Here is a 225,977-nt window from a genome sequence, read left to right as displayed (position 1 = left end):
GGATCGGGGGCGGCGAGCTGACGCTCTCGTGGACCCCACCGGGCGCCGAGGCCGGCGTGCTGCTGGTCGCGGCGGGGGCGCTGGGGGCCTTGCTGATGTCGCGGCGGCGGCCGTGCTGAGGGCGGTTGCCGCGCTGTTGGTGGTCGCGTTGTCGCTGGCGGCGCCCGGGGTCGCGGCGGGGGGTTCGCCGAGGCCGTCGCACCTGCAGGTGGTGGCGCACCCGGATGACGACATGCTGTTCATGAGCCCGGACGTGCCTTTGGCGATCCGCGCGGGTGCGCGGGTGACGACGGTGTTCCTCACCGCGGGCGAGAGCGACGTCCAGCCGCAGGCCGAGTACGCGGCCGGCCGCCAGGCCGGAGCGCGCGCCGCGTTCGCAGCGATGGCCGGTGTCGCCGACGAGTGGACGCGCTCGGTTCTGGAACTGCCCGGGCACCGACTGGTGGAGTGGCAGCGGCTCCGGCACCGGCCTTCTGTGTCCCTGGTCTTCTTCGGGTTGCCCGACGACAACAACCCGAGCTCGCGTCACGCGTTGAGCAGGTTGTGGCACGACCCCGGCCACCGGGAGCGGACCATCACCGCGGCCGGCTCCATAGTGCCGTCGGTCGGCCACGACCGGGATTCGGTGATCGAGTGCCTGGTCCGGTTGCGGGAGACGTTCGCGCCGACGCTGGTCCGCGCGCAGGACCCGCGACCGGACCCGCGCTACCAGCTGCACTGGGGCGGCGCGCACGACCACCCCGACCACGTCGCCGCGGCCCGGTTCGCCGAAACCGCGCTGCGCGGAACAGGTCTGCCGCTGCTGCACTACCGCGACTACAACATCGCCGACGCGCCACCGAACCTCCCGGAACGCGTCGTCGCCGACAAGCGCGCGGTCTTCGCCCGCTACGCCGAGCACGACCCGCAGGTGAGCCTCAGCGCGCCTTACGACGCCTGGATCGCCGCGATGCGCTTGCGCCGACCACCGGGTACCCGCTGGACGACGGTCGGCGGTCACGTGCACGTGCGCGGGAAGGAGCTGATCCTCACCCGATCCGGCGTCGAGTCCGTTGTGGACACACCGGGATTCGTGCCGCGCGACGGTTCCGCGTCGTTCGCCGGCCCCGGAACGATCGTCGCGCAGGAACGGGACTCCGGAGCGGTGTGGCTCAAGGAAGGGGCCCTGCCCTGGCGACCGCTGGGAGTGCCGCCGCCCCGAAAACCGGGCGTGGACCTCGGACCGCCCTCGGCCGTGCCGGTGCGGGACGGCGTGGTCGTCGCCCTCCGGGACTCGGGAGGCGGGGTGAGCGTTCGCGACGCAGGCGGGTGGTGCCGTCTCGGTGGGAGCGACGTCGGTGACGAGGTGTCGGCCGTGGTCGGATCCCGCGGAGCGGTCCACGTTCTGGCCGCGTCCGGCCACGCGATGGTCCACTGGCGGCTCACCGAGGCCGGGTGCGGCGAAGCGGTGGCCTCCGATGAGCGGCCGGTGGGTGCCATCGCCGCCACCAGCGGGTACGCCGCGTACCGGGACGTGCGGGGCAACCTCGTGGTGCTCGCCGAAGACGCCGGGTGGCAGCGGGTGCGGACCATCGACGCGCGAGCCATCTCCGATCCGGCGATCGCCCCCGGGCCCGTGCTCGCCGTCCGCAACGCCGACGGTCTCCTGGTGGTCTACGGGCCGGAGGGCGAGACCACCCTCGGGCCCGTCGAGGCCCAGCCTGCGCTGTCCCCGGACGGCAGCCAGGCCGCCGCCCTCACGGGCGACGGCCTGGTCCGCACGTTCGCAGTGCCCTAGGCGGACGCTCCCGCGGCCTCCGGCGCACCGGTGCGCGGCACGCGGTGCTCGCCGGGGTCGCTGTCGTCCTTCATGCGCAGCGACAGCAGGCCCACCGCCAGGTACATCAGGCAGAAGACGATCGTCGCGCCCCCGCCGCCGACCAGCGGGTACAGCACCGTGACCACGACCGGGCCGACGAAAGCCGCGCCACCGGCACCGAAGTTCAGCACGGCCAGAGCCGAGCCCTTGTCCTTGGTGGCCACCATCGAGGGCATCAGCGCCGACAGCGGCACGAAACCGGCCAGCACCAGCCCGTAGACCACGCCCAGCACGGCGGCCACGGCGAAGCTCTGCGTGGCGATCGAGCTGAAGTACCAGAGCGGGGTGGCGATCGCGCAGCCCACGCACCCGAACCAGGTCACCGTGCGACGCCAGCCGAAGCGGTCGCCGAACACGCCGAAGAACAGGTTCGCCAGGATGTTCGCGCCGTAGGCGATCGAGGCCAGCGACGCGACCTGGGCGGCGGTGAGGAACCCGCCGTCCGGGGCCGCCGGTCCGAAGGTGAACGGGAACATGGCGAAGAACCCGTACTGCGGCGCGGTGTTGACGATCCGGATGAGACCGCCGGCCAGCACCCTGCGGTCGCGCCACAGGATGTCGACGCCCTCCGCCAGCCGCTTCAGGCTGCGCGGGTTCTCGACCGTCTCGTCCGCGATCGGCTTCAACCCGTGCTCCTCGCGCACCGCGAACGAACCGAGCAGCACACCGCAGGTCACCACGACCAGCGACAGCACCAGGGTCTGGTAATCGCTCAGGCCGAACACGCCGATCGACAGCGCGGCCAGCGCGGCGCCGAGCGTCGGCAGGCCGCCGGTGAAGGCGAACCAGAACCAGCCGGCGACCGAACCGCGCATCTTCGTCGGGCTCGCGACCTGCGCCCACGCCAGGAACGAGAACGCGAACAGCGGGTAGGCCAGCCCGCGGATGCCGTAGGTGGCCACGATGAACACCGCGTTGTGCGAGGGCAGCGCGGCGAACAGGAACAGGCACTCGAACCCGACCCACCACGCGCCGCCCAGCCACATCACGCGGCGCGGGCCCCAGATCGCCGAGAGCGTCCCGGAGAACCAGGCCGCGATCATGGCCGCGACCCCGTAGAGCGTCACCGTGGCGAACGAGGCCGTCGCGCCCGGCAGCGAACCGCCCTCGGGGCGCTGCAGGTAATCGGACAGGAAGGTGGTCTCCACGCCGTCGCCGATCATGAAGATCAGCACGGCGACGAAGCCCCAGAAGAGCTGGCGCGGGATGCCTATGCGGTCGAGGAGACCAGGCGAGCCGGCTGCGGAAGTTTGGGACATCACTGTCTCCAACAGGGTCGGATGTTCGGCGCTCGATGCGCCAGCCAACGAATGCCGGACATCATGCACCCTGTTGAAGTTAACGCACAAGATGTTAATTCTTTTGTGACTGGTTCGGGGTCGGCTGTCCTCCCCAGAGGACGTCCGGGAACCCGCGGCGGTGCAGGTCGCCTGACGTGGGGAAGTTTTCATGAGAACTTCGGTCTTGTCCCCCAGCAGGTGGCTGAACACCGGCGGCGGTGCCGGTCGCTGGGGTGGGGCAGTGAGAAGGCGACTTCGTCGCTTGCCTGACGGTGGTCGCTCGGTCTTGTTCGCGGCCTCGGCTTCCCGCCTGCCTCAGCTGGTCTTGGACAGGTGGACTTCCGCTTCTTCTCGCATTTCCTCGACCAGGTCTTCCTTGAGGTCTCCCGCTAGCAGGACGTGGTCGAAGGCGCTGACCGGGGCGAGTTGGTGGAGGGCCGAGCGGGCCACCTTGCTGGCGTCCATCATCAGGACCTTCGTCGTGGCGCTGCCCATCATCGCGCGCTTGACCAGCACGATCTCCTGCTCCTGGTGGTAGGTCAGACGGGAGTTCATGGCCGAGGTGGACAGGAACACGATGTCCACGGAGAACGTCGAGATCATCTCCTGGCACGGCAGGCCCAGGTAGGAGTCGTGGGTGCGGGAGTACTCGCCGCCCAGGCCGATCAGCCGGATGTCCGGCACGTCGCGCAGCGCCTCCTGCACCTGCCGGTAGTTGCTGACCACCGTCAGCGGCCCGACGTCCGGGAGAAGCCTGGCGAGCGCGAGCGCGGTCGTGGAGTCGTCGAGCATCACCGACATGCCGGGGTTGATGAACCGCAGAGCGTCGGCGGCCAGCGCCTCCTTCTCGGCCATGTGGGTGTGCAGCCGGAAGTCCGAACTGGACTCGAACACCGTGGACGGCTGGGCTGAAACGCCGCCGTGGTACTTGCGGAGCAGGCCTCGGGTGGCCAGGTCGTCGAGGTCCCGGTGCACGGTCATCAGGCTGACCCCGGTCAACGAGGACAGCTCCGCGGCGCTGGCGAACCCCTGCGCGAGCACGTGATCGACGATCTGCTGCTGCCGCTGGAGGCGAGGGGACTGCTTCTTCGGTGCTGACGCCATGCGCTCATCTTGCCTCGCCGGGTCCGCGGCGCGGCGCAGACCTGCCGATCTATCACTCAAGTAGTGACAGTTAACGGTCGCAGTGTTAATTTGGTTCCATCAGTGATTGGCGGGAGGTACGTATGACCCAGCCGGATCGACCGAACGGGGCGCACCGAGCGGTCGTGTTCGACATGGACGGCGTCCTGGTCGAGAGCGAGCACCTGTGGGAGCGGATGTGGACCCGCTTCGCCTCGGCTCGCGGCCGCACCTGGACCGGGCAGGAGACCCGGCAGGTCCAGGGCATGAGCGCGCCGGAGTGGGCCGCGTTCCTCGCGCAGTTCAGCGAGGCCGCCGAATCCGCCGCCGAGACCGAGCGCGTCGTGGTCGACGACATGATCACCGCGCTCGACGACGGCGAGATCGAGCTGCTGATCGGCGCGGAGAAGATGGTCACCGACGTCGCCGCCCGAGCGCCCATCGCGCTGGCCTCCTCGGCGCCGCGACGGCTCATCGACGCGGTGCTCGACCGGCACGGCCTGACCCCGCACTTCAGCGCGACCGTCTCCAGCGCCGAAGTGCCGCGCGGAAAGCCGAGCCCCGACGTCTACCTGGCGGCGGCTGAGAAGCTGGGGCACGATCCCGCGCACTGCCTGGCGGTCGAGGACTCCAGCAACGGGTTGCGCGCGGCCGCCCGGGCGGGCATGACGGTGATCGCGATCCCCAACGGCGACTACCCGCCGGCGGAGGACGCGCTCGCCGGGGCCACCCACATCGCCACCGACCTCGACGACGTGCGGCTGAAGCTGGTCGGATCGCTGCCGCAGGCACGCTGAACCCGCACCACCTCGCGACAAAGGAGTCCAGGAGATGACAAGCGTTCTGGCTGCCGGAGACCACTTCGTGCATCCCGAGGTGTTCGTCGACGCCCTGCGCCGCGCCACCCAGCGCGAGCTGCGCTTCGACACGCTGAAGCTGCCGTGGCCGGTCGAGCCGTTCGGGCCGGTCGGCACCGTGCAGGAGGCCAGCGGGACCGAGCAGCAGCTGCTCGACGCGCTCGGCGACAACGAGATCGTGGCCACCCAGATGGCGCCGTTCACCGGCGACGTCCTGAGTGCCGCGGACAAGCTCAAGTTCGTCGGCGTCTGCCGGGGCGGCCCGGTCAACGTCGACCTGCAGGCGGCTACCGACAACGGGGTCATCGTCAGCTACGCCCCCGGCCGCAACGCGGCTGCGGCAGCGGAGTTCGCGGTGGGCCTCATGCTGGCCGCGCTGCGCCGGATCCCGGGTTCGGACGCGGAGCTCAAGGACGGCAACTGGCGGGGTGACTACTACGCCTACGAGAACGCCGGGATCGAGCTCGAGGGCTCGACCGCGGGGCTCGTCGGCTACGGCGCGATCGGCCGCATCGTCGCCAGGGTGCTGCGCGCCTTCGGGGCGAACGTGCTGGTCGCCGATCCGTTCGTGGACGCCGCTCAGATCGCGGGCGAGGGTGTGGAGCTCGTTGAGCTCGAAGAGCTGCTGCGGCGCAGTTCCGTGGTGAGCCTGCACGCGCGGCTGACCCCGGAGACCCGCAACCTGCTCAACGCCGACAACCTCAAGCTGCTGCCCGAGGGCGCGGTGCTGGTCAACTCGGCGCGCGGTGGTCTGCTGGACTACGCGCCGCTGCCCGGGCTGCTGCGCTCCGGCAAGCTGGGCGCGCTGGCGGTCGACGTCTACGACATCGAGCCGCCGCCGCGCGACTGGCCGCTGTTCGACGCGCCGAACGTGATCACCACCCCGCACCTGGCGGGTGCCACGCGCCAGACCGCGCACCGCGCCGCCGAGATCGTCGCCGGTGAGGCCGCCAGGTTCCTCGACGGGCGGCGGCCGCGCTTCGTGGCGAACCCGGACGTGCTGGCCCGGTTCGGAGACCTGCGCCCATGATCATCGGAGTCGACGTCGGCACTTCGGTGACCAAGGCATCGCTGCTCGGCCGCGACGGGTCGGCGAGGCTGACCCGCAGCGTGCGCTCCACCCTGCGCCGACCCGCCCCCGGTCTGGTGGAGCAGGACCTCGACGAGGTCGTCGATTCGGTCGTCCAGGTCGTCCGCCAGGTTGCGGCCTCGGCCACCGAACCCGTGCAGGCGCTGGCCATCACCGGCCAAGGGGATGGCCTGTGGCTGCGCGACGAGCAGGGGCGCGGCGTCGGCGCCGCGATCTCCTGGCTGGACGCTCGTGCCGCCGGGGTGCTGCGCGACTGGGAGACCAGCGGTGCGCAGCGGGAGGTGCACGCGCTGACCGGTTCCGGGATGTTCCCCGGCTCGGCCGGTCCGCTGCTGGCCCACCTCGCCGAGCACGAGCCGGAACGCCTCGAACGCGCGGCCGTCGCCGGGTACTGCGTGGACGCGATCGTGCAGCGCTTCACCGGTGCGATCACCGTGGACGCCTCCGACGCCTCGCTGCCGTTCCTGGACGTTCCGACGCGCGAGTACTCGACGGCGGCGCTCGAAGCCTGCGGCATCGGTGAGCACCGGCGTCTGCTCGCCGACACCACGCCGGTGGGAGGCCTGTTCGAGCTCTCCGGCAAAGCCGCCGCCGAACTCGGCCTCCGCGCGGGACTCCCGGTCTCCGCGGGCCCGTTCGACCTGCCCGCCTGCGCTTTCGGTTCCGGGGTCGGTGAGATCGGCGACGGCAGCCTGGTGATCGGCACGACGCTCGGGTGCCAGGTGCTCCGCGACGAGGTCGTGATCGACCCGAAGGGCGAGCCCGCCGGGATGTGGCTGGCCACGCCGATGCCGCAGCGCTACCTGCGGGTCATGCCCGCGATGGTCGGCACCGCGAACCTGGACTGGGTGCTGGCGATGACAGGTTCCAGCGTCGAGGAGCTGGAATCCCTCCTGGAGCGCAGCGCCCCCGGCGCTGGCGGTGTCTCCGCGCTGTCGTTCCTGTCCTCGTCCGGTGAGCGCGCGCCGTTCGTCGACTCGCGTGCGCGCGGGCAGTTCACCGGGCTGTCGCTGGAGACCACGCCCGCGGACCTGGTGCGCGGGATGTGCGAGGCGGTCGCCTACGCCGCCCGGCACAACCTGGAGAGCGCCGGGCTCAGCGGTGAGGTCGCCGCCTGCGGTGGGGGTGCCCGCTCGCAGGCGTGGAGCCAGATCTTCGCCGACGTCCTCGGCCGCCCGCTGCACGTTCCGCACGAGGAGGGCGTCGGTGCGCGGGGCGCGGCGATGACCGCGTGGGACTCGCTGGGCGACCCGGTCGACCGCGAGAAGTGGGCCGCTGACCGGCGTGTCGTGCGGCCCGATCCGGAGGCCGTGGAGTTCTACGACCGCGGCTACCGCGACTACCTGACCGCCATCGAACGCGCCCGGCCGCACTGGGCGCCCGTCGAGGAGGCCTGACGTGACGCGTCTGTACGACGACCCGGCCACATTCACCGAGGACATGGTCACCGGTTTCGTTGCCGCGCACCCGCAGCACGTGCGTCGCGTGCCCGGCGGCGTGGTGCGCTCCCGACCGGCCCGCGCGGGCAAGGTCGCGGTGGTCACCGGCGGCGGATCCGGGCACTACCCGGCCTTCTGCGGCGTCGTCGGGCCCGGCTTCGCCGACGGCGCCGTGATCGGCAACATCTTCACCTCCCCGTCGGCCGCCGACGCCCACTCGGTGGCGCGCGCGGCGGATCGCGGAGCGGGAGTGGTGTTCTCCTTCGGCAACTACGCCGGGGACAACATGAACTTCGGCCTGGCCGTGGAACGCCTTGCGCGAGAAGGAGTGCGCGCGCACAACGTGGTCGTCACCGACGACGTCGCCAGCGCTCCCGCCGAGGAGCAGGCCAAGCGGCGCGGTGTGGTGGGCGACTTCGTGGTGTTCAAGGTCGCCTCGGCGGCGGCCGAGGAGGGCTACGACTTCGACGAGGTGGTGCGGGTCGCCGAGCACGCCAACGCGCGCACCCGCAGTCTCGGGGTCGCCTTCGACGGCTGCACGTTGCCCGGCCAGGACCACGCGCTGTTCGAGGTGCCGGAGGGCCGGATGGGACTCGGCCTGGGCATCCACGGCGAGCCCGGCGTGTCCGAGACTCCCATGCCCTCGGCGTCCGAACTGGCGAAGACCCTGGTGGACGGCGTGCTGGCCGAGGCCCCGGCCGAGGGCGGGCGCGTGACGGCGATCCTCAACGGACTCGGTGCCACCAAGTACGAGGAGCTGTTCGTGGTGTGGGGCACCGCGGCCCGGCTGCTGGCCGAGGCCGGGGTCGAGGTCGTCGCGCCGGAGGTCGGGGAGCTGGTGACCAGCCTGGACATGGCCGGGTGCTCGCTGACGCTGACGTGGCTGGACGACGAGCTGGAGCGGCTCTGGCTCGCCCCCGCCGACACCCCCGCCTACCGCAGGGGCGTCGTCGAATCGTCCACATCGGACGTCGAGGTCGAGGACGTGGCCCCGGTCGAGCAGGAGGTCGTGGTCGCGCCGGAGGTAGGTCGAGCCACCTCCGGCGTGGTGGCCGGTGCGTTGCGCGCGGTCGCAGACCTGTTGCGGGACAACGAGGACGAGTTCGGCCGGCTCGACGCCATCGCGGGCGACGGCGACCACGGTCGCGGCATGACGCGCGGCAGCGCAGCCGGTGCCGAGGCCGCCGAGACGGCCGCGGGCCAGGGCGTCGGTCCCTCCGCGGTGCTGCTCGAAGCGGGCGACGCGTGGGCGGCGAAAGCCGGTGGGACCTCCGGGGTGCTGTGGGGAGCGGCGCTGCGCTCCTTCGGCGATCTGCTGCCCGGCGACCGGGAAGCACGCGCCGCCGACCTCGTCGCCGGTGCTGAGGCCGCGCTCGCCTCCGTGCAGCGGCTCGGGCGCGCGGAACTCGGTGACAAGACCCTGGTCGACGCCCTGGTTCCGTTCGTCGACGAGCTGCGGGCCGCCGTCGAAGAGGGCATCGGGGGCGGCGCGGCCTGGCGCCGCGCGGCTGCGGCGTCGACCGAAGCGGCTGCCGCCACGGCGCAACTGCGGCCCCGCACGGGCCGGGCAAGGCCGCTGGCCGAGCGCAGCGTGGGAACACCGGACCCGGGCGCGACCTCGCTCGCACTCGTGCTCACCCGGGTCGGAGAACTGATCGAACGAGGGGGAGAGGACCAGTGAGCCAGGAGCAGCTGCGCATCGTCGTCGGATCCGACGACGCGGGTCTCGAGTACAAGAACGCGTTCAAACAGGACCTGGAGCAGGACCCGCGGGTCGCCTCCGTCGTGGATGTCGGGGTCGGCAGCGACGAGCACACCGCCTACCCGCACGTGGCGGTCCAGGCCGCGCGGTTGGTCGCCGAGGGGTCGGCCGACCGGGCGCTGCTGGTGTGCGGGACCGGGCTCGGCGTGGCCATCAGCGCCAACAAGGTGCCCGGCATCCGGGCGGTCACGGCGCACGACAGCTACTCGGTCGAGCGGTCGGTGCTGAGCAACAACGCGCAGGTGCTGTGCTTCGGTCAGCGCGTGATCGGGCTCGAACTGGCCCGCAAGCTCGCGGGGGAGTGGCTCGACTACCGTTTCGACGAGAACTCCTCCTCGGCGGGCAAGGTCGCGGCGATCGACGGCTACGAGGGCCCAGGGGTGGCTTGTTGAGCGGGAAGGGATGAGCGCAGTGCGTCTGGCTGAGGAGCGCGGCGAGGTCATCGACATCGCCCGGCGGATGACGTCCGACCGGTTGGTGGTCGGCACCTCGGGGAACGTGTCGGTGCGCAGCGGCGACCTGGTCGCTGTCACGCCCTCGGGCGTGGAGTACGACGAGCTGCGGCCGGTCGACGTCCCGCTGGTGGACCTGCGCGGTGCCCTCGTCGAGGGCGAGCTCAAGCCGACCTCCGAGCTGCCGATGCACCTGGCCGCCTACACCGCGCACGACGCGGGAGCGGTCGTGCACACGCACTCGCTGCACGCGACCGCGTTGTCGCTACTGCGCGACGAGGTCCCGGCCGTGCACTACCAGCTGGCCGACTACGGCGGTCCGGTGCGGGTCGCCGACTACGCGACCTTCGGGACCGATGCCCTCGCGGACTCGGTGTCCGAAGCGCTGCGCGACCGCACCGGGTGCATCCTCCGCAACCACGGCACGGTCACCATCGGCACGACCCTCACCAAGGCCTACAACCGGGCCAGGCAACTGGAATGGCTCTGCGAGCTCTGGCTCACCGCGGCCCGGCTCGGCGATCCGGCGCTGCTCCCGGACGACGAGATCGCCCGCTGCGCAACTCTCTTCGGCGGATACGGCCAGAGCGTGCGCTGAGAAGGTGCGTTCGCGGGGCGGATCACCCCCACGGGTGTGATGTCGGGCCGTTAACACCGGTGTGACGCGGATTCGTCCGGAGGAAACCTGCGGCCTGAAGCATGGGGACATGACTCCCAGCGAGCACCGTCGGGCCCACCCGGACCGGAACCGCGCGCTCATCGAACTCGCCGTGCTGGTGCTGGTCATCGGCGCTGCGAACGTTCTCCTGGCCCGCGTGGCAGGCCCCTCCGCAGCGACGTCCGCGCTGATGGTCACCGGCATCGCCCTGCTGGTGGTGGCCCTCGTGCGCTGGTGGACGCACCACGACGCGGCGATCGCGAAGGCACCGGCACCGGAGGCCGCTGGTGTCCCGCGGAACCTGTGGCGGCTGCGGGCGCGCGTCACCGACGCCCCGGGACGCCTCGCTGACCTGGCAGGAGCGCTGGCGGCGCTCGGCGGTGACATCCGGACGATGCAGGTGCACCCGGTGGCCGGCGGTGCGGTCGACGAGGTGCTGCTGCACGTTCCGACCCGCGTCCGGCATGCCGACCTGGTCGCCGCCGTCGAGACCGCGGGCGGCTACGACGTGACCGCCTCGCGCGCCGACGTGCGCGAACTCGACGACGTGCCCACCCGCACCGCAGTGCTCGCCAACGACCTCGTCAACGGCAGGACCGACCTGGTGCGGGGGCTGCGCTCGTTGCTGGGCCACGTCGACGCGCGGTGGCAGGAGGAACCGGACGCGCAGCTGGCGACCGGGACCTTCACCGAGACGGCGATGTGCCTGGCCGAACCCGGCGGTGGAGTGCTCGTGCTGACCCGTTCCGGAGGCGCGTTCACCCCCGCCGAGTTCGCGCGTGCTCGCGCGCTGGTCGACCTGGCCACCAGTTGCCGCGCTCGCGTGCGCTCGGCGGAGCGGGCCGTGACCACCTCCCACGGGATCGAGCTGACGCTGCGCTCGGCGGACCGCACCGACGTCGACCTGGTCGTCGAGTTCCACGAGCGCTGTTCGAGCGCCGCGCGCTTCCGCCGCTACTTCAGCCCCGGGCCCGCGTCGGGTGAGCGGGGTTTGCGGCGGTTGCTGACCCCGGCGCTGGGTCGTTCGCTGCTGGCGCTCGGGCCGGACGGCCAGGTGGTGGGCATGGGAAACCTGATGTACGACGGCGATTCCGGTGAGCTCGCGCTGCTGGTGCGGGACGACTGGCAGCGCCGGGGTGTCGGTGCGGCGCTCGCCGAGGGCATCGCCGAGCAGGCGGCGGACATGGGGATCGCGACCCTCACGGCGCAGACCCACGTCGACAACACCGCGATCGCCCGCACTCTGCGACGTGCCGGGATGAAGCTCGTCGGGGCACCCGAACCCGGGGAGTGGAGCTGGACGCGGGACCTCGCTGCGCTCGCCCGAACCGAGTGACGTGGAACAGCCCCTGGGAACCGCGCTTCCAGGGGCTGTGCCACGTCGTGGGATCAGGCCACGCGCGCTGCGGGCGGCAGGCTCGTCGGGGTGCCGATGGGCCACTGCGCCGGCTCCGGGCCCAGCTCGGTGAGCTCGCGGACCTGCAACGCGCACCAGGGCGACACGGTCGCCTCGCCGGAGAGCACTCCGGTGCTGAACTCCTTCCACCGCACCCAGCGCGTCCCGGCCACCTCGTCCTGGTTGGGTTGCGGGGTCGCGTCGGTGAAAGCCACGAAGACCGGGCACATCTCGTTCTCCGCGACACCGTTGTCCATCGTGGCGCGGTACCGGAACGCCGGGAGCGCGAGCTCCATCCCGCGCACGGTCAGGCCGAGCTCTTCGCGAAGACGCCTGGTGATGGCGGCCTTCATGTCCTCCTCGGGTGCGGGGTGGCCGCAGCACGTGTTGGTCCACACGCCCGGGAAGGTCCGCTTGTGGTGGGCTCGTTGGGTGAGCAGGAATTCGCCGTGGTCGTTGAACACGTAGCAGGAGAACGCCAGGTGCAGCGGCGTCTCCTGGTGGTGCACGGTCGCCTTGTCTTCGGCGCCTATCGCCTGACCCGTCTCGTCGAGCAGGACCACCTGTTCCACGTGCGGTACCTCCCTGAGGTAAGAACTTGATCTTCGTCGCGCAGCCGGAATCCTAATCCGGTCCTGGCCGTGCCTGCCGTGCGGTCGTGATCACCAGGACACCGGCTGCGGAGCCGTGACCAGGTGTCTCCAGCTTGCCTCAGGGCCGCTGCGAGAACAACGCGAGCCGATCGTGCGGGGCCACCCCCGGCCGGATCTCCGAGCTCGGCAGCGCCGAATCGGTGTGAGATCTCTTCGTGAATACGGGAAAAACGCGTTGTTGAGGCGAGTTTTGGTCAAAGCGGTCTTCGCCCTGATCCCCGCGGATACGTTCCCCTCGCGAATCGAGATCGACGCCGACATCTACGAAGGGGATCGCGGGATGCCGAACCGACCGATGCTCGCCACCGCCGCCGGACTGGCCGCGGCCGCAGCGCTGGTGCTGCCCACCGCGGCGGTCGCCGACAACGGCGCGCGCGCCGACGTCATGGCCGTGCAGGACCACCTGCAGGAGTTGCAGAACATCGCCGGGGCCAATGGCGGGAACCGCGCTGCGGGCACCCCCGGGTACCAGGCGTCCCTGGACTACATCAAGGGCAAGCTCGACGAGGCCGGGTTCGCCACCACGGTCCAGGAGTTCCCGTCCATGGGGGGCACGACGTACAACCTGATCGCCGACACTCCTGGTGGTGACGCGAACAACGTCGTGATGTTCGGCGCCCACCTGGACAGCGTGGGCGACGGGCCGGGGATCAACGACAACGGCACCGGCTCCGCCGCGATCCTGCAGGCCGCCCTGGACTACGCGGGCGGCGGCGAAACCCCCACCAACAAGCTCCGCTTCGCCTTCTGGGGCGCGGAGGAAGAAGGCCTGGTCGGTTCTACCCACTACGTGGAGACCCTGCCGGAGGCCGATCGCGGAAAGATCGCCGCCTACCTGAACTTCGACATGGTCGGTTCGCCCAACGCCGGGTACTTCACCTACGACGGCGACGACTCGGACGGCGTCGGCGCAGGTCCGGGACCTGAGGGTTCGGCGCAGATCGAGAAGCTGCTCAACGACTCCTTGGGCGCGGCGGGCGCGCCGGCCGAGGGCACCGACTTCGACGGTCGGTCCGATTACGGCCCGTTCATCGAGGTCGGCATCCCGGCTGGTGGGACGTTCACCGGTGCCGAGGAGTCCAAGACCCCCGAGCAGGCCGAGAAGTGGGGCGGTCAGGCCGGTGAGGCGTTCGACGCCTGCTACCACCAGTCCTGCGACACGATCGAGAACGTCGACGCGCAAGCCCTCGAGCGCAACTTCGCGGCCATCGCCAACGCCGTGAAGACCTACGCGGCGCAATTCCCGCAGCCGTAGACCTCAAGCCATCGGGAGAGGGAAAGAGCCGTCCCCGGCAGCACCGCAGCGCAGGCGGAGCTGCCGGGGCGGCTGCTTCGGGCGCCTCAGTCCCCTGTCTGACGGGCCTACGCCGATGGATTGATGCGCGATCTGTTCTGGGGCAGTTCAATTTCTCCTGTCGGTTCGAACGGGAACCGGACGCGCCGGGCACGCCTGACCAGGCCCGACGGGTGCAGCTACAGGAGGTGGCGGCAGTTGACCGGACCGTATCTGCTGCCGGCGCACCTGGATTCCGCACAGCCCCACTACCGGACGAGCTTCTCCGTCGAGGTCGACGGCCGCCGGGTCACCGCGCGCGCAGGGCAGACGGTCGCCGCGGTGCTGATGTCGTTGGGCCTGACCTCGTGGCGCGAGTCCGGTGGCCGCGGGCGCAGGCGCGGCTTGTTCTGCGGCATCGGCGTGTGCGCCGAGTGCGTGCTGGTGATCAACGGAACGCCGAACGTGCGCGCATGCCTGCGGACCGTCGAACCCGGTGATGTGATCAGCACTCGCGGTCCCGGGGAGTCGCCATGAGCGTGGTGGTCGTGGGTGCCGGTCCCGCAGGCATGGCAGCCGCGCAGCACGCCGCCCGCGCGGGTGCCGACGTGCTGCTCGTCGACTCCTCGAACGACCTCGGCGGCCGGTACCACCCGGCGCCGCCGGTGCAGTTCGGCGTCACCAAGCCGCAGCGGAGCGGACCGGGGCAGCAGGATGTCGAGGCCCTGGCCGACGAGATCCGAGCCGATCCGCGGATCCGGCGCTGCGCGGGCAGCGTGCGGTCGATCGACGGGCACACCGTCCACGTGCGCAGCAGGGGCGGCGACGCGGAGGAGTCGTTCCGCGCCGAGGCGCTGGTGCTGGCCACCGGTGCGCACGACCGGGTGCTGCCGTTCCCCGGCTGGGAACTGCCGGGCGTGTTCACCGCGGGTGGTGCCCACGCGCTGGCCCGAGGTCAGCGGGTCGCGGTCGGCAGCCGGGTGCTGGTCGCGGGCACCGGCCCGTTCCTGCTGCCGGTCGCAGAATCATTGCTGGACGTCGGTGCCGAGGTGGTCGCCGTGCTCGACGCGGGGAGCACGACCTCCTGGCTGCGACGCGCGCCGACCCTGGCCGGGCAGTGGGACAAGCTGGCGGGGTTCGCGGGCTACCTGCGCAGGCTCGTCGGGAGCACCCGCTTCCGCACCCGGGCCGGCGTGGTGGAAGCGATCGGCGAGGGGCGGGTTCGGGAGGCCGTGGTCGCCAAGCTCGACGCTCGGTGGCGGCCGATTCCGGGCACGCACCGGCGGATTCCGGTGGACGCGATCTGCGTGGCCCACGGCTTCGAGCCGCGCTTGGAGCTGGCCAGAGCCGCGGGCTGCGAGATCGTCGACGGGTTCGTGCGGGTGGACGACGAGCAGCGCAGTTCGACGCCGTGGGTGTTCGCGGCGGGGGAGACCACCGGCATCGCGGGGGCCAGGGCCGCGGCCGCCGAAGGTGCCGTCGCCGGGCTCGCGGCCGCGGTGCAGGTGCGGGCCACGACGTGGCGAGCGGTCGAGAAACCCGCGCGGCGCGCGAAACTCATGGTCCGCTGTGGACAGAGGTTCGGGCGGGCGATGGCGTCGGCGACCCGCATCGGCGAGGGCTGGAACGAGTGGCTCACCCCGCAGACGGTCGTCTGCCGCTGCGAGGACGTTCCCTACCAGGCCCTGCGGGACAACGCTCCCGTCCAGCGCGATGCGAGTGCGCTGAACCGGTCCTGTCGCGTCGGGCTCGGGTCCTGCCAGGGGCGCATGTGCGGCCGCAGCGCCAACGAGCTCGCCGAGAACCTCCTCCGACCTCCTGCGAACGAGCCTCCTTTCGCCTGATTGATGCCATCATGTGCCGCATGACCGAAATCCGGACGGTGCACACGGCAGATCTCGACGAGGTGAGCCTGGCCGCGGCGCGCAGGCTGCTGTGGGACGTCTTCCCCGAGGACGACGCCATGACCGAGGCGGACTGGGAGCACTGCCTCGGCGGGATGCACGTGCTCGCCTGGGACGGCGAGGAGCTGGTCGGGCACGCTGCGCTGGTGCTGCGGCGTCTGATGGTCGGCGAGCGCGCCCTGCGCACCGGGTACGTGGAAGGGGTCGCGGTGCACCGCGAGCGCCAGCGCCGGGGCATCGGTGCAGCGCTCATGGCCGAGGTGGAGCGGATGATCCGTGCCGCCTACGACTTGGGGGCTCTCGGCGCCAGCGAGGACGGGGTGCCCTTCTACGAGTCGCGGGGCTGGAAGCCCTGGCCCGCCCCGACCAGGCAGTTGACCCCTGAGGGGATCCAGCCGACCCCCGAGGAGGACGGCTGGATCTACTACTACCCGGCCGCGGTGTCCCTGGACACGACCGCACCGATCACCTGCGATCTGCGCCCCGGCGAGTCCTGGTAGCCGCCGATCGCTCGCGCCGCGATCAGGTCCGCGGATAGCGGTGGTAACCCGGGAAGTTCCCGTAGAGCTGCTCTCCCGGAGGGCCCTGGGTGACCGCGTGCACCAGGTGCTGACCGCCGACGAACGCGCCCTTCCACGAGTCGCCCCGGCCGCCGAACGCCTCGTCCCGGTCACCGCGCGAACGCGGCTTGTTGATGCCGACCTTGAACGCCTGAACGCTCTCCGAGAGCTCGGCGGCGAACTCCTCGTCGTCGCAGGCGATGGTGGCCACCAGGGCGCCGTTGGACGCGTTCATCTGCGCGAGCAGTTCGGCCTCGGTGTCGACCACGACGATGGTGTCCACCGGTCCGAAGGGTTCCTCGTGCATCAGCCGACTGGCGCCCGGCGGCGCCAGCAGCGTCACCGGTGCCGCGTAGGCCGAAACGTCCTGGCCTTCCAGGAAGTGGCCGTGCGATCGGTCGCCGTGGTGCAGCGGAACCGCGCCGTGGCGCAGGGCCTCGGCGACCCGCCCTTCCAGCTCGGTGGCCTTGGCCGCGGAGATCAGCGGTCCGAAGTCCAGCGCGGGCGGCTCGTCGTCCTCGCTGGCCAGCGGGTGGCCGAAGCGGACCGATTGGACGACCGGGAGGTAGGTGGCGAGGAACTTGTCCACGAGCTTGCGCTGCACCACGAAACGCGGATAGGCCGTGCAGCGCTGCTTGGCGTACTCGAATCCCTTGCGCAGGTGCGCGCTCAGCCCGTCCCAGTCCGAAAACTCCCACAGGCCCCAGGTGTTGAGCCCCTCCTGCTCCAGCATGTGCCGCTTGCCGGTGTCCACCAGCTGCGCGGCGATCTTGCCTCCGTTGGAACGACCACCGACGAATGCGAGCGCGCCGACCTCCGGTGAGCGCACCAGCGGGTCCGACAGCGCCGAACCGTCCCCGGACAGCAGGGTGGCAGGCAGCCCGGCGCGGTTCATCAGGGCGTGCGCGACGGTCAGCGTCACCGCTCCGCCCTGGGTGGGCGTCTTGGCGATCACGGCGTTGCCCGCGAGCAGCTGCACCAGCTCGGCGTGCACCAGGACGCTCATGGGGTAGTTCCAGCTGGCGATGTTGCTGACCGGGCCGGGCAGCGGCTGCCGCTTGTGCGGAGCGCCCTCCACGTCCTGGTTGAGCATCTGCTTGGTGTGGTCGGCGTACCAGCGAGCGCCGTCGAGGCAACGGTCGACGTCCGCGCAGGCGAGCTTCCAGGGCTTGCCGATCTCCCAGGCGAGCAGCAGCGCGAGGTCGTCGCGAACCTTGGCCATGGCGTCCACCGCGCTGATCACCGCTTCGCGGCGCTGCTCGTAGCCGGTCTGCGCCCAGGACCGGTGGGCTCTGGCGGCGGCGTGCACGGCTTCTTGCGCGGTGGCGGCGTCGACCTTGGGCAGCTGGGAGAACACGGTGCCGTCCACCGGTGTGGCCTGCGGGACCTGCTCGCCGATGGAGGCCCAGCGGCGGTCGATGAGATTGCGGGGGACCCCGTCGTCGAAGGCTTCCGGTGCCGCGGCGGTGGCCCGGGACAGCACGGCCGAAGCGGTGCGGTGTTGCGGAACCCGGAGTGTCATACGCCCTCCTCGAAACAGTGGGACGGGGTGCCGGGAGGCATAGAACTATGCCATTTCGAGGGGTTCCACGCCTGCTGCAATCGTGCGAATTCGAACAAAACGTACGTGCGTCTTGCGAACCCGTTCCGGCGAACTCGGGGTCGGCCGCAGTGGGAAAACCGGCGAATTCCAGTCGCGCGAGTGTCCCGATGGCGGATTCCGCAGCGGTGTTCGGGGTGCAGGAAAGCGCGGTTACTGGCGGGTACTCGCCAATTTCTCCGAAATGGGGCGCCGACTTCTTTGAATGAAAGTGCTTTTCGCGCTCCGAACGGAGGAAAACATGCTTCACGCAAGGTACCTCATCGGTGCGGTGGCCGTGTGCGCGGTCACCACTGGCACGGCCGTCACCCCGGCCTTCGCAGCGGATTCCGGGTCCGCCGCTGAGAACTACGTCGCCTTAGGCGATTCCTACGCCTCGGGAACCGGAACCCGCGACTACTTCGAGGACAGCGGCAGCTGTCTGCGCAGCCCCAAGGCCTATCCACAGCTGTGGGCGGACTCCCACGGAGCGGCCAACTTCGACTTCGCCGCCTGCTCCGGCGCGGTCACCGACGACGTCAACTCCGGCCAGCTCGACGGTCTGAGCGCCGACACCACGCTGGTCACGATTTCCATCGGTGGCAATGACATCGGATTCGTCGACGTCATCACCCGGTGCCTCACGGGAACCGACGAGGGCTGCGACAGCGCCGTCGACGAGGCCGCCGAAAAGGCCCGGAACGAACTCCCGGACAAGCTCGACACGACCTACGCCAACATCCGCTCCGCGGCGCCCAACGCGAAGGTCGTGGTGGTCGGTTACCCGCGGATCAACGAGATGGGCGACTGCGGGATCCCGTTCTACTCCGAGCACAAGCGTCAGCGGATCAACGAGGGCGCCGACGAGCTCGCCTCGGTGACCTCCGAACGGGCTTCGGCCGCCGGGTTCTCCTTCGCCGACCCCAGGAGCGCCTTCGAGGGGCACGGGGTGTGCTCCTCCGACGAGTGGATCAACGGCCCCAGCGACCCCATCCAGGAGTCTTTCCACCCCGACGTCGACGGGCACGCCAACGCGTACCTGCCGACCTTGAACTCCGTCACGGGCTGACGAGTCCGGGACGGATGAGGCGTGTCGCGCGGAGAACCTCCCGTCGTTCCGCGCGGCACGCCTTCCTCGCCGGCGCGGTGCGCCCGTCGGCGGGAGAATTCCGCGTCAGAGCGTCGGGACGAGACCACCGTCGCAGCGAACCGCGGTCCCGGTGATGTACGAAGCGTGCGCGCTGCACAGGAACGCCGCCGTGGCACCGAATTCCGCGGGCTCGCCGTAGCGCTTGGCGGGGATCGCCGCCTCGCCGCGGGCGCGGGCCTCCTCGATCGGCAGCCCCTCCCGCTCGGCCGTGGCGCGGTCCAGCGACGCCAGCCGATCGGTGGCGATGCGGCCCGGCAGCAGCAGGTTGGCGGTGACGCCCTCGTCGGCCACGTCGATCGACAGGCTCTTCAGGTAGGCCGCCAGCGCGCTGCGCCCGATGTTGGACAGCGCCAGGTTCGGGATCGGTGCTTCCACACCGCTGGAGGCGATCGCCAGCAGTCGGCCCCACCGGCGCTCGCGCATTCCCGGCAGCACTCCGCCCACCAGCTTCTGGTGCACCAGGAGCAGGTTCTGCACGGCCTCGGCGGTGTCCTCCGGGCTGACCTCGGACGCGCTGGCCGGACGCGGTCCGGGGCCGTTGAGCACCAGGATGTCGATCTGCCCCAGAGCGTCGTGCGCGGCGGCCAGCAACCTCTCGGCACCGCCCTGCGCGGTCAGGTCGACCTCCACGCCGGTGGCGCCGGGCAGCTCGGCGGCGATCGCCTCGGCGCGATCACCTCGGCGGCCGGAGATCACCACGGTGACGCCTTCGGCGGCGAGCGCCCGCGCGGTCGCTTCGCCCAGACCACCGGTCGAGGCGCACACCAGCGCGGTGCGGCCGGCGATTCCTAGATCCATCAGCTCTCCATGTTCTCCACGGCCGCCACGTGCCGGTCCAGTTGCTTGTCGAGAGTTTCGGGCATGCTCGCCGCCGGTGCCCGCACGCCGGAGTCGGTGATGAGTCCCCGGCGGCGCAGCGCCTCCTTGCGGATCGCCAGTCCGATGCGGGCCTGCGCCTCGAAGTTCACCAGCGGCAGGTAGCGCAGGTACGCCTCCAGCGCGGCCTGGTAGCCGCCTTCCCACCACGCGTCGACGCACGCCTTGAGGCCTTCGGGGAACGAGAAACCCGTCATCGCACCGGCGGCGCCCGCTGCCAATTCGTCCAGCAGCCCGACGCCGCCGAGGCCCCCGAAGACCGGGGTTCCGGAGCGCGAGGTCAGCGTCGCGATCGCCGGTGGGGTGGGTGGTGCTTCGGCCTTGACCGCGACCACCGATTCGACCTGCTCGACCGCTGTGGCGAGGTCGGTCGCGCTGATCGACACGCCGCTGACCAGCGGGTAGTCCTGCACCACGAGCCCGGCGCCGGTTGCCGCGTGGATCGCGTCGAGCTGGTGCGCCAGGGCATCCGGGTTCGAGGTGTTGACCTGCACCATCGCGCCCGCGAGCCGGTCGCCGACCACCTCGGCGGCGAGTTCGACCTCCTCGATCACCGGCGCCTGCGCGGTGCTGGAGGCGCCCACGACCACGGGCAGGTCTACCGAGTCCACCACGACTTCGAGCGCCGCCCGCTTCTCGGCGGTGGACAGCCGCGCCGCTTCGCCGAACACGCCCAGGACGGTCAGCCCGGTGACGCCGATCCGCCGGTAGTGCCCGACGAGGTTCGACAGCGAGCCGAGATCGAGATCTCCCGTGGACTCCGTGAACGGGGTGGCGAGCACGCCCCAGACGCCGGGAGCGAGCGGAACCGCGGCCATCTGCACCCTTTCACCCAGCGGCTGGATCGGCGATCTTATGCACGCCGAATCCGATCACGTCAAGGTCCTCGCGAGCCCGCCGGCAGCGGTGGTCCGGGACGTGCGGCCCGAATCCTCACGTTCGTTCAGACCCGCCGCCGCGCGGCGCCAGAATGTGCCCCACAAGGTCGCGGCGATCGGCTATTGTGAACAGCGATGCTGGTGGGGTTCACCTGCCGAGCATTCACCAGGACTTGTGCGGTGCGCACCGCACGCAGCAGGCCGAGCCGGTCCCAGGCGCCATCCAGGACCGAGCCCGGCTCCCGGGTGGCCAAAAGGGAGGGGCGGCGGAGCGCCGCCCCGGTCATCCGCGTGGAAGAGCCCGCTGGCCAAGCAGCCAGCGGGTTTTTTCGTGCCCACGTCGTGCCTGGTCAGCGATGTGGAGACGTCGGCTGATGACGAGGAAGCGCGCTTCAGCAGCCTTCGGTGATGTAGCCCTGCTCGCAGCCGTACTGCTGCTGCATCTCGCCGGAGGTCGGCTCCTTGCCGCACGCGGTTCCGCACTGGAGGTAACCGGGCAGTTGCTCGTACTCGTCCTCGCTGTAGGGGTAGCCGGTGCGGTCCTGGAACTGCTCGTAGGTCGAGTCGCTGTCCGATCCGGTGGATCCGCCACCGCCGCCTGGTGTCCCGTCGGACTCCTCGGACCGTCCGCCCGACCCGCCGGACGAGCCGCCGCCGGTTGCCGGAGCCTCGTCGAGCAGACCGCACTGCGCCTTGGTCTTGTCGTCCATGTCCGCAGGGTTCAGCCCGCAGTTGTCCTTCGGCGCGGCCGGTGCTCCGGCACCCGGCGGGAGCAGCGGGGGGACGGTAGACCGAGTGGGGGCCGGAGTCGGGGGAGGAGCGGTCGGCGCAGGCGAAATGCCCCAGGTGCAGGCTGACCCGGCGAACATCACGGCGGCGAAACCGAGCGCCGCCACCACCTCGTGGACTCGCATGACAAGAACGTCCTCATCGATTCGTGCTCGTGCCAGGACGTACCAGCCAGTCTGCGGCAGCGAGCTCGGCGAGGGCAGGGACCATGTGCCCTGCTATTGCCCCTGGGACGCCTCAGCTCGACCACGACGGGTTCCCTGCTGCGGGGAGGTTGTCCGGGCGGTGAGGGTGAAATCTTGCCAGTCGGTTGATCTTGATCTCGGCTCGCGTCCTATCATTGCCTGGCGTTGTCATTGCAGCTCGTTGTTGCCGCGCGGTCCGGGAGGCGGGGAGGGTAGTGCGCGGGGTCGACTACTACGAACTCCTCGGCGTGGGGAGCGATGCGACATCGGTCGAGATCAAATCGGCTTACCGCACCCTCGCTCGCAGCATGCACCCCGATGTCGGCGGCAGCGACGGGTCGTTCCGGCTCCTGCGGGAGGCCTACGAGACGCTCAACGATCCGGTCCGCCGCGCCTCCTACGACAGCTCGCGGCGTCGACCGGTGGAAACCGATGCCGCCGCGACGAGGCGGCGGCGCCCGGGATCGACCAAGCGGGCCGGCCGCGACTTCGGCGAGGACCCCGACTACGTACCGCGCATGCCCAGGTTGAGGCTCGACGACCTCACCTGGTGGGACAGCGTCGACCCGACGGCGCGGGTGCAGTACCTGCCGGTGCTGGGACCGGACCGGAGACCGACGATGGCGCTGGTGGGAGCGTGGTCGTTGCTGCTGCTGGCCGGCGCAGCAGTGGAGCTCAACGCGCTGTTGATGGCGACGTGGCTGGGGCTGCTGATCAGCTCCGGCGTCGTGATCGTGGTGCTGCTGCGGCGGCACATCGGCGCTCACCGGGAGCACCGGATGTTCACCGCCGAGTTCGGCAAACAGCGCATCTTCGGGCTGCCCGACATCCAGCACGAGCGGGCTCAGCTGCTCACCGCCGAGATGTGCGCGAAGTACCTCATCCGGCTGCCCGGTGTCCGGGTGTTCCACGGCCTCGCCCAGCCGGACTCGATGTTCGAGGACGTCCACCACGCGGTCCTGTGCGGTCGGCGGCTCGTGCTCGTGGAGTCCAAGAGCTGGCTTCCCGGCCACTACACGACCGATGAGAACGGCTCGCTGTGGCGCAACGGGCATCCCTTCCGCGGCGGTGTGACGCGGTTGAACGAGGGCGTTGCCGGCTTCGAAGCCCTGCTGCCCGAGGTCGAGGTGCGCGGAGCCGTGCTGATCTACCCCAGCCGGGCCGGTGAGGTGACCACCGTCGAGCAGCGCGACGAGCAGGTCGTCCCGATGACTCCCGCGCAGTTCGTCAGGGACATCGGGGAGTGGCTGGCGCAGGACTCCGTCACCGTGGACCGCGACGTGTTCACCGCCGTGCTCGACCAGCTCGTGGACTGACACCCGGTCTCCTCGCTCGCGACCGATGAGTTTCCGGTGCGCGTCGAGTCGATACCTCCGATCGAACCTCGATGGCGCGACGGAAGGGGTGCAGACGACATGACCACCACTGCGAATGGCAGGGCGGTTCGGCCGAGGCGGGGCGTCAACATCGGGCTCTGGGTGCTCCAGGTGCTGCTGGCGGCGTTCTTCGTGTTCGCCTCCCTGCCGAAGCTGCTCGGTGATCCGACCGCCGTGCAGATGTTCGACCTGATCGGTTTCGGCCAGTGGTTCCGGTACTTCACCGGAAGTGTCGAACTGCTCGGCGCGATCGGGCTGCTGATCCCGAGGTTGTGCGGGCTGGCGGCGTTCGGGCTGGCGCTGGTGATGGTCGGCGCGACGCTGGCCCAGGTCTTCCCGCTCGGAGCCCCTGCGGTGGCCCTGTCACCGCTCGTGCTGTGCCTCGTGTTCCTGGCCCTCGCCTGGGCTCGGCGCGGGAGCATCCCGGTCCTTGCCCGATCCTGACGATTCAGACCTCTGCGAAGTGGAGCGACCGCCATGTCCATGAAGACCTTCGTGAACCTGCCCGTCAAAGACCTGCGGCGCTCGGTGGACTTCTTCACCGCGCTCGGGTTCACCTTCGACGCGGAGTTCACCGACGAGAACGCCACCTGCATGGTGATCAGCGAGGAGTCCTTCGTGATGCTGCTGACCGAGCCGTTCTTCCAGTCCTTCATCCCCAAGGACCTGGCCGACGCGACCAAGGCCACCGAGGTCATCACCGCTCTGACTGCCGAGTCCCGCGAGCACGTGGACGACATCGTGGAGAAGGCCCGGGCAGCGGGAGCCTCGCGCATCGGCGAGGTCATGGAGGAAGGCCCCATGTACAGCCGGAGCTTCGACGACCCGGACGGGCACATCTGGGAAATCATCCACATGGCACTCGGCTGAGGGCTGCGATCGGGCGTGCGCGGCGAGATCATGGTGCGGGCTCGAACGGCCTGCGAACGGTCATCCTCGACGAAGGAGCACGAGCGTGACGAACCCGCACCAGAACGTCAGCTTCGCCAGCAACGGGCGGACGGCCCACGGCTACCTGGCGACCCCGGATCGACCGGGACCCGGCGTAGTGGTGATCCAGGAGTGGTGGGGCCTGACCGACCACGTGGCCGACGTCGCGAACCGCTTCGCAGCCGAGGGCTTCGTGACCCTCGCGCCCGATCTCTACGGCGGGCGCACCACGCACGACGCGCAGGAGGCCTCCCGCATGATGCAGGAGCTGCCGGTCGACCAGGCCGCCCGCGACCTGGCGGGCGCGGTCGACCACCTGCTCGACCACGAGCTGGTCACCGGGTCGGCCGTCGGAGCGGTCGGCTTCTGCATGGGTGGCAAGTTCGCGCTGGTGCTGGCCGCGCAGCAGGGTGACCGCATCGGCGCCGTCATCCCGTTCTACGGGATTCCGCCGGTGGAGACGGACTTCTCGGCGATGACGGCGCCGATGCTCGGCCACTTCGGCGAGTACGACCGAGGCGTCACGGTGGACGCCGTCGGCGAGGTGGCGGACAAGATCAAGAAGGAGACCGAGGTCCACCCCCAGATCCACGTGTACGGGGCGGGCCACGCGTTCTTCAACGACCAGAACCCCGCGTCCTACCACGAGGAATCGGCACGCGTCGCCTGGCCGCGCACCCTGGACTTCCTGCGCCGCCACCTGGGCTGAGCTTTCCCACTGTGCAGTTGTCAAGCAGCAATGGTGCTTTCACGACGTGCGGGGCTGCCGGCGACCCGGAGGGGGCGCCGGTGGTTCACCGGGGCGACGATCCGGGCTCAGGTGGTGGGTGCGCGGATCGAGATCGCGCCGAGGGCCGTCGGTGGTCGCACCCGGTATCCGGGTGCACCGCACGACGAGCCTCGACCTGTGATCGACGCCCGCCGCTGGACCGGCTCGGTGCCGAGAACAACCGCGTGGGCAACTTCTTTCGTCTTCTGGTTCAGCAGTGTCGAACTCATGTGCTAAGTGTGCCGTCGGCCGTTCGTAAAAGCGAGCTTGTGGCGATCGCTGGATAGGGTGATCTGAAGGGGCCTCGGCCGAACGGCTTGGCGCGGAGAGCGTTTCAGCGCGCCGCGTCGACGGTGCCCGGAGTCGAACGCAATCAGCGTGCGCGGCAACCGTTCTCGCCGGAGTGCAACCGCGGCCGGCGCCGGTTCAGCGCAGCACCGCCAGGCAGTCCACGGCGACGACGCCGCGTTCGTCGACCAGGAGCGGGTTGACGTCCAGTTCCTCCAGTTCGTCCGCGAGGTCGTGGGCGAGCCAGGACAGCCGCGCCACCGCGTCGGCGGCCGCGTCGAGGTCGCGCGGGGCTTCGCCGCGGACCCCGGTGAAGATCGCGCTGCCGCGCAGGGACAGCAGCAGTCGCTTGGCGGAAGCGGTGTCCAGCGGGACGACACCCGCGCGGCTGTCGGCGAGCACCTCCACGAGGACGCCGCCGAGGCCGACCACCACGACGGGTCCGAACGCGGGATCCCGCTTGATGCCGACGATCAGCTCGGTGCCGGTGGACATCCGCTGCACCAGCAGCCTGGCGTCGGGTTCGAGGCCCAGCAGCTCTTCGGCCGCCGACCGGATCTCGGCGTCGGTGCGGAGTCCCAGCCGCACGCCGCCGACGTCGGACTTGTGCCCGATGGTGCCTGAGAGGACCTTCACCGCGACCGGTGCGCCCAGCTCGCGGGCGGCGGTGACCGCACTGCGCGGGTCCTTCGCCGGGAAGGCGCCCGCGCACGGGATGCCGTAGGCGGCGATGAGCCTGCTGGACTCGTGCTCGTCGAGGTGCCTGCGTCCGCGGTCGCGGGCTTCGCACAGGATCGCGCGCACGACCTTGCGGTCGATGTCCGGCGGTGGCTGCGGACTCGGCGGGGCGTGTCGCAGGCTGTAGCCGGCCAGTGCTCCCAGCGCCGCGGCCGCTCGTCCGGGATCGGTGAAGCAGGGGATTCCCAGCTCCCGCAACCGTTCCCGGGGGCGCCCGCTGCCTCCTGTCCACACGACCACCAGTGGTCGGTCGGTCGAGCGGTAGGCGTGCTCGATGGCGCCGATGAGCTCGTCGGCGGCGTGGTCGGCGTTGCCGAGCAACACCGCGATCAGGTCGGATCCCGGGTGGTCGACCGCGATCCGCAAAGCCCGCTGCAGCATCCCGGGGTCGCTGATGAGGTTCGCGGTCAGGTCGACGGGGTTGCGCGGCGACCCGAACGCCGGGATCACCTCGGCCATCCGCTGCTGCCACTCGGGTTCCCATGCGGCGACCTCCACGCCGTGACGGCTGGCCGCGTCGGCCATCAGCACCCCTGCGCCACCGGACAGGGACAACGTGGTCAGCCGCCTGCCCCGGGCGCGGCGACCAGCGGCGAAGATCATCGCGGCGTCGAGCAGCTGATCCATGCCGTCCGCTCGCACCACGCCGAACTGCCGCACGACACCGTCGAACACCGCGTCCTCTCCCGCCAGCGACGCGGTGTGCGATGCCGCCGCTCGGGCGCCGGCGTCCGAGCGCCCCACCTTCACGGCGAGGATCGGCTTGTCCAGCTCGTGGGCCCGCCGGGCGACGGCCAGCAGCTCCGGCCCGTCGTGCACCCCCTCCAGGTAGGCCATCAGCGCGTGGACCTCGTCGAGCTCGACGAGCCCGGCCAGCAGCTCGGCCACCGACAGGTCGGCCTCGTTGCCGGTGTTGAGGAAGTGCGAGATGCCGATCCCGGCGTGCTGGGCGGCGGAGAAGATGAAGGTGCCGAACGCGCCGCTCTGGCTGACGAACGCCAGCGGGCCTTCGTGCGGCTCGAAGTCGCCGTCCATCGCCGAGGTGAAGGTGGGCATCGCCTTGTCCCGCAGGCTGAACATGCCCAGGCAGTTCGGTCCGAGCAGGCGGATTCCGGTCTCGGCCGCGACGTCGACCAGCTGCTGCTGGAGCGCCGCCCCGGCCTCGTCGAGCTCGGCGAAGCCCGCCGCGCCCACGATCGCCGCCGGAACGCCCCGTTGGGCGCAGTCCCGGACGGCGCCGACGACCTGGTCGGCGGGAAGCATGATCATCGCGAGGTCGATCTCGCCGTCGACGTCGGCCAGCCGGGGATGGGCGGGAAGTCCCTGCACCTGCTCGCGCGCCGGGTTGATCGGCAGCAGTCTGCCGGTGTAGCCGAAGCGCTTCATCAGCGCGATCGCGCGGCCGGAGAGCTTCCGCGGATCGTTCGAGGCTCCCAGGATCGCGATCGACCTCGGGTGCAGCATGCGGTGGATCGCCTGGTTCGGGGCGGTGTTGCCTTCCATCGCGCTCCATCCCACCGCGCGCGTTGGTGCGCCGGTGTTTTCGATGCGTGGGCGACCGCAGCGCCGCGGTCGCGGGTTTCGAGGCTAGGTGAGCTTCGCTCCCGGGCCAAGACTCGAATCTCCAGTCGTCCACAGTGGAGCATGTGGTGCAGTCCACTCGTGGAATCGCTAACTCAAGTGCTTCGCGAAACGAAGTACTAGGTGAGCAAGAGGGACAGTGCGTTGTTGACGTTGGGAACACGGGAGGGCATTCGTGGCTGCCGACCGACCGGAGAGTCGGGCATGGTGGATCTGGAGCGTGGCGGTGGTCGCCTACCTCGCCGCGGTGTTTCACAGGGGCAGCCTGGGGGTTGCTGGCACGCAGGCGCTCGATCGGTTCGACGTCGGGCCCGCCGCGCTCAGCGCGTTCACGGTTCTGCAGGTGGGGATCTACGCGAGCATGCAGATCCCGACCGGGTTGATGGTGGATCGCTTCGGCGCTCGCCGGGTGATCACCACCGCGGTGTTGTTGCTGGGGACGGGTCAGACGTTGTTCGCGCTGGCCGACACCTACGCCATGGGCCTGGCCGCGCGCGGCGTGCTCGGCCTGGGCGATGCGTTGATGTGGGTGAGCATCCTGCGCCTGGTGGCGGCGTACTTCTCGGCGCGTCGTTACGCGCTGGTGGCCACCATTTCCAGCGCGCTGGGGGCGCTGGGTGGTGTCGCGGCGACGTTCCCGCTCGCCGCGGCGTTGCGCACGATCGGCTGGACGGGCACGTTCTTGCTGGTCGGTGCGTTGACGATGGCGTACGCGGCGGTGACGGTCTCGGTCGTGCGGGACACCACGCCGAAGGCGTCGGCGCCCCGGAACGGGGGAGCGGTGCTGGCGCAGGTGCGTGCCGCGTGGTCGGTGCCCGGGACGAGGCTGGCGTTCTGGACGCACTTCTGCACGATGTTCGTCTCGGGAGCGCTGACCCTGCTGTGGGGCTTCCCGTACCTCGTCGACGGACTCGGTGTCGCCGCGTCCACGGCCAGCGTGCTGCTGAGCCTGCTGATCATCGGCCAGGTCGTCGGGGGGCCGATGATCGGCGCGCTGATCGGCAAGCGGCCGGAGTGCCGGATGTGGCTGGTCATGGGCTATCTCGGCCTGAACGTGCTGGCGTGGGTGGCGCTGCTGACCTGGCCGCAGGGTCGGCCGCCGCTGGCGGTGATCGCGGTGGCGTTCCTGATCTTCGCGATCGGTGGTCCGGTGTCGTCGGTGGCCTTCGCCCTGGTGCGCGACTACAACTCGCTGCGCCACGTCGGCACGGCCACCGGTGTGGCCAACGCGGGCGGGCACTCCGCGACGGCGCTGGGCGTGTTGTGCGTGGGCCTGGTGCTCGACGCGTTCGAGTTCATGCCCGGCGGCTCGGAGTACCGGGTGGCGATGCTGGCCCTGGTCGCGATGCTGCTCTTCGGTGCCTGGCGCACCTGGGTGTGGTGGCGTCGAGCCCGTGCCGAGGTGTTCGCCGCCGCGCAGCGCGGTGAGCAGGTGCCGGTGCTGCTGCACCGCCACCGCTGGGACCTGGACGTCCCGCGGCGCGAGGTCCTCGCGGCCTGACGATGGGGGAAGGAGGGCGGTTCCGGCGACCTGGGGCGCCGGAACCGCCCTTCGCTTCGTCACAGCACGGTGGACAGGTGCCAGGGGACGAATTCCTCCTCGCCGTAGCCGAGTTCCTCGCTCTTGGTCTCCTCGCCCGAGGCGACCCGCAGGACGTGCTGGAAGATCTGCTCGCCCATCTCGGCCACGGTCATCCCGCCGTCGGCGATGACCCCGCAGTTGATGTCCATGTCGTCGGTCATCCGCTCGTAGAGCGGTGTGTTGGTGGCGAGCTTGATGCTCGGCGCCGGCTTGCAGCCGAACGCCGAACCGCGGCCGGTCGTGAAGCACATCAGCTGCGCCCCGCCGGCGATCAGGCCGGTCGCGTTGACGGGGTCGTAGCCGGGGGTGTCCATGAACATGAGCCCGTGATCGGTGATCGGCTCCGCGTACTGCAGGACGTCGACGAGGTTGGTGGTGCCGCCCTTGGCGGCGGCGCCCAGCGACTTCTCCAGGATCGTGGTCAGCCCGCCCGCCTTGTTGCCGGGGGAGGGGTTGTTGTTGATCGAGCTGCCGTCGGCCTGGACGTGCTTCTCCCACCACTCGATCCGGCTCACCAGTTTCTCGCCGACCTCGCGGCTGACCGCCCGGCGCGTGAGAAGGTGCTCGGCGCCGTAGATCTCGGTGGTCTCGCCGAACACCGCGGTGCCGCCGTGGCGGATCAGCAGGTCGGCCGCCGCGCCGAGCGCCGGGTTGGCGGTGATCCCCGAGTAGGCGTCCGACCCGCCGCACTCCATGGCCAGCACGAGCTTGTCCGCGCCGACGGTCTCCCGCTGGTGGGAGTTGGCGACCGGCAGCATCTCCTCGATCCGCCGGACGCCTTCGGCGACGGTCTTCTTGGTCCCGCCGAACTCCTGGATCGTCATCGCGTGCACGGGCGTTCCCTCGGCCAGCTTGAGGTCGTCGGTGAGCGCTCGAACCTGGTTGACCTCGCACCCGAGGCCCAGCACCAGCACTCCGGCGATGTTGGGGTGGCCGGCGTAGCCCTGGAGCGCTCGGCGCAGCACCTCGAAGCCTTCGTTGCCGCTCCCGCTGTGCCCGCAGCCGAGGGTGTGGGTGAGCGGGCAGATGCCGTCGACGTTGGGGTAGTCGTCGAGGATGCCGGAGGCCTCCACCTTGCGGGCGATCATCTTCGCCGCGGTCGCCGAGCAGTTCACCGAGGTCAGCACCGCGAGGTAGTTGCGGGTACCGACGCGGCCGTCCGGCCGCACGAAGCCCTGGAACGTCGCTCGCCGCTGCTCGGGCACGTACTCGGTCGGCGTGACGTCGGCGCCGAAGGCGTGCTCTCGCTGGAACTCGTGGTAGTCGACGTTGTGGGTGTGGACGTGCTCGCCTGCGGCGATGTCGCGGGAGGCGAAGCCGATGATCTGGCCGTACTTGCGCACGGCCGCGCCCTCGGCGATGTTCGCCGTGGCGACCTTGTGCCCGCTCGGCACGGTGTTCGTGATCGCGAGCCCGGAGTACGTTCCAGGCTCGATGTCCTGACGGGCGATGAGGACGGAGTCCTCGTCGTGCAGGCGGAAACCCAACTGGTCCAAGGTCGGCGACGACAACCGGATCACCCTCGCTTCAGGAATGTGAAGTCACTTCGTCGTGGTGAACCGGATGCTAGAGGTGCGAACGCCCGGTGTCACCGCTCGACGCCATGACCCGATTCTCACGCCCCGAACGCGGTGGCGACACCGTCCGGCCGGTCGTCAGCGCGGCCCGATCGCTTCTCGCGCCCGGGCGGTGGCCGTGATCGTCGCGGTGAGGAACTGGCGGACGGTTTCCCGCTGATCGTCGCTGAAGTGGTCCCAGACCTCGCCGAGCTCGCGCAGCAGCGGCTGGTAGAACTCGCTGCCGATCTGCCTGGCCGTGTCGTGGATGTCCAGGTTGACCCTGCGGCGGTCGGACTTGCTGTGCTCCCGGGTGATGTGCCCGAGCGCTTCGAGGCGTTCCAGCAGGGTCGTGGTGGCGGACGCGCTCAGGTCCAGAGCGGCGGCGAGCCTGCTCGGAGTCATCGGGTCTTCGCGGCGGGCCGCTTCGAGGATCGTGACGAGCGCGTTGAGGTCCGTGCGGTAGAGGCCGTGGGCGTTCCCGAACAGGACGTTGAACCGGTCGAGCTCGACGTTGAGCGCTCTCAGCAGCACGCCCAGCGCCACATCGCCTGCGGGGCCGTGCGAGCCGCCGCGGCTCTGGGTCTCTCCGAGATCGTCCACGGCATCAGCATCGTCCATCGCCTCGCGCTCCGTTCAGCGACCCCCGCCGTCCATATAGTTCGACTGTCAAAATATTCTACTGTCGTTCTACTGGTCGGGCAGCGTTCGGAAAGCCCGAGGAAGAGGTCGACATCGATGGTTTCGAACCCCGCACGCACCTCCGCCGAAGCGCGTTCGGACGTCGCCCGTCGCCGCGGGCGGTGGCTGTTCCCGGCGCTCGTGGTGATCGCGTGGTTGGCGCTGGGAGGCGTGGGCGGCCCGTTCACCGGCAAGCTGGCCGACGTCGCCACCAACGACAGCTCCACGTTCCTGCCGGCATCGGCGGAGGCGACCCAGGTCAACGAGCTCAAGCAGGAGTTCTCCGACGGACGGGCGATCCCGGCGTTCGTCGTGGCGGAGCGCGCGTCGGGGATCACCGGTGCTGACCGCCGGTACCTCGACGAGACCGCGCAGCGGATCCGGGGTGCGGACGGGGTCGAGCAGGTCTCCCCGCCGATCGGCTCCCGGGACGGCCGGGCCGTGCAGGTGGTCGTGTCCATCGACGCGGATCTGGACCCGTCGGAGTCGGTGTCGTCGGTGCGCACCGCGCTGGATCGCTCACCTGCCGGGCTCAACGCCCTGGTCAGCGGTCCTGCCGCCCAGGCGACCGATCTGCGCGAGGCGTTCAGCGGGGTCGACGGGCTGCTGCTGCTCGTGACCGGCGGAGTGGTCTTCCTGATCCTCGTGCTGGTCTACCGGAGCCCGGTGCTCCCGCTGCTGGTGCTGCTGTCTGCCACGTTCGCGCTCAGCGCTGCGGCCGTGGCCGTGTACTTCCTGGCCGACGCGGGTGTGCTCGTCCTCAACGGTCAGAGCCAAGGCATCCTCTCCATCCTGGTGATCGGTGCGGCGACGGATTACGCCTTGCTGCTGGTGTCCCGGTTCCGGGAAGAGCTGCGTGCGACGGGCGACGCGTTCACCGCCGTCCGCCGTTCCGCTCGGTCGACGTGGGAACCGATCGTCGCGTCAGCAGGGACGGTGATCCTCGGTGTCCTCTGCCTGCTGTTCAGCGATCTGAACTCGAACAAGAGCCTCGGTCCCGTCGCGGCCATCGGCATCGGCGCAGCGCTGCTGGCGTCGCTGACGTTCCTGCCCGCGATCCTCGCGCTGGTCGGCCGCGCCGCGTTCTGGCCCTTCGCGCCCGCGCTCGTCGTGCCGGACTCGGTCGCGCCCGCGGGAGGCGGCGGGTTGTGGGAACGCGTCAGCTCCCTGGTCGGCCGCGCGCCCCGCGCGATGTGGGTGGTGACCGCGATCGTGCTGATCGTCGGTGTGCTCGGGCTGCCGCAGTTGAAGGCGAGCGGTACGGCGCAGTCCGACGTGTTCATCAACCCGGTCGAATCCGTGGTAGGCCAGGAGGTTCTCGCGCGGCACTTCCCCGCCGGCTCCGGCGCACCGACCACGATCATCGCCCGCGCCGACCACGCCGAGGAGGTGGTGCGAGCGGCCGCGGTGCCCGGAGTTGCCGAAGTCGCTCCCGCGCAGGCCGGGACGGGAGGGCCCCAGGTGGTCAACGGGCGCGTCCAGATCGAAGCCGTGCTCACCGACCCTGCCGACTCGGAGCGGGCGATCGGTGCTGTGCAGCGGATCCGCGACTCGGTGCGCCTCGTCGAGGGGGCCGACGCGCTGGTGGGAGGCCCGACGGCGACCCAGCTCGACACCCAGCGGGCGGCCGAGCACGACCGCTCGGTGATCATCCCGATCGTGCTCGCGGTCGTCTTCGCCGTTCTGGTCCTGCTGCTGCGCTCCCTCGTGGCACCGCTGATGCTGATCGCGACCGTGGTGCTCTCCTTCGCCTCGACGATGGGAGTCTCGGCGCTGGTGTTCAACCACGTCTTCGACATGCCGGGCGCCGACCCGGTCGTACCGCTGTACGGCTTCGTGTTCCTGGTCGCCCTCGGCATCGACTACAACATCTTCCTGATGACCCGGGTGCGCGAGGAAGCGGCGCTGCTGGGCAACAGGGCCGGTGTGCTGCGGGGGCTTTCGGTGACCGGCGGCGTGATCACCTCCGCCGGAGTCGTCCTCGCGGCGACCTTCGCCGCGCTGGCGGTGCTGCCGATCCTCTTCCTCGTCCAGCTGGCGTTCATCGTGGCGTTCGGAGTGCTGCTGGACACGCTGATCGTGCGCTCGCTGCTGGTTCCCGCGCTGTCGTTGGAACTGGGCCGGTCGTTGTGGTGGCCCGCGCGGCGGGGACGCCTCTGACCCGAATCCAGAGGAAGCGTTCGGCGCTCGTGGGGCGGAAAGCGAACCCCACGAGCGCCGACGAGCGTTCTTCAGCGGCAGCGTGCCGTCAGATCAGCGAAGCGCACATCTCGCCGATCATGTACGAGGGCGCGTTGGTGTTGCCGCCGGTGATGCTGGGCATGATGGACGCGTCGGCGACCCACAGCCCGTCCACGCCGCGCACCTGCAGGTTCGGGTCGACTACGGCGCGTTCGTCCACGCCCATCCGGCAGGAGCCGACCGGGTGGTAGACGGAGTGGACGCGGGTCGGCAGCTCGCGCCGCAGCTCGGTCTCGTCGAAGTACTTCGGGCCCGGGCTGAGCTCCTCGGTCACGTCCTTGGCGATGGTCTTGTTCGCCATGATCTCCCGGATCATGCCCATCGCCTCGATCAGGAACTCGGTGTCGGCCGATTCGCTGAGGTAACCCGGGTCGATCACCGGGGAGGCCGTCGGATCGGTCGAGGCCAGCCGGACCTCGCCGCGGCTCTCCGGGTAGATCAGCGTCGGGAAGACCGTGAGCGCCGGGCGGGTGTCGGTCCGGTACAGCTTGTCCTCGTCCTGGTTGGGAGTCGGGTAGCTCCACGGGATCGTGTGGATCTGCATGTCCGGCACGTCGCCCTTGGCGCGCGAGGTCTTGACGAAGCCGACCGTCTCGAAGAGCGTTCTGCCCAGCCAGGACTCGCCGCCCTTGCCGAAGGTCTCCTTGAGCATCCCCGAGGCCATGTAGGCCGGGGTGGAGCGGTGCAGGGCCTTCTTGGTCACGAAGGTCATCGGCACGAACAGGTGGTCGTGCAGGTTCTGGCCCACCGGCAGGTCGGCCTTGACGTCGATGTCCATCTCCTTGAGGTGACCGGCGGGGCCGACACCGGAGAGCATGAGGATCTGCGGCGAACCGATGACACCGGCCGAGACGACGACCCCGTTGGCCGACCGCAGGGTCTCCTTCCGGCCGCTCTTGGTGTCGATGATCTCCACACCGGTCGCGCGGCCGTTCTCGATGATCACCCGGGAGACGTGCACGTGGGTGCGCACCTGCAGCGACGGCAGATCCCGGTTGGTCAGGTACCCGCGAGAGGAGCTGAAGCGCTTCCCCTGCTTGGCGCTCTGCTGGAAGATGCTGACACCTTCCTGCGATTCGCCGTTGTAGTCCTCCACCCTCGGCACGCCGAGGGTTTCCTGCGTCGCGGCCATGAACTGCTCACCGGCCGGGGTGATGTCCTTCTGCCGCGTGACCTCGATCGGACCGCCCTCGCCGCGCAGGTCGTTGGGGCCGTCCTCCCAGTTCTCCAGGCGCTTGAAGGCGGGCAGGACGTCGTCGTAGCTCCAGCCCTCGCAGCCCTCGGCGGCCCAGGAGTCGTAGTTGGCCTTGTTGCCGCGCACGAAGAGCATCCCGTTGACCGAGCTCGACCCGCCGAGGACCTTGCCCCGGGTCATCGGGATCTCGCGCTCGTGGGCGTGCTTCTGCGGGGTCGAGTACTGCTTCCAGGCCACCTGCTTCTTCAGCTGCGGCACGACGTGCAGCACGGAGATCATGCCGGGCACGGTGACCGTGGGCAGGTTGTCCTTCCGGCCGGCCTCCAGCAGGAGCACCTTCGCGCCGCGTTCGGCCAGCCTGCTGGCCACGACGGATCCGGCGCTGCCCGCGCCCACGACGATGTAATCGGCATCGCTCATCTTGTTCAACTTCTCCAGTGGTCGCCGTTGACTGCTCCGGTCCGCGTGATCACGAACGGCTGGAAACCCTCGTCGCGTCGGCGAACCGCATCTTGAGGTCGCCGATGTGGTTGGTGAACAGTGCTCTTCGGGGAAATCCGAGTCGTCGCAGGTCGTTGCTGATCGGATGGTCTCCGAGTTCGATCCGCGCACCGCCGGGACGCATTCGCGTGCCGCCGGCGCGCATCGTCCACGGGGTTCGCCGCAGGACGTCGTCGCGGTGGGTGTAGGCGTCGAGGGTCATCGCGCCCATCGCCGAGGGGGCGGGGACGCCGCGCGCGAAGTCCAGTGCGACGACCTCGCGCTCGTCGATCCGCACCGCGCAGCGGGTGCGGTTGCCACGGGGGCTGACGTCGATGGCGGCCATCTCCTTGGGGAATCCCCAGATGTTCTGGCCCGCCTCGCAGGTGAAGGACTGATCGACCGGGAGCCAGTGGATGAAAACACCGGTGGAGCCGCGCACTCCGGGCTGCCTGCACATCAGCGCGACCAGGAATTCGTGGTACTGCCCGAGGTCGCAGTCGAGGTAGTGGATGAAGCCCAGCGTCGCGGGGACGCGTCCCGGCAGCGGTGTCACCGGCTCCAGCCCGACGGCTGAGAGGGTGTCGCGCGCGGGACCTGCGGGAATCAGGAACTGGGCGGTGATGCCGGTCGCCGAGCGCACCTCGACGGGCATCCGCACCTGTTCGCCCTGCACCTCGTGCACGGAGTTCGTGAGGGGCTCGTCCTGCACCGCTCACCTGCCCCTTCATCCGCGCCGGTACGTCTTCGGGCCACCACCGCCGAGGCGACAGTCATACAGATAATGGTTTTGTGTATGTCCACAAGTCAAGGGCTTGACTTCGCGGCTCAACTCCGCAAGGCGGCCTCGCGTGCGCGGATCCGGTGCAACATGCGTCCGTCGGCGAACCCGGCGGCTCGCGCGGCGGACTCGGCGGTGGCGCCCCTGCCGATCAGGTGATCAGCGCGCTCCAGGCGGAGAACCTGCTGGTAGCGCAGCGGTGTCAGGCCGGTGGCCTTGGTGAAGGAGCGGGTGAGGGTGCGTTCGCTGATGCCCGCACCGGCGGCGAGCTCGCTCAGCAGCAGCGGCTCGGTGAAGCGGGCGTCGATGACGTCCTGAACCCGGTGCACGGCGTCGTCGAGGTGCGCCCGGTGCCGCAGCATCGCGCTGGCCTGCTGCTCGTCGCCGTTCCGGCGCGCGTAGACCACCATCTCCCTGGCCACGCGCGCCGCTTCGCCCGGACCGCGCTCCTCGGCCAGCAAGTGCAGCGCCAGATCGATGCCGCTGGCGATGCCCGCCGAGGTCACCACTCCGCCGTCGGACACGAACAGCACGTCGCGCACCACCGACGTCGCGGGGTGGCGTCGCGCCAGTTCGTCCTGGAGGTCGTGGTGGGTGGTGCAGCGACGACCGTCGAGCAACTTCGCCTGGCCCAGGACGTCCGCACCCGAGCACACGCTCGCGACCGTCCCGCCGGAACCGTGGTGGTCCCGCAGCTTCTGCGCGGTCGCCGAGTGCAGCCGGGGCCAGCGGGGCGGGTCGGGAACCCGCGAACCCGGGACCAGCACGAGATCGTCGGCGGTGAGGTCGGGCCAGTCGCGCTCAGCGCGCAGGGGAAGTCCCTGCGCGCTGAGCACCTCGCCGTGCTGGGAGACGTAGTCGAGCTCGTAGTCGTGCCCGAGCTCGGCGGCCGTCGAGAACACCTGCGCCGGGCCCGCGAGGTCCAGCAGGTGCAGTCCCGGCATCAGCAGGAAGACGACACGGTTCACGATCCGGTCAGCTTACCCCGGTGACCTCCGCGACCGTGCGGATCGACGCGAACCGGCCGGCCAAGGCGTACTCGGTGCGCGCGATGATCTCCGCCGGGTGCAGCGTCCCCGGATCGGCCAGGACGTCGGCCACGCTGCGGTCGGCCGGGGCGCCGCGGTGCGCGACGGGGTTGGTCGCGGTGGCCTCGGTGATGAACGAGACGTCGTAGCCCAGGTCGGAGGCGACGCGGGCGGTCGTCTCGCAGCACTGCTCGGTGCGGATCCCGCACACCGCGAGTTCGCGAACACCCCGCCGCGTCAGGGTCTGGTCGAGGTTCGTGCTGGTGAAGGCGTTGTGCGAGGTCTTGACCACGGTCGGCTCACCCTCGATGGGGGCGAGGCCTCCCAGCAGTCGCAGGTGCCCGTTGACCGGATCGAAGACCCCGCCCGAACCGGGCTCGCTGTGCAGCATCCACACCACGAGGTCGGATTCGGCCCGGGCGTGCTCGACGAGGCGGGAAACCGGTTGGGCGACAGCGGGATCGGACACGGCCGACCACATAGGTAGCCGACGGAAGGACTCTTGGACGTCGATGACGAGAAGTGCTCTGCTCACACCTCGATCCTCGGGTGGATCGGCCCTGGCGAGAAGGCACGATCAGGCCCGTATCCTGCACGATCCGGTCAGCATCCGCGGGTGTCGTTGCGGTCCTTGAGGATCTGGTGGCAGTCCTGGCAGCTGGGGAAGCAGATCCAGTCCACCTCGGACGGCGCGGCCATCGGGGTTTCGGTGCCGCAGACCGCTGTTTCGGACGGCGTGCCGAGCCAGCGGGCGCCGGGGAAAGCGTGGCGGACGCCGCTGCGGCCGGAGGCTTCGGGGATCGGCAGCCAGTAGTGGCGCGCGATTCGGGCATCGGAGGACACCGGGTGGTCCCTTCTCGTCGGGTGCGTGGGCTCGGTCGGCGGCAGCGAAAGGGGGAAGGGGGTGCCGCCGACCGAGTTGCCGAGAACATCGGCAGAAGGGGCGGCGAATGTAGGAGTCCTAACGTTGTTTCGCTCGAAAGGGGGCTCTTCTCGGCGGTGTCGGCGATCGATACTCATCACGAACCGCTCGCACCCCGGAGGCACCGACTCGATGGCCATGACCCCTACCGTTCGCCGACTTCTGCTGTCCAACGAGCTCACGCGATTGCGGGAGCGAGCGGGAGTCGACCCGGAGAAGGCCGCCCAGCACCTCGGGTGCCGGACCAGCAAGATCAGCCGGATCGAACTCGCGCAGAGCAGCATCCAGGCCGGCGACGTCAAGCTCCTCGGCGAGCTCTACGGAGCCGACGCCGACCACGCGGAAGTCCTGCTCGACCTGGCGCGCGGCCAGAACCAGCGCGGCAGGTGGACCGGCTACCGAGCCGTCTACCCCGACTGGTTCCGCCTGTTCGTCGAGCTGGAACGCGACGCCGCAGCGCTCAAGTCGGTCGAGGTCGAAGTAATCCCCGGACTCCTCCAGACGGAGAACTACATCCAGGCGCTGCTGGAGGGCAGTCAGGCCGGCGGTCGGGAGGACAACCTCGAAAGCCGCGTGTTGGCGCGCAAGGAACGTCAGGACGTGTTCACCAGGCAAGATCGGCCGCAACTCTCGTTCGTGCTCTCCGAATCGTGCGTGCGCAGGAACATCGGTGGGCCCGAAGTGATGCGCGAGCAGCTGAGACACCTCGCGGACATGGCGCGACGTCGCAACGTGCAGATTCAGATCCTGCCGTTCGACGCCCGGACCTATGCCGGACAAGTCGCCTATCGCTTCACGCTGCTCAACATCCCAGCCTCCGGCCTCACAGCTCCCCTCGATTTCGTCTACGTCGAATCGCACGATGACGCGCAGTACCTCGACGCCCACGATGCTGTGACCTCCTACGGAGGCTTGTGGGGTCGACTTCAGGCTGCCGCGCTCGGACCGGTGGAGTCACGCGAGTTCATCGCCGAGGTGGCGGAACAGATGAGGTGAGCACACGAGAGGGGCATCGATGGGAAACCACGCCGGTCAAGGTGCGTCCGCGCGGTGGGTCAAGAGCAGCTTCAGCTCTGGTGACGCGCAGTGCGTCGAAACCGCTGTCGTCGCGGGCGGGCGACTCGTACGGGACAGCAAGCTCGGCGACGCCAGCCCGGTGCTCGCGGTGAGCGCGGCTGAGTGGTCGTCGTTCACCGCGAAACTCAAGTCGGGCGGCTTAGACCAGGCCTGACCTCGCCGGCGAGCGTCCCCCGCGCACGAGGAGGGGCGCTCGCCCTCACCGGGGAAGTTTTCATGAAAACTTCCCTTCGTGGGTGGGGAGGTTCCCATGGAAAGGTCTCTCTCGTGGGTGGGGAAGTTTTCATGAAAACTTCCCCCCGAGGGTCAGGCCATCGGCGGGGTCGCCACCGCGGTCACCGTGCAGTAGCCGAACGGCCCCTCGGGGTCGTGGAACGTCGTGGATCCCGTCGCCACGCCCGTGTGGCTGAGGTGGCCGGTGGCCTCCATGCCGATCTCCGGCGTGGAGGGCATCCGGCTGAGCGTGAGGGTGTAATCGGCGTTGATGAAGCCCAGAGCTCCACCTTCCGGCATGTTGGCCAGAGGGCTCGCGAAGTCGGCCGCGGTCGCCGTCCGGACGAAAGGCGTCATGGGTTCGCCCGCGACCAGCTCGTGGGTGTCGCGCACCCAGGCGCGGCGGGCTCCCGCCTGGGACCAGTCGGTCGGGGCCCCGGAGGAGTCGAGCATCCAGATGTCGAACGGCGGTTCCCACTGACCTGCGGAGACCGGCGGCGGTCCGAGCTCGGTGACCGGCGGCATCGACCACGGCGGGGTCGCGGGGACCTCGCCCTCGGGCTGCTCGCCCGTGCGGAGCAGGACGGCGCTGGCGCGGGCGACGGCCTTGTCCCCGGCGTAGACCGTGGCATCGGCGACCCGGATGCGCCGCCCGTCGCGAACGCGCTGGGTCTCCACGCGGACCGGGTCGAGCTGGGCGCTGCGGAACAGGTCCACGGTCAGCCGGGCGAACTGGAAGTCCTCCGCGCCGTGCTCGATCTCCAGCGACCTGGCCAGCAGGCCGCCGAACAGCCGCCCGTGCATCATCTGCGGTGACCAGGGACTGCTCGCGTGCTTGGCCGGGACCAGCAGGTTCCCGTCGGGGTGGAAGAACGGCTCACCGGGGATATCGACCATGCGCGGAGTCTAGAACGCCGGACGGTCGAGCTCAGCCGCGCGGCTTGGCGAAGGTGGACGCGCAGGTCCAGGACTCCGCCGCGTCCGCCCAGGCCCGCTCGCTGCTGAGCAGCGCCACCGCCGAGGTCTTGAGCTCCACGGATTCGCCGGTCAGCAGGTGGACGAGGTCCTCCAGGCCGGGGTTGTGCCCGACGATCGCGGCCGTCATGGCCGTCACCGGCAGTTCGCGCACGAGGGAGAGCAGCTCGTGGGCGGTGGCGTCGTAGACGCGCTCGTCGAAGCTCACCTGCGGGCCTGCCGGGATGTTGGCGCCTGCCAGCTGCCAGGTCTCGCGGGTGCGCACGGCGGGTGAGCAGCGCACGACCTCGATCGCGTAGGCGTTGTCCCGCAGCCAGCGGCCCACGGCCGGGGCGTCGCGCCGCCCGCGCTCGGCCAGCGGCCGGTCGAAGTCCTCGACACCGTCCGGGTGCGCCGACTTCGCGTGCCGGACCAGGATCAGCTTCCGCCGCGCGTTCGTCATGTCACGTCCTACGAGCTCGCCGTTGAATCGGCACCACAGTACCCAACGCGCACGTGCTTCCGCCCCGTGGAAAAGCGACCGATGTGCGCAGGTAGCGGGTCTTCACCGCGCGTTGGCCGCGCGTTCGACGACTCTACTGTGGACCGTCCCGCGGTGCCCCGGCGAGCGGCCGGGGCACCGCGGTCGTCAGCCTTCGACGAGGCCCGGCCGACCGGCCCGGATGGTGAAGGTGGCGCGGTCGGAGATCGCCGCGCCGGGAGTGGTGACCTGGTCGACGACGCGGAAGTCGGCCTTCCACGCGTCGTGGGTGATGGTGTTGCGGACGTAGCCGCGCTGCCGGTTGACGAACTTGATGTGCGGGTTCTCCTCCAGCTGCACCGCGTCGCCCGGGTTCTGGTCGGAACCGTTGCCGCCCGAGGCGATCGAGGTGCCCACCAGTTCTACGCCGACCGTGGCCGAATCGGGCCGATCGAAGTCGGCCTTGATGTCCGCCGCGTAGTTGGCGTGCACGTCGCCGGTGATGACCACCGGGTTCGAGACCCCGGCCAAACGGTCGCGCACCAGGTTCCGCTCCGCCGGGTAGTTGTCCCACGCGTCGTCGCTGAACGAGTCCGCGTCGCCCGAGGTGAAGTCGCGCTGGCTGAAGAAGACCTGCTGCGCCAGGACGTTCCAGCGAGCGGTCCGGCCTGCGAGGTTGTCCAGCAACCACTTCCGCTGTTCGGCGCCGAGGATGGTGCGCTCCGGGTCGTCGACCTGCTCCGGCGGTACCTCCTGGTCGTCGCGGTACTGGCGGGTGTCGAGCAGGTGCACGTCGAGGAGGTCGCCGAAGGTCAAGCGGCGGTGGATGCGGATGTCCGGGCCGCTCGGGCGCTGCGCGCGGCGCAGCGGCATGTGCTCGTAGTAGGCCTGGAACGCCTGCGCGCGGCGCTGGCGGAACACCGCCGGGTCCTGGTCGGGCTCCGCGTCGGGTTGCGAGAGGTCACCGGCCCAGTTGTTCTCCACCTCGTGGTCGTCGAAGACGACGGCCCACGGGAACGCGGCGTGCGCGGCCTGCAGGAACTCGTCGGACTTGTACTGGCCGAGCCGGGTCCGGTAGTCGGCGAGATCGGTGATCTCGTGCGCGGGCACGTGCGGACGCCCGATCGCACCGGGATCGCCGCCCTCGTAGATGTAGTCGCCGAGGAACGCGACCAGGTCCAGGTCTTCTTCGGCCATGTGCTGGTAGGCCGTGTAGTGACCGGCCGGGTAGTTCTGGCAGCTGGCGAAGGCGAAGGTGAACTTGTCCAGCTTCGCGCCGGGTGCCGGGGCGGTCTTGGTGCGGCCGACCGGGCTGAGCTGGTCGCCCGCGCGGAACCGGTAGAAGTACTCCGCGCCGGAGCGCAACCCCGCGACCTCGGCGTGCACCGAGTGGGCCGAGGCGCGCACGGCCTGCTCGGTGCCTTCGGCGACGACGTCGGAGAAGCGCTCGTCGGTGGCGACCTGCCACTGCACCGGCACGATCTGGTCGGGCATGCCGCCGAAGCCGTCCTCGGTCAGCGGCTCAGGGGCTAATCGAGTCCACAGCACGACGCCGTCCGGCAGCGGGTCGCCGGAGGCGATGCCGAGCTGGAAGGGCTCGCGGATCCGGTTGGTGCCGGCGTAGGCGTGACCGGACGTGCCCAAGGCCGCCGCGCCGAGGGCGGCAGAACCTGCCAGCAGCACCTGGCGCCGGGTAGGGCGGTAGGAGTTCTCGTTCATGCTCCACCTTTTCGCGTCGGTTCGGGAAAACCGGACCGACACTATGGAGCGCAGATGACGCCTCGGCGAACCGGAGACGGCATCCGAACGGACTCTTGCGGCAGGTCAGCCTTGGTTGAGCTGGTCGAAGCCCGCGAGCAGGTCGTTGAAGTTCATCGCCGGGTAGACCTCGACCTTCGCCTCCAGGTTGGAGAAGAACGGGTCGAGCGAGGCCACGATCTCGGACTCGTCGGCGAGGTCGCAGAAGAAGTAGGCGGTCCGCTGCCCGTTCTCCGGCAGGAAGTACGAGGCTTCGGGCTTGAGCTGCTCGTGCGCTTGCTGGAGCGCCTTCTGCATGGACCCGTCCTTGACCGCCTTGTTCGCGGCTTCCAGGCCCGGCTTGATCCTGATGAGCATTCGCATGGTTCTCGCCCCCTGGTATCTCCTGCGGAGCGCCGGACACCGCACCCCGCGCCAACAGGGGCAGTCTCGTCCTCACCCGGCCGGTGCGGACCTGCTGAAAGTCCCGGCGTCAGCTGGGAAAATCGCGCACGTACCGGTGCTGCCACGGTGTTTCGACCGCCCGGGGGTGGTAGTGGGCGCGGACGTAGGCGACGGCTTCACCGGGCGGTACGCCGTCGATGACGGCGAGGCAGGCGAGAGCGGTGCCGGTGCGGCCCCGACCGCCGCCGCACGCCAGCTCGACGCGCTCGTCGCCCGCCCGTCGCCACGCCTCGCGGAACGCGTCGGCGGCATCGGCGCGGTCGCGGGGGAGCAGGAAGTCCGGCCAGCGCACCCAGCGCGAATCCCACTCGACCCGGCCGGGCCGGCGTCCGAGCAGGTGCACCGCGAAATCCGGCAGCGGCCCCTCCGGCAGCGGCCCGCGCAGACCCCGCCCCCGCACCAATCGCCCCGACGGCAGAACCATCACCCCCGGAGCCCCGACCTCCCAAGCAGCCATCCGGCAGTTCTACCCAGGGTGACGGACGGGTGCGGGGTGCCGTGGGGGCGGTTTTGGTTCGAACCGTCCATGATCGAAGTCCGTTTTGCCCGGTCAATTCGGACCAAAACTGCCCCCAGGTGAGGATCTCGGCATCACGGCGCACCGCCGAAGTCGTGGGGTCAAGGGGTGGGGTGGAGGTGGGATTCGGCGTGGTTCCAGGGGGTGGTGCTCGTGCTCGGGGTGTAGTGGCGGAGGGGGTGGGAGCGGGCTGTGAGGTGGCGGATCTCGGTGAGGTCTGCGACCTGGCCCGCGGCTCTGGCTTGGATGAGGAGGTTCCCGGTCGCGGCGGCCTCGACCGGGCCTGCGATGACCGGGACGTTCAGGGCGTCGGCCGTGAGCTGGCAGAGGAGTTCGTTGCGGGCGCCGCCACCCACCAGATGGACGACCTCGACGTTGCGGCCCGAGAGCTCCGCCGCTTCGCGGATGGCACGGCGGTGTGCCAGGGCGAGGCTTTCGAGGATGCAGCGGACCATCGCGCCGCGGGTCCTCGGCGCCGGTTGGTCGGTGTCGCGGCAGGCCTGGGCGATGCGCGCGGGCAGGTCGCCGGGTGCGAGGAAGCGGTGGTCCTCGGCGTCGACGACCGCCGTCAGCGGTTCGGCCCCGGACGCCTCCGCCAGCAGGACCGGCAGGTCCTCGGAGGTGAGGCCCCAGGTGCGGAGGCTCTCCTGGAGCAGCCAGAGGCCCATGATGTTGCGCAGGAAGCGGACTGTTCCGTCGACGCCCAGCTCGTTGGTGAAGTGGGCACGGCGGGCTCGATCGGTGAGCACGGGGCCGGGTAGTTCCAAGCCCGCCAGCGACCACGTTCCGGTGCACACGTAGGCGAAGTCGGTTCGCTGCGCCGGAATCCCGACCACGGCGGAAGCGGTGTCGTGCGAGCCGACGGCGATCACCGAGGTATCCCTCAGACCCGTCTCCTCGGCGATCGCCGGTCGCAGCGAACCCACGGTGTCGCCGGGGTTGCGCAATGCGGGAAGCGCTGAGAAGTCGATGCCGGCGGCCCGTGCCAGCTCGGGCGACCACCGGTGGCTGCGAGCGTCCAGCAGGCCGGTCGTGGAGGCGTTGGTCAGTTCTGCTCCGACCTCGCCGGTCAACCAGTACCCGATCAGGTCCGGCATCAGCAACAGCTTGTCGGCGGCTTCCAGGGACGCGCCGCTCTCCGCGACGAGCTGGAAGATCGTGTTGAACGGGAGGAACTGCAACCCGTTGCGCGCGAACAGATCCGTTGAGCCGAACGAGTCCACGAAGGACCGAGCGACTGCGTCGGTGCGCGAATCCCGGTAGTGGAAGGGCTCTCCCAGCAGTTCTCCGGAGTCGTCGATCAAACCGTAGTCGACCGCCCAGGAATCGACGCCGACCGACACTGGCGCACCGGCCTCGCGGAGGCCGGCGAGGATGTTCCGGAACAGTCCCGCGGCGTCCCAGTGCACACCGTCCGGTCGCGTGGCCGGGCCGTTGGGGAAGCGGTGGACCTCGGTGGTCTCCAGCAGTCCGCCGGAGATCCGGCCGACGACCACTCGGCCGCTGGAGGCGCCCAGATCCACCGCTGCGAAGGTCGGAGCCTCCGTCGTCATCCGGCACCCCCTCAGCGCAGGAACGCCGCGGGAACACCGGCGTCGACCGGCACGTGCGCTCCCGTGGTGTGCGTGAGATCCCCGCCCACCAGCGCGAACACCGCCGCTGCGACGTGCTCCGGCAACACCTCGCGCTTGAGGAGGGTGCGCTGGGCATAGAACTCGCCCAGGTCCTCCTCGGCGACGCCGTAGACCTCCGCCCGCTGCGCGCCCCAGCCGCCGGCGAAGATGCCCGACCCGCGGACCACGCCGTCGGGATTGACGCCGTTGACGCGGATCCCGTGCTCGCCCAGCTCGGCCGCCAGCAGCCGGACCTGGTGCGCCTGGTCGGCCTTCGTCGCGCCGTAGGCGACGTTGTTCGGGCCCGCGAACACCGAGTTCTTGCTGGCGATGTAGACGACGTCACCACCCATCCGCTGCGCCACCATCAGCCGCGCCGCCTCCCGCGAGACCAGGAACGAGCCGCGCGCCATCACGTCGTGCTGGAGGTCCCAGTCGGCGACCGTCGTGTCCAGCAGCGGCTTCGAGACCGACAGCCCGGCGTTGTTGACCACCAGGTCGACACCGCCGAATGCCAGTGCGGCAGCGCGGAACGCGTCGGCGATCTGCTCCTCCTCGGTGACGTCGACCCGCACCGCCACGGCCCGGTCCGGCCCACCGAGCTCGTCGGCCAGCACCTGGGCGTTGCCGAGGTCGAGATCGGCCAGCACCACGGACGCGCCCTCGGCGGAAAGCCGCTGCGCGGTGGCCCTCCCGATCCCGGAAGCGGCTCCGGTGACCAGCGCGACGCGGGTCGCCAGCGGCTTGGGTCGAGGCATCCGGGCGAGCTTGGCCTCCTCCAGCGCCCAGTACTCGATGCGGAACTTCTCGGACTCGTCGATCGGCTGGTAGGTGGAGAGCGCTTCGGCCCCGCGCATCACGTTGATCGCGTTGCGGTAGAACTCGGCCGCCACCCGAGCGGTCTGCGCGTCCTTGCCGAAGGAGAACATGCCGATGCCCGGCACCAGCACGATCGCCGGGTCCGCGCCGCGCATCGCGGGGGAGTCGGGTTCGGCGAAGCGGTCGTAGTAGGCCCGGTAGTCCTCCCGGTAGGTCTCGTGGAGCTCCCCGAGACGCGCCACCACCTCGTCGAAGTCGGCGTCGGGCTTCAGATCGAGCAGCAGCGGGCGGACCTTGGTGCGCAGGAAGTGGTCCGGGCACGAGGTCCCCAGGGCCGCCAGGCGCGGGTGGTTCTCGCGTGCGAGGAACTCCAGCACCTCCGGCGCGTCGTCGAAGTGCCCGACCTGCGGGCGGTCCGTCGACGCGAGCCCCCGGACCACCGGCGCCAGCTCGGCCGCGCGGGCCCTGCGCTGTCGTTCGGGCAGCGGCTCGAAGCCCTCGATCACCGGTCCGAACGACTCGGCGTCGCCGCGTTCCTCGATGAACCGCTCGGCGGTGCGGATGATGTGCAGCGAGTTGCGCCTGCACTCCTCGCCGGTGGAGCCCCAGGCGGTGATCCCGTGCCCGCCCAGGACCACGCCGATGGCCTGCGGGTTCGCCTCCTTGATCGCGGCGATGTCCAGGCCCAGCTGGAAACCGGGACGCCGCCACGGAACCCACGCGACCTGGTCGCCGAAGCACTGCTCGGTCAGGGCCTCGCCATCGGCGGCGGTGGCCAGCGCGATCCCGGCATCGGGGTGCAAGTGATCGAGGTGGTCGGCCTCGACCAGGCCGTGCATCGCGGTGTCGATGGACGGTGCCGCGCCGCCCTTGCCGTGCAGGCAGTAGTCGAAGGCGCCGACCATCTCGTCCTCCCGGTCCACGCCGGGGTAGACCTCGACCAGCGCGCGCAGCCGGTCCAGCCGCAGCACCGCCAAACCCGCTTCGGTCAGAGTCCCGAGATCGCCGCCGGACCCCTTGACCCACATCAGCGGCACGGGTCCGCCGGTCACCGGATCGGTCTGCTCGCCCTTGGCCGAAGCGTTGCCGCCGGCGTAGTTGGTGTTGCGGGGATCCGCGCCCAGCTCGTGCGAGCGCGCCAGCAGCGCAGCCACTTCGGGATGCGTCGAACTCATGGTGAACCTCTCGTGCTCCCGGGGGTGTCAGCGGGTCAGGCGCCCCAACCCGCGGGGGTTCCGCCCCGGCGCTCGGCGATGATCTTCTCGGCGTAGCCGGAGCGCTGGTAGGCGGCGATGGGGTCGGGATCGATGCCCGCGTCCTCGCGGAGCTCGGCCAGCAGCGGCCGGACATCGGTGTTGTAGGCGTCCATGAGGACCGCGTTGGCGCCCAGGACATCACCGTCGCGTTGCGCCCGGGCGAGGGCGTCGCCGTCCACCAGCAGAGCCTTCGCCGTGGCCTCCTGGACGTTGAGGACCGAGCGGATCAGGGCCGGGACCTTCGGCTCCAGGTTGTGGCTCTGGTCGAGCATGAACGCCACGTTCGCCGAGCTCTGCAACGCTCCGGCCCGCACGATCTCGTGCATGATCCGGAACAGCTGGAACGGGTCGGCGGCACCGACCATCAGGTCGTCGTCGGCGTAGAAGCGGCTGTTGAAGTGGAATCCGCCCAGCCGCCCGCGCCCGAGCAGGAACGCCACGATGAACTCGATGTTGGTCCCTGGCGCGTGATGCCCCGTGTCGACCAGGACCTGCGCCCGCTCGCCGAGGTCCGCGCAGTGGGCGTAGGAGGTGCCCCAGTCCGGGACGTCGGTGGCGTAGAAGGCGGGTTCGAAGAACTTGTACTCCAGCAGCATCCGCTGGTGCTCGCCGAGCCGGTCGTAGGTGGCGCGCAACGCCTCCGACAGGCGCTGCTGGCGCTCGGCGAGGGAGTCCTGGCCGGGGTAGTTGAGGCCGTCGGCGAACCACAGGCTCAGCGCGTCGGAGCCGGTGGTGTCCATGATGTCGACGCATTCCAGCAGGTGCCCCAGCGCTTTGGCGCGCACCGCCGGATCGGGGTTGCAGACGCTGCCGAGCTTGTACTCCTCCTCCTGGAACGTGTTGGGGTTGATCGCGCCGAGCCGCAGCCCGAGCGACCGGGCGTGCTCACCCAGCGCGCCGTAGTCGTCGACCCGGTCCCAGGGGATGTGCAGGGCGACGCTCGGGGCGGCTCCGGTGAACCTGTGCACCTGCGCGGCGTCGTCGAGCTTCTCGAACGGATCGCGCGGAATTCCCTCCTGCGAGAAGGTCTTGAAGCGCGTACCTGAGTTCCCGTAGGCCCACGAAGGGGTTTCGATCCGCTGCTCGGTCAGCGCCGCCTTGACGGTGTTGCGGTCGGGCATCGTGGGCTCCAGTGCGCGTCGCAGGGTCCGTGGCGCCGTGGCGACCAAGGTGCATGAAACGTTTAAAAGCCTCTGAACGGTAGGCCGACGACCAAGTGACGGTCAATGATCGATCCGAGTTTTCGGGAGATTCGCTGGACCGTTCAGCCGATTGACGGTCTGATGGTCGTTCTCTAATGTGCTCGCATCATAAAACGTTTCAAGCGCCGTGCGCGATTCCAGTGCGGCGACGTCCGAACTCGACGAGCCGCATGAAGGACGACGATGACTTCATCCGCCGCAGGAGTTCCGCAGAGCGAGCACGCCTCGTCGGGACAGCACTGGAAGTGGACGTTCGTAGCGGCGATGGCCGGCTACATCGACGCGGGATCCATCGTCGCCGGCTCGGTCGCGCTGAGCGCGTGGGTCTCGGCCTACGGCCTCACCGACAGCACCGTCGGACTGCTGGGCGCGCTGAGCTCCAACGCCATCTCAGCCGGAGTGGGCGCGCTGATCGGTGGTTACATCTGCGACCGCTACGGGCGCAAGAAGATCTACGCCTACGACCTGCTGCTGTACATGTTCGGCACGCTGTGGCTGATCTTCGCCGTCGACACCTGGATGCTGTTCGTCGGCTACATCCTCGTCGGGCTCGCGGTCGGCGCCGACATCCCGGCGTCGTGGAGCCTGATCACCGAGTTCTCCCCGGCCCGCAAGCGCGGCAAGCTCGGCGGCCTGTCGCAGGTCCTGTGGTCGCTCGGCCCGATCGTGACGCTGGCGCTGGGACTCCTGCTGCAGCCGCTCGGGATGCTCGGCATGCGGTTGCTGTTCGCGAGCCTGTTCGTCGCCGCGCTGATCACCTGGTGGATGCGGCACGGCATCGGCGAATCCGAGCGCTGGGAGCGGGAGAACACCGACACCGCGCCGGTGAAGTGGAGCGCCGCGCTTCGCCCGCTGCTGACCGGCAAGGACCTCAAGCTGTCGCTGATGCTCGTCGGCATGTACGGGATCTGGAACCTCTTCGCGGGCACCAACGGCTTCTACACCCCGTACCTGCTCAAGGCCTTCGGCAGCCAGAGCGATGCCGCCGGCGTCGGGCTGCAGTGCCTGTACTTCTTGCTGGTCGCGGTGTTCACGGTGCTGGTGTTCATGCCGTTCAACGACCGGTTCAACCGGCGCCTGATGCTCGCGCTGTCCACGGTGATCCAGGCGGGCGGGATGCTGCTGCTCGCGGTGCTGCCGCTGAACTTCGGGTCCGCGCTGGGCTACATCGTGGCCATCGGCGTCGGCGGTGGGTTCGGGGCGCAGCACTTCTTCCAGATCTGGTCCGGTGAGCTGTTCCCGACCAAGCTCCGCAGCACCGCTCAGGGCCTGATGTTCGCCGTCGTGCGCATCGGGCTCGGATTCTGGAGCTTCTTCGTCCCGATCATCACCGCCACCGGCTTCCAGGTCCTGGCCTGCATCCTGACGGCGTTCATCGTGATCAGCGGCGTGATCGGGGTGGTCTGGGGACCCAAGACCGAAGGGCTGACGCTGGAGGAGATCGAGCGGGACCAGGGACTGACGAGGTGACGCGTTCGGGTCAGATGGTGAAGGCGAGGTTTCCGGAGATCTGCTCGCCCAGCGCGGCGTCGCCGTCGTAGGACATCGCGCCGCGCACCGTCGCCGGGTCGACCCGGCCGCCGCAGAGCCTGGTGAACACGCCCAGCGGCAGCGCGATCCGCACCGTCGGTTCGCCCGGCAGCTCGTCGACGACCTTCGCCCGCCCGTCCACCACCACGTGGATGGTGCGGAATCCGTTGAGCTCGAAAGTGATCGCCGACCCGTCCGGTGCACCGCCGCGCTTGCCGACCACGAAGCCCAGCGCGGTGGTGATCTCGTCGACCGACAGCTCCGCGCACACACCGCCCTCACCACCGGGCAGGCCGACGGTGTCGCGGATGTCCTGCTCGTGCATCCAGCAGTCGAACACCCGGATCCGCATGAAGCGCGCGTAGGTGGCCTCGCCCGCCGGGGTCGTGGCGGGAGCGTGGAACTCCTCGTCCGGCATCGCGCGCAACGACGCCAGCCGGGCGGCGGTGACGTCCCGGAAGCGAGCCAGCAAGGCCTCGTGCGACTGAGCGCGGAAGTGCCGCACGTAGTGCTCGTTGCGCGCGCCGATCGCGTTGTGCACGTGCGGGAAGGAACTGACGTCCTGGCCGGTGTCGGGCGTCGGCTCACCGCTGAGCATCAGCTCGGTGCCCACGAGGTGGGCGACGACGTCGTGCACCCGCCATCCCGGCAGCGGCGAGTCCTCCTCCCACTGGGCGTCGGTGAGCCCGGTGAGCAGGTTCTCCAGCGCGTCCCACTCGGTCGCGAGGGCTTCGACGATGCGTTCCTTGTCCAGCACGAAACGACACAAGCACTCCGGCGGCCTTGAGGTCAACTACCGGTCGTGGGGCAGACTGCCGTGCATGCGTTCGGGTGTGCAGCGCGGTGCGATCGCCGTGGTCCAGGTGTTCGGGCTCGCCGTGTGGTTCTCGGTGTCAGCCGTGGTCCCCACGCTCCGCCAGGAGTGGGGGATCAGCGCCGCAGCGGCGGTGTGGCTGACCGGGTCGGTCCAGATCGGCTTCGTGGCGGGCGCTGTCGGGTCGTCGCTGCTCAACCTCGCCGACCGGATCCGCCCGCAGCTGCTGCTGGCCGCCAGCGCCGCACTGGCGGCCGGGTGGACGCTGCTGCTCGCCGGCGTCGTCGACGGTATGGCCAGCGCGATCCCGCTGCGCTTCCTGACCGGGATGTGCCTGGCCGGGGTGTACCCGATCGGGATGAAGCTGATGGCCTCGTGGGCGCCGAGCAAGGGGCGCGGGCTGGCGATGGGACTGCTCATCGCGGCGCTGACGATCGGCTCCACCCTGCCGCACCTCATCGGCGGTCTCGGCTCGCTGCCGTGGCGCGCGGTGCTGGTCGCCGCCGCCGGAACGGGACTGCTCGGCGCGCTGGTGGCGGTGGTGCTGGTCCGGCCGGGACCGCACCTGGCCGCGTCGGCCGCCGTGCACAACCCGCGCTACGCGCTGGCCATGTTCGCCGAACGCGGGCCGCGCCTGGCCAACCTCGGCTACTTCGGGCACATGTGGGAGCTCTACGCCCTGTGGACGTGGATCCCGACGTTCCTGCTGGCCAGCGACGCGGGCCGAGAACTCCCCGCCTCCACCGGCATCACCGTGTTCGTCACCATCGGCGTGGCCGGAGCTGTTGGCTGCCTGCTCGGCGGATGGGGTGCTGATCGCTTCGGACGCTCCCCGGCTGCGGTGGCCGCGCTGGTGATCAGCGGTGCGTGCTGCGTGCTCTCGCCGCTGGCCTTCGACGCCGGGCCTGCCGTGCTGGTGGTGTTCTGCGTGGTGTGGGGCGCGTCGGTGATCGCCGACTCGGGGGTGTTCTCCACGTCGCTGAGCGAGGCCGCCGACCCGCGCTTCATCGGTACCGCGCTCACCGCGCAGACCGCCATCGGCTTCGCGTTGACCGTGGTGAGCATCCAGCTGGTCCCGCTGCTGGCCGCGGCCGTGAGCTGGCGCTTCGCGTTCCTGCTGCTGGCACCGGGGCCGATCATCGGGGCGATCGCGATGAGCAGGCTCGGGGCGCGACGGGCGCGGTGAGTGGAATCGGACTGCCCGCACTGGTAATCACGGGGGAGTCCAGCAGCACGACGGAGGCGTTGATGAGCGACGTGTGGCCGAACGGCAAACCCGAGGTCGGCGACACCGCCGAGCTCTCCCGCACCATCGGACCGACCGACATCCGGTTGTTCACGCAGATCAGCGGCGACCGCAACCCGCTGCACTACGACACCGAGGCGGCGGAGTCCTCGCAGTTCGGCGAGATCGTCGTGCAGGGCGGGGTGACCAGCGCGGTGCTCAACGCCGTCGTGGCCGAGAAGCTGCCGGGCCCGGGAACGGTCTTCCTCAACGTCAACTGGAACTTCACCGCCCCGGTCCGACCGGGCGACACCATCACCGGGCGGGTGCACGTCGACGAGGTCCGCGACGACAAGCCGATCACCAAGATCACCACGACCGTCACGCGGGACGACGGCACCACAGCGCTGGAGGGCACGGCCGTCTGCTACACCATGGCCATGCCGGGTTCGACGAGTTAGCGTCACTGGCGGATCACCGAAATCGCCTGCGCAGCAGGCAGATGAGGAGACCGCATGCTGGATGCCATCGTCATCGGTGCCGGGTTCTCGGGGCTCTGCGCACTGCACCGGCTGCGCGGACTCGGCATGTCCGCCCTGGTCCTCGAAGCCGGCGACGGAGTCGGCGGAACCTGGTACTGGAATCGCTATCCCGGCGCCCGGTGCGACTCCGAGAGCTTCTACTACTCGTTCTCCTTCGACGACGACCTGCAGCAGGAGTGGCGCTGGAGCGAGCGCTACCCGGCGCAACCGGAGGTCCTGGCCTACCTCGACCACGTCGCCGACCGGTTCGACCTGCGCCGCGACATCCGGCTGGGCACCGCGGTCGTCTCGGCGACCTTCGACGAGGGCTGGACGGTGTTCACCGAGGCCGGTGAGCGACTGCGCGCGCGGTTCCTGATCAGCGCCGTGGGCTGCCTGTCGTCGGCGAACGTCCCGGAACTGCCCGGGCTCGACTCGTTCGCCGGGGACTGGTACCACACGGGCCGCTGGCCGCACGAGGACGTGGACTTCACCGGCCGCAGGGTCGGTGTCGTCGGCACGGGATCGACCGGGATCCAGGCGATCCCGGTCATCGCCGAGCAGGCCGCGCACCTGACGGTCTTCCAGCGAACCCCGAACTTCAGCGTGCCCGCTCGAAACGCCCCGCTGGACGAGGAGTTCCAGGCCCGCGTGCGCGCCGAGTACGACGAGATCCGGGCGCTGCAGCGGGAAACGAGCAACGGGCACCCGTTCCAAATCTCTCCGCGCAACGCCGTGGACTGCACGGCGGAGGAGCGGCGGCAGGTGTACGAAGCGGCGTGGGAGCGGGGCGGCCTGCGCTTCCGCGCCGCCTTCAACGACCTGCTCAGCAGCCAGGACGCCAACGACACCGCCGCGGAGTTCATCCGAGGGAAGATCCGGGAAACCGTGCGGGACCCGGAGGTCGCCGAACGTCTGCTGCCGCGCGACCACCCCTTCGCCGCCAAGCGCCCGCCCATCGACACCGGATACTTCGAGACCTACAACCGGGAGGACGTGACGCTCGTCGACCTCCGGGAGACGCCGATCGTCGAGGTGACGCGCGGCGGCCTGCGCACCACCGGAGGCGAGCACCTGCTGGACGCGCTGGTGTTCGCGACCGGGTTCGACGCCATGACGGGCCCGCTGCTGGGCATCGACGTTCGCGGCCCGGGCGGCACCCTCGCCGAGAAGTGGCGGGACGGCCCGCGCAGCTACCTGGGCCTGCAGGTGGCGGGGTTCCCGAACCTGTTCACCATCACCGGGCCGGGGAGCCCGTCGGTGCTGACGAACATGCCCACGTCCATCGAGCAGCACGTCGACTGGATCGCTCGGTGCCTGGAACACCTGCGCCAGAACGGATTCCACCGCATCGAGGCGACCGAGGAAGCCGAGCGGGACTGGGGTCGCGAGGTCCAGGAAGCCGCCGACCGCACCCTCCTCCCGAAGGCGGAGAGCTCCTGGTACCTAGGTGCCAACGTGCCGGGCAAGCCCCGAGTCTTCATGCCCTACGCAGGAGGCCTCGCCCACTACGCCTCCCTCTGCGACCAAGCCGCCACCAACGACTACGAAGGCTTCCACCTCACCTGAGCCCGACACGCGGACGCCGGTTCACCCGATGGAGGCAATTCCCAGTTTTAGTCCAAACCGAGGACCCTCCGTGCCCGAAATGTCGGCTCGGTTTGGACTAAGGGGTCGTTTCAGAATGCGGCGGAGCCGCTGTTTCAGGTGTGGGACTCAGCTGGCACCGCTGTGGCCTTCCCCTGCGGGGATTTCTCACCCGTCGTCTGGCGAGTACGCCGCGACGCCGTGTATTGGCATACATCAGGAGTGGCGCACGGAGTCCAGGCGGCGTGTGAGGTTCCGCTACCCGCACCGCCAAGCAAGGTGATTCTGCAACGACCCCTAAAACCGGGAGATGCCGCAGTGCGGTCCTCGTGCGGGTCAGTCCTCGACGGTGATCGCCAGAGCGGGGCAGACCGCGGCGGCGTGGTGGACGTCGTCGGCGAGCTCGGGACCCGGGGAGTCGGTGAGCAGGACGGCGATGCCGTCCTCGTCGCGCTGGTCGAAGACGTCGTCGGCGGCCATCACGCACTGGCCCGAGGCGACGCACCTGTCCTGGTCGATGGAGATCTTCATGAGCTGATTCCGTTTCGTGGTGAGATTTTTCGGGATTACCAGGTGACCGGGAGTTCGTAGACGCCGTAGACGGACCCGTTGTGCTTGAACGGGACCTCGTCGAGCCCGACCGCCGCGCGCAGCGTCGGGATCCGCTTGTACAGCGTGCTGTAGACGACCTGTAACTCCATCCGGGCCAGCGGCTGACCCAGGCACTGGTGCACGCCGAAGCCGAACGCGACGTGCTTGCGCGCGTCCCGGGAGAGATCGAGCCGGTCGGGGTCGTCGAAGACCTCGGGGTCCCTGTTGCCGATGTCGTTGGGCATGATCACGCCGTCGCCCGCCTGGATCAGCTGACCGCCGACCTCGATGTCCTCCAAGGCGACGCGGCGGCGACCGTTGTGCGTGATGTGCAGGTAGCGCAGCATCTCCTCGACCGCGCCCGCCACGACCTTGGGGTCCTCGGTCTCGCGCAGCAGGGCCAGCTGCTCCGGGTGCTCCAGCAGCGCGAGCGTTCCCAGAGCGATCATGTTCGCGGTGGTCTCGTGGCCTGCGATGAGCAGCAGCACGCCCATCTGCGAAACGTCGGAGCGCTCCAGCTCGCCGGCCTTGATCCGCTCGCAGAGCCCGGACAGCAGGTCCTCGCCCGGGTTCTCGAGCTTCTTGCCCACCAGGTCGTCGAGGTAGGTGTTGAGGTTGTTCATAGCCGCCCCGCGTTCCTCCGGGGTGGCGTCGCGGCGGATGATGACCTTGCTGTTGTCCTGGAAGAAGTCGTGGTCGGCGTAGGGCACGCCGAGCAGCTCGCAGATGACCAGCGAGGGCACCGGGAGCGCGAAGGCCTCAACTAGGTCCACCGGTTTCGGCCCGGCGAGCAGGGTGTCGATCTGGTCGTCGACGATCTTCTGCACGGCCGGGCGCATCGCCTCGATGCGCTTGACGGTGAAGGGCGCGGTCACCATCCGACGCAGCCGCGCGTGTTCCGGGTCGTCCATCAGGATGAAGCTGATCTTCGAACCGCCGGGCTGGGCGGGCACGCCGCGCGGGTAGCCGGGCCTGTCTGCGTCGGAGCTGATGCGCGGGTCGGCGAGCACCGCGCGCTGGTCGGCGTAGCGGGTCACCAGCCAGGGCGTCGTGCCGTCAGCGAGCCGCACCCGGTGGATCGGTGTTTCCCGCTGCAGGGCGCTGAGCTCCGGCGGCGGGTCGAAGGGGCAGCCTGATGCGCGGGTCATCGGGTAGTCGGGGACGCCTGCCTTCTCGGCTGGGTGCAGCGTGTTGGTCATGCCGACCTTCCTTGTGATTTTGGTCGTGCCAATTCGAAAGTAGCGCCGCCGACTGGATTAAGTCAACTGACTGAATTAGGGTGTTCGGGACATCCGAGGCAGTGCGAGAACGAGAGGTCCCGGCGAGCATGCGAGCAACTCCCACCAAGGCGGACGAACCCGCTGCTCCGGGGGCAGAACGATCCAACCTCGTGGTCCTGGTGCTGGCCTTCGCCGGCATCTCGGTCGCGATGACCCAGACCACGGTGATCCCGCTGGTCCCGATGCTGCCCGGCCTGCTGCACGCCTCCGCCGCCGACACCGCGTGGGCGGTCACCGCCACGCTGCTGGCGGGCGCGGTCGCGACGCCGGTCGTCGGACGCCTCGGGGACATGTACGGCAAGCGGCGGATGCTGCTGATCAGCCTCGCGATGCTCATCCTCGGCTCGGTCGTCTGCGGGCTCAGCGGATCGCTGCCGGTGGTCGTCGTCGGCCGCATCATGCAGGGCCTGTCGTCCGGTGTGATCGCGCTGGGCATCAGCATCATGCGCGATGAGCTGCCCGCCGAACGGCTCGGTTCGGCGACCTCGCTGATGAGCGCCTCGCTCGGGGTGGGCGGTGCCCTCGGCCTGCCTGCCGCCGCGTTCCTGGCCGAGCGCACCGACTGGCACGTGCTGTTCTGGAGCTCGGCCGCGCTCGGCGCGCTGGCCGTGGTGCTCGTGGTGACCTTCGTGCCCGAATCGCCGGTGCGCTCCGGCGGGCGGTTCGACCCGCTCGGCGCGCTGGGCCTGTCCGCCGGATTGATCTGCCTGCTGCTGGTCGTGTCCAAGGGCGCGGCCTGGGGCTGGGGCAGCTCGACCACGCTGGCGCTCGCCGCGTCGGCCGTCGTGGTCTTCGCCGTGTGGGCCTGGTGGGAGCTGCGCATCACCGCGCCGCTGGTGGACCTGCGCACCATCACCCGCAGGCAGGTGCTGCTGACCAACATCGCCTCGGCGGTGTTCGGGTTCGCCATGTTCGCGCAGTCGCTGGTCTTCCCGCAGGTCCTGCAGCTGCCCATCGGAACCGGCTACGGCCTGGGGCAGACCATGCTCGCGGTCGGCATCGTGATGGCCCCGTCCGGTCTGGTGATGATGGCGATGTCCCCGGTCTCGGCACGCATCTCGAAGGCCAAGGGTCCGAAGGTGACGCTGATGATCGGAGCCGTGGTCGTCGCCGCCGGCTACGGGCTCGGCGTGGTGTTCATGGGCAGCCTGTGGCAGCTGATCATCGTCTCCAGCATCATCGGTGCGGGCATCGGGCTGGCCTACGGTGCGATGCCCGCGCTGATCATGGCCGCCGTCCCGGTGTCGGAGACCGCCGCGGCCAACAGCCTCAACACCCTGATGCGCTCGATCGGGACGTCGGTCTCCAGCGCGGTGGCCGGTGCCGTTCTGGCGCAGCTGACCATCGACTTCGGCTCGGCGACCGTGCCCTCGCAGACCGGCTTCCAGGTGATCATGGGCATCGGCTGCCTGGCCGCTGTCGCGGCGTTGAGCATCGCCGCGTTCTTGCCCGCCAAGGACGAGCCCGTCGATGCCGTGCTGGTCGCCGCGCGGGCGTCGCGCTGAAACCGGTTGCGGGCGGTGGTTGGATCGGTGGGGAGCTCGGCTCGACCGGCCGCGCTCCGAGATGTCCGCCGTGGACTGCGCGAGTGAGGAATGTGAGATGAGCGAGGCCCTGCCACCGGTTCCGTTCGACCCAGAGCTGGAGGTCTTCCTGAAGGCGATGCCCGACACCGGGATGGACTTCGCGGTGGAGGACGTTCCGAAGCTGCGCGAGATGTCCCGCCAGTTCACCACCGATGACCAGCTCGAGGCCAACGGGTTCACCGTCGAGCACCGCGAGGTGCCCGGACCGCAGGGCGCGCCCGAGGTGTCGTTGGTGATCGTGCGCCCGGCCGAGCTCGACGGTCCGCTGCCGGTCGTGTACTCCATCCACGGCGGCGGCATGATCATGGGCGATCACCGGCAGTCCCTCGACGTCATGGCCGCCGAGTGGGGGCGCGAGATCGGCTGCGCGATCGTGTCGGTGGACTACCGGCTGGCGCCGGAGAACCCGCACCCGGCGCCCGTGCAGGACTGCTACGCAGGGCTGAGCTGGGTCGCCGAGCGCGGAGCGGAGCACGGTCTCGACCCGGAGCGCGTGGTGATCGTCGGCGGCAGCGCGGGCGGTGGGCTGGGCGCCGCGGTCGCGCTGATGTGCCGTGATCTCGACGGGCCGGATCTGCTGGGACTGCTGCTGATGGCCCCGATGCTCGACGACCGCAACGACACCCCGTCGGCGAACCAGATGCGGGGGCTGGGCATCTGGGATCAGCACGCCAACGGCGTCGGCTGGACCGCGCTGCTGGGGGAGACGCGGGGCGGTGCGGACGTGTCGCCCTACGCCGCTCCGGCGCGTGCCCAGGACCTGTCCGGGCTGCCCCCGACGTTCATCGAGGTCGGTTCCGCGGAAACCTTCCGCGACGAGGACGTGGCCTTCGCGACCCGCATCTGGCAGGCGGGCGGCATCGCCGAGCTGCACGTCTGGCCAGGCGGCTTCCACAGCTTCCGCATGGTCCCCGACGCCCATCTCAGCAAGTCCGCCGCGCAGGCCCGGAACACCTGGCTGACCAGAATCCTCACCCCCTGACCGGAACCCCCAGAACCCCGGACCCTCCACACCGAACACCGCCGGAAGCTCCACGCCGGAAGTGCCACACCGGCGCCCGGCGCCGATCGGCTCCGACCGAGCACGGGGCGGTGGTCCCTTCGGGTGAATGTGCCCGGCACTTCCCAGTTTTAGTCCAAACCGAGGGCCTTTCGTGCCCGAAATGTCGGCTCAGTTTGGACTAAAACTGGGACCGGGTGAGGTCCGCTCGCGGGGTGCGCTTCAGCGGGCTGAGGGGAGGGGGTCGCCTCGGGGTGGGATCTCGTCGGCTCGGGCGGGGTCGACGTCGGTGACCGTGCCGTCGGCGGTGGTGTTGGCGATGGCGTGCATCGAGGCCAGCGCCGAGGAGATCTGGAACTGCTCGTGCTCCGGTCCCATGTCGCTGAGCTCGATCAGCACGCTGCCGCTGCCCAGCAGCCCGTAGGCGTTGCGCGCGATGCCCCGGTAGTCGCCACCCGGGTACTGGGACACGTTGGCACCGCCGGAATCCATCGCCGTCCGCGCCACGACCGAGACCTGCTTGGCCAGCTCCAGCGGCTCCGCGGCCACGCCCGGGGTCGTCGGCCACATCAGCGAGGCGGTGATCTCGCGGCCGTCGCCACCGACGTAGCGGCCCTGCATGTGGTAATCCACCGCGACCTGCGGTGCGAACTCCGCGTGGTGCCGCTGGATCAGACCCGCCTCGGTCGCCGGGTTGTCCTCCGGAGCCACGTCCGGATCGTGGTAGCGGTTGATGTCGTAGCCCTTGCCCTGCTCGCCGTGCTCCGGGTCGGCTTCGGGCGCGTAGTTGTAGCGCCAGCCGTGCTCGTGGCCGTCGGGGTTGGCACGCACCACCACGTCGACGGTCAGCTGATCGCGCAGCCAGCGCTGGTGCTGGGAGTTCCCGATCCCCGCATCGCGCAGGAACTCCACGGCCGCAGGTGTGCCCAGTGGCTCGTCGCCGTGCTGCTGGGTGACGTAGAGGATGCGGGTCGGTCCGTGACCGACCCGCGCGCTCCACACCGGCCGCCCCTGGTTGCTGGCGCCGATCGGAGCGACTCTGACCTCACCTCGGCTGCGCACCTGCAGCTCGACCAGCTGACGCGCGAGCTCCTCGGTGCTGGGACGCGGATCGATCTCGCGGTCAGCTCCGGCGGGCGCCACCAGTCCCAACGCGGTCACGACCGCGATCAGTGCCGACAACAGGGCACAACGCATCAATTTCGACATAACGACGCAGTCTGCAACCCCGGACCGGCGCTCACAAGATCAGGCCTCGCGCGGGTCGGTGAGCTCGCGGCGCATGCAGGCGCGCGGCCAGGCATCCAGGCCCGCGCGCGTCTCGGCGGCGCGGATCTCGCGCAGCCCGGGGGTGATCTCGGAGTCCGAGAGGTAGCGGAATCCGCAGCGCAAGTAGTACGGGCCGTTCCAGGGGACCTCGGTGAAGGTGGTCAGCGTCAGCGCCGGAAGACCGCGGAACCGAGCCCACGCCGCGAGGTGCTCGATGAGCCCGAGGCCGATCCGCCGACCTGCGTGCTCGGGGTGCACGGTGACCTGCTCGACATGCGCGCAGCCGTCGACGACGTCGGCGATGAGGTAGGCGAGCGGTGTCGTCCCGGCGACGTGCACCCACGCCCTGCCCGCCGCCACGTAGCTCCGCAGCGTCTCCGGTGACGGTGGTTCGTCCTCGGCCACGAGATCCATCCCCAGAGGGGCGAACGCCCTTCCGGCGTCGCGCTCCAGCTGCCGCAGCAGCGCAACGTCCGCTTCGTTCGCCGACCGGATCATCCCCGTGCCTCCCGCACCGCTTCACCGAGCCCCGGAGTTGCGACTTCCAGGGGAATCCGCCGAGGACCGGGTTCGAACCGGCGGGCGTTCGTTGTAGCTTGCGATGCGATGTCCTGGCAACGGAGTTTTGGGGCGTGGATGGTGGACGTTCCCGGGGTGGACTGCACGACGCCGAACGCCGCGCGAATCTACGACTACGACCTGGGTGGGGAGCACAACTTCGAGGCCGATCGGGCCGCGTCGGAGGAGATCCGCCGCACCGTGGCACCCACCGGCCCGTTCATCGCGCGGGCCAATCGGGCCTTCCTGCAACGCGCGGTGCGGTTCTGCCTCGACCGCGGGATCGACCAGTTCCTGGACCTGGGATCGGGAATCCCGACGGTCGGCAACGTGCACGAGATCGCGCAGGCCCGGAACCCGCGGGTCAGGGTGCTCTACGCCGATGTCGAGCCGGTCGCCGTGGCGCACACCCGGCACCTGCTGGAGGGCAACGCCCACGCCGGCATCGTGCAGGCCGACGTCCGCGACCCGGATTCCGTGCTCGAATCGCCGGAAGCCGAACGCCTGCTGGACTTCTCGCGACCCGTCGCGCTGCTGAACGTGGCGGTGCTGCACTACATCACCCAGCAGGAGCAGGCCGGGATGCGGCGCTACCGCGACGTGCTGGTGCCGGGCAGCGCACTGGTGATCTCCACGCTGACCGCCGACCACCGGGAGGAGGAGGCAGCGCGGGTCGAGCGGTTCTTCGCCGAGAAGACCACCGCGCGGATCACCTTCCGCACGGCCGACGAGGTGCGGGAGTTGTTCGACGGCACCGAGCTGGTGCCGCCCGGGCTCGTGTGGAGCCCGCAGTGGCGGCCCGACCCGGCCGACCCGAACGGCTGGGAGCCGCACCGCGCCGGCTGCTGGGCGGGCGTCGGACTCCTCTAGCGAGCCAGGAACTCGTCGAGCTCGGCGCGCGCGGGTGCGGTGGCCGGGCCCTTCTTCTGCACGGACAGGGCCGCGGCCGCGTTGGCGCGGCGCGCGGCTCCGGCCAGGTCGGCGCCCTCCAGCAGGGCGGCCGCGAGGACGCCGCAGTGGGTGTCCCCGGCACCGTTGGTGTCGACCGGGGTGACGGGAAAGCCAGCTATGCGGTGCGTTTCGCCGTCCGTGGTGAGCAGGCAGCCGGATTCGCCGTCGCGCACGACGACCGCCGCCGACGGGCCGAGACGTCCGGCCAGCTTCGGTGCGGCGGAGGCGGTCTCGGGCACCCCGGCGAGGGTGCGGGCCTCCTCGGCGTTGCAGCTGAGCAGGTCGACGTGCGGGAGTACCGCGTCGAGCACCTTGCCGGGGATGTCGGCGACCAGCGGGCACGGATCCAGCGTCACCCGCGAGGAGACCCCGGGAAGCCAGGCCAGCAAAGCCTGCCGGTTGGAGGGGTGCAGCAGGCTGTAACCGCTGAGGTAGACGACGTCGTCGGCCTCGGTGCGCACCTGGGCCAGCTGCTCCGGCAGCAGCAGGCCCTCGGCACCGACGCCGGTGACGAACGTGCGCTCACCGCTGGGTTCCACGAGCGCCACGCAGATCCCGTTGTCGGCGTCGGGTTGCTGCGGCTGCGCGACCTCGATCCCCTCGTCCCGCAAGGACTCTCGGGCCTGGTCGGCGAAGCGACCGGTGCCGTGCGCGCCCGCGTAGACCACCCGCGCACCGGACCGGGCGGCGGCGGCCATCACGTTGAACCCACCGCCGGCGAGCAGTTCGGTGCCCTCCGCCAGCACGTCACCGCCCGCGGGCGGCAGCGACGGCACCCGCATCACGAGGTCGAGCACGACCTGACCGGTGTGCACGAGACGCCCGGTCATGCCGCGTTCTTCCGGCTGCCGCCGAGCAGCGCGTACACCCCGGCGGAGATGACGAAGGTGATCACCCAGCCCAGGCCGTTCTCCCCCAACCAGGTCTCGGCGAGCAGGCCGGTGAAGAAGTCGTTGCTGCTGAAGAGGTATCCGACCACGATCGCCAGCGCCCACGCGAAGAACGCGCGCGGTTCGACCCCGCCCCGGTACCAGTAGGAGCTGCTGCTGCGCATGTCCATCAGCCCGGCCGGGTCGTAGGTCTTGCGGTGCAGCATGTCGGTGAGGAACACGCCCAGCCACGCGGTGATCGGGATCGCCAGCAGGCTGATGAAGGTGACGAACGGGTCGTAGAAGCTGTCGGCCACGAGCATGAAGTAGATCGAGCCGAGGAAGGTCACGACGACGTCCACGGCGACCGCGTAGACGCGCTTGATGTTGATGCCCATGGTCAGCGTCGTCAGGCCCGCCGAGTACACCGACAGGTGGTTGGACAGCAGCAGTCCGCCGACTGCGGCGATCAGGTACGGCACCGCCATCCAGGCGGGCAGCATCGCGCGGATCGCGGCGACCGGGTCGCCCGCCTCCGCCAGCGCCGGATCCCCCGCTGCGAGAAGGCTTCCCAGCGAGATCAGCAGGATCAGCGGGATGCCCGCCCCGACCGAGGCCGAGGCGATCAGCGACCCGGCCTTGACCGCGGGGGACTGGTAGCGCGACATGTCGGCCGCCGCGTTGGCCCAGCCGATGCCGGTGCCCGCGGCGATCGTGCCGATGCCCGCGATCACCACGCCGACCGGGGCCGGCGAGGCCGAACCGACCGCGTGCCAGTCGATGGTGGCCGCGAGGCTGATCGCCACGACGATGTTCAGAGCGCCGAAGATCCAGGTGGCCCACCGCTGCACGGCCACCAGCACCTTGTGCCCCAGGCCGGAGACGACCATCGTCAGCAGCTCGAAGATCGCGATGCACACGATCGTCAGCAGCGGTGCGGCCTTGGCGTCGCCGACGGTGCCGAACAGGATCGTGAACAGCGACAGCAGCGCGAAGGCGGCGGTAGTGGTGTTCACCGTTTCCCAGCCGAGCCGCGAGATCAGCGACACCAGGGTCGGTCCGGCGTTGCCGTGCACGCCGAAGACCGCGCGGGAGAGCGTCAAACCCGGTGCGCCGCCGCGACGTCCGGCGATCGAGACCACGCCAACGATGGCGAACGAGCCCACCGAACCGATCACGGCGACGATCGCGGCCTGCCAGAAGGCGAGTCCTTCGGCGACGAGCGTGGCGCCGAGGGGTAAGCCGAGGATCGAGATGTTGGCGGCGAACCAGACCCAGAACAGCTGCATCGGATGTCCCGTGCGCTCACCCTCTGGTACCGGTTCGATCCCGCGCGTCTCCAAGGCGCTCTCCGCGGTCTCGGACGTGGCCTCGCGGACCATGCGATCTCCTTCAGCTGCCGGAGTTCCTCAGTTCGAGCAGGCCGTCCACGGCGGGTCCCAGGTCGAGTCGGTTGACCTCGCGCACCTTGGCCAGCAGGTCCACCGGAAAACCGGAAAGACCGTGCTGCGCACCGAGCATCGCTCCGAGGACGGCGGCGATCGTGTCGGTGTCACCGCCGAGCCCGGCGGCCGTGGTCAGCGCCTCGACCGGCGTGTCACCCAGCGCCTCGGCGAGGGCGAACGCGGCGACCATCGACTCCTGCACGGCGACCGACGTTCCGATGACCTTGGAAACAGCGTAGGACAGCGTGGTCCGGTCCATGCCGCGCACCCAGCGCCGCGCCCACCTGATCCGGCACGCGATGTCGCCTCCCGCGCACCACCAGCCCTTGCGGGCGCCGAGTGCGGCGGCGTGCTCGGCCTGGTCGAGCGCGGTGGGCAGGTCCGCCCCGTCGATCCCGGCCGACACGGCGGCGGCCACGGCCGCAGCACCCGCGATGCCCACGTTGGTGTTGTGGGTGAGCTTGCTGGTCGCGACGACCGCCTCCACCAGCCGGGGCAGCTCGGGCGGCGTGGCGATGGCGACCGGGGTGATGCGCATGGCGGCACCGTTGGTGGTGCCGCCGCGGCCGGTCTCCTCCGGATCAGCCCCGGACTCCAGCAACTTCAGCGCGCGCTTGGTGGACGGGCCGAGCAGGTCGGCCAGCCCGCGGGCGACCATGTCGGATTCCCAGTCCAGCAGCGCCTTGCCGAAGACCATCGGGTCGATCGTGCCGGAACCGCCGACGAGCAGGTCGGCGACCAGGACCGCCTGCTCGGTGTCGTCGGTGACGGTGCCCGCCGGCAGGTTCGGCGAGATCGGTTGCTCGGCGACCGCGTCGCGCAGCGACCGGATGAAGCCGTAGTGGGTGACGATGTCCTCTCGGGACATCGATTGGGTCGGCATGCCCAGGGCATCGCCGATCGCCAGTCCGTAGAAAGCGCCGAGCGCGCGTTCGCGAGTGCTCATGGGCGGCCAAACGTCAGGTGGAACTGGAACCGGTTCGGATCGAGCAGGCTCGTGACCTGCTCGACGAGCTCGCCCTCGGCGGAGACGCTGGTGCGCACCGCCTGCAGGAACAGCTCGCCCTCGGTGCGTTCGAGCAGCGCGGCCATCTCGGCGGACAGCGCATGGGTCCCGATGCGCTGGTCACCGGCCCCTGCGACCAGACCGGCCGAGAGCAACGTGGCGGTGATGGAGTCGTCGAGCAGCCCGCGCTCGGGCAGCCCGCTGAGCTCGCCGACGGCCGGGATGAGCGATGTCTCCACCGACACCGGCCCTACCGCCCGGTCTCGGCGGAGCCGCCGGACTGCGACGAACTCCGCGAGGCCGAAGCGTTCGGTGAGCTCCGCGTCCGCGGTGCGCTCGATGCTCAGCAGCTCGGTGCTGACGTCGAAGCCGGAATCGGCCAGCGCGGTGGCCCAGCCGACGGTCTGATCGAGCGTGACACCGTCGAAGGTGACGAAGGAACCGACTCCGCTGCGGGTGGCGATGAGCTCCTGGCGCTGCAACTCGGACAGAGCGCTGCGCACGGTGCCACGGCTGACCTGGTATTTCTCCGCGATCTGGTTCTCGCCCGGCAACTGCTCACCGCGCGCGAGCCTGCCCGAGCGGATCTGCTCGGTGAGCTCGGCGATCAACCGGTCACGTTTCCCGAAGGGAACCTGTCCAGTCCTGTTCATTCCTGTACATTAAGTGGACGGGGAACTGCGCACAACGAAAGACACGCCTACGGAGTAGCGCGCCCCCGCGAGCGAGGCCGCGCCGGCGGGGCCTGCCCACCGCCGCGACCTCCATCGCCGCCGGTCAGATCGATTCGACCGAGTTCGGGTACAGCTCCTCGATGGCGTGGACGTGGTTGTCGGCGACCGCCTTCCGCTTGATCTTCAGGCTCGGCGTGACCTCGTTGTGCTCGATGGTCAGCTCGCGGGGCAGGATCGAGAAGCGCTTGATCGTCTCGTGCCTGTTCAGCGTCGCGTTGAGGTCCTCGACCGCAGCGGCCACCATCTCGTGCGCCTTCGGGTGCGCGGCCAGCTCCTGGTAGGAGAGCCCGGCGAGGTCGTTGGCCCGCGCCCACTCGACGATCGCCTCCTCGTCGAGGGTCACCAGCGCTGTGCAGTAGGGCCGCTTGTCGCCGAACACCACCACGTTGCTGACGTAGGGGCACAGCGCCTTGAACTTGCCCTCCACCGACTGCGGCGCCACGTACTTGCCGCCGGAGGTCTTGATCAGGTCCTTCTTGCGGTCGGTGATGCGCAGCCGCCCCGCGTCGTCCAGCTCGCCGATGTCGCCGGTGTGGAACCAGCCCTCCGCGGTGATCACCTCGGAGGTCGCCTCCGGCATCCCGTGATAGCCGCGCATGACGCCGCCACCGCGCAGCAGCACCTCGCCGTCCTCGGCGATGCGGACCTCCATGCCGGGCAGCGGCTGACCGACGGTGCCGATGCGGAAGTCGTCGGTGCGGTTGACGAAGCTCGCGGCCGTGGTCTCGGTGAGCCCGTATCCCTCGGCGACCAGCACGCCCGCCGCGTGGAAGAAGCGGGCGATGTCGGGGGCCAGCGCGGCGCTGCCGGAGATGAAGAACCGCAGCCTGCCGCCGAACTTCTGGCGCAGCTTGGCGAACACGAGCTTGTCCGCGACCGCGTACTGGACCTTCAGCCCCAGCCCCGGTCGCTGACCGGCCTGCTGCAGCCGGGAGATCTCCAGGCCGACCGCGCAGGCCCAGCGGAAGATCTTGTACTTGGCCTCGCCGCCTTCCTTGGCCTGCATGACGACCTTGTTGTAGATCTTCTCGAAGATCCGCGGTGCACCGGCCACGAACGTCGGCCGCACCACGGCGAGGTTGTCCACGATCTTGTCGACCCGGCCGTCCACCGCCGTCACGTAGCCGGTTCGGATCTGGCCCACCTGCAAGACCTTGCCGAACACGTGCGAGAGCGGCAGCCACAGGTACTGCACGTCCTCGGCGGTCATCTCGCGGATGGCGTGCATCGCCTCGGCCACGTAGACCCAGTTCGACTGGGCGAGCCGCACGCCCTTGGGGTTGCCGGTGGTGCCGGAGGTGTAGATGAGCGTCGCGAGATCGTCGACGCCGACCGAGCCGACCAGCTCGTCGAAGAGCTCCGGCCTCTCCGCGTGCAGCGCGCGTCCCCGGGCCTCCAGTTCGTCCAGGCTCAGCACCCAGTCGCCGTCGGCGGTGCCGTCGAAGGTGATGACCCGCGTCAGGCCGGGCATGTTCGCGCGCTGCTCGCGGAGCTTGGCGATCTGCTCGTCGTCCTCGGCGAACACGATCGTCGAGCCGGAATCGGTGACGATGTAGGCGCAGCCCTCGGCCGTGGTGGTCGGGTAGATCGTGGTGGTGGCGCCGCCCGCGCACATCACGCCCATGTCGGCGAGGATCCAGTCCATCCGCGTGCCGGCCAGGATTCCGCACCGCTGCTGGGATTCCAGGCCGATCGAGTGCAGGCCCAGCGCGATCGAGCGGGCCCGCTCCCAGGTCTGCGACCAGGTCAGCGAGTGCCACTGCTCGCCGTCGGGGTACCGGAAGGCCTCGGTGTCGCCCGAGCGCTGGACGCGATCGCGCAGCATGTCGGGGACGGAGCGGAATTCGGAGGAAATGGCGGCAGGCATGGGCGGGAACGTAATCGAGCTCATGCGGCCGCGCAATGAAAGGCGGACAAATCGGTCTTATGTCCATGGTTGCCTGACCAGTGCCTCGATGAAGGCGCAGGTCGGGGGACGGGCCGGTCGTCCCCGATCGCACCGGGGGCGGACCCGGGGTTCGCGGGTCCACCCGGTGCGGATCGGGTGGGGATCATGGACTGGCCCCCGCGTTCCCGGCGACCAGGATCAGGGCGAGGACCGACAGGACGGTGAACACCGCCGCTGGCGGGCCGAGCACCGATCGGACGATGCCGGCCAGGCCGGACATGGCCCTGGCGAGCACGACCGCTGCCGCGAACATCGCGACCAGGACGCCGAGCAGCATTCCTTGCAGTGCGGTGGAAACGGTGTCCGGGGTGACGACCTGTGGGTCGTTTGCCGCCAGCACCTCCGGGAGTATCGTGAACATGCGAGCTCCCTTCACGGGTGGTGTCCCGTTGTGAGGGTGATCGTGAGTGCGCGTGGCGCCCCCGGTCGTGGCCAAACGAGTTCCGGGGGCGTTCGCGTGTCCGGCCGGCGATCCGCCGGCCGCGCCTCTGGGGTGGTCGAGGCGCCCTGCGCTCCTGGCGGTGAAATTTCACTTCTCCGTTGAAGTTCATTTCTCGCCGGTGAAACGCTGCACGGCCAGTATGCGATTGCTTCAACAGAGCGTCAATGTGTTTGTGGGGCAATGACTTGCCGTTATCGTGCCGAGGTGCGAGTATCTGCTGGTCTTCAGCGCTTCAGTGAAGTTTGGTGAAATTCTCCGGCCGGAGTGAAGGAGAGGACGGGATGGCTCGTCCAGGGAGCCATGGCGGAAGCGGGGAGCTCGGCTCGCGACTTCGTGAGCTGCGCGAATCCCGTGGTATGACGCAACTTCGGCTCGGACGGGCGCTCGGCGTCGCGGTGTCGAGCATCTCCTCCTGGGAGAGCGGCGCGAAACTCCCCCCGCTCACCCGGTTGGCCGATTACGCCACGTTCTTCGCCTCCGGCGCGAGCTCGGGCGGAGTTCCGCCGGAGAACGCGCTGACCGGAGAGCAGCGCGAAGAGCGCCTGCGCCTCAAGCAGGAGCTCGGCCAGCTGCGAGCGACGGGGGAGGACGTGAGCGCTCCGGTGGAAGCCGGTACGACGCGGGACTTCTGGCACTTCCCGGACGACGGGCCGATCCTCATCGTCACCGGCGGCCTGACCGAGAAGCACTGGTCGCCGCTGGGCACCCCCAGCGCCCCGAACTTCCTGTCGCTGGCCCGCTGCGCCGACCTGGACGCCGCCGTGGAGCTGTTCGGCACCGTGCGAGCGGCCAACCCGCGCTCGGCGGTCGAGATCCGGCTCGAATACCTGGGTGACGACGACCTGCGGGCCCACCTGGTGTTCCTCGGCAGCGGTGCGATCAACCCCTGGGTGGAGTGGCTGACCGCGGAGTGGCCCGTCCGGCAGGTCCCCGACGAGGAGGTCGACGACGGTTCGGTGTTCGAGATCGACGGCGAGCGCCGGCTGAAACCGAGCTTCCGCGGCGACCAGCTGATCGAGGACGTCGGCATGCTCGCCAGGATCCCGAACCCGAACAACATCCGCCGGACCCTGACCTTCTGCAGCGGGGTGTTCACCCGTGGCGGCTTCGGCGCGGTGCGCTGCTTGACCGATCCGCAGGCGAAGGACCGCAACCTCGCCTACCTCAACGACAACGTCGAGGACCTGGACCACTTCGGGATGCTGATGCGGGTGCCGGTGATGCGGCACGTGACCGGTACCCCCGACCTGCAGAACCCGGCTAACCGGCTATACGAGTGGCGGCCCAAGGGCTGACCAGGGGAGGTGGAAGGCGATGGTGAGTGCGCTCCGGCCGGGACTCGGTGCGCGGCTGAGGGAGCTGCGCCAGGCCCAAGGCCTGACCCAGGGCAAGCTCGCGCGGGGGCTCGGCGTGGCGGTCTCCAGCGTGTCCCAGTGGGAGAGCGGCGCGAAGGTGCCGCCACCCGCGAGGCTCGGCGACTACGCGACGTTCTTCGCGGCGGAAAGCCCTGCGCGCAACGGGAAGTTGCCTTCGCTCGCCTCGTTGACCGAGGAGGAGCGCAAGGCGCGCGCCGTCCTCAAGGACGAGCTCGACTCGTTGCGCTCCCATGCGGAGAAGTCCTCGGGGGCGCAGGGCTTCTCGGACTTCTGGCGGTTCGCCGACGGAGGGCCCGTGCGCATCCTCACCGGGCGGGTGCCGGTCAGGAACCTCTCGCCGCTGGCCTCGCCCGAGCGGCGCAACTACATCGGGATGTCCTCCTACGCCGACGGGGACTCGCTGATCGAGCTCTACGGGCACGTCCGGGCGCTCAACCCCGACTCCGACGTGCGGTTCGAGATCGCGCGCCGCATCGATCCCCACGACCTGCAGGCGCACCTGGTCCTGCTCGGCAGCCCGGCGATGAATCCCATGCGGCGGCAGGTGCGCTTCGGTCTGCCGGTGCGCCAGGTCGAGGTCGACGACCTCGGGCACGGCGAGATCTTCGAGGTCGATGACGAGCCCCGGCAGTACCGGCCGACGCTGCACGACGACCGGTTGATCGAGGACGTGGGGCTGCTGGCGCGGTTCCCCAACCCCTACAACGTCCGCCGCACGCTGACGGTGTGCAGCGGGGTGTTCACCCGCGGCGGGTTCGGTGCCGTTCGCTGCCTGACCGACCCCGAGCTGCGCGAGCGCAACCAGGACGTCCTCGGGCGCCGGATCGCCGATCAGGACAACTTCGGGATGCTCATGCGGGTGCCCGTCGTGCGGGACGCGACCGCCACCCCGGACCTCAGCAACCCCGACACGTGGCTGCGCGCCTGGTCCCCGATCAAGTCCTGAGCTTCGAGGGGCGATGTGTCGGGCCCGGTGGTTACCGTCTTGGCATCACGGCCGAGGAGGAGCCATGACGGAACTGGATTCCAACCAACCGAGCGGAACACCGACGTGGATCGATCTGGGCGTTCCGGACCTCGATCGCGGGATGGAGTTCTACGGCGCGGTCTTCGGATGGGAGTTCGACGTGGGGCCCGAGTCGATGGGCCGCTACACGATGTGCCTGGTCCGGGGGAGGGAAGTCGCCGCGATCATGCCCAACCACGACGAGGGGGCGACCGAGTTCTGGTGGAACGTCTACTTCGCCACCGATGACGTCGCCGCCACCATCTCCAAGGCCGAAGCCGCAGGCGGGCAGGTGATCACCCCGCCGATGGACGTGATGGACAAGGGCAGGATGGCGATCCTCAAGGACCCGGTCGGTGGTCAGTTCGGGCTCTGGCACGGCAACCGGCACATCGGAGCGCGGCTGGTCAACGAGGCCAACGCGTGGCTGCGCAACGATCTCGTGACCCCGAACCCCGGGCCCGCACGGGAGTTCTACGCGACGGTGTTCGGCTTCAGCCTGGACGCCGAGGGTTACCAAGGCGACGGAGATTTCACGTTCCTGCGGCGCCCGGACGGCCACGAGATCGGCGGCATCTTCGGTGACCCGAAAGCCACGTCGTCCTCCTGGGGGACCCTGTTCATGGTCGACGACGCCGACGTGGCTGCCGCCCGAGCAGCCGAAGCCGGAGGCACGGCGGAATCGCCCTACGACATGCACTACGGCCGCATCGCCGAGCTCAAAGACCCCTTCGGCACCCCCTTCTCGGTAGGTGCCGCCCCCGAGGCGTAGGTCGGCGAGTCGTAGGTCGGCCGCGAGCGGTGCGGTGCATCCCAGCTTTAGTCCAAACCGAGGACCTTTCGTGCCCGAAATGTCGGCTCAGTTTGGACTAAAACTGGGAGCTGCCGGCTCAGTCCCAGCTCAGGGCCGCGCCCGACTGGTATTCGGTCACCCGGGTCTCGAAGAAGTTCTTCTCCTTCTTCAGATCCATGGTCTCCGACATCCACGGGAACGGGTTGTCCGTCTCCGGGAACACCGGTTCCAGGCCGAGCTGAGCGCAGCGCCGATTGGTGATGAACCGCATGTACTGCTCGCACACGTCCGCGTTGAGCCCGAGCATCCCGCGCGGCAGGGTGTCGCGCCCGTAGGCGGTCTCCAGCTCGCACGCCTCGCGGAGCATGGTGCGGGCCTCCTGCTGGAACTCGGCGCTCCACAGGTGCGGGTTCTCCAGCTTGATCTGGTTGATGCAGTCGATGCCGAAGTTCAGGTGGATCGACTCGTCGCGCAGGATGTACTGGTACTGCTCGGCGATGCCGACCATCTTGTTGCGCCTGCCCAGCGACAGGATCTGCGCGAAACCGGTGTAGAACCACATGCCCTCGAAGATCACGTAGAAGGCGATGAGGTCCCGCAGGAAGGCTTGGTCGGCTTCCGGGGTGCCGGTCGCGAAGTCCGGGTTCTCCAGGTTCTGGGTGTAGTGCAGCGCCCAGGCGTCCTTGTCGGCGATCGACGGGATCTCCCGGTAGGCGTTGAACAGCTCGCCCTCGTCGAGTCCCAGGCTCTCGCAGATGTACTGGAAGGTGTGGGTGTGCACGGCCTCCTCGAAGGCCTGCCGCAGCAGGTACTGCCGGCACTCGGGATTGGTGAGGTGCCGGTAGACGGCGAGCACGATGTTGTTGGCCACCAACGATTCCGCGGTGGCGAAGAACCCGAGGTTGCGCTTGAGCATGGTGCGCTCGTCGTCGGTGAGCCCGTCGCGGGACTTCCACAGCGCGATGTCAGCCTGCATGGACACCTCGGTGGGCATCCAGTGGTTGTTGCAGCCGTTGAGGTACTTGTCCCAGGCCCAGCCGTACTTCAGCGGCAGCAGCTGGTTGACGTCGGCCCGAGAGTTGATCATGGCCTTCTCGGTGACGTCGACGCGCCCGCCGTCGCGGTCGATGGTGCCGAGTCCGGTGGTGGTGCTCATGTGCTCTTTCTCCTGGGGGATCACTGGCAGGCTTCGCATTCCGGGTCTTCGACCGAGCACGCCGCGGCCGGGACGGCGTTGAGCTTGCCGTCGGTGCCGCGCAGCGTGGACTTCTCCACGTGGGTCGCGCTGGTGGAACGCAGGTAGTAGGTGGTCTTGAGCCCCTTGCGCCAGGCCAGCCGGTAGAGCTCGTCGAGCTTGCGGCCGCTGGGCGTGGCCAGGTAGAGGTTCAGCGACTGGGCCTGGTCGATCCACTTCTGCCTGCGTGCGGCGGCTTCGACCAGCCACTGCGGCTCGATCTCGAACGCCGTGGCGTAGAGCGTCTTGAGCTCGTCGGGGACCCGCTCGATCGGCCCGAGCGAACCGTCGTAGAACTTCAGGTCCGCCACCATCGCCTCGTCCCACAGCCCGGCCTCCTTGAGGTCGGCCACCAGGTGCGGGTTGACCACGGTGAAGTCGCCGGACATGTTCGACTTGACGAACAGGTTGCGGTACAGCGGCTCGATGGACTGACCGACCCCGCAGATGTTGGCGATCGTCGCGGTGGGCGCGATGGCCATCACGTTGGAGTTGCGCATCCCCTTGTCGCGCACCCGTTCCCGCAGCGACGACCAGTCCAATGTGGTCGTCGTGTCGAGGTCGGCATCGCCGCGCGCGTCGCGGACGAACTCCTGCGAGTCGATCGGCAGGACGCCCTGGCTCCACAGCGATCCGTCGAACGACGCGTAGCGGCCCCGCTCCTCGGCGAGCCGGCTGGACGACTCGATCGCGTGGTAGCCGATCTCCTCCATGCTGCGGTCGGCGAATTCGACCGCAGCGGCCGAGGACATCGGGATCCGCAACTTCTGCAGCGCGTCGGAGAAGCCCATCAGCCCCAGGCCGACCGGGCGGTGCCGCATGTTGGAGCGCTCGGCTTCTGGGATCGTGTAGAAGTTGATGTCGATGACGTTGTCCAGCATCCGGACCGCGGTGCGCACCGTCGCCTTCAGCCGGTCGCGGTCGAGACCGTTGGCCGAGATGTGCCGAGCGAGGTTCACCGATCCCAGGTTGCACACGGCCACCTCGTCGGAGGCGGTGTTGAGCGTGATCTCGGTGCACAGGTTCGACGAGTGCACCACGCCCGCGTGCCGCTGCGGCGAACGCAGGTTGCACGGGTCCTTGAATGTGATCCAGGGGTGGCCGGTCTCGAACAGCATGGTCAGCATCCGGCGCCAGAGGTCCACCGCGCGCACTCGCCGGAACACGCGGATCTCGTCGCGCTCGGCGGCCGCCTCGTACTCCCGGTAGCGCTCGGCGAACTCGGTGCCGTAGAGGTCGTGCAGGTCCGGGGTCTCGTCGGGGGAGAACAGCGTCCACTGCTCGTCGGCCTCGACGCGGCGCAGGAACTCGTCGGGCACCCAGTTCGCGGTGTTCATGTCGTGGGTGCGTCGCCGGTCGTCGCCGGTGTTCTTGCGCAGGTCCAGGAACTCCTCGACATCGATGTGCCAGGTCTCCAGGTACGCGCACACCGCGCCCTTGCGCTTGCCGCCCTGGTTGACCGCCACCGCCGTGTCGTTGGCGATCTTCAGGAACGGCACCACGCCCTGGGACTCGCCGTTGGTGCCGTGGATGTGGGCGCCGATGCCGCGCACCGGGGTCCAGTCGTTGCCGAGGCCGCCGGAGTACTTGGCCAGCAGGGCGTTGTTGCGGTAGGAGCTGAAGATCGACTGCAGATCGTCGTCCACAGTGGTCAGGAAGCAGGACGACAGCTGGGCCCGGGTGGTGCCGGAGTTGAACAGCGTCGGCGTGGAGCACATGAAGTCGAACGACGACAGCAGGCGGTAGAACTCAATGGCGCGCGCGTCCCGGTCGTCCTCGCGCAGCGCGAGCCCCATCGCCACCCGCATGAAGAACGCCTGCGGCAGCTCGAACCGGGTCCCGTCGTGGTGCAGGAAGTACCGGTCGTAGAGGGTCTGCATCCCCAGGAAGTCGAAGGCGAGGTCGCGGTCGGCCTCCAGCGCCGCGCCCAGCCGGGGCAGGTCGAAGCGGGCCAGCTCCGGGTCCAGCCTGCCCAGCTCGATGCCGCGTCGCACGTAGTCGGTGAAGTAGGCGCCGTAGCGGTCGCGCATCTGGTCCTGGTCGGCCTGCTGCGGGGAGCCCGCCAGGTAGCTCAGCGCTTCGCCGCGCAGCTTGTCCAGCAGCAGTCGGGCGGTGACGCCGGCGTAGTTCGGTTCCGACTCGACCAGGGTGCGCGCCGACATGATCAGCGCTTCGCTCAGCTCGGCCGCTCCGATGCCGGGGTAGACGTTGCGCTCGACCTCGGTGAGCACCGCCGACGGGTCCACGTCGGCCAGACCCGCGCAGGCCTGATCAACCACAGTGGACACTCGGCCGCCGGTGAGCGGGATGGGTTCGGACAGTGCGGTGTCGGTCACCGGGACTCTCTCCTCGCGAGCTCGGAAGGCGTGCCCGGAACCGGCGGCGGAGGAGCGCGAGGACGCGACGGCGGCAGCGGCCGGCGCATGTCCGCGTGGACCCTCCCGCGAGGTCCCGGACGGCGCGCACGGGCGTGCGCGCGCCGATGGCAGGTCTTCGGACTCACGGGCGTCCGGTCTCGTACGTGGTGGGGGAAGTTTTCATGAAAACTTCCCTCACCACGAGACAGGTCCTAGTAGCCGTCGCTTCCCGAACCCCAGGGGTCCAGTGCGTCATGACGGCGGTCGTTCCCGTTCACCGCTGCGGGGCAGTCCCGGACTCGCACCGGGTTCCCTGTTGCCACACCGAGCCCGCTCGGACCCGGTGAACCACCAGCGAGCGACACTCTACATCTTGGGGCTGAGGCGAAGTCCAACACCAACATGGGCGTGTCGGAGGGAGAATTGAGTCACCCTCCGAACCACCTCGAAAGGTGTCGGCGGAGGTCCTGCTGCTCGTCGCCGACCCACGCCACGTGGCCGTCCGGGCGCAGCAGCACGGCTGGTGCGTCCAGCTGTTCACCGACGTCGACGACGTGGTCGACCCGGTCCGCCCAGCCCTCGGTCGACAGATCGCCGGTCTGGTCGAGCAGCAGGCCGCGTCCGTCGTGCATCAGCTCGTAGAGGCGCCCGTGCTTGAGCTCGACGTCCCGGATGCGCCTGCCGACCAGGTCGTGCTCCCCGCCGAAGTCGTAGCGCACGTCGAGTGCGATGAGCTTCTCGGTCAGGTGCCGGTTGACCACGTCGAAGTCCATCAGCTCCGATACCAGGCGCCGCACGGCCTGCGCGCCGGGCTCGGTGGACATCAGCTGCATCTGCGCGCGCGTGTTGTCCAGGACTGCGGCCGCCACCGGATGGCGTTCGGCCTGGTAGCTGTCGAGCAGGTCGGCGGGCGCCCACCCGGCGACCTCCGCCGCGAGTTTCCAGCCGAGGTTGAACGCGTCCTGGAGGCCGAGGTTGAGCCCCTGGCCGCCGACCGGCGGGTGGACGTGCGCGGCGTCGCCGGCGAGCAGCACCCGTCCGGAGCGGTAGCGCTCGGCCTGCCGGGTGGCGTCGCCGAAGCGGGCCAGGCGGCGAGGGGAGTGCGCGCCGAAGTCGGTGCCCGCGACGGCCCTCAGCTGACGGGAGAGCTCGTCGAGGGTCGGCGGCGTTCCGCGGTCGTCGGCGACGCCCGCGGCGGGCACGACGACCCGGCACCACTCGCCGTCGAGGGGGCCGATGCCGAAGCGCTTCTGGGTCTGGCGCACCTCGCCGGTCACCGCGGCCAGCGTCTCCGGCGACGCGGTCACCTTCAGCTCGGCGAGCAGTGTGTCCACTCTGGACGGTTCGCCGGGGAACCCGATGCCGCACAGCTTGCGCACGGTGCTCCGACCGCCGTCGCAGCCGACGAGGTAGGGCGCACGCAGCCTCGTGCCGTCGGCGAGCTCGGCGGTCACGCCGTCCGCGTCCTGGTCGAGTCCGACCAGTGCGCAGCCTCTCCTGACCTCGACCTCGAGCTCGGAGGCACGCTCGGCCAGCAGGCGCTCGGTCGTGGGCTGGGGGATGCCCAGCACGTAGCCGTGCGCGGTGTCCAGGCGCTCGGGCGCGGGCTTGGAGATGGCGGCGAAGAAGCCGCCGAGGGGGTGCTTGGTCCCTTCGGCCAGGAACCGCTCCAGCAGTCCTCGCTGGTCCAGCACCTCGATGCTGCGCACGTGCAGTCCGAGCGAGCGCACGAAGTCGTTCGGCTCGTCGGCCTCCTCCAGCACCAGCACCCGCACCCCGTGCAGCCGCAGCTCAGCGGCCAGCATCAACCCGGTCGGTCCTGCACCGGCGATGATCACGTCAGTCATGAATCCCCCGTCCAGCCGCGCTGCGGATGCTCGTCATCGCAGGTCACGGCATGTGTGCAGAGGATTGTGCGCCACACCCCGGCCCTTGCCGCAAGCCCCGGTCTGCGCTATACGTTGAGAGTGGCGGGGAGAACTCTCACTCCGCACCAGTTCACCGCTCCTCATCAGAGCACCACCTTGGGTCTGTTGATGCCCGGTGCTGCCGAGTCCGCCGCTCTTCGGCTTCCGCGGATCCGACCAAGTTATTCGGTTCGGCGCACGACGAGTCCCGCTCCCTCACGGCGGGCACGCCCGCTAGAACACTTCGCGTCGGAGAGGCCGCGGCGGCGCAGAGCCCGATCCTCCAGGGCTCAGCGAGAACCGCTGCGTCGTCGCAGCCGAGGATCAGATCGAGTCCGAGGTTCATGCGCGCACCGTAGGGGAGGCGTCCGACGCTCCCGCCGAGCCGGGGTCACGTCCCGAACCCGTATCTCAGTGGAGTTCCGTGTTCTGATCTCCCTCGGAATCCGGGGGTTCGCCGGAACGGGTGTCGTTGGGTGGGGTGATCGTGGTTCATCGGGTGGTTGTTGACGCGCACGTGGTCCTGGTGCGGGAGGGCGGTGTGCTGCTGAGCCGTCGGCGCGGTGCCTACGGCGACGGGTGGTGGCATCTGCCGTCCGGGAAGCTGGATGCGGGGGAGTCGTTAACGCAGGCAGCGATCCGCGAAGCTCGCGAGGAGATCGGTGTCAGCATCGAGCCTTCGGCCCTCCATCACGTGCACACGCTGCACGCGACCGCGTCTGGGGTTGAACCCAGGCTCGGCGTGTTCTTCGAGGTGCGCGACTGGCGAGGCGATCCCGAGAACCGCGAGCCCGAGAAGTGCTACGAAATCGCGTGGTTCGGGTTCGACGACCTGCCCGCCGACCTCATCGCGTACCCGGCCGCGGGTCTGCGCGCCTACCGCGAGGGGCGTCCCTTCGGCACCCTCGGCTGGTCGTGATCCCGGGGACGGCAGCGGCTCAGCGGACGCTGCGGAAGTTGTCCGCCGGGACGTGGACGGAGTCCCCGGTGGTGAAGGTGATCTCGACCGCGTCCGGGCGCCAGGCCACCTCGCGGATGGCGGGAGGGGACGAGCCGAAGCCGACTTCGACCGGGTAGTAGTAGCTGGCGGCGTCCGGCCCGATGCGCAACTCGTAGTCGGATCCGGTGAGGTGCCACTGCTTGACCAGGTAGAGCTCGCTGGACCACTGGGTCCCCGAGTACTCGTAGGTCATCCCGGAATCCTGAGACGTCTCCCGGTGCAGGATCTCGGTGCGAACCGCGAACGAGGGCCCGATCAGGAGTATCAGGGCCAGAACGGCGGCTGATGCTGCGACGATCGATAACGTCCTGCGCATCCCGGAATTGTGCCAGCGCCAGGCCCGAGCCCCCGCAGACCCACCCCGCCGATCCCCCCGGCTGCCCGAGCCACCCGCCTCTCATCGACGGGGCCACGAGCATTCCCAATTTCGCGCGAAATCGGAAAATCTCCCCGCGGTCGGGCGTGTCTCACCAGGTCATGACGGGTGGGGCTCGGGGAATTCTCAATTTCGCGCGAAATTGGGAAGGGAAGTCAGGGCTCAAACTTCGCGCGAAATGGGAATCCGGTGTCGTGGCTTGGCGGTCCGCACGGGTTTGGGCAGCTTCTGCGAGCGCGGATGGGTGGGGTTCTTGGGGTTGTGGGCTCCGCAGTGGGGTTGTGGGAGTGCCCCGCGCCACCCCCGGTGGCGCGGGGCGAACCGCTAGAAGACGGTTCCCGCGTCCTGGGCGAGGAGTTCGTCGGTGGCGCGTTCGGCGACCGCTGCGATGGTCATCGACGGGTTGCAGGCGGCGGTGTTGCCGGGCATGAGGGCGCCGTCGAGGACGTAGAGGCCCTGGTGCCCCTTGACGCGGCCGGCGAGGTCGCAGACCACGTTCATCGATGCGCCGCCCAGCGGGTGCCAGGTGTTGGGGACCAGCGAAGTGGTGTCGAGGCGGACCGAACCGTTGCCCGCGACCGCGGCGACGCGTTCGTCGATCCGCTTGGCCAGCAACGAATCCGGCTGCGAGGGCCAGTCCAGCACCGCGTCGTCCTTCTTCGAGTCGTAGACGAACCGGCCGCGTCCCGAGCTGACGCCGTAGCCGACGAGCATCGTGGTCCGCAGGTTCGGGGTCGGCGGGATCGACGCCTGGATGACCGTGTTGGCCATCGTCGGGTCGTCCCACTCCTTGCTGCCGAAGACCACCGGGCCGCCCTGCGGCGTGCCGAAGTCGTCGGCGAGGTTGGTCCAGGTGTAGATGCGGTCGCCGTTGGAACCCCAGTTGGAGCCGAGACCGTCGGGCATGTCCGGGATCTGGTCCTTGGCCGCGGCGCGCATCAGCAACCGGGTGGTGCCCGCCGTGCCGGCCGCCATCACCAGAGCGCCGGTGGTGATGATCTTCTGCTCCAGCACGGTGCCGTCGGTGGCGATGCGGTCGACGTGGATCTCCCACCGGCCGTCGCGGGTCTTGGCCACGTCGGTGACGTTGTGCTGCTCGGCGACGGTGACCTTGCCGGTGGCTTCGGCCTGGGCGATGTAGGTGACGTCGACGGAGTGCTTGCCGCCGTTGTTCACGCCGAACGCGCAATCACCGTTGGTGTAGGAAGGTTTCATCTCGCCGCGGAGCTCGCGCAGCGCGTAGTCCCAGTCGATCGGCATCGGGATCTTCTCCACCGAGAAGCCGGCCCGCTCGACGTTGCGGGCGAAGATCCGCGATGCGGTGTAGTTCTCGTGGTTGATCAGCTCGTCCGGGGCGGTCGCGATCTTGAGCATCTCGGCCACTCGCCGGTAGTAGACGCGGTCCATGCGCGCGTAGTCGAGCCGCTCGGGCATGTTGGCGTTGAAGACGTTCTCGGTCGGCTGCAGCGTCATGCCCTGGTAGAGCAGGGAGCCGCCGCCGACACCCGCCGCGCACATGATGTCCATGCCGTTGCCCGGCACGCGCTCCAGCAGGCCGGTGTAGCGCTCGAACGGCGGCGGGGAGATCCCGAACAGCGACGGGCCCGAGCCCAGCCAGAAGAACCGCTCGTCCGGCGAGGCGAGGGTGGGGAAGGTGTCGGAGTTCGGGCCGGTCGGCCAGCGCTTGCCCCGCTCCAGCACGAGCACCGGCAGCCCGGCCTGGGCGAACCGCAGCGCCGTCACGCCACCGCCGAACCCGGAGCCGATGACGACCACCCGGTGCTCCTCGCGGGTGAGCGGTACCCGGCTGGCCGCGTTCGCGTACGGGCCCAGCAGGGACAGACCCGTTGCTGCGGCTGTTCCGGCGAGCAGGGTGCGGCGGCTGAGTTCGGGCATGCGGTACCTCCACGGCGAGTCCTCGTCGACTGAGCCGCGAGCTTAGGGAGCCAAAACGAGACATTGAACTGGTCGACGATCTCACTACTGGCGAGTAAGTTGGGAGGTCGTGCGGTCATGCGGAGGTAGTCGGTGCTGAGCTCTCGCCGTACCGACGCGCGCCGCAACCGGGAGGTCATCCTGCGCGCCGCTGATGAGGCGTTCACCGAGGACGTCGACCTCGTGCCGCTGTCGGAGATCGCCCGCCGCTCCGGACTCGGCCGCGCCACGGTCTACCGGCACTTCTCCGACCGCTACGCGCTCGGGATCGCGGTCGCCGAGAGCAAGCTGCACATGCTGCGCGAGCTCGTCGCCGAGTGCGACTTCATCGAAGTGCTGGAGGAGCTGTTCGACGAGCAGATCTCGCGGCGTCCCCTGGTGCGGTTGTTCCGCGAGCTCACCCCCGCCGACCAGCGCCGATACGCCGGTCAGCTGGTCGCGATCCTGGCTCCGGGGCTGCGCGAGGCACAGGAGAGCGGGCTCATCCGCGAGGATGTCGGACCGGACGATCTCGCGCTGATCTGCGAGATGGTCGAGGGTGCGCTGTCCTCGCACCTGCCGGTGCCCGGCGGGGTGGAATCGGTCCAGCGCGTCGTGCAGGTCATGCTCGCCGGCCTGCGGGCCTGACCTCAGGCTTCGCCTGCCAGGACCTGCTGCATCCGGGCGGTGACCAGCGGGCGGCGGGAGTCATGGCGGGGGAGCCGGTGCGCCAGCTGGCCCAGTACCTCCAGATCGTCGGTCGGGTGGTCGCGGAACAGCGCCCACAGGGCGGCGACGTCGCCGCGGTCGAGGACCGCGTTGCGCAGCGAGGCGTACAGCTCCTCCCGCTCGTCGCGGATCGCCGGTGCCTCGCTGTACTCCAGCAGCGGGCCCCGGTAGGTCTCCGAGGCGGTCCGGATGTCGCCGTCGTGCAAGGCCTGGCGCACCGCGAGGAAGTCGGCGTCGACCTCGGCCTGGAGCCGGTAGGGCTTGGTGGCGATGACGTGCTCGCCCAGGTGCGTGCGCAGCCGGTGGATCTCGGCGCGAGCGGTGACCGGGTTGCCGCGCTCGCCGTAGAGCTGGAACGCCAGCCGGTCGGCGGTGAGCCCGGCCGGGCGCATCGCCAGCAATGTCAGGATCTCCGCGTGCCGCAGGGAGAGCGGGACCTCGCGCCCGTCGAGCACCGCGCGCGGACCCGCGGAGTTCAAGAAGGACAGCGACAGGACCGGTCGCGGACGTGCGCGGGTAGCGGACGAACCGGGCAGCCGCAGCAGGAAACCCTCGGCGAGCCGTTCCAGCACGGCCTCGCGACCGTCGGCGAGCGTGACCCGTCCGTCGGCGACATCGACGCGCTCGGGCAGCAGCGACGCGCCCGGCTCCACCGCCAGCACCCGCCCGGTGCGGGTCAGCAGCGCGCCGGCTTCACCTCGCAACGCCCGCAGGTGCGGCATGTTCCGGGCCCGCAGCTGCTCGTCGCGCGCCGCCATCCGCGCCCGCAGGTGACTTTCGGCCAGCTGAGCCGCGGCGCTGACCAGCGACACCATCGCCGGGTGCACGGTCCGCAGCGGACCGCTGATGTCCACCGAGCCGAGCACGTCACCGGTGTCGGGGTCGTGGATGGGGCTCGCCGCGCACGTCCAGTCGTGGTAGGTCCGGACCAGGTGCTCCGCGGAGTAGATCTGCACCGGTTTCCCGACCGCCAGAGTGGTTCCCATCGCGTTGGTGCCGATGGCCTCCTCCGCCCAGCGGGTTCCCTCGCTCAACCGCACCCGGTCGGCGCGGCGCTGCACGTCGGCGTTGCCCTCGCGCCAGAGGATCAGCCCGTCCCGGTCGGTCACGATCATCACGTGCATCGCCTCGTCGGCGACGTCGAGGACCGTTTGCCTCAGCACCGGAATCGCCGCGGCCAGAGGATGTTCGGTGCGCATGTCGCGCACCTCGGCGCGCTCGCAGACCACCGGCGCCTCGCACGAGTCGGGGTCGATCTCGGCGGCCAGCGACCGCTGCCACGATTCGGAGACCAGCGTCCGCGGCGAGTGGGACGAGCGATCGCCGCGCAGCACCGCGTCCCAGACCCGGCCGAGCAGCGATGCGTACTCCAGCGGATCGGCCAGCATCGTCGCGGTGGGGGATTCCTCCTCTGCCTGCACGCTGCCTCCTGTCCTCGCGTCGGCGGTGACGCGTGAGCTCATGATGACCACGAGGACCGGCGGGGACAAGGGATCGGCGCGGTGAAGGGCCCGAAAACCGTCCGTTCGGTCGGGCAGCCGATCGGTGCAACCTCGTTGCAACGTGAGGTGGGACACGCTGCTGCACGACAACGGAAGTTCTCGTGCAGGAGGCAACGCATGACCAAGTACGCAGCGCCGGGTACGCAGGGCAGCGTCGTGGCCTACGAATCCCGCTACGACCACTACATCGGCGGTGAGTACGTGGCCCCGGCCAAGGGCGGTTACTTCGCGAACCCGACGCCGGTGACCGGCGCGGACTTCACCGAGATCGCCCGCGGCACCGCCGATGACGTCGAGCGCGCGCTCGACGCCGCGCACGGCGCGGCACCGGCATGGGGGCGCACCTCGGTCGCCGAGCGGGCGCTGGTGCTCAACCGGATCGCCGACCGCATGGAGGCGAACCTGGAGCGGCTGGCCGTGGCCGAGAGCTGGGAGAACGGCAAGCCGGTCCGCGAGACGCTGGCGGCCGACATCCCGCTGGCCATCGACCACTTCCGCTACTTCGCCGGAGCCATCCGGGCGCAGGAGGGCAGTCTCGGCGAGGTCGACGACAACACGGTGGCCTACCACTTCCACGAGCCGCTGGGCGTGGTCGGCCAGATCATCCCGTGGAACTTCCCGATCCTGATGGCCGTCTGGAAGCTGGCGCCCGCGCTGGCCGCGGGCAACGCCGTGGTGCTCAAGCCCGCCGAGCAGACCCCGGCCTCGATCCACGTGCTGCTCAGCGTCATCGGCGACCTGCTGCCGCCCGGTGTGCTCAACGTGGTCAACGGCTTCGGCGTCGAAGCGGGCAAGCCGCTGGCCTCCAGCAGCCGGATCAGCAAGATCGCCTTCACCGGTGAGACCACCACCGGGCGGCTGATCATGCAGTACGCCAGCGAGAACATCATCCCGGTGACGCTGGAGCTGGGCGGCAAGAGCCCGAACATCTTCTTCGGCGACGTCGCCAACGCCAACGACGCCTTCTACGACAAGGCGCTCGAAGGCTTCACGATGTTCGCGCTCAACCAGGGCGAGGTCTGCACCTGCCCGTCGCGGGCGCTGATCCAGAGCAGCATCTACGAGACGTTCCTCGGTGAGGCCGTCGAGCGCACCAAGGCGGTCAAGCAGGGCAACCCGCTGGACACCGACACGATGATCGGTGCGCAGGCCAGCAACGACCAGCTCGAGAAGATCCTGTCCTACATCGACATCGGCAAGCAGGAGGGCGCCAAGGTCCTCACCGGTGGCGGCAAGGCGGACCTCGGCGGCGAGCTCTCCGGCGGCTACTACGTCGAGCCGACGGTGTTCGAGGGGCACAACAAGATGCGGATCTTCCAGGAGGAGATCTTCGGCCCGGTCCTGTCGGTCGCCCGCTTCGACGACTACGCCGACGCGATCAAGACCGCCAACGACACGCTCTACGGCCTGGGTGCCGGGGTGTGGTCGCGCGACACCAACACCGCCTACCGGGCGGGTCGCGAGATCCAGGCCGGCCGGGTGTGGGTGAACAACTACCACTCCTACCCGGCGCACGCGGCCTTCGGCGGCTACAAGCAGTCGGGCATCGGCCGGGAGAACCACAAGATGATGCTGGAGCACTACCAGCAGACCAAGAACCTGCTGGTCAGCTACTCGCCCGACAAGCTGGGCTTCTTCTGATGGAGCCCGCCCGGGTGGCCGTGACCCCGGAGGCGGCAGACTTGCTCCGCCGCCTCCGGGCCGACCACGGCCCGCTGATGTTCCACCAGTCCGGCGGGTGCTGCGACGGCAGCTCCCCGATGTGCTACCCGGCGGGGGAATTCCGCACCGGAGGCTCCGACATCCACCTCGGCGACCTCGACGTGGACGGTGAGGCGATCCCGGTGTGGATGTCGGCCTCGCAGTTCGAGTACTGGAAGCACACGCATCTGACCATCGACGTCGTGCGCGGCCGGGGCAGCGGGTTCTCGCTGGAAGCGCCGGAGGGAGTCCGGTTCCTGATCCGCTCGCGGTTGCTCACCGACGACGAGCTCACGGCGTTCGGCCTCGTCTGATCGGCGGGTGCCGTGCGAAGGGGGGCGGCTGCGGGGTCCGCTTGATCGGGCGGGCCCCGCTCGGTCGCTCCCGGGCGCGTCAGCGATGTGGTGCGGGTCACGTATCGGGCTAGGATGGTCCTCGGTTCGGCCCGTCGACCCGACTCGCGATCGTCGAGGTCCGCGCACATCCCCGCACCGGTGGCTGGAGGATGCCTGATGACAGTGCGAAGCCGGGTGCCCAGCTCGTGCCAGGTCGACGTGCCCGAGTTGTCCGGGCCGCAGATCACGTCCCCGGGCGCCGATTCATCCCGCCTGGCGAAGTTCCACGTGCCGGAGGTCGTCTTCGGGCCGGGGGCGCTGGCCGAGCTCGGCCACTGCGCGCGGCGGCTCGGTGCGCGCCGCCCGTTCCTGGTCACCGATGGCGGGCTCACCGAGGCGCGGTGGGCGGCCGAGGCCGCCGGGCACCTGAAGTCGGTCGGCCTGGAAGCGATCGTGTGGGACGCCGTGACCCCCAACCCCAAGGACCACGAGATCGAGGCGGCCCACCAGCGCTACGCCGAGTCCGGGGCGGACGTGATCATCGGGGTCGGCGGCGGCTCGGTGATCGACGCGGCCAAGGGCGTGGCCATCCTGTCCGGCAACGGCGGCCGGATCCTGGACTACGAAGGCGTCGATCAGCTGACCAACCCGATCCCGCCGCTGGTCATGACTCCCTCGACGTCCGGCTCCGGTGCCGACGTCTCGCAGTTCGCGATCATCACCGACACCGCGAACGCCACCAAGATCACGATCCTCAGCCGCGCGCTCGTCCCCGAGATCTCGGTGGTCGACCCGAGGTTGCTGACCAGCATGCCGGACTGGCTCAACGCCGCCACCGGCCTCGACGCGCTCACCCACGCGATCGAGTCCTACGTCTCCCGGGCGCACAACACCCTCACCGAGCAGCACTCGTTGCACGCCGCGAAGCTGATCACCGGGAACCTCGCCCGCACGCTGTTCCGCCCGGCCGAGGCGGAGCCGCGAGTGGCGATGGCGCAAGGTGCGCTGGAAGCGGGGATGGCCTTCACCAACGCCATCCTCGGGGCCACCCACGCGATGAGCCACCAGGTCGGGGGACTGCTCGACGCTCCGCACGGGGTGATCAACGGGGTGCTCCTGCCGCACGTGATCCGCTTCAACGCCGAGACCGACGCCTCCCGCTACGTCCCGCTGGCCGCGGCGATCGGGATCGACGTGGTCGGCGTGCCCGCCGGGGAGGTGGCCTTCGCGCTCGCGGATCGAGTGCGGGAGCTCGCCGACGTGGTCGGCGTGCCGCAGACGCTGCGATCCCTCGGGGTGTCCGACGCCGACGTCCCGGTGCTGACCCGCAACACGCTCAAAGACGCCTGCCTGACCACCAATCCGCGCGAAGCGCGGGCCACGGACATCGCGCGGCTGTTCCGGGCGGCGCTGTGAGCGGCGGTGCCGCCGCGTCGGGCGGTGACTTCGGCGACGACCTGGGCGTGCTGACGGGGCTGCGCTCCGGAAAGCGCTCGTTCTACCCGGAGTACGTGCGATCCGCCGAGCGCCTGGAGCACGCGGTGCAAGCGCTCGACCGCATCTCCCGCGCCCTGGTGCGCACCGTCGAAGGCCCTCGCACCCTGGTCGAGGCGGTGGTGCGGGCCGCTGCCGAACACCTGCAGGCCGATCGGCTGCTGCTGGGCATCGCCGACGGCGCGCTGCGCGCCGCCCGCCCCCGGTTCCTCCTGCTGGACCGCGGCGAGCTCGTCGACGACGAGGCCGATCTGCCCACGGAGGTGCGGGAACAGCTGGAGGTGATCCGCAGCCGGCCGTGGGAGGTCGAACTCGAACCCGGTGGTCCCGGGTGGGTCCGGGCGCCGATGACCCTGGACGACGAGCCGGTCGGCGGGCTCGTCGGCTGGCCCGGTGACGTGCCGGTGGCCGACACCGACCTGGCGATCCTGCGGGTCCTGGCGAACCAGGCCGCCGTCGCCGTCCACAACTCGTTCCTCTTCCACGCCGCCGCCCAGCTGCGCGGGCGCACCGAGCAGCTCTCGGAAGCCGCCGCCCAGCAGGCCAGGGACCTCGCCGCTCGCAACGCGGAGCTGCAGGAGACCCAGCGGCGCCTGGTGGAGGCGATGCAGCGGCAGGCGCTCGACGACGAACGGCACCGCATCGCCCGCGAGCTGCACGATACCGTCACCCAGTACGTGCTCAGCGCCGGCATGACCGTCGAGGTCTGCCGCGGTGAACTCGCCGAGATGGGTCCGGACGCGGAGCGCGTCGCCGACAAGCTCGCTCCGGCCAAGGGATTCACGCAGCAGGCGGTGGAGCGGCTGCGCGCGGCGATCTACGCGTTGCACCACGGAGCGGAGGAACCACCGGGTTCGCTGCCCGTTCTGCTCAAGCAGCTGTCCACAGTGCACCTGTCGAGCGAGTTGAAGGTGGAGGTGCGGGTGGCCGGTTCCCCCGCGCCGCTGCCGCCCGAGGACGAGAGCTCGATCCTGCGGCTCACCGGCGAGGCGCTGTTCAACATCGTTGCGCACGCCGAGGCCACTCGGGCCGTCGTGCACCTCGTCTACCAGACCGACCAGCTCCGGCTCACGGTGTCCGACGACGGAACGGGCGATCCGGCGCGGCTCCGACGGTCGCTGAAGCTGTCGGAGGCGACCGATCTCGCCGGTCGGCATCGAGGCCTGGCCAACATGGCCGTCCGCGCGACGGAGCTGGGAGGGACGTTGGGGATCCGCCGCTCGCGCATGGGCGGCATCGCCTTGCAACTGCGGGTGCCGCTCGCACCGGACGCGGAGGTGGTGCCGTGAACCCGGAGGTCCCCGGCCAGCGAAGCGGTTCTTCGCAGGTGCGGATCGTGCTCGTGGACGACCACGCGATCGTCCGCCACGGGCTGCGCTCCGTGCTCGAACGCGAGGACGACCTGGAGGTCGTCGGCGAGGCGGCGTCCGCGGCCGAGGCGATCAACGTCGTCGGCGGAGCCGATCCGGACGTGGTGCTGCTGGACCTGAAGCTCTCCACCGGTGACAACACCGAGGGACTCGAGCTGTGCGGACAGCTCACCCGGCTGCACCCGGATCTCGGCGTCCTCGTGCTGACCACGTTCCTCGACGGCCGGCTGGTCGTCGAGGCGATCCACCGCGGGGCGCGCGGCTACGTCGTCAAGGACGTCGACACCACTGAACTCGTCCGCTCCCTCCGCGCGGTGGCCCGCCGCGAGAGCTCCTTCGACTCGCGCTCCGCTGCCGCGATGGTCGAATCGATGAACTCGCCCGTCAGCCAACCCCGGCTCACCGAGCGGGAGCTCAAGGTTCTCCGGCAGCTCGCTCACGGCCTCAGCAACCGCGACATCGGAGCGGAGCTGTTCATCTCCGAGACCACGGTCAAGTTCCACGTCCGCAACATCATGCGCAAGCTCACCGCCACCAGCCGGGCCGAAGCCGTCTACGAGGCCAGCAAGCTCCACCTCATCTGAGAACCGGGGATCAGGGGGCTTTGCTGATGGTGAGCCAGCCCCCGTGGTGGTCGGTCACCTCGTAGGGGTGGCCGGTGGTCGCGCCCATCCGGTGGAGCTCGTGGGGGGTGAAGGTGCGGACGTGGCCGAAGGCGCCGTTCGGCTCGTCCTCGTAGGGAACCGCGATGATGACGTGCCGCCGGGCCAAGCGGAGCGCTTCGGCGAGGACCGCGTCACCCCGGGCCGGTTCGAGGTGTTCGAGCAGGTGGATCGCCGTGACCGCGTCGACCGTTCCGCCCGGGAGGGGGACCTGGGTGGCGTCGCAGACCAGGGTGGGCATCCGGTGACCGCGGGTCGCGGCCACGGCCTCCAGCAGGCGCATGCTGCCGGGCGCGAGGTCGGAGGCGATCACCGAGTGCTCGGCCCGCTCGGCCAGCAGCAGCGGCAGGAAACCGAAGCACGATCCCAGGTCCAGGACCCGGCCGGGCGGCGTGAGACGCAGGACGCGCTCGTACACCGGGGCGAAGCCGGCGATCGAGGAGTGCGACGCGTCGGACGGCGGAGTCGCCCCGCACTCCCGGATCCGGGCGAGCGTGTTGTCGTAGAACGTCGTCCACGCCCGCAGCGGGTCGTCGATCACCGACTGCACGACCTCGGTGAAGACCCGCTCGAAGACCTCCACACCGCTGAGCCAGCCGGGCGCGAACAGCTCGGCGGCGAGGATCCCGGCGAGGTTGTTGTCCAGCTCCTCTGGCCGGAACCAGTGGGTGATCTCCATCCGGTGGTCCCGCCGGTGCAGGCAGAAGTGCTCCGTGCGCGTCACCGCGACGCGCGCGTCGCACGGAGGTTCGTGCCGCGCGACGGTGACCATCGGGTCGTGGCCGTGCGGGGAGAGCGGGTCGATGTGGTGCAGCGCCGAGCGCTCTCCCGCGCTCACCGCCCGGTCACCTCCGTCGCCATCGTCTCGGCCGCCTTCGCCAGGCCCGAGAGGTCGCGCACCACCTGGACCCGGTCGCAGTGCTCGGCGTAGTCGGGCAGGTCGCAGCGGCCCAGCCGCCACGAGTAGCGCGGTTCCGGGGTGAGCCAGATGGTTTCGCGGCTGCGGCGCGCGATCTCCGCGAGGGCCTCGACGTTCGGGTCGTTGCCGTTGCCGCGCCCGTCGCCGAGGATCAGCACGGTGGTCCGCCGGTTGAGCGCGTTGCCGAACTCGTCGAGGAACGACGCGAAAGTCGCTCCGTAGTCGGAGTTCCCGTCGACGTCGAGGATCCCGCCCTGAGGCAGGCCGTCGAAGACCAGTCCCAGGGCGCGCTCCAGCGGGTGATCGGTGAACAGCTCGGAGATCTCCACCGGGTCGTCGACGAAGGCGAACGTGCGGACCTGGGTGAACAGCGACTGCAGGCCGTGCACCAGGTGCAGCGTGAAGCGCGCGGTCGAGCGCACCGACAGCGAGACGTCGGCGAGCACGATCAACCGGGGCTTGTCCTCGGCTCGCGTCACGGTGACCGGCCGGAACGGCACGCCGTCGTAGCGCATGTTGCGCCGCATCGTGCGCGCCGGGTGCACCCTGCCGCGCGGTGTGTTGCGGCGCTTGCTGGTCGGCGCCCCGCGCAGGCTGTGCACGATCCGGCGCAGCGACTCCTCCAGCTGCTGCCGCTCGCCCTCGTCGACCCGGTCGACCCGGCCGGCGGTGACCTCGCGGGACTCCTTGGCCGTGCTCTCCAGCTCGGCGAGCTTGGCCAGGTGCTGCTTGAGCAGCTCCGGCAGGTTCTCCAGCACGCCCGTGAGCCTGCCGCGCGGAGCGGAGTCGTCCGGGCCGCCGTCGTCGGCGAGCCAGTCCAGCAGCGTCTGCTGCTCGGCGATGCTCAGCCGGGTGTCGATGCGGTGACCGGTGTGCTCGGCCAGCGACCCGGGCGTCCCGGCGTTGCTCAGGTGCTCGGTCTCCAGCTGGACCGAAGGCACCGATCCGCCGCCCGCGCTGCTGTCGTCGCTGGAGAACACCACCTCGTCGGTCATCGAGGCCAGGTCGATCTTGTTGCTCTCCTGGTGCAGGTTGTACTGCTGGGCCAGGTCGTCCGGGTCGAAGTAGTCCCGGATGTCGGCGGGTTTGGCGTGGGTGTGTCCTTCCTGCGGGGTTTCGGCGGGCTCCTCCGAGACGGTGAACGACTGCAGCTCACCGGTGTCGGAGAGGTCGTCGTGCTCGTGGCTGTGCTCGTGCTCGTGGTCGTCGGCCACCACCGGGCGCAACGTGAAGAACGTGGTGAAGACCTCGTCGAAGATCTCCTCGTCGCGCCGGTCCTTGATCATCGCGACCTTCAGCGCGTCCCGCAGCGCGTCCCGATCGTCGAGCATCCCGGGCTGGGCGGCGCAGCGCATCGCGTCGGTCGCCTCGGACACCGAGATGCGCAGGCCGAAAAGCCGCAGCAGGCGGACGAATCGGTGCAGTGCTGATTCCACGGCTCGCTCCTCACGACTTGCGCCGGGTCGCCGATGAGAACGAGCGCTGCCCCTGACCGCCCGTGGAGCGCTTCGGCGCACCGCTGGAACCCGGTGCGCCGTAGTAGGAATCATCGTGGCGGCCGGGTTCGTCCTTGGCCGCGCGCACATCGCGGCCGTCGACGTCGCCGTGGTCGTGGTCATGCCCGTGCCCGTGCCCGTGCCCGTGCCCGTGACCGCGAGTGGGCAGCTGCTCGGGGATGTCGCGGTTCGGATCGGCCATGTGCCCGATCACGTCCAGCGCCTGGTGCAGGTCGCGCTCGTACTTCACGACCACGTTGACCGTCTCGGCCAGGACGTCCGATCCCAGGTCGTCGGCGCCGAGCACCGCGAGGGTGCGGGCCCAGTCGATGGTCTCGGAGATCGACGGCGCCTTGCGCAGCTTCAGCGCGCGCAACCGCCGCACCACCGTCACCAGCTGCTCCGCCAGGTTCTCGGGCAATCCGGTGTGCTTGGAGCGGACGATCTCCAACTCCCGGTCGTGCTCCGGGTAGTCCAGGAACAGGTGCAGGCAGCGGCGCTTCAGCGCGGCCGACAGGTCGCGGGTGTTGTTGGAGGTCAGCACGACGTACGGGGGAGTGGTCGCGGTGTAGGTGCCCACTTCGGGCACCGAGACCTGGAACTCGGCGAGGCATTCCAGCAGCACTGCTTCCAGGGACTCGTCGGCGCGGTCCACCTCGTCGACCAGCAGCACGGCGGGCTGCTCGCCGCGGATGGCTTCCAGCAGCGGCCGGGCCGCCAGGAAGCGGTCGGAGAAGAAGACGCTGTCCTGCGCGCCGATGCGGTCGATGGCGGTGCTCAGGTCCGGTGCGTCGGCGATGATCTCGCCGATCTTGTCCCGCAGCATCTGGGTGTAGAGCAGCTGCTTGCCGTAGTCCCACTCGTAGAGCGCCTTGCTCTCGTCCTGCCCCTCGTAGCACTGCAACCGCAGCAGCTTTCGGCCCGTCGCGGCGGCGAGCGTCTTGGCGAGCTCGGTCTTGCCCACGCCCGCAGGCCCTTCCAGCAGCAGCGGCTTGTCCAGCCTGGACTGGAGGTAGACGGTGGTGGCGAGCCTGCGGTCGGCGATGTAGCCGTGCTCGCCGAAGCGGTTGATCACCTCTTCCACCGACTCGAAGGGCTTGTCGGCGGCCTGGTCCTCGATGTCGTCGAGCACTGCGATACCTCCGGAGTTCGGGCGTGCGGTGGTGGGAGGGCCGTGGTGCCGCGCGGTCGGAGTGCGCGGCACCACGGCCGGTTCCGGGCCGGGGTCAGGTGATGAGGTCGTCCAGATCCCCGGTGAAGCAGTGCTCGACGACCGGGCGCACGGTGTCGAAGGTGCACTCCTTGGCGTTGCCCGGCGTGCAGGCGTCGCCGAGGACGTGGTGGGTGATGCGGTCGACGTCGGCGGCGTCGCCCTTGATCTCCTTGGACTGCTCGTAGAACTTCGTCGGTCCTTGGCCCAGCCGGTTCTTCGAGTAGCTGTCGGCGTTGACGTCGACGAAGCGCTCCGGGATGCCCACGTCGCGCAGCAGCCGGATCGCCGCGTTGAGCGCGGCGTCGGCGGCCTGCGGATCGGTCATGCCGTGGGTGTCGACGCCCATCGCCTCGGCCATGTCGGCGAACCGCTTGTAGGCCACCGGCATGTTGAACGCCCACACGCGAGGGAGCGCGACGGCGTTGTTGAGCCCGTGGTGGGTGTCGTAGAAGGCGCTGATCGCGTGCGAGATCGAGTGGATGATGCCCAGGCCGCCGGAGTTGAACGCCTGCGCGGCGATGTACTGCGCGTACATCATGCCTTCGCGGCCGGCCAGGTCCTGGCCGTTCCACACGGCTTGCCGCAGGTTCTGCGCGGTCAGCTTGACGGCGTGCAGCGCGTTGCCCAGCGACGGCTGGAAGTTCAGCCGGGACACGTAGGGCTCGGAGGCGTGCGCCAGCACGTCGAAGCCGCACTGCGCGGTGTAGTCGACGGGGCAGTCGTAGTAGAGCACCGGGTCGTCGATCGCCAGCGTGGTCACCGAGTTGTCGTCGAAAGCGACGTACTTGTGCGGGTTGTCGGGATCGGTCGTGGTGTCGGTGATGACGTAGGCCCAGGACGTCTCGGAGCCGGTGCCCGCCGTGGTGGACACCGCGATGTGCGGCGGGTTCTTGGGGTTCTCCGACTTGTTGAAGCCCTCGAACTCGTTGACGTTGCGGCCGTCGTGGGCGACCGCGATCCGCGCGCCCTTGCAGGCGTCGTGCGAGGAGCCGCCACCGATCGACACGAAGGAGTCGCAGGCGTTCTCCTGGTACATCGCGACGGAATCCATCACGTTGTAGTCCTTGGGATTGGACTCGACCTGGTCGTAGACCACCACTTCCAGGCCGTGGTAGCGCATCGATTCGACGATCTTGTGCACGAGGTCGGTGCCGCGCAGGCCGGAGGTCATCACCAGCGTCTTCTTGAAGCCCAGGTTCAGCGCCTCCGGGCCGATCATCTCGTGCGAACCGGGTCCCATCAGGGCGCGGGGGAACGGGTGGAACTCCTTGATCGGGAACGGCTTGAGCAGCTCATCGACCTGCATTTCGCTGTCCTTTCCACGCGCGTCGCTGCACGTTGTTCGACGGCCGGGGGTGGGGCGCCGCGACCGGTTCCGGGGGACGACCGGCGTCGAACCCGGCTCATGCCGGAAGTTAGTGCCCCAGGTCACCGCGGGAGAACGGGCGCGAGCCAAGACCCCTCGTCCGAGAACGCAGGTCCGGACGATCGGGGAGGTCGGGACCCGTCCGATCGGTCAGGTGCTGGCGATCGGCCCGTTCGATCGGACGGGGCGGGGTGGGCCCGGTCGCACGGTGCTGCCGGAGGCTGGGCGACCTAGCGTGGTTCGGCATGGCGGAGTGGTTCGAATCAGTGGCGGAGGCACACCGGCGTGCGCGGAGACGACTGCCGAAGTCGGTCTACCTGGCGCTCGTGGCGGGCAGTGAGCGCGGATCGACGCTCGAGGACAACATCCGGGCCTTCGGCGAGCTCGGGTTCGCGCCGCGGGTGGCCGACCTCCCGGCCGAGCGGGACTTGTCGACCAGCGTGATGGGCCAGGAGCTGTCGCTGCCCGTGCTGGCCTCACCGACCGGGGTGCAAGCCGTGCACCCGGAAGGCGAGGTGGCCGTCGCCCGCGCGACGGCCGAGGCGGGCACCGCGATCGGCCTGTCCGCGTTCGGCAGTCGCGCGGTGGAGGACGTGGCCGAGGCCAACCCGATGACGTTCTTCCAGGTCTACTGGGTGGGCGATCGGGAGAAGGTGCTGGGCCGGGCCCAGCGAGCCAAGGCGGCCGGGGCGAAGGGGCTGATCGTCACGCTCGACTGGTGCTTCGCCACGGGGAGGGACTGGGGGAGCCCGCCCATCCCCGAGAAGCTCGACCTGCGCACCAAGCTGGGATTCGCTCCGCAGGGACTGCTGCGGCCCCGGTGGCTGCGCGGATTCCTGCGGCACGGGCTACCGGATCTGACCACACCGAACATGGTGCCGCGCGGCGAGGAAGCGCCGACGTTCTTCGGCGCCTACGGCCAGTGGATGTTCACCCCGCCACCCACCTGGGAGGACATCGCATGGCTTCGGGAGCAGTGGGGCGGCCCGTTCATGGTCAAGGGAATCACGCACCCCGGCGACGCCCGCCGCGCCCGCGACATCGGCGCCACCGCGATCTCGGTGTCCAACCACGGCGGCAACAACCTCGATTCCACCCCCGCGACCATCAGGCTGCTGCCGGCGATCGTGGAGGCCGTCGGCGACGACATCGAGGTGCTGCTCGACGGTGGTGTTCGCAGGGGGAGCGACGTCGTCAAGGCCCTCGCGCTGGGTGCCAGGGCCGTGCTCATCGGCCGCGCCTACCTCTGGGGCCTCGCCGCGGAGGGACAGGCGGGGGTGCGCAACGTCGTCGACGTCCTCCGCAACGGCATCGATTCCTCCTTGCTCGCCCTGGCGCGCTCCTCCGTCCACGACCTCACGCCGGAAGACCTCATCGTTCCGCCGGACTTCGGCCGGGAGGTCCGCTCCTGAGAGCGGTGCCCCGCCGCCGGGACTGCCGCTCTCAGGTGAGCGTGAGCAGTCCGCTGAGGACTGCCGCGATGAGGAAAGCCGTCCCGCCCATGAAGGTCTCCATCAACGTCCAGCTCTGGAGCGTGGTGCGGATGTCGATGTCCATGTAGCGGTTGAACAGCCAGAAACCGGAATCGTTGACGTGGGACAGGACAGTTCCACCGGCGGCCACCGCGACCACGACCAGGGCGATCTCCGGCTGGGAGAGCCCCATCTCCTGGATCAGCGGAGCCATGATGGGCGCGGTCGTGACGATCGCGACCGTTTTGGAGCCCAGCGCCACCCGGAGCGCCGTGGCGATCAGGAACGCCAGCACCACGACCGGCAGGGACGTGCCGCCCAGCAGGTCGGCCAGCGCCTGACCTGCACCGGTGGCCTCCAGGACCGCGCCGAACACACCGCCGGCGCCGGTGACCAGCAGGACCAGTGCCACCGGGCCCAGCGACGCCGAGGCCGCCTTCTCGACGCGTTCCCTCGAGAACCCGCCGCCCAGCCCCAGCACCCAGAACGACAGCAGGGTCGTGGCGGTCAGCGCGATGACCGGCGCGCCGACGAACTCCAGCGCCTCGCGCGCCGCGCCCGCCGGGAGCACCACCCCGGCGAAGGTGTTGAGCATGATCAGCAGCACCGGCAGCAGGATCACGCCGACGGTCACCCCGAGCGATGGGGACGCCTGCGTCGTCGCCCCGCCACCGCCGGAGTTCTCCCCGACTCCGGCCTGCTCGCGGGCTTCGCCCAGCAACGCGGTGGGCACCGGCGTGCCGAGACGGTCACCGATGCGCGTGCCGAAGAGGTAGGCGCCGACGAACCACGCCGGAAGGCCGCAGACCAGGCCCATGATGGTGACCCAGCCGAGGTTCGCGCCCAGCAGCCCGGCCGCGGCCACCGGTCCGGGGTGCGGCGGCAGCACGGCGTGCATGATGGCCAGGCCGCCGACGGCGGGAAGCGCGACGCTGACCACCGAGCGCCCCGATCGTTGCGCCACCGAGTAGATCAGCGGCAGCAGGATGATGAACCCGACGTCGAAGAACACCGGGATGCCGAACAGCAACGCGGTCAGCCCGACCGCGAGCGGGGCTCGCCGTTCGCCGAACGCGGCCAGCAACCGCCCGGAGAGCACGTCCGAGGCGCCGGATTCCTGGATCATCCGGCCGAGCATCGCGCCCAGCGCCACGATGATCGCGATCTCGCCGAGCGTTTCGCCCATCCCGTCTTCGAGCAGGCCGGGGATCTCGGTGGGGCTGATGCCCGCGACCGCCGCGACCACCACGCTGACCACCAGCAGGGCGACGAAGGCGTGCAGCTTCGCCTTGATCACCAGCAGCAGGAGCAGCGCGATCCCACCTGCCACGAGCAGCAGCAGCGCCCACGGCGGGAGGCTCCACGCGGCGTCGGGCATCTCGTCGGCAGCGAGCGGCGAGTCCATCGATCTGGCAGGCAACGTTGCCTCCTGTTCGTGCGGCCCCGGCGACCGCGAACCCCGAGGGCTCGCGATCGGGTGCGGCGCTCAGTCGCGGTCGAGGGCCGGGCGTTTCGGGTCGAAGGCCCAGCCCGGGATCAGGTGTTGCATGCCCGCGGCGTCGTCGCGCGCGCCGAGCCCGTGGGCGAGGTGGAGCTCGTGCGCGGCCTGCAAGCGTTCCTCGTCGAGTTCGACCCCCAGGCCGGGAGCTGTGGGAACCGGCAGCAGTCCGTCGGAGATGCGCAGCGGATCGCGGGTCAGCCGCTGGCCGTCCTGCCAGATCCAGTGCGTGTCGATCGCGGTGATCTCACCCGGCGCCGCGGCCGCGACGTGGGTGAACATCGCCAGCGAGACGTCGAAGTGGTTGTTGGAGTGCGAACCCCACGTCAGTCCCCAGTCGTGGCAGAACTGCGCGACCCGCACCGACCCGCTCATGGTCCAGAAGTGCGGGTCGGCCAGCGGGATGTCCACCGCGTTCGCGCGGACCGCGTGGCCCAGCTGCCGCCAGTCCGTGGCGATCATGTTGGTGGCGGTGGGCAGCCCCGTGGCGCGGCGGAACTCGGCCATCGTCTCCCGGCCGGAGTAGCCGCCTTCGGCACCGCACGGGTCCTCGGCGTAGGCGAGCACGTCGCGCAGCTCGCGGCCGACCTCGATCGCCTCGCGCAGCGACCAGGCGCCGTTGGGGTCCACGGTGATGCGAGCGTCCGCGAACCGCTCGGCGAGCGCGGTGACGGCCTCTGCCTCCTGCCTCGCGGGCAGGACACCGCCTTTGAGCTTGAAGTCGCGGAACCCGTAGCGCTCCCGGGCGGCTTCGGCCAGCCGCACCACGGAATCCGGGGTCAGCGCTTCCTCGTGGCGCAGCCGAGTCCAGTCGTCGGCGCCCTCCTCGGCGGCGAGGTAGGGCAGGTCGGTCTTGGTGCGGTCGCCCAGGAAGAACAGGTAGCCCAGCACCGGCACCTCGCTGCGCTGCTGCCCGTCGCCGAGGAGTTCGGCCACCGGCACGCCGAGGTGCTTCCCGAGCAGGTCCAGCATCGCCGACTCGATCGCGGTCACCGCGTGCACGGTGACGCGCAGGTCGAAGGTCTGCGTTCCGCGCCCGCCCGAGTCGCGGTCGGCGAAGCGCGCGTGCACCTCGCACAGCATCGACCGGAGCCGGGCCACGGGTTGCCCGACGACCAGCTCCGCCGACTCCTCCAACGTGGTGCGGATCGGTTCGCCGCCGGGGACCTCACCGACACCGGTGCGGCCGTCGGAATCGGTGAGCACCAGCAGGTTCCGGGTGAACAGAGGTGCGTGCGCACCGCTCAGATTCAGCAGCATGCTGTCGTGCCCGGCGACCGGGATCACGCGCAGCTGGGAGATCACGGGTGTCATGTTCGTCTCCGAGTGTTCAGCGCCGACCGGGTTCGCCGTCGATCCGCCGCAGCTCAAGCGTCCGGTACGCGTTGGATCAGTTCGTTCAGCAGGTCCAGCTCGGTGTCGTCGAGGTCGACCAGCGGCGCGCGGACCGGTCCGGCCGGGCGACCGATGGCGCGCATGCCCGCCTTGACGATGCTCACCGCGTAACCCGCGCTGCGGTTGCGGATGTCGCAGTAGGGCAGCACGAACTCGTTGAGGTAGCGGTGAACCGCGGTGCGGTCCCGCTCGCGGACGGCGTTGTAGAACCGGACCGCGAACTCGGGGACGAAGTTGTACATCGCCGAGGAGTAGGTCGTCACGCCCAGTTCGAGGTAGGGCAGTGCGAAGGTCTCGGCCGTCGGCAACCCGCCCACGTAGGTGAGGCGGTCGCCGACGCGCGCGTGGATGCGGGTCATCTTCTCGATGTCGCCGACGCCGTCCTTGAAACCGACCAGGTTCGGGCACGCGTCGACCAATCGCATGACCGAGTCGTCGGAGTAGACGGCGTTGGCGCGGCTGTAGATGATCACGCCCAGGTCGGTGGCCGCGCACACCGCGCGGACGTGCTCGACCAGTCCCTCCTGCGGCGCCTCGGTGAGGTACGGCGGTAGCAGCAGAAGGCCGTCGGCGCCGGCGCGCTCGGCGGAACGGGCGAGCTCGACGGCGGTGGCCGTGCCGTACCCGGCGGGGGCGATCACCGGGATGTCGGCCGGCACCTCCCGCACGGCGGCGGTCACCACCGACTCCACCTCCGAGGCGGTCAGCGAGAAGAACTCACCGGTCCCGCCCGCGGCGAACAAGCCGGTCGCGCCGAAGCCGGAGAGCCAGCCGATGTTGTCGCGGTAGGCGGCCTCGTCGAAGCCGAGGTCCTCGCGGAAGTGCGTCACCGGGAACGAGAGAAGCCCACTGGCAAGCCGGTCGGCGGCCTCGGCAGGCGAGAAGCGCGACATCGATTCCTCCAGGTCCGGTGCTCGGTCGGAAGTGACATTAGGGGCGCGAATCAATGCGCGTCCAAATCCGATTGAGCATCCGCCGATACCGTCAGAGCATCGATGCGGCCGGAGTCGGGGATCGCGAACTACGTCGGGCCGCGTAGCCGGAGCGTCGCGCCAGGGCGGACGACCGGGCCCGGCGCAGCGCGCATGCTCGAGCACCGGAGTGAACGGGGGTGCTGAGCATGCGATCTGCGGTGGCGATGATCGGCAGGGACCTGGTCGAGGCGTACCGGGGCGGCACGCGCGTGGAGCGGGTCTGCTACCTGGTCGCCGCGGTGCTGGCGGTGAGCGGGATCTTCCACCTGGGCGTGCTGGTCGCGACGGGCGGTGCGTGGACCGGACCGCTGTCGTGGCGGAAGCCGACGACCTTCGGCCTGTCGTTCGGGCTGACCCTGGCGACGTTGACCTGGGTGCTGTCGTTCCTCCCGATGGCGCGGCGAACCCACGCCCGGCTGCTCACCGCGTTCGCGGTCGCCTGCGCGGTCGAGGTCGCGGGCATCACGATGCAGGCGTGGAGACGGGTGCCGTCGCACTTCATCCCGCCGGGCCGGGCGACAGGGCTGGACGTCCTGGCCGCCGTCGCGGCGGCGTCCGGGGCCGTGGTGATCGTGACGGTCGTGGTGACGGCGACCCTGCTGGTGCTGCGGCGCAACGCCGAGGTCGAGCCGAGCATGCGCCTGGCGCTGCGAGCCGGGTTCCTGTCGCTGCTGCTGGCGATGGCGATCGGTGCGCTGATGCTGGCAGGTGGTCAGGTGCTCACGCGCACGCAGGGCGACGTCGCGCCGGCCTTCGCGTTCACCGCGGTCCTCAAGCCGGGGCACGCCGCGACCATGCACGGCGTGCTCGTCCTCCCGGTGATCGCCTGGCTGCTGCGTTTCACCGCCACCTCAGAACCGTTCCGCCTCACCGTGGTTCGCTTGGCGACGACCGGATACGCGGCCTTCGCAGCGGTCGTGGTCGTCGAGACCCTGGCCGGGATCGACCCGCTGGGCGCCGCGCCGCTGGTGGCCGGCGCACTACCGATGGTGGGACTCGCGGCCCTCGCCGTCGCAGCCGGGGTCACGCTCCACCAGATCATCCGGAACCCGGCGCGGGCGCGGGATGTCCGCACTCCGGAGCGCGGTTGATCCCCGGTCCTGCGCGTACGGACCTCAGCGGGATTCGAAACCCATTCCCCGGCGTCCGGTTTCGTTGAGCTGCTCGTAGGTGAAGCGGCCGTCCCAGGTGCGCTCGTAGTGCTCCGCGGGGAAGTCCGACGGGCTGGACCCGGTCAGGAACGCCTCCCGGACGCACGCGGAGTAGGCCTCGTTGCGCGGGCACCACGGGGCAGCCGGGATGTACATGACGTTGCCCCACCCGCGCTGGTCGGCGACCGGCGCGACGCTGTGGATCACGTCGCAGTGCCACCACACGGAATCGCCCGCCCCGACGTCGGGAATCCCGACCAGGCCGTCGAGGACGTCGGAGTGCCACTTGTGGTCGGCGGGGAAGACCTGGTTCGGCATCACCCCGCACATGTCGTCGTCGGGGACGTCCGGCAGCAGCGGGCGCAGCATGAGGTAGGCCATGGCTTCCGGGATCGGCACCGCGTGCAGCACGCCCTGGTCGTGGTCCATGTCCGACAGCGCCGTCCAGCCCTGGAAGGTGCGGAACGCCGAGCACATGGTCGACCCCGGGTACTGGGTGGCCGCGGTGCGGTGCGCGGCGTCCCACGGGTCGTAGTCCTCGACGGTGCCGTCGAACAGGTGCCGGAACGCCCGCTGGTAGGACGCGGTCATCCAGAGGTCGAGGGTGCCCGGGTCGCTGTGGGTCCCCAGGCCCGCCGAGTCGGCGCCCTCCGGGCGGCGTCGGATCCGGTCCGGGTACAGCGCGTCGCGGTCCGGTTCGAACCAGCGCACGCCCTCGGACTCGTGCTTCCAGAAGGAGTTCAGGAACGACTGCACCTGGGCCGTGCGGTCGCTCTGCCTCGCGCGCATCTGAGCCTGCGACCAGTAGATCGGGTAGATCTCGGGCGTGGAGCCGACGCTGCCGAAGAAGTCGTCGCCCGGGCCGCGGTAGTTCTGGAAGAACTCGTTGCGCTCGACGTAGTTGACGATGCTCTCGTCCCACAGCAGCGCCTGCGCGCGCTCGAAGTGCCCGCGCACCACCGCGCACCCGCGCCGGCGCACCGCTTCGACCTGGCCGGGCGGCACGGTGCCCGCGGCGATGTCGGCGTATTCGATGACCGGCCAGACTTCTTCGCCGCGTTCCCGCAGCCGCTGGATCTCGGCCACCCGGGCGCGGACCTGGGCCTCGACGACGGCGAAGACCGCCTCGACGCTGCGCCCGGACGCCTCGATGCGAGCGCGCAAGGCGCTCTTGGTCTCGCGGATCGCGCCGGAGAGGTCTGCGGGCGGGGTCTCCCAGTGCGGCAGCTCCGGGAGCGCTCGGTGCGTGGCGGTCATCGCCGAACTCCTTTGGTCAGGACTCCTTACCAAACCTGAAGGTAACCGGCACCGAGCATGTGGGCAACACTCCTGACCGAGGAGTCGTTTCAGATGCGGCGGAGCCGCTGATTCAGGTGTGGGGCTCAGCCGGCACCGCCGCGTGTGACGAACCAGCCACTGGAACAACTCTTAAACTGACCTGGTGGTCACCGCCAAGCCTTCCCTGGACCTGCTGCGCTCCATGACCGACGAGCACGTGCTGCGCGCGATCATGCGGCACGGGCGGCTGACCCGGACCGAGATCGCCGCGCTGACCGGGATCTCGAAGCCCACGATCTCCGATGGCGTCCGCCGGCTCACCGAATCCGGCGTCCTCGCCGACACCGGAGAGCGCACCACCGGTCGGGGCAGAGCGGGTTCCTACTACTCGCTGGTGCCCGCTACGGGTGCGGCGCTGGTCGCCGAGATCACCCCGCGCGGCGTGCTCGGCGAAGCGGTGGACGCCTTCGGCGATGTCGTGGCGGGTGCGCGGGCCGAGCTCGGACGCGCACCGGGGAGGGAGAAGGCGGCGGCAGCGCTGAACGAGGTCGCCGGTCAGCTCGCGGACCGGGTTCCGCTGCGCTGCGCCGTGATCAGCGCCGCCGACCCGGTCGATCGGTCGACCGGCCGCCTGGTCCACCTGCCGGACGAGCCGTTCCTGGTCGGGGACCTCGACCCGGTCGCGGTGCTGGCCCCCTTCGTCTCCGGCGAGATCGAGGTCGACAACGACGTGAACTGGTCGGCCCGCGCCGAGCGGGACGGCGGCTGCGCGGCGGGCGTCGAGGACTTCGTCTACCTGCACCTGGGCGAGGGGCTGGGCGCGGCGGTGGTCGCCGACGGCGAGGTCCGTCGCGGCGGCCACGGGCTGACCGGCGAGATCGCCCACGTGATCACCACAGGTCCGGGTGGCGCGGCGATGCCGTTCACCGAGTTCTTCCGCGCGACCGACCTCCGTCAGCCCGGCACCGCGGCCGTCGACGTCGACGCGCTCCGGGCGCGCTGCTCCGACGGTCTCCTGCCGCAGCTGGCCGAGGCGATCCGCGGTGTCGTCCTGGCCCTGATCGCGTTCACCGACCCGCGGCTGGTCGTCCTCGGCGGAACCTGGGGGCGGGACCCCGCACTGCTCGGCGCCCTCGCGGACCAGACGACCTCACCCCGAGAGGTCGCCTACGCCCGGGCGGAGCTCGAGTCCCCGGAGCTCGCCGGAGCGCGGTCCCACGCGATCGACGCACTGCGCGACCGCATCATCCGGCAGGCCGCCGAGCGGTAGCCGCTGAGCCGAACTCGGCGGACATGACGGAATTTCATCTCGTCGGGCTCGATCTCGTGACACGTGCGGGTGGAACCGCCTCGCTGAGCCCAGGTTCACCAGCACCTCCCCGCACCCCTGTGCCAGCTTGGGTTGTCCGGTGATTCGACCTGTGGATTCGGCGATGGGGTGATCGGGGTGCAGGTTCCCACCGCGGAACGTGAAGTGCTGCAGGTGGAGATCGCGACGAGGCCGTGGCGCCGGGTTCCGCTGCTGCCGGCCGCGGTGGTGGCGGCGGTGGCGGCCGGTGTCTTCTGGCTCGTGCACGACTCGATGGTCGACGACGCCTACATCACCCTGACCTACGCGCGCACCCTCGCCTTCCACGGCGAGTGGGGCATGATCCCCAGCATGCCGGCGAATTCGGCGACCTCGCCGCTGAACGTGCTGGTGCTGGCGGCCTTCACGTTCGTCCTGCGCAGCGCGGTCCACGCGGCGGGTGCCCTGTTCATCGTCTCGGCGGTGGTCCTCGCGCTGGGGCTGCGGCGCGCGGCGATCGAGACCGCCATGCCCTCGTGGGTGGGGCTGCTCGGCGCTGCTGCCGTCGCGTTCAACCCGCTGCTGCTGTCGACCGTCGGGCTGGAGATGCCGATGGCCGCCGCTCTCCTCGGGTTGTTGCTGATGTCCGCGACCGGCCGTCGGCCGGTGCTGTTCGGCGTGGTGGCGGGGCTGCTCGTCATGACGAGGGTCGATCTCGCGCTGTTCCCGCTGATCGTCCTGATCGGGCGTCCGGCGCTGCTGCGGTCGTGGTGGAAGTGGCTGATCCCCGCGCTCGCCGTGACCGCGCCCTGGTACGCGTTCAGCTGGCTGCACTTCGGCTCGCTCGTCCCCGACACGTTGCTGATCAAGACCTGGCGGGCCGACTGGGACGGCTACTACGTCGCGACGGGTTTCGAGTTCTTCTACCGGCTGACTCCTGTCCCGGTCTCCCTCGTCATGACCATCACGGTGGCGGGGATGCTCTGCGCGGCGGGGCTCTGCCTCGCGCGGGTCGCGGGCAAGGGGATCGCGGCCTGGCCGTGGACGTTGCTCGGCATCGGCGGCGTCGCGCACTACTGCGCCTACAGCCTGCTCAAGGTGCCGCCCTACCACTGGTACTACGCCCCGCTGGTCATCGGAGCGACGATCGCGCTGACCGGAGCGGGAGGTCTACTGGCCGCTCGCGGCTGGAAGGCGTTGGTGGCGACCCTCGGTGCGGTGCTGGTCGCGAGCCAGGTGGTCTTCGCGCTCGGCTGGGGGATGCCGTGGCGAGGGGCGCCGATCATGACCAACTGGGCCTCGACCGCGGACTACGCGCGGATCGGGCGCGCGGTGAAGGAGATCGTCGGTGACCGGGTGGTGGCGTCGCCGGGTGAGATCGGGCTGCTGGCCTACTTCTGCGAATGCACGATCGTCGACCAGTTCTCCGACCGGGGCTTCGTCTCCGATGGGCTGAAGGACCGGATCGACCAGTCCGGCGCGATCGGCCGGACCTTCTTCCAGCTGAACTACTGGCACTTCGAGCCGGTCGAGCGGCGTCCGGTCGACTTCGTGCTGCGCCGGGTGATGGAGCCCGGCGACCCGTTCTGGACGATCTCCTCGACGACCCACCCGCCGTCGCAGCTCGTGCTCGAACCGGCACCGCGCTGAGCCCGCCGAGGACCTGAAACACGTTTCAGAAATCCGGTCCGGACGGGTAGGGTCGGCCTCGTTGTCGTGTTGCGAGGAGGCGGGCGCCGTGGGAATCCGGGTAGCGCACATCGGCACCGGGAACGTGGGACGACTGGCGCTCGTGGGGCTGCTCGACGCGGCCGAGTGCGAGCTGGCCGGCGTCTGGGTCTCCAGCGAGGACAAGATCGGCCGGGACGCCGGTGAGCTGGCCGGGTCGGATCGCGTCACCGGGATCACCGCGACCGGCGATCTCGACGAGATCATCGCCGCACGACCGGATTGCGCCGTGTACTGCGCGATGGGCGACACCCGCCCGATGGAGGCGATCGCCGACGTCCGCCGCCTGCTCGAAGCGGGCATCGACGTGGTCGGCTCGGCGCCGGTCACCCTGCAGTACCCGTGGCAGGTGTTCCCGCAGGAGCTGATCGACGGGATCGAGCGATCCGCGCGCGAGGGCGGCGCGAGCCTGTTCATCACCGGCGTCGACCCGGGTTTCGCCAACGACCTCATCCCGTTCGCGCTGGCCGGCACCTGCCAGCGCATCGAGCATGTGCGATGCCTGGAGATCGCCGACTACGCCACCTACGACGGCGCCACGGTGATGTTCGACGTGATGGGCTTCGGCAAGCCCTCCGACGAGATCCCGATGCTGTACCAGCCGGGAGTGCTCGGAATCGCCTGGGGCACCACGATTCGGCAGTTGGCGGCGGGTTTCGGGATCGAGGTCGACCAGATCACCGAGCACGTCGAGCGGGAACCGGCTCCTGAGGCCTTCGACGTCGCCGCCGGGCACATCCCGCAGGGCGGTACCGCCGCGGTCCGCTTCGAGATCACCGGACTGGTCGGGGGACGGCCGGCGATCGTCGTCGAGCACGTGACCCGGCTGCGCGACGACCTGCGGCCTGACTGGGCGCGGCCCGCGCAGCCCGGTGGTTCGTACCGGGTGGAGATCACCGGCGAACCGTCCTACGCGGTCGACATCTGCCCGAGCAGCGAGCGGGGCGACCACAACCACGCCGCCATCGTCGCCGCGGCGGGACGCATCGTGAACGCCATCCCGGCGGTGGTGGCGGCGGAACCGGGCATCCGCACCACGCTCGACCTGCCGCTGGTCACCGGCAAGGGCCGCTTCGCCTGACCGGGCGAAACCGCAGCTCTCGCGCTCGGCGAGAACTGCGGCGCGTCCGGCCTTGAGATCACGCGTGGGGGACGTCGGCGACCAGACCGCCGTCGACCACGAACTCCGACCCGGTGGCGAAGGAGGACTCGTCGCTGGCCAGGAACAGGACGAAGGTCGCCACCTCCTCGGGGTCGGCGGCCCGTCCCAGCGGCGTCTTGACCATGTCCTCGGGGATGTTCTCGGTCATCGGGGTCCGGATCATGCCGGGGTGGATGGAGTTGACCCGGATCTTGTGCGGTGCCAGCTCCAGCGCCGCCGACTTCGCCAGTCCCCGCACGCCCCACTTGGTGGCGACGTAGCCGTGGGCCCACGGGCTTCCGCGCAGTCCTTCGACCGACGAGATGTTCATGATCGATCCGCCGCCCGCGGCCTTCATCGGCTCCACCGCTGCCTGGATGCCCAGGAACGTGCCGGTGAGGTTGACGTCCAGGATCTGCTGCCAGCGGTCCAGGTCGAAGTTCTCGATGGTGCTGCCGTTGACGATCCCCGCGTTGTTGACCAGCACGTTGAGCCGCCCGAACTCGCCGACGGCGACGTCCGCGGCCTTCTTCCACTCGTCCGGCTTCGTCACGTCCAGGTGGACGTAGCGCGCCGCGTCGCCGATCTCCTCGGCCAGCGCCTTGCCCTCGTCGTCGAGGATGTCGCCGATGACGACCTTCCCGCCTTCGGCGACCAGGGCCCGAGCGTGCGCGGCGCCCATGCCCCGGGCGCCACCGGAAATGATGGCTACCTTGCCCTCCACACGTCCCATGCACCGGGACGCTACCCGAGCGATAGAACATGTTTCAATATTTTCCCGCTATCCCGTGCTGCCCCGGCGCTGGTGACCAGGTAGATCATCCCGCCGACGGGACGATTACGATGCTCCGGATGACCGCATTCGACGATCTCGACCTAGAGCACCTGGACACCTCGGTCCTCCCGGAGCGCCAGCAGCGCATCCTGGTGACGATCAGGGACTGGGTGCTCCAGCACGGGTACGCGCCGAGCACCCGGCAGATCGGCGACGCGGTCGGGCTGCGCTCCTCGTCCTCGGTGTCGCGCCACCTCGCGAGCCTGGAGGACAAGGGCTTCCTGCGGCGCAGCGAGTCGATGTCGCGACCCATCGACGTGCGGATCTTCCTGCAGGACGGGCAATCCCGCTCCCGCGACGAGCAGTCCGTGCCGGTTCCGGTGGTCGGCGACATCGCGGCCGGAGCGCCCATCGCCGCAGAGGAGCACGTCGACGACGTGCTGACCCTGCCGCGCGAGCTCACCGGCCGCGGCAACGTCTTCGGGCTGCGGGTGCGCGGCGACTCGATGGTCGACGCCGCGATCTGCGACGGCGACATCGTGGTCGTGCGCCAGCAGTCCGAGGCGCACTCCGGGCAGATCGTCGCCGCGATGCTCGACGACGAGGCCACGGTGAAGGTGTTCCGCCGTCGCAACGGTCACGTCCACCTCGAACCCCGCAACCCCGCCTACGAGGTCATCGACGGCGACAACGCGGTCATCCTCGGAACCGTCGTCTCCGTGCTCCGCAACGTCTGACCTCGTCCGTCCTCACGAGGCGCACCGCCTTCCCAATTTCGCGGGAAATTGGAATCACCACCCCGAAAACGTCCCCTGAACTGCGAAGACTCGCCCGAGCGCGGGGGAGGCTCCCAATTTCGCGCGAAATTGAGATCCGGCCTCCGCGTCCAGGGGATTGCGCGCTCGGTGGGCCGGGGCTCAGGAGTGTGCCCGCAGGGCCTTGATCAGCCATTCGAAGTTCGCCACGCGCGGCTCGAAGGGCGGCCACCCGTTGAGCACTCCCAGCAGCTGCCAGTAGCGCTCCACCCGCCGATCGGTGAAGGTCTCCACGGTGTCGGCCAGCGCGCGGCGCTGCGACGAGCCCAGGTCCGGGTCGACGATCAGCCCCAAGACCTCCTCGCCCCGGGCCGATTCCGGTGAGATCCCCTCGCGCAGGGCGTGGCCGGCGTGCTCGATCGTCTTCTCCGGTGAGTAGCCGCCGGGCTGCTCGATGCCCTGCGCGCCGATCACCGCCATGTCGCGGCAGCGCCGCCGGAAGTCCTCGTCCCGGACCAGGTCGGCGAGCTCGACCCACGCCTCCACCTGCGCGGTGGTGGGGTCGGACGGCAGCTCCGGGGGCATGGAGCGCATGCCCTGCGCGATGCTCGCGCCCGGCCCCTCTTCCTCGACCCCGTCGAAGGTGCGCTGGACGAAGTCGTCGATGATGCGCTGGCGCTCATCGGCCGACATCTTGGCCACCTCGTGCATCGTTCTCATCTCCTCGGTGGTGGTTCCGTGCTGAGCGGTCCACCGCAGCACCGCGCGCCTCGTCTGCAGGGTGCGCAGCTCCACGTCGAGCGCCTCCAGGTGCGCTTCCGCGACGTCCTGCACCGTCACCTGGCGGGCCAGCACCCGTCGCACGGACGTCAGGTCCAACCCCAGTTCGCGCAGCGTCCGGACCAGGTCCAGGCGGGCGACGGCGTCGGCGTCGTAGAGCCGGTAGCCGCCCGCCGAACGCCCTGCGGGCGCCACGACCTCGCTGTCGGACCAGAAGCGGATCGTCCGGACCGCCAGTCCCGTTCGCTGCGCCAGCTCACCGATGGTGAACAGCTCCGGTTTCTCGCTCACGGGAACCACCCTCGACCTTCCACCGGCTGGAGACTCAACCCCATTTTCCGAGGTCGTCCAAAATTCCGTGCGCGGATTACCCAACACTCCCTATCATGTCCTCAAATGAAGCACATTAGGGACTGATAGGGAGTATCGATGGACGAGGCGAAGATCTACAAGTCCGAGCGGGGCAGGCTCGCGATCCAGCGCACCTACCGGGATCTGCTCGACGACTGGCCCGTCCCGGCGACCCGCCGGACGGTCGAGACCTCGCTCGGGCGCACGTTCGTCCTGGAGAGCGGGCCGGCCGACGCACCGCCGCTGGTGCTGCTGCACGGGTCGGGGACCAACACGGCCATGTGGCGGGCGGAGGTCCCGGAGCTCTCGCAGCGCTTCCGCGTGCTCGCGCTCGACCTGCCAGGTGAGCCGGGCGGGAGCGCTCAGGTGCGCCCGCCGCTCGACTCCGACGCGCACTCCCGCTGGCTCGACGACGTCTTCGGCGAGCTCGGTGTGCGGCAGGCGGCGCTCGTCGGCGTCTCGTTGGGCGCCTGGGTGGCGCTGGACCACGCGGTGCGGCGACCGAACCGGGTGAGCAGGGTCGTTCTGCTGTGCCCGGCGGGCGTCGGCAGGCAGACCTTCGGCTGGGTCCTCCCGGTGATCCTCCTGCGGTTGCTGGGTTCTCGGGGGCGTCGTCGCGCGGTGGCCAAGGTCGCCGGGGTCGACGCATCGCCGTTCCTGGACTACCTCGCCGAGATCTTCCGGGAGTTCCGGCCGCGGACCGAACGGCTCCCGGTCTTCTCCGACGAGCAGCTGGCCGGGCTGCCGATGCCGGTGCTGGCCATCGCGGGGGAGCGGGACCCGATGTTCGACACCGCCGAGACCGTCCGCCGGCTCCGCCGCGTGCCCGAGGCGACGGTCCGCGTGCTGCCGGGCATCGGCCACTCCGTTCTCGGGCAAGTGCAGCGCGTGTCGGCGTTTCTTGTGACAAAGTCCACAGTGGAGTAACGGAACATTTTGTTACCGGGTCATTTTGGTTGCTGCACGACCGGGTGATCCTTTTTGGACGATTCCTCACGAGGTCTCCTGATATGACGCCCGATCGGTGCACGCGGCCGATCGGGCCTCTTCAGTTTCGATCTTGGCGCGACCGATGGGGATGGCGAAGCGGACGTCGGAAGCTCCGCTTCGCCATCATCAAGAGGAGGAGCGGGATGACCGCGATCGAGCTGAATCGATACGGGCCGGCGCCGGAAGTGCTCGCGCTGAACTGTCCACTGTGCACTGAGGAGGTCCGCTGGCTGGAACCGCCACTGCTGCGCTGGTTCTGCCCGGACTGCGCCGTGTTCTGGCGCCACCCCTGCGAACCGGGCCTGCTGGAGGACCCGATCCGGACCGGCGGCGCCGTGATCAGCACCGCACCGGCCCTGATCGGAGGGGACGGGGCATGACCAGCACCCAGCCCGTCGCAGCGCACGTCTGCACCCGGACGATCACCCGCGCGCACACGGTTCCGAGCATCCTGCCCGGAACGCTGCTGGCCAGGCGCGGGGAGCCGGTGCTCGCGACCGGCACCATGATCGCGATGCTGGAGGACGCGACCTGGGAGCTGCTGGCCCCGGACGTGCCGGACGAGTTCGCGATGCTCGGGTGCGGTGGCGTGTACGAGCACACCGCACCGACGCTGCCGGGACAGGTGGTGCGCATCGAGGTCGAGCGCGGACCGGCTCCCGACGTCGGCCGCCAGACCTGGACCGCGCGGGCCTTCAACGTCGACACCGGTCAGCAGGCGGGCGTCCTGCACCACCAGGTGGCCACGGTCGACCGCGAGCGGTTCTACCGCCGGATCAGCCGATGAGCGCGTCGTTAGCCGGACGCGGCCTGCTCCGGGTCGGGCCGAGAGCAGGCCGCCCAGCGCCGCAGTGCGCTGCGGCGGTCGTCCGGAGTTCGCCAGGGGACCGCAGAACGCGGTCCCGGCAAGCCTTCTCGGTTCCTCAGCCCAGCGCCTGGCGGAGAACCGCGGGAGTCGGCAGCGCGTCGAAGACGACCTCGGCGCCGGCGGACCGGAGTTCGTCGGCGCTGCAGGACCCCGTGGCCACCGCCACCAGCCTCGCGCCGGACTCGTGGGCCGCCCGCACGTCGTTGAGCGTGTCGCCGATCAGCACGACCCGGTCGGGAGGGAAGTCGATGCCGAGCTTGAGCTTCGCGCGTTCGCGGGCGATCGGCACCAGCCCGCCGCGTCGCAGGTGGTCGTCGCCGAAGGCCCCGATGTCGAGGTCCAGGCCGAAGCGCTCCAGCAGGTCGAAGGCGTCGAGCTTGATCCGCGCCACGTCGGCGGTGTTGCCGGTGAGCACGCTCTGGTGCAGCAGCGGGTCGGCGTCGAACGCCGCCAACGCCTCGGCGGCCCCGGGCAGGACCCGGCCCCGCTCGGCCAGTTCCGCCCGCACCTCCGCGAAAACCCCTGCCAGCGCGGTGGTCATCGCCGACACCAGGTCCTCGGTCGGCTCGATGTCGTGCGCGCGCAGCATGTCGTCGATCGTGCCCAGGTCGGTGCGCCCGTCCAGCACCGCGCGCTGCTGCACCGGTCGTCCGGTGACCTCCGGGAAGATCCGGTGGTAGGCCGCGCCGCCGAGTCCGAGCGAGTCGATCAGCGTGTGGTCGACGTCCCAGAGCACCATGCGCTCGTCCACGTCACGTCTCCTAGGAGCAGTTGAGGAATCGCTTCCGCACTGCCGGAGCCTAGTTCTCCGAGGTGCGTTCGCGCAGTGAGTGCATCGCGCGGACTTCGTCGCGGAGCTGCTGGATCTCGGCGAGCAGGATCGTGGTCTGGTTCTCCTCGGCGATCTCGTGCTCCCGCGCGACCTGCGACTCCATCGCCGAGACCGTCACCGCGATGAACAGGTTGAGCACCGTGAACGTCGTGACGGCGATGTAGCCGATGAAGAAGATCCAGGCCAGCGGTTCGGCCTCCATCACCGACCGCGCCACCTCCGACCACGCCTCACCGGTCATCACCTGGAACAGGGTGAACAGCGAGTCGCCCAGGTCGCCGAAGTACTCGGGCGCCACCCCGCTGAACAGCTTGGTGGCGATGACCGAACCGACGTAGAGGATCAGCGCCAGCAGCGCCGCGATCGAGGCCATGCCGGGAAGCGCGCCGAGCAGCGCGCCGACGACGCGGCGCATGCTGGGGATGACGGAGATCAGGCGCAGCGCCCGCAGGATCCGCAACGCGCGCAGCACCGCGAACGGACCCGAGGTGGGCAGCAGCGCGAGACCGACGATGACCGCGTCGAAGCAGTTCCACGGGTCGCGGAAGAACCTCGGCCCGTGGGCGTAGAGGCGCGCGGCGAGTTCGAGGGTGAACACCGCCAGCGCGATCCGGTCCGCCGCGTGCAGCAGCGCACCGTGCTCGGCGACCAGGGCGGGGGAGGTCTCGCAGCCGAGCGTGATCGCGTTGACGAGGATGATGCCGATGATCACCTGCTGGAAGCGGGGTGCGTCGACGAGTTCGCGCAGCCGTTGCCGCGTGCTCACTGGTGTCCTCCGGGACGTCGGGCCTCCTGCGGAATGTTGATCAAGTTATCGGTTGAGGCCCGCGCCGCCGCGCTGCGGGCGATCAACTGTCGCCCGGACCACAGCGCCGGTGCTCACGACCGCCGCTCGTGCAGCCGCCGGACTTCCAGGGCGAGCTCGGGGTCAGGTCCGTCGACCTCGACCCCGGGCACGACGGTCCGGATCGGCAGGGCCGCGACGGGGGAGGGAGGCAAACCCAGCTCGCCGGCCCATTCGCCCAGCTGCTCCGACGACGACGCGTAGACGATGCGCCCGAGGCCGACCCAGCCGTGCGCGGCCGAGCACATCGCGCAGTGCTCGCCCGAGGTGTAGACGGTGCAGCGCGGACGCGTCTCGGGGGCGACGTTGTTCGCCGCCCACCGGGCGATCGCGAACTCCGGGTGCTGGGTGTGGTCACCACCCGCCACGTGGTTGTGGTCGGAGAACAGCACGTCGCCCTCGGGCGAGACGAGCACGGAGCCGAACGGCTGGTCCCCGGAAGCCAGCGCGCGCTCGGCGAGCTCGACGGCGCGCCGCAGGTGAACCCGGTCCTGATCGGTGATGGCCATGCGTGGACGTTATCGCGGGCGCGAACCCGGTCAGCGGTGTTCACCGCCTCCGGGCACGTCGTGGGCCGACGGCGGCGGGAGGCGACGTGGGCTCGGGCGGAGTCCGTCGAGCAGGAGCGCCAGGTAGCGCTCCCGATCCGCGCCCGCGGGGTCCTCGGGGCGGATCGTGCTCAGCGTCATCACGATGACCGCCGCGAGGTCGCGGACCTCCAGCTCCGGACGAACCACGCCAGCCGTGACCGCGCGCTGCAGCATCTGGTGCAGCGAATCGGCGCACCGGTGCACGCTTTCCACGTCGAAGGTGCGGGATTCGCGGGCCGCGGAGAGCAGTCCGCGGTGCTGGGCGAGCGAATCGACCGCGGTGCCCAGCAATCCGGCCAGGTCGCGCCACGCGTCGTCGGTGTGCGCCGCGGCCACCGGCTCGATCTCGGTGCTGAGCACGTGGTCGAGCACGGCGCTCACGACCTGGTCGCGGTTGCGGAAGCGCCGGTAGAGCGTCGCGACGCTCAGCTCCGCCCGCTCGGCGATCTCATCGAGCGTGACTCCCGGGCCGGCGTCCTCGAACGCCGACAGGGCCGCGTCGATGATCCGCCGGTGGTTGCGGGCGGCGTCCGCCCGCAACGTCCGCTCTTGACTCGCCATGGCCTGGGACGGTAACACCGCCGAGCCCTGCGAGATCTCCGACGATCACCAGGTCAGGTCGAGAGACTGCAACCCGTAGACGACGTTGTAGGTCCGGAAGTCGGGCTGCGCGGTGGGATCCGCGAGCGCGAGGTTCGGGAACCGGCGCAGCAGCGCGGGGAATCCGATGCGCATCTCCATCCGCGCCAGCGGTGCGCCGAGGCAGTGGTGCACGCCGTGCCCGAAGGCCAGGTGGCCACCTGCTCCCCGGGTGATGTCCAGCTGCTCGGGGGAATCGATGAACGACGCGTCGCGGTTGGCGGTGGGGACCGACAGCAGCACCAGCTCACCTGCCGGGATCGTGCGGCCGGAGAGCTCCACCTCCTCGGTGGTCATGCGCGGTGCCAGCGAGTGGACGATGGACAGCCAGCGCAGCAGTTCCTCCACCGCGGGCTCGACCATCGCCGGGTCGTCGCGGACCAGCGCGAGCTGGTCGGGGTTCTGCAGCAGGGCCAGCGTCCCGAGTCCGAGCATGTTCGAGGTGGTCTCGTGGCCCGCGATCAGCAGCAGCGACGCGATGCCCACCAGCTCGTCGGTGGTGATGTCGTCGCCGTGCTCGCGGACCAGCATCCCGAGCATGTCCTCGCCCGGCTCGGCCTGCGCGCGGGCGACGAGGGTGGCCATGTAGTCGCGGTTCGCCCACTGCGCGGCCGTCCGCTCCTCGATCGGCAGGGACGAGTCCAGCAGGCGGGCGGAGATCCCCTGGAACTCCTCGCGATCCGAGTAGGGCACGCCCAGCAGTTCGCAGATCACCAGCGACGGGACCGGGAGAGCGAAGTGGGACACCAGGTCAGCGGGTGCGCCCGCCCGCTCCAGGTCGTCGAGCGCCGATTTAACGATCTCCACGATCCGGGGTTCGAGCCTGCGCATCCGGCGCACCGTGAACTCCGGGGTCAGCATCCGGCGGAGCCGCGAGTGCTCGGGCGGGTCGTAGCCCAGCAGGCCGCCCGCTCGCAGCCGGGCGGCGTCCTCGTCGCTGAGCTGGGCCGTGAGCGGCGAGAGGGCCCTGGCGCGTTCGTTGCTGAACCTTGCCGGATCACCGAGGACGGTGCGGACGTCGGCGAACCGGGTCACCAGGTATCCGGTCTGCCCGAACGGCGTCTGCACCTGCACCACGCCGTCGTCGTCCCGCACCTGCCCGAGCTCGGCGGCGGGGCTGAACCCGTCGCGTCGCATGTGCACCGGTAGTTCGACAGTCATGCCCGCCTCCCGATCTCCCGAGCCGGCTCGCACCTGGATCAGCGGCCGCGCCCCATTAAGTGCGAGGCTACTGGCACTTAGGTCGTCGTCGCCACGAATCGGCGTCATTCGCCGGGAATTCGGCGTTTCGGGCAGTTCGGGGTTTCCGGGTCGGCGCGGACGTGCGGCGGACTAGGGTGCCGGGTGGCTTGTGAGTCGCGTTCGAGTGTGGCTGGGGGAAGTGGTGGAGCACGTCGTCGTCAGCGGGGGAGGCATCGCGGGGACAGCTGTGGCGCTGGCTCTGCGGACCGCGGGAATCGCCGTGACCGTGGTGGAATCGCGTCCCGCGGACCACGGCGAGGGCGCCGTCGTCCGCCTGAACCCCAACGGGATGGACGCGTTGCGGGCCTTGGGCGCGCATCAGCCGGTGATCGCCCGGTCCTTCCCGCTCGTGCGCACCGAGCGGTTCACGCCGGACGGCGGTCGGCTGGGGTACGCGCTCGGCGCCGATCCGAGCTCGCCGCGCGGTCTGCCCCGGGTCATGCACTGGCCGGTGCTCTCGGCTGTCCTGCGCGAGCAGGCCATCGAGCGCGGCGCGGTGTTCCGCCACGGCAACCGCGTGGTCGACGCCGAGGTCGACGCGCAGACGGTCGCGGTATCGCTGGAGGACGGCAGCCGGGTCGAGGGCGACGTCCTGGTCGGCGCCGACGGGGCGAACTCCCTGGTGCGCGGCCGGATCAATCCCGACGGGCCGGAACCAGAGCGGCTGGGCACCCGCACCATCTACGGCTACGCGGCCGAACCCGGCTGCGAACCGCCGCCCCCGGAAGTGCTGCGCTCCTACATGGGCGCGAAGGCGTTCTTCGCCGCCACCCGCGACCCGCACTCCGGCGGCTGCTTCTGGTTCACCAGCCTGCACGCGCCGACCCCGCGCCGCCGGGACGATCCGCAGAGCACCGACGAGCTGCGGGCCGAGATGAGCGAGCTGTTCGCGGGGGACGACACGATCGCGCCCGAGGTCGTCGCGCGCTCCGAACGCATCCTGGCCTTCGACGATCACGCGCTCCCGCACGTGCCGCGCTGGCACACCCGCCGGGCGATCATCATCGGCGACGCGCTGCACGTCGCCCCGCCCGCGTCCGAGCAGGGCGCGGCGATGGCGCTGGAGGACGGCGTCCAGCTGGCCCGCTGCCTGCGCGACCACGCGGACCCGGCATCGGCCTTCGCGGCGTTCGAGCGGCTGCGGCGGGACCGGGTGGAGGCCGTCGTCGACATGGGCAGGATGGGGACCAGCCGCGCGCACCAGAACGCGCTGGCTCGTCGCGTCCGCACCCTCCGCGCCAAGGCCAAGCGGTACTTCGAGTGGCAGCGCAAACCCCCGATGGGCCGAGCATGGGTCTACGACCACCACATCGACTGGCGATCGCGCGCCTGACGCTCGCTGCCCGCGCTGGGACCGGAGGTTCTTGGCGCGGGTTGAGATGTGAGCCACACTGAGGGCGTGCGCGGGGAGAGCTTCGAGGCGGCGATGCCTGCGGGCGAGGACCCGCACCGGTACGCGCGGCTGCTGGCCCGGGTGCACGACGCGGCCGTGGCCGGAGAGGTCCCGCCCGCGCGGCCCCGGGCGGTGATCGGCGCGTCGTGGACGCGGATGCGCTCGCGGGGGATCGACCCCGAAGGCGGCTGCGCCGGTCAGCCGCTGCAGGCGGATGAACTCCTCGAGCGCAGGCGCGCGTCCGGGCTGTCGGAGGTGCTGCCGCTGCTGCGCGCGAGGCTCGGCGGAGTCGCCGAGCAGACCGCCAACATCATGGTCGTCACCGACGCCGACGGTCACCTGCTGTGGCGCGACGGCAGCACCGCGGTGCGCCGCAACGCCGACGCGCTCGGCTTCGTCGAGGGCATGAGCTGGGGCGAGGACGCCGTGGGCACCAACGCGATCGGAACAGCACTGGTGACCGGGCAGCCGATGCAGGTGTACTCCGCCGAGCACTACGTGCGCACGCACCACGCCTGGACCTGCGCGAGCGCGCCCGTGCACGATCCGCGCAGCGGGCGGCTGCTCGGAGCGGTGGATCTCTCCGGCCCGGCCGCCACGGTCAGCCCGACCACGTTCGCGCTGGTGCAGACCGTGGCGCAGCTGGCCGAGTCCCAGCTGCACGCCGAGCACCTCACCGCGCTCGAAGCGCTGCGCGGCAGCGCGGTCCCGGTGCTCGCGAAGGTCGCGGGACGAGCGGTGGTGACCGACCCGCACGGGTGGGTCGCCGCCTCAACCGGCATCGCCCCGCGCAACCACGTCGCGCTGCCCGCCGGGTGCGGCGCGGGCCGGGCGTGGCTTCCCGCGCTCGGCGACTGCGTCGTCGAGCCGGTGCGCGGAGGCTGGCTCGTGCGGTTGCTCGACGAGGACCCCGCGACCCCCGCCGACGGCACCAGGGCGCTGCTCGACCTGCGGACCTCGCAAGCCCGCATCGAGGTCACCTCCGCGTCGGGCGCTTGGGACCACCCGCTGAGCCCGCGGCACGCGGAACTGCTGTTCCTCCTGGCCGCGCACCCGGAGGGGCGCACCGCCGCGCAGCTGGCCGCCGACGTGTTCGGTGACGCGCAGCGCACGGTCACGGTGCGAGCCGAGATGTCCCGGCTGCGCCGCAACCTCGGCGGTCTGCTCAGCGGGCGGCCCTACCGCTTCAGCGACACCGTCGAGGTCGAGGTGCTGCGGCCGGACGAACCGGCGGCGCTGCTGCCGCACTCGACGGCACCGGCGGTGCGCGGCTGAGCGCCGATGCAACTCCCCGCAACCCGTGCGCGGTCCGGTCCGGTGTGGCTCCATGACAGTGGACATGTGATCGCGACCACTCCGGTGTCGCGACGAGGGCAACGACGCCCGCGCGGGAGGTAGTCCGTGAGTCAAACGGTGGAGCACGACGCGACCCGAACCCGGGTCGAGCAGTGGATTTCCGAGTTCTCCGAGGCGCTCGCCGCCCAGGACGCCGATCGTGCGGCGTCGCTGTTCGGCGACGACAGCTACTGGCGCGACCTGATCGCGCTCACCTGGAACCTCAAGACCTCCGAGGGCCGCGAGGAGATCGCCGCCATGCTGCGGGCGACGCTGGCGACCGCGACCCCGGGCGAGTTCGCCGTCCTGGGCGAGCCGACCGAGGCCGGCGGGGTCACCGAGGCCTGGTTCTCCTTCGAGACCGCGGCGGGACGCGGGACCGGCCACCTGCGGCTGGTCGACGGCAAGGCCTGGACCTTCCTGACCACCCTCGACGAGCTCAAGGGCCACGAGGAACCGAAGAAGCACCGCAGGCCGAGGGGCGCCGAGCACGGCGCCAACCCGGACCGGGTGACCTGGCGGGAGGAGCGGGACGCAGAACTCGCCGAGCTCGGGCGCACCCGCCAGCCCGAGGTCGTCATCGTCGGAGGCGGCCAGGGGGGCATCGCGCTCGGCGCGCGCCTGCGCCAGCTCGGCGTGCCGACGATCATCGTGGAGCGCAACGAGAAGCCGGGCGACTCCTGGCGACGCCGGTACAAGTCGCTCGCCCTGCACGACCCGGTCTGGTACGACCACCTGCCCTACATCGACTTCCCCGACAACTGGCCGGTTTTCGCGCCGAAGGACAAGATCGGCGACTGGCTGGAGATGTACACCAAGGTCATGGAGCTCAACTACTGGGGCTCCACGACGGCGCTCAGCGGCAAGTACGACGAGGACGAGGGCCGGTGGGAGCTCGTCGTCGACCGGGAGGGCGAGCAGGTGACGCTGCGCCCGCGCCAGCTGGTGATGGCGCTGGGCGTGTCCGGCAAGCCGAACGTTCCGGTGTTCCCCGGCCACGAGAGGTTCCGCGGCGACCAGCACCACTCCTCCCAGCACCCGGGCCCGGACGCCTACCGGGGCAAGAAGGCCGTGGTCATCGGGTCGAACAACTCCTCCCACGACATCTGCGGCGCGCTGTGGGAGGCCGGTGCCGACGTCACCATGGTCCAGCGTTCCTCGACGCACGTCGTGCGGTCGGAGTCGTTGATGAAGCACAGCCTCGGACCGCTGTACTCCGAGGAGGCCGTGGCCGCGGGAGTCGACACCCGCACGGCCGACCTGACGTTCGCCTCCATCCCGTACCGGATCCTGCACGAGTTCCAGAAGCCGGCGTTCGACGTGATCCGGGAGCAGGACGCCGAGTTCTACGCCCGGCTGGAGAAAGCGGGGTTCCAGCTCGACTTCGGCGATGACGAGTCGGGCCTGTTCATGAAGTACCTCCGCCGCGGATCGGGCTACTACATCGACGTCGGAGCCTGCGAGCTCATCGCCGACGGCAGCGTGAGGCTCGCGAGCGGCGACGTCGCCGAGCTGAGCGAGGACGCGGTGGTCCTCACCGACGGAACCCGCTTGGACGCCGATCTCGTCGTGTACGCCACCGGATTCCGGTCCATGAACGGGCTGGCGGCCGACATCGTCGGTCAGGAGGTCGCCGACAAGGTCGGCAAGGTGTGGGGCCTGGGCTCCGACACCACCAAGGATCCCGGCCCGTGGGAGGGGGAGGAGCGCAACATGTGGAAACCCACCCAGCAGCCGGGCCTGTGGTTCCACGGCGGCAACCTGCACCAGTCCCGCCACTACTCCCTCTACCTGGCGCTGCAGCTCAAGGCGAGAGCGGAGGGAATTCCGACGCCGGTCTACGGCCTCCAGGACGTCCACCACACCTCCTGACCGCTCCGCCGGGTGCCGGTCGTTGATCACGTCCGGGCTCACCAGGTGCGCGGAGGCGCTAGGCTCGGCGGCCGGCACGGCTCCGCCAGGCCAGGCGGAGCGGGTGAGGGCGGGGTGATGACGGCGGCGGAACCGGTGATCTTCGGACGGGAAGCCGAGCTCGGCGAGCTGCGCGAGCTGGTCGCGTCGCTGGTGAGCGGTGCGGGTGGTGCGCTGTGGCTGGAAGGCGAACCCGGGATCGGCAAGACCGCCCTGCTGGGGCAGGTCATCGCCGAAGCCGCGAGCAACGGGTGCGCCGTCCGCCACGCCACCGCCGACCGGCTCTCCGCGCAGTTCCCGCTGAGCCTGCTGCTGGACTGCCTCGGCGTCGGCCCCGACGCTCCCGAGCAGGAGCTGCGGGAGCTGCACGGCAGGCTCTCCGGGGAGGACCCGGCCGCGCCGGTGGTCGCCGACGCGGTCGTCGAGCTCGTGACCACCTGGTGCACCACCGCACCTGTGGTGCTGCTCGTCGACGACGTCCAGTGGGCTGACGAGGCGAGCCTGCTGGTGTGGCAGCGGCTCAGGGCCCTGACCGGGCAGCACCCGCTGCTGCTGGTCGCCGCCTCAGGCCCGGCTCGTGGTCGCGCCGAGGAGCGCGGTGGTGCGCGGCGGATCGTTCTGCCTCCGCTGGGGGACACGGCGATCGCGTCGTTGGCCGCCCACCTGGCCGCCGCCCCCGGCCCGAGGCTGCGCCGGATGCTGGCCGGAGCCGCCGGGAACCCCCGCTACGCGCGGGAGATCGTGCAGTCGCTGACCCGGGAACGGCTCATCCAGGTCGACAACGGGACGGCGGAGCTCACCGGCGAGGTCGCGGTCTCCCGTTCGCTGGCGGAGGCGGTTCTCGGCAGGCTCGGCTTCTTCGACGGCCAGACGATCGGCCTGCTGCGGATGGCCGCGATGCTCGGCCCCGACTTCTCCATGACCGAGCTGTCCACGGTCTCCGAACGCCCGGTGTCGGATCTCGTCGGTCACGTCGAAGACGTGCTGAGCACCGGGGTGCTGGTCGAATCGGGGCTGCAGCTGAGCTTCCGGCACGAGCTCGTGCGCCAGTCCCTCTACGAGACGACCCCGACCGCGCTGCGCCTGGCCCTGCACGGCCAGGCGGCCCAGGTCCTGCGCGAATCCGGCGCGTCCGTCGAGCGGGTCGGCGAGCAGCTGCTGTCGTCGATCTCCACCGGTGACGCCGAACTCGACGAGTGGGGGCTGGACTGGCTGGTGCGCCACGGGCGGGAGCTGGCCCACCGGGTGCCGGCCTGCGCGGCGGAACTCCTCGGCGCGGCCCTCGTGCCGCTGCCCGTCAAGGACGAGCACCGCGAGGTCCTGCTCGTCGCCCGCGCGCTCGCACTCGTTCAGCTGGAGCACTCCGAGCAGGCCCACGACCTCAGCAAGTGCGCTCTCGACGAGGTCGCCGACCCGGCCTGCGCCGCAGAGCTCACCTGGTACCTGGTGTGGTCGCTGGCGGCGCGGCGGATGGCCGACGAAGCCGCGGCGGTCATCGAGAAGGCCGAGGCCGCAGCCGGTTTCGACCGCCGCTGGCTGGCCAGGATGCGGGCCAAGCTCGCGCAGGCGCACCTCATGCGAGGAGCCTCCGCCGAAGCCGAGGCCACCGTGGACCGCGCGATGGCCGAGGCGCACGCGTCCGAGGACGACTACGCGCTGGGACTCGCGCTGCACGTCAGGGGCACCGCCCGGGCACGCAACAGCGACCTCGCCGAGGCGCTGGTCTGCTACCAGCAGGCGGCGTCCGCCCTCGGTGACGACCTGGAGCACGCGGACCTGCGGCTGCAGGTGCTCAGCAACCGGATGATGCTGCTGTTCGCCCTCGGGCACGCCGAGGAAGCGGGCAGCGCGCTGCACGAGATGCTGGCGATCGCCGAGCGCAGCGCCACCCCGTCCCGGCTCGCGGTGGTGCGGCTGTCGGCGGCCAACCACTACTTCACCGTCGGTCGCTGGGACGACGCCGCCGCCGAGCTGCAGGCCGCGGGCGAGCTCACCGGCGAGATGACCTCGCACCAACTCCGCTGGCTGCACGGGATCTCGGCGATGCTCGCCGGGCACCGTGGCAACCGCGCGGCTTTCGAGCAGCTGCTGGCGGTGGCGGGGGAGCCGGCGCCGGATTCCCAGGAGAACTCCGGTTTCCTGATGGTGGCCTCGGTGCTGGGTGCCGAGATCGAAGGCCGGCCGCAGCGCGCGGTGGCCATGCTCACCGATGTGATGGACACCAGCGAGCGGTTCGGCAGCAGCTACGTGTGGCTGCCCGTGCTGGTCCGGCTCGCCCGGGACATCGGCAACGAGGAGATCGCCACCCGCGCCACCAACAGGTGCGTGAGCGGTGCGACGGTCGGTGCCGCGCCCAACATCCTCGCCGCCGCCCAGCACTGCCGGGGCCTGCTCGAACGCGACCCGATCACGCTGCGCGCCGCCATCGAGCACTACGACAAGACCACCCAGCCGCCCAAGCTCGCCCGCGCCGTGGAGGACCTGGCGGTGGTCCTCGCCGAGAACGGCGACAAACCCGCGGCGCGCAAGGCCTACGCGCAGGCCGTGGAGGTCTACGTCGGTCTCGGGGCGCATTGGGACCTGGAGCGGTCCGCCGCCAGGATGAGCCCGCACGGCATCCGGTCGCCGCGCGCGAAGCGCCCCCGCGCCACGACGGGATGGCAGGCGCTGACCAGGACCGAGCGGCAGGTCGCCCTGCTGGTCGGCGACGGCATGTCGAACCCGGAGATCGCGGCCGAGCTGTTCGCCTCCCGGCGCACCATCGAGGTGCACGTCTCGCACGTGCTGGCCAAGCTCGGGGTGCGTTCCCGGGTCGAGGTCGCGGTGGAGGCCGCAGGGCAGCAGGCCCGGACCTGATCGCCCCCCGGCGGTAGTTGATCTCTCGCGCGCGAGCGGCGATGCTGGGCGCGATCGTTCGAGGCAGCACGCGTCGTCGCGACGAGCGCGGCCGGTGATGGGGAAGAGGGCAGCGGTGGACGTCGAGGAGTACCTGCGGCACGACGGCCTCGGGCTGGCCGAGCTGGTCGCGTCGGGCCAGGCGAGCGCGCGAGAACTGCTGGACACCGCGCGCAGCAGGGCCGATGCGGTCAACCCGGTCATCAACGCCATCGTCGCCCGGCTCGACGAGCACGCCGACCAGCGCGCGTCCGGGGAGCTCTCGGGCCCCTTCGCGGGAGTCCCGTTCCTGCTCAAGGATCTGCACCAGAACCTGGCCGGAACCCCGAGCTCCGACGGCTGCCGCGCGTTCGCCGATCGCACGGCGTCGGTCACCGACACCGTCGTGCAGCGCTGGCTGGACGCCGGGCTCGTCGTGTTCGGCAAGACCAACACGCCGGAGTTCGGTTCCAAGGGCATCACCGAACCGGCCCTGTTCGGCCCCGCCCGCAACCCGTGGGATCCGCAGCGCACACCGGGCGGTTCTTCCGGTGGATCCGCTGCGGCGGTCGCGGCCGGGATCGTGCCGGTCGCCGCGGCCAGCGACGGCGGTGGTTCCATCCGCATCCCCGCCGCCTGCACCGGCCTGGTCGGGCTCAAGGCCGGTCGCGGTCTGGTGCCCGCCGGACCGGTGGAGAGCGAGCCGCTCAACGGTCTGGCCACCAACGGCGTCCTGTCCCGCACCGTGCGCGATTCCGCGGCGATGCTCGACCTCCTGGTGGGATCCGAGCCGATGAGTCCGTTCGCCGCGGCGCTGCCCGATCGGCCGCTGGCCGATCAGCTCGACGAGGCTCCAGGCCCGCTGCGCATCGGCTACACCACGCGCTGCGCGCTGCGCGAGAAGCCGCACCCGGAGGCGGTGCGGGCGGTGGAACGGTCCGCGGAGCTGCTCACCGAGCTCGGTCACGAGGTCGAGGAGGTCGAACCGCCGCACGACGACCTCCGGCTCGGCAAGGACTTCCTGCTGATCTGGTTCGTCCACCAGGCGGTGGAGATCGCGCGCATCAAGCGCGAAACCGGCTGCGGCGATGATGGTTTCGAGCCGGACACGCTGATGATGGCCGCGCTGGGCGAGCTGGCCGGTGCCACCGAGCTGTCGCAGGCGCAGGAACGGCGACGCGAGCACATCGGCGCACTCGCCGGTTTCCACTCCCGCTACGACCTGCTGATGACGCCGTCCCTGGGCGAGCCGCCGATCGAGGTCGGATCGCTGGACACCCCGGCCGCGCTGCAGACGATGTCCAAGCTGCTGGTCCGCACCAGGACGACGCGCGTCCTGCGGCTGCTCGGCCTGGTGGACCAGATCGTCGAGAAGAACCTGGCGTGGGTGCCCTACACGCAGCTGGCCAACATCACCGGGCGTCCGGCGATCAGTCTGCCGCTGCACAGCACCGAAGCGGGACTGCCGCTGGGAGTGCAGTTCGTCGGCCCGCTGCAGAGCGAGGCGCTGCTCCTGCGCCTGGCCAGGCAGCTCGAAATCGCAGCGCCTTGGCAACACTCGGCCCCGCTCCGGCCACTGTCCGAAGTCGACTGCACGGATGCCTGAACTCGTGTGCACGCCCCAGCAGACTGCTCGGGGCTCCAGCTGATCGTCCACACGGACAGGGGGTTCGCTTCTGAGCGCGGGTTTGAGCCTTATGGAGTGGCGATCCTCGTCGTGCCGTTGGTTCCTCAACCGGCACATCGCACGGGAATGAGGATGGCCCTGAAGCGTTGCGGCTGCTTGCTGCCGTCCGTCGGCGCTCCTGGGGTGCCGGTAGCAACGGCGCCAGAGCCACCGGACTTCGTGGTCGGTGCTTCACCAGGCCCGCTGTCCAAGACACTGCCAGGCGTGGTTGGCGACCTGCACATCCTCGGCCGTGATTGCCGGAACCCCTACGCGACCTCGGATAGACGACGCCACCGGCCACAAGCGAGCCGGCCACGATTGGACCCGAGTTCGTCTGGACGCACCACGACGTTCTCTTGCCGGGGCCCGTCATGCGCTGCTGGCGTGCCTCCGCGTGGGTGTCACGCCGAGCACGGTGTCGAGCATCTGGCGTGAGGTCCGCAATGCTTCGATTTCTCGGGTGATGCGTTGCCGTTCCTCGTGCAATTGGGAGACCAGGGTCGGGCAGGTGGGCGTGAGCCGGCCGTCGTCGTCTCGGATGCAGGGCAGGACCTGAGCGATCATGGTGGTGGACAGGCCCGCGGCGAGCAGGCAGCGGATGCGGCGGACCGTCTCCACGTCTTCCTCGCGGTAAACCCGGTAACCGCTCGGCAGGCGCTCCGGCGTGAGCAGCCCTCGTTGCTCGTAGTAGCGCAGCAGCCGTTCGTGCACCTCGGTGCGCCTGACCATCTCCTTCATGCGCATGTGGCCCACTTCCCACCGCAACGGCTTGACTCCGACACCGATGTCAGACTTTAGCGTCATCGGCATGATCACTGAGAAGACGATCCCCCCGTGCGACCTCGACGTCCTCCTGCGGGGCAGCGGTCCCGCGCTGCTGCTGGCCCACGGCGCGGGCGGTGGGATCGAGAGCAATTTCGGCCTTGTGCTCGGCGCCCTCGCCGTCGACCACACGCTGGTCGGCCCGCACTACCCGGGAGCCGGGGGTACGCCCGTGGCCACCGCGCGGCTGCAGCTCGATGAGCTCGTCGACCAGCTCGTCGCCGCCGCAGTCGAGGCCGGTCACGAGACCTTCGCCGTTCTCGGCGAGTCGCTGGGCACCACACTGGCCGTGCGGGCCGCGACCCGGCACCCCGAGCGGGTCACTGCACTCGTGCTCACGGTCGGGTTCCCGGTCGCCGACCCCGTTCTCGCGTTGGCCGCCCAGCTCATCAAGCACCTGACGAGGGTGGACGAGTGGTCCGCAGCGGCGCGGTTGGCGGTCCTGTCCTGCATGACGGATGCTCAGCTGAGCGAGATCTCCGCCGCCGACCTGGAAGCCGCAGTGACCCGGACCCTCGCCACCATGCCCCCGGGCACCCCGGACCACTTCGACCTGTGCTCCCACGTGGACGTCCGCGAGGACCTCGCCCGAGTGAACGTCCCCACCTTGGTATTCGCGGCGACTGGCGACCGGCTGGTCCTTCCTGACAGTCAACGGCGTCTGGCCGCCGGGATCTCGGGCTCCAAGCTCGTCGAACTGCCCGGCGCCGCGCACATCCTCAACGAGCCCGACCGGGCGACCTGGCTTGGGCACGTGCGTGAGTTCCTCGACAGCGTCATCCCCCGGTCGGTGTGAGCATTCCCGTCGCGACCCGGTCCGACGCGTCCCCACGCGGCGGTGCGCCGACCTGGCTGGCCGTGCTCGCGATCACCACCTTCGTCGTCGCCCGGCCGTATCCGGCTCCAGCTGTGCTTCCGCACACCTGATGCCGGCCTAACCCGGCCAGTCGGGTTGGCGCCTCTCGAGGAAGGCCCCCATGCCCTCGCGGGCGGCTGGGAGCTGGGACGCGGCGGCCATGACCTCCAGGGCGATGGCGTAGGCGTCCTGCTCCGGGCGGTCGAGCTGGGAGTAGAGGGTCTGCTTGCCGAGGGCCTTGCTGGAACGACTGCCCCGGGTGGCGCGGGCGAGGAGGTCGGCGACGGTCTCGTCCAGGGCGTCGTCCTCGGCGACCCGGTTGACCAGGCCCCAGTCCAGTGCTGTGGCCGCGCCGACGACGTCGCCGGTGAGCGCCATCTCCATCAGGCGCTTGCGGCCGATGGAGCGAGCCACCGGCACCGCCGGTGTGTGGCAGAACCAGCCGCCCTTGCCGCCGGGCAGCGCGAACCCGGCGGACTCGGCGGCGACGGCCAGGTCGCAGGCACCGACCAGCTGGCACCCGGCCGCCGTGGCCAGGCCGTGCACCCGGGCCAGCACGACCTGCGGGACGGACTGGATCGCGTTCATCAGCTCGGTGCACAGCCGGAGCAGCTCGCGGACGCCGGTGAGGTCGCGCGCGGCGACGTCGCCGAAGTCGTGGCCTGCGGAGAACACCGGGCCGGCGCCGGCGAGCACGATTCCGGTGGCGTCGGACTCGCCCGCTTCGCGGAAGGCCGCCAGCAGTTCGGCGAGGTGGTCGTGGGACAGGGAGTTGCGGCTGCGCGGCCGGTTCATCGTGATCGTGACGGTCGCGTCGTCGCGCCGGGTCAGGATGTGCGCGTGCTCGCCCATGCCGCGACCGTACCGCGACGGGCGGTCGGCGGTGGGGATCCGCCGCAGCGGAGCAGGTCGACACCCCCGAGAAGCCGACCTGCTCCTGTCCGCGGGGGAGATCAGTGCAGGTTCGCCACGGAGTCCTTGGTGTACGGGATCAGCTCGTGCTGGCGGTCTTCCAGCACCTTCGACCCCCACTGCGGGTCGGCCAGCAGCGCGCGGCCGATCGCGACCAGGTCGAACTCGTCGCGCTCGAAGCGCTCTAGGAGGCGCTCGATGCTCTGCACGCCGGCACCCGCACCCGAGAGCGATCCGGGTTCGAAGATCGCGTCCAGGCCGACCGAACCCACGGTGATGACGGGCTTGCCGGTGACCTTCTTCGCCCAGCCCGCGACGTTGAGTTCCGATCCCGACTCCGGGAACTCCGGTTCCCAGTAGCGGCGGCCGGACGCGTGGAACGCGTCGACACCGGCGTCGGCCAGCGGCGCGAGGATCGCGGAGAGCTCATCGGGCGTCTCGGCGAGCTTGGCGCCGTAGTTGTCGGCCTTCCACTGCGAGAAGCGCAGCACGACCGGGAAGTCGGGGGCCACGCGCTCGCGGATCGCCTTGACGATGTCGACGGCGAACCGGGTGCGCTCGACGGCATCCCCGCCGAAGCCGTCGGTGCGCTTGTTGGTGCGCTCCCACAGGAACTGGTCGATCAGGTAGCCGTGCGCGCCGTGCAGCTCGACGCCGTCGAAGCCGATGCGCTCGGCGGCCCACGCGGCCTCGGCGAAGGCGTTGATCAGGTCGTCGATGTCGGAGAGCGTCAGCGGGGAACCCGTGCCCGGCTCGCCGTTGATGCCGATTCCGGACGGGCCGACCACCGGCGCCTCCGGGAACGGGCCCGCGCCGGCCGGGCGCTGGATGCCCACGTGCCACAGCTGCGGCATGATCTTGCCGCCTTCGGCGTGCACGGCCTCGACCACGCGCGACCAGCCGGCCAGCTGCTCCTCGCCGTGGAAGCGGGGGATGTCGGCGCTGAAGCCGGCCGAGGCGTGGTCGACGTAGGTGCCCTCGGTGATGATCAGCCCGGTGCCCGCGGCCGCCCGGCGCGCGTAGTAGTCCGCCACGTCGGATCCGGGGATGCCTCCTGGGGAGAACTGCCGGGTCATCGGTGCCATCACGATGCGGTTGGGCAGCTCGGCGGAGCCGAGGGTGAACGGGCGGGCCAGTGCCTGCGAAGCGCGACTGCTCACAGCGATGCTCTCCTGTCGGTGGTGCCCGGTCTGAAAGGCCCGGACTCGAAGTGTGCATGACAAAGGTACATATTCGATTCAGGAAACTGCAACTGTGACAGTCGCTATTATGGTGGCGTTGCTAGACTGCGTTCCGACCTGTGGACGGGGGTGGAAGACGTGCTGGACATCCGGTTCTGCCGTGCGCTTCAGGTGATGATGCGGCTGGCGATCGCGGCGGAGGAAGGGGCCGAGGTGCGCAGCTCCACCCAGTTCGCGGAGGAGCTGAGCACCAATCCGAGCCTCGTGCGCAAGCTGCTCGTCCCGCTGCACGCCGAAGGGCTCGTGATCTGCACGAAGGGGCGCGGGGGCGGCGCCAGGCTGGGCAGGCCCGCCGAGGAGATCACCCTCGCCGAGATCTACCGCTGCGCCGTCGGCGACAAGCCGCTGTGGGCGCGCTCGCCCGACGGCGAGCACCTGTGCATGGTCGCGGCCCGCACCGGCGAGTTCTTCGCCAACCTCACCGCTGAAGCCGAGCGCGCCGTGCTGACCTCGCTCGGCGACCGCACGCTCGCCGACAGCGTCCGCGAGATCCGCGCGCTGGACCCGGAACCGGTCCGCAGCTGACGCGAAGGGCGGGAGCTCCAGCCGGAGCCCCCGCCCTTCGCGCGCTCGCTGTTCAGACGCGGCCCGCGTACTCCGGGGCCGGTTCGACGCGATCGGACAGCGTCGCCGCGATGTCCTCCGGGAACGGGGTGGCGCGGCCCTGCTCGGAATCCACGTGCAGGGCGACGAGTTCCGTCGTGGCCCGCAGGACGTCGTCCACCACCATCTCGTGGCACAGGCGCAGCTTCTTGGCCCCCACCTCGACGACCCTGGTGGTGATGAGCAGCTCCGAGTCCGGCGGCACCTCGCGCAGGTACCTGACGTGGGCTTCGACCGTGTAGAGCGAACAGCCGGTCCGCTTCAGGTAGTCGGAGTCCATGCCGACCTGGTCCATCAGGGCGTCGGTCGCGAAGCCGAACACCAGCACGTAGTAGCCCTCGCTGAGGTGGCCGTTGTAGTCGACCCACTCCGGGAGGACCTGCTGCCGCATGGTCATCGCGCCTCCCGGACCTCGCCGACCGCGCGCATCACCGCGATGACGGCCTTGTCCCGGTCGGCGACCAGCTCCGGGATGCTGCGGCCGTCGGCGGCCTCCTCGCACCCCTCGACCATGCGGTCGCGCAGCTCCGGGGTGAGCTCCGGTGCTTCCAGCCGCGTCCACGGCGACTTCAGCGACGGTCCGAAGTGGTCGAGCATGTGCGCCATCCCGCCCTCGCCTCCCGCGAGGTGGAAGGTCAGGCACGGTCCGAGCAGCGGCCAGCGCAGTCCGGGGCCGTCGGTGATGGAGACGTCGATCTGCTCCACGGTCGCCTCGCCGTTGTCGACCATGTGCAGGGCTTCTCGCCAGATGGCCTCCTGCAGCCGGTTGGCGATGAACCCGGGCACCTCGCGGTCCATCTTGATCACGCGCTTGCCCGCGACCTCGAAGAACTCCGCGGCGAAGTCCACCGCCCACTGCTCGGAGGACTCGCCGCCGACGACCTCCACCAGCGGGATCAGGTAGGGCGGGTTGAACGGGTGCCCGACCACCAGGCGGCCCGGGTTGGCGCACCGGGTCTGCATGTCGGTCATCGGGTAACCGGAGGTCGACGAGGAGATCACCACTCCCGCGGGCGTGGCCGCGTCGATCTTGGCCAGCAGGTCCTGCTTGAGCTCGAGGTCTTCCGGCGCGCTCTCCTGCACGAACTCGGCTTCGGCGACCGCCTCTTCGAGAGTGCTTGCGACGGTGAGGTTGTCGCGGGAGGCGCCGTCGGCGAGGCCGAGCTCGGTCAGCGCCGGCCACGCGGCGTCGACCAGCCGCTGGAGCTTCTCGGCCGCGTCAGGGGCCGGATCCCACGCGGTGACCTGGTATCCGCGGGCGAGGAAGTGCGCGGCCCAGCCGCCGCCGATCACGCCGGCACCGATGCAGGCGACCCGCCGGACCTGCGATGCGCTGTTGTTGTCCACAGTGGATTCCCTTCGCGAAGTCAGGAGCGGGGCTTGAGGCCGAGCTTGGCGCGGGCCTGGTCCGGCGTCGCGATCTTGGCGCCCATGCCCTCGATGATCGTCACCGCGCGCTCCACGAGCTGCGCGTTGGTCGCCTTCAGGCCGCGGCTGAGGTAGAGGTTGTCCTCCAGGCCGACGCGGACCTGACCGCCCAGCAGCGCGGACTGCGCGACCCACGGGAGCTGGTTGCGGCCGATGGCGAAGCTCGCCCAGTTCGCGTCGGCGGGCAGCATGTTCACCATCGACTGCAGGACGCCCGGGTCGACCGGTGCGCCGTAGGGAATCCCCATGCACAGCTGGAAGAGCGGCGGCGAATCGATGAGGCCCTCTTCGATCATCTTGGTGGCGAACCACAGCTGACCGGTGTCGAAGATCTCCAGCTCCGGCTTCACGCCCAGCTCCTGGATGCGCTTGGCGCCCGCACGCAGCATGTCCGGCGTGGAGATGTAGAGCTGGCTGCCGTCGCCGAAGTTCAGCGAACCGCAGTCCAGCGTGCAGATGTCCGGCAGCAGCTCCTCGACGTGCGGAAGCCGCTCCAGGCCGTTGACCAGATCCGTTCCGTCGACCGGCTTGAGCGGGTCGTCCTGGTCGATGAACAGGTCACCGCCCATGCCCGCGGTCAGGTTCAGCACCACGTCCACACCGGACTCGCGGATCCGCCGCACCGTCTCGCGGTAGACCGACACGTCGCGCGTGCCCTGACCGGTCTCGACGTCGCGCACGTGCACGTGGACCACGGCCGCACCGGCGTTCGCCGCTTCCACGGCCGACTGCGCGATCTGCTCCGGGCTGACCGGCACGTGCGGGCTCTTGCCGGTCGTGTCACCGGCGCCGGTGAGCGCCGCGGTGATGATGACCTCTTCGTTCATGTCGTTTCCCTCCGAGTCCTTTCGGTGCGGACGATTTCCCGTTCCACGAAGTCGTGCAGAACCCGGCGCATCAGCTCCACGGAGCGGCCGGGACGTTCGGTGATGACCTGGATGCCGAGGCCGTCGATGAGCGCGGTGAGGTGCATCGTCAGCTCGTCGGCATCGGCGTCGGCGAAGACGCCTTGCTGCTGGCCCTGCCGGATGGTGCGCGCGATCGTGTCGTGCCAGCGCGAGTAGGAATCGCTGTGCAGCACGCGCAGTTCCGGGTTCAGCGCGCTCTCGTTCCAGACCTGCAACCAGATCGACCACTCCAGCCGGAGCGGGCCGGGGGAGGGCAGTTGCAGCTCGACCAGGCGCAGCAGGCGCTCGTGGGCGTCGTCGACGACGTGCAGTTCGGCGACCTGCCGGTCGAAGGCCTGCTTGACCGAGTGCCGCAGCGCTTCGGTGAGCAGGTCGTCGCGGCCGGGGAAGTGGTAGTGGATCGTGGCGGCCGAGGTGCCGCAGGCCTGGGCGACATCGGCTACGCGGACCGAGTGGTAGCCGCGCTCGGCGATCATGTGCCAGGCGGCGTCGAGGATCTGGTGGTAGCGGTCGGAGCGCTCCGGGCCGCGAGCGGCGCTGCGCTGCGGGGCGCTGGCGACGGTTTCGAGGTCGTCGGCGCCGTTGATCAGCCAGTTCACGGTGACGCCGCCGGCGTCGGCGATCCGGGTCAGCTCCTCGGGCGTGAACCGGCGGGTTCCGTTGAGGGCCTTGGACAGCTTGGTGGACTCCAAGCCGATGCGATCGGCGAAGGCCCTCTGGCTCTCCGGGAACCGGTGCACGGCCGACCGGACCCGCTCGACCAACTCGTCGTCTGACACGACGCAGACCGTACCCACGGATTGCGCAAATCGCAACATCTGACTGTCAGCTCAGTCAATGCGCAACGCCGCAGGTCAGGCGGTGTCCCCTGGATCAGCGGAGATCCGCGGGGGAGCGGATCAGGGCGTGGTGCGGTAGCCCTCGACGGCCGCTCGGGCAGCCCGGGACGACTTGCGGACGACCAGCGGCGGGTCGTAACCGTGCTTGGTGAAGACCCCGTTGAGCCAGAACGCGCCGTAACCGTGCGCCTGGGTGAACAGCTGCTCCATCAGCTCCAGGGCATCGCCCGGTTCCGCGACCGCCATGGTGCGCAGCAGGAACTGGTCGGTGAGCCGCCGCGTCTGGTCGTGCAGCTCGGCGTAGCGCTCGCCCTGCAGCACCTCGGCGTTGATCAGGTCCATGCCGACCCGCTGCCGGATGAGGAAGCCGGTGTAGGTCCCGGCGGCCGCGGCGAGCCCCTCGGCGGGGTCGGACTGCTCGCCCGCGGCGCGCTCGACCTCGTCGGCCAGCTGGTGCGCGACCTCGGTCGCCACGGCCGCGAGCAGGCTCTCGCGGTCGGGGAAGTGCCGGTAGGGGGCGCCGGGGCTGACCTTGGCGCGACGGGCGACCTCGGCGACGGAGAAGCCGTCGACGCCGCGCTCCGCGATCAGCTCCAGGGAGATGCGCACGAGCTCGGCGCGGAGGTCGCCGTGGTGGTACTTGCCGGTCATGCGCGGGATCACATCTCTCGATCGGAATAGGCAAGAGCCCTCTCGCGTCTTAATGTAAGAAGGCTCTTACATCGAGAGCTCGTGCACAAGCTGTTCCATGGAGGGTTCATGAGCACGATCACGAACGCTATCGCCGTTCCGACCCCGGGGGCACCCCTGGAGCAGACGACGATCACGCGACGTGACCTGCGGCCGGACGACGTGCTGATCGACATCGCCTACGCCGGCATCTGCCACAGCGACATCCACCAGGCCCGCGAGGACTGGGGCACCGCGATCTTCCCGATGGTCCCGGGCCACGAGATCGCGGGCACGGTCGCCGCCGTCGGCTCGGAGGTCACCCGCTACGAGGTGGGCGACCGCGTCGGCGTCGGCTGCATGGTCGACTCCTGCGGTGAGTGCGAGCACTGCCAGGCCGGAACCGAGCAGTTCTGCGTGAAGGGCAACGTCCAGACCTACAACGGCGTCGGGTTCGACGGCGAGAACACCTACGGCGGCTACAGCCGGCAGGTCGTGGTCAAGGACTCGTTCGTCTGCGGCATCCCGGAAGGCATCGGCCTCGACGTCGCGGCCCCGCTGCTGTGCGCCGGGATCACGACCTACTCCCCGCTGCGCCAGTGGGGCGCGGGCCCCGGCAAGAAGGTCGCCGTCGTCGGGCTCGGCGGTCTCGGCCACATGGCCGTGAAGCTGGCCGCCGCGATGGGCGCCGAGGTGACGGTGCTCAGCCAGAGCCTGAAGAAGCAGGAGGACGGTCTCCGGCTGGGAGCGAAGGACTACTACGCGACCAGCGACGAGTCGACCTTCGAGACCCTGGCCGGTCGGTTCGACCTGATCCTCAACACGGTGTCGGCCGAACTTCCAGTCGACTCCTACCTGGGCCTGCTGAGCGTCGGCGGCGCCATGGTCAACGTGGGCGCTCCGGGGACTCCGCTGTCCTACAGCGCCTTCTCGCTGATCGCGGGCAACAAGTCGCTGGCCGGTTCGATGATCGGCGGCATCGCCGAAACCCAGGAGATGCTGGACTTCTGCGCCGAGCACGGCATCGGCGCGGAGATCGAGACCATCTCGGCCGACCAGGTCAACGCCGCCTACGAGCGGGTCACCGGAAGCGATGTGCGCTACCGCTTCGTCATCGACACCGCCACGATCGGCGCCTGAGCGAAGTTCCGGCGAAGCCCCGGGGCGCCGAACGCGGGACGCGGCGCCCCGGGGCTTCTCACGTCTCCGGCCGGTAGACGTGCAGCGCGCCGTCGCGCGCGGCGAAGTCGAAAACTTTTCCCTTGAGTGAGACTTCGCCGTCCCTGGCCAGCGCCACCGGCGCGCCGAGCACCTCGACGCGAACCCGGTCGCGCTCCTCCTGGACGTAGGCGCGGTTGTGGAACAGGGCCCCGGTCAGCGCTCCGGCGACGAACCTGGTCCGGGAGAACGGCAGGTCCGCCCGGATGTAGCGGATGTCGAGCACGCCGGTGTCCAGCCGCGGCCGCCAGGTCGGCGCCAGACCCTTGGGCTGATAACCGTTGCCACCGGCGAAGAACAGCCAGATCTCGCGCTCGACCCCGTTGATGCGCACCGGGATCGGCTCCGCGCTGGCCAGCACCCGCACCAGCGCCGCCGCGCCAGCCGGCCACTTGCCCCACCGGTGGGTCCACTTCTCCCGCAACCGCACCATGTCCGGGTAGCCGCCGAGGCTCGCGGTGTTGACGAACCACTGCTGCGGGAGGTCGTCGACGTGGACGGTGCCCAGGTCGACGTTCACCGCCGACCCGTTGCGCAGCGCCTCCACGGCCTCCTCGGTGCTGGGAACGCCGAGATCGCGCGCGAAGTGGTTCAGCGTCCCGCTGGGCACCACCAGCAGCGGCAGACCGCGCTCCACGGCCACGGCCGCTGCCGCCGCGACGCTCCCGTCGCCACCCGCGACGCCGAGGACCTTCACGTTGCCGCAGGTGTCGAGGTGCGCGTGCAGCTGCTCCTTCAGGTCGGTCTCGGGCTCCGGGTGCACGAGCTCGGCGCCCGGCAGCAGCTCCACGAGCTCGTCGGAGGGGTCCTGGGCCGGGTCCCCGGAGGACGGGTTGACCAGCAGGACCAGTCCGTCGCCGCCTTCCAGCGCAACCGTGCGCTCGCTGGTGCGGGCGAGGCTGGGCGTGGCAGGCCGGACCGGCCACCAGCGGCTGGTGGCCGCTGCGACGGCGGTGCCGATGGCCCCGCCGAACAGCACGTCGGTCGGCCAGTGGACCCCGGTGTGCACCCGCGAGTAGGCGACCGCCCCGGCCAGCGGCAGCAGCGCCACGCCCAGTTCAGGAGCTTCCATCCAGACCGCCGTGGTGAACGCCGCGGCCGAGGCCGCGTGGCCCGACGGGAACGACGAGGAGGACGGCGGTGTGCTGAGCCTGCGACGGGCGGGCAGCAGGTCGGCGGCCGGGCGACGGCGGGGGAGCAGCGGTTTGCCGATCCCGTTGGTCACCGCGCTGGCGAACGCGATGGCGCTGGCCCCGCGCAGCGCCGCGCGCCGCCACCGGCCCCGCTTGGTCGCCAGCACCGCCGCCACGCCCAGCCACAGCTTGCTGTGGTCGGCGAGGTGGGTGAGCCCGCGCAGCGCGGGGTCGGCCGTGCTGCGCGGCCACGAAGCCGACCGCAGCACGAAGTCGTGGTCCGCCGCGTTGAGCCGCTGGACCGTCCTGCGCACCCTGCTGAACACGCCGCGACCCTAGTCCTCGGTCGCGCTGGTTACCGCTCGCGGGTGTCCCGGAAGATGACCCAGCGCATGGCGCTGTACATGTACACGGCCTCGCAGAGGCCCGCCACGATGCGCGACACGTGGTACTGCACGCCCAGCGCGGCCAGGCCGCTGCCGAGTCCGAGGACGAAGGCGACGTAGTTCACCAGGATCGCCACGGCGTAGAGCACGGCCTGCGGGCCGACCGGGGCGTGCGAGCGGAAGTTGAACGCCCGGTTGAGCACGAAGCTCAGCGCGAAGGCGATCAGGTAGGCGATGGTGAACGCGACCGGGACCGGCCAGTGCAGCCCGCTGCGGAACACGGTCAGCAGCAGCAGGTCGAAGGCGAACGTCGAGCCGTTGATCAGCGCGAAACCGAGGAAGCTCGGCGCCACGAGGCGGGAGAGCCCGAAGGGGAGTCTTCGCGTCACGGCTTCCATCGCGGCGTGGAACCGCTCGCCGCGATCGGGTGGGGACTGCTGTGCGATCGGCTCGGCCTGCTGCCCGGCGGTCATGGGATCAACGATGGCATGACCGGATGAACGCGACCCGTCGAGGGTGCGCACACGAGGTAATTGCTCCTATCACTTCAGTGAACAGCGAAATCAAATCGAAAATCGATGAATTCGCGCGAAACCCAAAACGATCCACAATGGAAAGCGAATGGAATTCGCTGGATTTCGGCTGGACCGCGACCCCACCGTGAAGATCGACATCGGATGGCGCATACTAGGTCCGAAGGCAGCGCGTGCTCTCCTGCCCAAAAAATGCTCTTTACCTACTTGTTCGCTGGTGAGAACTGTGTCCAAGCACGCCCAGCCCCGCCCGGAGTCCGGACTCACCCGGATCGCCGAAGGTGGGCGCACCTGTCCGCTTCCGTCCGACATGATCGCCCTGCACGGTCCGTGGGGCACCCGCCGCGCCAAGCGGCGACTGGTCTCGACCGGCGTCGTCACCGCCGACGTCGGCGCCCGGTCCTGATCCTCCGCTCCGCCACCTGCTCGTGGCGCAGTGCTGCGGCGGTCACGCCGCTCGGTGAAGGCGCCCCACGGGTGCCGGTCGTGACCTGGCGAAGGTAGAAAGGACGCCGTCGGTGTCCCCGAACTTCGCAGGAGGCGGACCATTCGCATCGAGCGGCCTGTCACCAAAGCCGCCCTGGTGGTCAACGTGCACTCGCGCACCGGAGGCAAGGCCTACGCCTACGCCCTCGACCGGTTGCGCGAGCTCGGCGTGCCCCTGGGTGCCACCTACCCGCTGCAGGACCCGTCGCGGCTCGTCGAAACCGTCGAATCGGCGGCCAGGAGCGGCCACGACCTGATCATCGTGGGCGGTGGGGACGGCAGCGTCAGCTCCGTGGTCGACTGCCTCGCGCACCGCGACGTCCCGCTCGCGCTGCTCCCGCTGGGCACGGCGAACGATTTCGCCCGCACCATGCACATCCCCGACGACCTCGACGGTGCCTGCCGGACGATCCTCGACAGCCACATCGTCGACGTCGACCTGGGGCTGTGCGGTGACAACTACTACGTCAACCGCGCTTCCGTCGGCATCGGCGCCGAGGTCGCGCAGGCGATGTCGCCGCGGTTGAAGCGCTTCGTCGGCCCGCTCGCCTATCCCGTGGCCACGGCGAAGGCGTTCTTCAAGCACCGCCCGTTCGCCGCCAGGCTGAGCTTCCCCGACGGAGACCACGAGGACCGGGAGTTCGACCGGCTCCTGCAGGTCTCGATCGCCAACGGCCGCTACTTCGGCGGTGGCCAGCTGGCCGCCAGCGACTCCGGCATCGACGACAACGCGCTGGACGTCACCGTCATCCGGCAGGGCAACATCGGCCAGCTCGCCGGCGTCGTGCGCGGTCTCAAGACCGGGCAGCCCAGCGACCAGGTCGAGCACTTCAGGACCCGCGCGCTGCGGATCGACACCGACGAGGTGCTGCCGATCAACATCGACGGCGAGGTCGTCGCGAGCACGCCGGAGTCCTTCGAGGTCGCGCGCAACGCGCTGCACGTCGTCACCCCGCGCACGTGGACCGACGGCGAGGCGCCGGAGGATCAGGAGTAGGGCGACGGGGTCGGCAGGTCGCCGAGCAGGGTGTACCGGCCGACCTCGACGCGCTTGTAGGCGACCGGGTCGTGCAGGCTGTGGGTGCGCAGGTTGCGCCAGTAGAGGTCCATGCCCACTGAGTTCGCCGTGGCGCGGGCGCCGGTGAGCTCGAAGACCTTGGTGGCGACTTCCAGTCCCACGTCGATCGCGCGCTGCTTGGCCGCCGAGACGAGAACCGCTGCGCGGCCCCGCTGTTCGCGCGTCACGGCATCGCGGCCCGCGTGCAGCAGCTGCGCCAGGTTCGCGCCTGCGGCGTCGGTGAGCGTTTCCGCCGCCCACAGCTTGGACTGCAGATCGCCGTAGCCCTCCACGACGTAGAACTCCTCGGTGCCCGAGTTCTTGCCCTCGCCGCCGTAGGGCCACGCGCGGGTGTGCCCCCGCGTGTAGGCGGCACCGGCGCGCAGGGCGGCTTGGGCGATGCCGAGGTAGAGGTTGGCGAAGACCAGGTGCAGCGCGGGCACGTGCAAGGTGCTGAAAGACGAAGTGCGGAACTGCTTGTCGACGTATCCCGCCGCCGCGGACCACGGGACGCGCACGTCGGTGATCTCGACGCTTCCGGAGGCGGTGAGCCGCTGGCCCAGGTTGTTCCAGTCCGCGCCGAAGGTGATCCCGCTCTGCCGGGTGGGAACGACCGAGAACACGCTGCGCCCGCCGGGTTCCAGCGTTCCTTCGAGGATCAGGAGGTCGGAGACCTTGCTGCCGGTCGAGAAGAACTTCTTCCCGTTGTAGAGCAGGGTTTCGCCCTCGTCGGTGACGATGAGGTCGTTGTCGCGCGGGTTGACCACCCCGCCGAAGAAGTGGTTCTCGGTGGTGTAGAGCTCGTCGACCTCGGCGATCTGCTCGGGCGTGCCCACCAGCCGCATCGCCCACGCCCACACGTAGTGGTGCCCGAGCAGCTGCCCGATCGACCCGTCACCGGCGGACACCTCGCGCACCACGCGGCAGGCGGTGGTCCAGTGCTGTTCCGCCCCACCGTGCTCGGCAGGACCCAGCAGCGTGACGAGCCCGGAGTCCTTGAGCAGCTGCACCTCTCGCGTCGGGTCGGCTCCGGCCCGGTCGCGGTCCACAGCATCGGTGGCGAGCGCCTTGGCCACTTCGCGCGATCGCGCGATCCACTCTTCAGCGGAAGAAGGTTTGGGCTGATCGGCCCAACGCGTGATCTCGTTGCTGCTCAAGGCCATTCCCTCCGAGGGGACCGGAACCCCGGCGTCAGCACCGACCGCCGGCGAAGCGAAAACGCCACGACGCCACGCACGATAACCCCCGGCGCCTTGTCTCTGGCTCGCCCCCGTCGAAGTCCCCGGAATCGACCCGCCCCGGACCGAGCGGAGATCTCCACCCGCATCTCTCGCGCGTGAGATTCGGAGTTGTCAGCGGTCGAACTTGAGATGCTGCAGAGCGCCTCGGGTTTCGCGAATCCCATCGATGCGTCCAACCAGTCGATCTCCACCGAGAGCCTTCTCGCCCGGGTATTCCGGGTCCCGGCCGGGAGCGAGTTCAGGATCGGTCATCGTTTCTCCTGCTGACGAGTGCGGATCAGTGAGGATATCGCTGCGTGTTCACCCATCAACAGTGCGTGACTGAACGTGTGTGAGGCGTTGCGCCGGGCGAGTGTCAGGGGAGGGACGTCTTTCGGGTTTCGGTGCGGTCGGTCGCGGGTGGTGGCGTGGGGGAGAGTTGGGAGATCTCCTCGCGCAGGTCCGGGGTCATGTCGATCTCCAGCGCGTCGAGGGAGTCGGCGAGCTGGTCGAGGTCGCGGCCGCCGATGATGGGGGCGGTGACCCCGGGTGCCGACATCGTCCAGGCGACCGCGAGGGTGGCGGGCTTGACGCCCTGCTGCCGCGAGAACTCGGTGAACTTCTCCGCGGTGACGTAGTCGGATTCCTGGCCGTAGCGCTGGGCGTAGCGCTCGTTGTCGACGAGGCGCCCGGACTCGGGGCGACGTCCCGTGCCGTACTTGCCGGTGAGCAGGCCGCCGCCGAGCGGGCTGTAGGTGATGACGCCGAGCTTCTCCGACTCGGCCATCGGCAGGATCTCGACCTCGGCTTGGCGTCGGACGAGGTTGTACATCGGCTGGATCAGCTCGAAGCGGGCCAGCCGGTCCTTCGCCGAGATCCCCAGGGCCTTGGCGATCTGCCAGGCCGCCCAGTTGCTCACCGCGGGGTACCGGATCTTGCCCTGGCGCTGCAGGTCGTCGAGCACGCGCAGGGTCTCCTCGATCGGCGTGAGCTCGTCGAAGGAGTGCACGAAGTAGAAGTCGATCCACTCGGTGCCCAGACGTCGCAGGCTGGCCTCCACGGCGCGCGTCAGGTGCCTGCGGGACGCGCCCTGGGCGTTGACGTCGTCGCCGGTGGGGAAGAACGCCTTCGAGGTGAGCACCACCTCGTCGCGGCAGTCGGCGATGAGCCTGCCGAGGATCTCCTCGGACCGGCCGCCCGCGTAGACGTCGGCGGTGTCGAAGAGGTTCAGGCCGAGCTCGCGCGCTCGCTGGAACATCTCCGCCGAGGTCTGCTCATCGGCCTCCGCGCCGAACGACATCGTGCCCAGGCACATCGGCGACACGCGAACTCCGGTCGCCCCGACAGTCCGGTACTCCATCACGTTCCTCCAGTGATCGCTCGGACCACAGTGCCACGCACGTCCAGCGCTTTTCAGGGTTCGTCCTCGCGAAGGATGATGACCGGCCGGTGCGCGCCCCGCACGGCCTGCTGCGCGAGCCGCCGGGGTGACCGGAGCGCGATGTTCCGCTGGTCGATGTTTTCCCAGGTCGCTGGCCGGGGTGCGACCAGCGATCACACGGACGGGTTAGCCTGGTCGGGTTGTCTGAGCGGAAGGGCTACGTGTGACAGAGGTGGGTGCGCTGCTGGGCGGCCGGTACCGGCTGGAGCGGCGGCTGGGCAGCGGCGGCATGGGCGTGGTGTGGCTGGCCACCGACGAGCTGCTGCAACGCCCCGTCGCGGCCAAGCAGCTCAACGCCGCCGATGGCACGAACCAGGCGCTCGTCGAGGAGGCCCGGCAGCGGGCGATGCGCGAGGGCCGCATCGCCGCGCGCCTGCACCACCCGAACGCGGTCGCGGTGCACGACGTGATCGAGCACGACGGTTCGCCGGTGCTGATCATGGAGTACCTGCCGTCCCGCAGCCTCGCGGAAGTGCTGGCCGAGAAGGGCCGGATGACGCCCGGCGCGGTGGCGAGCATGGGCGCGCAGGCCGCCGCGGCGCTCGACGCGGCGCACACCGCCGGGATCACCCACCGGGACATGAAGCCGGGCAACATCCTGATCGGCGACGACGGCACCGCCAAGATCACCGATTTCGGCATCTCGCACGCCTCCGACGACGTGGCCGTGACCCGGACCGGCATCATCGCCGGGACCCCCGCCTACCTGTCTCCCGAGGTCGCTCGGGGACGCGCGCCCACTCCTGCCTCCGACGTCTACTCGCTGGGGGCCACGCTCTACGCGGCCGTGGAGGGCACGCCTCCCTTCGGTGACGACGCGGAGAACTCGATCGCGCTGCTCCACGAGGTCGCTGCGGGGGCGTTCCGGCCGCCGCAGCTGGCGGGCGTGCTGGCGCCCGTGCTGACCAGGATGCTGCACGTCGACCCCGCGCAGCGGCCCACGCCCGCGCAGGCGAGCGAGGCGTTGCAGGCCGTCGTCTCCGGTGCTCCGTCGCCGCTGCCGCCGGCCCCGGTCCCGGACCACGCGCAACCGACCGTTCCGGCCGCCGCGGTGGCCACTCCCGCGCGGGAGGGCACGCGCCTCGACGGACGTCCCGTGCCCGAGCCGGAGCCCGTCCGCTCGCGGCGGTGGATCTACCTGAGCGCGGGCGCAGCCGCTGTGGTGCTGGTCGCTCTGGCGTTCCTGCTGCCCTCCCTCGGTCAGGAGGAGCCCGCACCGGAACCGGCGGTCGCGCCCGCCGAGCTCGAACGCGTCGTCTCCGACTACTACGCGCTGCTGCCCGAGCACCCCGCGAACGCGTGGGCGCGGCTGGGCGCGGGCATGCAGGCCCAGGGGCGCGAGGGGTACGAGGGCTTCTGGTCGAGCGTGTCCGATGTGCGCATCGTGGAGCCGCCGGTGGTCGGCGCGCCCAACGCCGTCCGGGTCGGCATCGAGCTCGTCATGCCCGACGGCACTCGCATCACCGAGCAGCACCAGCTGGGACTGCGCGGGGCGCGGCAGCCGCTGATCGAGTCCGACGCCGTGCTGAACTCCTCGACGAGCACGCCACCTCCACCGCCCCCGCCTGCGGCGCCACCCCAGAAGGACGGCCCCAAGCACCCTCCGGGCAAGCACAAGGGGCCGGGGTCCGACCAGGGCCACAACGGGAACAAGGGCAAGGGCGAGGACGACTGACCGCCGGAGCCCACGAGCGGAAGGGGAGTCGTGCGCACGCTGCTGGTGGACAACCACGACTCCTACACCTACAACCTGTTCCACCTGCTCGCGCGGGTCAACGGCTGCGAGCCCCACGTGGTCACCAACGACACGGCGGAGGCCGTCGACCTCGACGACTACGACAACATCGTCATCTCGCCGGGTCCGGGCAGCCCGGTGCGGTCGCGGGACTTCGGCATCTCCGCCGACGTCCTGGCCGCGGCCACCGTTCCGGTGCTGGGCGTGTGCCTGGGGCACCAGGGCCTCGCGGTGAGCGAGGGCGGGCGCATCGTGCGCGCGCCGGCCGCGCGGCACGGTCATCTGACTCGTGTGACCCACGACGGCGATGCGATGTTCGCCGGGATCCCGGCGGAGTTCGGTGCCGTGCGCTACCACTCGTTGTGCGTCGCCGAGCCGGTTCCCGACGATCTGCTGGTCACGGCGCGGGCCGAGGACGGTGTGGTGATGGCGTTGCGGCACGAGCGGTTGCCGCGCTGGGGAGTGCAGTTCCACCCCGAGTCCGTCGAGTCCGAGCACGGTGAGCGGCTGCTGGCGAACTTCCGCGACCTGACTACCGGGCGCCCACCCGTTCCGAGGCCACCGCGGTCGTCGGCCACGCCTGAGAAACGCCGGTTCCGGGCCAACGTGGTGGAGTGGGACACCGAGATCGATGCGGAATCAGCCTTCGCGCAGCTGTTCTCGGATTCCGCCAACGCGTTCTGGCTCGACAGCTCCAGGGTCGAGGACGGGCTGTCGAGGTTCTCGTTCCTGGGTGATGATTCGGGCCCGCTGAGCGAAACCCTCGTCTACCGGGTGGATTCCGGTGATGAACCGGTGCTGGACCGGTTGCAGCGGGAACTGCGGCGCCGGGAGGTCGAGGCACCCCCGCTGCCGTTCGACTTCACCGGGGGCTACGTCGGTTACTTCGGTTACGAGCTCAAGGCCGACTGCGGATCGCCGAACCGGCACCGCTCACCGAGCCCGGACGCGGCGTGGATCTTCGCCGATCGCTTCCTCGCCGTCGACCACCGGGAACAGCGCACGTACCTGGTGGCCCTCAGCGAGGGGGAGGACCGCTCGGCCGCGGTCGACTGGCTCGCCGACACCGCCGCGCGGCTGTCCCGCGCGCCCCGGCTCGCCGACCCGGGCGAGGCGGGGGAGGACCGCGTCGAGCCCGCGTTGGCCCGCGACCGCGCCGAGTACGAGCGCGACGTGCTGACCTGCCAACGACATCTGCTGGCGGGCGAGAGCTACGAGATCTGCCTGACCAACTCGGCGGACCTGCCCGTCACCGAACCCGCGCTGCGGACCTACCGCCGCTTGCGGCGCCGGAACCCCGCGCCCTACTCGGCTTTCCTGCGCCTCGGGGGTGTCGAGGTGGCGTGCTCCTCGCCGGAGCGGTTCCTCAAGGTCACCCCGGACCGGGCGGTGGAGGCCAAGCCGATCAAGGGCACGGCCCCGCGCGGCGAGGACCTCGATGAAGACGCCCGCATCCGCCGGGAGCTCGCCGCAGACGCCAAGACGCGCGCCGAGAACCTGATGATCGTCGACCTGATGCGCAACGACCTCGGCAGGGTGTGCGCGGTGGACACGATGCACGTGCCCGAGCTGATGTCGGTGGAGACCTACGAGACGGTGCACCAGCTGGTGTCGACGATCCGCGGCGTGCTGCGTCCCGAGCACGACGTGATCGACTGCGTGCGGGCCTGCTTCCCCGGCGGATCGATGACCGGGGCGCCCAAACCGCGCACCATGGAGCTCATCTCCTCCATCGAGGACCGGGCGCGCGGCGTCTACTCCGGTGCGATCGGATACCTGGGCTGTTCGGGCGCCGCCGATCTCAACATCGTCATCCGCACCATGGTCCTGGTCGACGGGCGGTGGCAGGTCGGCGCCGGTGGGGCGATCGTGCTGGACTCCGATCCGGCGGCCGAGTACGACGAGATGCTGCTCAAGGCCGCCGCGCCGACGCGCGCGTTGCGCTGGTCAGTCGGGAGCGCGCATGGCGGTGGCCAGCAGCGCGGCCGCGGGCCCGGTGAGCTGGAGGCCTGAGCGCCACACGGCGTGCAGCGGGCGGCGCAGGTCGAGTTCCGCGACCGGGACCTCCACCAGCCGGTTCTCGGCGAGATCGGTCGCCACCGCCAGGGTGCTGAGCACCGCGGGGCCGGCGCCCGCGACCACCGCGTTGCGCACGGCCGTCGTGGAGCGCAGCTCCAGCAGCGGTGCCACGGCGGTGGCACCGACCGCGGCCAGCGCTCGGTGCAGCGTTTCCCTCGTGCCGGAGCCGTGCTCGCGCACGATCACCGGCGTGGCTGCCAGTTCGCTGGGCGTCAGCGGTCGCCGCAGGCGCGACCAGGGATGGCCGGGCGGGACGATGACGACCATGCGGTCGCGGGCGACGTAACGAGTGGAGACGCCCTCGGGCGGGTCGGGCGTTTCGATGAAGCCGAGGTCGGCGTGCCCGTGCCGGACCGCGTCGGCCACCGCCGCGGAGTTGGTGACGTCGAGCTCCAGGTGGACCTCGGGCAGCGCTTGGCGCAGCATGCTGATCCAGCGCGGCACCAGGTACTCGGCGACGGTCATGCTCGCCGACACCCGCAGCTTGGACTCCTGCTGGGCACGCAGCGCCCGCACACCGTTCATCAGGCCGTCCACGTGCGCGAGGACTTCCCGCGCCCAGCCGCACACCATCTCCCCGGCGGGCGTGGGCGCGCAGCCCTGCCGGGTGCGCGCCAGCAGCTCCAGTCCGAGCTGCCGTTCGAGCCGGTTGAGGCGCTTGCTCGCCGATGGCTGGCTGATGTGCAGCTCGGACGCCGCCGCGCCGATGCTGCCCAGCTCGCTCACCAGCACCAGCAGGCGGAGTGCTTCGGAGTCGGGTGCGGTCATGCCTGAAGCGTAGGTCCTGGGCGGGCCCGCTGGGCGCAGGTCATTCCGTTCGGCTATGACGACCCTCGTGGGAGACGGCTACCGAGGGGTGGTCGGGTCGGCGAGTCTGATCGCCATGAGGATCCTGACCGCCGTCGACGCTCGACTCGTCCCGGGACTCGCACTCGCCGCCACGGCCGTCGCGGTGGCGATGGCGGTGTCGTCGCAGGTGCCGGCGCTGAGCGCGCTGACCGTCGCGGTGGCGCTGGGCGTCGTGGTCGGGAACCTCCCGCGCCTGCCCGACCGGGTCCGTCCGGGGCTCGCGTGGGTGGCGCGCACGCCGCTTCGCGCGGGCGTGGTGCTGCTCGGGTTGCAGCTGAGCATCGGCCAGATCCTCGGACTGGGCGCGGGCACGGTGCTGGCGGTGCTCATCACGGTGACCGCGACCTTCGCGGCAACGCTGTGGCTGGGCAGGCTCCTGGGGGTCTCGAAGGGCTTGTCGTTGCTGGTGGCGACGGGGTTCTCGATCTGCGGGGCGTCCGCGGTGGCCGCGGTCGAGGGGGTCGTGGACCGCGAGGACGAGGATGTGGCCACCAGCGTGGCGATGGTGACGGTGTTCGGGACCATCGCGATGATCGCGCTGCCGGTGACCTTCTCCCAGACCGGTGTGGGCGGCGACCTCGCCGGCCGCATCGCGGGCGCCGGGGTGCACGAGGTGGCCCAGGTGGTGGCCGCGGCGTCTCCGCTGGGCGCTTCCGCGGTGGCGATCGCGGTGGTGGTCAAGCTCAGCCGCGTCGTGCTCCTGGCGCCGCTGGTGACCGCGGTCAGCCTGCTCCGGAGGCGGGATTCCAGCGCGCAGCGCCCGCCCATCATGCCGTTGTTCGTGGTCGGATTCCTCGCGACCGTCGCCCTGAGCAGCAGCGGGCAGCTGCCCGAGTTCGTGCTCGACGTCGCCAAGCCGGTCACCACGCTGCTGCTGACCGCCGCGCTGTTCGGGCTGGGCACGACGGTGCGCGTCGCCGCGCTGATGCGCACCGGTCCGCGTGCCTTCGCGCTGGGCACCTGCTCGACGATCCTGGTCACCGCGCTGGCCACCACGACGATGACGCTGCTGAGCTGAGGAGTTCCGCAGGGCTGGAACGGTGCTCTCGGCTTCGCGGGGCCGTCCGCAGGATGGGATGCCTGCTCCAGCTGTTGACACCCGTGCCGGGCGCTGATGGCATGAGCTCGTGCTCATCGCGGATCTGCTGACCAAGCGCCGCCACGTCGACCTCGTTCGCGTGGCCGCGCAGGCGTGTCGCGTCCGCTGAACTTCAGCGTTCTTCCCCTTCATCTCATTCGGCGTAGCCGCGCTCGTCTCGTGCTGCCGCGCGCCGTTTTTCGCTGCCCAGGTTCGAGGAGCACCAGATGGCAACGACTTCAACCGCGTCCACCTCGGTGGCCGCAGTGCTGCGCGACGACGCCGAGGCGCTCGTGCAAGCCCGCCGGTTGGCCGGTTCCTTCGCGGTGGGAGCCCCCGACCGCGACCGCGACCGCGTCATCCCGCGCGCCGAGCTCGACGAGCTGTCGGCCAGCGGTCTGCTCGCGGTCACCGTTCCCGCCGCGCACGGCGGCGCCGACGTCACGACCCGCACGCTGCTGGAAGTGTTCCGGCTCCTGGCGAGCGCCGATCCCAGCATCGCGCAGATCCCGCAGAGCCACTTCGCCTACGTCAACGTGCTGCGCGAGAGCGCGACGCCCGAGCAGAAGCAGTTCTTCTTCGCGGAGCTGCTGGCGGGCAAGCGGTTCGGCAACGCCCAGTCCGAAACCGGTAGCCGCACGGTGCAGGACATCCAGACCCGGCTGCAGGAAAGCGGTCAAGGTGACTTCGTGCTCAACGGCAGGAAGGGCTACTCCACCGGAGCTCTTCTGGCGCACTGGATCCCGGTGCTGGCCAAGGACGACGAGGACCGGCTGCAGGTCGCCTACGTGCCGCGCGACGCCGAAGGCGTCGAGGTGATCGACGACTGGGCGGGGATGGGCCAGCGCACCACCGCCAGCGGCACCGTCGTGCTCGACCGGGTGCGGGTGCCCGCGAACCGGATCGTCCCGCACCACTTGACCTTCGAGCGACCGCAGCTGCACGGAGCGCTCGCCCAGGCCCTGCACGCGGCCATCGACGTCGGCATCGCGGCGGGAGCGCTGGACGAGGCCGCGGATTTCGTGCGCACCCGCAGCCGCCCGTGGGGCGAGGCGGGTGTGGACACCGCGGCCGAAGATCCGCTGACCATCCAGCGATTCGGTGATCTGGGCATCCGGCTGCGCGCGGCCGAAGCCCTGCTGGACGAAGCGGGGGCGGCGATCGACGCGGCTCGCGCGGACCTGACCGACGAATCCGCAGGAGCCGCCTCCATCGCCGTTGCCGCCGCGAAGGCGTTCGCCGACGGCACCGCAATCGAGCTGACCAACGCGCTGTTCGAGGTCTCCGGAGCGCGTTCCAGCCTCGATTCGGCGAACCTGCACCGCCATTGGCGCAACGCCCGGACCCACACCCTGCACGATCCGGTCCGCTGGAAGGTCCACCACGTCGGCCGCTACACCCTCAACGGCACCTTGCCGCCGCGCCACGGCCAGATCTGATCAGAGGAAACGAGGAACACCATGCTGATCGCGGAACAGGACGTCGCACTGTCGGCCGTCACCGCAGGAGAAACCGTCGTCGTGCACGGCGCCGGTGATGGAGGCGGAGTCGTGTTCGCGGCGGATCGCGCGGACGTGACCGGCACGGCGTTCGCCGTTCGGCACTCGTCGGGATTCCTGTGCGTGGCTCTGCCGGAGGAGCGCTGCGACGCTCTCGCACTGCCGCCCATGTCGCCCCGGGCGCAGCGCGACACCGGCGCGACGGTGTGCGTGACGGTCGACGCGAGCGTCGGTGTGAGCACCGGCATCTCGGCCGCCGACCGCGCCCGCGCCGCGCGCGTGCTCGCCGATCGGGACGCCGTGGCCGCCGACCTGACCCGCCCCGGGCACCTCGTTCCCGTGGCGGTCGACCTGCAGCACCCGGCCCCCAGCCTCGCGCAGGCGGCGCTGCGCCTGGTCATCGCGTCCGGGCACGCTCCCGCCGCGGTGTTCGCCCAGCTGGTCAGCCCCGTCGACGAGACCCGGATGGCCACCGACGAGGAGCTGCGCGCCTTCGCCGCCGACCACGGGCTCACCGCCGTCCCCGCCGCTGCGGTCGCGGAGCCGACCGGCGGAGCGCACGACGGGCTCGCCGGCGCCCTGCCGTGTAGCTGACCGACCCCCGAAGAGCCCGCTCGTAGCGGGACATCCCTCCCAGCGCACGTGAACAACGTGCGTCGATTCCGCCTGCCCGATTCCGCTCGCATTGGAGCAATTCGCATGTCCGACAACGCACCGCTGAAGTTCGCCTACTGGGTCCCCAACGTCAGCGGGGGACTCGTCACCAGCAGCATCGAACAGCGCACCGAGTTCACCTACGACTACAACAAGAAGCTCGCCGTGCTCGCCGAGAACAGCGGGTTCGAGTACGCCTTGAGCCAAGTGCGCTACGCCTCCTCCTACGGTGCCGCGCAGCAGCACGACCCGGCGGCGTTCAGCCTCGGCCTGCTCACCGCCACCGAACGGCTGAAGCTCATCGTCGCCGCCCACCCGGGCCTGTGGCACCCGGCGATCCTCGCGAAGTTCGGCATCACCGCCGACATCATCTCCAGCGGCCGGTTCGCGGTGAACATCGTCAGCGGCTGGTTCAAGGACGAGTTCACCGGTCTCGGCGAGCCGTGGCTGGAGCACGACGAGCGCTACCGGCGGACCGAGGAGTTCATCCGCGTGCTGCGCGGGCTGTGGACCGAGCCGAACTTCGAATTCCCCGGCGACTTCTACCAGATCCACGACTTCAGCCTCCGGCCCCAGCCGTTCGACGTGCCCGGCCGTCCGCACCCGGAGATCTTCCAGGGCGGGAACTCCACCGCCGCGCGCAAGCTCGCCGGGCGGGTGTCCGACTGGTACTTCAGCAACGGCAAGGACTTCGACGGCTTCTCCGAGCAGGTCGCCGACGTCCGGGGCTTCGCCGCCGAGAACGACCACGCCGTGCGCTTCGGCCTCAACGGCTTCGTCATCTCACGCGACACCGAGGCGGAGGCGCGCGACGTGCTGCGCGAGATCGTAGACAAGGCCGACGTCGGCGCGGTCGAGGGATTCCGGAAGTCCGTGCAGCAGGCCGGGAACGCCACCTCCGACGGCAAGGGCATGTGGGCGGACTCGGAGTTCGCCGACCTCGTCCAGTACAACGACGGCTTCCGCACCGGCCTGATCGGAACGCCCGAGCAGATCGCGCACCGGATCGTCGAGTACAAGAAGCGCGGCGCCGACCTGCTGATGCTCGGATTCCTGCACTACCTCGAAGACGTCGAGCACTTCGGCAAGAAGATCTTGCCGATCGTCCGCGAACTCGAAGCCGACCTCGACCGCACCGGTGACCCCATCGGTGTCGGAAACGCCCGCTGAAACCCGTCGATTCGCGCAACACCGACAGAGGGAGACAACCGTGACCACAACCGAACAGCGCCGGTTCACCGACCGGCCCAACACCACCAAGGGCTGGTTGCGCCGCGCCCGCGAGGTCGCAGGAATCCTCGCCGAGACCGCCGTCGCTCGTGACCGCGCCAACGAGACTCCGCACGAGGAAGTGCGCCTGCTCAAGGAATCCGGGCTGGTGACACTCCTCGGGCCCCGTGAGCACGGCGGTGCGGGCGAGACGTGGCAGACCGCCTACCGGGTGATCCGCGAGGTCGCCAAGGGCGACGGATCGATCGGCCAGCTGCTCGGCTACCACTACCTGTGGGCCTGGGCCGCGCGGCTGGTGGCGACCCCGGAGCAGATCACCGAGGTCGAAAGGCTCTACACCAGCAACGATCTCTTCTTCGGCGGAGCGGTCAACCCGCGCGACGACGACCTGGTCATCACCGACGAGGGCGACACCCTCGTGTACCGGGGCCGCAAGTCGTTCTCCACCGGCAGCAAGGTGTCGGACCTGACCGTGCTGGAAGGGATCCTGGAGGGCACCGACACGCACATCTTCGCGATCGTGCCCTCGCAGCAGGACGCCATCGTGTACGGCGACGACTGGAACAACCTGGGCCAGCGGCTCACCGAGTCCGGCAGCGTGGAGATCAACGGCGTGCGCGTGCCGTGGGAATCGGCGGCGGGCTTCGTGGACAAGGAGTTCCAGCCGCTGACCTACAACACGCTCAACGTGCCTGCGATCCAGCTGGTGTTCACCAACTTCTACCTCGGCATCGCCCAGGGCGCCCTGGAGGCGGGGCTGTCCTACACGGCGGACCACACCCGCGCCTGGCCCTACGGAGGGGACAACAAGGACTCCGCCGGCGAGGAGTTCTACCTGCTGGACGGCTACGGCGACCTGCAGGCCAAGCTGTGGGCGGCGGAAGCCCTGGTGGACAAGGCGGGCGAGGAGGCCACGGCGGTACTGCACGCGGAGCGGGAGGCGCTCACCGAGCAGCAGCGCGGTGATGTGGCGGTGCGCATCGCGGCCGCCAAGCAGCGGGTCATCGACGTGGGCCTGGAGATCACGACCCGGGTGTTCGAGCTGACCGGTGCTCGTGCGTCATCCAACTCGGTGGGCCTGGACATCTACTGGCGGAACCTGCGCACCCACAGCCTGCACGACCCGGTGGCCTACAAGCGGGTGGAGGTGGGACGCTACGCCCTCCTCGGCGAGATCCCCGAACCCACCTGGTACACCTGACCGACCCCTGAGCAGGGGTGGTGGTCGCCCCGCCTGGGACCGCCACCCCTGCGTTCACCTCACCAGGTCCCAGTTTTAGTCCTAATCAGGCCGCTTTCGTGCCCGAAATGTCGGCTGAGTTCGGACTAAAACTGGGACCTGGTGGAGTCGGCGTCCAGTTCGTCCACCTGGACCCCGAGGTTGGCGGCGAGCCAGGCGATGTGGGTCAGGTCATAGGCCGGGCGGGAACTGCTCGTGCCGTGCCCCCGACAACTGGGACGTGGACTCGATCAGGACAGGAAGTGCGGTGGTGGACGAGGTCGGCGTGCTCGGGGCGGGCGGCGAAGGGCTGGCCGTCGCCGCCTACCTGGCCTCGCAGGGGCATCGCGTGCGGTTGTGCACGCGGAACCCGCAGCGAGTGGCGGGAATCCGGGACTCGGGCGAGTTGCGGTCCACCGGCGAGCTGGTCGGCCGGTTCCCGGTCGCGCAGGTCACCTCGGATCCCGCCGAGCTCGCCCGGCGCTGCCGGATCGTGGTGGTCGCCGCGATCACCACCGCCTACCCGGAGATCGCGGCCTCGCTGGCCGAGCACCTCGACGAGGAGCACGTCGTCGTGCTGTTCTCGGGAAAGCTGTGCGGCAGCGCCGAGTTCGCCGCGCAACTCCGAAGTGCCGGGTCGCCCGAGGTGGACGTCGTGGAGACCGACGCGCTCTTCGCGGCCCGCCCGGAGGGAACCGACGGGGTGCAGGTCCTCGGGATGAAGCGGTGGAACCTGATCTCCGGAGCCGACCCCGCCGCGGTCGAGCGGCGGGCGCCGATGATCCGGGAGTGGTTCCCCTGGCTGGAGATCGCCACCAACATCATCCACAGAGGACTCACCGATTTCGGCGCCGTCGCGCACGCGCCGATCGCGCTGGCCAACCTCGGCGCCATCGACCGGGGTGAGCCGCTGCTGTTCTACCGCGAGGGCGTCTCGGGCCGGACGGTCGCGCTGCTCACCCAGGTCGAGGAGGAGTTCCGCGAGGTCGCCCGAGCCCACGGCGCCGCACTGGCGCCGATGCCGGAGGTCCTCGACCGCTACTACGGCTGCACCACCACCGACGTGCTGGAGGCGATGCGCAGCGCCGAGCCCTACAAGGACATCCGCGCGCCCGAATCGCTGGACCACCGGTTCCTGCACGAGGACATCGCCTCCACGCTGGTCCCGCTGGAAGCGCTCGCCGCCAAGGCGGGGATCGACACGCCGATGGTCGGTTCGATCATCACCGTCATGTCCACCTTGTCCGGGAAGTCCTTCCGCCGCAGCGGAAGGACCCTGGAACGGCTCGGCTGGGCGGAGCTGGACCACCAGGAGATCCGCCGACGGCTCACGCCTGGGAGAAGCGACGACGCTCGAACTTCGCCGCCAGCGCGGGGTAGAGCCGTGGCAGCAGTCTGACCATCAGATCCACCAGCTTCGCGTCGTTGCCGACGAGGACCCGCTCCTCGCCGGCCTCGACGCCATCGACGACGATGCGGGCGGCCTGCTGGGGCGGCATCTTCAACAGCTTCTCGTTGTAGGTGCGCACCCGCGCCTCCTCGTCGGCGCTGACCTCGCCGCGCTCCCGGGCGTGCTGCAGGCCCGCGGAGGCGATGTTGGTGCGCACCCCACCGGGGTGCACGACGGTCACCCGCACCGGGTTCCCGGCCAGCAGCATCTCGCCGCGCAGGCTCTCGGTGAAACCGCGCACGCCGAACTTGCTGGCGCAGTAGGCGGTGCTGCGCGGCTGCCCCATGATGCCGTTGAGGCTGGACACGTTCACCACGTGACCGTCGCCGGAGGCGATCAGGTGCGGCAGGAACGCCTTGCTGCCGTGGATCACGCCGAACAGGTTGACCCCGAGCACGCGTTCGTAGGTCTCCCAGTCGTTGTCGGCGACCGTGCCGCCCGCCGCGATGCCCGCGTTGTTGTAGACCTGGTGCACGACGCCGAAGTGCGATGCCACCGACGCCGCGTAGGACTCCACCGCCTCCCGGTCGCTGACGTCCAGCCGCGCCGAGTGCGGTTCCGCACCAAGAGCCTTGAGCCGGTCGACGGTGTCGGCGAGCCCGGAGTCGTCCACATCGGACACCGCCAGCCGGGCTCCGCGACGGCACAGCTCGAAGGCCACCGCGCGCCCGATGCCGGAACCGGCGCCGGTGACGACCGCGACCTTGCCGCGAACCTCGCTCATCGAGTCGATCCCTCCTCCGAAGACGTGCGGATGTGCTCGCTGGTCATCGTCACCAGCCGGTCGATCAGGTCAGGTGCGATGTGATGTCCCATGCCGTCGATCTCGACGTAGCGCGCACCGGGGATCGCCGCTGCGGTCGCCCGGCCACCGCTGACGTGCACCATGCGATCGGTGGAACCGTGGACCACGAGGGTCGGCGCGGTGATCCGCCGCAGCTCGGCCGTGCGGTCGCCGCTGGCGTGGATCGCGCCGATCTGGCGGGGCCTGCCCTCCTTCGCGCGGGCGCCCCCACCGCGTTCCCAGAGTCCTGCCGCCCAGGCGCGCTCCAGGTCGTCGTCTGGCGGGAACGAGGCCGAGCCGATGTGCCGCAACATCCACAGGTGCCGCTCTACCGAGGCCTCGACCGTGTGGGTCGGACCCTTGGCCATCCGCACCAGGGTCGACCGCGCGGGCTGGCCGACTCGGCGGGCTCCTGTGGTGGAGAAGATCGAGGTCAGCGACCCGGTACGGTCGGGGTGCCGGGCGGCGATCGTCTGGGCGATCATGCCGCCCATCGACATCCCCACCAGCTCCACTCGTTTGAGCCCGAGGTGGTCGAGCAGCCCGACGGTGTCGGCCGCCATGTCACCGAGGTCGTAGGCGTCCGGCCGGGGCCGGGCCAGCAGCTGGCGCAGCCTGCCGGGCGGGGGCGCGTCGATCCGCGACGAGCGGCCTGCGTCGCGGTTGTCCAGGCGCAGCACCTGGAAACCGCGTTCGGTGAACCCGTCCACCAGCCGCTGCGGCCACGACGTCAGGTCCAGCCCCAGCCCAGCGATCAGCACCAGCGGAGCGCCATCGGCCGGACCGTCGAGGCGGTAGCAGATCCGGGGTCCTGCGGGCAGGTCGACGAAGCGGTCCTCGCTCACCTGGCCACCTCCACTCGGGCGTTGACGCGGGAGAACCGCAGTTCGGGATCGGTGACGTCGTCGGTCCGCAGCAGCTTGACGTCGGAGTGGTAGCTCAGCGAGGTCAGCCACGGCATCCGGTCGCCCTGCTTGGGGAGCTGGTCCACCGCGCGCTGGATGTATCCCGCGCCGAAGTCCAGGAACGGGCGCTGGGGCATGTCCGGATCGCTGGGGACCGGGCGGCAGACGTCCAGCCCGTAGCGGTCCATGTGGGTCAGCAGGCGGCAGAAGTGCTCGCACAGCAACCCGATCTTCAACGTCCAGGAGGAGTTGGTGTAACCGATCGCGAAGGCCAGGTTCGGCACCCCGGAGAGCATCATGCCCTTGTAGGCGATGGTGTCCGGCAGGTGCACCGGCTCGCCGTCGACCTCCAGGGGCACGCCGCCGAAGGGCTGAACGTTGAGACCGGTGGCGGTGATGATGATGTCGGCCTCCAGCTCGGTGCCGGAGGTCAGCCGCACGCCCCGCTCGGTGAAGGTCTCGATCTGATCGGTCACCACCGAGGCGTCGCCCCGCCGGATCACCTTGAACAGGTCGCCGTCGGGGACCGCGCACAGGCGCTGGTCCCACGGGTCGTAGGGCGGGTTGAAGTGCGTGTCGACCGGATAGCCCTCGGGCAGCGCCTTGGCGTTGACGTAGCGGATCAGCTTGCGCGCCGCCTTCGGGAAGCGCTGGCAGAAGCTCCAGATCAGCCGCTGCTGCAGGATGTTCTTGCGCCGCGCGATCGCGTACCCGCGTTCGGGACCGAACAGCTTGCCCGCGATGTTGGCCACCGCGTCCTTCTTCGGCACCGGCATGATGTAGGTCGGCGTCCGCTGCAGCATCGTCACGTGCGCTGCGGTGTCGGCCATCGCGGGAACGATGGTCACGGCCGTCGCACCGCTGCCGATCACCAGCACCTTCTTGCCCGCGTGGTCCAGGTCCTCCGGCCAGTGCTGCGGGTGGACGATCGGGCCGTTGAAGCGCTCCCTGCCCTCGAAGTGCGGGGTGTAGCCCTCGTCGTATCGGTAGTAGCCTCCCGCGCTGAAGATCCAGCGGGCGCTGAGCTGATGGCGCGCACCGGTTTCCGGGTTCTCGACTGCCACCCGCCAGCGCCCCCGCTCCGACGACCACTGGGCGCCCACGACTTTGTGCTGGAAGCGGATGTGGCCTTCGAGGTCGTTCTCGGTGATGGTCTCGCGCAGGTAGTGCAGGATGCGCGGCGCCGAGGCGATCGACTCCTCGTCCCGCCACGGCTTGAACTCGTAGCCGAAGGTGTGCAGGTCGGAATCGGAGCGGATGCCCGGGTACCGGAACAGGTCCCAGGTGCCGCCGGAAGCGGCGCGCGCCTCCAGGATCGCGAACGACTTCGCCGGGTGCGAGGTCTTGAGGTAGCGGCCTGCGCCGATACCGGAGATGCCTGCCCCGACGACCAGGACGTCGAGGTCCTCGACCGGGGTTTCGGAGGTGGTCACTGCGCTGCTCCCCGCCTGCGGACTGCTGTTCTCCTCGCAGCATGCCGGTCCGCGGCGCAGTTGCGCCACAGCGGCATGCACCAGCATCATGCCCTGGTGGTGCGAAGTGCTGCGTCGTCGGGTCCGGGATGGCCGAGCGCCTCTCCGCGCGTGCGGGAGCTGTTCCGCCGGGGCGCGGAGATCGCGTTGAACCCGCACGCCGAGTGGGTCGAGGAGCTGCACGCGGCCGCCTTGGGCGGCGCGCGGGTGCGGATGGTCGCCGAGGATCCCGTGCTGGCCGCGGCGACTCGCCGGGCGAACCTGGCGAACCTGCTGCACTGGGCGGCGGCCAACGTCCAGAACCCCGGCCGCCGGGTTCCGCCCAACACCGGCTCCGAACTGCTCGACACGGCCCGCGACCTGGTGCGGCGCGGGCTGGACGAGACCGCGCTGGACTCCTACCGGACCGGCCAGAACGTCGCGTGGCGGCGCTGGATCGACATCTGCTTCGGCCTCACCGACGACCCGCAGGAGCTGCGCGAACTCCTCGACATCTCAGCGGTGTCGATCGGCACCTTCATCGACGACACCGTCGCCGAGGTCAGCGAGCGCATGCAGCACGAGCGCGATGAGCTCACCCGCGGGGCGCACGCCGAACGCCGGGCCGCGGTGACGCTGCTGCTGGAGGGGGCGCCGATCGGCCAGGCGCGCGCGGAGACCAGGCTCGGCTACCGGCTCGCCGGGCCGCACACCGCGGTCATCCTCTGGAGCGGCGCGGGAGGTTCCGAGCAGGTCGAGGCCGCCGCCGAAGCGGTGACGCGCGCTGCCGGTGCCGACCAGCGGCTGACCGTCATCGCCAGCGCGGCCGCGATGTGGGTGTGGCTGCCGGTCGCCACCGCGCCGCCCGCAGCGGAGCTCGCGGCGCGCCTCGCCGGTCACCCCGAGGTGCGCGTCGCGGTCGGTCGTCCGGGCAGGGGCGTCGAGGGCTTCCGGCGCAGCCACCTCGACGCCGCGACCACCCAGCGGATGGTCGCGCGGCTCACCTCGCCGCAGCAGGTGGCCCGCTACCAGGACGTGCAGCTGGTGTCGTTGCTGACCAGCGAGCCCACCCAGACCGACGAATTCCTCGCCGACACCCTCGGCGACCTCCAGCACGCCGACGCCGACACCCGCGCCGCCGTGCTGACCTACGTCCGCGAGCTCGGCAGCACGACCCGCACGGCCGAACGCCTCTACACCCACCGCAACACGGTTCTCCGCCGCCTCTCCAGGGCGGACGAGCTTCTCCCGCGCCCGCTCGCGGAGAACGCGCTCGCGGTGGCGGCGGCGCTGGAGACCCTCCACTGGAGCGGTACCGGGTAGGCGGCTCAGGGGACGCGGCCGACTCCGGTGGCGAGCTCGCGCGCCCGTCCACCCGGGATGGGGGAGCGCAGCGGCGGGCTGGCCCCGCCGGTGCCCGAGCGCAGACCGCGCAGGAAGTCCGACACCGCCGTGGTGGAGCTGTGCCGAGCCGTCCAGCCGAGCTCTTCCCGGGCGCGGCTGGTGTCCATCACCGGCAACCGGATGAAGGCTTCGAACAGGTGCGGTGACGCGGGAACCAGGTGCAGGTGCCAGGCCGCCGACAGCGCGGTGCGCACCAGCTGCGGGGGGACCGTGACCGGACGGGCGTGGAACATGTCCGCCAGCGCGCTGGTGTCGATGACCGGGTCCGCCGCGACGTTGAAGGCACCGCCGCTGCCGGACCGGACGGCGAGACGGTAGGCCTCGCCGACGTCGTCGCTGTGCACCGCTTGGAAGCGGAGCCCGGCCGGGATCGGCAGCACCGGCAGGAGTTCGGGCCGCACGAGCGCGTTGGGCAGGAGTGGTCCGATGAACAGGCGCCGCTGCTGCTCGGCGGACTCGGGTTTGAAGCAGAACGCGGTGCGCATCCGCGTGACCTCGATGTTCGGGTGGCGCTGCTCGAACCCGTCGAGGTAGCGCTCCAGGTAGGCCTTCTCCGCGCTGTAGGCGGCGTTGGGCCACCCGTGCGTCGGCCAGCTCTCGTTGACCGGCCGTCCGGCAGGCCCCGGCGAGTAGGCGGCGACGGAGGAGGCGTGGACGATGTTGCGCACCCCGGCCGCAGCCGCCGCCTCGAACACCCGGATGCTCCCGAGCACGTTGTTGCGCCACGTCACCACGGGATCGTGCGTGGGCTGGAACAACCAGGCCAGGTGGACCACGGTGTCCGCCGAGGAGAACCGCCCGACCAGGTCGTCCTCCCGGATGTCGGTGCGCTCCCAGTCGATCCCGGTGCCGAGCTCCGGTGGTTCCCGGCGCGACAGCGCGGTGATCGACTCGACGGCGGAGTCGCCGCGCAGCGCTTCCACGACGCTGGTCCCGATGTTGCCGGTGGCGCCGACGATCGCGACTCGCCGGGCGCTCGCGGGCGCAGCCATGAGTCCTCCTCGGATCGGGTCCTCCCCCTTCGGCTTCCCCGCATCCGCCGGCACAAACTCACCTCCGCCGCAGCAGGTGCCCGCGCCAGGTTTGGGCCGCAGGGCCACCGGAAAGACGGTGTGGTGCGACCGACCGAGGAGGTGCCTGTGAAGGCTTTGACCTGGCAAGGACCACGAGACGTGCGGATCGAGGACGTTCCCGACCCGAAGCTCGAGGCTGGTACGGACGCGATCATCCGCGTGACGAGCAGTGGGCTCTGCGGGTCTGACCTGCACCTCTACGAGGTCCTGGCGCCCTTCCTCGATCCGGGGGACGTCCTCGGCCACGAGCCCATGGGAGTGGTCGAGGAGACCGGATCGGCGGTGGAGGGCATCGCACCCGGGGACCGCGTCGTCGTCCCGTTCAACATCTCCTGCGGGCACTGCTGGATGTGCGACCGCGGTCTGTTCGCCCAGTGCGAGACCACCCAGGTGCGCGACCAGGGCAGCGGTGCCGCGCTGTTCGGCTACACCAAGCTCTACGGCAGCGTTCCCGGCGCTCAGGCCGAGTACCTGCGCGTCCCGCAAGCCCAGTTCGGACCGATCAAGGTCCCGGAGGGCCCGCCCGACGAGCAGTTCCTCTTCCTCTCCGACGTGCTGCCCACCGCATGGCAGGCCGTGGAGTACGCCGACGTGCCCAAGGACGGCACGGTGGCCGTGTTCGGGCTCGGCCCGATCGGGCAGATGGCCGCGCGGATCGCCCAGCACCACGGGTTCCACGCCATCGGCGTCGACCGAGTTCCGGAAAGGCTGAACATGGCCCAGCGCCACGGGGTTCGCACGATCGACGCCGCGCAGGAGGACGACGTCCCGGCCGCGGTGCGCGACCTGACCGACGGCAGGGGCGCGGACTCGGTGATCGACGCCGTCGGGATGGAGGCGCACGGTTCCCCGATGGCCGAGCTGGGGCAGAAGGTCGTCGGCGTGCTGCCCGACGCCGTCGCCGAACCGCTGATGTCGAAGGCCGGCGTGGACCGGCTTTCCGCGCTGCACCAGTGCATCGACAGCGTTCGCCGGGCTGGCACGATCTCGCTCAGCGGCGTCTACGGCGGGATGGCCGACCCGATGCCGATGCTCACCCTGTTCGACAAGGGCGTTCGGCTGGCGATGGGGCAAGCCCACGTGAAGCGGTGGATCCCCGACCTCCTGCCGCTGGTCGGGCACGAGTCCGACCCGCTGGGAGTCCGGGACCTCACCACCCACCGCCTCCCGCTGGACGACGCACCGCAGGCCTACGACACCTTCCAGCGCAAGGAGGACGGGGCGATCAAGATGATCCTGGAACCCTGATCCCGGGCGGAAGGCAGGCGGCCAGGAACCAGCTCCTGGCCGCCTGCCTTCTGCTTCACACCTCGTCGAGGGTGAAGGGGAGCAGTTCGACGCACCGGTCGAACTTGGCGCGCAGGTCCTGCTCGTCCTCGGCTCCGAGGTAGACCGCGAAGAGCTCGTAGCTGTAGCTGTCCTGGGCCGGCAGCTCCGAGAGCCGCTTCCCGGACTCGGCGATGATGTCCACCGTTGCGCTGGGGATGTCCTCCTGCACGCGGGAGAGGTCGTCCTCGGATGGTGTCGCGGTGACGAACGCGTCCTGGAAGGCGCGGTGGAACCACTTCGCCGCGATCCGGTGCTCGCCCTCGCGACTGGGCATCGCCGGCTCCTCACCCGCCGCCAGCTGCACCATCACCTGGTGGTTGGGCATGCCGTCGACGAGCTCGAACAGGGGGGCGTGCGACTGCGACAACCTCGGGTTGATCTCCAGGATGTTCAGCGCGTTGCTGTCCCTGTCCCAGAAGAACTCGATGTTGAACGTCGAGTCGTCCAGCCCGATGTGCTCGATCACGTTCTTGCTGATCTCGGTGATCCGGTGCCGGATCTCTTCGGGGGCCCCGGCCGGGTACTGGAAGCGGAGGAAGCTGGAGGTGTCCTCGTAGCAGAGCGAATCGATGATGCCGTGCACCCGTGCTCGCCCGCCGGACACGTACCCCTCAGCGGTGATCTGATCACCGTGGACGGTTTCCTCGGCCAAGCAGGCCATCCCGCCGGCGTCCTCGATCTCCGGCGGGAGTTCCAGCTTCGAGAGCAGGAAGTCGAAGGCGCGTCCGATCCCGCCGATGCCCTCGCGGATCTCGGCGACCCTCTCGCGCAGCTCCTCGCTGTCGTGGGCCTTGAACGCCAGGTCGGAGGAATAGGACTTCACCGGTTTGAGCCACACCGGAAACCGCATGCCGGGCGGGGTTTCCGGGTTGTCGAGGTCGACGATCGCGAAGTGGGGGTGCGCGTCGGTGACCTCGCGCTGGACCAACCGGCTCCAGAACTTGTGCTCGCACTTGACCACGGCTTCCAGACTCGGTCCTGGCAGGCCGTTCTGGGTCGCGAGGATCGGCACCATCGAGCTCACCGGGAAGTCCCAGTAGCCGATGATCGCGTGGACCGGCTCCGGGGAGTTCTCGATCCCCTCTTGCGCGTCTTCCAGCAGCTGTTCCAGTCCGGTGTCGCCGAACATCAGCTTCTCCTTGTCCAGGAGCGCGCGGAACCGGTACGGCGCGAGGTCCTCCAGCTCGCGCATCAGAGCGAGGTTGCGCTCGTCGGGTCCCAGGAGGAACACGTTCGTCGGCTGCTCAGTCACACCACGTTCCATACCCGGATCCACGATCGTCAATCACCCGGTGGCCGATCTCCTCACCACGTGTCCCCGCACCGGGTCGCTGTCGGGGCATCGCGGGTTGAAGGCGTGGCCCGAGCGGGTACCCCAGGTGCGCCGGACCCGAGGTTGACGGTGGAAGGAGAGCCATGAGCCAGCTACCGGAGAGCGCGCCGGCTCAACAGCAGTCGCCGCCCGGCATCACCGAGCAGATGGAGCCGCGCCCCCGTGACGAGATGCGCGAGTACACCGGAGCGGAGCACCTCTCCGGCAAGCGAGCGCTGGTGGTCGGCGGCGACTCCGGGATCGGCCGCGCCGTGGCGGTCGCCTTCGCGAAGGAGGGCGCCGACGTCGCGGTCGCCTACTTCGACAGCTCGGAGGACGCCGACGCCGAGCACACCGCAGCGCTGGTGCGCGAGCAAGGCCGCGAATGCCACCTGTTCCGCGGCGACATCGCCGAGGAGAGCTTCTGCAGCCAACTCGTCGACGACGCGGCCGAACGCCTGGGCGGGCTGGACGTGCTGGTCAACCACGCCGGCACGCAGGCGCCGCAGGACGACCTCGGCTCGATCAGCACGGAGCAGTTCAAGCGGACTTTCGAGGTCAACGTGTTCGGCGTGTTCTGGCTGTGCAAGGCAGCGTTGCGACACCTGTCGGAGGGCGGGTCGATCGTCAACACCGGTTCGGTGAACGGGTTGCGCGGCAACAAGTCCTTGATGGACTACTCGGCGAGCAAGGGCGCAGTTCACGTGCTGACCCAGTCGATCGCGCAGTCGCTGGCCGGTTCGGGCATCCGGGTGAACTGCGTGGCCCCGGGTCCGGTGTGGACACCGCTGATCCCCTCCACCTTCACCGAGGACAAGGTGAGCGGGTTCGGCGAGCAGACCCCGATGGGCAGGATGGGGCACCCGGACGAGATCGCCCCGTCCTACGTCTTCTTCGCCTCCGACCGGCTTTCCAGCTACTACACCGGCGAAGTCCTCGCCCCCGTGGGCGGGGAGACGCACCCGGGCTGACGACTCGATCGAACCCGGTTTGGCGCTCGAAGATCCGGGTAGGCGAGGTGGGGACGACGCCTACCCGGACGATCGGAGTGTGCGGCATGGCCGAGAAGGTGGCCGACTACCTGCTGCGACGCCTGCGGACCTGGGGTGTGGAGCACGTCTTCGCCTACCCGGGGGATGGCATCAACGGGCTCCTCGCCGCCTGGGAGCGGGCCGACGACGACCCGCGGTTCATCCAGGCCCGGCACGAGGAGCTCGCCGCGTTCGAAGCGGTGGGACATGCGAAGTTCTCCGGCGAGGTCGGGGTCTGCGCCGCGACCGGCGGGCCTGGTGCGATTCACCTGCTCAACGGGCTCTACGACGCCAAGCTCGACCACGTGCCGGTGGTGGCGATCGTCGGGCAGCAAGCGAGCACATCGCTGGGCGGGGCCTACCAGCAGGAGGTGGACCTGTCCACGTTGTACAAGGACGTCGCCGAGTACGTGCAGTTCGTCTCCACTCCGGAGCAGCTGCCGAACGCGCTGGACCGCGCGATGCGCACGTCCCGCGCTCGCCGCACGGTCTCCGCCCTGATCCTCCCCAACGACGTGCAGGAACTGGACTACTCGCCGCCGACGCACGCCTTCAAGATGGTCCCCTCCAGCGTCGGTATCTCCGAGGCCGTCACCACCCCGGCCGAGGCCGACCTGGACCGCGCCGCCGAGGTGCTCAACTCCGGCGAGCGCGTGGCGATCATGGTGGGTCAGGGCGCGCGGAAGGCGGTCGGCGAGGTCACCGCGGTGGCCGACGCGCTCGGTGCCGGGGTGTCGAAGGCGTTGCTGGGCAAGGACGTGCTGCCCGACGACCTGCCGTGGGTGACGGGTGCGTCGGGCCTGTTGGGAACGCGGCCGTCGTGGGAGCTGATGCGCGACTGCGACACGCTGCTGATGATCGGCGCCAGTTTCCCCTACAGCCAGTTCCTGCCGGAGTACGAGCAGGCGCGAGGGGTGCAGATCGACATCGATCCGACGATGATCGGGATGCGCTACCCGTTCGAGGTCAACCTGCTCGGCGACGCGAAGGCGACCTTGTCGGCCCTGCTGCCCCGCTTGCGCCGCAAGGAGGACCGCGCGTGGCGGGAGAAGGTCGAGAGCGGCGTGCGCGACTGGTGGGACGTCATGGAGCGGCGCGCGGCGGTGGAGGCCGACCCGCTCAACCCGGAGCGCGTCTTCCACGAGCTCTCGCCGCAGCTGCCCGGCGACGCCATCATCACCGCGGACTCGGGTTCGGCGGCCAACTGGTACGCCCGGCACCTGCGCGTGCGCGGTGACATGCGCTGCTCGCTGTCGGGCACCTTGGCGACCATGGGGCCCGGCGTGCCGTACGCCACGGGCGCGAAGTTCGCCCACCCGGACCGGCCGGTGATCGCTCTGGTCGGTGATGGTGCGATGCAGATGAACGGCATCAACGAGCTCATCACCATCGGACAGCACTGGCGCGAGTGGGAGGACCCGCGCGTGGTGGTCGGCGTGCTCAACAACGGCGACCTCAACCAGGTCACCTGGGAGATGCGCGCGCTCAACGGCGCGCCGCAGTTCATCCCCTCGCAACGACTCCCGGGGTTCGACTACGCGGAGTTCGCGCGCAACGCCGGTTTCCGGGGCATCCGGGTTGCCGACCCGGGCAGCGTGGCCGACGCGTGGGCCGAGGCGTTGCGCAGCGACCGGCCCTGCCTGGTCGAGTTCGTCACCGACCCGACCGTGCCACCGATCCCGCCGCAGGCGGATTGGAGCCAGGTCGAGTCGATGGCCGAGGCGATGCTCAAGGGTGACCCCGAGGCGTGGTCGGTGGTCAAGGAGGGCGTGAAGGCCAAGGCCCAGGACTACCTCCCGGGCCGGGACTGACAGCCTTAGGACGAGAGCCGCCGCCGGTGAGGTTCACCGGCGGCGGGTCCGAGGCGGTGCCCTGTGCTGGGCGCAGCGGATCAGCGGTGCTTGTGCGGTCCCGATTCCGGAGGGACGCGCGGGCCCGTGTTGAGCAGGCGGTTGGCCCTCCCGGTGCGCCGCGCCGGCGGCACGTCGTTCGCGGAGGCCTCGTCCTTCGGCTTCATCGGGTTGTGCTGGGCGACCTCGTCGCGCACCCGCTGCGTCAGCTGGCGGAGCTTGTCAACGACCATGGTGTGATCCTCCTCGTCGCGGCTCTTGCGCTCCCGCCCCTCGGGTTGGCAATGGTGGCGGAGCGCAAACTCGCAGCCGGAGTCGGACTTCTCACCCACGCGGTCGGCGCGGGTCGCTGAAACCCCTTGTCCCAGCGGGAGGAGGGCTCAGCTCCCGGCGGCTTCGCGCAAGGCGGGCAGGAGCTTCTCGCGGGCGAAACCGAAGAAGCCGGCGGGGTCTTCGTCCACACCGACCTGGACCAGGGCGACGTCGGTGAATCCCGCGCGCCAGTACGCCCGCATCGACTCGACGATCGGTTCGACGTCCGGGCCGCAGGGGATCGAGGCCCTCACGTCCTCCAGCCGCACGTGCTGGGTGGCGGCCGCGAAGCCCGCGGTTCCCGGGAGCTCGGCGTTGACCTTCCAGCCACCGGCGAACCAGCGGAACTGCGCCCACGCGCGCTTGGCCGCCGCATCGGAGGAGGGGTCCCAGCAGATCGGCTGCTGGCCGTACTTGGGCTGACCCCCGCCGGTGGCGGTGTCCCAGCCCCGGCAGAGCGCTTCCTCCGGTTGAACGGCGATCATCGCGTCGGAGTGCGGTGCGAAGCGCCGCACCGACTGGTCACCCGAGACAGCGGTGCCGATCGGGACACGGCGATCCGGCAAATCCCACAGCTTCGCCGAATCGACCCGGTAGTGGTCGCCGGTGAAGTTCACGTGACCGCCCTCGAACAGCGACGAGATGATGCGCAGCGACTCCTCCAGCATCTCGTGGCGCACGTTCACCGGGGGCCAGCCCTCGCCGATGACGTGCTCGTTGAGGTTCTCACCCGCGCCGACGCCCAGCGTGAACCGGTCCTCCGACAGCAGGCCGAGGGTCGCGGCCTTCTGGGCGACGACGGCGGGGTGGTAGCGCATGATCGGCGCGGTGACGAAGCTCAGCAGATCCATCCGCTCCGTCGCCTGCGTGACCGCCCCCAGCACGCTCCACGCGTACGGCGCGTGCGCCTGCTCGTCCAGCCACGGCGAGTAGTGGTCGCTCATGACGGCGAAGTCGAACCCGGCGCGCTCAGCGGCGGCGGCGTGCTTGACCAGCTCGCGCGGCCCCGATTGCTCGGTCATCAGCGTGTACCCGAACCGAACCATGCTCCTGACCTCCACCGATGTCGGGTTGAAGCTCATCGGAGCCTCGGGCCGCCGTGAGCTCCGGACAGTCCTGTTCGGCGAGTAACCGCTGAGCCGCGTGGTGAAACGTGCGCCGACCGCGCATGACCGCACCGGCAGGTGGGTAGGTCAGCGGGTGACGCCCGAACGCCAAGTTCAACGCATGGGAGGACGCGTGCGCGAGGTCGACGAGCTGCCCTGCGAGATCAAGCAGGAGGAGGAGATCTGGATCCCGTTGGCGGACGGGACCCGGCTGGCCGGGCGGATCTGGCGGCCCGTTTCCTCCGACACCGAACCCGTGCCCGCGGTGCTGGAGTTCATCCCCTACCGGCAGCGCGACCTTACCTCGTTGCGGGACTCGATCCACCACCCGTACCTCGCCGGGCACGGCTACGCCTGCGCGCGCGTGGACCTCCGCGGCAGCGGGGATTCGGATGGGGTGCTCACCGACGAGTACCTGGAGCAGGAGCTCTCCGACGCCGAGGAGGTGCTGGCCTGGCTGGCGGACCAGCCGTGGTGCACCGGACGCACCGGCATGATGGGCATCTCCTGGGGCGGTTTCAACGCCCTGCAGGTCGCCGCTCGCAGGCCCGAGAGCCTCGGCGCCATCGCCGCCCTGTGCTGCGCCGACGACCGCTACGCCGACGACGTGCACTACATGGGCGGATGCCTGCTCAGCGACAACCTGTCCTGGGCCAGCACCATGTTCGCCGAGACGACGTGCCCGCCCGACCCCGCGGTCGTCGGCGATCGCTGGGAGGAGATGTGGCGCGAACGGCTCGCCGACAGCGGGTTGTGGATCGACACCTGGCTGCGCCACCAGCGCCGCGACGACTACTGGCGGCACGGTTCGATCTGCGAGGACTTCAGCGCGGTCGCATGCCCCGTGCTGGCCGTCAGCGGCTGGGCCGACGGCTACTCCAACGCCGTCTTCCGGCTGATGGAGAACCTCGACGTCCCCCGGCGCGGGCTGGTCGGGCCGTGGTCGCACAAGTACCCGCACCTGGGGCAGCCCGGCCCGGCGATCGGGTTCCTGCAGGAACTCGTGCGCTGGTGGGACCACTGGCTCAAGGGCGCCGACAACGGGGCGATGGACGGCCCGATGCTGCGCACCTGGATGCAGGAGAGCATGCCGCCCTCGACCAGCTACGAGGAGCGGCCGGGGCGCTGGGTCGGTGAGCCGTCGTGGCCGTCGCCGCACGTGGACCGGTCCCGGTTCCCGTTGGCGCGGAACAGGATCGCGCAGCCGGGGGAGCAGCACCGCGGTCCACCGCTGACGGTCGCCTCGCCGCTGTCGGTCGGGCAGTACGGCGGTAAGTGGTGCTCCTACAACGCACCTCCGGACCTGCCCTACGACCAGCGCGAGGAGGACGGCGGTTCGCTGGTCTTCGACACCGAGCCGCTGGACGAGCGCTGCGAGATCCTCGGCGGCCCGGTGCTCGACGCCGTCGTCGAAGTGGACCGCCCGGTGGCGATGCTGGCCGCGCGGCTGTCCGACGTCAGCCCGGACGGGCAGGCCACCCGGGTCACCTACGGGTTGCTCAACCTCACCCACCGCAACGGCGACGAGTCCCCCGAGCTGCTGGAACCCGGTGAGCGGTACCGGGTTCGGTTGCGGCTCAACGGAGTGGCGCAGGCCTTCCCCGCAGGGCACAGGATCCGGCTGGCGCTGTCCACTTCGTACTGGCCGCTCGCGTGGCCGCCGCCGGAACCGGTGCAGCTGACCGTGCACCCGGCTGAGACCGAGCTGGAACTCCCGATCCGTCCCGCCGAGGAGGCCGACGAGCTGCCGACCCCGCTGTTCGGCGAGCCCGAGGGAACCACGCCCGCGCCGGCGAAGCAGATCACGCCGGGCGAGCAGCGCTGGCGGGTCGGCAGGGACCTGGTCGACTACCGATCGTCTCTGGAGGTGATCAAGGACCTCGGACTGGTGCGGTTCGAGAACATCGACCTGGACGTCCACCGGCGCGCCACCGAGCTCTACAGCTGGGTCGGGGATGACTTCGACTCGGTGCGCGGCGACATCGAGTGGACCATGCGGTTCACCCGCGGCGACTGGTCGGCGCTGGTGAGCACCAGGACTGCGCTGACCTCGACGGCCACCGAGTTCCGATTGCACGCCGAACTCGACGCCCACCTCGGCGGGGAGCGGGTGTTCTCCCAGAACTGGGACCGCCGGATCCCGCGTGACCACGTGTGAGCGGGTCCCGAACGCACTTCCGCGCCGGGGAGATCGCCGCCCGGCGCGGAAGCTCGCAGGTTCGACGCGTGACCGCTGAGGCGATCAGCTCGCCACGTGCAGCAGACCCCTGCGCTCCTGCTCGCCGAGTCCACCCCACACGCCGTAGGGCTCGTGCGCCTTCAGTGCGTGCTCGCGGCACTGAGCGATGACGGGGCAGCGCCTGCAGATCGCCTTGGCCTGGCGTTCGCGCTGCGCGCGCCGGTTGCCGCGCTCGTTCTCCGGGTGGAAGAACCGGCTCGTCCTCAGGTCCCGGCAAGCGGCGCGGAGCTGCCAGTGCCAGGAGTCGGTGTTGGGTCGGGGAAGCCGTTCCGTGGCGGTCATGCGCACCCCCTGGCTCGCTCGGGTTGATCATCCGGTCGATCAACGGGATACCCGGGCGGGGTGCGGTTCACACGAAATCGGGACGGATTTCTCCCGCTGCGTCAACCGGGGAGCGGCTCACCGGCGTCGGAGATCGGGACGTCCCACCGCATCAGCACGCGGGTGCCGTCCTCGCCGGAGGTCACCACGGCTTCGTCGGCCAGGCGGTGGATGAGCAGGAGACCGCGCCGCCGTTCCGTGGCGTTCTCCTCGGGAGTGCGCCACGAGCCCTGGTCGGTGACCGTCACCTGCACGCCCGCGCCCTGCAACGCTGCCTCGACGTCCAGAAGTCCGTGCATGCCGTCGTAGGCGTGCTCCACCGCGTTGGCCATCGCCTCGTAGCTGGCCAGCGCCAGCGAATCGGCGACCCTGTCGCTGAGTCCGGCGGAACGCGCCCACTGCTCGAGCTCGTCGCGCAGCACCGGGAGGAGATCGGCCGAGGCCGGTACACGGTGGCGGTGCAGGCTCGCGGGGACCTCGTGGTCCGCGTCCGGCCCGCCGGAGTGACCGGGTGCCATACGTGCTTCCTAACCGATGGGCTTCAAACCGCGCGTCAACACCTAGGTTCGCCGTTGGAGCCCGTTCACAAACCTGGCGCGCTGGCGAGAGCGCCGTCCCGGTCCGCGAAGACGTCGAATTCCTGGTCCAGACCCATGAGCTGGATCGGGCGTAGCGTGGCCGGGTTGGCGGCCACGACCCGGAAGCTCATCTCCGCGGCCTCGGCGTTGCGGTGCGCGCGCATCAGCACCGCCAGCCCCGCCGAGGACAGGAACGTCACGTCCGTGATGTCGGCGACGAGGACGTCCGGCTTCTCGGTGAGCGCCTGGTCCAGAGCGGATTCGAAGTGCGGTGAGTTGACGAGTTCGATCTCTCCGGTCGCGGTGACGAAGAGTGCGCGGCCCGACCACTCTTTCACCGTGTTGAACGGCGTCGGGTGTTCGTTGATGTCGGAAGCCATCACTCCATGATGGCCCCCGCGTCGTTTCCTGGCAAAGCACGCGCCTGGGCGTGGCGGTTAGGGTGAGGTCATGCATCCTTCTGCGGAGTGTTCCGCCGAGGAGCGTTTGCGACGCATCGAACTGGTGACGGACACCTCGCTCGCGCATCTCGACGTCCACGACCTGCTGGGCGAGGTTCTAGCTCGGGTCAGGGACGTCCTGGGCACCGACATCGCAGCCGTGCTGATGCTCGATCCGGGCGAGGAGGAGCTGATCGCCACCGGATCTGTCGGCATCGAGGACGAGGTCCAGCGCGGTCTCCGCGTCCCGGTCAGCGGCGGCTTCGCCAGCGCCGTGCTGGGTGCTGACGGCGCTGTGGTGTTCGACCGGGACGACGAGGCCGTCAGCGGCTTCGCGCAGCGGAAGGGGATTCGCTCCCTGGCAGGCGCTCCCATGGTCTCCGGTGGGGAAGCGGTGGGGATCCTCTGCGTGGGCGCGTTCGACGATCGCCGCTTCGGCGAGGACGACGCGGAGCTGCTGCGCGTCGCCGCCGACCGGATGGCCTCGGTCTCGCAGGTGGGTTCCTCGCGCGCCGAGCGGATCGCCGCCACGGTCTTGCAGCACAGCCTGCTGCCGAGTCGGTTACCGGAGGTCGAGGGCGTTTCGATCGATAGTCGCTACCTCGCAGGTGCCGACCACGGCATCGGCGGTGACTGGTACGACGTGTTCGAGCTGCCTTCCGGGCGGGTGGGCGTCGTGATGGGCGATGTCGTCGGACGCGGCCTGCTGGCGGCCGTGGTGATGGGGCGGTTGCGCAGCGCCCTGCGCGCCTACGCCCTCGACGACGACGATCCCGCTCGGGTGCTGCACAAGCTCGACCGCAAGGTCACCCACTTCGAGCCCGACGCCATGGCCTCCGTGGCCTACGGGATCTACGACCCGGAGAACGCCAGGCTGGAGATCTCGCTCGCCGGTCACCTGCCTCCGGTGCTGGCCGCGCCGACAGCCAGCGGCGAGTTGACCAAGGTGCCGGTCGACCCGCCCGTCGGCGTGGAGGTCTCCTCGCGGGAACGTCGCTGCACCACCCTCGACCTGCCCGAGGGATCGGTCCTGTGCCTGTTCACCGACGGGCTCGTCGAGCGGCGCGACCAACCGATCGACACCGGCCTGGACGCGCTGTGCGAGGCGATCGAGCGCGCGCCGGCCCGCTCGGTCTGCACCTCCGTGATGGAACAGCTCATCACCTCGGCCTCGCCCGGTGACGACGTCACCCTCCTCGTGCTCAGCAGGTGCGGCTGAGCACGGGTTCCTAGCTGCCCAGCGCCACTTCTTCGTTGAGCTCCTGCTGGTTCTCGTAGGTGCGATCCGGAACGATGCGCACGGCCAGCAGCACTTCGCTGTCGGCACCCCGTTCCTCGGCGAGGTGGACGAGTTCCTGCTTGCTCACCGGGTAGGGCACCTCCCGGAGGAACGGCTGCACGTGGTCGGGATCTGGTGGTTGGGTCATCACCGATCACCTCTTCGACATGTCGGGGGCTTCACGCCGGTTTCCCCGGACGGGGCGGGCTCAATCACCCACGAGGGCGGAAACCTGGTTCGTCGCGTGCTGGGCCTCGGGCAGCGACTGCAGCATCCAGCCGTGGAACATCCCGGGGTACTCCTCGTAGTCGATGTCGGCGCCGGTTTCCCGAATCCGCTCGCGCAGCCGTCGCGAGTCGGCCAGCAGCACGTCGCGGGTGCCGGTGAACACGCTGATCGGCGCCACACCTCTCAGCTCGCCGAACAGCGGGCTGACCCGGGGGTCGCGCAGGTCGATCCCGGGCGCGTAGAGGCGCGCGGCCTCGCGCAGGCCGGGCGCGCTCAGGAACGGGTCCTGCGACTCCCGCTCCGCGATGGCGGGGTGCGACGTCGTGAGGTCGAGCCAGGGCGCGAACAGCACCAGCCGCCTCGGCTGCGGCCGACCCAGGCCCGCGAGCCGTTGCGCCAGGAAGAGCGTCAGCCCGCCCCCGGCCGAATCACCCATGATGATCTGGTCCTGAGGCGGTAGCTCGCCGAGGACCTGCTGGTAGGTATGCCAGACCACCGCCAGCGTGTCCTCGTAGGTGTGCGCCGGTGCCAGCGGGTAGATCGGGACCGCGACCACCGACCCGGTCGCGTCGATGAGCCGGGCCAGGAACCTCCAGTGCGCGTGCTCGACCTGGTGCACGTAGGCGCCGCCGTGCAGGTACAGGATGTGCTGGGAGTTCTCCGGTTCGTGCGGGTGCAGGGTGAAGCAGCGGTGCCCGAGCACGTCTGACTCTTCGACGTGGAAACGCCGGTAGATCCAGCCCGGCACCTGAACGCCCTCGGCCTCGTGGCTCTCCGCGCTCGCGCGCAACTTCGCGGGATCGGCGAAGATCCGCTTGCGCCGCGTGATCCAGTACTGCGCGATCACCAACCGCGCCTGCCAGCTCACCACGCCGGGAACCTCCTCTCGTGGGCACCCGCCCATCACTCCGCGGGTGCCCACGAGGACTGCGGTTCACACCTCGCGCGGGACGATCGAAGTCCACTTGAGACGGAACGTTCCACGGGGGAGAACGGTCGGCACCGCACCGGCGCGGCGCCGACCGGTTCCGGGTCAGCCCGGCACGTCGTAGGACGGCGGCGCGTCCTGCGGCGAGCTCCCCCACGCGGGGTCGGGCTGGTCGCTCAGGGTGAAGTCGAGTACGCCGCCCGCCGCGACGAAGTCCTCACCCACCCACGGCTTGGTGCTGTCGGTGCCGTCGACCTGGAGGGCCCGGACGTACTTGGCGCTCTCCGAGGCGTCCGGGGCGTTGATGGCGATGGTCGTGCCGTTGCCGCGATAGATGGTCACCGAGGAGAAGATCGGGCTGGCCAGCACCAGCTCCGAGCGTCCCGGAGCCTGCGGGTACATGCCGATCGAAGCCCACACCGACCAGGACGACATCTGCCCGAGGTCGTCGTTGCCGACCTCACCGTCCGGTGTGGACTTGAACAACGAGGTCAGCGCCCGCCGGACCACGTCCTGGGTCTTGTCCGGTCTGCCCGCGTAGGCGTAGGCCCACGGCGTGTTCAGCGACGGCTCGTTGCCCAGGTAGGCGTAGGGCTGGTCCGGGCCGCCGTTGAGCTCGGTGAAGAACTCGTCCAGCCGGGCGGTCGCGGCCTCGTTGCCGCCCATCAGGTCGAACAGCGCCCGGTGGTTGAACGGGACCATCCAGGTGTACTGGGCGCCGTTGCCCTCGGTGTACTCCTCGGTCTGCACCGGGTCGAACGTCGGCCAGGAGCCGTCGGCGTTGCGCGGCTGGAGGTAGGAGTTGGCCGGGTTGAACAGGTTCTTGAAGTTCTGCGCCCGGTTCAGGAACTCGTCGTGCACGGCGGTGTCGCCGAGGCGCGCGGCGAACTGCGCTATCGCGAAGTCGGCGCTGTTGTACTCCAGCGAGGTCGCCGCCGAACCCCACACGTCCTGCACGCCCGGCGGGACGTAGCCCAGCGAGTCGTACTCCTCGTGGCCCGGTCGTTCGTCGGTGTTGGTGGCCCCTTCTCGCATCTCGCGCAGCGCCGCCTCGGTGTCGAAATCGGTGGCGCCGAAGGCATGAGCGCTGGCGACCATGATCGGCAGCGGATCGCCGACCATCACCCCGGTGCCCCCGTTGGCCACCGTCCAGCGGTCGAAGTAACCGCCCTGCGCGGACTGGTTGACCGCGGACTGCGCGATGTCGGAGGCGACGTCGGGTGCGATCAACGCCACCAGCGGCAGCTGCGATCGGTAGACGTCCCAGCCGGAGTAGTTGGCGTACTGGGCATGGCCCTCGGCGGCGGTGTGCACCTGGCCGTCGAACCCGGTGTACTGCCCGTTGACGTCGCTGAAGACGTTGGGGTGCAGCAGGGAGTGGTAGAGGCCGGTGTAGAACCGCCGCCGGTCCTCGTCGCTGCCGCCGCCCACGTCGATGCGTCCGAGCACGTCGTTCCACGACGCACGGGATCCGTCCCGGATCTCGTCGAAACCCCTTGCGCCCTGCTCTGATTCGGCGTTGGCCCTGGCGTTCTCCTCGCTGACGAAGGAGATCCCGACGCGCGCCACCACCGCAGGCGCAGCGGTGTCGAACTTGACCAGCGCCTGCCCGCCGTTGACCTCGTGGGAGGCGAAGTCGCGGTCGAAGGTCGCGTGGAAGTAGACGCGGTAGGAGTTGTCGGCGCCGCAGAATCCTCCGCTGTCGCTGTGGCCGCTGAGGGTGTTGGTCCCGACGGTCACCGAACCGCTCGCGTCGTTGAACGCCTTCCCGGCGTCCACTGACAGGGCGGCCTGCTGGCCCTGCGGATAGGTGAACCGTGCGAGCCCGGAGCGCTGCGTGGCCGTCAGCTCCGTGCGCAACCCGTTGTCGAAGGTGACGTCGTAGGAACCGGGCGAGGCCGACTCGTTGTCGTGCGAGAACGAGTAGTCGCTCACCGGTGCGTCACCGAGCACGGGCATGAACGGGATGTTGCCGAAGTCCCCGCAGCCGGCACCGGAGAGGTGGGTGAGGCTGAACCCGCGTATGCGGTTGTCGTCGTAGGAGTAGCCGCCGTGCTGGTAGGTGGCGGTGTCCGGGCTGAACTGCATCATCCCGAACGGCGCCACCGCGCCGGGGAAGGTGTTGCCCGCCCCTCCGCCGTGTCCGAAGTCCGGGCCACCGGGTTTGGTGCCGACGAACGGGTTGACGTGTTGCGCCGGATCGTCGACCTTCGGTGCCGCGTCGGCGCGGGGAGTGGCGGCGGAGGGGATGGCCAGCGCTGTCGCGGCCGCGATGGCCAGTGCGGCGAGCCGTCTGGGGGCGGTGGAGCGTCGAACCGTCTTGACGTCGTGCAGGCGTCGCAATGGAGACCTCCCGATTGACAACGTTGTCTAGACCAGGATCTCTCAACGTAGCGAGGGGGCTGAGACCCCGCAATATCGGGCGAAAATGACAACCGGACATGCCCGGGTGAATCCGTTCCCCGTGAATGCGGGTCGGGCCGAGGCGCTTTGCGGAAGATCTGTGCGGTGATCGAAAGACGAATGTAACCGAAATCGGGTTCTGCCGTTCATCTTCACCTGAGGAGGAAGTCATTCCGGATAGGTGATCATCGGTGCGAACCGTGCTGGTACTGTCCCGGCCAAGCGCGGATGATCATCGAACGGGCAGCGGGTGCACGGTTGCTCACTTCGGTCGGAGTTGCCCAATGTCGTGGGCTCCCAGCGGGGCTGGTGCTCCGCACATTCCGCGTCAAGGCTTCCCGGGGGGCCGGGGCCTGTCTCGCCTGAGCACAACCGAAGGAGCGCGGTCGACGTGAAGTTAACCAAGAGCAGAACGCGCGAGCCGGACAGGACGAGCCTCCGGCGCAGGATCAGGAACATTCTGGTCACCATCGTCGTGCTGTTCTTCGTGGTCGTGCTCGCCGGCTTCGCACCGGCCTTCATCGACGGGCTCATCGTGCGCACCGTCGCCTCCACCGTGCAGGACACCTCGATCCCGGCGGTGCGGACCTTCACCGCCGTGCAGTCCGAACGCCAGCTCGTCGCCCGCGCCTTCGCAGGCGATGCCGCTCCCGAAGCCCTCGGCAAGCGCTACGCCGCCACCGACCAGACCATCGGTGAGCTGTCGGGCAGGTTGACCGAGCTGTCCGGCAACTCCGCGACGCCCCCGGACCTCAAGGTCAAGATCGACAGGGTCAACACCCTGATCGGCGAGGTCTCGGGCTCCCGGCCCACGTTCCCCTTGGACCCGGGGCGCAAGACCGCGACCCTCCAGCACTACAACGAGGTCCTGGACGCCGGTGCCGACCTGTTCGACGGTCAGGCCCGCGCGGTCGAGGACGCCCCGGCAGGGCACGCCGGGGTCACCGCGACCGAGATCTTCCGCTCGGGCGACCAGATGGCGCGGACCTCGGTGCTGGCCGACCGCGGCGTGGAAGCCCGGATGCTGCCGGACGAGCAGGTCGAGTTCGCGATGCTCGTCGGTTCCTACCGCGACGAGCTCGAAGAGCAGATCCCGCACTCGGCGCCGCAGGTCCAGCAGCGCTACGAGGAGCTGACCCGCTCCCCGAGCTGGGCGCAGCTGCAGGCCGTCGAGCAGCAGCTGATCACGCGCGGTCAGGCGCAGGGCGTGACCACGCAGCAGTGGCACCAGATCAGCGACGAGGTCGGCGGGCAGATCACCGAGCTCGCCGTGGCCCAGGCCCGCTACGGCTCGGACCTCGGCATGGCCAACGGCAGTGCCGCTCTGCTGCGAACCACGCTGTTCGCCGGCCTGGTGCTGATCGCCACCGCCGGTGCCGCTCTGCTGATGTGGTGGTTCGCCGGGCGCCAGCTCGTCGCTCTCGTGCCGCAACGACTGGTCGAGCTGCGCGACGCCGTCCGCAAGGTCGCCGACGAGGACGTTCCCGAGCTCTTCCGGAAGGTGGAGCGGGGAGAAGAGGTCGACGTCTCCGCGCCGCTGCGCTCGCTGGACTTCGGCAAGGACGAGATCGGCGACGTGGCCGACGCTTTCGCCGACGCGTACCAGGTCGCGGTGCAGGAGCGGATCAAGCAGAAGCAGACGGGCGATGCGTTCACCCGCGTCGTGGTCGGCATGGCCGCCCGGGTGCAGCAGATCGTGCAGAACGCCATGCAGATCGTCGACACCGAGGAGCGCGAAGCCGGCGAGGCCGCACCCCGGTACCGCGCGCTGCTGGTCCTCGACAGCCTCCTGCTGCGCGCCCGCCGGCTCGCGGAGAACCTGCGGCTGCTCTCCGGCAACCGCCTCGCCCGGTACCACCGCGGTCCGACGTCGATGGAGGTCATCCTCGAATCGGCGCGAGCCGAGATCGAGCACTACGGCCGGATCCACACCCGCCAGCCGGGTGCGGTGGCCGTCGACGGTCAGGCCGCTCCGTACCTGATCCGCGTGCTCGCGGAGCTGATGGACAACGCCGCCAACTACAGCTCCCCGCAGGGCAAGGCCCGGGTCTGGACCGAGGAGCTCGGCGGATCACTCGTGGTGGTCATCGAGGACCGCGGGCTGGGCATGCCTGCGGACCGGCTCGGCGAGGCGAACGAGATCCTGAGCACCGACAGCGACTTCGCGCTCGGCAACGTGCAGCGCCACATGCAGCTCGGTCTCCCGGTGGTCGCCAGGATCACCCAGCAGTGGAGCATCCAGGTCAGGCTGACAGCGGGCGAGTCCGGCGGAATCCGCGCGGAGGTGACCATCCCCGCCGACCTGGTGCGCGAAGCGGAGGTCGGAAAGCCCGCTCCCGCACCGATTTCGAGTGCCCGGGGAACGCTGTCGGGTGGCACGGCGCTGCTCGCCGACCCGGTGGAGACCCGGGCGCCGGCCCGCCCGGAACCGAGGAGGCCGCGGGCCGAACCGGCCGAGCAGCAGCCGTTGGAGACCTCTCCCGTCGGGCTCCCGGTGCGGCGCAAGGGTGCTTCGGCGGTCGGCCGAGCGCTCGACGAGGAGAAGAAGGCGCAGGGTGCCGGTGCTGCCGATGAGGACGCCGGGACCCGGCGCAACGCGGGCGGTGGCGGAGCCATGGGCTTCGTCTCCGGACGCCAGAACCACGGTAGCGGCACAGGTGAGGGGTGAACACAGTGAGCGATAGCCGGGACGACTTGAGCTGGGTGCTGACGGATTTCGCGCAGCGCGTCGCCGACGTGGACTGCGTCGTGTTGTGGTCCTCGGACGGTTTCCCCAGGGGTGCCTCCGAAGGCGTGTCGAAGGACCAGGCGGAAGATCTCGCCGCGATGTCCGCCTCGGCGTTCAGCTCGTCCAAGAGGGTCAACGTGATCGGCGGGGGCGGTGAGCTGAGCAAGACGGTCATCGAGGGCACCGACCGGTTCGTGATCCTGGCGCTGGCCGCCGAGCGCTCCGGGATCACCGTGGTGGTCAACACCACCGCGGACCCGCTGATCGTCAACGTCGAGCTCGACCGGCTGCTGGCTCAGGTCGGGGAGCACCTCGTGACCGAGGGGCGCGGCGGCTCCGGCACGCTGACCGGGACGAGGCCGTAACCGATGTCGGACCAGCAGAACGCCCACGCGGAAGACCCGGGAGCGGGTGTCCGGCCGTTCGTCGTCGCCGGCGCCCCGGAGAAATCCGACCTGGACCTGGACCTGGCGACCCAGGTGGTCGCGAACCCCGGCGGCGGGGGATACCGAGACCTGTCGATGAGCGACAGCGCCGCGCTGGAGCTGGCGAAGAACCCCGTGGCCATAGCCGAAGTGGCCGGAAGCCTGGGGACGCCGGTACTGACCGCACGCGCCCTCGTGGGTGCGCTGCTCCGCCGGGGCGTCCTCAGCCTCGACGGCGAGAGCGCACCGGACGAGACCGTTTCCGATGCAACACTGGAATACCTACAGGGGGTTCTGGACAGTGTTAAACAGCTTTGAGCGGCCGCCGGTCAAGCTCGTCATCGCCGGTGGTTACGGTTGCGGCAAAACGACGCTGATCAAGAGCGTGGCTGATCCGGACCGGTACGTGCGGCTGACCGACGAGCCGATCACGGACGCCAGCGCCACCGTGGACGCCCTCACCGGTGTGCCGGAGAAGACGACCACGACCGTCAGCATCGACTTCGGCCGCATCAACCTGAGCAACGGCACTCCGCTGTTCCTGTTCGGAATGCCCGGCCAGTCCCGCTTCTGGTCGGTGTGGGACGACCACACCCACGGCGCGTTCGGCGCCGTGGTCGTGGCCGACACGCGCCGCCTCGACGACTGCTTCTCCAGCCTGGACTTCTACGAGGACCGCAACATCCCCTACGTCGTCGCGGTCAACGAGTTCGACGGCACGAGGCGCTACGAGGCCGAGGACATCGCCAACGCCCTGCAGATCGACACCGCGAAGGTGCCGGTGGTGAACTTCGACGCGCGGGAGCGGGGCGACGTCAAGGACGTGCTGGCGAGGCTGCTGGAGCACGTCATGACGCTGATGGCCACTCAGCAGGCGGTCGGCGCAGGTCAGTGAGCCGGTTGCCCTGGCGGGCCGGCGACGCCGCATCGGCCGGGCGGTTCCGGCCCCGCCGGTGCTCCTGCTTGAGCGCCCGGACGTAGCTCGGCACGTCGACGTGGAGATCGTCCTCCGGGCGGTGCGCGTCGTAACGCCCCGTGGTCCGGGCGAGGTGGTCGCGCACCTCGGCGTTCATCTCGCCCTGCGCCGGGAGGTGCGCCTCGCCGGTGACCAGGTCGCCGATCCACTCCGCCTGCAGCTCGGCGAGACGGGTCAAAGCGCCCACCGGGCGCAGGAACCCGGCCAGGTAGAGCCCGTTGTGGCCAGGCGGCACGACCCGCTGGTACAGCGAGAGCCTGCCGTCCTGGTCGAAGGCGATGTCGTCGGGCAGCGGCAGTGACATGTCGTAGCCGGTGCACAGGACGACGGCGTCGAGCTCCTCCTCGCTGCCGTCGCTGAACGCGATGCCCTCCGCGGTGAACTCCCGGATGCCCGGCCGGACCGTGATCTCACCGTGCGAGAGCCGGCTCAGCAGTTCGTCGGAGATGGTGATGGGGGCTTCCATCACCCGGTGGTCGGGTTCCGGCAGGCCGTAGTCGGTGATCCGCCCGCGCGAGAGGTGCAGCAGCACCTCGATGAGCTTGCGCTGCACCTTGAAGGGGAGGAACGACCACCAGCGGCTCGCGGAGATCTCGTCGATCGGCATCCCCATCAGGGTTTTCGGCACCACGTGCGCGCCGCGCCGGACCGACAGGACGGTGCGGGACGCCACGCGGGAGAGCTCGGTGGCGATGTCGCAGGCCGAGTTCCCGAATCCCACCACCGCGACCGCCTTGTCGCGGAACGGCTCCGGGTCCGCGTAATCGACGGAGTGGAGCTGCCTGCCGCCGAACAGCTCCGACCCGGTGAAGGCCGGCTCGGGAAGTCGTGGCACGGAGTGATATCCCGAGGCCAGGACGACGTTCCGGAAGTGCCGCGTCTGCTGGGATTCCCGTCCGTCACCGCTGGTGACCAACCAGCCGCCGCCGGGCGCGGGTTCCACTCGGTGGACGTGGGTGCCGAACTCGATGTGCCCGGTCAGGTTGTGCTCGTCGGCGAAGCGCCGCAGGTAGGAGGCGACCTGGTCGTGCCGCGGGTACCGCGGGAAGCCCTCGGGGAAGGGGAATCCCGTGAACCCGGTGACCTTGCTGGACGTGTTGAGGTGCAGGGAGCCGTAGGCCGGATGTGCGTCCCGCGAGCTGGACTGGCCGAAGTTCCACACCCCGCCCACGTCGCTGTCGCGTTCCAGGGCGACGAACTCGACGCCACGCCGCTTGAGCGAGCGCATCATCGCGAGTCCGGATATTCCTGCCCCGATCACGCACACATCACGGTGATCAACCTGGTCAGATGTGGCTTTTCCATGACTGTCCACAGTGCCCATCGAGCCCTCTCCGCGTGCAGACCATTCCCAATTCGTCGGAAGGATGAGATCGTGTAGACGTTGCTGACAGGCGCCGTGCCGCGATCAAGCGTAACCGCGATGCGGAAGGTCGGGGTAGTGCAAAGTTCAAGAGCGGTAGCGTCGTCCGTTCGCCGGTGGGGTGTGTTCCCCGCGCAAGGCGTCTCATTCACACAGTTCCTGACCAGCCAGTACCGAACCGCCGCCGAGCATCTCGGGTTCTCCCGTTCCGAAGTGGAGACCCTCGTCACAGAACTCAGCGTTGCCTTGAGTCCGTGGGGTGATCACCCGATCGGCTCTTGCCCTGAGGTTCCCTCTTTTGTTTCAGCGGACGGTTTTCCGGCCGAGATGTCCATCAGCTGGCGGGCGGGTCGTCCGGAGCTCCGCGTCCTGTTCGAATCCCTCGATGACGAGCCCACTCCGGCCGGCTGCCAGCGGGCTGGCCGCGCCCTCTCCGATCGGCTGGACGGCCGGAAGGGCGTGGACCTGCACCGCTACCGCTGCGTGGAAGACCTCTTCATCAGCGACGATCCGCTCGTGAACCGTCCCACCATCTGGCATTCGCTCGCGTGGCGGCCAGGAGAATCCGTTCGGTACAAGGCCTATTTCAATCCGCAGGTGGAAACCGTCGATCAATCGGGAGTCGTGGAGAGGTCGACTGAGGCGATGGAACGTCTCGGGCTCGGCGCTCCGTGGTCCTCGGTTCGAATGTGGATGCCGGAATTGATGGACCGGGGAATTGATGTCGAATTCGTCGCGCTCGACTTGATGGATTCGAATCGTGCGCGCGTCAAGGTCTACTTCCGCATCAGCAGTCGCGCTTGGGAGGACGTGAACGTGGTCGCCTCCCTGGCGAGCGGGCACGATTCCGATCGGGCCGAGCGCGTGTGGCGGTCGCTCTATCACGGACAGGACAAGGCGGAAGGGGAGGAGCCCTTGGTCTGCCTGGCTTTTCGGCAAGGATCGAGCGGACCGGAGGAGGCCAACCTGTACTTCCGATTACCGGCCAACGTGCAGTCCGATGAGGACGCCGCCGGGCGGATCTCCGGCCTCATGCGGCAGGAGGGCGTCGACCCGGGGCCCTACCGATCCCTGATCAACGCCCTCGCGCCGAGGGAGGCGGCCAGGATGACAGGGCTGCAGGACCTCGTCGCGTACCGCACCACGACTCCGGGTGAACCGGCGGATCTGGGTGTGTACCTGCGGTTCTCGGTCTACGACCGGCCAGCGGAGGCCTGAGGCGTGACGCGGGGGAGGGGGCCGACGCCGCCTCCCCCGCGTTCTGTCTAGCCCGGAAGCATCCAGGACAGGACGGTGGCTTGGAGGTAGACCAGGACGCAGAGGACCAGCAGCAGTCCCAGGCTCCACTTCAGCGTCGTGCGCAGCAGGGTCGCTTCCTGGCCGAGGAGTCCGACCGCGCTGGCGGCGATCGTGAGGTTCTGCGGGCTCACCATCTTGCCCATCACCCCGCCCGAGGTGTTGGCGGCGACCAGCAGCGCCGGATCGACGCCTACCTTCTGCGCGGCCACTTGCTGCAATCCCGCGAACAGCGCGTTGGCGCTGGTGTCCGATCCGGTCACCGCGACACCGATCCACCCCAGCACCGGTGACAGGAAGATGAACAGCGCGCCCGCGCTGGCGATGGCGGTTCCGATGGTGGTCGTCTGCCCCGACTGGTTCATCACGTAGGCCAGCGCCAGGACGCCGACCACCGCGACCGCCGACCACCGCAGGGACTTCGCCGTGGAGACCAGGTCCGACAGCACCGATCGCAGCGGGATCCGGTACACGGCCGCGACGCCGAAACCGCAGAGCAGCAGCAGACTTCCCGGCGAGGACAACCAGTCCAGGTCGAACACCGCGGTGTCGGCGGGCTCGCCGGCGGAGGTCAGCAGTTGCCCGTGCAGGCCGGGCCAGGGGATCTCCACGTCGGTGGCATCGAGGGCGTCGCCCAGCGGTCCCCACAGCTTGACCACCGAGAAGACGGCCACGACCAGCGCGTAGGGGAACAGGGCCAGCGCGGTTCGCGCGGGGGTGACCCGCTGCTCGGCGGCGGGAGCCGCACCCGTGCGGTGCGGCGACTCGGGCTGCGCGGCGCGCAGGCGTTCGGTCGCGGCCTCGCCACCCGAGGGCGTCCAGAACCGGAGGAGGATCACCAGCGCGACGGCTCCCGCGAGTGAGGACACGATGTCGGTCAGCTGCACCGAGAGGTGGTTCGCGCAGACGTACTGGGCCACGGCGAACCCGGCCCCGGTGACCAGGGCGGCCGGCCAGATGTCGCGCAGTCCGCGGCGTCCGTCGACGATGAGCGCGAGCAGGAACGGCACGGCGAACGCGAGCAGCGGCGTCTGCCTGCCGACCACGGCGCCGATGTGCTCGTAGGGGATCCCGGTCAGCTCGCCCGCGGTGATGATCGGGGTGCCCAGGGCGCCGAAGGCGACCGGTGCGGTGTTGGCGAGCAGCACGGTGACGGCGGCGCGCAACGGGGCGAAGCCGACCGCGACCAACATCATCCCGGTGATCGCCACCGGCGCGCCGAACCCGGCCAGCGCCTCCAGCAGGCCCCCGAAGCAGAACGCGATGACCACGGCCTGGATCCGCGGGTCGGGAGAGATCACGCCGAAGCACGTCCGCAGGTCCTCGAAGCGCCCGGCGGTCACCGTGAGCTGGTAGAGCCAGATCGCGGTGAACACGATCCACATGATCGGCAGCAGGCCGAACGCGGCACCTTCCCCCGCTGACGACAGGGCCATGCCCACCGGCATGCCGTAGGCGAGCACCGCCACGCCCAGGGCGACCGCCAGTCCGGACAGTGCCGCCCAGTGCGCCTTCACCCGGAGCGCGCCCAGCAGCACGAACACCGTGAGGAGGGGGAGGGCCGACAGCAGGGCCGAGAACGCCAGATTGCCGCCAAGGGGCGCTGGATCCGGTTGGTACACAGGCGCGACACCTCTCTGAGTCACGAAACGCCATGTCGACCTTTATGTGGTCCGACCATAAGGTGGATGTACCCTAAGGTCCTCGGAACGGGCTGTAAAGGCTTGAGAGGGGCACCGAATTGGCCGGGGTCGATGGCGGCGAGGACCTGAACGAAGGCGGATCGTGGCGCCCGGTGTCGCGCGCGAGGACCTACGAACTCGTCATCGAGCGGGTCGAGGAGCAGATCGTGACCGGTCAGCTCCAGGTCGGTGACCGGCTTCCCGCCGAGCGCGACCTAGCGCAGATGCTCGGCGTGAGCCGCGGGGCGGTCCGCGAAGCCTTCCGCGCGCTGGAGGCCCAGGGAGTGCTGCGGATGTCGGTCGGCACCGGGCCGGATGCCGGTACGACGGTGGCCGCGACCCCGAGCAAGGCGCTCAACCGACTGCTGCGGCTGCACGTGGCGCTGGCCAACTTCCCCGTCCAGCACGTCGTGGACGCCCGCGTGATGCTGGAGCGCGAGAGCGCCTGGAACGCCTCCGAACGAGCGACCCGGGCCGAGCTCGCGGGCCTGCGCGAACTGCTCGCGGCCATGGACGACCCGGAGTGCGATCGGGAGCGGTTCAACGAGCTCGACACCGAGTTCCACGTCGCGATCGCCGAAGCGGGCGGCAACCGCCTGGTCGCCGACATGACCATCGCGATCCGCGAATCCATGCGGCGGCCGCTGCTCACGGCGTTCCACGAGCTCGGCGACGGATGGGCGCCCATCGCCGAAGGGCTCCGGAAGGATCACCACGCGATCTACCGGGCGCTGGCGGCGGGCGACGGCGCCGCGGCCCAGGAGCGCACCGAGAAGCACATCCGTGGCTTCTACCGCGACGGGTGGGGCGGTGGCTTCGCGGCCGAGCCGCGGTAGAGCGCGCCCTCGCCGAGCCCCCGTACGGGCTCTGGACGGGGTGGTGCGGCGCTCCGTACTTTCTGCCGCATGGACGACCTCGCCACACGTGACCTGATTCGCTACTCCGGACGCGGCGCCTTCAGCCCCGAGATCATCGCGCGCGCGGAAGGCTCCTCGGTGTTCACCGAGGACGGGCGCGAACTGCTCGACTTCACCTCCGGGCAGATGAGCGCGATCCTCGGGCACTCGCACCCGGAGATCGTCGAGACCGTGCGGGAGCAGACCGCTCGCCTGGACCACCTCTACAGCGGGATGCTGAGCCGCCCGGTCATCGATCTCGCCCGTCGCCTCACCGAGACCCTGCCGGAGCCGCTGGACAAGGCGATGTTCCTGACCACCGGTGCCGAGTCGAACGAGGCGGCGCTGCGGATGGCCAAGCTGGTGACCGGCAAGCACGAGATCATCTCCTTCGCCCGCTCCTGGCACGGCATGACCCAGGCCGCCTCCAACGCCACCTACAGCGCGGGACGCGTCGGCTACGGCCCGGCGGCGCCCGGCAACTTCGCGCTGCCCGTGCCCGACGCCTTCCACCCCGACCTCGTCGACGCCAGCGGCGAGCTCGACTGGCGACGCCAGCTCGACCTGGGCTTCGACCTGATCGACGCGCAGTCCGTCGGCAGCCTCGCGGCCTGCATCGTCGAGCCGATCCTGAGCTCCGGCGGCGTCGTCGACCTGCCCGAGGGCTACCTGGCGGCGCTGCGCGACAAGTGCCACGAGCGCGGCATGCTGCTGATCCTCGACGAGGCCCAGACCGGCCTGTGCCGCACGGGCAGCTGGTACGCGTTCGAGCGCGACGGCGTCGTGCCCGACATCCTCACGCTGTCCAAGACGCTCGGTGCGGGACTGCCGCTGGCCGCGGTGCTCACCAGCGCCGAGATCGAGCAGCAGGCGCACGATCGCGGGTTCCTGTTCTTCACCACGCACGTCAACGACCCGCTGCCGGCGGCGGTCGGCAACACCGTCCTGGACGTCCTCGCCCGCGACCGCCTCGACGTGCGCGCCGGTGAGCTCGGGGAGCGGTTGACCGGCGGTCTCCGCGAGCTGGCCGGGGAGCACCCGGTGATCGGCGACGTCAGGGGGCGGGGACTGCTCGTCGGCCTGGAGCTCACCACGGGTCCGGACGGCGGCGACGTCGACAAGCTGGGCGCCGCCGTGACCCAGCGGTGCACCGAACTCGGGCTGCACATGAACATCGTCCAGCTCCCCGGCATGGGCGGGACGTTCCGGATCGCGCCTCCGCTCACCGCCACCGAAGCCGAGATCGACCGAGGCATCGCCATCCTCGACGAAGCCCTGACCCACGTGACCCGAACCAAGTAAGAGCCTCTCCACCCATCACCCAGTAGAAGGATTTCCCGGCCGAGTCCCAGTTTTAGTCATAACTGAGCATGATCAATGCCCGAAATGTCCGCTCGGTTTGGACTAAAACCGGGACCGGCCGCTCGCTGCGATCCGCACCCGCCTCGCGGAAGTGCCCTCGGATCGCGCTGGGCGCAAGTGTCGGATCGTTGTGGTTGTTGAACGTTCGCGGACAACTTAAGTCGATCAAGCTTGGGCTGATCGTGTGCCGTTCCGCTCCGGTGCTCGCGAAGATCGGAATCGGCGTTCCACCCTGAGAAGACGAGCGACGATCTTGATCGCTCGCTGGAAGAGGTTGTTGCTGGGGGAAATTCGAGGCACCCGGGCGGAATCGCCTCGGGTGCCGGGTGGGCCCGCAGTGGCGCGAACCCGATCAACGCGAAGGAGAGCAAATCGATGCGAACATCCGTCCGGACGGCGCTGGGGGCGCTCGGGCTGGTCGTCATGTCGACGGCGGCGAGCTCGTCGATGGCTGCGGCCGAGCCCGCTTCGGCCGCCGGTGCCAAGGCGGGCTGCCCGGAGGGCTCGTTCTGCCTCTACGACGACGCGAACTGGACCGCGCCGATGATCAGCGTGGACGTCAAGCAGGGGCCGTACGTCCTGCCCGAGTGGGCCCGGAACAAGGCTTCCTCGTACGAGAACAACACCGATCACTGCGTGGTGATCAGCGACTGGACGACCTTGTCGAGCTTCCGGGACGTCCTCTACCACCAGGAGGACCTGGGCAAGTTCGTCGACTACCCGCACGAAGCCGGCGGGAGCTGGGACAACCGGATCGACGAGATCGACACCCAGGACTCCGACTGCCTGTGATCGGCTGATGTGGTAGGAGAGGCGTCCAGCGGTCGTTCACCGCAGGACGCCTCTCGCCGCGCGAGCGGCGCCCAGCCCGACAACGGAGGTCGCAGTGCCCGAGGATCGCCCGCCCTTCCCGCCGTTCACCCACGAGACCGCGCTGCAGAAGGTCCAGGCGGCGGAAGACGCCTGGAACACGCGCGATCCGCAGCGAGTGGCCTCGGCCTACACGCCGGACTCGCAGTGGAGGAACCGGGACGTGTTCGTCGACGGCCGGGAGGAGATCGTCGCGTTCCTGACCCGCAAGTGGCAGCGCGAGCTCGACTACGCGCTGCGCAAGAGCCTCTGGGCGTTCTGGGAGAACCGCATCGCCGTCCGCTTCCAGTACGAGTGCCGGGACGCCTCCGGGCAGTGGTGGCGCAGCTACGGCAACGAGCTCTGGGAGTTCGACGAGCGCGGTTTGATGCGCCGACGCGAGGCCAGCATCAACGACGTCGCGATCGACGAGACCGACCGGCGCATCCGCGGTCCGCGCCCGGAGGCGGAGCGGGGGAGCGACATCCCGCTGCGCTAGCGCACGCGCCGCCGCCCTCTGACCGCGGCGTGGCAGGATGGCGCCGGTGAGCGAGTTCCGATCTGGGGGAGCGCGGTGACGGCGCGAATTCCGGTGGTCGTGCTGGCGGGCTACCTGGGCTCGGGCAAGACGACCCTGCTGAACCACCTGCTGCGCAACGACGCCGGGCGCCGGATCGGCGTGCTGGTCAACGACTTCGGCAGCATCGGCGTCGACGCGATGAACGTCGCCGGACAGGTCGACGTCGCGGTGTCGCTGGAGAACGGCTGCCTGTGCTGCGCGGTCGATGCCGACGGCGTGGACCGGATGCTCGACCGTCTCGCCTACCCGGGCGCTCCGCTGGACGCCATCGTGATCGAGGGCAGCGGGATCGCCGAACCCCGGCAGCTGGTCCGGCTGGTGCTGTCCTCGCAGAACCCGGCGGTCGAGTTCGGCGGCCTGGTGGAGGTCGTCGACGCCGCCGAGTTCGACGACACCCGGGCCAAGCACCCCGAGCTCGACGACCACGTGCGGCTCGCCGACCTGGTGGTGGTCAACAAGATCGACCGCGTCGGTGACACCGATCGCGAGCGCGTCATCGGAGCGGTCCGGGAGATCGCCGACGGCGCCGTGCTGCCGGTCGAGCGGGGCAGGATCGCGCCCGGGATCCTCTTCGACGACCCCGGCGTGCGCGATTCTGCAGGGGCGAGGCAGCTGTCGTTCGCCGATCTGGAGGAGCACGACCACGACCAGGAGCGGCACATGCACGCCGCCTACGAGTCGATGGAGTTCATCGCCGACCGGCCGCTGAACCCGAGGGCGTTCGTGCGCTTCCTCAACGAGCGCAGCCGCGGCGTCTACCGCATGAAGGGGCCCGTCGACTTCGGCCCGTCCGGCGACGATCAGCGATTCATGCTGCACACGGTCGGCGTCTACGCCGCCTTCGAGAGGTCCAGGTGGAAGGGCCCGCGAGCCACCAACCTGGTGCTCATCGGCACGGACCTCGACACCGACGACCTCCACCGCCGGCTCCAGGACTGCATCGACCCCGATCCGGACAGGATCGACGAGATGGGCATGCTCAACCTGGCCCGCCACCTCGACACCTGATGCACCGTCCCGAGGCCAGCGCTCGTCGGGATGCCAAGGACGTGGCACCGGTTAGCGCTTCTCCCAGCGGGTAAGCGGCCACGGGACCAACCCGGTCACGCTGCCGAGCCCGAACGTGTCCAGCGCCCACCAACGGTGAGCCGTCGGACTCATCCAGGTCGTTCACACCCAGTCGTGGCCGAAGCCGGATCTGCGGGAGAGCACGGGCACCGCGTCGGTGGCGTCGAGCTCTGCAGCGATCACCACATCTTCGGCGTAGTCGCTGGTGATGAGCTCCTGACCGGAGGCGCAGTGGGCGAGCGCGGTGTGGACGTCCTCCGTCGCCCGGAAGGCGGCGAGCGCTGCCGACGCTTCCGGTGAGAGCGGCCCGCCGCCGCGTTCGTGCAGCGCGGCGATGACGGCACCTGCGCCGAGCAGGTCCTCCACTGCGGGGCGGAGGCCGTCGTCCGGCCAGCGCTCACCTGCGGCGATCACGCTGACGGGATGCTCAGCGGTACCCCAGCCGCGTGCGATCAGGCTGTGCCCGACGGCGGTCGCGTTGCGCAGACAACCGGCCACCACCGTGACGTCCTCGCCTGCTGAGGACGCGACGGTCGAGCCGTTGGGAGAGGGCAGCACCAGTCGTTCGGTGAACGGTGCGCGCCGCAGTGCCGCGGGTGACAGCGACCACGGCGCAGCAGTGCTCATCTGGCTCCGGCCCACCGCCAGCTCCGCCTTCTCGCGGACGGCGAGCTCATCAGCCGTGCTGTCGCGCCACCGGTAGGGGAACACGCGCGTTCCCCGTTCGACCGCGACCGTGACCGACGTCGTGAACGACAGAACGTCGACTGCCACCAGGCAGCCCGACGAAACCACCGCTGCCCCCGAAGCGCCCCAGTCGAACCGCACCCCGAACGAGGATTGCCGCGCCCACTCCGTCGTTGTCATTCTCGCGAGGTTAGTGCAGTGGCAGCATCGACGGGACGAGACGGGAAGGTGAGGTCGTGTATCCGGATGTCGAGCCCTTCGAGTCGGGGATGCTGGAAGTCGGGGACGGGCACCGGCTGTACTGGGAGGCGTGCGGCAATCCGCTGGGCAAGCCCGCGCTGGTGCTGCACGGAGGTCCCGGGTCGGGGTGTACCTCGGGGATGCGCAGGGTGTTCGACCCCTCGACGTATCGGATCGTGCTGTTCGACCAGCGCATGTCCGGACGCAGCACCCCGCACGCCGCGGAGCCGCGTGCGGATCTCTCGGCCAACACCACCGAGCACCTGATCGTCGACGTGGAACGGCTGCGTGAGTACCTCGGCATCGAGCGATGGCTCGTCCAAGGCGGGTCCTGGGGCTGCGTGCTGGCACTGGCCTACGCCCAACGGCATCCCGGTCGGGTGTCGGAGATGGTGCTCTGCGGGCTGGCAACCGGGAGCCGCTCCGAGACCGACCTGCTGACACGAGGATTGGGGCGGATATTCCCGGAATCCTGGGCCCGGTTTCGGGACGGGGTACCGGAAGCGGACCGCGACGGCGACCTAGCAGACGCCTACCACCGGCTGCTGATGCACCCGGACCCCGCCGTGCACTACCGGGCAGCGCGGGAGTGGTGCGCGTGGGAGGACGCGCTCGTGCCGGACTCTGATCCGAACCCTAGGTTCGACGACCCGGACTTCGCGCTCGGGTTTTCGCGCGTCGTGACCCACTTCTGGCGGCACGGGTCGTGGCTGGCAGAGGGGCAGTTGCTGCGCGGAACCGGGGATCTGACGGGGATTCCCGCGAAACTCGTCCAAGGGAAGCTGGACCTGGGCAACCTGCTCGGTACGCCGTGGCAGCTCGCCTCGGCGTGGCCGGACGCAGAGCTGGAGCTCGTCGACGCCGGGCACCGGGCTGCAGGGGGTGTGGCCGAGGCGATCGTGCGTGCGACCGACTCGTTCCGCGACGGGTGGGGCTTCTCTGCGGGTGTCTGCGGCGATATGTAACCTCGCCAGCGCGCCTGGGTCCAGCAGGTGCGTGGCAACGGCTACCGAGAGAGGGCGGAGCATGAGCGAGCAGGACCGGGACGCTGCTTCCGGTGAAGCCGGCGACCCGGGCGGCGAGGAGCACGACGAGAGCTCCGAGGATCAGCGGGAAGCCGAGCAGCTCGCAGAACGCGGTGAACCGGAGTCGAGGGCGCCTGATCGGCGCCTCGGGCTGATCGCCGACCCGGACATGCCCGAGCAGGTCTCGCGACGGCTCGCCCGGGACCTGCCCGACATGCTCAGCGACGACGAGCTGTCGTGGGCGGTGGAGGTCGACGTCGACCCGGTGACGGCGGGCAGGCACAACACCCGCGACATCCTCGCGTCCACCCGGGAGCGGATGGATCACCACAACTGGGACCACGCGATCTGCCTGACCGATCTCCCGGTGCGCGCCAACGGTCGCCCCGTGGTGGCAGAGGCGGACCTGGACCGGGAGGTGGCGGTCGTGTCGCTGCCGGCCCTCGGCGGAACCCAGATGTACCGGCGCTCCCGGCAGGTCATGCTGCAGATGGTCGACGAGCTCACCGGGCGAAGCGGGGGCGGGGACAACCGCTACGGCCTGGACAGCAAGCTCACCAGGCTGTTCGCGCCCGTGCAACGCCTGGAGAACCCCGGCGACCACGAGGCCGACGTCCGCTACACCACCACGCGCAAGCGCGGCCGGTTGCGGCTGCTCAGCGGGATGGTGCGGTCCAACCAGCCCGCGCAGCTGATCTTCGGCCTGCGCAGTGCGCTGGCCGCCGCGGTGGCGACCAGCGCCTTCGGGTTGTCGTCGAGCACGATCTGGCAGATCGGCGACCAGCTCGGCGCGTTCCGGCAGATCCTCGCCGCCGTGCTGTCGGTGGCGCTGCTGGTCGGCTGGCTGATCGCCGCGCACGGGTTGTGGGAGAAGCGGCGCACCAGCAGCGTCAACGACCGGGACCAGGTGCTGCTCTACAACACCTCGACGGTCGCGACGCTGACCATCGGCATCGGGGTCATGTACATCGGGCTGTTCGTGGTCAACCTCGCGGTGGCGACGTTCATAGTGCCGCCCAGCCTGCTGGCCAGCAGCCTCGGTCACCCGGCCGACTTCACCCGCTACCTGGCCCTGGCCTGGGGGTTCACCACCATGGGCGTGATCGCCGGGGCGCTGGGCTCCAGCCTGGAATCCGATCAGGCCGTCCGGCAAGCGGCCTACGGTTACCGCGAGGAGCAGCGCCGCAGCGAGCAGGAGCACTAGGAACTGTTGATGAGTTGCTCTGCGCGGTGGTGCGGGCGGAGTCCCGCATCAGGTGACCGCCGGGTAGGTGAGACGCGTCAGCTGGTGACGGCGCCAGCGCTCGGTGCCGGCGAGGTCGTTGAAGGTGAACAGGTGGAATCCGCTGATGTTGTTGCCGGGCAGCGGGATCTGCTCGGCCAACGAGGTCACCAGCTTGTCGGGCCGGTAGCCGCGGGGCAGGAAGAAGCGCCAGAACATCGACGCCTGCTTGGCCAGGAACCGCGCTGACTGGCCGAGACCGAGCCCCGCCGAGACCCGGATCAGCTTCTGCCGGTTGATGCTTCCCGGAACGCCCACGCGGATCGGCGTGGTGATACCGGACTCGTGCAGGCGATCCGCCCAAGCCGTGGTGGTTCCCGGGTTGAAGCAGAGCTGCGTGACGATCTCGTCGGCGTGACCGGCCTTGCGCCGCAGTGCTTCTGAGATCACCTCGTCCGGAATGCTGGCGTGCCCCTCCGGGTATCCGGCGATGCCGACGTGGCCGAACTCGTAGCCGTCCTCGGCGAGGGCGAGCAGCACGCTCTCCGCGTCGGGGAACTCCCCGGCCGGCTCGGCCGCGTCACCGCCGACGAGGAACACGCGATCCACGCCCGATTCCAGCAGCCGATCAGCGATCTCGCCCAGCTCGGTGCGGTCGCGGACCAGGCGGGCAGCCAGGTGCGGAGCCGCGATGTAGCCGTTCTTGCTGAGCCGGACGGCGAGATCCAGGGTCGGCTCCAGGCCACGGGCTTCCGTGGTGGTCACCGTCAGCGGCACGTCGTCCGGCACGTGGGTGAGGACCGCGTCCTCCGTGCTGCGGAAGGGCAGCACCTCGTAGGAAGCGTTGCGCAGCGCGCTCGCGAGGGCCGCGCTCATCTCGACACCCACTCGTCGAACCGCGCCGCGACCTCGCCGATCGTCGTGCTCGGACCGTGCCCGGGACGCACTCGGGTCCGGGCGGGAAGCGGCAGCAGCCGGTCCCGGATCGAGTCGATGATCGCCTCCCGATCCGAGTACGAGCGCCCGGTCGCGCCCGGCCCGTCGGCGGACAAGGTGTCGCCGGTGAACACTGTGGCCAGGTCAGGGCAGTAGAAGCACACCGAACCAGGGGTGTGGCCTGGGGTGTAGAGCACGGTGAGGCTCAACCGTCCGATGTGGAACGTCTGGCGGTTGACCAGGCGTCCGTTCGGTTCCCGGACCGGATGGGTCAGTTCCCACACGTGCCGATCGGCGGGGTGGAGGTAGATCGGTGCGCCGACCGCGTCGGCCAGCTGCGGGGCGAACCGCACGTGGTCGTCGTGGGCGTGCGTGACCAGCACGCCCACCACCTCGCGGCCCGCGACGAGCCGCAGTACCGCCTCCACGTCGTGCGGCACGTCGATGACCAGGCACTCGTGGTCGTCACCGACGACCCACAGGTTGTTCTCGACGTCGTGCACCTCGCCGTCGAGGGAGAACTTCCCCTCGACGGTCGCGTGGTCGACCCGGATGCTCAACAGAACGTCACCACCGAACGCAGCACGTCGCCGCGGCGCGAAGGCCGCGTCGAGGTCATCAAGGGGGATCTCCCCGATGAGGGACGTATCGAGCGGCGGTGCGACCTGCGGTGAGGGCTCGCCGAGCATCGAGAAGTCCCGTTCGGGGAGGTGATCACCGTACCAGCCGGATTCGTGCGCTCCGCTGCGGGAGAACGCGTCCTCATCCACCCCGGCGTCGGCGCTCATGCGCAGCGGGACCAGTGGTACTCGGCGGCCGCGTCGCTGAGCCAGTCGGCGAGGTAGCGGGCGAAGGACGCGCGGACGAGCACCCAGTAGGCGGGCGGTTCGACTTCGCGGCAGACCAGCAGGACACCGGCGCGGGCCAGCAGCGTCTGCGCGCACCGGTCCGCTCCGAAGCTGCGCCGGTGCAGGTCGAGCGCGCAGCCCTTCGCCAGCAGCTCAGGCGCTTTCGGCCCGGATACCTCGATGATGGTGCGGTGCGCCGAGACGTCCACGACGGCGCCGTGCTCGTCACCGAGCGCTTCGGTCACGGTCGTTCGGATCGTCCCGGCCTCGCCCTCCGGGCCGACGAGCAGCCACTCGTCCGGTCCGAGCCAGGCGACCAGCAGCCGTTCGGTCCGCGCCACCTGGCCTGGCTGGTTGGGCAGCATCGTGCCAAGAGCGGTCCCGATCCGTTCCGCCGCAGGGCTCTTCGGGTCGACCCGAAGAGCGACCTGCGCGCGGAAGGCCACTTCGGACAGTCGCAGGGTGCCGGGCGCCGAGGACCCGGTCAGTGCGTCGGCGTGCGCGGCCAGCGGGGATTCTCCGTAGGGCTCAGCCATCGCGGCGGGCTCCTTCCTTGTCGTAGAAGACCGGTTCGGTGATCTCCACGGGCACCAGCCGATCGCCGACGTGGCTGTAGATCGTCTGCCCGATGCGGTCGCGCCCGCTCTTGACCAGTGCGAGGGCGAAGGGACGGCCGAGAGCGGCGCTGCGGTAGCTGGAGGTGACGTGCCCGAGCATCGGCACTGGTGGTTCGGGCAGCTCACCGCTCTCCACCAGCTGCGACCCCTCCGGCACGACGGGGGAGTCGGCCGGGGGCAGCAGCCCCACGAGGTGCTTGCGGTCGGTGCGCGCAGTGTCGGCGCGGGCGAAGGAGCGCATGCCGAGGAAATCGTCCTTCTTCTTCGACACCGCCCAGCTCATGCCGAGGTCGTGCGGTGTGACGGTGCCGTCGGTGTCCTGCCCGACGATGGGGAAGCCCTTCTCCGCGCGCAGCACGTGCATCGTCTCCGTGCCGTAAGGGGTGATGCCTAAGGGCGTTCCCGCCTCGTGCACCGCCTCCCAGACCTCGCGGCCGTACCAGCGGGGCACGTTGATCTCGAACGCCAGCTCACCCGAGAAGCTGATCCGGCACACCCTGGCCTGCCTGCCGGCCACGATGCCGTCGTGGACGGCCATGAACGGGAACGACTCCGCGTCCAGCGCGATCCCCGAACTCACCCGCTCCAGCACCTCTCGCGAGCGCGGACCGGCCAGCGCGATGGTGGCCCACTGCTCGGTCACCGACGTGAGGTGCACGCGCAGGTGCGGCCACTCGGTCTGCAGCCAGTCCTCCAGCCACTCCAGCACCCCGGCGGCACCACCGGAGGTGGTGGACAGCAGGTACTGGTGCTCGCCGGTGCGCATCACCGTGCCGTCGTCGAAGACCATGCCGTCGGCGGTGCACATCAGCCCGTACCGGATGCGGCCGACCTTCAGGGTGCTCATCTTGTTGGTGTAGACGAGGTCGAGGAACTCCGCGGAATCCGGCCCCTGCACGTCGATCTTGCCGAGCGTCGAGACGTCCTGCATGCCGACTCCGGTGCGCACCGCCTCGCACTCGCGCAGCACCGCCGCGTGCATGTCCTCGCCGGGCTGCGGGTAGTACCAGGGCCGCTTCCACTGGCCGACGTCCTCGAACGGCGCTCCCCGCTCGACGTGCCAGTCGTGCATCGCCGTGACCCGGATCGGGTCGTAGAGGTCGCCGCGGTCGCGACCGGCCAGCGCGGCGAAGGCCACCGGCGTGAAGGGCGGGCGGAACGTGGTGGCGCCGACCTCGGACAGCTCGACGCCGAGAAGCCGGGCGATCACGCCCGAGGACAGGATCCCGGAGGTCTTGCCCTGGTCGTGGGCCGTGCCGATGGTGGTGAACCGCTTGATGTGCTCCACGGAATCCATGCCCGCCCCGACGGCCTTGCGGACGTCGGCCACCGTCGAATCCCGCGCCAGGTCCACGAACTGCTCGTCCTCGCACGCGCCGGTCAGCAGCCACGTCGGCTCCGGCGCCAGGACCGGGGGCGACGCCGCGGAGGGCACCTCGGCGAAGTCCGCGACGAACCCGGCGTCCCGCGCCGCGTCGCTGCCCGCCTCGGAACCGGTGCGCAAGCAGTCGACCGTCGCGAAAACGCCTGCGGCGGCGCCGATCGAGCGCACCCCGCGCCCGCTGCGGTCCGGGACGAACGCGGCGATCTCCGCCGAGTACCGCAGCGTCCCGCGTGACTGGCTGTGCAGGTGCACCGCCGGGTTCCAGCCGCCGGAGACCAGCAGCAGGTCGCAGTCGAGCTCCGCGGTCGAGTCCTCGCCCCGCAGCTGCACCGTCGCACCGGTCACGCGATCGGTGCCGGACGTGCCGATCACCGCGCTGCCGCTGCGGATGGGGATGCCGCGCTCGACGCAGCGCGCCGCCCACACCGTGGAGACCACGGGCCGGACGTCGACGACGGCGGCGATCTCGACCCCGGCGTCGTGCAGGTCGATCGCGGCGGCGTAAGCGCTGTCGTTGGTGGTGAGCACGACGGCGCGCCTGCCGGGCAGAACGCCGTATCGGTGCAGGTAGGTTCGGGCGGAACCGGCCAGCATCGTGCCGGGACGGTCGTTGCCGGGGAAGACCAGCGGGCGTTCGTGCGCACCGGTGGCCAGCACGACCTCGTGGGCGCGGATGTGCCAAGTGCGCTGCCGCACGAAGGAGTTCTCGCCCTTGTCCTCCAGCGCCACGAGGTAGTTGTGGTCGTAGTGGCCGAACACCGTGGTGCGCGGCAGCGCGGTCACCTCGGGGGCGGCGGCGAGCTCGGCCGCGACGCGCTGGATCCAGTTCTCGGCCGGTTTCCCGGACAGCTCGTCGCCACTGCCCAGCAGCTGGCCGCCGAACTCGGCGCCGGAATCGGCGATGATCACCCGCGCTCCGCTGCGTGCCGCGCTGAGCGCTGCCGCGAGCCCGGCCGGACCGGCCCCGACCACGAGCACGTCGCAGTGCACGTGGGTCGAGTCGTAGCGGGCCGGGTCCGGTTCGGTCGCCAGCCGACCCTGCCCGGGCAGGCCGCTGGCGACCAGCCCGTGCCGCAGCTCGACAGTGGTCGCGGTGAGCATCGGCTCCGGGAACGGCTCCTCGATCTGCACCAGCGCGTTGGGTTCCTCGGGCCCTGCGGCCACGATTCCGCGCGGACGCCCGTGCTTGATGCTGGTGGTGACCTGGTGGACGCCGTTCGCCAGCAGCGCGGAGGCGAGCGTGTCGCCCTCGAAGCCCTCGTACTCCTGCCCGTCGAAGCGGAAGCGCAGCGCGCGGTCCCGGTCGATCCGGCCGCCTGCGGCGAGCCTGAACTCGTTGCTCACCTCGTCACCGCCCTGTCGTCGTGGAGGATCTCGTTGGTCCTGGTGTCGCGGGTGATGCTGAACCAGCGCCGGCAGCCGGCCTGGTGGTTCCACCGCTCGGTGAAAGCGCCTCGGGGATTGGCGCGGTAGAAGAGGAATCGCGACCAGTCCACATCGGACACGGCGCTCGGGTCGGCGGGGTAGGACACGTCCGCCTGGCCGCCGTAGTGGAATTCGGTCTCGTTGCGCGGCCCGCACCACGGGCAGGGGATCAACATCATGGGGGGAGACCTCCTCTCAGTGCGCCACGCCGGCGGCGCCGTGCTCGTCGACCAGGGCGCCGGTGGTGAAGCGGTCGAGGCTGAACGGTGCGTTGAGCGGATGCGGTTCGTCGTGGGCGATGGTGTGGGCGTAGCACCAGCCGACACCCGGGGTTGCCTTGAAACCGCCTGTGCCCCAACCGCAGTTGATGTACAGGCCCTCGAACGGGGTGAGTCCCATGATGGCCGAGGCATCCGGCGTCACGTCCACCACGCCGGCCCAGGTGCGCAGCACGTGCGCGCGGGCGAACATCGGGAACAGCTCCACCGCCGCGGTCAGCTCGCGCTCGATGGTGTGGAACGATCCGCGCTGGCCGTAGGAGTTGTAGGCGTCGATGCCCGCGCCCAGGACGAGTTCTCCCTTGTGCGCCTGGCTGACGTAGACGTGCACGGCGTTGGACATGACCACCGTGGGGTGCACCGGCTCCAGCAGTTCGGATACCAGAGCCTGCAGCGGGTGGCTCTGGATCGGAAGCCGCAGCCCGAGCTCGTCGGCGAGCACCGAGGTGTGCCCGGCGGCGGCGAGCGCGACCTTGCCCGCGGCGATGTCACCGCGCGTGGTCTTCACGCCCACGACCCGGTCGCCGACCCGTTCGAAACCGGTGACCTGGCAGTTCTGCACGAGGTCCACGCCCATCCGGTCCAGCGCGCGGGCGAAGCCCCAGGCGACGTGGTCGTGCTTGGCGATGCCCGCCCGGGGCTGCCAGGTGGCGCCCATGACCGGGTAGCGCAGGTCCGGCGAGGTGTTGAGGATCGGGCAGATCTCCGCCACCTGCTGGGGATCGAGCCATTCGGCGTCGATGCCGTTGAGTCGGTTCGCCCCGACCCTGCGGACGCCGTCGCGGACCTCCTGCAGCGAGTGCGCGAGGTTGAGCACGCCGCGCTGCGAGAACAGCAGCGGGTAGTCGAGCTCGTCCTCCAGCCCCTCCCAGAGCCCCAGGGCGTGCTCGTAGAGGCCGGCGCTCTCGTCCCACAGGTAGTTGGAGCGGATGATCGTGGTGTTGCGGGCCATGTTCCCGCCTGCGAGCCAGCCGCTCTCCAGCACCGCCATGTTGGTGATGCCGTGGTTGACCGCGAGGTAGTAGGCGGTGGCCAGGCCGTGACCGCCGCCGCCCACGATGACCACGTCGTAGGACGGTTTCGGATCGGCGGCGCCCCAGAGCCAGTCGGGGTGCTCCGGCAGGTCTGCGCCGGGAGTGCGCGGCATCTTCAGCCCTCCGTTCGATCTGCCGCAGAGCTCGTGCTCGACGGGGGAGACGCGCTGACACGCAACTGACATATCAGTTGAGCACCAAGGTAGGCAGCGCCCCTCGCGAGGTCAAGAGCGAGCTCGGAGAAGCGTCGAAAGCGCTGGTGGCGGGCCATGTGGTCGCGCGCCGGGTCCGGCTTCGGGATGAATTTCCGAAGTACGTGTTGACCGTGAATTAGTGCCGACCTACCTTGATGTCCCATTGATATATCAGCCTTCGGGCGGCGATCGCTCAGCGTCTCCGGGCAGCTGTCCCGATCCGCTGCCGGGCCCTTCTCCCCGCAACGCTCATCCGCTTGCTCGCAGGCGGAGTCTCCCCAGCTCCACACCAGCCACCCCGTAAGGAGACCAGCATGAGCACGACTCCGCGCGTCGTCATCATCGGAGCCGGGATCGTCGGCGCGAACCTCGCCGACGAGCTCACCAGCCGAGGGTGGAACCAGGTCACCGTCGTCGACCAGGGGCCGCTCCCGCTCACCGGCGGATCGACCTCCCACGCCCCCGGCCTCGTGTACCAAACAGGCCCGTCCAAGACGATGACCGAGTTCGCCACCTACACGGTCGAGAAGCTGCGCGGCCTCGACGACGACGGCGACGGCTGCTTCAACCAGGTCGGCGGGCTGGAGATCGCGACGACCCCGGAGAGGCTCGCCGACCTGCACCGGAAGCAGGGGTGGGCGATGTCGTGGGGCGTGGCGGGCGAGGTCATCGACCCGGACGAGTGCGTGAAGCTGCACCCGCTGCTGGCCGTCGAAGAGGTGCTCGGCGGATTCCACACGCCCACCGACGGCTTGGCGAAGGCCGCCCGCGCGGTCGTCGCGCTCGCCCGGCGCTCGGTGGCTCGGGGCGCGCGGTTCCGCGGTGCGGTGAAGGTCGTCGGGATCAACCACAGCGACGGGCGCGTGACCGGGGTGGAGACCGATCAAGGCGACATCCCCGCCGACATCGTCGTGTCCTGCGCCGGGTTTTGGGGCCAGGCCATCGGCGAGATGGTCGGCATGGCCGTGCCGCTGCTGCCCATGGCGCACCAGTACGTCACGACCGAGCCGCTGCCCGAGCTCGCCGGGCGCAACGACGAGCGGACCGAGGCGAACCTGCCGATCCTGCGCCACCAGGACCGCGACCTGTACTACCGCGAGCACGTGGACCGCCTCGGCATCGGCACCTACGCGCACCGCCCGATTCCGGTGCGGCTGAGCGAACTCCCGCAAGACGAGGAGACCTCGGAACGGGCCATGCCGTCGATGCTGCCGTTCACCGAGGAGGACTTCACCCCGTCCTGGGAGCACAGCAAGCGGCTGCTGCCCGCCCTGCGGACGGCGCAGGTCGGCACCGGGTTCAACGGCGTGTTCTCGTTCACCCCCGACGGCGGTCCGCTGATCGGTGAATCGCCCGACGTGCAGGGGTTCTGGATCGCCGAGGCCGTCTGGGTCACCCACTCGGCAGGCGTCGCGCGGTCGGTGGCGCAGCTGCTCGTCGACGGGCGCAGCGAGGTCGAGCTGCACGGCTGCGACGTGCACCGCTTCGACGAGCTGGAGATCGCCCCCGACTACGTCGAGGAGACCTCCGCCCGCAACTTCGTGGAGGTCTACGACGTCAAACACCCGCTGCAGCCGCGCCTCTCGCCCCGCGAGCTGCGGGTGAGCCCGTTCCACGCGCGCCAGAAGGAACTGGGAGCGGTGTTCCTGGAAGCGCACGGATGGGAACGCCCGCACTGGTTCGAGGCCAACGCGCCGCTGGTCAAGGACCTTCCGATGGAGTGGCAGCCGCCCGCGCGCGACGCGTGGTCGGGCATGTACCACAGCCCGATCGCCGCGGTGGAGGCGTGGAAGACTCGCACCGCCGTCGCGCTCTACGACATGACCTCGCTGAAGCGGCTGGAGGTCAGCGGCCCCGGCGCGCTCGCCTTCCTGGACCGGCTCACCACCAACAAGGTGGACAAGTCGGTGGGTTCGGTGACCTACACGCTGATGCTCGACCAGGCCGGCGGGGTCCGCAGCGATCTCACCGTCGCGCGGCTGGGTGAGCAGTCGTTCCAGGTGGGGGCCAACGGGAACCTCGACCACGAGTACCTGCGGCGCAACCTGCCCGCCGACGGCAGCGTCGTGCTGCGCGACATCACCGGCGGGACCTGCTGCATCGGAGCGTGGGGTCCGCTCGCGCGCGATCTGGTGCAGCCGCTGAGCGACGACGACCTGTCGCACGAGGGGCTGAAGTTCTTCCGCTGCAAGCGGATCCGGATCAGCGGCATCCCGGTCACCGCGATGCGGGTGTCCTACGTGGGGGAGCTGGGCTGGGAGCTCTACACCAGCGCCGAGCACGGGCAGCGGTTGTGGGACGTGCTCTTCGAGGCCGGTCGCGACCTCGGGGTGGTGGCCGCCGGCCGCGCCGCGTTCAACAGCCTCCGGCTGGAGAAGGGCTACCGCGCGTGGGGAGCGGACATGACCACCGAGCACAACCCCTACGAGGCCGGTGTCGGGTTCGCCGTACGGCTGGGCAAGGGCGAGTTCGTCGGCGGGGAAGCCCTCGCGCGGATCGAGCCCGGCGCCGTCGAGCGGCGTCTCACGCCCCTGACGGTCGACGACGGCCGCAGCGTCGTGCTCGGTTCCGAGCCGGTGTTCCTCGACGGCGAGGCCTCGGGCTACGTCACCTCGGCCGCCTTCGCGCACACGCTGGGCACGCCCATCGCCTACGCCTGGCTCCCCGCCGCGGCCGAGGTCGGCACCCGCGTCCAGATCAAGTACTTCGACCGCATGATCTCGGCGACGGTGGCGGCGGAGCCCTTGGTGGACCCCGAAATGCACCGCATCCGCCGTTGATCCGGGCAGGAGGGCGGTTTTGGTCCGAGCCGTCGATGATCGAAGTCCGTTTTGCCCGGACAGTTCGGACCAAAACTGCCCCTGGCCGCGTTCCGGGCCCCACCCACCTCTCGTTCGGGAGCAACCCATGACCCTGTCCGTCTTCGACTTGTTCAAGGTCGGCATCGGGCCGTCCAGTTCGCACACCGTCGGGCCGATGCGGGCGGCCTTCCGCTTCGTCGACCACCTGCGGGAGGCCGGAGCGCTGCCGCGCGTCGCCCGCGCCCGCTGCGAGCTTTTCGGCTCGCTGGGGGCCACCGGGCGTGGCCACGGCAGCGTGAACGCCGTGGTCCTGGGGCTGACCGGGGAACAGCCGCACCTGGTCGACCCGTCGGCCGTCGAACCCCAGGTGCGCGCGGTGCGTACGGACCACCGGATCAGCCTCGGCGGCGAACACAAGATCGACTTCGAGGTGGACGCCGACATCGTGCTGCACCACCGCGAGCAGCTCGAATTCCACAGCAACGGCATGGTCTTCGCCGCGTTCGACGGCAACGGCGACCGGCTCGTGCGCCGCGAGTACTACTCGGTCGGCGGCGGTTTCGTCCTGGACGAGGACGAAGCGGGCCGCCCGGCGCCGGTGGAGGACGACACCCGCGTCGCCTTCCCGTTCAGGTCCGGCTCGGATCTGCTCGCCCACACCGCGAGCACCGCAACGCGCATCAGCGACGTGGTCCTGGCCAACGAGGCCGCCTGGCGTGCCGAATCCGAGACCAGGGCACGGCTGGTGCACATCTGGCAGGTGATGCGCGAGTGCGTCGACCGCGGATCGAGCACCGGCGGTGTGCTGCCCGGCGGACTCCGGGTCCGCAGGCGCGCCCGGGACCTGCGGGCGAGCCTGGAACCCGGAGCCGACCCCATGGAGTGGGTGACGCTGCACGCGCTGGCCGTCAACGAGGAGAACGCGGCGGGCGGCCGGGTGGTGACCGCTCCGACCAACGGCGCCGCCGGCATCGTCCCGGCGGTGCTGCACCACGCCCACCGGGTCCTGCCGTTCTTCGACGATGACGCGGCCGTGCGTTTCCTGCTCACCGCGGGCGCGGTCGGCTCGCTGTTCAAGGAGAACGCCTCCATTTCCGGCGCCGAGGTCGGGTGCCAGGGCGAGGTCGGCTCGGCCTGCTCCATGGCCGCCGCCGGGCTGGCCGAACTGCTGGGCGGCACCCCCGAGCAGGTGGAGAACGCGGCCGAGATCGGCATCGAGCACAACCTCGGTCTGACCTGCGATCCCGTCGGCGGGCTGGTGCAGATCCCGTGCATCGAGCGCAACGCCATCGCCGCGATCAAGGCGATCACCGCGGCCCGGATGGCGCTGCGCGGGGACGGCGAGCACCGCGTCTCGCTGGACCAGGCCATCACGACGATGCGCGAGACCGGAGCCGACATGCAGGACAAGTACAAGGAGACCGCTCGTGGCGGCCTCGCGCTCACCATCGTGGAATGCTGAGGAGAATCCCGTGTCACCCTCCTTCACCCTCACCCTGAGCTGCCCGAACCGCAGCGGCATCGTCCAGGCCGTCAGTTCCTTCCTCTTCGAGCGCGGATGCGACATCGGCGAGTACCGGCAGTTCGACGACGCCGAACGCGGCCGCCTGTTCCTGCGCGTGCGGGGCAGCGCGGGCGAGGCCGTCGACCCGGACGAGATGGCGCGTGACTTCGAGCCGGTGGCAACGGGTTTCGGCATGGACTTCGCCTTCCACCCGGAGCGCCGGGAGCGCGTGCTGGTGATGGTCTCGAAGCTCGGCCACTGCCTCAACGACCTGATCTACCGGTGGCGCGCGGGCGCGCTGGGCGCCGAGATCGTCGCCGTGGTGTCCAACCACGAGGACCTGCGCCCGATGGCCGAGGCGGCAGACCTGCCGTTCCACCACGTCCCGGTCACCTCCGAGACCAAGCCCGAGGCCGAGGCGGAGCTGCTGCGGCTGGTCGAGGACACCTCCGCCGACCTGGTCGTGCTCGCCCGCTACATGCAGGTGCTCTCCGACCAGACCTGCAAGGCGCTGCACGGCCGGGCGATCAACATCCACCACTCCTTCCTGCCCGGGTTCAAGGGCGCCAAGCCCTACCACCAGGCCTACGACCGGGGCGTGAAGCTCGTCGGCGCCACAGCTCATTACGTCACCCCGGACCTGGACGAGGGGCCGATCATCGAGCAGGAGGTCATCCGCATCGATCACACCCACGACCCGAAGGCACTGCAGACCGTGGGACGTGACGCCGAGGCGCTCGCGCTGTCCCGCGCGGTGCGCTGGTGCTGCGAGCACCGCGTCCTGCTCAACGGCACCAGCACCGTCGTGTTCCCGTGAACTCCACTCCAGCGATGAGGAGCCTTGCCCATGACCACCGGTGAGCTGCACACCACCGAGGACGAATCGGCCCTGCCGGAGAGCCTGCGCGAGACGTTGCCGGGCCACTACTACACCGACCCGGGCCTCTTCCGGGTGGAACAGGCGACGATCTTCGAATCGCACTGGTTCTGCGCGGTTCTCAGCGCGGACGTGGCGGAACCGGGCCAGTTCGAGACCGTCCAGATCGGACGCGAGAGCGTGCTGGTCACCCGCTCCCGCCGAGGCGAGGTGAAGGCCTACCTCAACGTGTGCCGGCATCGCGGCGCGCGGCTGTGCACCGAGGAGAAGGGACAGGTGCGCCGGTCCTTCCAATGTCCGTACCACGCCTGGACCTACTCCTTCGACGGCGATCTGATCGCCGCTCCGAACGTCAACTCCATGGACGACGTGGACCGCACCGAGTTCGGCCTGCACCGGGTGCACGTGCGCGAATGGCTCGGTTACGTCTGGCTGTGCCTGGCCGAGGAGCCGCCGTCGTTCGACGAGACCGTCATCGGGGACGTCACCAACCGGTTGGGCACACCGGACGCGATCGTGGGCTACCAGGTCGAGGACCTGAAGCTGGGCAGGCGGATCTCCTACGACGTCAAGGCGAACTGGAAGCAGATCGTCGAGAACTTCATGGAGTGCTACCACTGCGCGACCATCCACCCCGAGCTCACCGAGGTGCTCCCCGAATTCGCAGACGGCTTGGCCGCGCAGTACTTCGTGGGCCACGGGGCGGAGTTCGGCGAGGACGTCGAAGGCTTCACGGTCGACGGTTCGGCCGGTCTGGCGAAGCTGCCCGGCGTCCACGAGGAGCAGGACCGGCGCTACTACGCCATCACGGTCCGGCCGCAGGTGTTCATCAACCTCGTGCCCGACCACGTGGTCTTCCACCGGATGTTCCCGCTGGCCCCGGACCGGACCCTGGTGCGCTGCGACTGGCTGTACCTGCCGGAGGTGGTCGACTCGGGCGCCGACATCGACCGGTCGGTGGAGTTGTTCCACCGGGTCAACCAGCAGGACTTCGAGGCATGCGAGCGCTGCCAGCTGGCGATGGACTCCCGCTCCTACGCCTCCGGCGGCGTGCTGGTCCCCAGCGAGCACCACATCGCCGAGTTCCACGACTGGGTGCGCGAGCGCACCGGCTGACGGCAGAGCAGCAGCGGCCTCGCACCGGTTCGGTGCGAGGCCGCGTCCAGGGGCTGTTGTGGGTGGGGTGGGGAAGTTTTCATGAAAACTTCCCCACCCCACCCACAACAGCCCACCCGCACGACGGTTCTCAGCGCGGAAGTTCCCGTGGTACACCGTCTTCCGAGAGCGGAGGTGGTGGCAGTTCGGCGCTGGAGGTCAGCGGCGCGGCTCCGTCCAGGGGCTTGCCCGCGTGCTCGCGCAGGAAGTGCGTGGCGACGATCCCGACGAGGCCCGCGCCGACGAGGTAGTAACCCGGCCAGTCCAGGTCGCCGGTGGCGGTCACCGCCGCCTCGATGATCGTCGGCGCCGTGCCGGCGAACAGCGACACCGACAGGTTGAAGATCACCGCCAGGCTGCTGTAGCGGATCATCGTGGGGAACAGGGCGGGCAGCGTCGACGGGGCGACCGCCGCGAAGCACAGCAGGCACCCCCCGATGACCAGCAGCCCGAGCACGAGACCGGGAATCCCGGTGCGCAGCAACCACACCGCGGGCAGGCCGAGCAGCACCAGGGCGACGCTGCCGGTCATCAGCACGGGCTTGCGGCCGATGCGGTCGCTGAGCCTGCCCACGCCGACCACGGCGCACAGCAGCACCACCATGACCGCGACCTGAGCTCCGGTGGCCACCGCGCCGCCGACGCCGCCCTCGTCGTAGCGGGGGAGGGTGCCGGTCAGGTAGGTCGGGACGTAGTTGGTGAGCACGTAGTTGGTCACGTTCCAGGCCACGACGATCCCGGCGGCCACCAGCGCGGGAGTCCGGTAGTGGCGCCGCACGATCTGCAGGGCGCGACGCGACGTCATCGTGGCCAGCACCGGTGAGCGCTCCATGAGCTGCCGGAACGCCGGGGTGTCCTCCAGGCGCACGCGCAGGTAGAGGCCGACGATCCCCAGCGGTAGCGCGAGGAGGAACGGCACCCGCCACCCCCACGTGAGCAGCGCGTCCGGCGGCAGCAAGGCGATCACCGCACCGCAGGTGCCCGCGCCGAGGGCGTACCCGGTGAGCGTGCTGAACTCCAGCCAGCTGCCGAAGAAACCGCGCCTGCGGTCGGGCGCGTACTCGGCGATCAGGGTGAGCGCCCCGGTGTACTCGCCGCCCGCGGAGAAGCCCTGCAGCATCCGCACCAGAAGCACCAGGACGGGTGCCAGCAGTCCCGCGGTGCCGTGCCCGGGGAGCAGCCCGAGCAGCACGGTCGCCCCGGCCATCAGCAGCACCGTGGCCGCCAGGACCTTGGTGCGCCCGATGCGGTCGCCGAGGCGCCCGAAGACGAAACCGCCCAGCGGGCGCATCGCGAAGGCCGCGGCGAAGGCCCCGAGCGTGCACACCGCCGTCCACGGGCCGAAGCCGGCGAAGAAGACCCGATCGAGCACTCCGGCGGCGAGGTAGGAGTAGACCCCGAAGTCGTACCACTCGGCGACGTTGCCCACGGACGCCGCCGCGACCGCACGGCGGACCGTGCGTTCCTCTTGCACGACAGGCTGTCTCAAACCTCGCCGAGTCCGTCGCGGACGGTCCGTCATGGGCTCCCCCGGGTGCGGCGCAGCGGGCTGGGCGGCGCGTTCCTCCTGGTGGTCTCGCGGTTGTGACCGCGACCGAGTGCTGATATATCTGTTGTCGAGAAGGTATCCCGACGGCGTTCGCCGCAGCAAGACCTCAACCCCTCATCCACCCGTTCACGGGGTCGCGAAGTGCCATGCCGCGGCCCCGCGGTGGTGCGCGCCCGGGGTCTCGGAGCAGCTGAAAAGCCGTTGCTCCGAACGAGATTTCCCCATTGACGAGGCGTTCAGCGACCCCCATCCTGTTGTTGCGCATGGCACGCGGTGTTCCGCTATCAGCAACAGGAGGCGCAATGATCTTGGTTGGTGAGCTGCTCGACCTGCCGCCGGGGGAATCGGTCCGCGTGCACGGCGACGTGGCGATCGCGGTGTTCAACGTCGACGGCGAGCTCTACGCGATCGACGACACCTGCTCGCACCAGGACGCGTCGCTGTCCGACGGCTGGCTCGACGGATGCGCCGTGGAATGTCCGCTGCACGCAGCATGTTTCGATCTCCGCACCGGAATGCCCAGCGGCCCGCCCGCGAAGCGCCCGGTGCGCACCCACGCCGTCACCGTCGAGGACGGGATGATCTACGTCCACGAGACGACGAAGGTCGGCAGCGCGGTCGCGGAGGAGGTCGGTTGATGCGGCACGTCACGGTCGTCGGCGCGTCTCTCGCCGGTCTCTCGGCGGTCCGCGCGCTGCGCGAGCAGGGGTTCGACGGCGAGATCGTCGTGGTCGGGGACGAGCGGCACCGCCCTTACGACCGGCCGCCGCTGTCCAAGGAGTTCCTCGCCGGAACCGCGAGCGAGGACGACATCGAGCTCACCGACTCAGATGACGACGCCCTCGACGTGGACTGGCGGCTCGGTCAGGTCGTGAGCGGGCTGGACACCGCGGGCCGCGAGGTCCTGCTCGCCGGTGGGGCGCGCATAGGCACCGATGGCGTCGTGCTCGCCACAGGAGCGCGGGCGCGGAGGCTCCCGGGCGGTCCGCCCGCCGGCGTGCACACCTTGCGCACCCTCGACGACGCGCGCGCCTTGCGCGAGGAGCTGGTGGCAGGGGTGCGCCTGGTGATCGTCGGCGCCGGGTTCATCGGCGCCGAGGTCGCCTCGACGGCGGTGGGTCTGGGCTGCGAGGTGGACGTCGTCGACAACGCGCCGGTGCCGTTGCAGCGCGCGCTGGGGCCGGACATGGGCGAGGTGTGCGCCCGGCTGCACGTCCGCCACGGCGTCCGGGTGCACTCGCTGTCCGGCGTCGCCGAGCTGGTGGGGGAGCAGCGGGTGACCGGGGTCAGGCTCTCCGACGGGCGTGAACTGCCCGCGGACGTCGTCGTAGTCGGCATCGGCGCCCAGCCGAACACCGATTGGCTGGCCGGTTCCGGGCTCGACGTCGGCGACGGGGTCGGCACCGACGCGCGAGGCCGGACCCGTGTGCCGGAGGTGGTGGCGGCGGGCGACTGCGCCCGGTCGTTCCGGAGCTACACCGCGAGCCCGATGCGGCTGGAGCACTGGACCAACGCGCTGCAGCAACCGGCTGCGGCCGTGGCGGCGCTGCTCGGCCGGGAGCACTCGGCCCCGGCGCACCACGCCGTTCCCTACTTCTGGTCCGACCAGTACGGGCACAAGATCCAGTTCGCCGGTCACCGCACCGACGACTGCACCGTCCAGATCGAGGAGGGCGACCCGGACACGGGCGATTTCCTGGCCCTGTACCTGGATCCGGCCCAGGAACCCGTCGGGGTGCTGGCCGTCGACCGGGCCAGGCCCTTCGGGCAGTGGCGCCGGAAGCTCGCACAGCGCCTCTAGCGCGACTCGCGGCTGCTCACACCAGGGAGCGCATCGCCTTGTCGAAGTTGAGGACGTGCTCCCTGGCCAGCTGCTCGGCCTTGTCGGGCTGCTGGGATCCGATGGCCCGCAGGAGCGCCGAGTGCTCCATGACGTGGGTGTCGAAGTCCTGCATGCGGTCCAGGAAGACGCAGAAGATCCGGGTCGCGAGGTTGTCGTAGCGGATCAGGGTGTCTTCGAGGTGCGGGTTGCCCGCGGCCTGGTAGATCGTGCGGTGCACGCGCAGGTCCCAGCGCATGATCTCGTCGCGGTCCAGGGCGCGGAAGTCGATGTCGTCGAGCTGCTCGACGAGCGCGGCGACCTCATCGAGGTCGGCCTCCGCGGCGACCTCGGCGGCCCGTCGTGCGGCCAGCGGTTCGAGGTGCACGCGCAGGTCGGAGATGTAGGCGAGGTCGGTGATGTCCACGGCCGTCGCGAACGTGCCCCGGCGCGGGTAGGACACGACCAGCCGGTCGATCTCCAGGCGCTTGAGGGCCTCGCGCACCGGGGTCCGGCCGATCTCCAGCGAGCGCGCGAGCGCCGCGTCGTCGATGGCCGTCATCGGCGGGATGTCCAGCATGATCAGCCTGTCCCGGATGGCCAGGTACGCCTTCTCGGCCATGGACAGGGTGGCGTGGTGCTCCTCGCTCGCAGTGGTCATCATCGCCCCGAATTCATCAGAATCGCAGTTCTGACACATCTCTCGGCAGTTCGGATTCTGGTACATCAGTAGTATAGCAGAAAGGGTCTTGGGCTATTCCAAAGCTCGTGACGTGCCAGGAGAATGCATTTCGAATTGTGATTCGACGTGCCGGCGGTCACGATTCCGCGGTGTCCCGCCTGCTCCCGGAGGGTGTGAGGGACAGCCAGCTCAGCGCTTCGTCGGCGGCGGTCGCGGCGTGCTCGTGGGAGCCGGATTCGCTCCAGGCGACCAGCGCGGCGAAGGTGGCGGCCTGGTACCCGCTGGCCAGGGATGTGGCGGCGGCCGGGCCGATGCCGTCGACGCGACGTTCGAGGAAGCCGGCGAGCTCGGTGATCCACGGGCGGTAGGCCGCCGGTGCGGTTCCGAAGATCTCGGGTTCGGTGCACACCACCCGGATCCAGTCGGGCCCTGCGGGGGACATCGGAACGTCCGAAATGGACGCGACGATCGCGCGGCGCACCGCATCGGCGGTCGAGGTCTCCGCGGGCATCTCGTCGAGGGCTCCGCGCAGGCGCCGGGTCGCGGCGGGTACCCCGACCCACGCGATGTCGGACTTGCGCGCGAAGTGCCGGACGAGGGTGCGGACGCTGATCCCGGTGGCCTCGGCGATGTCCTTCCAGCCGACGGCCGCGTACCCGCGCTCGGCCCAGAGCCGGAACGTGGCGGTGGTGATGGCGGCGCGGTCGAGCACGGTCGGGCGACCGCGCTGCGGGGTGGTGGCGTCGCTGGTGCTCACCCGCCCGACCCTAGTCGACGCGCACTCCGGTGCAGGTCAGCACCACGGCATCGGCCGGGGCGAAGATTTTGGCGCGATGAGCCAAAAAGGTGGTACCGTCTGCGCTCGCAACGCCGGACTTCCGACGACGTGAGGACGAAGCGATGCGAGAGAAGGCCGTTGCGGACGTGCTCGCCCCAGCTGAGCTGGGGCCCGTGCGACTGCGCAACCGCGTGCTCAAGGCCGCGACCTACGAGAAGCGGGCGCGCCGCGGGCTGGTCACCGACGAACTCATCGACTTCCACGTCCGGCACGCCGCCGGCGGTGTCGGGATGACCACCGTCGCCTACTGCGCCGTCTCGCCCGAGGGGCGCACCGACGGGCATCAGATCGTGTGGCGGGACGAAGCGGTCCCGGGATTGCGGCGGTTGACCGACGCCGTGCACGCCGAGGGCGCGGCGATCTCCGCGCAGGTCGGGCACGCGGGGCCGGTCGCCGACTCGACGAAGACCAAGCTGCCCGCGCTCGGGCCGAGCCCGTCGCTGAGCCTCCAGTCGCTGCGCCGGGTCAGGGCCGCGACGAACGCCGACATCGACCGCGTGGTGCAGGCGCACGGCGACGCGGCGGCGATGGCGGTGGAAACCGGGTTCGACGCGGTGGAAGTCCACTTGGGACACAACTACCTGGCGAGCGCCTTCCTGAGCCCGAAGCTCAACAAGCGCAAGGACTCCTACGGGGGGAGCCTCGCCAACCGCGCTCGGCTGGCGCTGCGGATCATGCGCGCGGTGCGCGACGCGGTGGGCGATCGGATCGCGATCCTCGCCAAGCTCAACATGGACGACGGTGTGCCGGGCGGGTTCTGGCTCGACGAGGCCATCGAGGTCGCGCGCTGGCTGGAGGCCGAGGGAACCGTGGACGCGTTGGAGATGACCGCGGGAAGCTCGCTGCTCAACCCCATGTACCTGTTCAAGGGTGACGCTCCGGTGCGCGAATTCGCGTCCGTCATGCGAGAACCCGTGCGCACCGGCGTGAAGCTGGTGGGCGGCAGGTTCCTCCGCGAGTACCCGTACCAGGACGGCTACCTGCTCGACGACGCGCGCCAGGTGCGGGCGGCGGTCGACCTGCCGATGGTGCTGCTCGGCGGTGTCACGAACCGGCAGGTCATGGACACCGCGATGCAGGAGGGATTCCAGTTCGTCGCGATGGGGCGGGCCCTGCTGCGCGAACCGGACCTGATCAACCGCATCGCTGCCGACTCCGCCACCCGGTCGCTGTGCAACCACAACAACCGCTGCATGGTCACCATCTTCACCGGCAGCCGCTGCGTCCTCGTCCCCGAGGGTTGACCGCGCGGAATTCCGCTGGTTTCCCGGGGGTCAGCGGAATTCCGCCGGGCGGTCAGCGGCCCTCGTAGAGCCCGGTTCGCTTGTCCAGCACGGCGTTCATCGCCTCCGCGTGGTCGGCGGTGTGGTGGGAGAGGGCCTGCATCGTGGCGGAGAGCTCCAGGACGTGGCGCAGGTCGTTCGTGCGGGACTCCTTCAGCAACCGCTTGGCCATCCGGGTGGCGTGCGGCGGGTTCTTGGCCACCCGGGACGCCAGCGACCGCGCCTCGTCGAGCAGCTGATCGGGTTCGACGACGTGGGCGACCATGCCCCACTCCAGGGCTTTCGCGGCATCGACGCGGTCGCCGGTGAGCGCCATCTCGGCCGCGCGCTGCGGTCCGACGGCCTGGGTGAGGAACCAGGCACCGCCATCGCCGGGGATGATGCCGAGCTGCACGAAGGATTCGGCGAACCAGGCGTTGCTGGAGGCCACCCGCAGGTCGCACATCATGGCCAGGTCGCAGCCGGCGCCGACAGCAGGTCCGTTGACCGCGGCGACGAAGGGCACCTCGCACTCGGTCAGGGCGAGCGGGATCCGCTGGATGCCATCGCGGTAGCCGTTGCGCATCTCCCACGGGCTGCCGCTGAACATCCCGGCCTTCTCGCGCATGTCGTTGACGTTGCCGCCTGCTGAGAACGCCTTGCCGGCGCCGGTGAGCACCACGCACCGCACGTCGAGGTCCTGCTGCACGCGACGCGCGTGGGTCTCGAACGCGTCGATCACGTCGGTGCCGGAGATCGGGTTGCGCTGGTCGGGCAGGTTGATCGTCCAGGTCTCGACGTGTTCGGCACGGTCGATCAACAGCACATCGGACATGAGCGGCGAACCTCCAAGCGTTGCGGAACGACCCCGAAGGTACCGAACGGACGCCGACGGCATCGGTCCGGTTCGGGGGCTCAGCCCCGGGCGTGCCAGCTGGTGGAGTGGCGCCGGAGCGCGTCGACGATGGCGGTTTCGCGAGGCAGGAGCACGTCTCGGGGGCCGACGACACCGACGGCGGCGACGACGCGGCCGCGCTCCCGGACCGGCACCGAGATGCCGTCGATCTCGGAGTCCTCGGCGGCACCCGGCAGCAGCGCGACCCCGGAGGCGCGGATCTCCTCCGCGCGGTCGAGGAACTGCTGCGCGCGCTCGTCGTCCTCGGGACCGAGGGTTTCGAGGTAGGCCCACAGATCGCGCTGCTCCCAGTCGGCCAGCAGCACCCAGCCGGTCGAGGTGCGGATCAGCGAGCGCCGGAAGAAGCCCTTGGCCAGGTACTCGGTGCGCGGATCGGTCGAGCAGTGGTCGATGTAGACCACTTCGGAGCCGACCGCCACGCCGAGAACGGCTGTGGTGCTGTCGGTTTCGGCGTGCAAGGCGACCAGGTCGTCGTGCGCGATCCGGTCGACCGCACCGCGTCCGGCGAGCAGGTTGAGGAAGTGGGGCGCCACGCCCAGCCGGTAGGTGCGGGACCGCTCGTCGAGGTAGCCGGTGGCCACCAGGCCGTTGACCAGACCCTGCACCGAGGACACCGGGGCGTCGACCGCGCGCGCGATCTCGGTGAGCGACAGGCCGTCGGAGCGGGCCACGGCCTCCAGGACACCCGCGACGCGGTCGATCATCCGGTGCCGGGGCCGGACGTGGGTCGGCCGCTCGGACTCCTCCACCCCTCGACCTCCCGTTCCGGCGGCCGCCGTTCGGCGCGTTGACCGCGGATGTGCCACCACCTACCGTGACCATCAAGCCTACCGGTTACGCATTTGCGTACAAACTGTTCCGGCTCTCGTGCAGGAGTGGTCGATGCCGTCCCTGATGCCGCCGCCCGTCCGCGAAGACGACGAACTGACCGCCCTGCGACGAGAAGTGCGCGACTTCCTCGCCGAGCAGATCCGCGCGGGAGCCTTCGAACCCACCGTGGACAGCTGGTTGAGCGGGTGGGACCCGGCCTTCACCCGCTCGCTCGCCGAACGCGGGTGGCTCGGGATGACCGTGCCGGTGGCCTACGGCGGGCACGGGCGGACGTTCCTGGAGCGCTTCGTGGTCACCGAGGAACTGCTGGCCGCAGGCGCGCCGGTCGCCGCCCACTGGATCGCCGACCGCCAGGTCGCCCCGAACCTGCTGCGGTTCGGCAGCGAAGCGCTCAAGCGCGAGTACCTGCCGCGCATCGCCTCGGCGGAAGTCTTCTTCGGGATCGGGATGAGCGAACCGGACTCGGGCTCCGACCTGGCCGGCGTGCGCACCGCCGCCGAGCGCGTCGACGGTGGCTGGCAGGTGCGCGGTACCAAGCTGTGGACCTCCGGAGCCCACCTCGCGGACGCGTTCATCGCGCTGGTGCGCACCTCCCCGCGGGACGGGGATCGCCACGGCGGGCTGAGCCAGCTGCTGGTGGAGCTGGACGCCCCGGGCGTGGAGATCCGCCCGGTCCTGTCCGCCAACGGGGCGCACCACTTCAACGAGGTGCACCTCGACGGCGTGCACGTGCCCGACGACCACGTCGTCGGAGAGATCGGCGCCGGGTGGCACCAGGTCACCTCGGAGCTGGCGTTCGAGCGGTCGGGTCCGGAGCGGTTCCTGTGCACCTACCAGCTCGCCAAGTCCCTCGTAGGGAGCATGGACCCGGCCGAGGCCGGGCGGATCACCGGCAGGTTGGCCGGACTGCACCAGATGTCGCTGTCCATCGCCGCCGCGCTGCAGCGCGGAGAACGGGCCGACGTGCCCGCGGCGCTGGTGAAGGTGCTCGGCACCACGCTCGAAGGCGACATCGCCGACATCGCCGATCTCGAAGCGCCGGCGGGCGCCACCGGAGACGTCGCCGCGCTCACCAGGCGAGCCGTGCAGCAGCGACCGGGATTCACGCTCCGCGGCGGGACGAACGAGATCCTGCGAGGCGTGATCGCGCGCGGATTGGGGATGCGCTGATGACCTCCGTCGACCACGAGCTCCGCGACGTGCTGCGCGACCTCCTCGCAGACGGTCTCGACCACCGGCTCGACCAGGCGACCGCCGGCGTGGGCTTCGACGCCGAGTTGTGGGACAGGCTGGGTGAGCTCGGATTCACGGCGCTGACCACGCCCGAGGACCACGGCGGATCCGGTGCCGGATGGCGGGAAGCGGCGGTCCTCCTGGGCGAGAGCGCCGCTGCCGCACAGCATCTCCCGTTCGCCGAGACGGACCTGCTCGCGCGGTGGCTGCTGCGCGCAGCCGGGCTCGGGCCCGGCGACGTGTCGGCTCCGCGCACCGTCGCGGTCGTGGGGGAGGGCGGTGTCGCACGTGCCGTGCCCTGGCTCGGTCACGTCCCGGCGGTCGTCGTCTTCCGCCGGCGATCCGGGACGCTCGCACTCGCCGAGGACATCCGCGCGACCACGACACCGGTCACCACGAGTTCGGGTCAGCCGCGCGCGGACCTCGCTCTGGCCGAAGAACCCACCGACGCAACCGATCTCGACGAGTCGGTGCTCGATCAGCTGCTGCTGCGCGGTGCTCTGGCCCGCGCCGCCCAGATCGTCGGAGCGCTGGACCGGGCCGTCGAGCTGTGCGTCGAGCACGCCGGGGTGCGCACGCAGTTCGGGCGCCCGATCGGGAAGTTCCAGGCAGTGCAGCAGCTCGTCGCCGACGCCGCCGCCGAAGCCGCGCTGGCGCGGGCCGCCGTCGACGCTGCCGTCCTCGACGCCGCGGACGACGACCTCTCCGGACCGGCGTCGGCGATCAAGGTCGCGGCCGCGCGCTCCTGCGCGGGCCACGCCGCCTCGGTCGTCGTGCGCAACGCCCACCAGGTCCACGGCGCGATCGGGACCACGCGGGAGCACCCGCTGCAGCTGTTCACCCTCGCCGCGCTCGACTGGCGCGGTGAGTTCGGCACGACCCGGGACTGGGACCGCTTCCTGGGCTTGGCCGCCACCGGTTCCGCGCTGTGGGAGGTCGTGCTCGGCGACCCCGCGCGGGTCCCGTCGCTCCCGGCGGTCCTGCGATGAGCGGGGACCTGCTCACCGGGGTGCGGGTCCTGGACCTCTCGACGATCTTCATGGGCCCCTACGCGGCGCAGCTGCTCGCCGAGTGGGGCGCCGACGTGATCAAGGTCGAGTCGCTGGTGGGGGACCAGGTGAGGTCCATCGGCGACGTCGCGGGCACCGGAGCCGGTCCGATCTTCGTCAACGCCAACCGCGGCAAGCGCTCCCTCGCGGTGGACCTCAAGGGCGAGCGAGCCCGCGAGGTGCTGCACGCGCTCGTGCGCGGAACGGACGTGCTGCTGCACAACATCCGCCCGCCCGCAGCGGCGAGGCTCGGACTCACCTGGGACGAGCTCTCCGAGGTCAACCCGGCGCTGGTGCTGTGCGCCTTCCGCGGCTACGGGAAGGGCGGCCCGCACGCCGACCACCCGGCCTACGACGACGTGATCCAAGCGGCCTCCGGCATCGCGAGCGCCCAGGCGGCAGCGGGTGGGGAGCCGGAGTACTGGCGCTCGGCGGCCTCGGACAAGGTGATGGGCCTCTACGGCGCGGCGGCGACGTGCGCGGCCCTGCGCGCCCGGGAGATCGACGGCGCCGGTCGTCCGGTGGAGATCCCGATGTTCGAGGGGATGGCCTCGTTCATGCTGCTCGACCGGCAGGGCGGGTGGCTCACCGACCCGCCGTCCGGGCCCAGCGGCTACCCGAGGACCGATTCGCCGCACCGGCGGCCGTACGCCACCCGGGACGGGCACCTTGCCGTCATGATGTACGCCGACAAGCACTGGACGGCGTTCTTCGAGATCATCGGGCGCCCGGAACTCGCCGAGGACCGGCGCTTCGGCGACATCCGCGCCCGCACCAGCCACATCGACGAGCTCTACGAGCTGCTCGCCCGGGAGATGGCCACCCGCACCTCCGCCGAGTGGAGCGAGGCGTTCGAGCGTGCCGACATCCCGCACGGCCCCGTCAACACCGTCGAAGACCTCTTCGCGGACCCGCAGTTGGCGGCGACCGACTTCTTCCACACGGTGGAGCAGCCCGGAGTGGGCCCGGTGCGCCTGGCGCGGCGGCCGATCGACTTCGGCACGCCGCCGCCCCCTCCGCGACCGGCCCCGCTGCTCGGCCAGCACTCGCGCGAGGTGCTGGCCGAAGCGGGCATCCCGGACGAGGACGTCCAGCGGCTCGTCGACGCCGGGGTGCTCACCGCACCGGACTGATCCTCGCGGTCACCGATCGTCGGTTGCGTGGCTGAGCACCGCCACGAGGAAGGTGGAGTCCTCGCGGCGCGGGCGCAGGTCCCACGTGCCCAGGACCAGGTCCTGCGCGAGCCCCGCCGCTGCGGCGTCGGCGAAGAACTCCTCCGGCTCGTAGCCGCGCCCGGTGCCGAACCCGATGGTCACCCGCCCGTGCGGGGCCAGGTGCTCGCGGAACCGCCGCAGCACGGCACCGCGCGTGCTGGGGGCCAGGAAGGTCATCACGTTCCCGGCGCACACGATCACGTCGAACGGCGTGCTGATCCCGTGCGCGGACAGGTCGAGCTCGGCGAGGTCTTCGACGATCCAGCGCGGCCCCGGGTGGTCCTCCTGGGCCGCCTCGATCAGCGCCGGGTCCACGTCGACCCCCACCACGTCGTGACCGGCGGCAGCCAGCGCCCCGGCCACCCTGCCGGGCCCGCACCCGGCGTCGAGCACGTGCGAGCCCCGTTCGGCCATCGCGTCGATCAGGCGCGCCTCACCGGCGAGGTCATCACCCGCTCGGGCCAGGCCGCGCATCCGATCGATGTACCAGGCGGAGTGCCCCGGGTCAGCCGCCACCTTCTGCATCCACACGCTCTGCTCGACCATGCCTCCATTGTGCGCGCCGCGCGGACCTGGGCAGGCACCGGTGGTGGTGCCGCTCCTCACGGGCAGCGCGGGCCGGTGCGCACGCCGAACCCGTGTGCCGCTCGCGTTCGGCGACCGGGTGACCACCTCCTTGCAGTCTTGTCAGGCGCGCGCGGGTGGTCGACTCTGTCGGGAAATGACGCCGCGCAGCGCGGGACCGAACTTCGCGACCCGGGAGGAGCTGACGACGTGAGCGCGTCCAGCACCGACCCGTCGCACGCTCTCGGCCGGGACCAGCTCGGCACCGCCGGGGTGACGTTCCTCGTGCTCGCCGCCGTCGCGCCGCTGACGGCGGCCGTCGTCGTCGCGAGCCTGGCCATCGGTCTCGGGTCGGGCGGGGGCACGGTCGTGGCCTACGTCGCGGTCGCGGTCGTCCTGCTCCTGTTCGCCGTTGGCTACGCCCAGATGTCGCGAGAGGTCGTCAACGCGGGCGGCTTCTACGCGTTCGTGGTGAGAGGACTCGGCAGGCCGGCCGGTCTGGTCGCCGGGTTCCTCGCCACCACCGGCTACAACGTGTTCGTGGCAGGCGCCGTGGGAACGGGGGGCTTCTACACGTCCTCGATCCTGGAGCAGCTGACCGGAGTTCACCTCCACTGGTACGCGTGCGCGCTGGTGATCATGGGCTCGGCGTTCCTGCTCGCCAGGTCGGGGATCAGCATCAGCGCCACCGCGCTGGGCATCGCGCTCGTCCTGGAAGTGCTCGTCCTGCTCGCCTTCAGCGCGGCGGTGCTGGTGCGCACGGGGTTCAGCGTCGAGGCCTTCGGCCCGGCGGCGATCACCGGGGGAGCCCCCGCCATCGGCCTGCTGCTGGCGTCCACCGCCTTCCTGGGATTCGAAGCGACGTCGCTGTTCAGCGAGGAGGCCAAGAACCCGGCGCGCACCGTTCCGCGCGCCACGTACCTCGCGATCGTGCTGATCGGGCTGATCCACGGCGTCACCGTGTGGGCGGTGGTCAGCGCCGTCGGGGTCGCCGACGCCCAGCGGGTCGCCGAATCGCACCTGGCCGACGGCGACCTGCTGTTCGTGCTGATCGGGGAACACCTGGGCGGATTCCTGCTCGGCGTCGCGATGGTCCTGCTCGTGGTGAGCCTGGTCGCCGCGCAGCTGGCCTTCCACAACGTGGCCGGTCGCTACCTCTTCGCGCTGGGGCGGGCGCGGATCCTCCCGGGCGCGCTGGCGCGCACTCGCGAGAGCGGCGTTCCGCAGCGAGCCCTGTCGGTCAACGCCGCGTTCGCGGTGGTCGTGGCGGCACCGTTCGCCGTGCTGGATCTGGACGTGATCACCAGTCTGGTGCCGGTCATGGTCGGTTTCGGGACGTTGTGCATCATCGTGCTGCAAGCGCTGGCGGCGCTGTCGATCGTGGTGCACTTCCGCAGGTCCGCCGACCCCCGGTTGTGGTCCACGCTGGTGGCGCCCGGGCTCGGATTCCTCGGGCTGGCGGGGATATCCGCGATGGCGGTGGGCAACTTCGGCCTGCTGGCCGGATCTGACGCTCCCCACGTGACCGCGTTGCCGTGGCTGCTGCCGGTCGTGGTGATCGCCGGTCTCGCGCACGCGGCGCACCTCCGGGCCAGACGCCCGGAGGTGTACGCGAACCTGGGTGCCGACCTGGAGCGGTTCGGCGGTACCAGGAGTGCGAGCGCCGCATGACGGGGGTGCTAGTTCATGCGTCCCATCGCCTTCACGACAGCTGAAGTGCGGTCACCCACACCGAGTTTCGTGAAGATGTTGCGCAGGTGGTTCTTCACCGTGCGTTCCGATATGCCCAGCGAGCGTCCGATCTGCCTGTTGGAGAAGCCGCGAGCCAGGTGCTCGAGAACCTCCTTCTCTCTCTTGGTCAACGGCGAAAGCACTTCGGTCAGCGTAGTTTCGGAGGACTCCGACGATTCGAGCATGTTGATCCTTAATGATGCGAGCTGACCGACCTGGTTCAGAACCTGACGCATCGCACGCGAGTGCTCGACGGCCTCGTGCAGCAACGCGCTGATCGCCCGGTCCAGAGCCCGGTCAGAGGAACGGGCCATGAAAGCCTCCACTCGGGCGGATCGTCCGGAACATTGATGCGCCCGGACTCTCCTACTTCCCATTTCGCCACAGGATTACGCGCGAATTACGACCCTGTCGGCGAATCCCTCGTACGAGTGGAGAAATAGCCCGGCTGGACCAGTCCGAGCGGACCTGGAACTAGTGCGGACGATCTGGGGCGAATTGTTCATGGCGACTGGTTCCCGGGTGATCGTAGCGTTGCTCGTGTTTCGCACACCACCAGGAACAGGAGCTTTCGACGATGTCTGCTTTGCCGGAGGCGATCGAGGAATCATCGGGTTGCTCGACGCAACTTCGGGGCGGGATAACTCTTTTCGGGATGGACGCGGACGAAGCACTCGCAACCGTGACGGAACGCTTGAGCGGTGAATGCCGGCCGGAGCACAACCTCGCGACCTTCCTGACCACATCGATCGAACCGGAGGCCCACAGGCTCTACCGCACCTACCTGAACTACAACCTCGTCGACCGAGAGCAGTACCCGGCGATCGACGCGCTGCTTCGCGATTGCGTCGGCATCATCGGCACGTTGTGGCACGGCGACGACAGCCGGGTCGTGGGAAGTGCCACCACCGGTTCCAGCGAGGCGGCGATGCTCGCCGGTGCGTCCTTGCTGCGGAGCTGGCAGGAGCGCAGCGGAAGGGAGTGGACGCGGCCGAACCTGGTCATGGGGGCAGGTGCGCACGCCTGCTGGAAGAAGTTCTGCCGCCACTGGGGGGTGGAGGCGAGAGTCGCACCGGCGACCCTCGAGGGGCCGGCGCTCAACGGTCCCGCGGTCGAGCGCCTCTGCGATGAGCGGACCATCGGGGTCGTCGGGATCCTGGGGTCCACTCTGGACGGCAGGTACGAGCCCATCGCCGAGATCGCGAGGGAGCTCGACAGGCTCCAGGAGCAGCGCGGGATCGACGTCCCCATCCACGTCGACGCCGCCTCGGGTGGGTTCATCGCGCCCTTCCTCGACTCCGATTTGCTCTGGGACTTCCGGATCCCGCGAGTGGTGTCGATCAACGCCTCCGGCCACAAGTCGGGCATGGTGCTGCCGGGCCTGGGCTGGTTGCTGTGGCGCGACCGGAGCAGGCGTCGTGCGGAGCTGGGGGTCAGCATCAACTACCTCGGTGGCGACGACGCGCACTACGAGCTGACCTTCTCCCGGTCGGCCGCCCCGGTGGTCCTCCAGTACTACAACTTCGTGCGGATGGGGTTCGCCGGTTTCCGGAAGGTGCACGCCCGATGCCGGTCGCTCGCGCGAATGCTGGCCACCCGGTTTCAGGCGACCGGACGCCTGCGGGTGCTCGGCGACGGCAGCGAGTTACCGGTGGTGGTGGTGACCGCTGAGCCACCGGTCGACCTGCGGGAGCTGTCGAAGCGGTTGGCGGAGCTCGGCTGGGCGGTGCCGGTCTACACGCTGCCGCCGAAGCAAGAGGACGTGGAGGTGATGCGCATCGTCGTCCGCAACGACCTCACGTCCGACGACGTGGAGGACATCGCCTCCGCTGTTGAAGATTTCGTTTCCCACGCGAATTGATCGGAAAAGGAGAACACCCATGCGCCCCGTCCGAATCGTCAGCCGGTTGACCGACCGCGACCCACCGCGGCCCGGTACCGGGATTCGCCTCGCGCTCTTCCAGGGCGAGAACCCCTTGGGGACCCCCGAGGCGGTGGCGGAGAACCTGCTCCGGATGGAGGAGGTGCTCTCGCTGGCCGCCGGCTACGGCAGCCAGCTCTGCGCCTTCCCGGAGTGCTTCAACACCGGCTACGCGCTCGACCGGGAGCTGTGCGAGCAGCTCGCCGAACCGAGCGACGGAACCACCGTCGAGACCGCCCGCAAGCTGTCCTCGCAGCACGAGATCGCGGTCGCCGTGCCCTACGTCGAAAGGGGAGCCAACGGTGCGCTGCACGACTCGGTGGCCCTGGTCGCGGACGGCGAACTCGTGGCCAACTACCGCAAGACGCACCTCTACGGCGAGGCCGAACGGGTGAACTTCACCCCGGGCCACGACCTCCCGCCGGTCGTCCAGATCAACGAGTTCCCGGTCGGGTTGCTCAACTGCTACGAGTGCGAGTTCCCCCCGCTGTACCAGAGCCTGGTGCGGCGAGGTGCTCGGCTCATCGTCGGTCCCACCGCCGCGGATCGTCACTTCACGCTCCAGAACGGGCACCCCACGCTCGTCGCGTACCCCGACGCGACCGAGCACATCATCCCGGCGATGGCCGCTGTGTGGCGGGTTTTCGTGGCCTACGCCAACCGCCGCGGTTGGGAGGTGTCCGACCGCGGTCAGTGGGAGTACCGGGGCAACTCGGGCATCTGGGCACCGGACGGCAGCGAGGTGATCAGCGCCGGCCCGGAGGAGCGCGCCGTGGACACGCTCCTGCTCGCCGACTGCCTGCCGCAGGCGGTCCCGCCGTTCAGCCCGGAAGGTGATCACCTGAGCGATTCCCGGATGGCCGAATCCGAGAGGCTCCTCCCGGCGAGCTGAATCAGCCTCGGGAATCGGACACCTCGGCCATCGGTGCCAGACGGACACCCGCGGAGGCGAACCGCTCGCGGATCGCCTCCGCGATGTCCACCGCGTTCGGTCGATCGCCGTGCAGGCAGATCGAATCGGCGTCGACGGGGATCGGCTTGCCGGACACCGACCGAACCTCGCCCCGCAGAACCGCTTCCGCTTGATCCGCGCAGGCCTTCGGTTCCTTCGGCAGAGGCTCGGGTTCGATGATGATGTGCCCGGAATCGTCGTAGTCGAGGTCCGCGAAAGCCTCGCGCACGACGGGAAAACCGCGTTCGGCCAACCGTTCCGACACCGGACCCGCCAACAGCACGACCCGGACACCCGGCGCCGCCGTCGCGATCGCCTCCACGATGGCTTCGGCGACCGACTCGTCCTTGATCGTCAGACCGTAGAACGCGCCGTGCGGTTTGACGTGCACGACGGACTCGCCGCAGCGCGCGGCGATCGCCTGCAGCGCGCCGAACTGGTACAGGCAGATTCGGGCCGCGTCGTCCGGACTCAGGGTCATGGCGCGCCTTCCGAAACCCGCGAGGTCGGGGAAGCCGGGGTGCGCCCCGACTGCGGTCCCGCCATCGCGCGCCAGTTCGACGGAGCGGTTCATGGTCGCCGGGTCGCCGGCGTGCCAGCCGCAGGCGATGTTCACGGATGTCACGAGCGGGATGAGACGAGCGTCGTCGCCCAGCTTCCACCGCCCGAAGCTCTCCCCGGCATCGGCGTTGAGGTCCACGAGAGTGCGCAAGGGTTTACCTCCAGATCGGGCGCCCACCTTAGTTTCCGGTGATTGCGCACGCAGATCAATCAGCCTATCCTCTCACTCGAAGGTGGTCGATTGGTGACCGACGCGCTGCGTCGAGCCGTACCGCGGCGCATTCTCGACACGCACTCGTCGGGGGATGCGGAGGTGCGCCGTGACCGTGATGGAGGTTCAACTGCCACCGGCCCGGTACGAGTTCGGCGGAGATGAATTCATCTTCGTCGAAATCGACCGAGAGATGAGTCTTGAGGCCAATCTCAAGGCCATGGCCATCACCGGCGCGTTGCGCCGGGAGAACATCGACGGGGTCATAGACATCTGCCCGTCGAACGCGTCGTACCTGGTGCGGCTGGATCCGGATCGCTTGCACCCGGCCGAGCTCGTGGAGGAGCTGCGTCGGCTGGAACGCACGGCCGGTGAGCTGCGCAGCGACGACGCCGTCAACACCCGGATCGTCGACGTGCCCGTGCTCTTCGACGACCCGTGGACGCGCGAGACCTTGATGAGGTTCCGCGACCGGCACCAGGACCCCGAGGTCACCGACCTCGAGTACGCCGCCCGGATCAACGGCTTCGGCAGCGTTGCGGCGCTGATCGATTCGATCACCGCGGCGCCGTTCCTGGTGACCATGCTGGGTTTCGTCCCGGGACTTCCGTTCTGCTACCAGATGGTCCCGCGCGACCGGCAGATCCAGGTTCCCAAGTACGTGCGTCCGCGCACCGACACACCTGAGCGGGCCTTCGGCTACGGCGGCGCCTTCTCGGTGGTCTACCCGGTTCGCGGAGCCGGCGGGTACCAGCTGTTCGGGATCGCTCCGGCGCCGGTCTTCGACCTCGCCCAGCGGCTTCCGGACTTCGCCGACGACATCGCGTTCCCGCGGCCCAGCGACATCCTGCGCTACCGGTCGATCGATCGCGACGAGTACGACCGGACGCGCGCCGAGGTGGAGGCCGGCAGCTTCCGCTACCGGATCCGGGAGGCGCAGCTGGTGCCTGCGGAGCTCCTCGCCGACGCGGACGCGGTCAACGGCCGGTTGTTGGAGGTGCTCTACAGATGAGTTCTCTGATCGTGCGCACGAGCGGCCTGTCCACGACCGTTCAGGACTCCGGCCGGGACGGCCAGTACGCCATCGGCATGCCGCCTTCGGGGGCGATGGACCAGTACTCCTACGCCGTGGCGAACCTGCTGGTCGGCAACCCGGACGGCGCCGCGGTGCTGGAAGCCACCTACATCGGCCCCGAGCTGGAGTTCACCGACTCCCGCAGCGTCGCGGTGACCGGCGCCGACGCCGTCGTGACCCTCAACGGCGAACCGGCCGCGCCCTGGCAGACGATCCGGGTGTCGTCCGGTGACGTGCTGGCGGTGAAGCAGATTCGGGCGGGCGCCCGGCCCTACATCGCCATCAGCGGTGGCGTGAACGTGCCGCTCTACCTGGGGTCGCGGTCGACCTACATGCTCACCGGGATCGGCGGGTTCGAAGGGCGTGCGCTGGTCGACGGCGACCGGCTCGAACTGGGGGAGGCCGGGCCCGCTCCGGCTCCCGGGACCGAGATCCCCGCGGCGCTCCTGCCGGAGTTCCCGGAGGCGACCGTGCTGCGGGTCGTGGTGGGGCTCTGCGCGTACCGGTTGACCGAAGGCGGGCTCGAGTCCTTCCTGAACACGGAGTGGAAGGTGACCAAGGACGCCAACCGGGTGGGATACCGGTTGCGCGGTGGAACGCTGGAGTTCGTGGAGCGGGAGCAGCCGTTCGGGGCCGGCAGCGATCAGGCCAACGTCGTCGACCTCGGTTACCCGATCGGGTCGATCCAGGTCCCGGGCGGCGACGAGCCGATCGTGCTGCTCAACGACGCGGTGACCGGTGGCGGGTACGCCACGATCGGGACGGTGATCTCGGTCGACCGGGATCGCATGGCACAGGCCAGGACCGGGAGCAAGGTGCAGTTCGAGCAGGTGGACATCGATGGAGCGGTGGCGGCTCGGACGGAAAGGCGTGCACGTCTGGAGAAGGCGCGAGCGGCGGTGACCAACGCCTAGAGGCGGCGGAGGGGGAAGTCGATGTCCACAGTGGAAGCTGAGATGCCCGGGGTGTTCTACCGGCGCCCATCACCCGAAGCGGACCCGTACATCGAACCGGGGAGCGTGGTGCGACCCGGCCAGACCATCGGGCTCATCGAGGTGATGAAGACCTTCAACGAGATCAAGGCCGATCGTGACTGCCGCGTCAGCAAGATCCTGCTCGACGACGGCGACGAGGTGGACATCGGCCAGACCATGTTCGAGGTCGATGACGTATGAGCGGCCTGCGGCGAGTCATGGTGGCCAACCGCGGTGAGATCGCGGTCCGGATCATCCGGGCGTGCCACGTGGCGGGTGTCGAAGCGGTGGCGGTCTACTCCGACGCCGACGAGCACTCGAAGTGGGTCCGGATGGCCGATGACGCGGTGCACATCGGCCGCTCGGCAGCCCAGAAGTCGTACCTGGATCCGGACGCGCTGCTGAAGGCCGCGCGCGCCACCGAGGTGGATGCCGTGCACCCGGGCTACGGCTTCCTGTCCGAGAGCGGTGCGTTCGCCAAGGCGATCGAGGAGGCGGGCCTGGTGTTCATCGGCCCGCGCCCCTCGGTGCTGGAGCAGATGGGCGACAAGGCGGCCGCGCGAAGTGCAGCGGCCTCCGCCGGGGTGCCTGTGGTGCCCGGAACCGACCCGATCGCCGATCCCGAGGACGTGGGCAAGATGGCCGCGGAGATCGGGTTCCCGTTGCTGCTCAAAGCGGCTGCGGGCGGCGGTGGCCGCGGGATCCGGCCGGTCCACGACCTCGGCGAGCTGCTGGACGCGCTCCCCGCCGCACAGGCGGAGGCGCGTTCGGCGTTCGGCGACCCGTCGATCTACCTGGAGCGGGCCGTCGCCAACGCCCGGCACGTGGAGGTGCAGGTCCTCGCCGACGACCACGGCAACGTGGTGCACCTCTTCGAGCGGGACTGCTCCGTGCAGCGGCGCAGGCAGAAGCTCATCGAGGAGGCGCCGGCACCGGAGCTGCGGGACGAGACCAGGCAGGCCATCACCTCGGCGGCGGTGCGGCTGGCCGCGCACGTCGGCTACCGGGGTGCGGGCACGGTCGAGTTCCTCGTCGACGGAGACGGCAACTTCTACTTCATCGAGATGAACGCCCGGGTTCAGGTCGAGCACCCGATCACCGAAGCGATCACCGGCGTGGACGTCGTCGCGGAGCAGTTGCGCATCGCCGGCGGCGCCGAGCTCTCGATGAGCCAGGACTCGATCGAGCTGAAGGGCGCGGCCGTCGAGCTGCGCATCAACGCGGAGGACCCGGAGCGCGGTTTCGCTCCGACTCCCGGCGAGATCACCGAACTGCGGTTGCCCGGCGGGCCGGGCATCCGCGTCGACACCGGGATCTCGCAGGGAGACCGGATCAGCCCCTTCTACGACTCGCTCATCGCGAAGCTCATCTGCTGGGGCGCGGATCGCGAGGAGGCGTACGCCAGGGCCCGCCAGGCGCTCGCGGAGTTCCACGTCGAGGGCGTGTCCAGCACGGCGGGCCTGCACCGGGAGCTCACCAGCGCCGAGGAGCTCATGGCGGGCCCGGTGCACACCATGTGGCTGGAACAGCACCTCGGCGGGCGCTGAACCACCGCAACGCGACGACCGCGGCTCTCGTGCTCGACGAGGGCCGCGGTCGTCGCGTTGCGGAAGCCTGGTCTAGCGGTCGAAGAACTCCAGGGCCGCGGTCTTGAAAGCACGGCTGGAGACCGCGTTGAAGTGGTTTCGGCGACCCAGTGAGACGTGCGGGACGTCGAGGGAGTCGGCGAAACTCGCGGCTTCTGAAGCGATCTCGTCGTAGTCCCCGGACGCCAGCAGGATCGGCGCGGGCGGCTCGCCGGAGAGCCGGTGGTCGGCCATGCCGTCGATGCACGGGCCGAGGTCCTCGCCGCCGAGGGACTCCTGGACGCGCAGCATGGACTCGCGCTCGACGGGGCCGCCGCCGATGCCCCCGAGGGTGAGCGCCCGGACCCGGCCGGGCGCCCGTCGTGCCAGCGCCCAGCCCACGACCCCGCCCATCGAGTAGGTCACCACGTCGACGACGGGCACCTCGACCTCGTCGAGGACGGCGAGGACGTCAAGTGCGAGGTCCTCGGGGGAGTAGCCGGTGACCGCGCGTTCGCTCCGGCCGTGCCCTCGCAGGTCGGTGACCACGTGGCCGCGCTCGGCCACCGCGCGCAGCCAGCCCGTGCGCTCCCACGTCTGCTCCGAGTCGGAAGCGAAGCCGTGCAGGAACAGCACGGGCCGAGGTCCGGGGGAGTGGTCGTACCAGAGCTTCGCCCCGGCGTGCTCGATCGCGGGCATCTGCTCAGTCCTCGGGTGGGGTCAGCCGGACACGACGCTGCGGTGCGCGGTCCTCGGGAACGGTGCCGACGATGCCTGCGTGATCCTCGACGGTGAACGTCACCAGCGGGGCGCCGACCGCGAGTTCCTCGGCCTCGCCGACGTGCAGGCGCGAGATCCGGCCGGTCTGCGGCGAGGGGATCTCCACCGCGGACTTGGTCGTCTCCAGCTCCACCAGCGGTGCGTTGCGCTCGACCCAGTCGCCCTCGGCGACGAGCCATTCCAGGATCGTGGCGCTGATCAGGCCCTCGCCGAGATCCGGGAGCGGGAAGGTCACTTCAGCCACGGCGGTACTCCAAAGCGGTCTGGACTGCGGTCAGGATCCGGTCGGCGGTGGGGAGGTACTCGTCCTCCAGCGAACCGGACGGGTAGGGCACGTCGAACCCGGCGACCCGCTGCACCGGCGCGCGCAGGTCGCCGAAGCAGCCCTCGGTGATCAACGCCGACACCTCGCCGCCCAGGCCCGCGGTCAGCGGCGCTTCGTGCACGACGACCGCGCGGCGGGTGCGGGAGACCGATTCGCGGAGGCCGTCGACGTCGATCGGCTTGAGCCACCGCAGGTCCAGGACCTCCAGCTCGACACCGTCCTCCGCGGCGAGTTCCGCGACCTGCTCGCACCGCGAGACCATGGCTCCCCAGGCGACCAGGGTGGCGTGCCGGCCCTGGCGGACCACCCGGCTGCGACCGACCGGGAGCGGCTCGACCGGCTCGGCCGGGTCGAATTCCTCCCGCTGCCAGTAGCGGGACTTGGGCTCCATGAAGATCACCGGGTCGGGGTCCGAAATCGATTGGCGCAGCAGGTGATATCCCTCTGCCGGGCCCGAGGGCGAGACGACCTTGAGGCCGGGGACGTGCGCGAACAGCGATTCCAGGCTCTCGCCGTGGTGCTCCGGTGCCCGGATTCCGCCGAAGCTGGGCAGTCGCAACGTGATCGGCATCCCGAGCGCGCCCCGGCTGCGGTAGTGCATGCGGGCCACCTGGTTGACGATCTGGTCGATCGCCGGGTAGCTGAAGCCGTCGAACTGGATCTCGGGCACCGGCCGCCAGCCGGCCATCGCCAGGCCCACGGACATGCCCATGATCGCCGATTCGGCCAGCGGGGTGTCGAAGACTCGGTGCTCGCCGAACTTGTCCTGCAAGCCGTCGGTCACGCGGAACACGCCGCCGAGCTTGCCGACGTCCTCGCCGAAGATCAGCACCCGGTCGTCGTCCTCGCAGGCGTGGCGCAGCGCGGTGTTGAGCGCTTGCTGCAGTGACAGCTCAGGCATCCTGCGACTCCTTCCAAGCGCGGTGCTGGTCGAGCAGGGCTGCTGTCGGTTCCCGGTAGACGAAGCTGAACAGCTCGTCGGACGGCGGGCGCTGCATGGCCAGCAGGCCCTCTGTCGTCCTGCGCACCACGGCCGCCGCGTACTCCTCGGCGTCGCCGATCTCCTGCGCGGGGAGCGTTTTCGCGGCCAGGGCGATCGGATCGCGCTCGGCGCGGAGGCGTTCCTCCTCAGCGCTGCGATAGCGGCTCGGATCGTCCGACGTGGAGTGCGGGCCGAGCCGGTAGGTCATCGCCTCGATCACGGTGGGACCCTCACCCGCGCGTCCGCGTTCGAGCGCGGCCTGGGTCGCCTCGAACACCGCGGTGACGTCGTTGCCGTCGACCTGCCGCCCCTCGATGCCGTACCCCGCGGCGCGTGCGGCCACCGAGCCGCCCGCGACCTGGTCGGCGGTGGGCAGCGAGATCGCCCAGCCGTTGTTCTGGCAGAAGAACACGACCGGCAGCTGGTAGACGGCGGCGAAGTTCATGGCTTCGTGGATGTCGCCCTGCGAGCTGGCGCCGTCGCCGAAGTAGGTCAGCGCGGCGCCGCCGGTGCCGTCCAGCTTGGCGCCCATCGCCCAGCCCACGGCGTGCAGCACCGGGCCGCCCACGACCGCGTTCGGCGGGGCGAGGCGGGCGACGTTCGGGTCGTAGAGACCGCCGTGCCAGATGTTGAGGTGCATGGCCATGTAGGCGACGGGATCGACCCCCAGGCCGATCGCGGCGCCCAGCTCGCGGTAGGTGGGGAAGGCGAAGTCGCGGGACTTCTGCAGCGCCGCGGCGCTACCCACCTGCGCGGCTTCCTGACCCCTGGCCGGGGCGTAGGCGGGCAGCACGCCCTGCCGCTGGAGCGCGATCGCCTCCTCGTCGAGGCGGCGCGTCACCAGCATCAGCCGGTAGAGCTCGCGGAGATCTGCGTCGTCCATGAACGAAAGGGTGCGCAGCCGGTGTCCGGCCGTGCAACAGTGCTCCTCCCGACTGCTCAGGTTGCCCGCTCTGCCGATCGCGGCCGGAGTTCCGCTGCACAATTTGTACATCTCCCAGGGCCCCGTACTCCGAACGTGAGCCAGGCCGAGATCGCGTCCCTCGGGCCCCGCGTCCTGCGGCAGGGGGCAGTTTTGGTCCGAATTGACCGGGCGAAACGGACGTTGATCATGGGCAGTTCGGACCAGAACTGCCCCTGGGCTGGGCGAGCGGGGGTGAACCGCCGACCCCGGACGTGCGGCCGGGACGAGAAGCCCGATCATGGGTGCATGGTCAAGCTGGACCGACTGATCAACGTCCTCGGCGGGTACGGGGCCAGGCTGGTGTGCGCGCCGCGCAGCCGGGCGACCGAGCTGCGGGCGGTGGCGCTGCACGACCCGGCGGAGCAGGTGCCCGGCGGTGACGAAGTGCTGCTCGCGGTCGGGGTAGATGGCCTGCGCGCCGCCGAGGTGCTGGCGGCGACCAGCGCCGTGGTCGTGGTGTTCCGGCTCGACGAGATCGGCGAGGAAGCGCTCTCGGTCGCGCGGGAGCGACAGGTCGCGGTGCTGCTGGTCGACCCGGCCGTGTCGTGGGGGCAGCTGGGTGGCGTGGTCTACGGCCTGGTGCTGGAGGGGCGCGAGACGGAGGCGGGACGCGGTCCGACGGACCTGTTCGCGCTGGCCGACGCCTTGGCGGAGTCGGTCGGCGGGCCGGTGACGATCGAGGACCACCGCTCCGGCGTCCTCGCCTACTCGCAGCGCCAGGAGTCCGCCGATCAGGCGCGGCTTGAGACGATCCTGGGCAGGCGGGTGCCGGAGGAGGTCCGGCGCGAGCTCAACGAGCGCGGGGTCTTCCGGCACCTGGCCGCCTCCGACGAGCCGTTGTTCGTCGAGCCCTCCGGTGCGCGGCGAGGCCGCGCGGTGGTCGCCGTGCGCGCGGGCAAGGCGCTGCTCGGCTCGATCTGGGTGGGCACGCCGTCGCCGCTGGACGCCGAGCGGCAGGCCGCCCTCGTGCAGGCGTCCCGGACCGCGGCCGCGCACCTGCTGCGCACGCGGGCGAGCGCGGACCTGGAGCGCCAGGTCGAGTCGGACCTGGTGATCGGCCTCGTCGAGGGGCAGTCCGACGTGGCCACGGTGCTGAGCAGGCTCGGCTTCCGCGGCGACACCTTCCGCGTGGTCGCCGTCCAAGCCCACAACCGGGGTGAGCACGACTCCGCGGCGCTGCTGGTCTTCGAGTTGGCGACGGTGGGTTTCGGCTGGTCCCGCCCGGGCCGCAGCGCACTGTTCGCCAACACGGTCTACACGGTTCTGCCGCACGAGGACGGCGAACTAGCGCGCGAGTGGGTGCGCGCGCTGGGGCGCGAGATGCCCGCGGGAGTGCGGGTGTTCGCCGGGATCGGCGGGCCCGCCGGACCTGACGAGCTCGTCGACAGCAGGCGGGAAGCGGACGAGAGCCTGGCCGTCCACGGGGCGAAACCGGCGGGATCGCCTGTCGTGGTCTACGACGACTCCTGGCACGAGATCCTGTTGCGGCGCTTGATCCACGTCGCCGCGGGCGGCCGGACGCCTGAACGGGGTCCGGTGGCGTCGCTGCGGCGGTACGACCGGGAGCAGGGGGCCAGGCTGATCGAGACGTTGCGGACCTGGTTGGAGGTGCAGGGCGATCTCGGTGCCGCGTCCGCCCGCCTGGAGATCCACCCGAACACCGTCCGCAACCGGATGCGCAAGGTGACCCAGGTGGCGTCGCTCGACCTGGAGGACCCGGACACCCGTCTTGCGCTGGTCATCGCCCTCGCCGCGCAGCAGCAGTAGGCCGCGCACAACGCGTGACCGGCTGGTTGTGTGAAATCCACAATGCTCCTCGAGTTTTCGTCGCTCATGCTCGTGGCGACGAGGAGGAGCGTGGTCATGGGTGCTGCAACGGGCGGCCGA

208 protein-coding genes and 1 riboswitch (2 of these 209 only partly in view) are annotated in these 225,977 nt (G+C 70.2%); of the genes, 105 read left to right on the top strand and 103 right to left on the bottom strand.

The annotated features are described in order from the left end of the window. Both ACYVF3_RS26370 and ACYVF3_RS26365 read left to right on the top strand, forming a co-directional pair. Positions 1-119: the end of a GtrA family protein gene (locus ACYVF3_RS26370; protein ID WP_461156939.1), read on the top strand. The gene continues 2,311 nt to the left of window position 1, outside the view; the window shows 119 of its 2,430 coding nt (coding positions 2,312-2,430); its start codon lies beyond the left edge, outside the window; the stop codon is at positions 117-119. After that, positions 113-1,777: a PIG-L family deacetylase gene (locus tag ACYVF3_RS26365; protein ID WP_461156938.1), complete on the top strand. Its 1,665-nt coding sequence runs from the start codon at positions 113-115 to the stop codon at positions 1,775-1,777. Before ACYVF3_RS26370 ends, ACYVF3_RS26365 begins: the two co-directional genes overlap by 7 nt. Here the strand turns inward: ACYVF3_RS26365 and ACYVF3_RS26360 are convergent. Together ACYVF3_RS26360 and ACYVF3_RS26355 are read right to left on the bottom strand one after the other, a co-directional pair. After that, a complete protein-coding gene (locus ACYVF3_RS26360; protein WP_461156937.1) occupies positions 1,774-3,117 on the bottom strand; it encodes an MFS transporter in 1,344 nt (447 codons plus the stop codon). The genes ACYVF3_RS26365 and ACYVF3_RS26360 overlap by 4 nt on opposite strands. A 336-nt stretch (positions 3,118-3,453) precedes the next feature. After that, positions 3,454-4,242, bottom strand: a complete 789-nt coding sequence (locus ACYVF3_RS26355) for a DeoR/GlpR family DNA-binding transcription regulator (protein WP_461156936.1) — start codon at positions 4,240-4,242, stop codon at positions 3,454-3,456. Between the two features lie 122 nt (positions 4,243-4,364). On the opposite strand from ACYVF3_RS26355, the gene ACYVF3_RS26350 reads away from it, so the two are divergent. The 7 genes from ACYVF3_RS26350 (at position 4,365) to ACYVF3_RS26320 (ending at position 11,854) form a co-directional block, all read left to right on the top strand. Beyond that, complete coding sequence (locus tag ACYVF3_RS26350) at positions 4,365-5,057, top strand: HAD family hydrolase (protein ID WP_461156935.1); 693 nt, start codon at positions 4,365-4,367, stop codon at positions 5,055-5,057. 34 nt (positions 5,058-5,091) lie between these two features. Beyond that, positions 5,092-6,147 carry a 2-hydroxyacid dehydrogenase gene (locus ACYVF3_RS26345; protein ID WP_461156934.1) on the top strand — a complete coding sequence of 352 codons (1,056 nt, stop codon included), beginning with the start codon at positions 5,092-5,094 and terminating at the stop codon, positions 6,145-6,147. Beyond that, a complete protein-coding gene (locus tag ACYVF3_RS26340) occupies positions 6,144-7,604 on the top strand; it encodes an FGGY family carbohydrate kinase (protein WP_461156933.1) in 1,461 nt (486 codons plus the stop codon). Before ACYVF3_RS26345 ends, ACYVF3_RS26340 begins: the two co-directional genes overlap by 4 nt. Before the next feature lies 1 nt (position 7,605). Next, entirely contained in the window at positions 7,606-9,327 is a 1,722-nt protein-coding gene (locus tag ACYVF3_RS26335) for a dihydroxyacetone kinase family protein (RefSeq protein WP_461156932.1), read from the top strand. Beyond that, the gene (locus ACYVF3_RS26330) at positions 9,324-9,800 is read left to right on the top strand and encodes a ribose-5-phosphate isomerase (RefSeq protein WP_461156931.1); all 477 of its coding nucleotides are present in this window, start codon (positions 9,324-9,326) and stop codon (positions 9,798-9,800) included. The genes ACYVF3_RS26335 and ACYVF3_RS26330 overlap by 4 nt, the downstream gene beginning before the upstream one ends. Positions 9,801-9,810: 10 nt before the next feature. Next, positions 9,811-10,458: a class II aldolase/adducin family protein gene (locus tag ACYVF3_RS26325; RefSeq protein ID WP_461156930.1), complete on the top strand. Its 648-nt coding sequence runs from the start codon at positions 9,811-9,813 to the stop codon at positions 10,456-10,458. 109 nt (positions 10,459-10,567) lie between these two features. Continuing rightward, on the top strand, positions 10,568-11,854 hold the full coding sequence (locus ACYVF3_RS26320) for a GNAT family N-acetyltransferase (RefSeq protein ID WP_461156929.1): 1,287 nt from the start codon (positions 10,568-10,570) through the stop codon (positions 11,852-11,854). Positions 11,855-11,907: 53 nt separating this feature from the next. Here the strand turns inward: ACYVF3_RS26320 and idi are convergent, their stop codons facing one another. Next, entirely contained in the window at positions 11,908-12,486 is a 579-nt protein-coding gene (gene idi / locus ACYVF3_RS26315) for an isopentenyl-diphosphate Delta-isomerase (protein WP_461156928.1), read from the bottom strand. 271 nt (positions 12,487-12,757) lie between these two features. On the opposite strand from idi, the gene ACYVF3_RS26310 reads away from it, so the two are divergent. The 4 genes from ACYVF3_RS26310 (at position 12,758) to ACYVF3_RS26295 (ending at position 16,244) form a co-directional block, all read left to right on the top strand. Beyond that, positions 12,758-13,822 carry a M28 family metallopeptidase gene (locus ACYVF3_RS26310; RefSeq protein WP_461156927.1) on the top strand — a complete coding sequence of 355 codons (1,065 nt, stop codon included), beginning with the start codon at positions 12,758-12,760 and terminating at the stop codon, positions 13,820-13,822. A 237-nt stretch (positions 13,823-14,059) separates the two neighbouring features. Beyond that, positions 14,060-14,377 carry a (2Fe-2S)-binding protein gene (locus ACYVF3_RS26305; protein WP_461156926.1) on the top strand — a complete coding sequence of 106 codons (318 nt, stop codon included), beginning with the start codon at positions 14,060-14,062 and terminating at the stop codon, positions 14,375-14,377. Then, positions 14,374-15,684 (top strand): FAD-dependent oxidoreductase, encoded by a 1,311-nt coding sequence (locus ACYVF3_RS26300; RefSeq protein WP_461156925.1) that lies wholly within the window; start codon positions 14,374-14,376, stop codon positions 15,682-15,684. Before ACYVF3_RS26305 ends, ACYVF3_RS26300 begins: the two co-directional genes overlap by 4 nt. A gap of 20 nt (positions 15,685-15,704) precedes the next feature. Further along, positions 15,705-16,244 carry a GNAT family N-acetyltransferase gene (locus ACYVF3_RS26295; protein ID WP_461156924.1) on the top strand — a complete coding sequence of 180 codons (540 nt, stop codon included), beginning with the start codon at positions 15,705-15,707 and terminating at the stop codon, positions 16,242-16,244. Positions 16,245-16,266: 22 nt separating this feature from the next. Here the strand turns inward: ACYVF3_RS26295 and ACYVF3_RS26290 are convergent, their stop codons facing one another. After that, positions 16,267-17,826, bottom strand: coding sequence for an aldehyde dehydrogenase family protein (locus ACYVF3_RS26290; protein ID WP_461156923.1), 1,560 nt, complete (start codon positions 17,824-17,826; stop codon positions 16,267-16,269). A 319-nt stretch (positions 17,827-18,145) separates the two neighbouring features. Between ACYVF3_RS26290 and ACYVF3_RS26285 the strand changes: the two genes are divergently transcribed. After that, the gene (locus ACYVF3_RS26285) at positions 18,146-18,952 is read left to right on the top strand and encodes an SGNH/GDSL hydrolase family protein (protein ID WP_461156922.1); all 807 of its coding nucleotides are present in this window, start codon (positions 18,146-18,148) and stop codon (positions 18,950-18,952) included. Positions 18,953-19,057: 105 nt separating this feature from the next. Here the strand turns inward: ACYVF3_RS26285 and ACYVF3_RS26280 are convergent, their stop codons facing one another. The 3 genes from ACYVF3_RS26280 to ACYVF3_RS26270 form a co-directional block, all read right to left on the bottom strand. Continuing rightward, entirely contained in the window at positions 19,058-19,831 is a 774-nt protein-coding gene (locus ACYVF3_RS26280) for an SDR family oxidoreductase (protein ID WP_461156921.1), read from the bottom strand. Further along, positions 19,831-20,727: a dihydrodipicolinate synthase family protein gene (locus ACYVF3_RS26275; RefSeq protein ID WP_461156920.1), complete on the bottom strand. Its 897-nt coding sequence runs from the start codon at positions 20,725-20,727 to the stop codon at positions 19,831-19,833. The genes ACYVF3_RS26280 and ACYVF3_RS26275 overlap by 1 nt, the downstream gene beginning before the upstream one ends. A gap of 452 nt (positions 20,728-21,179) precedes the next feature. Beyond that, the gene (locus ACYVF3_RS26270) at positions 21,180-21,497 is read right to left on the bottom strand and encodes a hypothetical protein (RefSeq protein WP_461156919.1); all 318 of its coding nucleotides are present in this window, start codon (positions 21,495-21,497) and stop codon (positions 21,180-21,182) included. Positions 21,498-21,976: 479 nt separating this feature from the next. Here ACYVF3_RS26270 and ACYVF3_RS26265 point away from each other — a divergent pair, with 479 nt between their 5' ends. The 4 genes from ACYVF3_RS26265 (at position 21,977) to ACYVF3_RS26250 (ending at position 24,776) form a co-directional block, all read left to right on the top strand. Then, complete coding sequence (locus ACYVF3_RS26265; RefSeq protein ID WP_461156918.1) at positions 21,977-23,077, top strand: J domain-containing protein; 1,101 nt, start codon at positions 21,977-21,979, stop codon at positions 23,075-23,077. Between the two features lie 99 nt (positions 23,078-23,176). Beyond that, positions 23,177-23,581 (top strand): DoxX family protein, encoded by a 405-nt coding sequence (locus tag ACYVF3_RS26260; protein WP_461156917.1) that lies wholly within the window; start codon positions 23,177-23,179, stop codon positions 23,579-23,581. 33 nt (positions 23,582-23,614) lie between these two features. Then, positions 23,615-24,007 carry a VOC family protein gene (locus tag ACYVF3_RS26255; RefSeq protein WP_461156916.1) on the top strand — a complete coding sequence of 131 codons (393 nt, stop codon included), beginning with the start codon at positions 23,615-23,617 and terminating at the stop codon, positions 24,005-24,007. An 85-nt stretch (positions 24,008-24,092) separates the two neighbouring features. After that, the gene (locus ACYVF3_RS26250) at positions 24,093-24,776 is read left to right on the top strand and encodes a dienelactone hydrolase family protein (RefSeq protein WP_461156915.1); all 684 of its coding nucleotides are present in this window, start codon (positions 24,093-24,095) and stop codon (positions 24,774-24,776) included. A gap of 107 nt (positions 24,777-24,883) precedes the next feature. Here ACYVF3_RS26250 and ACYVF3_RS26245 read toward each other — a convergent pair whose 3' ends face one another. Then, positions 24,884-25,066 (bottom strand): hypothetical protein, encoded by a 183-nt coding sequence (locus ACYVF3_RS26245; protein WP_461156914.1) that lies wholly within the window; start codon positions 25,064-25,066, stop codon positions 24,884-24,886. A 196-nt stretch (positions 25,067-25,262) separates the two neighbouring features. Then, positions 25,263-27,365, bottom strand: coding sequence for an acetate--CoA ligase family protein (locus ACYVF3_RS26240; protein ID WP_461156913.1), 2,103 nt, complete (start codon positions 27,363-27,365; stop codon positions 25,263-25,265). A gap of 253 nt (positions 27,366-27,618) precedes the next feature. Here ACYVF3_RS26240 and ACYVF3_RS26235 point away from each other — a divergent pair, with 253 nt between their 5' ends. Then, complete coding sequence (locus ACYVF3_RS26235; protein ID WP_461156912.1) at positions 27,619-28,944, top strand: MFS transporter; 1,326 nt, start codon at positions 27,619-27,621, stop codon at positions 28,942-28,944. A 59-nt stretch (positions 28,945-29,003) separates the two neighbouring features. Here ACYVF3_RS26235 and ACYVF3_RS26230 read toward each other — a convergent pair whose 3' ends face one another. Then, on the bottom strand, positions 29,004-30,521 hold the full coding sequence (locus tag ACYVF3_RS26230) for a UxaA family hydrolase (protein ID WP_461156911.1): 1,518 nt from the start codon (positions 30,519-30,521) through the stop codon (positions 29,004-29,006). A 159-nt stretch (positions 30,522-30,680) separates the two neighbouring features. Then, complete coding sequence (locus ACYVF3_RS26225) at positions 30,681-31,202, bottom strand: MarR family winged helix-turn-helix transcriptional regulator (protein WP_461156910.1); 522 nt, start codon at positions 31,200-31,202, stop codon at positions 30,681-30,683. Between the two features lie 117 nt (positions 31,203-31,319). Between ACYVF3_RS26225 and ACYVF3_RS26220 the strand changes: the two genes are divergently transcribed. Continuing rightward, positions 31,320-33,422 (top strand): MMPL family transporter, encoded by a 2,103-nt coding sequence (locus ACYVF3_RS26220; protein ID WP_461156909.1) that lies wholly within the window; start codon positions 31,320-31,322, stop codon positions 33,420-33,422. 88 nt (positions 33,423-33,510) lie between these two features. Here the strand turns inward: ACYVF3_RS26220 and ACYVF3_RS26215 are convergent, their stop codons facing one another. From ACYVF3_RS26215 to ACYVF3_RS26195, 5 genes are all read right to left on the bottom strand, one after another. Next, the gene (locus tag ACYVF3_RS26215) at positions 33,511-35,118 is read right to left on the bottom strand and encodes a GMC family oxidoreductase (protein WP_461156908.1); all 1,608 of its coding nucleotides are present in this window, start codon (positions 35,116-35,118) and stop codon (positions 33,511-33,513) included. Positions 35,119-35,167: 49 nt separating this feature from the next. Further along, complete coding sequence (locus ACYVF3_RS26210) at positions 35,168-35,890, bottom strand: acetoacetate decarboxylase family protein (RefSeq protein WP_461156907.1); 723 nt, start codon at positions 35,888-35,890, stop codon at positions 35,168-35,170. A gap of 116 nt (positions 35,891-36,006) precedes the next feature. Continuing rightward, on the bottom strand, positions 36,007-36,927 hold the full coding sequence (locus ACYVF3_RS26205; protein WP_461156906.1) for a GlxA family transcriptional regulator: 921 nt from the start codon (positions 36,925-36,927) through the stop codon (positions 36,007-36,009). A 7-nt stretch (positions 36,928-36,934) separates the two neighbouring features. Then, entirely contained in the window at positions 36,935-37,522 is a 588-nt protein-coding gene (locus tag ACYVF3_RS26200; RefSeq protein ID WP_461156905.1) for a cysteine hydrolase family protein, read from the bottom strand. 68 nt (positions 37,523-37,590) lie between these two features. Continuing rightward, positions 37,591-37,830 carry a hypothetical protein gene (locus ACYVF3_RS26195; RefSeq protein WP_461156904.1) on the bottom strand — a complete coding sequence of 80 codons (240 nt, stop codon included), beginning with the start codon at positions 37,828-37,830 and terminating at the stop codon, positions 37,591-37,593. Positions 37,831-38,041: 211 nt separating this feature from the next. Here ACYVF3_RS26195 and ACYVF3_RS26190 point away from each other — a divergent pair, with 211 nt between their 5' ends. Beyond that, the gene (locus ACYVF3_RS26190; protein ID WP_461156903.1) at positions 38,042-38,905 is read left to right on the top strand and encodes a helix-turn-helix domain-containing protein; all 864 of its coding nucleotides are present in this window, start codon (positions 38,042-38,044) and stop codon (positions 38,903-38,905) included. A gap of 19 nt (positions 38,906-38,924) precedes the next feature. Beyond that, positions 38,925-39,140 (top strand): DUF397 domain-containing protein, encoded by a 216-nt coding sequence (locus ACYVF3_RS26185; protein WP_461156902.1) that lies wholly within the window; start codon positions 38,925-38,927, stop codon positions 39,138-39,140. 152 nt (positions 39,141-39,292) lie between these two features. Here ACYVF3_RS26185 and ACYVF3_RS26180 read toward each other — a convergent pair whose 3' ends face one another. The 8 genes from ACYVF3_RS26180 to rhaI form a co-directional block, all read right to left on the bottom strand. After that, on the bottom strand, positions 39,293-40,096 hold the full coding sequence (locus ACYVF3_RS26180) for an acyl-CoA thioesterase domain-containing protein (RefSeq protein WP_461156901.1): 804 nt from the start codon (positions 40,094-40,096) through the stop codon (positions 39,293-39,295). Positions 40,097-40,127: 31 nt separating this feature from the next. Then, a complete protein-coding gene (locus tag ACYVF3_RS26175; RefSeq protein ID WP_461156900.1) occupies positions 40,128-40,616 on the bottom strand; it encodes a SixA phosphatase family protein in 489 nt (162 codons plus the stop codon). 186 nt (positions 40,617-40,802) lie between these two features. Further along, positions 40,803-42,353 carry an alkaline phosphatase D family protein gene (locus tag ACYVF3_RS26170; protein WP_461156899.1) on the bottom strand — a complete coding sequence of 517 codons (1,551 nt, stop codon included), beginning with the start codon at positions 42,351-42,353 and terminating at the stop codon, positions 40,803-40,805. 105 nt (positions 42,354-42,458) lie between these two features. Continuing rightward, positions 42,459-42,749, bottom strand: coding sequence for a hypothetical protein (locus ACYVF3_RS26165; RefSeq protein WP_461156898.1), 291 nt, complete (start codon positions 42,747-42,749; stop codon positions 42,459-42,461). Between the two features lie 115 nt (positions 42,750-42,864). Further along, a complete protein-coding gene (locus ACYVF3_RS26160) occupies positions 42,865-43,293 on the bottom strand; it encodes a phosphatase domain-containing protein (protein ID WP_461156897.1) in 429 nt (142 codons plus the stop codon). A gap of 161 nt (positions 43,294-43,454) precedes the next feature. Next, positions 43,455-44,906 carry a rhamnulokinase gene (locus ACYVF3_RS26155; protein ID WP_461156896.1) on the bottom strand — a complete coding sequence of 484 codons (1,452 nt, stop codon included), beginning with the start codon at positions 44,904-44,906 and terminating at the stop codon, positions 43,455-43,457. An 11-nt stretch (positions 44,907-44,917) separates the two neighbouring features. Further along, positions 44,918-46,960: a bifunctional aldolase/short-chain dehydrogenase gene (locus ACYVF3_RS26150; protein WP_461156895.1), complete on the bottom strand. Its 2,043-nt coding sequence runs from the start codon at positions 46,958-46,960 to the stop codon at positions 44,918-44,920. A gap of 35 nt (positions 46,961-46,995) precedes the next feature. Then, the gene (gene rhaI / locus ACYVF3_RS26145; protein ID WP_461156894.1) at positions 46,996-48,162 is read right to left on the bottom strand and encodes an L-rhamnose isomerase; all 1,167 of its coding nucleotides are present in this window, start codon (positions 48,160-48,162) and stop codon (positions 46,996-46,998) included. 264 nt (positions 48,163-48,426) lie between these two features. Between rhaI and ACYVF3_RS26140 the strand changes: the two genes are divergently transcribed. After that, entirely contained in the window at positions 48,427-49,713 is a 1,287-nt protein-coding gene (locus tag ACYVF3_RS26140; RefSeq protein WP_461156893.1) for an MFS transporter, read from the top strand. A gap of 10 nt (positions 49,714-49,723) precedes the next feature. On the opposite strand, the gene ACYVF3_RS26135 is transcribed toward ACYVF3_RS26140, so the two are convergent. Beyond that, on the bottom strand, positions 49,724-50,530 hold the full coding sequence (locus ACYVF3_RS26135) for a maleylpyruvate isomerase family mycothiol-dependent enzyme (RefSeq protein WP_461156892.1): 807 nt from the start codon (positions 50,528-50,530) through the stop codon (positions 49,724-49,726). A 64-nt stretch (positions 50,531-50,594) separates the two neighbouring features. Here ACYVF3_RS26135 and ACYVF3_RS26130 point away from each other — a divergent pair, with 64 nt between their 5' ends. The 3 genes from ACYVF3_RS26130 (at position 50,595) to ACYVF3_RS26120 (ending at position 53,902) form a co-directional block, all read left to right on the top strand. Next, positions 50,595-51,773 carry an MFS transporter gene (locus ACYVF3_RS26130; protein WP_461156891.1) on the top strand — a complete coding sequence of 393 codons (1,179 nt, stop codon included), beginning with the start codon at positions 50,595-50,597 and terminating at the stop codon, positions 51,771-51,773. A gap of 62 nt (positions 51,774-51,835) precedes the next feature. Then, complete coding sequence (locus ACYVF3_RS26125) at positions 51,836-52,273, top strand: MaoC family dehydratase (RefSeq protein WP_461156890.1); 438 nt, start codon at positions 51,836-51,838, stop codon at positions 52,271-52,273. Between the two features lie 54 nt (positions 52,274-52,327). Beyond that, positions 52,328-53,902, top strand: coding sequence for a flavin-containing monooxygenase (locus ACYVF3_RS26120; protein ID WP_461156889.1), 1,575 nt, complete (start codon positions 52,328-52,330; stop codon positions 53,900-53,902). A gap of 354 nt (positions 53,903-54,256) precedes the next feature. Here the strand turns inward: ACYVF3_RS26120 and ACYVF3_RS26115 are convergent, their stop codons facing one another. Next, positions 54,257-54,451: a ferredoxin gene (locus ACYVF3_RS26115; RefSeq protein WP_461156888.1), complete on the bottom strand. Its 195-nt coding sequence runs from the start codon at positions 54,449-54,451 to the stop codon at positions 54,257-54,259. Between the two features lie 35 nt (positions 54,452-54,486). Beyond that, positions 54,487-55,710: a cytochrome P450 gene (locus tag ACYVF3_RS26110; RefSeq protein ID WP_461156887.1), complete on the bottom strand. Its 1,224-nt coding sequence runs from the start codon at positions 55,708-55,710 to the stop codon at positions 54,487-54,489. Between the two features lie 128 nt (positions 55,711-55,838). Here ACYVF3_RS26110 and ACYVF3_RS26105 point away from each other — a divergent pair, with 128 nt between their 5' ends. Then, positions 55,839-57,296, top strand: coding sequence for an MFS transporter (locus ACYVF3_RS26105; RefSeq protein ID WP_461156886.1), 1,458 nt, complete (start codon positions 55,839-55,841; stop codon positions 57,294-57,296). 97 nt (positions 57,297-57,393) lie between these two features. Next, positions 57,394-58,359 (top strand): alpha/beta hydrolase, encoded by a 966-nt coding sequence (locus tag ACYVF3_RS26100; protein ID WP_461156885.1) that lies wholly within the window; start codon positions 57,394-57,396, stop codon positions 58,357-58,359. Between the two features lie 240 nt (positions 58,360-58,599). On the opposite strand, the gene ACYVF3_RS26095 is transcribed toward ACYVF3_RS26100, so the two are convergent. Next, entirely contained in the window at positions 58,600-59,559 is a 960-nt protein-coding gene (locus ACYVF3_RS26095; protein WP_461156884.1) for a M14 family zinc carboxypeptidase, read from the bottom strand. A 66-nt stretch (positions 59,560-59,625) separates the two neighbouring features. Beyond that, the gene (locus ACYVF3_RS26090; RefSeq protein ID WP_461156883.1) at positions 59,626-60,144 is read right to left on the bottom strand and encodes a GNAT family N-acetyltransferase; all 519 of its coding nucleotides are present in this window, start codon (positions 60,142-60,144) and stop codon (positions 59,626-59,628) included. A gap of 138 nt (positions 60,145-60,282) precedes the next feature. On the opposite strand from ACYVF3_RS26090, the gene ACYVF3_RS26085 reads away from it, so the two are divergent. Then, positions 60,283-61,074, top strand: a complete 792-nt coding sequence (locus tag ACYVF3_RS26085; RefSeq protein ID WP_461156882.1) for an SAM-dependent methyltransferase — start codon at positions 60,283-60,285, stop codon at positions 61,072-61,074. Here ACYVF3_RS26085 and ACYVF3_RS26080 read toward each other — a convergent pair. From ACYVF3_RS26080 to ACYVF3_RS26055, 6 genes are all read right to left on the bottom strand, one after another. Then, positions 61,071-61,985, bottom strand: a complete 915-nt coding sequence (locus ACYVF3_RS26080; protein ID WP_461156881.1) for a PfkB family carbohydrate kinase — start codon at positions 61,983-61,985, stop codon at positions 61,071-61,073. The two genes, ACYVF3_RS26085 and ACYVF3_RS26080, sit on opposite strands and share 4 nt — an antisense overlap. Continuing rightward, positions 61,982-63,406, bottom strand: a complete 1,425-nt coding sequence (locus tag ACYVF3_RS26075; RefSeq protein WP_461156880.1) for a purine-cytosine permease family protein — start codon at positions 63,404-63,406, stop codon at positions 61,982-61,984. Before ACYVF3_RS26075 ends, ACYVF3_RS26080 begins: the two co-directional genes overlap by 4 nt. Before the next feature lie 10 nt (positions 63,407-63,416). Further along, positions 63,417-64,415: an ADP-ribosylglycohydrolase family protein gene (locus ACYVF3_RS26070; RefSeq protein ID WP_461156879.1), complete on the bottom strand. Its 999-nt coding sequence runs from the start codon at positions 64,413-64,415 to the stop codon at positions 63,417-63,419. Then, positions 64,412-65,128, bottom strand: a complete 717-nt coding sequence (locus tag ACYVF3_RS26065; protein WP_461156878.1) for a GntR family transcriptional regulator — start codon at positions 65,126-65,128, stop codon at positions 64,412-64,414. Before ACYVF3_RS26065 ends, ACYVF3_RS26070 begins: the two co-directional genes overlap by 4 nt. A gap of 124 nt (positions 65,129-65,252) precedes the next feature. Beyond that, positions 65,253-67,076, bottom strand: a complete 1,824-nt coding sequence (locus ACYVF3_RS26060) for an AMP-dependent synthetase/ligase (protein WP_461156877.1) — start codon at positions 67,074-67,076, stop codon at positions 65,253-65,255. A 184-nt stretch (positions 67,077-67,260) separates the two neighbouring features. Then, on the bottom strand, positions 67,261-67,518 hold the full coding sequence (locus ACYVF3_RS26055) for a hypothetical protein (protein ID WP_461156876.1): 258 nt from the start codon (positions 67,516-67,518) through the stop codon (positions 67,261-67,263). 362 nt (positions 67,519-67,880) lie between these two features. Between ACYVF3_RS26055 and ACYVF3_RS26050 the strand changes: the two genes are divergently transcribed. From ACYVF3_RS26050 to ACYVF3_RS26040, 3 genes are all read left to right on the top strand, one after another. After that, positions 67,881-68,894: a helix-turn-helix domain-containing protein gene (locus ACYVF3_RS26050; RefSeq protein ID WP_461156875.1), complete on the top strand. Its 1,014-nt coding sequence runs from the start codon at positions 67,881-67,883 to the stop codon at positions 68,892-68,894. Positions 68,895-68,913: 19 nt separating this feature from the next. Next, complete coding sequence (locus ACYVF3_RS26045; protein WP_461156874.1) at positions 68,914-69,921, top strand: helix-turn-helix domain-containing protein; 1,008 nt, start codon at positions 68,914-68,916, stop codon at positions 69,919-69,921. A gap of 64 nt (positions 69,922-69,985) precedes the next feature. Beyond that, positions 69,986-70,753: a VOC family protein gene (locus tag ACYVF3_RS26040; protein ID WP_461156873.1), complete on the top strand. Its 768-nt coding sequence runs from the start codon at positions 69,986-69,988 to the stop codon at positions 70,751-70,753. A 118-nt stretch (positions 70,754-70,871) separates the two neighbouring features. On the opposite strand, the gene ACYVF3_RS26035 is transcribed toward ACYVF3_RS26040, so the two are convergent. From ACYVF3_RS26035 to rox, 3 genes are all read right to left on the bottom strand, one after another. Continuing rightward, positions 70,872-71,930: a ribonucleotide-diphosphate reductase subunit beta gene (locus ACYVF3_RS26035; protein ID WP_461156872.1), complete on the bottom strand. Its 1,059-nt coding sequence runs from the start codon at positions 71,928-71,930 to the stop codon at positions 70,872-70,874. A gap of 20 nt (positions 71,931-71,950) precedes the next feature. Then, entirely contained in the window at positions 71,951-74,344 is a 2,394-nt protein-coding gene (locus ACYVF3_RS26030) for a ribonucleoside-diphosphate reductase subunit alpha (RefSeq protein WP_461156871.1), read from the bottom strand. A gap of 131 nt (positions 74,345-74,475) precedes the next feature. Next, positions 74,476-74,733: riboswitch (cobalamin riboswitch) on the bottom strand. Between the two features lie 60 nt (positions 74,734-74,793). Further along, positions 74,794-76,212 (bottom strand): rifampin monooxygenase, encoded by a 1,419-nt coding sequence (rox, locus tag ACYVF3_RS26025; protein ID WP_461156870.1) that lies wholly within the window; start codon positions 76,210-76,212, stop codon positions 74,794-74,796. A 559-nt stretch (positions 76,213-76,771) separates the two neighbouring features. Here rox and ACYVF3_RS26020 point away from each other — a divergent pair. Next, entirely contained in the window at positions 76,772-77,191 is a 420-nt protein-coding gene (locus tag ACYVF3_RS26020; protein WP_461156869.1) for an NUDIX hydrolase, read from the top strand. A 19-nt stretch (positions 77,192-77,210) separates the two neighbouring features. Here ACYVF3_RS26020 and ACYVF3_RS26015 read toward each other — a convergent pair whose 3' ends face one another. After that, on the bottom strand, positions 77,211-77,588 hold the full coding sequence (locus ACYVF3_RS26015) for a hypothetical protein (RefSeq protein WP_461156868.1): 378 nt from the start codon (positions 77,586-77,588) through the stop codon (positions 77,211-77,213). A gap of 384 nt (positions 77,589-77,972) precedes the next feature. Then, positions 77,973-79,544: a GMC oxidoreductase gene (locus ACYVF3_RS26010; RefSeq protein WP_461156867.1), complete on the bottom strand. Its 1,572-nt coding sequence runs from the start codon at positions 79,542-79,544 to the stop codon at positions 77,973-77,975. Between the two features lie 132 nt (positions 79,545-79,676). Between ACYVF3_RS26010 and ACYVF3_RS26005 the strand changes: the two genes are divergently transcribed. Then, entirely contained in the window at positions 79,677-80,210 is a 534-nt protein-coding gene (locus tag ACYVF3_RS26005) for a TetR/AcrR family transcriptional regulator (RefSeq protein WP_461156866.1), read from the top strand. A gap of 2 nt (positions 80,211-80,212) precedes the next feature. Here ACYVF3_RS26005 and ACYVF3_RS26000 read toward each other — a convergent pair whose 3' ends face one another. After that, positions 80,213-81,679, bottom strand: a complete 1,467-nt coding sequence (locus ACYVF3_RS26000) for a helix-turn-helix domain-containing protein (RefSeq protein ID WP_461156970.1) — start codon at positions 81,677-81,679, stop codon at positions 80,213-80,215. Positions 81,680-81,910: 231 nt separating this feature from the next. Between ACYVF3_RS26000 and adh the strand changes: the two genes are divergently transcribed. The 5 genes from adh to ACYVF3_RS25975 all read left to right on the top strand — a co-directional run bounded on the left by adh (position 81,911) and on the right by ACYVF3_RS25975 (position 87,277). Then, a complete protein-coding gene (gene adh, locus ACYVF3_RS25995) occupies positions 81,911-83,434 on the top strand; it encodes an aldehyde dehydrogenase (RefSeq protein WP_461156865.1) in 1,524 nt (507 codons plus the stop codon). Then, positions 83,434-83,808: a DUF779 domain-containing protein gene (locus tag ACYVF3_RS25990; RefSeq protein ID WP_461156864.1), complete on the top strand. Its 375-nt coding sequence runs from the start codon at positions 83,434-83,436 to the stop codon at positions 83,806-83,808. Before adh ends, ACYVF3_RS25990 begins: the two co-directional genes overlap by 1 nt. 198 nt (positions 83,809-84,006) lie before the next feature. Next, positions 84,007-85,245: an iron-containing alcohol dehydrogenase gene (locus tag ACYVF3_RS25985; protein WP_461156863.1), complete on the top strand. Its 1,239-nt coding sequence runs from the start codon at positions 84,007-84,009 to the stop codon at positions 85,243-85,245. Continuing rightward, positions 85,242-86,612 (top strand): MadS family sensor histidine kinase, encoded by a 1,371-nt coding sequence (locus ACYVF3_RS25980; protein WP_461156862.1) that lies wholly within the window; start codon positions 85,242-85,244, stop codon positions 86,610-86,612. Before ACYVF3_RS25985 ends, ACYVF3_RS25980 begins: the two co-directional genes overlap by 4 nt. Then, positions 86,609-87,277, top strand: coding sequence for a MadR family response regulator transcription factor (locus ACYVF3_RS25975; protein WP_461156861.1), 669 nt, complete (start codon positions 86,609-86,611; stop codon positions 87,275-87,277). The genes ACYVF3_RS25980 and ACYVF3_RS25975 overlap by 4 nt, the downstream gene beginning before the upstream one ends. Positions 87,278-87,287: 10 nt before the next feature. Here ACYVF3_RS25975 and mftM read toward each other — a convergent pair whose 3' ends face one another. The 4 genes from mftM to mdo form a co-directional block, all read right to left on the bottom strand. Next, positions 87,288-88,193 (bottom strand): mycofactocin oligosaccharide methyltransferase MftM, encoded by a 906-nt coding sequence (mftM, locus tag ACYVF3_RS25970; RefSeq protein WP_461156860.1) that lies wholly within the window; start codon positions 88,191-88,193, stop codon positions 87,288-87,290. Further along, the gene (locus ACYVF3_RS25965) at positions 88,190-89,710 is read right to left on the bottom strand and encodes a VWA domain-containing protein (RefSeq protein ID WP_461156859.1); all 1,521 of its coding nucleotides are present in this window, start codon (positions 89,708-89,710) and stop codon (positions 88,190-88,192) included. Before ACYVF3_RS25965 ends, mftM begins: the two co-directional genes overlap by 4 nt. 10 nt (positions 89,711-89,720) lie before the next feature. Then, the gene (locus ACYVF3_RS25960) at positions 89,721-90,902 is read right to left on the bottom strand and encodes an AAA family ATPase (RefSeq protein ID WP_461156858.1); all 1,182 of its coding nucleotides are present in this window, start codon (positions 90,900-90,902) and stop codon (positions 89,721-89,723) included. Positions 90,903-90,996: 94 nt separating this feature from the next. Continuing rightward, positions 90,997-92,289, bottom strand: a complete 1,293-nt coding sequence (gene mdo, locus ACYVF3_RS25955) for an NDMA-dependent methanol dehydrogenase (RefSeq protein ID WP_461156857.1) — start codon at positions 92,287-92,289, stop codon at positions 90,997-90,999. A 305-nt stretch (positions 92,290-92,594) separates the two neighbouring features. Here mdo and mftD point away from each other — a divergent pair, with 305 nt between their 5' ends. Continuing rightward, positions 92,595-93,761 (top strand): pre-mycofactocin synthase MftD, encoded by a 1,167-nt coding sequence (gene mftD / locus ACYVF3_RS25950; protein ID WP_461156856.1) that lies wholly within the window; start codon positions 92,595-92,597, stop codon positions 93,759-93,761. A gap of 31 nt (positions 93,762-93,792) precedes the next feature. On the opposite strand, the gene ACYVF3_RS25945 is transcribed toward mftD, so the two are convergent. The 3 genes from ACYVF3_RS25945 to kdgD form a co-directional block, all read right to left on the bottom strand. Beyond that, complete coding sequence (locus tag ACYVF3_RS25945) at positions 93,793-95,241, bottom strand: GntP family permease (protein ID WP_461156855.1); 1,449 nt, start codon at positions 95,239-95,241, stop codon at positions 93,793-93,795. Between the two features lie 66 nt (positions 95,242-95,307). Beyond that, positions 95,308-96,633, bottom strand: coding sequence for an enolase C-terminal domain-like protein (locus ACYVF3_RS25940; protein ID WP_461156854.1), 1,326 nt, complete (start codon positions 96,631-96,633; stop codon positions 95,308-95,310). Between the two features lie 53 nt (positions 96,634-96,686). Next, positions 96,687-97,607 (bottom strand): 5-dehydro-4-deoxyglucarate dehydratase, encoded by a 921-nt coding sequence (gene kdgD / locus ACYVF3_RS25935; RefSeq protein ID WP_145738241.1) that lies wholly within the window; start codon positions 97,605-97,607, stop codon positions 96,687-96,689. A gap of 227 nt (positions 97,608-97,834) precedes the next feature. On the opposite strand from kdgD, the gene ACYVF3_RS25930 reads away from it, so the two are divergent. Beyond that, complete coding sequence (locus ACYVF3_RS25930) at positions 97,835-98,779, top strand: hypothetical protein (protein ID WP_461156853.1); 945 nt, start codon at positions 97,835-97,837, stop codon at positions 98,777-98,779. A 24-nt stretch (positions 98,780-98,803) separates the two neighbouring features. Here ACYVF3_RS25930 and ACYVF3_RS25925 read toward each other — a convergent pair whose 3' ends face one another. After that, positions 98,804-100,096 carry a DUF1479 domain-containing protein gene (locus tag ACYVF3_RS25925; protein ID WP_461156852.1) on the bottom strand — a complete coding sequence of 431 codons (1,293 nt, stop codon included), beginning with the start codon at positions 100,094-100,096 and terminating at the stop codon, positions 98,804-98,806. A gap of 184 nt (positions 100,097-100,280) precedes the next feature. Between ACYVF3_RS25925 and ACYVF3_RS25920 the strand changes: the two genes are divergently transcribed. The 3 genes from ACYVF3_RS25920 to ACYVF3_RS25910 all read left to right on the top strand — a co-directional run bounded on the left by ACYVF3_RS25920 (position 100,281) and on the right by ACYVF3_RS25910 (position 104,214). Further along, entirely contained in the window at positions 100,281-101,387 is a 1,107-nt protein-coding gene (locus tag ACYVF3_RS25920; protein WP_461156851.1) for an ROK family transcriptional regulator, read from the top strand. 177 nt (positions 101,388-101,564) lie between these two features. Further along, positions 101,565-103,055: a hypothetical protein gene (locus ACYVF3_RS25915; RefSeq protein ID WP_461156850.1), complete on the top strand. Its 1,491-nt coding sequence runs from the start codon at positions 101,565-101,567 to the stop codon at positions 103,053-103,055. Positions 103,056-103,143: 88 nt separating this feature from the next. Next, positions 103,144-104,214 (top strand): NAD(P)H-dependent amine dehydrogenase family protein, encoded by a 1,071-nt coding sequence (locus ACYVF3_RS25910; protein WP_461156849.1) that lies wholly within the window; start codon positions 103,144-103,146, stop codon positions 104,212-104,214. 58 nt (positions 104,215-104,272) lie between these two features. Here the strand turns inward: ACYVF3_RS25910 and ACYVF3_RS25905 are convergent, their stop codons facing one another. Next, positions 104,273-105,007, bottom strand: coding sequence for a glucose 1-dehydrogenase (locus ACYVF3_RS25905; protein WP_461156848.1), 735 nt, complete (start codon positions 105,005-105,007; stop codon positions 104,273-104,275). Between the two features lie 119 nt (positions 105,008-105,126). Here ACYVF3_RS25905 and lexA point away from each other — a divergent pair, with 119 nt between their 5' ends. Further along, entirely contained in the window at positions 105,127-105,786 is a 660-nt protein-coding gene (gene lexA / locus ACYVF3_RS25900; RefSeq protein WP_461156847.1) for a transcriptional repressor LexA, read from the top strand. A gap of 180 nt (positions 105,787-105,966) precedes the next feature. On the opposite strand, the gene ACYVF3_RS25895 is transcribed toward lexA, so the two are convergent. Further along, on the bottom strand, positions 105,967-106,875 hold the full coding sequence (locus ACYVF3_RS25895; RefSeq protein WP_461156846.1) for a helix-turn-helix domain-containing protein: 909 nt from the start codon (positions 106,873-106,875) through the stop codon (positions 105,967-105,969). Between the two features lie 138 nt (positions 106,876-107,013). On the opposite strand from ACYVF3_RS25895, the gene ACYVF3_RS25890 reads away from it, so the two are divergent. The 3 genes from ACYVF3_RS25890 to ACYVF3_RS25880 all read left to right on the top strand — a co-directional run bounded on the left by ACYVF3_RS25890 (position 107,014) and on the right by ACYVF3_RS25880 (position 108,712). Continuing rightward, positions 107,014-107,862 carry an alpha/beta fold hydrolase gene (locus ACYVF3_RS25890; protein WP_461156845.1) on the top strand — a complete coding sequence of 283 codons (849 nt, stop codon included), beginning with the start codon at positions 107,014-107,016 and terminating at the stop codon, positions 107,860-107,862. A 206-nt stretch (positions 107,863-108,068) separates the two neighbouring features. Then, a complete protein-coding gene (locus ACYVF3_RS25885; protein WP_461156844.1) occupies positions 108,069-108,305 on the top strand; it encodes a hypothetical protein in 237 nt (78 codons plus the stop codon). Further along, positions 108,302-108,712, top strand: coding sequence for a thioesterase, FlK family (locus tag ACYVF3_RS25880; RefSeq protein WP_461156843.1), 411 nt, complete (start codon positions 108,302-108,304; stop codon positions 108,710-108,712). The genes ACYVF3_RS25885 and ACYVF3_RS25880 overlap by 4 nt, the downstream gene beginning before the upstream one ends. Positions 108,713-108,848: 136 nt before the next feature. Here the strand turns inward: ACYVF3_RS25880 and ACYVF3_RS25875 are convergent, their stop codons facing one another. From ACYVF3_RS25875 to ACYVF3_RS25855, 5 genes are all read right to left on the bottom strand, one after another. Continuing rightward, positions 108,849-109,544, bottom strand: coding sequence for an HAD hydrolase-like protein (locus ACYVF3_RS25875; protein ID WP_461156842.1), 696 nt, complete (start codon positions 109,542-109,544; stop codon positions 108,849-108,851). Positions 109,545-109,593: 49 nt separating this feature from the next. Next, the gene (locus ACYVF3_RS25870) at positions 109,594-110,391 is read right to left on the bottom strand and encodes an ion transporter (protein ID WP_461156841.1); all 798 of its coding nucleotides are present in this window, start codon (positions 110,389-110,391) and stop codon (positions 109,594-109,596) included. Positions 110,392-110,504: 113 nt separating this feature from the next. Then, positions 110,505-110,978 carry a nucleoside deaminase gene (locus ACYVF3_RS25865; protein WP_461156840.1) on the bottom strand — a complete coding sequence of 158 codons (474 nt, stop codon included), beginning with the start codon at positions 110,976-110,978 and terminating at the stop codon, positions 110,505-110,507. 30 nt (positions 110,979-111,008) lie between these two features. Beyond that, positions 111,009-111,620, bottom strand: coding sequence for a TetR/AcrR family transcriptional regulator (locus ACYVF3_RS25860; RefSeq protein WP_461156839.1), 612 nt, complete (start codon positions 111,618-111,620; stop codon positions 111,009-111,011). Positions 111,621-111,665: 45 nt separating this feature from the next. Continuing rightward, a complete protein-coding gene (locus tag ACYVF3_RS25855) occupies positions 111,666-112,859 on the bottom strand; it encodes a cytochrome P450 (RefSeq protein WP_461156838.1) in 1,194 nt (397 codons plus the stop codon). A 190-nt stretch (positions 112,860-113,049) separates the two neighbouring features. On the opposite strand from ACYVF3_RS25855, the gene ACYVF3_RS25850 reads away from it, so the two are divergent. The 5 genes from ACYVF3_RS25850 to ACYVF3_RS25830 all read left to right on the top strand — a co-directional run bounded on the left by ACYVF3_RS25850 (position 113,050) and on the right by ACYVF3_RS25830 (position 122,059). Continuing rightward, positions 113,050-114,273: an FAD-dependent oxidoreductase gene (locus ACYVF3_RS25850; protein ID WP_461156837.1), complete on the top strand. Its 1,224-nt coding sequence runs from the start codon at positions 113,050-113,052 to the stop codon at positions 114,271-114,273. 93 nt (positions 114,274-114,366) lie between these two features. After that, on the top strand, positions 114,367-115,608 hold the full coding sequence (locus tag ACYVF3_RS25845; protein WP_461156969.1) for a helix-turn-helix domain-containing protein: 1,242 nt from the start codon (positions 114,367-114,369) through the stop codon (positions 115,606-115,608). A 126-nt stretch (positions 115,609-115,734) separates the two neighbouring features. Continuing rightward, complete coding sequence (locus ACYVF3_RS25840; protein WP_461156836.1) at positions 115,735-117,540, top strand: NAD(P)/FAD-dependent oxidoreductase; 1,806 nt, start codon at positions 115,735-115,737, stop codon at positions 117,538-117,540. A gap of 117 nt (positions 117,541-117,657) precedes the next feature. Continuing rightward, positions 117,658-120,435, top strand: a complete 2,778-nt coding sequence (locus tag ACYVF3_RS25835; protein ID WP_461156835.1) for an AAA family ATPase — start codon at positions 117,658-117,660, stop codon at positions 120,433-120,435. A gap of 97 nt (positions 120,436-120,532) precedes the next feature. Next, positions 120,533-122,059 carry an amidase gene (locus ACYVF3_RS25830; protein ID WP_461156834.1) on the top strand — a complete coding sequence of 509 codons (1,527 nt, stop codon included), beginning with the start codon at positions 120,533-120,535 and terminating at the stop codon, positions 122,057-122,059. Between the two features lie 432 nt (positions 122,060-122,491). Here the strand turns inward: ACYVF3_RS25830 and ACYVF3_RS25825 are convergent, their stop codons facing one another. Continuing rightward, positions 122,492-122,926 (bottom strand): MerR family transcriptional regulator, encoded by a 435-nt coding sequence (locus ACYVF3_RS25825; protein WP_461156833.1) that lies wholly within the window; start codon positions 122,924-122,926, stop codon positions 122,492-122,494. Between the two features lie 4 nt (positions 122,927-122,930). Between ACYVF3_RS25825 and ACYVF3_RS25820 the strand changes: the two genes are divergently transcribed. Both ACYVF3_RS25820 and ACYVF3_RS25815 read left to right on the top strand, forming a co-directional pair. Further along, positions 122,931-123,740, top strand: a complete 810-nt coding sequence (locus ACYVF3_RS25820; protein WP_461156832.1) for an alpha/beta fold hydrolase — start codon at positions 122,931-122,933, stop codon at positions 123,738-123,740. Further along, positions 123,737-123,871 carry a hypothetical protein gene (locus ACYVF3_RS25815; protein ID WP_461156831.1) on the top strand — a complete coding sequence of 45 codons (135 nt, stop codon included), beginning with the start codon at positions 123,737-123,739 and terminating at the stop codon, positions 123,869-123,871. Before ACYVF3_RS25820 ends, ACYVF3_RS25815 begins: the two co-directional genes overlap by 4 nt. Before the next feature lie 7 nt (positions 123,872-123,878). Here the strand turns inward: ACYVF3_RS25815 and ACYVF3_RS25810 are convergent, their stop codons facing one another. Next, positions 123,879-124,652 (bottom strand): enoyl-CoA hydratase-related protein, encoded by a 774-nt coding sequence (locus ACYVF3_RS25810; protein ID WP_461156830.1) that lies wholly within the window; start codon positions 124,650-124,652, stop codon positions 123,879-123,881. Positions 124,653-124,753: 101 nt separating this feature from the next. Next, positions 124,754-125,872, bottom strand: a complete 1,119-nt coding sequence (locus ACYVF3_RS25805) for an NADH:flavin oxidoreductase (RefSeq protein WP_461156829.1) — start codon at positions 125,870-125,872, stop codon at positions 124,754-124,756. A gap of 159 nt (positions 125,873-126,031) precedes the next feature. On the opposite strand from ACYVF3_RS25805, the gene ACYVF3_RS25800 reads away from it, so the two are divergent. Continuing rightward, positions 126,032-126,478 (top strand): Rrf2 family transcriptional regulator, encoded by a 447-nt coding sequence (locus ACYVF3_RS25800; protein WP_461156828.1) that lies wholly within the window; start codon positions 126,032-126,034, stop codon positions 126,476-126,478. 52 nt (positions 126,479-126,530) lie between these two features. Here ACYVF3_RS25800 and ACYVF3_RS25795 read toward each other — a convergent pair whose 3' ends face one another. From ACYVF3_RS25795 to ACYVF3_RS25775, 5 genes are all read right to left on the bottom strand, one after another. Then, positions 126,531-126,953 (bottom strand): thioesterase family protein, encoded by a 423-nt coding sequence (locus ACYVF3_RS25795; RefSeq protein WP_461156827.1) that lies wholly within the window; start codon positions 126,951-126,953, stop codon positions 126,531-126,533. Beyond that, positions 126,950-127,903, bottom strand: coding sequence for a 3-hydroxyacyl-CoA dehydrogenase NAD-binding domain-containing protein (locus ACYVF3_RS25790; protein WP_461156826.1), 954 nt, complete (start codon positions 127,901-127,903; stop codon positions 126,950-126,952). The genes ACYVF3_RS25795 and ACYVF3_RS25790 overlap by 4 nt, the downstream gene beginning before the upstream one ends. Positions 127,904-127,923: 20 nt before the next feature. Continuing rightward, positions 127,924-128,811, bottom strand: a complete 888-nt coding sequence (locus ACYVF3_RS25785) for a beta-keto acid cleavage family enzyme (RefSeq protein ID WP_461156825.1) — start codon at positions 128,809-128,811, stop codon at positions 127,924-127,926. Then, positions 128,808-129,710 (bottom strand): TetR family transcriptional regulator C-terminal domain-containing protein, encoded by a 903-nt coding sequence (locus ACYVF3_RS25780; RefSeq protein WP_461156824.1) that lies wholly within the window; start codon positions 129,708-129,710, stop codon positions 128,808-128,810. The genes ACYVF3_RS25785 and ACYVF3_RS25780 overlap by 4 nt, the downstream gene beginning before the upstream one ends. 81 nt (positions 129,711-129,791) lie before the next feature. Next, the gene (locus ACYVF3_RS25775; RefSeq protein ID WP_461156823.1) at positions 129,792-130,382 is read right to left on the bottom strand and encodes a TetR/AcrR family transcriptional regulator; all 591 of its coding nucleotides are present in this window, start codon (positions 130,380-130,382) and stop codon (positions 129,792-129,794) included. A 108-nt stretch (positions 130,383-130,490) separates the two neighbouring features. Between ACYVF3_RS25775 and ACYVF3_RS25770 the strand changes: the two genes are divergently transcribed. Continuing rightward, positions 130,491-131,540: an NAD(P)-dependent alcohol dehydrogenase gene (locus ACYVF3_RS25770; RefSeq protein ID WP_461156822.1), complete on the top strand. Its 1,050-nt coding sequence runs from the start codon at positions 130,491-130,493 to the stop codon at positions 131,538-131,540. 58 nt (positions 131,541-131,598) lie between these two features. Here ACYVF3_RS25770 and ACYVF3_RS25765 read toward each other — a convergent pair whose 3' ends face one another. Both ACYVF3_RS25765 and ACYVF3_RS25760 read right to left on the bottom strand, forming a co-directional pair. Next, entirely contained in the window at positions 131,599-133,077 is a 1,479-nt protein-coding gene (locus tag ACYVF3_RS25765; protein ID WP_461156821.1) for a phosphatase PAP2 family protein, read from the bottom strand. A 29-nt stretch (positions 133,078-133,106) separates the two neighbouring features. Further along, complete coding sequence (locus ACYVF3_RS25760) at positions 133,107-133,535, bottom strand: GtrA family protein (protein WP_461156968.1); 429 nt, start codon at positions 133,533-133,535, stop codon at positions 133,107-133,109. Between the two features lie 361 nt (positions 133,536-133,896). On the opposite strand from ACYVF3_RS25760, the gene ACYVF3_RS25755 reads away from it, so the two are divergent. Then, positions 133,897-134,076 carry a hypothetical protein gene (locus ACYVF3_RS25755; protein WP_461156820.1) on the top strand — a complete coding sequence of 60 codons (180 nt, stop codon included), beginning with the start codon at positions 133,897-133,899 and terminating at the stop codon, positions 134,074-134,076. A 177-nt stretch (positions 134,077-134,253) separates the two neighbouring features. Continuing rightward, positions 134,254-135,153 carry a diacylglycerol/lipid kinase family protein gene (locus ACYVF3_RS25750; protein ID WP_461156819.1) on the top strand — a complete coding sequence of 300 codons (900 nt, stop codon included), beginning with the start codon at positions 134,254-134,256 and terminating at the stop codon, positions 135,151-135,153. On the opposite strand, the gene ACYVF3_RS25745 is transcribed toward ACYVF3_RS25750, so the two are convergent. Next, on the bottom strand, positions 135,144-136,370 hold the full coding sequence (locus ACYVF3_RS25745) for an acyl-CoA dehydrogenase family protein (RefSeq protein ID WP_461156818.1): 1,227 nt from the start codon (positions 136,368-136,370) through the stop codon (positions 135,144-135,146). The genes ACYVF3_RS25750 and ACYVF3_RS25745 overlap by 10 nt on opposite strands. A 439-nt stretch (positions 136,371-136,809) precedes the next feature. Continuing rightward, positions 136,810-137,793: an aldo/keto reductase gene (locus ACYVF3_RS25740; protein ID WP_461156817.1), complete on the bottom strand. Its 984-nt coding sequence runs from the start codon at positions 137,791-137,793 to the stop codon at positions 136,810-136,812. A 244-nt stretch (positions 137,794-138,037) separates the two neighbouring features. On the opposite strand from ACYVF3_RS25740, the gene ACYVF3_RS25735 reads away from it, so the two are divergent. After that, positions 138,038-139,549, top strand: coding sequence for a serine/threonine-protein kinase (locus ACYVF3_RS25735; RefSeq protein WP_461156816.1), 1,512 nt, complete (start codon positions 138,038-138,040; stop codon positions 139,547-139,549). Positions 139,550-139,579: 30 nt separating this feature from the next. Next, positions 139,580-141,622, top strand: a complete 2,043-nt coding sequence (pabB, locus tag ACYVF3_RS25730; RefSeq protein ID WP_461156815.1) for an aminodeoxychorismate synthase component I — start codon at positions 139,580-139,582, stop codon at positions 141,620-141,622. Here pabB and ACYVF3_RS25725 read toward each other — a convergent pair. Next, positions 141,557-142,456: a LysR family transcriptional regulator gene (locus ACYVF3_RS25725; RefSeq protein ID WP_461156814.1), complete on the bottom strand. Its 900-nt coding sequence runs from the start codon at positions 142,454-142,456 to the stop codon at positions 141,557-141,559. The genes pabB and ACYVF3_RS25725 overlap by 66 nt on opposite strands. Positions 142,457-142,571: 115 nt before the next feature. On the opposite strand from ACYVF3_RS25725, the gene ACYVF3_RS25720 reads away from it, so the two are divergent. From ACYVF3_RS25720 to ACYVF3_RS25690, 7 genes are all read left to right on the top strand, one after another. Beyond that, a complete protein-coding gene (locus tag ACYVF3_RS25720) occupies positions 142,572-143,555 on the top strand; it encodes a YeiH family protein (RefSeq protein WP_461156967.1) in 984 nt (327 codons plus the stop codon). A 109-nt stretch (positions 143,556-143,664) separates the two neighbouring features. Then, positions 143,665-143,745, top strand: a complete 81-nt coding sequence (locus tag ACYVF3_RS25715; RefSeq protein ID WP_425474135.1) for a putative leader peptide — start codon at positions 143,665-143,667, stop codon at positions 143,743-143,745. Between the two features lie 97 nt (positions 143,746-143,842). Further along, on the top strand, positions 143,843-145,054 hold the full coding sequence (locus ACYVF3_RS25710; RefSeq protein ID WP_461156813.1) for an SfnB family sulfur acquisition oxidoreductase: 1,212 nt from the start codon (positions 143,843-143,845) through the stop codon (positions 145,052-145,054). Positions 145,055-145,075: 21 nt separating this feature from the next. Further along, on the top strand, positions 145,076-145,708 hold the full coding sequence (locus ACYVF3_RS25705; protein WP_461156812.1) for a 3,4-dihydroxy-2-butanone-4-phosphate synthase: 633 nt from the start codon (positions 145,076-145,078) through the stop codon (positions 145,706-145,708). Between the two features lie 105 nt (positions 145,709-145,813). Continuing rightward, positions 145,814-146,938, top strand: coding sequence for a dimethylsulfone monooxygenase SfnG (gene sfnG, locus ACYVF3_RS25700; RefSeq protein ID WP_461156811.1), 1,125 nt, complete (start codon positions 145,814-145,816; stop codon positions 146,936-146,938). A 40-nt stretch (positions 146,939-146,978) separates the two neighbouring features. After that, on the top strand, positions 146,979-148,199 hold the full coding sequence (locus ACYVF3_RS25695; protein ID WP_461156810.1) for an acyl-CoA dehydrogenase family protein: 1,221 nt from the start codon (positions 146,979-146,981) through the stop codon (positions 148,197-148,199). Between the two features lie 286 nt (positions 148,200-148,485). Then, positions 148,486-149,616 carry an NAD/NADP octopine/nopaline dehydrogenase family protein gene (locus ACYVF3_RS25690; RefSeq protein WP_461156809.1) on the top strand — a complete coding sequence of 377 codons (1,131 nt, stop codon included), beginning with the start codon at positions 148,486-148,488 and terminating at the stop codon, positions 149,614-149,616. Here the strand turns inward: ACYVF3_RS25690 and ACYVF3_RS25685 are convergent. Genes ACYVF3_RS25685 through ACYVF3_RS25675 form a run of 3 tightly spaced genes read right to left on the bottom strand, consistent with a single transcriptional unit; the run spans position 149,546 to position 152,789 of the window. Further along, positions 149,546-150,391: an SDR family NAD(P)-dependent oxidoreductase gene (locus ACYVF3_RS25685; protein WP_461156808.1), complete on the bottom strand. Its 846-nt coding sequence runs from the start codon at positions 150,389-150,391 to the stop codon at positions 149,546-149,548. The two genes, ACYVF3_RS25690 and ACYVF3_RS25685, sit on opposite strands and share 71 nt — an antisense overlap. Then, a complete protein-coding gene (locus ACYVF3_RS25680) occupies positions 150,388-151,296 on the bottom strand; it encodes an alpha/beta fold hydrolase (protein ID WP_461156807.1) in 909 nt (302 codons plus the stop codon). The genes ACYVF3_RS25685 and ACYVF3_RS25680 overlap by 4 nt, the downstream gene beginning before the upstream one ends. Further along, entirely contained in the window at positions 151,293-152,789 is a 1,497-nt protein-coding gene (locus tag ACYVF3_RS25675) for a flavin-containing monooxygenase (RefSeq protein ID WP_461156806.1), read from the bottom strand. The genes ACYVF3_RS25680 and ACYVF3_RS25675 overlap by 4 nt, the downstream gene beginning before the upstream one ends. A 96-nt stretch (positions 152,790-152,885) precedes the next feature. Between ACYVF3_RS25675 and ACYVF3_RS25670 the strand changes: the two genes are divergently transcribed. Then, positions 152,886-154,130 carry a PucR family transcriptional regulator gene (locus ACYVF3_RS25670; protein ID WP_461156805.1) on the top strand — a complete coding sequence of 415 codons (1,245 nt, stop codon included), beginning with the start codon at positions 152,886-152,888 and terminating at the stop codon, positions 154,128-154,130. A gap of 5 nt (positions 154,131-154,135) precedes the next feature. On the opposite strand, the gene ACYVF3_RS25665 is transcribed toward ACYVF3_RS25670, so the two are convergent. Then, positions 154,136-155,203 carry an NAD-dependent epimerase/dehydratase family protein gene (locus ACYVF3_RS25665; protein WP_461156804.1) on the bottom strand — a complete coding sequence of 356 codons (1,068 nt, stop codon included), beginning with the start codon at positions 155,201-155,203 and terminating at the stop codon, positions 154,136-154,138. Between the two features lie 147 nt (positions 155,204-155,350). On the opposite strand from ACYVF3_RS25665, the gene ACYVF3_RS25660 reads away from it, so the two are divergent. Beyond that, positions 155,351-156,532 carry a zinc-dependent alcohol dehydrogenase gene (locus ACYVF3_RS25660; RefSeq protein ID WP_461156803.1) on the top strand — a complete coding sequence of 394 codons (1,182 nt, stop codon included), beginning with the start codon at positions 155,351-155,353 and terminating at the stop codon, positions 156,530-156,532. A gap of 55 nt (positions 156,533-156,587) precedes the next feature. Here the strand turns inward: ACYVF3_RS25660 and ACYVF3_RS25655 are convergent, their stop codons facing one another. Next, complete coding sequence (locus tag ACYVF3_RS25655) at positions 156,588-157,865, bottom strand: ATP-grasp domain-containing protein (protein WP_461156802.1); 1,278 nt, start codon at positions 157,863-157,865, stop codon at positions 156,588-156,590. Between the two features lie 164 nt (positions 157,866-158,029). Between ACYVF3_RS25655 and ACYVF3_RS25650 the strand changes: the two genes are divergently transcribed. Then, positions 158,030-158,896: an SDR family oxidoreductase gene (locus ACYVF3_RS25650; protein ID WP_461156801.1), complete on the top strand. Its 867-nt coding sequence runs from the start codon at positions 158,030-158,032 to the stop codon at positions 158,894-158,896. An 86-nt stretch (positions 158,897-158,982) separates the two neighbouring features. Continuing rightward, on the top strand, positions 158,983-160,767 hold the full coding sequence (locus ACYVF3_RS25645) for a thiamine pyrophosphate-requiring protein (RefSeq protein WP_461156800.1): 1,785 nt from the start codon (positions 158,983-158,985) through the stop codon (positions 160,765-160,767). Positions 160,768-160,847: 80 nt separating this feature from the next. On the opposite strand, the gene ACYVF3_RS25640 is transcribed toward ACYVF3_RS25645, so the two are convergent. Beyond that, positions 160,848-161,039, bottom strand: a complete 192-nt coding sequence (locus ACYVF3_RS25640; protein WP_461156799.1) for a hypothetical protein — start codon at positions 161,037-161,039, stop codon at positions 160,848-160,850. A 147-nt stretch (positions 161,040-161,186) separates the two neighbouring features. After that, entirely contained in the window at positions 161,187-162,164 is a 978-nt protein-coding gene (locus ACYVF3_RS25635; protein WP_461156798.1) for a TIGR03557 family F420-dependent LLM class oxidoreductase, read from the bottom strand. A 193-nt stretch (positions 162,165-162,357) separates the two neighbouring features. On the opposite strand from ACYVF3_RS25635, the gene ACYVF3_RS25630 reads away from it, so the two are divergent. After that, the gene (locus ACYVF3_RS25630) at positions 162,358-164,382 is read left to right on the top strand and encodes a CocE/NonD family hydrolase (protein ID WP_461156966.1); all 2,025 of its coding nucleotides are present in this window, start codon (positions 162,358-162,360) and stop codon (positions 164,380-164,382) included. 84 nt (positions 164,383-164,466) lie between these two features. Here the strand turns inward: ACYVF3_RS25630 and ACYVF3_RS25625 are convergent, their stop codons facing one another. The 3 genes from ACYVF3_RS25625 to ACYVF3_RS25615 all read right to left on the bottom strand — a co-directional run bounded on the left by ACYVF3_RS25625 (position 164,467) and on the right by ACYVF3_RS25615 (position 165,742). Next, a complete protein-coding gene (locus ACYVF3_RS25625; protein ID WP_461156797.1) occupies positions 164,467-164,745 on the bottom strand; it encodes a WhiB family transcriptional regulator in 279 nt (92 codons plus the stop codon). 101 nt (positions 164,746-164,846) lie between these two features. Further along, entirely contained in the window at positions 164,847-165,302 is a 456-nt protein-coding gene (locus ACYVF3_RS25620; protein ID WP_461156796.1) for an ATP-binding protein, read from the bottom strand. Between the two features lie 65 nt (positions 165,303-165,367). Further along, on the bottom strand, positions 165,368-165,742 hold the full coding sequence (locus ACYVF3_RS25615) for an STAS domain-containing protein (protein WP_461156795.1): 375 nt from the start codon (positions 165,740-165,742) through the stop codon (positions 165,368-165,370). A 106-nt stretch (positions 165,743-165,848) separates the two neighbouring features. Here ACYVF3_RS25615 and ACYVF3_RS25610 point away from each other — a divergent pair, with 106 nt between their 5' ends. Beyond that, on the top strand, positions 165,849-167,021 hold the full coding sequence (locus ACYVF3_RS25610; RefSeq protein WP_461156794.1) for a PP2C family protein-serine/threonine phosphatase: 1,173 nt from the start codon (positions 165,849-165,851) through the stop codon (positions 167,019-167,021). A 10-nt stretch (positions 167,022-167,031) separates the two neighbouring features. Here ACYVF3_RS25610 and ACYVF3_RS25605 read toward each other — a convergent pair whose 3' ends face one another. From ACYVF3_RS25605 to ACYVF3_RS25595, 3 genes are all read right to left on the bottom strand, one after another. Continuing rightward, complete coding sequence (locus ACYVF3_RS25605; RefSeq protein ID WP_461156793.1) at positions 167,032-167,229, bottom strand: DUF2795 domain-containing protein; 198 nt, start codon at positions 167,227-167,229, stop codon at positions 167,032-167,034. A gap of 60 nt (positions 167,230-167,289) precedes the next feature. After that, on the bottom strand, positions 167,290-168,180 hold the full coding sequence (locus ACYVF3_RS25600) for an alpha/beta hydrolase (protein ID WP_461156792.1): 891 nt from the start codon (positions 168,178-168,180) through the stop codon (positions 167,290-167,292). A gap of 162 nt (positions 168,181-168,342) precedes the next feature. Beyond that, the gene (locus tag ACYVF3_RS25595) at positions 168,343-170,580 is read right to left on the bottom strand and encodes a GH92 family glycosyl hydrolase (RefSeq protein WP_461156791.1); all 2,238 of its coding nucleotides are present in this window, start codon (positions 170,578-170,580) and stop codon (positions 168,343-168,345) included. 451 nt (positions 170,581-171,031) lie between these two features. Between ACYVF3_RS25595 and ACYVF3_RS25590 the strand changes: the two genes are divergently transcribed. Genes ACYVF3_RS25590 through ACYVF3_RS25575 form a run of 4 tightly spaced genes read left to right on the top strand, consistent with a single transcriptional unit; the run spans position 171,032 to position 174,688 of the window. Next, positions 171,032-173,308, top strand: a complete 2,277-nt coding sequence (locus ACYVF3_RS25590) for an ATP-binding protein (RefSeq protein ID WP_461156790.1) — start codon at positions 171,032-171,034, stop codon at positions 173,306-173,308. Between the two features lie 5 nt (positions 173,309-173,313). After that, positions 173,314-173,733 (top strand): roadblock/LC7 domain-containing protein, encoded by a 420-nt coding sequence (locus ACYVF3_RS25585; RefSeq protein WP_461156789.1) that lies wholly within the window; start codon positions 173,314-173,316, stop codon positions 173,731-173,733. A gap of 3 nt (positions 173,734-173,736) precedes the next feature. After that, on the top strand, positions 173,737-174,111 hold the full coding sequence (locus tag ACYVF3_RS25580) for a DUF742 domain-containing protein (protein WP_461156788.1): 375 nt from the start codon (positions 173,737-173,739) through the stop codon (positions 174,109-174,111). Beyond that, on the top strand, positions 174,095-174,688 hold the full coding sequence (locus tag ACYVF3_RS25575) for a GTP-binding protein (protein WP_246110222.1): 594 nt from the start codon (positions 174,095-174,097) through the stop codon (positions 174,686-174,688). Before ACYVF3_RS25580 ends, ACYVF3_RS25575 begins: the two co-directional genes overlap by 17 nt. Here the strand turns inward: ACYVF3_RS25575 and ACYVF3_RS25570 are convergent. Continuing rightward, positions 174,642-176,030: a flavin-containing monooxygenase gene (locus tag ACYVF3_RS25570; protein ID WP_461156787.1), complete on the bottom strand. Its 1,389-nt coding sequence runs from the start codon at positions 176,028-176,030 to the stop codon at positions 174,642-174,644. The genes ACYVF3_RS25575 and ACYVF3_RS25570 overlap by 47 nt on opposite strands. A gap of 225 nt (positions 176,031-176,255) precedes the next feature. On the opposite strand from ACYVF3_RS25570, the gene ACYVF3_RS25565 reads away from it, so the two are divergent. Beyond that, positions 176,256-177,350, top strand: coding sequence for a tryptophan dimethylallyltransferase family protein (locus tag ACYVF3_RS25565; protein ID WP_461156786.1), 1,095 nt, complete (start codon positions 176,256-176,258; stop codon positions 177,348-177,350). Positions 177,351-177,397: 47 nt separating this feature from the next. On the opposite strand, the gene ACYVF3_RS25560 is transcribed toward ACYVF3_RS25565, so the two are convergent. Beyond that, the gene (locus ACYVF3_RS25560) at positions 177,398-179,050 is read right to left on the bottom strand and encodes an L-lactate permease (RefSeq protein ID WP_461156785.1); all 1,653 of its coding nucleotides are present in this window, start codon (positions 179,048-179,050) and stop codon (positions 177,398-177,400) included. 119 nt (positions 179,051-179,169) lie between these two features. On the opposite strand from ACYVF3_RS25560, the gene ACYVF3_RS25555 reads away from it, so the two are divergent. The 5 genes from ACYVF3_RS25555 (at position 179,170) to ACYVF3_RS25535 (ending at position 183,805) form a co-directional block, all read left to right on the top strand. Next, complete coding sequence (locus tag ACYVF3_RS25555; RefSeq protein WP_461156784.1) at positions 179,170-179,946, top strand: FadR/GntR family transcriptional regulator; 777 nt, start codon at positions 179,170-179,172, stop codon at positions 179,944-179,946. Positions 179,947-180,015: 69 nt separating this feature from the next. Next, a complete protein-coding gene (locus tag ACYVF3_RS25550) occupies positions 180,016-181,308 on the top strand; it encodes an aspartate aminotransferase family protein (protein WP_461156783.1) in 1,293 nt (430 codons plus the stop codon). 435 nt (positions 181,309-181,743) lie between these two features. Then, a complete protein-coding gene (locus ACYVF3_RS25545) occupies positions 181,744-182,160 on the top strand; it encodes a peptidase inhibitor family I36 protein (protein WP_461156782.1) in 417 nt (138 codons plus the stop codon). A 94-nt stretch (positions 182,161-182,254) separates the two neighbouring features. Continuing rightward, on the top strand, positions 182,255-182,716 hold the full coding sequence (locus ACYVF3_RS25540) for a nuclear transport factor 2 family protein (protein WP_461156781.1): 462 nt from the start codon (positions 182,255-182,257) through the stop codon (positions 182,714-182,716). A 75-nt stretch (positions 182,717-182,791) separates the two neighbouring features. Continuing rightward, a complete protein-coding gene (locus ACYVF3_RS25535) occupies positions 182,792-183,805 on the top strand; it encodes a CobW family GTP-binding protein (RefSeq protein ID WP_461156780.1) in 1,014 nt (337 codons plus the stop codon). Between the two features lie 162 nt (positions 183,806-183,967). Here ACYVF3_RS25535 and ACYVF3_RS25530 read toward each other — a convergent pair whose 3' ends face one another. Next, a complete protein-coding gene (locus ACYVF3_RS25530) occupies positions 183,968-184,732 on the bottom strand; it encodes a 2-phosphosulfolactate phosphatase (RefSeq protein ID WP_461156779.1) in 765 nt (254 codons plus the stop codon). 56 nt (positions 184,733-184,788) lie between these two features. Between ACYVF3_RS25530 and pip the strand changes: the two genes are divergently transcribed. Further along, the gene (gene pip, locus ACYVF3_RS25525; RefSeq protein WP_461156778.1) at positions 184,789-185,757 is read left to right on the top strand and encodes a prolyl aminopeptidase; all 969 of its coding nucleotides are present in this window, start codon (positions 184,789-184,791) and stop codon (positions 185,755-185,757) included. A gap of 61 nt (positions 185,758-185,818) precedes the next feature. Further along, positions 185,819-187,021, top strand: a complete 1,203-nt coding sequence (locus tag ACYVF3_RS25520; RefSeq protein WP_461156777.1) for a hypothetical protein — start codon at positions 185,819-185,821, stop codon at positions 187,019-187,021. Between the two features lie 48 nt (positions 187,022-187,069). Here ACYVF3_RS25520 and ACYVF3_RS25515 read toward each other — a convergent pair whose 3' ends face one another. From ACYVF3_RS25515 to ACYVF3_RS25490, 6 genes are read right to left on the bottom strand one after another with little or no spacing between them, the layout of a single operon-like run. Next, on the bottom strand, positions 187,070-187,915 hold the full coding sequence (locus ACYVF3_RS25515; RefSeq protein ID WP_461156776.1) for a methylenetetrahydrofolate reductase: 846 nt from the start codon (positions 187,913-187,915) through the stop codon (positions 187,070-187,072). Beyond that, the gene (locus ACYVF3_RS25510; RefSeq protein ID WP_461156775.1) at positions 187,912-188,763 is read right to left on the bottom strand and encodes an MBL fold metallo-hydrolase; all 852 of its coding nucleotides are present in this window, start codon (positions 188,761-188,763) and stop codon (positions 187,912-187,914) included. Before ACYVF3_RS25510 ends, ACYVF3_RS25515 begins: the two co-directional genes overlap by 4 nt. Then, positions 188,760-189,359 (bottom strand): sarcosine oxidase subunit gamma, encoded by a 600-nt coding sequence (locus tag ACYVF3_RS25505; RefSeq protein ID WP_461156774.1) that lies wholly within the window; start codon positions 189,357-189,359, stop codon positions 188,760-188,762. The genes ACYVF3_RS25510 and ACYVF3_RS25505 overlap by 4 nt, the downstream gene beginning before the upstream one ends. Continuing rightward, positions 189,352-192,168, bottom strand: a complete 2,817-nt coding sequence (locus ACYVF3_RS25500; RefSeq protein ID WP_461156773.1) for a 2Fe-2S iron-sulfur cluster-binding protein — start codon at positions 192,166-192,168, stop codon at positions 189,352-189,354. The genes ACYVF3_RS25505 and ACYVF3_RS25500 overlap by 8 nt, the downstream gene beginning before the upstream one ends. Then, positions 192,165-192,428, bottom strand: coding sequence for a sarcosine oxidase subunit delta (locus ACYVF3_RS25495; RefSeq protein WP_461156772.1), 264 nt, complete (start codon positions 192,426-192,428; stop codon positions 192,165-192,167). Before ACYVF3_RS25495 ends, ACYVF3_RS25500 begins: the two co-directional genes overlap by 4 nt. A 16-nt stretch (positions 192,429-192,444) precedes the next feature. Beyond that, positions 192,445-193,674 carry a sarcosine oxidase subunit beta family protein gene (locus tag ACYVF3_RS25490; RefSeq protein ID WP_461156771.1) on the bottom strand — a complete coding sequence of 410 codons (1,230 nt, stop codon included), beginning with the start codon at positions 193,672-193,674 and terminating at the stop codon, positions 192,445-192,447. 395 nt (positions 193,675-194,069) lie between these two features. Between ACYVF3_RS25490 and ACYVF3_RS25485 the strand changes: the two genes are divergently transcribed. From ACYVF3_RS25485 to ACYVF3_RS25470, 4 genes are all read left to right on the top strand, one after another. Beyond that, positions 194,070-196,535, top strand: coding sequence for a GcvT family protein (locus tag ACYVF3_RS25485; protein WP_461156770.1), 2,466 nt, complete (start codon positions 194,070-194,072; stop codon positions 196,533-196,535). 127 nt (positions 196,536-196,662) lie between these two features. Next, positions 196,663-198,018 (top strand): L-serine ammonia-lyase, encoded by a 1,356-nt coding sequence (locus ACYVF3_RS25480; RefSeq protein WP_461156769.1) that lies wholly within the window; start codon positions 196,663-196,665, stop codon positions 198,016-198,018. A 10-nt stretch (positions 198,019-198,028) separates the two neighbouring features. Continuing rightward, a complete protein-coding gene (gene purU, locus ACYVF3_RS25475) occupies positions 198,029-198,877 on the top strand; it encodes a formyltetrahydrofolate deformylase (protein WP_461156768.1) in 849 nt (282 codons plus the stop codon). 30 nt (positions 198,878-198,907) lie between these two features. Then, a complete protein-coding gene (locus ACYVF3_RS25470) occupies positions 198,908-200,053 on the top strand; it encodes an aromatic ring-hydroxylating oxygenase subunit alpha (RefSeq protein WP_461156767.1) in 1,146 nt (381 codons plus the stop codon). Between the two features lie 130 nt (positions 200,054-200,183). Here ACYVF3_RS25470 and ACYVF3_RS25465 read toward each other — a convergent pair whose 3' ends face one another. Continuing rightward, on the bottom strand, positions 200,184-201,566 hold the full coding sequence (locus tag ACYVF3_RS25465; protein ID WP_461156766.1) for an MFS transporter: 1,383 nt from the start codon (positions 201,564-201,566) through the stop codon (positions 200,184-200,186). A gap of 377 nt (positions 201,567-201,943) precedes the next feature. Here ACYVF3_RS25465 and ACYVF3_RS25460 point away from each other — a divergent pair, with 377 nt between their 5' ends. Continuing rightward, positions 201,944-202,279, top strand: a complete 336-nt coding sequence (locus ACYVF3_RS25460) for a bifunctional 3-phenylpropionate/cinnamic acid dioxygenase ferredoxin subunit (protein WP_461156765.1) — start codon at positions 201,944-201,946, stop codon at positions 202,277-202,279. After that, a complete protein-coding gene (locus ACYVF3_RS25455) occupies positions 202,279-203,442 on the top strand; it encodes an NAD(P)/FAD-dependent oxidoreductase (RefSeq protein WP_461156764.1) in 1,164 nt (387 codons plus the stop codon). The genes ACYVF3_RS25460 and ACYVF3_RS25455 overlap by 1 nt, the downstream gene beginning before the upstream one ends. A 16-nt stretch (positions 203,443-203,458) precedes the next feature. On the opposite strand, the gene ACYVF3_RS25450 is transcribed toward ACYVF3_RS25455, so the two are convergent. Together ACYVF3_RS25450 and ACYVF3_RS25445 are read right to left on the bottom strand one after the other, a co-directional pair. Further along, on the bottom strand, positions 203,459-204,124 hold the full coding sequence (locus tag ACYVF3_RS25450) for a GntR family transcriptional regulator (RefSeq protein ID WP_461156763.1): 666 nt from the start codon (positions 204,122-204,124) through the stop codon (positions 203,459-203,461). A gap of 154 nt (positions 204,125-204,278) precedes the next feature. Further along, on the bottom strand, positions 204,279-204,899 hold the full coding sequence (locus tag ACYVF3_RS25445; RefSeq protein WP_461156762.1) for a TetR/AcrR family transcriptional regulator: 621 nt from the start codon (positions 204,897-204,899) through the stop codon (positions 204,279-204,281). Between the two features lie 143 nt (positions 204,900-205,042). Between ACYVF3_RS25445 and ACYVF3_RS25440 the strand changes: the two genes are divergently transcribed. Further along, positions 205,043-206,224, top strand: a complete 1,182-nt coding sequence (locus ACYVF3_RS25440) for an NADH:flavin oxidoreductase (protein ID WP_461156761.1) — start codon at positions 205,043-205,045, stop codon at positions 206,222-206,224. Positions 206,225-206,276: 52 nt separating this feature from the next. Here ACYVF3_RS25440 and ACYVF3_RS25435 read toward each other — a convergent pair whose 3' ends face one another. Both ACYVF3_RS25435 and ACYVF3_RS25430 read right to left on the bottom strand, forming a co-directional pair. Further along, complete coding sequence (locus ACYVF3_RS25435) at positions 206,277-207,077, bottom strand: crotonase/enoyl-CoA hydratase family protein (protein ID WP_461156760.1); 801 nt, start codon at positions 207,075-207,077, stop codon at positions 206,277-206,279. A gap of 80 nt (positions 207,078-207,157) precedes the next feature. Then, the gene (locus tag ACYVF3_RS25430) at positions 207,158-207,907 is read right to left on the bottom strand and encodes a helix-turn-helix domain-containing protein (protein ID WP_461156759.1); all 750 of its coding nucleotides are present in this window, start codon (positions 207,905-207,907) and stop codon (positions 207,158-207,160) included. A 133-nt stretch (positions 207,908-208,040) separates the two neighbouring features. On the opposite strand from ACYVF3_RS25430, the gene ACYVF3_RS25425 reads away from it, so the two are divergent. From ACYVF3_RS25425 to ACYVF3_RS25415, 3 genes are read left to right on the top strand one after another with little or no spacing between them, the layout of a single operon-like run. Next, on the top strand, positions 208,041-209,159 hold the full coding sequence (locus ACYVF3_RS25425; RefSeq protein WP_461156758.1) for an acyl-CoA dehydrogenase family protein: 1,119 nt from the start codon (positions 208,041-208,043) through the stop codon (positions 209,157-209,159). Beyond that, a complete protein-coding gene (locus ACYVF3_RS25420) occupies positions 209,159-210,211 on the top strand; it encodes an acyl-CoA dehydrogenase family protein (RefSeq protein WP_461156757.1) in 1,053 nt (350 codons plus the stop codon). Before ACYVF3_RS25425 ends, ACYVF3_RS25420 begins: the two co-directional genes overlap by 1 nt. Further along, a complete protein-coding gene (locus ACYVF3_RS25415) occupies positions 210,208-211,404 on the top strand; it encodes a CaiB/BaiF CoA transferase family protein (RefSeq protein ID WP_461156756.1) in 1,197 nt (398 codons plus the stop codon). The genes ACYVF3_RS25420 and ACYVF3_RS25415 overlap by 4 nt, the downstream gene beginning before the upstream one ends. Before the next feature lie 9 nt (positions 211,405-211,413). Here the strand turns inward: ACYVF3_RS25415 and ACYVF3_RS25410 are convergent, their stop codons facing one another. Next, the gene (locus ACYVF3_RS25410) at positions 211,414-212,031 is read right to left on the bottom strand and encodes a class I SAM-dependent methyltransferase (RefSeq protein ID WP_461156755.1); all 618 of its coding nucleotides are present in this window, start codon (positions 212,029-212,031) and stop codon (positions 211,414-211,416) included. A gap of 228 nt (positions 212,032-212,259) precedes the next feature. Here ACYVF3_RS25410 and ACYVF3_RS25405 point away from each other — a divergent pair, with 228 nt between their 5' ends. Then, complete coding sequence (locus ACYVF3_RS25405) at positions 212,260-213,720, top strand: APC family permease (protein ID WP_461156754.1); 1,461 nt, start codon at positions 212,260-212,262, stop codon at positions 213,718-213,720. 8 nt (positions 213,721-213,728) lie between these two features. Here ACYVF3_RS25405 and ACYVF3_RS25400 read toward each other — a convergent pair whose 3' ends face one another. After that, positions 213,729-214,094, bottom strand: a complete 366-nt coding sequence (locus ACYVF3_RS25400) for a LuxR C-terminal-related transcriptional regulator (RefSeq protein ID WP_461156753.1) — start codon at positions 214,092-214,094, stop codon at positions 213,729-213,731. Between the two features lie 341 nt (positions 214,095-214,435). Here ACYVF3_RS25400 and ACYVF3_RS25395 point away from each other — a divergent pair, with 341 nt between their 5' ends. Continuing rightward, a complete protein-coding gene (locus tag ACYVF3_RS25395; protein WP_461156752.1) occupies positions 214,436-215,641 on the top strand; it encodes a glutamate decarboxylase in 1,206 nt (401 codons plus the stop codon). Between the two features lie 19 nt (positions 215,642-215,660). Further along, on the top strand, positions 215,661-216,593 hold the full coding sequence (locus ACYVF3_RS25390) for a nitrilase-related carbon-nitrogen hydrolase (protein ID WP_461156751.1): 933 nt from the start codon (positions 215,661-215,663) through the stop codon (positions 216,591-216,593). 1 nt (position 216,594) lies between these two features. Here ACYVF3_RS25390 and ACYVF3_RS25385 read toward each other — a convergent pair whose 3' ends face one another. Beyond that, positions 216,595-217,365 (bottom strand): LamB/YcsF family protein, encoded by a 771-nt coding sequence (locus ACYVF3_RS25385; protein ID WP_461156750.1) that lies wholly within the window; start codon positions 217,363-217,365, stop codon positions 216,595-216,597. 178 nt (positions 217,366-217,543) lie between these two features. On the opposite strand from ACYVF3_RS25385, the gene ACYVF3_RS25380 reads away from it, so the two are divergent. Genes ACYVF3_RS25380 through ACYVF3_RS25365 form a run of 4 tightly spaced genes read left to right on the top strand, consistent with a single transcriptional unit; the run spans position 217,544 to position 221,021 of the window. After that, entirely contained in the window at positions 217,544-218,437 is an 894-nt protein-coding gene (locus ACYVF3_RS25380; RefSeq protein WP_461156965.1) for a 5-oxoprolinase subunit B family protein, read from the top strand. Further along, positions 218,434-219,414, top strand: a complete 981-nt coding sequence (locus ACYVF3_RS25375) for a 5-oxoprolinase subunit C family protein (RefSeq protein WP_461156749.1) — start codon at positions 218,434-218,436, stop codon at positions 219,412-219,414. The genes ACYVF3_RS25380 and ACYVF3_RS25375 overlap by 4 nt, the downstream gene beginning before the upstream one ends. A 21-nt stretch (positions 219,415-219,435) precedes the next feature. After that, positions 219,436-219,675 (top strand): acetyl-CoA carboxylase, encoded by a 240-nt coding sequence (locus tag ACYVF3_RS25370; RefSeq protein WP_461156748.1) that lies wholly within the window; start codon positions 219,436-219,438, stop codon positions 219,673-219,675. Continuing rightward, positions 219,672-221,021 carry an acetyl-CoA carboxylase biotin carboxylase subunit gene (locus tag ACYVF3_RS25365; RefSeq protein ID WP_461156747.1) on the top strand — a complete coding sequence of 450 codons (1,350 nt, stop codon included), beginning with the start codon at positions 219,672-219,674 and terminating at the stop codon, positions 221,019-221,021. Before ACYVF3_RS25370 ends, ACYVF3_RS25365 begins: the two co-directional genes overlap by 4 nt. 72 nt (positions 221,022-221,093) lie before the next feature. Here the strand turns inward: ACYVF3_RS25365 and ACYVF3_RS25360 are convergent, their stop codons facing one another. From ACYVF3_RS25360 to ACYVF3_RS25345, 4 genes are read right to left on the bottom strand one after another with little or no spacing between them, the layout of a single operon-like run. Then, complete coding sequence (locus ACYVF3_RS25360) at positions 221,094-221,738, bottom strand: alpha/beta fold hydrolase (RefSeq protein WP_461156746.1); 645 nt, start codon at positions 221,736-221,738, stop codon at positions 221,094-221,096. 4 nt (positions 221,739-221,742) lie between these two features. Next, a complete protein-coding gene (locus ACYVF3_RS25355; protein WP_461156745.1) occupies positions 221,743-222,063 on the bottom strand; it encodes a biotin/lipoyl-containing protein in 321 nt (106 codons plus the stop codon). Next, a complete protein-coding gene (locus tag ACYVF3_RS25350) occupies positions 222,056-223,045 on the bottom strand; it encodes an alpha-ketoacid dehydrogenase subunit beta (protein ID WP_461156744.1) in 990 nt (329 codons plus the stop codon). The genes ACYVF3_RS25355 and ACYVF3_RS25350 overlap by 8 nt, the downstream gene beginning before the upstream one ends. Then, positions 223,038-224,009: a thiamine pyrophosphate-dependent enzyme gene (locus ACYVF3_RS25345; protein ID WP_461156743.1), complete on the bottom strand. Its 972-nt coding sequence runs from the start codon at positions 224,007-224,009 to the stop codon at positions 223,038-223,040. Before ACYVF3_RS25345 ends, ACYVF3_RS25350 begins: the two co-directional genes overlap by 8 nt. A gap of 327 nt (positions 224,010-224,336) precedes the next feature. On the opposite strand from ACYVF3_RS25345, the gene ACYVF3_RS25340 reads away from it, so the two are divergent. After that, on the top strand, positions 224,337-225,857 hold the full coding sequence (locus ACYVF3_RS25340; protein ID WP_461156742.1) for a PucR family transcriptional regulator: 1,521 nt from the start codon (positions 224,337-224,339) through the stop codon (positions 225,855-225,857). Positions 225,858-225,953: 96 nt separating this feature from the next. Then, positions 225,954-225,977: the 5' portion of an NAD(P)/FAD-dependent oxidoreductase gene (locus ACYVF3_RS25335; RefSeq protein ID WP_461156741.1), read on the top strand. It continues 1,221 nt past the right edge of the window; the window shows 24 of its 1,245 coding nt (coding positions 1-24); its start codon is at positions 225,954-225,956; its stop codon lies off the right edge, out of view.

The organism is Saccharopolyspora tripterygii (assembly GCF_054778355.1).
Note: the sequence above shows the minus strand (reverse complement) of the source record. Positions and strands in the feature narration are given on the sequence as shown.

What these genes read in the sequence shown, in the direction of transcription:
- ACYVF3_RS26360 (WP_461156937.1), bottom strand. Translation starts at nt 3,117, where the DNA reads ATGTCCCAAACTTCCGCAGCCGGCTCGCCTGGTCTCCTCGACCGCATA.
- ACYVF3_RS26355 (WP_461156936.1), bottom strand. Translation starts at nt 4,242, where the DNA reads ATGGCGTCAGCACCGAAGAAGCAGTCCCCTCGCCTCCAGCGGCAGCAG.
- ACYVF3_RS26350 (WP_461156935.1), top strand. Translation starts at nt 4,365, where the DNA reads ATGACCCAGCCGGATCGACCGAACGGGGCGCACCGAGCGGTCGTGTTC.
- ACYVF3_RS26345 (WP_461156934.1), top strand. Translation starts at nt 5,092, where the DNA reads ATGACAAGCGTTCTGGCTGCCGGAGACCACTTCGTGCATCCCGAGGTG.
- ACYVF3_RS26340 (WP_461156933.1), top strand. Translation starts at nt 6,144, where the DNA reads ATGATCATCGGAGTCGACGTCGGCACTTCGGTGACCAAGGCATCGCTG.
- ACYVF3_RS26325 (WP_461156930.1), top strand. Translation starts at nt 9,811, where the DNA reads ATGAGCGCAGTGCGTCTGGCTGAGGAGCGCGGCGAGGTCATCGACATC.
- ACYVF3_RS26320 (WP_461156929.1), top strand. Translation starts at nt 10,568, where the DNA reads ATGACTCCCAGCGAGCACCGTCGGGCCCACCCGGACCGGAACCGCGCG.
- ACYVF3_RS26300 (WP_461156925.1), top strand. Translation starts at nt 14,374, where the DNA reads ATGAGCGTGGTGGTCGTGGGTGCCGGTCCCGCAGGCATGGCAGCCGCG.
- ACYVF3_RS26295 (WP_461156924.1), top strand. Translation starts at nt 15,705, where the DNA reads ATGACCGAAATCCGGACGGTGCACACGGCAGATCTCGACGAGGTGAGC.
- ACYVF3_RS26290 (WP_461156923.1), bottom strand. Translation starts at nt 17,826, where the DNA reads ATGACACTCCGGGTTCCGCAACACCGCACCGCTTCGGCCGTGCTGTCC.
- ACYVF3_RS26285 (WP_461156922.1), top strand. Translation starts at nt 18,146, where the DNA reads ATGCTTCACGCAAGGTACCTCATCGGTGCGGTGGCCGTGTGCGCGGTC.
- ACYVF3_RS26280 (WP_461156921.1), bottom strand. Translation starts at nt 19,831, where the DNA reads ATGGATCTAGGAATCGCCGGCCGCACCGCGCTGGTGTGCGCCTCGACC.
- ACYVF3_RS26275 (WP_461156920.1), bottom strand. Translation starts at nt 20,727, where the DNA reads ATGGCCGCGGTTCCGCTCGCTCCCGGCGTCTGGGGCGTGCTCGCCACC.
- ACYVF3_RS26270 (WP_461156919.1), bottom strand. Translation starts at nt 21,497, where the DNA reads ATGGACGACAAGACCAAGGCGCAGTGCGGTCTGCTCGACGAGGCTCCG.
- ACYVF3_RS26260 (WP_461156917.1), top strand. Translation starts at nt 23,177, where the DNA reads ATGACCACCACTGCGAATGGCAGGGCGGTTCGGCCGAGGCGGGGCGTC.
- ACYVF3_RS26255 (WP_461156916.1), top strand. Translation starts at nt 23,615, where the DNA reads ATGTCCATGAAGACCTTCGTGAACCTGCCCGTCAAAGACCTGCGGCGC.
- ACYVF3_RS26245 (WP_461156914.1), bottom strand. Translation starts at nt 25,066, where the DNA reads ATGAGTTCGACACTGCTGAACCAGAAGACGAAAGAAGTTGCCCACGCG.
- ACYVF3_RS26240 (WP_461156913.1), bottom strand. Translation starts at nt 27,365, where the DNA reads ATGGAAGGCAACACCGCCCCGAACCAGGCGATCCACCGCATGCTGCAC.
- ACYVF3_RS26225 (WP_461156910.1), bottom strand. Translation starts at nt 31,202, where the DNA reads ATGGACGATGCTGATGCCGTGGACGATCTCGGAGAGACCCAGAGCCGC.
- ACYVF3_RS26220 (WP_461156909.1), top strand. Translation starts at nt 31,320, where the DNA reads ATGGTTTCGAACCCCGCACGCACCTCCGCCGAAGCGCGTTCGGACGTC.
- ACYVF3_RS26215 (WP_461156908.1), bottom strand. Translation starts at nt 35,118, where the DNA reads ATGAGCGATGCCGATTACATCGTCGTGGGCGCGGGCAGCGCCGGATCC.
- ACYVF3_RS26190 (WP_461156903.1), top strand. Translation starts at nt 38,042, where the DNA reads ATGGCCATGACCCCTACCGTTCGCCGACTTCTGCTGTCCAACGAGCTC.
- ACYVF3_RS26185 (WP_461156902.1), top strand. Translation starts at nt 38,925, where the DNA reads ATGGGAAACCACGCCGGTCAAGGTGCGTCCGCGCGGTGGGTCAAGAGC.
- ACYVF3_RS26180 (WP_461156901.1), bottom strand. Translation starts at nt 40,096, where the DNA reads ATGGTCGATATCCCCGGTGAGCCGTTCTTCCACCCCGACGGGAACCTG.
- ACYVF3_RS26175 (WP_461156900.1), bottom strand. Translation starts at nt 40,616, where the DNA reads ATGACGAACGCGCGGCGGAAGCTGATCCTGGTCCGGCACGCGAAGTCG.
- ACYVF3_RS26170 (WP_461156899.1), bottom strand. Translation starts at nt 42,353, where the DNA reads ATGAACGAGAACTCCTACCGCCCTACCCGGCGCCAGGTGCTGCTGGCA.
- ACYVF3_RS26165 (WP_461156898.1), bottom strand. Translation starts at nt 42,749, where the DNA reads ATGCTCATCAGGATCAAGCCGGGCCTGGAAGCCGCGAACAAGGCGGTC.
- ACYVF3_RS26160 (WP_461156897.1), bottom strand. Translation starts at nt 43,293, where the DNA reads ATGGCTGCTTGGGAGGTCGGGGCTCCGGGGGTGATGGTTCTGCCGTCG.
- ACYVF3_RS26155 (WP_461156896.1), bottom strand. Translation starts at nt 44,906, where the DNA reads ATGACGACGGAGGCTCCGACCTTCGCAGCGGTGGATCTGGGCGCCTCC.
- ACYVF3_RS26150 (WP_461156895.1), bottom strand. Translation starts at nt 46,960, where the DNA reads ATGAGTTCGACGCATCCCGAAGTGGCTGCGCTGCTGGCGCGCTCGCAC.
- rhaI (WP_461156894.1), bottom strand. Translation starts at nt 48,162, where the DNA reads ATGCCCGACCGCAACACCGTCAAGGCGGCGCTGACCGAGCAGCGGATC.
- ACYVF3_RS26140 (WP_461156893.1), top strand. Translation starts at nt 48,427, where the DNA reads ATGACTTCATCCGCCGCAGGAGTTCCGCAGAGCGAGCACGCCTCGTCG.
- ACYVF3_RS26130 (WP_461156891.1), top strand. Translation starts at nt 50,595, where the DNA reads ATGCGTTCGGGTGTGCAGCGCGGTGCGATCGCCGTGGTCCAGGTGTTC.
- ACYVF3_RS26125 (WP_461156890.1), top strand. Translation starts at nt 51,836, where the DNA reads ATGAGCGACGTGTGGCCGAACGGCAAACCCGAGGTCGGCGACACCGCC.
- ACYVF3_RS26120 (WP_461156889.1), top strand. Translation starts at nt 52,328, where the DNA reads ATGCTGGATGCCATCGTCATCGGTGCCGGGTTCTCGGGGCTCTGCGCA.
- ACYVF3_RS26115 (WP_461156888.1), bottom strand. Translation starts at nt 54,451, where the DNA reads ATGAAGATCTCCATCGACCAGGACAGGTGCGTCGCCTCGGGCCAGTGC.
- ACYVF3_RS26110 (WP_461156887.1), bottom strand. Translation starts at nt 55,710, where the DNA reads ATGACCAACACGCTGCACCCAGCCGAGAAGGCAGGCGTCCCCGACTAC.
- ACYVF3_RS26105 (WP_461156886.1), top strand. Translation starts at nt 55,839, where the DNA reads ATGCGAGCAACTCCCACCAAGGCGGACGAACCCGCTGCTCCGGGGGCA.
- ACYVF3_RS26100 (WP_461156885.1), top strand. Translation starts at nt 57,394, where the DNA reads ATGAGCGAGGCCCTGCCACCGGTTCCGTTCGACCCAGAGCTGGAGGTC.
- ACYVF3_RS26090 (WP_461156883.1), bottom strand. Translation starts at nt 60,144, where the DNA reads ATGATCCGGTCGGCGAACGAAGCGGACGTTGCGCTGCTGCGGCAGCTG.
- ACYVF3_RS26085 (WP_461156882.1), top strand. Translation starts at nt 60,283, where the DNA reads ATGGTGGACGTTCCCGGGGTGGACTGCACGACGCCGAACGCCGCGCGA.
- ACYVF3_RS26080 (WP_461156881.1), bottom strand. Translation starts at nt 61,985, where the DNA reads ATGACCGGGCGTCTCGTGCACACCGGTCAGGTCGTGCTCGACCTCGTG.
- ACYVF3_RS26075 (WP_461156880.1), bottom strand. Translation starts at nt 63,406, where the DNA reads ATGGTCCGCGAGGCCACGTCCGAGACCGCGGAGAGCGCCTTGGAGACG.
- ACYVF3_RS26070 (WP_461156879.1), bottom strand. Translation starts at nt 64,415, where the DNA reads ATGAGCACTCGCGAACGCGCGCTCGGCGCTTTCTACGGACTGGCGATC.
- ACYVF3_RS26065 (WP_461156878.1), bottom strand. Translation starts at nt 65,128, where the DNA reads ATGAACAGGACTGGACAGGTTCCCTTCGGGAAACGTGACCGGTTGATC.
- ACYVF3_RS26060 (WP_461156877.1), bottom strand. Translation starts at nt 67,076, where the DNA reads ATGCCTGCCGCCATTTCCTCCGAATTCCGCTCCGTCCCCGACATGCTG.
- ACYVF3_RS26055 (WP_461156876.1), bottom strand. Translation starts at nt 67,518, where the DNA reads ATGTTCACGATACTCCCGGAGGTGCTGGCGGCAAACGACCCACAGGTC.
- ACYVF3_RS26050 (WP_461156875.1), top strand. Translation starts at nt 67,881, where the DNA reads ATGGCTCGTCCAGGGAGCCATGGCGGAAGCGGGGAGCTCGGCTCGCGA.
- ACYVF3_RS26045 (WP_461156874.1), top strand. Translation starts at nt 68,914, where the DNA reads ATGGTGAGTGCGCTCCGGCCGGGACTCGGTGCGCGGCTGAGGGAGCTG.
- ACYVF3_RS26040 (WP_461156873.1), top strand. Translation starts at nt 69,986, where the DNA reads ATGACGGAACTGGATTCCAACCAACCGAGCGGAACACCGACGTGGATC.
- ACYVF3_RS26035 (WP_461156872.1), bottom strand. Translation starts at nt 71,930, where the DNA reads ATGAGCACCACCACCGGACTCGGCACCATCGACCGCGACGGCGGGCGC.
- rox (WP_461156870.1), bottom strand. Translation starts at nt 76,212, where the DNA reads ATGACTGACGTGATCATCGCCGGTGCAGGACCGACCGGGTTGATGCTG.
- ACYVF3_RS26015 (WP_461156868.1), bottom strand. Translation starts at nt 77,588, where the DNA reads ATGCGCAGGACGTTATCGATCGTCGCAGCATCAGCCGCCGTTCTGGCC.
- ACYVF3_RS26010 (WP_461156867.1), bottom strand. Translation starts at nt 79,544, where the DNA reads ATGCCCGAACTCAGCCGCCGCACCCTGCTCGCCGGAACAGCCGCAGCA.
- ACYVF3_RS26000 (WP_461156970.1), bottom strand. Translation starts at nt 81,679, where the DNA reads ATGCTGGCCGATCCGCTGGAGTACGCATCGCTGCTCGGCCGGGTCTGG.
- adh (WP_461156865.1), top strand. Translation starts at nt 81,911, where the DNA reads ATGACCAAGTACGCAGCGCCGGGTACGCAGGGCAGCGTCGTGGCCTAC.
- ACYVF3_RS25990 (WP_461156864.1), top strand. Translation starts at nt 83,434, where the DNA reads ATGGAGCCCGCCCGGGTGGCCGTGACCCCGGAGGCGGCAGACTTGCTC.
- ACYVF3_RS25985 (WP_461156863.1), top strand. Translation starts at nt 84,007, where the DNA reads ATGACAGTGCGAAGCCGGGTGCCCAGCTCGTGCCAGGTCGACGTGCCC.
- mdo (WP_461156857.1), bottom strand. Translation starts at nt 92,289, where the DNA reads ATGCAGGTCGATGAGCTGCTCAAGCCGTTCCCGATCAAGGAGTTCCAC.
- mftD (WP_461156856.1), top strand. Translation starts at nt 92,595, where the DNA reads ATGGCGGAGTGGTTCGAATCAGTGGCGGAGGCACACCGGCGTGCGCGG.
- ACYVF3_RS25940 (WP_461156854.1), bottom strand. Translation starts at nt 96,633, where the DNA reads ATGACACCCGTGATCTCCCAGCTGCGCGTGATCCCGGTCGCCGGGCAC.
- kdgD (WP_145738241.1), bottom strand. Translation starts at nt 97,607, where the DNA reads ATGTCGCGCTTCTCGCCTGCCGAGGCCGCCGACCGGCTTGCCAGTGGG.
- ACYVF3_RS25930 (WP_461156853.1), top strand. Translation starts at nt 97,835, where the DNA reads ATGCGATCTGCGGTGGCGATGATCGGCAGGGACCTGGTCGAGGCGTAC.
- ACYVF3_RS25925 (WP_461156852.1), bottom strand. Translation starts at nt 100,096, where the DNA reads ATGACCGCCACGCACCGAGCGCTCCCGGAGCTGCCGCACTGGGAGACC.
- ACYVF3_RS25905 (WP_461156848.1), bottom strand. Translation starts at nt 105,007, where the DNA reads ATGGGACGTGTGGAGGGCAAGGTAGCCATCATTTCCGGTGGCGCCCGG.
- lexA (WP_461156847.1), top strand. Translation starts at nt 105,127, where the DNA reads ATGACCGCATTCGACGATCTCGACCTAGAGCACCTGGACACCTCGGTC.
- ACYVF3_RS25890 (WP_461156845.1), top strand. Translation starts at nt 107,014, where the DNA reads ATGGACGAGGCGAAGATCTACAAGTCCGAGCGGGGCAGGCTCGCGATC.
- ACYVF3_RS25885 (WP_461156844.1), top strand. Translation starts at nt 108,069, where the DNA reads ATGACCGCGATCGAGCTGAATCGATACGGGCCGGCGCCGGAAGTGCTC.
- ACYVF3_RS25880 (WP_461156843.1), top strand. Translation starts at nt 108,302, where the DNA reads ATGACCAGCACCCAGCCCGTCGCAGCGCACGTCTGCACCCGGACGATC.
- ACYVF3_RS25865 (WP_461156840.1), bottom strand. Translation starts at nt 110,978, where the DNA reads ATGGCCATCACCGATCAGGACCGGGTTCACCTGCGGCGCGCCGTCGAG.
- ACYVF3_RS25860 (WP_461156839.1), bottom strand. Translation starts at nt 111,620, where the DNA reads ATGGCGAGTCAAGAGCGGACGTTGCGGGCGGACGCCGCCCGCAACCAC.
- ACYVF3_RS25855 (WP_461156838.1), bottom strand. Translation starts at nt 112,859, where the DNA reads ATGACTGTCGAACTACCGGTGCACATGCGACGCGACGGGTTCAGCCCC.
- ACYVF3_RS25845 (WP_461156969.1), top strand. Translation starts at nt 114,367, where the DNA reads ATGCCTGCGGGCGAGGACCCGCACCGGTACGCGCGGCTGCTGGCCCGG.
- ACYVF3_RS25835 (WP_461156835.1), top strand. Translation starts at nt 117,658, where the DNA reads ATGACGGCGGCGGAACCGGTGATCTTCGGACGGGAAGCCGAGCTCGGC.
- ACYVF3_RS25830 (WP_461156834.1), top strand. Translation starts at nt 120,533, where the DNA reads ATGGGGAAGAGGGCAGCGGTGGACGTCGAGGAGTACCTGCGGCACGAC.
- ACYVF3_RS25825 (WP_461156833.1), bottom strand. Translation starts at nt 122,926, where the DNA reads ATGACGCTAAAGTCTGACATCGGTGTCGGAGTCAAGCCGTTGCGGTGG.
- ACYVF3_RS25820 (WP_461156832.1), top strand. Translation starts at nt 122,931, where the DNA reads ATGATCACTGAGAAGACGATCCCCCCGTGCGACCTCGACGTCCTCCTG.
- ACYVF3_RS25810 (WP_461156830.1), bottom strand. Translation starts at nt 124,652, where the DNA reads ATGGGCGAGCACGCGCACATCCTGACCCGGCGCGACGACGCGACCGTC.
- ACYVF3_RS25795 (WP_461156827.1), bottom strand. Translation starts at nt 126,953, where the DNA reads ATGACCATGCGGCAGCAGGTCCTCCCGGAGTGGGTCGACTACAACGGC.
- ACYVF3_RS25785 (WP_461156825.1), bottom strand. Translation starts at nt 128,811, where the DNA reads ATGAACGAAGAGGTCATCATCACCGCGGCGCTCACCGGCGCCGGTGAC.
- ACYVF3_RS25780 (WP_461156824.1), bottom strand. Translation starts at nt 129,710, where the DNA reads ATGTTGCGATTTGCGCAATCCGTGGGTACGGTCTGCGTCGTGTCAGAC.
- ACYVF3_RS25775 (WP_461156823.1), bottom strand. Translation starts at nt 130,382, where the DNA reads ATGACCGGCAAGTACCACCACGGCGACCTCCGCGCCGAGCTCGTGCGC.
- ACYVF3_RS25770 (WP_461156822.1), top strand. Translation starts at nt 130,491, where the DNA reads ATGAGCACGATCACGAACGCTATCGCCGTTCCGACCCCGGGGGCACCC.
- ACYVF3_RS25760 (WP_461156968.1), bottom strand. Translation starts at nt 133,535, where the DNA reads ATGGAAGCCGTGACGCGAAGACTCCCCTTCGGGCTCTCCCGCCTCGTG.
- ACYVF3_RS25740 (WP_461156817.1), bottom strand. Translation starts at nt 137,793, where the DNA reads ATGGAGTACCGGACTGTCGGGGCGACCGGAGTTCGCGTGTCGCCGATG.
- ACYVF3_RS25725 (WP_461156814.1), bottom strand. Translation starts at nt 142,456, where the DNA reads ATGACCGCACCCGACTCCGAAGCACTCCGCCTGCTGGTGCTGGTGAGC.
- ACYVF3_RS25720 (WP_461156967.1), top strand. Translation starts at nt 142,572, where the DNA reads ATGAGGATCCTGACCGCCGTCGACGCTCGACTCGTCCCGGGACTCGCA.
- ACYVF3_RS25710 (WP_461156813.1), top strand. Translation starts at nt 143,843, where the DNA reads ATGGCAACGACTTCAACCGCGTCCACCTCGGTGGCCGCAGTGCTGCGC.
- ACYVF3_RS25705 (WP_461156812.1), top strand. Translation starts at nt 145,076, where the DNA reads ATGCTGATCGCGGAACAGGACGTCGCACTGTCGGCCGTCACCGCAGGA.
- sfnG (WP_461156811.1), top strand. Translation starts at nt 145,814, where the DNA reads ATGTCCGACAACGCACCGCTGAAGTTCGCCTACTGGGTCCCCAACGTC.
- ACYVF3_RS25685 (WP_461156808.1), bottom strand. Translation starts at nt 150,391, where the DNA reads ATGAGCGAGGTTCGCGGCAAGGTCGCGGTCGTCACCGGCGCCGGTTCC.
- ACYVF3_RS25665 (WP_461156804.1), bottom strand. Translation starts at nt 155,203, where the DNA reads ATGGCTGCGCCCGCGAGCGCCCGGCGAGTCGCGATCGTCGGCGCCACC.
- ACYVF3_RS25650 (WP_461156801.1), top strand. Translation starts at nt 158,030, where the DNA reads ATGAGCCAGCTACCGGAGAGCGCGCCGGCTCAACAGCAGTCGCCGCCC.
- ACYVF3_RS25645 (WP_461156800.1), top strand. Translation starts at nt 158,983, where the DNA reads ATGGCCGAGAAGGTGGCCGACTACCTGCTGCGACGCCTGCGGACCTGG.
- ACYVF3_RS25640 (WP_461156799.1), bottom strand. Translation starts at nt 161,039, where the DNA reads ATGGTCGTTGACAAGCTCCGCCAGCTGACGCAGCGGGTGCGCGACGAG.
- ACYVF3_RS25635 (WP_461156798.1), bottom strand. Translation starts at nt 162,164, where the DNA reads ATGGTTCGGTTCGGGTACACGCTGATGACCGAGCAATCGGGGCCGCGC.
- ACYVF3_RS25625 (WP_461156797.1), bottom strand. Translation starts at nt 164,745, where the DNA reads ATGACCGCCACGGAACGGCTTCCCCGACCCAACACCGACTCCTGGCAC.
- ACYVF3_RS25620 (WP_461156796.1), bottom strand. Translation starts at nt 165,302, where the DNA reads ATGGCACCCGGTCACTCCGGCGGGCCGGACGCGGACCACGAGGTCCCC.
- ACYVF3_RS25615 (WP_461156795.1), bottom strand. Translation starts at nt 165,742, where the DNA reads ATGGCTTCCGACATCAACGAACACCCGACGCCGTTCAACACGGTGAAA.
- ACYVF3_RS25605 (WP_461156793.1), bottom strand. Translation starts at nt 167,229, where the DNA reads ATGACCCAACCACCAGATCCCGACCACGTGCAGCCGTTCCTCCGGGAG.
- ACYVF3_RS25580 (WP_461156788.1), top strand. Translation starts at nt 173,737, where the DNA reads ATGTCGGACCAGCAGAACGCCCACGCGGAAGACCCGGGAGCGGGTGTC.
- ACYVF3_RS25550 (WP_461156783.1), top strand. Translation starts at nt 180,016, where the DNA reads ATGGACGACCTCGCCACACGTGACCTGATTCGCTACTCCGGACGCGGC.
- ACYVF3_RS25545 (WP_461156782.1), top strand. Translation starts at nt 181,744, where the DNA reads ATGCGAACATCCGTCCGGACGGCGCTGGGGGCGCTCGGGCTGGTCGTC.
- ACYVF3_RS25530 (WP_461156779.1), bottom strand. Translation starts at nt 184,732, where the DNA reads ATGACAACGACGGAGTGGGCGCGGCAATCCTCGTTCGGGGTGCGGTTC.
- ACYVF3_RS25520 (WP_461156777.1), top strand. Translation starts at nt 185,819, where the DNA reads ATGAGCGAGCAGGACCGGGACGCTGCTTCCGGTGAAGCCGGCGACCCG.
- ACYVF3_RS25515 (WP_461156776.1), bottom strand. Translation starts at nt 187,915, where the DNA reads ATGAGCGCGGCCCTCGCGAGCGCGCTGCGCAACGCTTCCTACGAGGTG.
- ACYVF3_RS25510 (WP_461156775.1), bottom strand. Translation starts at nt 188,763, where the DNA reads ATGAGCGCCGACGCCGGGGTGGATGAGGACGCGTTCTCCCGCAGCGGA.
- ACYVF3_RS25505 (WP_461156774.1), bottom strand. Translation starts at nt 189,359, where the DNA reads ATGGCTGAGCCCTACGGAGAATCCCCGCTGGCCGCGCACGCCGACGCA.
- ACYVF3_RS25495 (WP_461156772.1), bottom strand. Translation starts at nt 192,428, where the DNA reads ATGATGTTGATCCCCTGCCCGTGGTGCGGGCCGCGCAACGAGACCGAA.
- ACYVF3_RS25490 (WP_461156771.1), bottom strand. Translation starts at nt 193,674, where the DNA reads ATGCCGCGCACTCCCGGCGCAGACCTGCCGGAGCACCCCGACTGGCTC.
- ACYVF3_RS25485 (WP_461156770.1), top strand. Translation starts at nt 194,070, where the DNA reads ATGAGCACGACTCCGCGCGTCGTCATCATCGGAGCCGGGATCGTCGGC.
- ACYVF3_RS25480 (WP_461156769.1), top strand. Translation starts at nt 196,663, where the DNA reads ATGACCCTGTCCGTCTTCGACTTGTTCAAGGTCGGCATCGGGCCGTCC.
- ACYVF3_RS25470 (WP_461156767.1), top strand. Translation starts at nt 198,908, where the DNA reads ATGACCACCGGTGAGCTGCACACCACCGAGGACGAATCGGCCCTGCCG.
- ACYVF3_RS25460 (WP_461156765.1), top strand. Translation starts at nt 201,944, where the DNA reads ATGATCTTGGTTGGTGAGCTGCTCGACCTGCCGCCGGGGGAATCGGTC.
- ACYVF3_RS25455 (WP_461156764.1), top strand. Translation starts at nt 202,279, where the DNA reads ATGCGGCACGTCACGGTCGTCGGCGCGTCTCTCGCCGGTCTCTCGGCG.
- ACYVF3_RS25450 (WP_461156763.1), bottom strand. Translation starts at nt 204,124, where the DNA reads ATGATGACCACTGCGAGCGAGGAGCACCACGCCACCCTGTCCATGGCC.
- ACYVF3_RS25440 (WP_461156761.1), top strand. Translation starts at nt 205,043, where the DNA reads ATGCGAGAGAAGGCCGTTGCGGACGTGCTCGCCCCAGCTGAGCTGGGG.
- ACYVF3_RS25435 (WP_461156760.1), bottom strand. Translation starts at nt 207,077, where the DNA reads ATGTCCGATGTGCTGTTGATCGACCGTGCCGAACACGTCGAGACCTGG.
- ACYVF3_RS25425 (WP_461156758.1), top strand. Translation starts at nt 208,041, where the DNA reads ATGCCGTCCCTGATGCCGCCGCCCGTCCGCGAAGACGACGAACTGACC.
- ACYVF3_RS25420 (WP_461156757.1), top strand. Translation starts at nt 209,159, where the DNA reads ATGACCTCCGTCGACCACGAGCTCCGCGACGTGCTGCGCGACCTCCTC.
- ACYVF3_RS25415 (WP_461156756.1), top strand. Translation starts at nt 210,208, where the DNA reads ATGAGCGGGGACCTGCTCACCGGGGTGCGGGTCCTGGACCTCTCGACG.
- ACYVF3_RS25410 (WP_461156755.1), bottom strand. Translation starts at nt 212,031, where the DNA reads ATGGTCGAGCAGAGCGTGTGGATGCAGAAGGTGGCGGCTGACCCGGGG.
- ACYVF3_RS25400 (WP_461156753.1), bottom strand. Translation starts at nt 214,094, where the DNA reads ATGGCCCGTTCCTCTGACCGGGCTCTGGACCGGGCGATCAGCGCGTTG.
- ACYVF3_RS25395 (WP_461156752.1), top strand. Translation starts at nt 214,436, where the DNA reads ATGGACGCGGACGAAGCACTCGCAACCGTGACGGAACGCTTGAGCGGT.
- ACYVF3_RS25390 (WP_461156751.1), top strand. Translation starts at nt 215,661, where the DNA reads ATGCGCCCCGTCCGAATCGTCAGCCGGTTGACCGACCGCGACCCACCG.
- ACYVF3_RS25380 (WP_461156965.1), top strand. Translation starts at nt 217,544, where the DNA reads ATGGAGGTTCAACTGCCACCGGCCCGGTACGAGTTCGGCGGAGATGAA.
- ACYVF3_RS25375 (WP_461156749.1), top strand. Translation starts at nt 218,434, where the DNA reads ATGAGTTCTCTGATCGTGCGCACGAGCGGCCTGTCCACGACCGTTCAG.
- ACYVF3_RS25370 (WP_461156748.1), top strand. Translation starts at nt 219,436, where the DNA reads ATGTCCACAGTGGAAGCTGAGATGCCCGGGGTGTTCTACCGGCGCCCA.
- ACYVF3_RS25365 (WP_461156747.1), top strand. Translation starts at nt 219,672, where the DNA reads ATGAGCGGCCTGCGGCGAGTCATGGTGGCCAACCGCGGTGAGATCGCG.
- ACYVF3_RS25360 (WP_461156746.1), bottom strand. Translation starts at nt 221,738, where the DNA reads ATGCCCGCGATCGAGCACGCCGGGGCGAAGCTCTGGTACGACCACTCC.
- ACYVF3_RS25350 (WP_461156744.1), bottom strand. Translation starts at nt 223,045, where the DNA reads ATGCCTGAGCTGTCACTGCAGCAAGCGCTCAACACCGCGCTGCGCCAC.
- ACYVF3_RS25345 (WP_461156743.1), bottom strand. Translation starts at nt 224,009, where the DNA reads ATGGACGACGCAGATCTCCGCGAGCTCTACCGGCTGATGCTGGTGACG.
- ACYVF3_RS25340 (WP_461156742.1), top strand. Translation starts at nt 224,337, where the DNA reads ATGGTCAAGCTGGACCGACTGATCAACGTCCTCGGCGGGTACGGGGCC.